Genomic DNA, 204,849 nt, shown 5'->3' with positions numbered 1-204,849 from the left:
CCGCGCGAGCCTTGACCTCGGGATCGATCCTCTTGCGCACGTCCTGCATCCTTCCAAACTCAGAAAGATGCGGCATCAAACCTGGGGCGCTTCACGTGCGCGCCAAGCCAAGGGCCGCGCCCGGGGCCGTTTCCTCGGTCGACTGATGCGCGACACTCGTCCGCCAAGTGATCTGCGACAGTCGAGACCCGTAACCGCGTGAGCGTGCGTCAGCCGGCGGGAGCGTCCGGGTGCTTGCCCCAGGCTTTGAGTACCTGGTCCCTCACATAATTTGACTCGAAGGAAACGTTGCGCCACGGCACACCGAGTTCCGGAAGGCTGCCCCAGACATCATCCCAGCTCCTCGGCGAAAGGGTTCGCCCGCCGGGAGAGATGCGGAGTTCGAACCGGCGACGCCGGCGCATTGGTCCGCAGATCACTGCGGTGGGAGTCGGAGGCGTCCGCCAGACCGTCGTTCGGCCAGGTGAAGGCCGCGCTTCCAGGTAGGCGTCGGCCTCCTCGGCAGTCCAGCGGTCGAGATCTTCGGTGCCGTAGTCGGAGTAGTCCACGGTGTCGTACATGTCGTCGAGGTCAACGAACACCTGGCACCGCGCATCTCCATCGTGGCCGATGTTGGTGTGTGCCCAACGGACGAGTTCACGTGCACTGAACTCGTTGCGTTTGAAGCGGTGGAGCACGGCGGCAAAGGCTCCTCGCTGAGCGTTGACCGCCAACACGTCCTGCATCCCCAACTCCTGGAGCGTGTCTTCGATCAGCGGCTCCAGAACGAACTGCGAGTCCCGCGGAGATGCTCCGGCGAGCTCCCGAAGTGTCGGCGAGTCAACTTCGGCTACCAGACACTGCACGGCGGCATCGATCACCTCATTGGCTGTGCCAGGACTGAGGCGCCAAAGACTGACGGCGTCTGCCAGCAGGGCAGTGGCTTCATCTCGGGCGAGGTCCGGCATGCGGCCCATCCTGCCCCTTCGGACTCGCTCGTCGCACCAGCCTTTGCTGACGCCAGGGAGGCAGGAGACCTACGGCGCCCTGATCGGGCATGGCGTACGTCGGCCGGCGTCCCCAGATGGTCGGCAGACTTCTAGCCTGTCGCGAATCAGTTGGCGGACGTCTGTCGCAGATCTGATGGCGGATCACAGCCGCCGATGCGCTGTGTCCTCCGTCGGGTGATGTACGACGGTCGTCCGCCACGTGATCTGCGACAGTGCCGAGGGCGCGAATCGCGGCATGCGAGTGGGTTCGCGCCTAGTGTGTCGCCATGGTCGCCCGGATTCCAATCTCAATTGCTGCGCTTGTGCGCGACGGTCTCGTGCTCCTGGTGCATCGCCATCCATCGCGTCGGTGGTATCCCGACTGCTGGGACCTCGTCGGCGGGCATGTCGAGTCGGGCGAGTTGCCTCACCAGGCCGTCAGTCGGGAATGCCTCGAAGAACTCGGTGTCCACATCCACGACCCCGTACCCATCCCGATGACGGTCAGCGACCCCACCCTCGACACGCACGCGTTCCTCGTCACGCGCTGGGACGGAGAACCTGTCAACGCCGCACCGGAGGAGCACGACGATCTTCGCTGGTTCCGGCCCAGCGATCTCGCAGACTTGACGATGGCCCACCCGGCCAGCCTGTCGAGCCTCCTGAGCGCCATCCAGGTCGCAACCGATTAACCGCTCCAAACCCTGCGCTCATCGGCACATCCGTGCATCGGCCCGACGTCCTCAGGTGGTCGCCAGACGTCTAGCCTGTCGCACATCAGCTGACGGAAATATGTCGCGGATCTGTTGGCGGATCAAGCGCTCCCGGGAGCGCTGTCCTCCGTCGGACCTTCAGGCTGGTGCGTGGACGGGCATAGACCTGAGTGGGACGATGGCGCCATGGCAGACGGACCTGCCGGCCGGTTGTCGGACGTGGACGAGCACGGGTTGGAGCTCCGCAAGGAAGCCTTGACCATGGCCCCTTTACGTGGCGATCTGCCTGATGGCGTCCCTGATCGCCATACCGGAGAGCGCCGCCGAGCACACCAACTTATGGGGACTCGTCTGGGGGGGGTCACGCTCGGCCTCGCGATCGCGCACTGGTTCGCCTTCCGTGTCTCGGCGCGGATGGTGAGGGCCGGCACGGTCCGTTCTTCCGATGTCGAATTGGCTGGTGCCCAGCTGGTCGGAGCAGCCGGCGTCGCCGTGGTGGTCTCGGTTGGTGTGCTCCTCCTGCCCGACTCGGCGGAATTCGAGGGCGCCGAGTTCCTCCTCGCCGCCTTGATCTCCCTGATCGGGTACGGCGTAGCTCGAGGCGCCGGCGCGTCCCTGCTCCGAGCCGTGGTGTACTCAGTCGCCGTGCTTGTGTGCACGGTCATCGTTGCCGCCCTGAAGAACCTGCTGGCCGGGCACTGACGGCCCCCGGATCGTTGCGGGTGGCAACCATGCCACTCGCAGGCGCGCACGTTCATCCGGTGGTGCGCGCTCCGGCTGATCCTCCGGACTCGAGGGTTTGCTGGATCTGCTCCAGCCTCGAGGTGATCTCCGCGAGCTGGGCAGTCAGCTGCTCGACACCCAACGCCTCCGCGGTCTCGGAGTCGGCGATCCGCTCCTGGCGCGCCCGCTCCACGAAGCTGGAGGTGATCACCGCGGTCACGATCGTCACGAACGCGATCGCCTCCACCATGAACAGCGCCCCCACGAACCGCCCAGCGGTGTTCTCGGGGGTCACGTCGCCGTACCCGACCGTGGTCACCGTCTGCAACGCCCACCACATCCCCGTACCCAGCTCCGGGAACTCCTCCGAATCAACGACGGTGATCAGCAAACCGCCGACCACCACACTCGCCAGCGTCGCGGCGACAATCACCCCCATCGCCTTGCGCACAGACAGCGGGTCGTGCCGGAACGCGTCGAACCGGCGCATCACCAACAGGCGAACCATGACGTCCGATCCTTCCTTGAACGCAATAAGCACGATCGTCCCACCGCTAACAGGCAATGGCATCGGCGGGAAACCCGGTCAAGTTCGATGTGGTTATCGGCGACCTGACCACTGCGCCCGAGGGTGCCGTCGTACCAGCCGATGTACTCCACCACCGCACGCCCTGCCATAGCGCGGGTGGGCCAGGTTTGCGGGTCGATGAGCTCAGCCTTGAGTGAGGTGAAGAACGACTCCGAGAGAGCGTTGTCCCAGCACGTTCAAGTGACCTTGGGCGATTTCTGCAGACTGTCCAGTCGCCTGGTCATCGTGTCTAGTGTCGGCCAAGGAGGACCCTCGCGCAGCGAGCGCAGGAACTCCTCTCCGAATCGCCTCCCGTTGGGAAACTGGTCGCCAAGGTCCCAGCGCCACGCTGCGACCATCGCGAGAACGAGCTGCCGGCACTCGTCCAGCAGTCCTTGGTCAACGTTCGGATAGTGCTCGCAGACCGCCTCGGGAACATGGGCGAGATCGAATTCGACGGGTCCACGGCAGCACGTCTCGAAGTCGATGAACAACGGGCCATTCTTTGTGCTGAGCACATTGCCTTGATGCGGCTCGCCGTGGAGCAGCTGCTCCACGGCGCCGCGGTCCTCGATCGCCCGTCGCAGGCTTCCTAGTGTGCCGCTGAGGAACACGCGGTCTGCGTCGGCGAGCTCCGGCGAGAGATCCGGGTTGGCAACGATCTCTTCCGCCTCCGCGATTCGATCCGTGAACCGTGGGCTCGCCGCATCAACCGTGCGCATGCCGGCATGCAGGCGCTCCAGCGCCTTGGCGTAGTCGACTGGTGAGACGTGCGGTGTCACGGGCTCGTAGTAGATCCACAGCGTCACTGCGAAGCCATCGCGCGTGTACACAAGCGGGTCCACCCGAGACTCCAAGGCGCCCACCGGGCATCCGACCTCGGCGAGCCGTTGAGCGAGCTCGACTTCGAGCTGTGCAACCTCTTGCCCCAGTGGGGCGACCCGGGCAAAGACGTCGCATGGCGTCAGCCGCAGCGCCAGCTTGTTCGAGTTGTGGAGAACGATTGCGTCGTTGGCCGGCAGGTCGAGCGATGCGGCGACCGAAGTCGCAGCCGCGATCGCACGCGTGATGTCGGACGTCTCCATGATTTGGTCAGGCTACATTCGTGATCTTGCTCGGTCCCCCCAATTTCGGCGGGACCGCGGTACCCGAGAGTGCTGTGCCACCGGGTGCCGTTTTGCCAGCCGACGTACTCCACCGCCGCACGCCGCGATGAGGCCTTGCGGATCAGTCGCGCGTGGCCGGGGCCACCTCGCGCACCATCACGCAGTTGCCGAGGCCCTTGCGCCGGTCGTAGGTGAAGCCCTCGCGCTCGTACATCGTGCGGGTGCCGTTGTAGAGGAACGACGAGTTCTTCTTCCGAACCCCGCCGGTGTCGTGCGGGTAGCCCTCGACCAGGCCGCCGCCGGCCTGCGCGATCAGCTCGACGGCTCCGCGCAGCGCGATCGCCGCCAGGCCCTGACCGCGAAGGCCGCGCTCGACCAGGATGCAGGTGACCCGGTAGTCGGGCAGTCGCTCGGCACTGGCGACGTACTCCTTGCGGTGTTGGATGTTGGGCAGCTCCTCGGGTGATCCGTACTCCGCCCAGGCGACGGCCCGGTCGCCGTCGTAGACCAGCGCCGCGTGCGCGATCCCGTCGGCCACCAGACGTTGCTTGAGCGCCCGGTTCCCCTCGGCACTCTGGCCCTTCTCCGCGCAGTCGGGATGGAAATGCGTGCACCAGCAACTGGCGAACATGCCCTTGTTCCGCTCGACGAGAGCCGCGAAGTCGTCGAACGTCTCCGGCGTGAGCGCCTTGATCATGAAGTCGGACATGCCAGCAACGTACCCCCCGATTCCGGACGTTCTGCGTCCGGTACCTCACGCTGCCAGGCCGGCTACTCGGCGAGGCGATCGGTGGAGGCATGCGACGGGGTCGGTGAGATGATCGGCACAGAACAGGACGCACGGTGGACGAGCTGGCCGCCCTGAACCGATAGACACTCACGTCCTACAAGAGGCCGGTCTCCCGAGTGGGAAACCGGCCTCTGAGCTGTGGTGGACCCGCCCCCATCCGCGCAAGCGCCTGACAGTCGGGACGGCGCGTGTTCACACCCAGCCGGTCGCGGTGGCCACGGCCTTTGCTACGTCGGCCACCGGGCGATCGGTGGCCACCGTGAAGTCCTCCACCCTGGCCAGGTCGAGGATCTGCTCGAGTTCCCGCGAGCGCCGCAGGTGCCATCGGAGGCCGTCGTCGTCCCCACTCCCGTGCCGCTGGATGAGCCGCTGCCGGATGACCGCCAGATCCGCGCTCAACCTGCACACGGCGAGATCAACGCCGATCGCTTCGGCATACCGCTCCCGATCAGCCCGGCTCTCGACAACGCCGGCCAGCACCAGGCGGTCCGCGCCCGCGTCGAGGTAGTTGCGTGCCATACTCCGGAGGTTGCGCAACTCCAAGGCGAAGTTGAACGGGTCATCCAACGGGCTGGGCCAGTAACAAGCCAGCCAGTCGAGGTCGATGACAGCATGCGGAATCGCGGCTCCAGCAAGCAAATCCCCCACAGCCGCCGCCACCGAGGTCTTGCCCACCCCCACAGGGCCGGTGATGAGCAAAACCCGATGCGAACGATCCCCGTCAGCGCCCATAGGACGATCCTTGTTCATCGTTTTTGTAGATGACAAGTCACACCCGCATGGGCGTCCCATCTGGCCAGTCACCGCTCGACTGACCAGATGGCCGACCGTCCAAATCGCTCACCCTGGAGCAGGCGTTCCGCAAGGTCGCAAAGGCGGCCGGACTGGCTGCTGAGGACTGGACGCCCCGAGAGCTGAGACACAGCTTCGTATCGCTGCTGTCGAGCAGCGGCGTGCCGCGCGAGGACATCGCTGCGCTGGCTGGCCACGCGAGCACGGTCGTAACGGAGAAGGGTCTACCGGCACGAGCTGCGGCCGGCGCTCCGAACTGGGGCGAAGAAGATGGACGAGACCTTCCCCGATCTGCAGCTCACGGAGACTTAGCCTCCCGTTTGCCTCCCGGGTCATGCAAGAGGCCGGTCTCCCGAGTAGGAAACCGACCTCTGAGGTGTGGTGGAGCTTAGGGGATTCGAACCCCTGACCTCTTCCATGCCATTCACGGGTGGTCCCCAAGCTCTCGTGTGACGGGCCCGGCCGGATGTCCATGGGGGTCCACGAGCGTGCACGCCAGAGCGAGGCTGTTGTCACTCAGTTAGACACTCACCTGTCGGCTTCCGCAGCAGCCGATCACCTCACACTGGCTCGCATCTCAACGTAGACCCATCGGTCCACAGATTCCCTACCTCCCGAGTCGCGGGGCGCCTATCGTGCCTACATGACCCCGCCCGACCCGAGCGACCGGTGGGACCCGCGACAGCATGCTGGTGGTCGATTACCCGGCCTCACGATTCAGCGTGCAACTCCGGCCATCGACCTGCAGGCTCAGTTGATCGGAACACTAGAGGTCGACGACTCGACAGACTGCTTGGTAGTTCGCATGGAAGTCAGCACCCCAGTCGTCGACGGCCAGCGCCGGGTGCGCTTCGAGACCAGCTACCAGCTCGTCGACGTCGCTTGGCCGACAGGCTGGAGCATCGCGATCCGTGACGGCGAGGTTGCCTTGATTGATGCCATGGGGCAGACAGCCGCCCGGTTGGCGACGAGGTGTACGTCGGGGGAGGTTTTGTGCCCCCCAAGCAGGCCGATGCCATCCCATGCACAGGTCACGAGTGGGTATTCCGGGCGAGCGGGCTCTCAGGTCCTTGAACCAGCTCGCTTGCGTGTGGTCAGGAAGTCACCTTGGCGTCCCGCCGCACGGTCCAGAGTCATTGGAAGCCCATTGAGTCCGTCGGGTGGTAGGTCTTCGCCACGGAACAAATATCGCTCACCCTGCAGCTCGTACAGACCGGCATCACCCGCTACGAGATAGCGATTCGGTGCAGCATCATCTGCGCCGGCCGCTCGCGTCGAACCCTTCGACTTCCCGATCGCTGCGCCACAGCTTCGTGCCACTGCTCAGCGAGAGCGGTCTGAGCATCGAACAGATCTCGCTACTCGTCGACCACAAGAGCACCAAGTCACCGAGACGGTCTACCGCCACCAGCTCCGACCGGTCTTGACCGAGGGAGCCGAGGCGATGGACGAGCTGCTGCCCGTGAACCGATAGACACTCAGGTCATGAAAGAGGCCGGTCTCCCAGGTGGGAAACCGGCCTCTGACCTGCGTGGAGCTTAGGGGATTCGAACCCCTGACCTCTTCCATGCCATGGGCGGGGGTAGCATCTCCCTCGGCGGCGGTTCGAGCCGGATCCTCTATAGCTACAGGGATTCGAGCGTGTCGGATTGGTGCGCGTTCCAACCCGTTCGTGGGCGTTGATTCGCACTCCCGGCTCCCAATTCTCTCCCAGCCGGTCAGCCTAGAGCCGTCCATGCCTGCCGCGTTCGCTTCGCAGATACGGCCGCGACAAGGCAATCAGGGGCAATGCCAGAGTAATCTGCTACGCGCCGCCGGCAGTCTGGTCAATTGGGACGTAGTCGGCGTGGCGGTGGGCGATCTTCCACTCGCCGCTCTCGCGGCGGAAAATGTGGGTGACACGCAGTGTGTACGGTTCAACCGGGACACCGACTACCGAATTCGCGACGTGCTCGAAGCCGACGATGTACGCCAAGTCGCCACTGATGTCGGCGGCGACCACATCGAAGCGGTAGTCGGTGGCGTCGGACCATCGCGCCGCCAGCCAGCGCAGGGTCTCGCTGACCTCGTTCCAACCCTGCCTCACAGGCACTTTCGCCCCAAACACGGTGACCGGGTCTTGGCTCGACGTCATTGCCAGGCGAGCACCTGGGTCGCCGTTGATCAGAGCTTGCTCTGCTTCCGTCTGGCGAGCCAACGTCGGCGCAAGGAAGTCATCGAGGTCACTCATGGCCGTCTCCCAAGGTTGGTAATCGATCGCCGGTTCCTTGAGTCTGGCATGTACCTAAGGGGTTCAGGATGGCCGCGGGCTTCCACGGTGCCCCCGAGGACTCGAACCCCGAAACCGCTGATAACCGGACCGATCTGCTCGGCGTTGCTGGTTGTCGCCCCACATCCCTTTATTTGCTGGGCATTCGTCGCGCTGTGGTCATTCGGTGCTGCTTCTCTCCTCCGGTCGTTGCCCGTTGAATCCCGACCCGTAAGCCGTGCCGAAACCACGTCCTGGTGGGTGGTCCGTCCAGCCAGAGTTGACGGTTACGTGTCAAGCGCGCGGGTCGTGTTTCCAGAGCGCCGCAACCAAGGCAGCCTGTTCGTTGATGTTGTGCCCGTTGACATCAACGTCATGATCTGCGGCCGGAGGGTGATGCGCATCTTCCAGATGAAGAGCCTCGAACTCCTCGTCTGTGAGGTACACGGCGCGGCTCCTGGCTCGTCGCCGAGCTTCATTCATCGTCACGTGCAGGCGTATGACGAGGGCGTTTGGAAGCCAATCTCGGTACAGCAGCACTGTGTCGACGGTGATCACATCCGCGATCACGGTTTCGATCCCCTGCGCCACGAAGTTCCGGGCAAGGCTGCAGGCATTTTCCACACCCAACCGCTGCTGGTCTCGCCCGTCTTCGCCTTCCCATGGGGCAGCGTGGCCACTGACGACCATATGACGCACGTCATCCACATCAATGACGGCCGCTCTTGGGCACGATTGAGCCAGGAGTCGCGCTGTCGAGCTCTTCCCGACGGCCGGCCCTCCAGTGAGGATGAGCGGTGGTCGCATGGCAGTAGTATCACGGGCGCTACCGCCGACGGGTTACGTGTCGAGGCAAGCGGGCAGCTTCTTCGCATCGCACGCTTCTCCGCCGCGAGGTTTAAGTTTGACCTGGCGGTGTTCGGTGCGATCCGCAGGGGTTCGTATCGTCGTGGTCTCGCTGCGACATACCTTGCCCGAACGCGACTGAACGCGGCCGGATTGCAACCGGAACTGCAACCAGCGGTGCCGATCCCACAGGGGGGCGATCGAATGGACTTTGAAGGCCCGATCCCGGCGTCAACACCCGCAGAGGATGCGGCGTCGGCGGTGACGCAGTGGCTCGTCGAGAACCACAGTCCCGACGCGGGCAAGGTTCGGATTCTCGCTGATCACGAGACCGTGGTGGTGTATTGGAAAGGTGATCCGCCGGCTGATCTGCAGCAAATCGTGGCGGCTCAGCCGGTGCCGGTGACGATCCGCAAGGCCACCTACAGTCGAGACGAACTGGTGGCGGCCGCCAAAGAGCTGATTGACGCCAACAGGGGCGTCATCACCGCGGCAGGCCCGAACCACGACCTCTCCGCGGTGTGGATCACGTTCAGCTCCAAAGCGCCGCAGACTGCATTGGCGGCGGTGCGCACGCAAAGCGCGGTCCCGGTAGAGTCCGGCGGCGTGCTCGACATCAAGTCGACATCCGGACGCGCAACCACCCAAGGGGAATATCCGCCGAGCCAGGGTTGACGGTTACGTGTCAAGGCGCGGGCAGTGCTACGCATCGCCCCGATAGCTGCCGGCCTTAGGTTCGGAGCGGCGTGGGTCAAGGGTCGAGCTTGCTCGATCGCGGAGCGACTTGCCCTTGACGCGCGTCGGGCCGAACCGCACTTCTCCATGATTGCTAGCGGGGCGATGCGGGATCACCGATCAGACGGGAGTATCGATCAGCCAAGGTCCGGCGGGTAGCCGGCCGTTTCGGCGAGCAACCACTGCGACAGGGTGCCGATCGTTGACGGTGAGTTCTGCTGTCTTCGACCCGGCACCCTGGTGGCACGTGCGCGCCAAGCCAAGGGACGCGCCCAGAACGCAGCGAAGCGGAGTGGCGGGCAGGCGTCCCGCCCTTCGGTGGCAGCGCGCTTTCGGGCCCTGGAGGGCCCGTCTTGAAGACGTAGAGAAAGTTGTCAGGCGAGAGGACGCCAACTGGGCGCTACAGTGAGCCATCAACTCGGCGACAACACGGGTAGGTCAGGTGAGCAGGCAGCGAATTCGTGCGGCAGCGAAGGTGCGCAGACAAGCGCAGAACGAAGCATTCAAATGGCGCGACCACATTTCGTTGATCGTCAGCGCGTCCGTAACGCTCTTCGCTCTTCTTCAGATCGCCGGATTGAGCGGCTACAACATGCAGGTGTCGCTGGCGCTTCTCGGCTCTATAACTAGTATTTTTACGATTGTCTCGCGGGCAGCCCTTTCTTCTTTGGCCATACTCGGCTAATTGTTCCGGTGGCCGGCGTTTCGATGGCTCTCGCATTCCGCCTGGCTAGAGAACAATCTATGCGATTAGACGCTCGCAAGTTGTGGGAGCCGCACAAGAAGCTTCTGGCACCCGTGATAGCTGGAATGAGCACGATTAGTGCATTTCTGCTTCCAGTGAGCGTGGTTGGCATGGCCCTCGTGTCGTCTGTGTTCATCGTGTTGTACGTGGCCGCGGTCGTCAAAGTCTCGAACAGTTGTGTTCGCCTCTACCGAAGGATGAGGCCAGCATCCCGGTCTCGTGATCGCGCTAAGGCGACCAAAGATCGACGTGACGACGTTCGACTGTTGGCGACAGCGATGATTGCGGTAAGTCTGATCTTTTTCGTGATATTGCTGTCTAGGCCTGCGGTGCCGTACGAGAAACTTGAGCCGATTGGCCCTTACGCATTTACGGGGCACGTACTCGGTTCGGAGTCGGAGAGTCTGCTCGTGTTGACCAGCGGAGATCTGATAAATTTAGTGCGGATATCCGCATCATCAACGAGGCGATCTCTTTGTAAGCCGGTTCGTGAGAACCTGCGGCCAGGCGAGGGGCCGTTCGCTTTCGAAGAATTCGCGTATGGTCGGTCATTGATGCAGATAGTTAGTGGCTTCTCAAATCCACCACTGCCACCGTGCCCCGCTCGAAACACACCGTAGATGGTGATGACTCGATCGAGGCATCGTGTCCTGTTGGATACTAGCTCTGCCTCCAGTGGCCAATGTCGCTCAGCTTGCCACTGACAGCTGGAACGTCTCGAGCACCCGCCACTCGTACATGCGGTTGTCGCGGTGCATCTCGATCAGCGGCACTTCATCGACGAGAAGGCTTAGAGGCGTGCTCTCGACAGCTTCGAGCGCTCTCAGCGCCTCGGCGGCTGACTGATCGGCGTTGACATACGCAAACTCACGTGGGGCTGGAAGTCCGTGGAGCCGAGATCGATGGTCCCCGGCCCTAGTGCCCTGTCGATAGCTGATCTGACGATGTCTCGAACGTCGTTGAGAGGTTGCACATCCTCTGGAACCAAGACGATTGCCTCCGGTCGGATGAGCGGGCGGTTGAAGACGAGGGGGAACGGTTTGACGTTGGCGAGCGCTGCGCGGGTTGTCTTCACCACCGACGCAAGGTCTTCGGTTGAGATGCTATCCACGAATGCGAGCCCTTGCATGGTTATGTGAAGCCAGTCGCGTGGGATCGGGTCGAAGCTGACGACGTCTCGGATCGCATCCTGGTACTGGGCAACCAGACCTGCGAGACCTTCGGAGCTCCCCACCGCCAGGTGGAAGGCGTAGAAACGTGTCCCGATTTGCCAGCCCGGACGCCACCACCAGTGGTCGCGGAGCTCGGTTGCGTGTCGCCACATCCCCTCGGGCTTGCTCGTCATCGGTCCTCCTAGATGTCCGACTGTGCGTCGGGTTGCTCGGCTTCAGCGGTGATCTCGTACTCGTCGATGAGCATGACGCGATCGGCCGGCCAAATGGACTCGGACACTTCGAGCACGTCACCGTCTGCGCTTCGGGCAGTGTGAACCACATGAAGGACCGGCATGCCCGGAGCCAGGTTGAGGATGTCGCTCTCTTCAGCCGTTGGGAGTCGAGATAACCATGCGTCGCGAGCTTGGGCGTAGAGCTTGCCACTGAGGTCTTCGACGCAGAGGAACAATGCCTTCGGCACGACGGTCGCCTCCTCGAGGTAGGTACCTCCGGCGATCTCGACCGGGATGTAGCTGGCACCGATCTCTTCCAGGCGACCATCAGCCTTGTCGTAGAGGTTTCGCCGCCGCACTACCACCTCACTTCCCGGCGCGACGTTCATCGCCTCGGCGATGTGCTGCGGAACCTGCTGCCGACCGGCGAAGACGATCCGGTGCTCGAAGTCGGATGACAGGAGCTTCTCGTCGGCACGAGCGCGCCCATAGCGGTTGCGTGACCGTCGCTGTCGCCGGCGGCCATCCTTGACGAATGTGCCGATGCCGTGGCGCGACTCGATGAGGCCTTCAGCGCGCAGGACGCCGATGGCCTGGCGGAGGGTCGGAAGGCTCACGTTGTAGCGATCCGTAAGGGTCGTCTCCGCAGGCAGTCGATCGCCAGGCTGCAGGTCCTACGAGTGAGCATGCGGCTGCATGAGAACGAGCTCGGTTTGAGCGGCCTCCTACTCGGTCTCCTCGATGCCTACACCGGAGCGCGTTGGGGCGAGTTGGCCGGCCAAACGATTCCCGAGTATGACGAAGTCAAGAAGGCGATCGCAGTCTTCGAACCACTCAAGGAGATCGACGGCCGACTCTTCAAGGGCGGTACCGGTGTCACTGAGCGAACAACCCCTGAACTAGCCGATGGTAGGCGACGTCCGCGCCGGGCAAAGCGGAGTGCTCGAACGAAGTCACCAGCCAGCGAACGTTGGGTCCAACTGCCACCGAGCATCGCGTCCATCTATGAACTGCTCCTGGCGACCCGGCCAGTCGGGCAATCGTTCGTATTCATCTCGCTCCAGGGCCAACCGTGGTATCGGTCGAACTTCCGTCAGCGCTTCTGGCGTCCGGCCTGGGATGGTGTCGATGCGGACAAGCCGTACTCGGAGCGTCATGTCCCGGCGATTCTGTCCGGCTTCCGGTTCCACGAGGGGCGACACACCCACGCCACCTGGTTGACCGAGGACGGGATCTCAGAGGTTGCCCGACGTGCGCGACTCGGACACAAGATGAAAGGCATGGGCCGCGTCTACGACCACGTGACGCCTGAGATGGAGCGGCAGATCCTGGAGGCGCTGGAAGAGCGTTTCGTGACCTCGGTACTCGCCCTCGAGGACGATGAGCGGGAGAAGCTGCTCAGTGCCTGTGATCAAGGACACCGTCGGTAGGGCTCAGCAAGAGGCCGAGAAGCTGGTGGGAGCCGAGCGGTTCTCCCAAATCTCTCCCACGGACCCCTCAAACGAGAACAGGTCAGGGGGCGAAAGTGCCTCCTGACCTGCAAACTCTCTGGGTGGAGCTTAGGGGATTCGAACCCCTGACCTCTTCCATGCCATGGAAGCGCGCTACCAACTGCGCCAAAGCCCCGCGGTGTCTTGCGACTCCGGAAGTTTAGCGGATGAGTGCCTCCAAAGAAAAATCGGATAAGCCCCCTCCGCGGCACGCTCGTAGACCCCTCCTGCGCAGCGCTGATGTCGCCTTCAGTACCGCCTCAGCCGATCCCACCGCGAGCCATCCACGCGCACTAGAAGGACCACTCGCCGGATGCCCGGTTCCCAGTACGTCCGCCTGGCACGGTCCGCCGGACCACGGTTCGTGGCGCGCCGGAGGCGCCAGAGGAACAGCTGCCGCGGAGCGGTGTCCTTTCACGCTCGCCCCGGTCCCCCAGTACATCCGCCGAGCGCGGTGCGCCGGATCACAGTTCGCGGCGCGCCGGAGGCGCCAGAAGAACTGCCGCCGCGGAGCGGTGTCCTTTGGGCGGTGTTCTTCCCGTGTGCTTCAGCGTTGGGGGTCGTCGCTCATGACTGGTTCGGGGAGGGAGCCTGCGTTCCATTCCTCGATGCGCCAGCGGTGGTTGCGGCTGGGGAGCAGGGAGACCCAGTTGCAGTTGGAGAGGCCGCCGAAGGCGGGCCAGTGGTCTTGGGGGATGCCGAGGAAGAGGCAGATGCCGACGCGGGCGGCGAGGCCGTGGGTGGCGACGACGACGGTGTCTTCGGATCCGCCTTCGCCGGCGATGCGGCCGAGGGCCTCGGAGAAGCGGAGGGCGACTTCTTCGACGGTCTCGCCGGAGGTGCCGCGCCGCTGGGGTTCGCCGGAGCGGATGCGGGCGGCGGCCTCGGGGTGGATGGCGGCGAGTTCGGACATGGTCATGCCGGCCCAGTCGTCGACGTCGATCTCACGGAGGGCTTCATCGTACTCGACCTTCAACCCCGTCAGAGCGGCGAGTTCACCGGCGGTGGCGGCGGCGCGCTGGAGGTCGCTGGAGAAGAGGCGGGTCGGAGCCAGCGAGGCCAGGCGGGCGGCCGCGGCCCGGGCCTGGGACACCCCGATGTCGTCGAGGGGGATGTCGGCCTGGCCCTGGATCTTGTCCTGCAGATTCCACTCGGTCCGGCCGTGGCGCCAGACGATCAGTCGTCCCGCGGTCATTCGGCGGCGGAACCAGGAACGGGAGAGGGCAGGGCGATGGTCGGGCAGTCGCGCCAGAGCCGCTCGAGGGAGTAGAAGCTGCGCTCCTCGGAGTGCTGGACGTGGATGACGATCTCGAGGTAGTCGAGCAGCACCCAGCGGCCTTCGCGGGCGCCTTCGCGGCGGACCGGCTTGGCGTCGAAGTCGACCCGGAGCTTCTCCTCGACCGCGTCGACGATGGCGCGGACCTGGCGGTCGTTCGAGGCGGACGCGACCAGGAAGGCGTCGGTGATGGCGAGCTGCTCGGACACGTCGAAGGCGAGGACGTTCTCGGCCTTCTTGTCGTGGGCCGCTTCCGCCGCCGCGGTGAGCAGCTCGATAGCACGTTCGCTGGCTGGCATGTAGTTCCTTCTAACGGTTGGTGTAGAGCTCACGCTTGGCGATGTACTGGACGATGCCGTCCGGGACGAGGTACCAGGTCGGATTCCCCTTCGCGACCCGCTCCCGGCACTCGGTCGACGAGATCGCCAGCGCGGGTACCTCGAGCAGGGTGATCCGATCCATCGGCAGCTTGTCGAGCGGCAGTTCGAGACCCTCGGTGCCGGGCCGGGTGCAGCCGACGAACTGGGCCAGTTTGAACGTCTCGTCCACGTCGCGCCAGGTCAGGATCTGGGCGAGCGCGTCGGCGCCGGTGATGAAGAACAGTTCGGCGTCGGGGTACAGCTTGGACAGGTCGCGCAGTGTGTCGATCGTGTACGTCGGCCCCGGCCGGTCGATGTCGACCCGGCTGACCGAGAACCTCGGGTTCGACGCGGTGGCGATGACCGTCATCAGGTAGCGGTCCTCGGCCGGCGAGACCTTCCGCTCGGACTTCTGCCACGGCTGGCCGGTCGGGACGAAGATCACCTCGTCCAGGTCGAAGTACGACTGCACCTCGCTGGCCGCGACCAGGTGCCCGTGGTGAATCGGGTCGAAGGTGCCGCCCATCACGCCGAGGCGCCGGACCCGCTCCACAGATGCCACGTCAGCCCTTCGTCAAGCCGCTCAGCTGTGCGGCCGGCCCTTGCCCATGATGACCGTGACGGCGAGCAGCAGGACGAGCACGAACAGGGAGAACCCGCCGTACCACCACGGCGAGATGTGCGCGGCCTCGGAGCCGGCCTCTTCGACAGCCGCGAGCAGCGGCAGCAGGTGCGTTTGCATGAGCCAGAGCCTATCTCGTGTCCACCGACACGAGCGCGACCGGGCGCCTGGGCAGGCTCACCGGTCGCGCGGAGGTGGGTCAGCTGTGGCGGACGTAACGGGTCAGCAGCCGGCGCCACCGCGACGGCACGGCGTGGGCGCGCTGGTACTGCGCGGCGACACGATGCATCTCGTCGATCTGGGCACGGGCGACTTCGGGGGTGATCATGATTCCTTCACTGGGTTGTACGGCGGTCTCGGGACGGACGATCCCGACACCACACATTCTACGTCTAGCACGCAGGGTGGACAAACGAATTAAAGGTAATCTAGGCCGCAGACCTATGAATCTGTGGTGAACGGGGAGGTTCGCGCCAATGGACGCAATCGACCGGCAACTGATCGAGGTACTGCGGGCGAACGGCCGGTCCAGCTGGGCCGAGCTCGGTCGCGTGGTCGGATTGTCCGGCCCGAGCGTCCAGGAACGGGTCCGCCGGCTCGAGGAGCGCGGCGTGCTGCTCGGGTACCGCGCGGTGGTCGCGCCGGACCAGGTCGGGCTCGGCACCAGCGCGTTGATCGGGCTGTTCCAGCGCGACGACGTGGAGACCGACGACATCGTCGACCAGGTCCGCGAGATCGCCGCGGTGGAGGACTGCTGGTTCGTGGCCGGCGACCAGGAACTCGTGGTGAAGGTCCGCGTACCCGACGTCACCCAGCTCGAGGCGGTGGTGGGCTCACTGCGCCGCGTCAACGGAGTGGTCCGCACCCGGACGACGGTCGTCCTGTCGACCCGCTGGGAGGGCCGCCCGGCGCCGCTCCCCGACCAGGACTAGTACGACGCCCGCCACGAGAGCGAGCGCGGCCGCGACCGGAAAGAGCAGTCCCGGCGCGTGTTCGTACGCCGATCCACCGAGTGCAGGCGCGAGGAACATGCCACTGATCGACGCGGCGGCGTAAAGACTCGAATACCGGCCCACCATCCCATCAGGAGCCGCGTCGGCGACGTGAGCGGTGGCGGTCGGCTTGTAGAGCATCTCCCCCGCCGTGATCACCACGATCGCCACCGTCGCCCCGGCCAACGCCGGCCAGATCCCGAGCACCGCCAACCCCGCTCCCACCAGCGCGAATCCCACCGCGATCACGCGCAACGCCCGATGACCCCGCAACCGGACGGCGAGCGGCGCCTCACAACAGACGATGACCACCGAGCTCAGCCCGATCAGTACGCCGTACGCGACCGCCGGCGAACCGGCATCCCGCAACAACAACGGCATCGTCGCGAACACCTGCCGATACACGGTGTCCACCACCACGATCGTTGCCAACAGCACCAACACGGACCGGTCCCGGAGCAACGCACGCCACATCCCCGTCGCCGCGACAGCGACGGTACGGCGCCCAGCCGGCACAAACCGCCACACGATCGCCGCGAGCACCACACTCGACACCGCATCCAGGAGGAACACCAGCGAGAAGTCGTACGCCGCCAGCAGTCCGCCGAGCGGTGGCCCGATGGTGAAGCCGGCGTTGCTCGCCGTACGCGACAGCGCGATGCCCTCTCGCCGACGCTCGTCCGGCAGCGCGGTGGCGACCAGCGCACTGAGATTCGGCCGACTCGCTCCCCCGAACAGCCCAGCCACTCCGGCCATAACGCCAAGCGCTGCACTCGGCACGGCAGGCATGGCCAGACAAGCGACCGCCCACAACAGTTGACTGGCCACGGCCGCAGACCGCAGACCGAAACGGTCGCCGAACCAGCCGCCACCCAGGTTCCCGCCGAGCAGTCCAACGCCGTACGCCGCCGCCGCGAAGCCGGCCTGTTGCGCGGACATCCCGCGGTCCTCGACCAGGTAGAGCGTCAGGTAGATCCACGCCAGCGCCCCCGCGGAGCTGACCAACTGGCCGACCATCACCGCCTTGAGCCAGCCCGGCAGTTCCGCGATCCGTCGCCAGTACATGGCACCCCCAGCTAGAGTGAGTTCCTAATAGGAACTTAGTCGCCCGGCTAGCGTGGTGGCAACCGGATTGGGGGTCGGCGTGCGGCGGAGCAGCTTCGAACCCGAGCCGGACTGTGCGATCGCGCAGTCCCTCGGCGTGATCGGCGACGGCTGGGAACTGCTGATCGTCCGCGACCTGGCCCGCGGCCTCGATCGCTTCGACCAGCTCGCGGAGTCGCTGCACATCTCCCGCAAGGTCCTGGCCGAGCGACTGACCGGCCTGCTCGACAGCGGGATCGTCGAGCGGTCGGCGTACCAGGACCGCCCGACGCGCTACGCCTACCGACTGACCCCGCGCGGCCGAGCACTGCTGCCCGTGCTGGTCGCGCTCCAGGACTGGGGCGACCGCTGGCTCCTCGGCGACGGCTCACTCACCGGCACCAACACCGACGACGAGCCGCCCGCGCATCGGATCCACCAACTGACAGGCCACCGGGTCCCCGAGATCACCCTGCCTTCCACAGCCGGTACGACGCTCGACGTGGTGGACACCGACGCCCGAGCGACTGTGCTGTTCGGCTACCCGGCGACCGGCCGGCCGACGCCACTGCCGGACGGCTGGAGCGAGATCGCCGGCGCCAGCGGCTGCACGCTGGAAAACAGGCTCTTCGCCGCCCGGTACGACGAGTTCGCCGCCGAGAGGATCGCGATCCGTGGCGTCAGCACCCAACGCCCGGACGAGCAGCGAGCGTTCGCGGCGTCGGAGGAGATACCGCACCCGCTGCTGTCCGACCTGGAACTGGAGTTGGCTGCCGCACTCAGGCTGCCGACCTTCCGCGCCGGCGGGTACGAACGGTTGAAGCGAGTCGTCCTCGTGGTTGGTCCGGACCGCGTCGTACAGGCGGTCCGATATCCCGTCACGGACATCGCAGAAGCGGTGGAATGGGCAATCAGGACTGCTTGAGGAACGCCTTGATCTCGGTCGCAATCAGGCCGACCGCCTTCGCGCTACCCCGCGGATTGGTTCCACCCGGGTCACTCGACGCGCCGTGGTCGAGGCCATCGAACTCGATTCGCGTGCACTGCGGCAGCACCTTCTCCAACGTGTCCCGCCACGGCTTGAGCGCCGCCAACCCCTTGCTGCCACCCATCAGCAGCACCTCCGCGGACACCTCGCGGAACTTGTCGAACGTCCCGGCCAGCTCGGCGATCAGCGCACCTTCCTGGTGGATCGTCGGAGCCAGCTTGCGCATGGTGACCGCGTCGGCGCCGAGCTGACGCTCCTCCTTGAACAGCATCTTCTCGGTGATCCGGGTCAGCATCCGCCGCGGCATCACCTTCAGGAACGACGGCGCCAACTGCAGCCCGAACATGCTCGTGACCATCGCACCAGGGATGTCGCCGCGAGCGATCTCCTCGTCGAAGCGGGCCAGCCAAACCCGGTGCCTGTCGCCGTCCATCACCAGCGCCGGCTCATAGACCGCCACCTTGCGAAGGACCGGCAGTGTGCGCGCCGCCTCCATCACGACCGCACCGCCCGCACTCACGCCGAACGCCAACTCGGCGCCGGCGAGGGTCAGCACGGCCTCGACATCTTCCACCTCGGTACGAACGCAGTGGTCCGGCCGGTGTGGACCGGACAGCCCACGCCCGCGCCGATCCAGCAGATAGACGGTGAAGTCATCGGCCAGCGCCTCGGCGAGCAGCGTGTGGCTGCGACTCGACTCCATGCTGCCGTGCACGAGGACGACCGCGGGGCCGCGGCCGGTCTTCCAGTACCCGATCCGGGTGCCGTCGCGGGATTCCACCGCGCCCTGGGTGAGTTCCGTTGTCATCATGGCTCGATAGTCACACACGGTCTAGTTTCATTGCAACTAGTTTCGCAAACACGTAAGCTGACCGCGTGACCCTTCGCCACTCCCCCTTGGCCCTCGCGATCCTCGGCCTGCTGGAGAACGGGCCGCTGCATCCGTACGGGATGCAGCGGCTGATCAAGCAGTGGGGTAAGGACCAGGTGGTCAACGTCGGGCAGCGCACCAGCCTGTACCGGATGATCGACCGGCTGGAGGACGGCGGGCTGATCGCGGTCGGGTCTACTGAGCGGGACGAGCGCTACCCCGAGCGGACGACGTACCACCTGACCGAGGAGGGGCGCACGGTCTGCCGGCAGTGGCTCAGCGAGATGCTGACCACGCCGCGCAACGAGTTCCCGGAGTTCCCGGCCGCGCTGTCGTTCGTCATGCTGCTGATGCCGGAGACCGCAGGTGAGTTGCTCGCCGAACGACGGGAACGCTTGACCCAACGGATCGCCGATTTCGACGCCGAACTGACCGGCGAGCACGAGATTCCGCGCTGGGCGTTGCTCGAGACCGAGTACCTGAAGGCGATCACCGAGGCCGAGGTCCGCTGGATCGAGACGATTGTCGACGATCTGCAGAGTGGTTCGCTGACCTGGACACCCGGACCGGTATGACCGAGGTCGAGGTGTGGTGGGGCCGGATCGAACAGGTCCGCGCGGAGTTCGCCGACGATCTGGATCCGGTGGAACAGCAGCGGCTGAAGGCCTACGTGCGCGCCGAGGACAAGGCGCGGTTCCTGCTGGGATGCACGATCGTACGGCGGTTGCTGGCGCACCGACTGTCGTTGCCTCCAGCAAAAATCAGCCTGGATCGGACCTGCCCGGAGTGCGGGAAGCCGCATGGGAAGGTGCGGGCGGAGGGCGCCGAGCTGTCGGTGACGCATTCCGGTGATCTGGTCGGCGTCGCGATCAGCGATCGCCCGGTCGGCCTCGATGTGGAGAAGGTTGATCCAGGCCTGGATGTCGCCGGCGTGGCGAGCATCAGCCTGTCAGATGCCGAGCTGGCCGCACTCCCCCGGAATGACGAGAGGGTGCACGCGTTCACGACGTACTGGACGCGCAAGGAGGCGATCGTGAAGGCGACCGGGGACGGACTGCGGACAGATCTCCGGACGATCACTGGAGCGCCCAACGGGTTCCAGGTGATCCAACTGACCGTCGACCCGGGGTACGTGGCGGCCCTGGCGGTGGTGTCCGCGGAGCCGCCCGTCGTCCGAACGTTGTCGGCTCAGGTCCTGATCTGACCCTCGCCGGTGACGACGTACTTCGTCGACGTCATCTCCGGCAGGCCCATCGGGCCGCGAGCGTGCAGCTTCTGGGTGGAGATGCCGATCTCCGCGCCGAAGCCGAACTCACCGCCGTCGGTGAACCGGGTGCTGGCGTTCACCACGACCGCCGCCGAGTCGACCGCGGCGACGAACCGGCGGGCCGCGGCCTGCGAGCGGGTGATGATCGCGTCGGTGTGACCGGAGCTGTAGCGGCGGATGTGCTGTACGGCCGCCTCCAGCGAGTCGACCACGGCCGCTGACAGGTCGAGCGAGTTGTACTCCTTCCCGAAGTCCTCCTCGGTCGCCGCGACCACGTCCTTGCCAGCGGCAACCACTGCCGCATCCCCGTGGACCGTCACACCGGCGGAGGCCAGCGCCGGCAGGGCCTTCGCCAAGAAGGACGACGCCACCGACGAGTGCACCAGCAGAGACTCGGCCGCGTTGCAGACACTGGGGCGCTGGGTCTTGGCGTTCAGCAGGATCGTCAGCGCGAGATCCAGATCCGCCTCGGAGTCCACGTACACGTGACAGTTGCCGACACCGGTCTCGATCACCGGCACGGTCGATTCGCTCACCACGGTCTGGATCAGCCCGGCGCCACCGCGCGGGATCAGTACGTCGACCAGCCCGCGCGCCTGCATGAGCTCCTTCACCGCGGCCCGGTCCGTCGGCACGCCCTGGATCACGTCAGCCGGCAGACCGGCTTCGGTGACCGCTTCCCGCAGTACGGCGACGATCGCCTCGTTGGACGAGGCAGCCGAGGACGAACCGCGCAGCAGCACCGCGTTACCGGACTTCAGGCAGATGCCGGCCGCGTCGGCGGTCACGTTCGGCCGAGCCTCGTAGATGATCCCGACCACGCCGAACGGCACCCGCACCTGACGAAGCTCCAGCCCGTTCGGCAGCGTGTAGCCGCGAACGACCTCACCGACCGGGTCGGTCAGCCCGGCGAGCTGCTCGAGACCGGCGGCCATCGCGTCCACCCGGGCCGGGTCCAGCGCCAGCCGGTCGACCGTGGACTCCGGCGTACCGGCTTCCCGCGCCGACGCCACGTCCTTGGCGTTCGCCGCGACGATCGCGTCCGTGTTCGCCCGCAACGCCGCCGCCATCGCGTGCAGCGCCGCGTCCTTGGTCGCCCGGGAGGCTTCCGCCAGCGCGTACGACGCCTCGCGCGCCCGGCGGGCCAGCTCGATGATCTCGCTCACCCTCCCATCGTAGGGTGAACCCTCGCCGGCCCGCCCAGCCGTCTCAACGACCGGGGCGGTGGGGTGGGGAAGGTATCTGGTTCAGCCGGCGACCCAGTAGGTCCGGGTGTTGGTGAACTCGCGGAGCCCCTGGGCAGCCAGCTCACGTCCGTAGCCACTCCGCTTCGTCCCACCGAAGGGAACCCGCGGGTCGGAGGCCACGACCGCGTTGACGAACGCGGCACCCGACGTGATCCGCCGCGCCACCTCGACGCCCCGAGAAGCATCCCCAGTCCAGATGCTCAGGCCCAGCCCGTACTGCGTCGCGCCGGCCAGCGACGCCGCATCCGCAGCATCGCGAGCCACAGCCACCGCCGCGACCGGGCCGAACGTCTCCTCGTCGAAGGCCGGCATCCCCGGAGCGGTCCCGGTCAGCACCGTCGGCTCGAAGAAGTACCCAGGCCCGTCGATACTTCCGCCACCCGTCGCCAGCACAGCCCCGGCAGCAACAGACTCATCCACCTGCCGCTGCAGAGCAGCCCGCAGATCGTCACGGGCCAGCGGCCCGACCGCGACCGCCCGATCGGTGGGATCTCCAACCGCCAGGCCCTTGACGCCGACGACGAACCGGTCGATGAACTCGTCGGCCACCGCCTCCTCGACGATGAACCGCTTCGCACACACGCAACTCTGCCCCGAGTTCGTGAACCTGGCCCGGACCGCCGCGGCCGCAGCCGCCTCGACATCCGCGTCGGCGAGCACCACGAACGCGTCCGAGCCACCCAACTCGAGCACGGACCGCTTCGACGCGCGCCCGGCGGCGGCACCGACCGCGGCGCCGGCCCGGTTGCTGCCGGTCAACGTGACCGCCGCGATCCGATCGTCCGCGATCAGCCCTTCGATCGTCGCCGGTACGTCGGCCTCGTCCACCACCAGCGTCCGGACCAGATGATCCGGGAACCCGGCGTCCCGGAACACCTGCTCGATCGCGAGCGCGGACCCGGTCACATTGGGCGAGTGCTTCAGCAGAACTCCGTTGCCAGCCGCAAGCGTCGGTACGGCGAACCGCAAGACCTGCCAAACCGGGAAGTTCCACGGCATCACCGCGAGCACCAGCCCGATCGGCTCGTACGAGACCCACGCCTGCACACCGTCGATCGCGACCGGCTCGTCGGCAAGAATCGCGGCGCCCTGAGCCGCGTAGTACTCGGCGGTGACGGCAGACTTCTCGACCTCACCCTCGGCCTCGCCGATCGGCTTGCCCATCTCGGCCGTCATCATCGCGGCGAGCCCGTCCTTGGCCCCCCGAAGCTCTGCAGCCAGCCGGGTCAGGGCCTCCAGCCGCGCGGAGACCGGCACCGATCCCCAGGAGGTGGCCGCCTGCGCAGCCTGTACGACGACCTGCTCGAGCTCGGCCGGAGTCATCGCGCCGTACGTCGCCAGCGTCTTCCCGTTGGCCGGATTGATCGTGGTGATCATCGGGCGCTCAACCCGCCGCGGTCGTTCTCCGACAGGTGCTCGAACGTCTCGCCGGTCGCGGTCATGGTGCGGGTGACGTCGCGGCCGCCGTACACCCAGTAGATCCGCATCGGGGTGGTGCCGCGGTTGTAGAACCGGTGCGGCACGCCGGCCGGAACCCAGGTCGCGTCGCCCGCGACCAGGTCGAACTCCTCGCCGTCGATGACCGCGACCGCGTCACCGTCGAGGATCAGCACCGACTCCTCCACGTTGTGGCTGTGCAGCGGAAGTCCGGTGCCCGGGGCGAAGACGGTCTGGCCGGTGGTGATGCGGTTGGTCTCGGAGTTCCAGCGGCCGACGTACGGCAGGGTGACGACCCCGTTGCCGCGGTCGAACGGCTCGACCTCGCCCGGACGGATCAGCAGGTTCATCGGCTTTCCTCAGCAGAGTGGTGGATGACGCGGCGGGCCAGGGTGTTGGCCTGGCTGCCCGGTACGACGTGTTCGGCGACGGCTTCCCGCCAGACCTTGAAGTGCGGGGCCGATCGATGTGCCTCGACGGCGGCGTCGTCGGCGTACAGCTCGTACAGGGTGAAGTGGTGGTCGTCGGCCGTGTCCTGGCTGACGTCGAAGTACAGGCAGCCCGGCTCGTCGGTGAACGACCGCTCGGCCTGGGTCCGGATGGCCTCGACGAACTTGTCGAGGTGTCCAGGAACCACCTGAATCGAAACGGTGAGGCTGATCATGCGGCGTGTTCCTCCGTGGGCGGCAGGTCGACCTGGGCCTCGGCGCCGAGCGTGACCAGGCTGGTCCAGGTGGTGGCGGTCAGGGTGATACCGGTGACGGTGTGCTCGGCGAGGTTCTGGTCCTCGAGCTCGCCCGGGACGAGGATCCGGTCCGCCCAGGCAGCGGTCTCGGCCGATCGGGTCGCGTCGACGAGGGCCTCGACGCGTTCGGCGTATGACGCCGGGTCGTCCATCGCGGCGATGTCGATGGTGAGCAACAGGTGTCCGACCCCGCTCGGAGCATCCGGCTGGTAGGGCCCGGCCACATCGGCGCCGAACGCACTGCCGGTCAGCACACCGGCCAGTACGTCGAACATGAACGACATCACGTAGCCCTTGGGCCCGGCCATCGGCAGGATCAGGCCCTCGATCGCGCGCCGCGGGTCGGTGGTCGGGTTGCCCTCGGCATCGGCGGCCCAGCCGGCCGGGATCTCGGTCCCGCGCTCGGCGGCGAGGTAGACCTTGCCGCGGGCAACGGCCGTGTTGGCCAGATCCATCACCACGGTCCCGTGCCGTCCGGCCGGCGCCGCGATCGACCAGGGATTGGTCCCGATGCTCTTGTGCCGGCCACCCCAGGGCGCCATCGCCGGGCTCGCGTTCGTGCAGAGCAGCGCCACGCAGCCCTGGCCGGCGGCCTTGCGAGTGAAGTACGCCGCGGTGCCGAAGTGACCCGAATTCCGGACGCCGATCGCGCTCACGCCGTACTCGCGGGCCCGCTCGACGCCCAGTGAGATCGCGTGGTCGGTGATCACCTGGCCGATGCCGTTGCCGCCGTCGAGCACCACCAGCGCACCGGTGTCGCGGACGCGCTCGATCCGGGTGACACGCTCCATCGCGCTGCTGCGGAGGCGGGCGACGTACCAGGGCAGCCGGAGCATGCCGTGGGACGCGTGCCCCCAGAGCTCGGCGGTCACCAGGGTGTCGGCGAGCAGGTGCGCGTCCGACTGGGGCACACCCTCCGCGCGCAGCACGGCCTCGGTGAACGACAGCAGCGCCTCCGGGCGGGTCCGCTGGGCTGATGCCATCCGCTGCTCCGATCTGGCGGTTACGATGACTCCACTAAAGAAGCATACTTGTATACAAGTATGCAAAGGGAGAGACCAGATGACGGACAAACTGCGGCGCGCCTCCGGCGGCCAGGTCGTGTACGCCGAGCTGAAGCGGCAGATCCTGTCGCTCGAGCTGCCACCGGGCCGGCGGCTGTTCGAGCCGGAGCTCTCCCAGCAGCTCCAGGTGAGCCGGACACCGCTACGTGAGGCCCTCCGCCTGCTGCTGGCCGAGGATCTGGTGGACCAGCTGCCCACCGGCGGGATGGTGGTGCGCACGCTGTCGGCCCAGGAGATCGACGAGCTCTACACCGTCCGGGCGGCGCTGGAGGGGCTGATGGCCGCCGAGGCAGCCGAGCGGATGACCGATGCGGCGGCCGAGACGCTGACGCGGCTGGTGGCGCGGAACGAGCGGCTGGTGGAGTTCGCCGAGGACGCGATGAACGCCGGTCACGACTTCCACCTCGAGATCGCCGAGATCGCGGCGCACGGGTGGGCGGCCCGGCTGCACGAGCAGGTCGACGGGCAGATGGCGCGGTATCGAGCCTTCACGAACCAGTCGCAGTTGCGCCGGACCGCGGCGCTGGATGAACACCGCGGCATCCTCGACGCGTTGATCACCCGAGACGCGGCCCGGGCCCGCGAGCTCGCCGAGGCCCACGTCCTGACCGCCCGCGACACAGCCCTCGCAGCGATCGGCGAGCGACTCCCGTAGCGCCGCATCTAGCGCCGGAGCAGTCGGTATCGACGCTCGGGCCGGCCGGCCACGCCGTACCGCGGCCGCATCTCCGCCTTGCCGATCGTCACCAGGTGTTCGAGATACCGGCGCGTGCTGCTCCGGGACAGGCCGGTCACCGCCGCGCAGTCGCTCGCGGACATCCCGTCGTCCGGCGCATCTCCCAGCGCCTGGACCACGAGGTCGGTCGTCTCCGGGCTGATCCCCTTGGGCAAGGTCGAGGGTCCCCGGCTCCCCTGCGCGCGGAACACCCGATCCACCTCCGCCTGGTCGACGTCCGTCAGGCGCTGCAGCTCGGCCCGATGCTCGGCGTACTCCACCAGCTTGCTCCGCAGCGACTCGATCTCGAACGGCTTCACCAGGTACTGGAACACTCCGCCGCGCAACGCCGTCCGCAGGCTGTCGAGATCACGTGCCGCGCTGATCACGATCACATCGACCGGGTAGTCGGCCGAGGACTCACGGAACCGCCGCAGGACCTCCAGACCGCTCATGTCCGGCAGATGGATGTCGAGCAGGACCAGGTCCGGCCGCAACGCGCGGACGGCGGCGAGCGCCTCGGTACCGTTGCGGGCGGCACCGACCACCTCGAATCCGGGTTGCCGGGACACCACACTCGAGTGCAGCCGCGCCACCATGAAGTCGTCGTCGACGACCAGCACCTGGATCATGTCCGCACCACCGGAGCCAGCATCGGCAGGGTCGCGACGAACACGGCCCCCGCGTCGTTGTGCACGGTCACGTCGCCACCGCGCTTGCGGCAGATCACCCGCACCAGCGCCAGCCCGATCCCGTGTTCGCCGGACTCACTGGTCTTCGTGCTGAACCCGTGCGCGAAGACCCGATGCTGCATCGCGCTGTCGACGCCGGGCCCGGAGTCGCGGACCTGAATCCGTACGGCGCCTTCCTGTTCGATCACTTCGACAGCGACGTACGGATCGGGAGCTCCCGCGGCGGCGTCGAGCGCGTTGTCGACCAGGTTGCCGAGCACGGTCGAGACGTCGGTCGCGAGCCGCTCGTCCAGCCGCGACAGCAGGCTGGCGGGCGCGATCTCGAAGATCACCCCGCGCTCGGCGGCTTGCGAGGACTTCGCGATCAGCAGTGCGGCGACGGCCGGATCAGCCACCCGAGCGGTGATGCTCGCGGTCAGCTCGGTCTGGTCGGCGGCCACTTGCTGGATGTAGCGCAGTACCTCGTCGTACTCGCCCAGCTCGACGAGCCCGCTGACGATGTGCATCCGGTTGCTGAACTCGTGCGCCTGCGCGCGCAACGTGTCGGTGGTGTTCCGGGTCAGGTCGAGCTCACGCTGCAGCTCCAGCAGCTCGGTCCGGTCGCGGAAGGTCGCGACCCAGCCGATCTGCCGGCCGTGACTGCGGACTGGCATCCGGCTCAGGGTGAGGACGCGGCCGTGTAGCGGCAGGATCTGGTCGGTGGTCGGCTCGGGCCCGTCGAAGATCTCCAGCAGTCGGCCGGTCTCATCCACTTCTGTCAGCACCTGGCCGGCCGAGGCCAGCGGAATGCCGAGCAGGTGGGCGGCCTGATCGTTCACCATCGTGATCCGGCGTTGCAGGTCGACCGCCAGCACGCCTTCCTTGATGCCGTGCAGCAGCGCCTCCCGCTGCTCGACCAGACCGGTGATCTCGCGCGGTTCCAGGCCGAGGGTCTGGCGCTTCACGGTTCTTGCCAACAGCAATGACCCGAGGATGCCGAGCAGGCTGGCGATGCCGAGATAGGTGAGCAGGTTGGGCAACGCCTCCCGCAGGTTGTCCAGCACCGAGGGGTACTGCCGGCCGACCGCCACCACGCCGTCAGTCGCTCCGGAGCCCTCGTTGAGGATCGGCGCCATCGCGAGTGCCGCGCCGGTCTCGTCGTCATGCCCCACCCAGGACCGGCCCTGGAACGCGTCCGTCGCCTGCAACCATCGGACGGAGTTCTTCGGCAACGGATCGGTGGAGACGATGATGCGCCGGTCCCGCAAGGCGACCACGACGTACGTCGAACCGGACAAGGTGCGGCCGGACTCCGCCTGGGACTGCGCCTGGCTGAGCAGGGAATTGCCGTTCGCGGCGGCCGCGCCCCGGATGCCGGACATGACGGCCAGCCCCTCGGCGATGTCGCCGGCCCGCTTGCCCTCGGTCTCGTGGAAGCGGGCATTGGACTGGGCCAGTGAGACCGCGGCGACGCCGACCAGGACGACGAGCACAATCAGCACCTGCATGGCCAGCATCCGTCCGGCCAGCGTCCATCGACGCCGGCCCAGGCGCGCTCGCCACCTCGCAGTCACGGCTTGATTGTGCTGCCGACGGCCGGATCGCGCCATCTTTGGCGTGAGCACAATGAGCACAACGGAGTTTGCGTTCGTAACGGTGACACCTCCACCCGGCGCCCGGCACGCTGACGACGACCGGACCCCTGCAGACCAAGGAGACCGCCGTGAAAGCACGGACCTGGTTCACCAGCATCACCGCCGTCCTGGCGCTCACCGCCGCGGCCACCGGCTGTGGTGTCAGCGCCGACGACAACGCCTCCGGCGGAGCTGACAGCGGGCCCGTGAAGGGCCTGCGCATCCTCGTGCCCAACTCCCCCGGCAGTGGCTACGACACCACCGCTCGCGCCGCCGCGAAGGCGATGCAGGACGCCAAGCTGACCGACACCGTCGAGGTGTTCAACACCGCCGGTGCCGGCGGCACCGTCGGCCTGCAGCGGCTGGTGAACGAGAAGGGCAAGGAAGACATCATGATGCAGATGGGGCTCGGCGTCGTCGGGGCCGTCTACACCAACAAGTCGAAGGCCACCCTGCAGGACACCGTCCCGATCGCCAAGCTGATCGAGGAGGCCGAGGCGATCGTCGTGCCGAAGGGCTCGCCGTACACCAGCCTGGACCAGTTGATCACGGCCTGGAAGGCCGACCCGGGCAAGGTTCCGGTCGGCGGTGCGTCGAACGCGGGCGGCCCGGACCACCTGACCCCGATGCTGCTGGCGAAGGCGGTCGGCGTCCAGCCGAAGGAAGTCAACTACGTGCCGTACGACGGCGGCGGCGAGCTGCTCACCGCGGTGCTGGGCAAGAAGGTCGCGTTCGCGGCGACCGGGATCGGCGAGGTCGCCGAGCAGGCCAAGTCCGGTGACGTGAAGATCCTCGCGGTGACGACGGAGAACCCGGTCGAGGGTATCGACGCACCGACGCTGAAGAGCCTCGGCATCGACCTGGTCTTCACCAACTGGCGTGGCATCGTCGCGCCGCCGGAGCTGTCCGACGCGAAGAAGCAGGAGTTCATCGCCCTGCTCACGAAGATGCACGACTCGCCGCAGTGGAAGCAGACGCTGGCCGACCAGGGCTGGGCCGACGCCTTCCAGACCGGTGACGAGTTCAAGTCGTTCCTCGACAGCGAGAACGACCGGGTCGCAGGCGTACTGCGGGAACTGGGTCTCGTGGCCTGATGAGCACCCCGTCCACCAGTACGACGACGCAGGGCCGCTCCGAGCTCGGAGTGGCCCTCCTGCTCCTGGTCCTCGGCGGCTGGGCCGTGGTCGACGCGCTGCGGCTCCCCGACCTCCAGGCGCGGGGGCCGATCGACGCGAAGACGATCCCACTGCTCGTCGGCGGACTGCTGATCCTGTCCGCCGTACTGCTGGCGATCGACGTCCTACGGGGCGGCCGGGGTGAGCAGGAAGCCGGTGAGGACGTGGATCTCGGTCACGGCAGTGACTGGAAGACCCTCGGCCTGCTGACCGCATCGTTCGTGGCCAACATTCTGCTGATCGAGCGGCTCGGCTGGCCGGTGTCGGGGGCGGTGCTGTTCTTCGGCACCGCCTACGCCCTCGGCAGCCGGCACCTGATCCGCAACGCGATCATCGCGATCGCCCTGTCGGTCGGCACCTGGTACCTGTTCAACCTCGCGCTGGGCATCGCCCTGCCGGTCGGCATCCTCAAGGGAATCCTCTGATGGACGCGTTCTCCGAACTGATGAACGGATTCGCCACCGCGGCGCATCCGACCAACCTGCTGTACGCCTTCGTCGGCGTCCTGCTCGGTACGGCGATCGGCGTCCTGCCCGGGATCGGCCCGGCGATGACGATCGCGCTGCTGCTGCCGCTGACGTACTCGCTGGAACCGACCCAAGCCTTCATCATGTTCGCCGGGATCTACTACGGCGGCATGTACGGCGGCTCCACCACCTCGATCCTGCTGAACACACCAGGTGAGAGCGCGTCGGTGGTCACCGCGATCGAAGGCAACAAGATGGCCCGAAGAGGCCGGGCCGCTGCCGCGCTGGCGACAGCGGCGATCGGATCGTTCGTGGCCGGCACGATCGGCACGCTCTGCCTGGCCCTGCTGGCGCCGGTGGTCGTCAACCTGGCGATCAAGATGGGCGCGCCGGACTACTTCGCGGTGATGGTACTGGCGTTCGTCGCGGTCACCACCGTGCTCGGCTCGTCGAAGATCCGCGGCCTGGCCTCCCTCGCGATCGGGTTGCTGATCGGCCTGATCGGGATCGACCCGACCTCGGGTCAGCAGCGGCTCACGCTGGGCCTGCCGGAACTTGCCGACGGCATCGATGTGGTCGTGGTCGCGGTCGGCCTGTTCGCGGTCGGCGAGGCGTTGTGGATCGCCGCCCACCTGCGCCGTACCCCGGCCGAGATCATCCCGGTCGGTGCGGCCCGGATGAGCCGCGACGACTGGCGGCGGTCGTGGAAGCCGTGGCTGCGCGGGACCGCGATCGGCTTCCCGTTCGGCGCGGTCCCGGCCGGCGGTGCCGAGATCCCGACGTTCCTGTCGTACGTCACCGAGAAGAAGCTGAGCAAGCACCCCGAGGAGTTCGGCAAGGGTGCGATCGAGGGCGTCGCCGGTCCCGAGGCGACGAACAACGCGTCGGCCGCGGGCGGTCTGGTTCCCCTGCTCACGTTGGGGATCCCGACCACCGCGACCGCCGCGGTGATGCTCGGCGCCTTCCAGGGCTACGGCATCCAGCCCGGTCCCCGGTTGCTGGACACGCAACCCGAACTGGTCTGGGGACTCGTCGCCAGCCTGTTCATCGGCAACGCCATCCTGCTCGCGCTGAACCTGCCGCTCGCCCCGATGTGGGCCAAGCTGCTGCGGATCCCCCGGCCGTACCTGTACGCCGGCATCCTGTTCTTCGCCAGCATCGGTGCCTACGCCACGAACCTGTCCACCTTCGACCTCTGGCTGTTGCTCGTCCTGGGTGCCCTCGGCTTCCTGATGCGCCGCTACGGTCTGCCCGTGGTGCCGGCGATCATCGGCATCATCCTCGGCCCGACCGCCGAGGAGCAGATGCGGCGCGCCCTGCAGATCAGCGACGGCGCGATCAGCGGCCTCTACAACACCTGGTTCTCCAAGACGGTGTACTTCGTGATCCTGCTGGTGCTGCTGGTTCCGCCGGTGGTCGGCCGGATCCGCAAGCGCCGTACCCCACCCCCGCAGGACGTCGTACCCCAGCACTCCGACTGGACAGGAGACTGATCGTGGCGATCATCGTCGGCTATGTACCGACCCCCGAGGGTTTCGCGGCGCTGGAGGGCGCGATCGAGGAGGCCAAGCTGCGCAAGCAACGGCTCGTGGTGGTGAACTCCAGCCGCGGCGAATCGCTGGTGGACAAGCGGTTCGCGTCCGGCGCCGAGTGGGAGTCGGTCGAGCACCGGCTGGCCGACTCCGGCGTCGAGCACGAGCTGACCCAGCTCGTCGAGAGCAAGGACGCGGGCGACCAGATCCTCAAACTGGCCCACGAGCTCAACGCGGAGCTGATCGTGATCGGCCTCCGCCGCCGGACCCCGGTCGGCAAGCTCCTCCTCGGCAGCCAGGCCCAGACCATCCTGCTCCAGGCCGACTGCCCGGTCCTCGCGGTGAAGCCTTAGGTCAGCACGACCAGATCGTCGCGGTGGACGACTTCACGCTCGTACGCCGCGCCGAGCTCCCTGGCCAGGTCGCGGGTCGATCGGCCCAGCAGGTCAGGGAGTTCGGTGGCGTCGTAGTTGACCAGGCCGCGGGCGACGACGACGCCCTCGGGTGACACGAGGTCGACGGGATCCCCGGCCGAGAACGTTCCCTCGACCTTCGAGATACCGGCGGGAAGAAGCGACGCACGGCGCTCCGTCACAGCCCGTACGGCCCCGGCATCGAGCCACAGCCTGCCCTGGCCCGAGGTGGCGTGGGCCAGCCAGAGCAACCTGGTCTTGCGGCGACGGCCGGTGGGGTGGAAGAGAGTGCCGGCCGGCAAGCCCTTCAGCGCCTCGCCGACGCGGGCGGCCGACGTCAGCACGACCGGAATCCCTGCCTCGGTAGCGATTGCGGCCGCTTCGACCTTCGTCTGCATACCACCCGTTCCGACACCCGACGAGCCGGTCCGGCCGATCCTGAGCCTCTCCAGATCGGCGGGTCCACGGACGTCCGCGACCATCGACGTACCCGGCTTGCGCGGATCCCCGTCGTACAGACCGTCGACATCCGACAGCAGCAACAACAGGTCGGCGTGCACCAGGTGACTGGTCAGCGCAGCCAGCCGGTCGTTGTCACCAAAGCGAATCTCGGTCGTGGCCACCGTGTCGTTCTCGTTCACGATCGGTACGACGCCCAACTCGAGCAACCGTGCGAACGTCCGGTACGCGTTGCGGTAGTGGCTCCGCCGGGTCACGTCGTCGACCGTCAGCAACACCTGGCCGACGCGCAGACCGTGGGCCGCGAACGCGTCGCTGTAGCGAGCCATCAGCAGGCCCTGCCCGACCGACGCGGCCGCCTGCTGCGTGGCCAGGTCACGTGGTCGCGAGCGCAGCCCCATCGGAGCAAGGCCGGCCGCGATCGCGCCCGAAGAGACGAGCACGACCTCGGTCCCCTCCACCCGTCGCGCCGCGATGGCGTCGACGAGCAGCCGGAGCCGTTCCAGGTCGATCTTGCCGCGCTGGGTCAGCGATGACGAGCCGACCTTCACGACGATCCGCGTGGCCTTGACGACCTCCGCGCGCTGTTTCATCAAGGATCAACCGTTATCTGTGCTATTGGCGTCGAGCTCCCGCGCCTCCTTGCGCGCCAGCTTCTCCGCCTTCTCTGCAGCTCGCTTCGCCTCGGCCGGGGACATGTCCACCTCGTCCTCGACCCAGCCCTGCTTGTACTCGGAACGATCCGTCGACGCCCGCTGGATGTGGTACTCGGTGTCCTTCTCCCGGCGCCGCTGCACCGCCGGGCGCGGCTCCTCCAGTCGGTGGTCCTCGCCCCGCCGGGCCAGGATCTCCGCCCCGGCCTGGACCTCGGGTGCGAAGTCGAACACGATCGCGTTCGGACCGTCGCCGATGACGACCGCGTCGCCCTCGACCGCCCCCCGCTCCAGCAGTTCCTTCTCCACCCCGAGCCGGTTCAGCCGGTCGGCCAGGTAGCCGGTCGCCTCCGCGTTCGCGAAGTCGGTCTGCTTGACCCAGCGCTCGGGCTTCTCGCCCTGCACCAACCAGCCGCCGTCGTCCGGCAGCTTCTTCACCTTGAACTCGGGCCCGCCCTGCACCTGCGGCCGGATCACGATCCGCGTGGTGTCGGGCTTCTCCGCCTCGGCCCGCTGCCGCCCGACGATCTCGGCCATCGCGAACTTGAGCGCCTCCAGGCCCTCGTGGCTCGCGGTCGAGATCGGGAACACCCGCAGCCCGCGCTGCTCCAGCTCGGCCTGCACCATCCCGGCGATCTCCCGGGCGTCCGGTACGTCGATCTTGTTCAGGGCAACGAGTCGTGGCCGGTCCTCGAGCCCACCGTGTGCCTGCAGCTCGGCCTCGATCGTGTCGAGGTCGCTGAGCGGATCACGGCCCGGCTCGTACGTCGCGCAGTCGATCACGTGCACCAGCGCCGCGCACCGCTCGACGTGCCGCAGGAAGTCGTGCCCGAGCCCGCGCCCTTCGCTGGCTCCCTCGATCAGCCCGGGTACGTCGGCCACGGTGAACGTGGTGTCACCGGCGACGACGACGCCGAGGTTCGGGATCAGGGTGGTGAACGGGTAGTCGGCGATCTTCGGCCGGGCCCGGCTGATCGACGCGACCAGCGAGGACTTGCCGGCACTCGGGAAGCCGACCAGGCCGATGTCGGCGACCACCTTGAGCTCGAGGACGAGCGTGCGCTCCTCGCCTTCCTCACCGAGCAGCGCGAACCCGGGCGCCTTCCGCGCCGAGCTGGCCAGCGCGGCGTTGCCGAGCCCGCCCTTGCCGCCCTGGGCCGCGACGAACTCCGCGCCCGGTCCGACCAGGTCCGCGAGCACCTCGCCGTCCGCCGTACTGATGACCGTGCCGTCGGGGACGGGCAGGACGACATGCGCGCCGTTGCTGCCGGCCTGGTGGTCACCCTTGCCCTGGGCACCGTTCGTGGCGGCGCGGTGACTGGACCGGTGGTAGTCGACCAGGGTGGTCACATCGGGGTCGACGCGGAGGATGACGCTGCCGCCGTCACCGCCGTTGCCGCCGTCCGGGCCGCCGAGCGGCTTGAACTTCTCCCGGTGCACCGAGGCGCAGCCGTTTCCGCCGCGGCCAGCGGTGACGTGCACCGTGACCCGGTCGACAAAGCTGGGGATCGCCATCGGTGTTCTCGACTTCCTGTTGGTGTTCGTCGCCCCGCCCCGAGCGGAGCGAGCGGCGGGGGTTCCTGGTTTCTCCGACATAGCCGAAGGGCGGGTCGCGGTATTCCGCAACCCGCCCTTCGTAAAGGCTTGTGACTCGTCCGGGTGGCGGTGTTACTCCGCCGGGACCGGGACGATGTTGACGACGCGGCGACCGCGCCGGGTGCCGAACTCCACGTGGCCCTCGGCCAGCGCGAACAGGGTGTCGTCGCCGCCACGGCCGACCAGGTTGCCCGGGTGGAAGTGGGTGCCACGCTGCCGGACGATGATCTCGCCGGCGTTCACCAGCTGGCCGCCGAAGCGCTTCACGCCGAGCCGCTGCGCGTTGGAGTCGCGACCGTTACGGGTCGACGCCGCTCCCTTTTTGTGTGCCATGTCTAGATCAGCTCCCCTTCTTCTCAGAGGAAGACAGTTTCTTAGCGTCGATCGCGGTGACCTTGACCTGGGTGTAGTGCTGACGGTGCCCCTGGCGCTTGCGGTAACCGGTCTTGTTCTTGTACTTGAGGATGTTGATCTTGGGGCCCTTGGTGCGGCCCAGGACCTCGGCCGACACAGCCACCTTGGCCAGCGCGGCGGCGTCGGTCGTCACGGTGTCGCCATCGACGACGAGGACTGCGGGCAGCGAAACCGTGTCGCCGACCTGGTCCGTCAGGCTGTCGATCTCGATGACATCGCCGACGGCGACCTTCTGCTGGGTGCCGCCACTGCGCACGATCGCGTACACCGTGGATCTCACTCTCTGCTGGTTCGGAAGTTCTTACGGGGGCCTGCACAGACCTGCTAGCGGCCCACACAAACATGGCACGCGGAACGCGCGCCGAAGCTCAAGTTTACGGGTCGCCTCACAGACGGGTCAAACCGGGTCAGTTGCCGGTGGTGACCAGCTCAGCGGGGTCACTCGCCGCACCGGTCCCCTCGTCGCTCTGTCCGGCCGACTTGCCCCGGCCACGGCTGCTGCGCCGCCGCCTGGTGCCGTTGCGTCCGGACCCGTTCTGCTCAGCTTTGTCCGCCTCCACGGTCTCCGCTCCGGCGGCCGCCTCGGGTACGGCGGTCGTCGCCACGGCACCGCCCTCGGGGAACCCGGTCGCCTCGGCGCTCACCGGCTCGTCACCGGCCACCGGGTAGCCGGTCGGCTCCCCCGCCGTACCGGCGTCACCGGTCTCCTCCGCCTTCTTGGCGTCGGTGTGGGCGGACGCGGCCGCGATCTGGGCCAGCCGCTGGGCGGCGTCGCCGTTGGTGGGCGCGGTCTCCGGCTCGGGCTGCTCGTCCTCGCCGCGACCACGGCCCCGGCCGCGACGGCGGGAGTTCTTCCTACCGCCCTCGTCGACCTGAGCGGCGGGCTTCTGGTCCTGACCGCCGCGGCTGTCGCGCCGGCGGGACTCCTTCGGCTCGTCGTGCAGGATCAGGCCGCGGCCACCGCAGTGGTCGCAGTTCTCGCTGAACGCCTCGAGCAGACCGGTGCCGATCCGCTTCCGGGTCATCTGGACCAGGCCGAGCGAGGTGACCTCGGCCACCTGGTGCTTGGTCCGGTCCCGGCCCAGGCACTCGACCAGCCGGCGCAGCACCAGGTCGCGGTTCGACTCCAGCACCATGTCGATGAAGTCGATCACGATGATGCCGCCGATGTCGCGGAGCCGGAGCTGCCGGACGATCTCCTCGGCCGCCTCCAGGTTGTTCTTGGTGACGGTCTCCTCGAGGTTGCCGCCGGAGCCGGTGAACTTGCCGGTGTTCACGTCGACGACCGTCATCGCCTCGGTCCGGTCGATGATCAGCGAACCGCCGGACGGCAGCCAGACCTTGCGGTCCAGCGCCTTCTTGATCTGCTCGTCGATCCGGAAGTTCGCGAAGACGTCACTGCTGCCTCCAGCCACCGGGCTCCATTTTTCCACCCGGTCGGCCAGATGCGGGGCGACGTCGGAGACGTACTCGCGGACCTGGTCGTAGGCGTCGTCACCGGAGATCACCAGCTTGGTGAAGTCCTCGGTGAACAGGTCGCGGACCACCCGGATCAGCAGGTCCGGCTCGCCGTGCAGCATCTGCGGGGCCTGGCCGTTCTTCGACTTCTTGTCGATGTCGGTCCAGTACTTCTGCAGCCGGCTGACGTCGGCGGTCAGCTCCTCCTCCGAGGCGCCCTCGGCCGCGGTCCGGACGATCACGCCGGCCTCGTCCGGGACGATGTCCTTGAGGATGCCCTTCAGGCGGTTCCGCTCGGTGTCGGGCAGCTTGCGGCTGATACCGCCGTTGCCGCCGCGCGGGACGTAGACGACGTACCGGCCGGGCAGGCTGATCTGGTTGGTCAGCCGGGCGCCCTTGTGGCCGATCGGGTCCTTGGTCACCTGCACCAGGACCGCCTGGCCGGACTTCAGCACCGACTCGATCTTGCGCGGGCCGTTGGCCCCGCCGAGCGTGGCCCAGTCGACCTCACCGGCGTACAGGACGGCGTTGCGGCCCTTGCCGATGTCGATGAACGCGGCCTCCATGCTGGGCAGCACATTCTGCACCCGGCCGAGGTACACGTTGCCGATCAGCGAGACCTGCTCCTCCTGGGCGACGTAGTGCTCGACCAGGACGTTGTCCTCGGAGACGGCGATCTGGGTCAGCTCGCCGCGGGCGCGGATCACCATGGTCCGCTCGACCGACTCGCGCCGGGCCAGGAACTCGGCCTCGGTCACGATCGGCGCCCGGCGGCGGCCGGCGGCGCGGCCCTCGCGGCGGCGCTGCTTCTTCGCCTCCAGCCGGGTCGAGCCCTCGACCGCGGTGATCTCGTTCGCGGTGTTCTTGCTGCGCGGCTCGCGGACGCGGACGACGGTCTCGTCCGGGTCGTCGGGCGCCGTGGCGGTCTCCTCGCCCTTGCGGCGACGGCGGCGGCGGCGGCGCCGGGACGAACTGCCCGAGCCCTCCGCGTCCTCGTCGGCGTCGGCGGCGGCGTCCTGCTCGTCGTCGGAGCTCGCCTCGATCTCCGGCTCGTCCTGCTCGTCGTCGTCGGCGTGCTCGTCGGCGCTGTCCTCGGCGCCGTCGGTCTCACCGGACTTGCGGCGGCGACGGCCACCGCGGCGACGACGGCGACGACGGCTGCCCTCGCCGCCCTCCTCGCCGTCTTCGGTCTGCGCGGACTCGGCCTCAGCGGTCTCGTCCTCGTCGGCGGCCTGAGCCGTCTCCTGGGCGGTCTCCTGCACCGGCTCGGCAACGACCTCTTCGGCCTCGCGGGCCTCGGTGTCGCGGCCGCGACGGTTCCGGCGGCGGCGCGTCGTGGTCGGCTGCTCGTCGGTCCCCGGCTCGGTCACCGCCTCAGGCGTCGCCTGGGCAACCTCCGGGGTCGCCTCGACCGGGCTGGTCGCCGCGGCCTGCGCGGGAGCCTGAGCCGGTACGTCGACCGGAGCCTGGAACAGCACCGGCGCGGCAGCCGGAGCCCGGCGCCGGGTCCGCCGCTGCGGAGCCTCCTCGGCCGGAGTGTCCACAGCCGCGGTCCCGGCAGCCGGGGTGTCGGCCGTCTGGGTGTCCGCGGTCCGGTCGTCCGGGGTCTTGGCGTCGGGGGTCTTGGCGTCGGGGGTCACAGTCCCGGCGTCGGCGACCGGACCGTCGGTCACCGGGCTGCCTTCGGCCAGCAGGTCGGCCCGCGCGGCCGCCCGCTTCGCGGTGCGCTTGCGGGTGGTCTTCTTCGCGGGGGCCGAATCCCTGGGCGCCGGATCCGTGGGCGCCGGGGCGCTCTCCACGACCGGGCCGCCGTCGGCGACCGACGTGTCGGGCGCCTCGGCCTCGGTCAGCTCCGGGAACGTGTCCTGGGCGGCGGCCTTCTTCGTGGTCCGCTTGGCGGTCGTCTTCTTCGCCGGCGCCTTGGCCGCGGCCTTCTTGGCCGGAGCCTTCTTCGCGGCGGCCTTCTTGGCGGCCGTCTTCTTCACCGGGGCCGGGTCGGCGGTCTCGCCGTCGGACTGGGTGGGGACCTCCTCGGCAGCGGCGGTCTTCGTGGCCGTCCGCTTGCGGGTGGTGGTGGTGGTCTTCTTGGCAGCGGCCTTCTTCGCGGTCCTGCGAGTGGGCGGCTGCTGGGCGGAGGCAGCCGTGTCGGCTGCTTCGGTAGTCGGCTCGTTGTCGAGCATGTGGTGCGGGTCTCCTCAAGCCCTCCGGCGCATCCTGCGACCCCTGTCACGGGTCCGGCGCAGCCACAGAGCGGTCACGGTTCGCTACGCCCGGCGTCGGTGCCGGCGCGGCGGAAGCCTGCTGGATCCGCTCCGCCCGTGCTCAGGGCTCGGAGGGAGCGGCGGCGTCGCCCTCCGCTGGATGCGTCTGGTGGTCTTCCGCCTGGCCGGTCGCGGTCGCCTGGGTGGCGTCGCGGTCACGAGCGAGCGGGTCGTCCACCGTGCCGGAGGCCGCGATGAGCGGGCCCTGGGCGAGCCTGGTCAGAAGAGCCGGGCCCGTCACCGGGAGCGTCGCTACTTCGAGCACTCCGGCGAGAACGTCGTCGGGTCTCACGGCCGGGGTTCCGTGCCGTAACACCACTTGCAGTATCGCACACGTCGCAACCGGCGCCGGTTCGTGCGCGACGGTGAGTCGCAGAACGGCGTCCCGACAATCGAACGAGCGAAGTCCCCGTTTGGTCATGCGTTCGACCAGAATTTCGTCCCGGGCCAGGAATGCCTCCACCGCGGCGGACGCCGCAGCGGTATCTACGCCTGGGAGCGCGATCAGCCACTCGCTCGCCTCCAGCCGGTCGGCCAGCGACCCGGCCCCGGCGACGACCACCTCGAGCACGTCCAGCCCGGGCGGCAGCGCCTCGTCCAGGGCGGCCCGGACCTGGTCGGCCTCCCGCTCGTGTGTGAGCGATATCTCCAGATACTCCGCCTCCGAGGCGGCTCCGGTCGGCGCGGCACCGGCGTACGAGATCTTCGGGTGCGGGCTGAAACCGTGCGAGAACGCGACCGGCAGCTCGGCCCGGCGGACGGCGCGCTCGAACGCGCGCTGGAAGTCCCGGTGTGAGGTGAATCGCAGCCGCCCCCGCTTGGCGAACCGGACCCGCAGTTTCTGGACCGCGGGAAGTTGCTGGGACGGCGGTGCTTGAACAGGTGCCACCAGGGCATTGTCTCAGGCGGATCGGCCGGGGATGACGCCGTGGGCGGCCAGGCTGTTCCGGGTCCGCTCTGCCGCAGCGACCGGGCGTACAACTCGACCACCTCGGCCGGGAAGCGGTTACCGGCGTACTGGACGATCATCCGGCGGCCGTGGTTGGCCTCCAGCGCGGCGAGCAGGCAGAAGATCGCGAAGACGCTGAACCACCGGCTGGTCAGCAGGTCGTCACGCTCGCGGCCGAGAACGACGAACAGCCCGGCCTGGGCCAGGAACACAGGGCCAGGCTCGTCGTCGCGAGCACCTCGACCCGGGTCAGGTAGAGCCGGGCGCCGAACGAGACGGCCAGGTACTCGAGGATGCCGGCCAGTACCCAGGTGAACCACATCACCACCTTGGCCGCGTACGTCCAGTCGAGGAACAGCCCCTCGATCAGGGCCGGCAGCGCGGTCGCGGCGACGCCGAGCGAGATCCCGGCGATCACCGTGCAACATCCGGTAGTCGTCGGCCCCGCTGCCGTCCCGCACGGTCATCAGGGTTGAGCGGCCGATTTGCCGGTCAGGTAGAGGGCCCAGCCGAGCAGCCCGAAGGCGACCGTGCTGAGCACGACCCGGACCAGGTTGTAGGCCTGCCACTTGCCCTCGTCGAACGCGGCCCGGGCGGCGGCGACGTCGATCGTGTTCGGGTCACCGGCCGCCTTGAGCGCGTCGTTCATCGGCACGTTCACCGCGATCGTGACGATCATCGTGACCAGGTAGAGCACGAACGCCACCGCGATCCACGGCAGCGCCTTCTCCTTCAGGCTGAGCAAGCCCGCGAGCAGCGTGAGGACCAGCGCGCCGAGGAACCCGAGCAGCAGGAACAGCGGGTTCAGGATGGCCCGGTCGACCGCCTGGAACGCGCCGACGAAGGTCTTGTCGTCCGTCTTCGCCAGCCCGGGCATGAAGGCGTTCGAGTAGATCCCGTAGATCCCCGCCATCAAACCCGTCACCATCGTCGCCGCCAGCAATGAGGCCACCCGCAGTCCGTTCATTGGTGTGATGGCGTGGAACCCCGTCACTCATGACCCGGACTGAACGCCATCTCCCTCCCTTCAGGTTTTGTCGGTTCGTTCGGATAGTGTTCTCACCGGTTGCGATAGCCAAGCAACCGGTAGTAGCAAGACCAGCAGTAACCGCGGCCGGGCGGGCCGTGGCAGCGCGGGGAGCCTTCTTGTGCAGTAAGGCACGGCTGTGAACCGCGAACCTCAGCCTGCAAAGGCTGGAATCCCCTGCCTTCGGGTGGTGGGAGGACGTCAACTCACCCCTCCAGTACGACTATGTTTTCCGGTGCGGGACCATCCCGCACCGGAAAAACTAGAGCAGCCACGAGTGCACGGACATGTCGCCGAGACTCAGAACCATGTCTGCGGGACTCACAACCGCGCACACTGCCCGGACCGTGGCCCGGAGACCTGGTTCGGCGCCTGCAGGTTGACCGGGGCCGGCGCGTTGCCCGAGCAGCTCAGCGGCCCGCCCACCGTGTTCCCGGCCAGTACGGCGGCCTCCGTCGTTCGCAACCTGGTCACGGACACCGGCCCCTCGACCGAGGACCCGACCGCCACCACGCTCCGGGTCACTCCGTCGACGCTCACCGGTCCGCCGACCCGGCTCCTGAGCAGGTGCAGGTCGGCCGCACCATCCGCCCGGACCGGGCCCACCACGCGGCTGTCGGTGGCGACGAGCGACGCGCCTGGGCCGACCAGGACCGGACCGTTGATCGTCGCGCCGACCAGACAAGTCACCCCGGACCGCAGGTAGAGCGGACCGTTGCGCTCTCCGGTCAGGGTCGTCGTGCAGGCAGGGGCCGGGCGCAACAAGGTGACCGCGAACTGTCGCGGCGTACCGATGTTGCCGGAGGCATCGATGGCCCGGTACTCGACCAGGTGCCGCCCGTACCCGGACGGTACGTCGTCCCACGGCACCACTCGCGGCACCCCGAGCTTGCCGTAGACGAGCTGGTCGATCTCGGTCCCCTCGGCGGTGAACCGGAACGGCGCGGACGCGTCGGTCGGCCAGCCGTAGTAGTTGTACCAACCGTCCCCGTTGACCCGGAACTCCGGAACGACGTACCCGTCGCTGTCGTCCGTCGCCGCCAGCCCCATGGTGAACGCGTCGTTGTAGATGTACTCCGGTCCGGTCGGCTTCTGCACCGTCAGCAGCGGCTTCGACAGCGTCGACGTGACCACCGGCTCGACCCCGTCGACCGACCAGGCCAGCGTCTCGCCACCCACGGTCGCGGTCAGCGTGTGCCGTCCGGTCAGCTTCAGCGGCTCGAGGTCGAAGTCCCGGTCGTTGCCCGGGTTCGCGGCCGGTTGGCCGTCCAGCCGCCACTCGATCGGCGGCTGCGACGTGTCGGACTGCGTCGTCTCGGCGTACACCACCTCGCCGGCGCTGACCGGATGCTCGGTCGACGTCGACCCGGTGAACTCGACCGGCTCCGACGACGGCTCGGCCGCGAGCGTGGTGTTGACGGTCCACGAGCGGGAGGCGGTCGGCCGTACGGCGGGATCCCGGATGAACGGGGTCGGGTCGACGACCTTGGCCGTGAGGGTGTGCAGACCGGGTGACAGGTCCACGGTCGAGAGGTCGACGGCACGACTGTTCGCGGTCGGCAGCGTCGTACCGTCCAAGGTCCAGGTGACGTCGAGCTCGTGGCTGACCGGGTGCAGGGTCTGCAGCCAGACGACCTGGTCGGGAGCCACCTGGCCGGTCGGCGTACTGCCCTGGAACAGGTTCGCCCGGGACGAGATCCGCTGGGTCATCCGCTCGCGCGACACCTGGTCGAAGTAGTAGCCGAGCGTCTTCATCATCGAGTGCCGGCTCGGTCGCCAGACTCCTGAGCCGGCGTACATGCCGGCCTCGTACCGGCCGATGGTGCCGCCGGACTCGGACGGTTCACCGAGCCAGCGGAACCACTTCTTCTGCTGGTCGAGCATTTGCTGCTCGGTCAGCAACGTGTGGTGGATCGAGGAGGGTTCGGCCCCCTGGTACGGCTCGCCGCGGTCGCCGCGGGCGTAGTAGTCGTACTCGTCCTGCAGGCCGCCGAGTGAGTGGCCGAGCTCGTGCGGGGTGATCAGGGCGGACAGCGCGTTGCCGCCGGAGGCCGTCGCGTAGGTTCCGCCGGCGCCGCCGTACGTGTCGCTGTTGCCGATAGCAAGAATCTGGCGGTTGGCGGTGGTGGTGCCGGCGACGAGGTCGGCGTACTGGGTGGCCGCGGTCGAGCTGACGGTGAGCAGGCGCTGGACGCTGCCCGGGTTGCAGCCGCCCCAGAAGCCCATCTGCAGTGGGGTGTCGACCTTGGGTGAGGTCAGGTTGGGATCACAGTCGACACCGCTCTCGGGTGAAGGAATCTCGACCGCGTAGACGTTCAGGTAGTTCCGGTACGACTTGAACGGCTCGATGCTCCAGAGCACGTTCAGGTGCTTGTCGACCTGCTCGCGGAACTTCGGCAGCTCGGCCGCGGTGTAGCCGTCACCCATCACGACCAGGTTGAACCGCGACTCCGCGGGTCCGGTGACCTGGATCGGGACGACGGTGGCCGCCGCTTCCGTCGTGGCCCCGGCTTCCGTCGTACTGGCTCCGGCTGCGACCGGCAGGCCGGCGAAGACCGCCGCCACCACCCCGAGCATTGCCGTCAGTCCTCTGGTCCTCACATGCCCTCCCCAGCCCGGCGATCTTGCCGTGAGCAGCTTACGAAGGTACGGCGACCTGTGTCAGGAGTTCACGCGTGGCGACGTACGCGCCAATCGGGGTCCGCGTGCGGCATCATGAGGGGTCGGGGAACTGTGAGGAAAGGACATCGATGACGGAACCGGCGCAGTCGCCGCGGCCCGAACCGGACCGTGAGCGACCGGTGGACGACGCCGGTGACGGCGACGGCAAGGGCATCTACTGGGTGCTGAAGAACGTGCTGATCGGCCCACCGGTCAGGCGCATCTTCCGGCCGAACGTGATCGGCGCCGAGAACGTCCCGCAGCACGGGCCGGCGATCCTGGCCAGCAACCACCTGTCCTACGCCGACTGGATCTTCATGCCGCTGGTGCTGCGCCGCCGCGTCACCTTCGTGGCGAAGTCCGACTACTTCACCGGCGCCGGGATCAAGGGCCGGTTCCAGCGCGGCTTCTTCAAGGGCACCGGCCAGGTGCCGATCGACCGGTCCGGCGGATCGGCGTCGGAGGGCGCGATGCGGGCCGGCATGAAGGTGCTGGAGCGCGGCGAGCTGTTCGGCATCTACCCCGAGGGCACCCGCTCGCACGACGGCCGGCTGTACAAGGGCCGCACCGGTGTCGCCCGGCTGGCACTGGAGGCCAAGGTCCCGGTCATCCCCTGCGGCGTGATCGGCACCGACGTGGTCGCACCGCCCGGCAAGATCGTCGCCTCGATGGCGTCCCCCACGGTCAAGTTCGGCGCGCCGCTGGACTTCTCCCGGTACGAGGGGATGGAGGGCGACCGGCTGATCCTGCGGGCCGTCACCGACGAGATCATGTACAAGATCATGGAGCTGTCCGGCCAGGAGTACATCGACATGTACGCCACCAAGGCCAAGCAACTGGAGGGCCGCGCGGTCACCGGCGCCCCGAAGAAGGTCCGCAAGTCGGACACCTGATCCGTCTGCCGAGACGGAGGGCGGCGCCCCGGGTCGCAGCACGCCCGGGGCGCCCACTACCCTGGGAGATCGTGGACGGACCGATCGCTTACCAGGGTGAGCCAGGCGCCAACTCGGCGATGGCGTGCACCGACATGTATCCGGACCGCGAGCAGCTGCCCTGTACGACGTTCGAGGACGCCCTCGAGGCGGTCAGCAGCGGCCGCGCCGGGCTGGCGATGATCCCGGTGGACAACTCGATCGCCGGCCGGGTGGCGGACATCCACCACCTGTTGCCGGAGTCCGGGCTGCACATCGTCGGCGAGTACTTCCTGCCGATCCACTTCCAGTTGCTGGGTGTCCCTGGGACGACGATCGACCAGATCCGGACCGTCCGCAGCCACGTGCACGCCCTCGGGCAGTGCCGCAAGATCATCCGCGAGCACGGCTGGTCGACCGTCGTCGCCGACGACACGGCCGGCTCGGCCCGCGAGGTCTCCGAGCTCGCCGACCCGACCGTGGCGTCGCTGTCGCCGCGGGCCGCGGCCGACCTCTACGGGCTGGAGACGCTGGCGAGCGACGTCGAGGACGAGCACCACAACACCACCCGCTTCCTGGTGCTGTCCCGCGAGCCCGAGGTGCCGCCGGTCGGCTCCGGCCCGATCATCACCAGCTTCGTGTACCGGGTCCGCAACGTGTCGGCCGCGCTCTACAAGGCGCTCGGCGGTTTCGCCACCAATGGCGTCAACATGACCAAGCTGGAGTCGTACCAGCTCGGCGGCATGTTCTTCGCCACCCAGTTCTACGCCGATATCGAAGGCCACCCGGACGAGCCGAACGTCGCCCTGGCGCTGGAGGAGCTCGCCTTCTTCTCGGTCGAGGTCCGGCTGCTCGGCGTCTACCCGGCCCACCCGTTCCGCGCCCAGATCGCCGAACCGGCCGCCAACCGGGCGCTACGTCCGCACCACTGACCGGAGTTGTTGGGATGGACTGTGGTCTGCCCACGCGTGCTACGCAGCCGCTCCTACGTCGCGACCACTACGCGCGCTCCCACCCACCCTCCGGCTCATCGCCGGTGCATCCTTGCCGGCTATCGCCGGTGAGCTGCGGGCTACTGCCCGCATGCTGCACGCTCCTACGTCGCGCGCGATCGACTACCGAGCCAACGTCCGTCGGTGCGGAGAATGTGGTTGGTGTGCTCGCCGAGCGCCCTAGGCCTTGCCTGGTGACCTCACAGCACTCCGCGGAGGTCACGAGACCTCATTCGCGTGATCACTGCATTGAGGCCCTGTATCCCAATCCTTCGATCGACGGACGGTCCGCAGGCACTCGCTCGCGGGCGATCGCCCGCACACCGCGAGCGGCAGCTCGGAAGGAAAGCGCGCGTAGCTGTCGCGACGTCGGAGCGACTGCGTAGCACGCGTGGTTAAACCTCGCGACTGGCCGGGCTCGGGGGCATAGGGTGCGGCCCGTGCGTATCGTGACGGTCGACGGCCGGGATCCAGATGTCTTCAAGCAGTTCTTCGAGGTGCGGGAGACCGTTCGCCGGGAGGAGCTCGAGTTTCCGGTGGGTATGGGGCTGGAGGAGGCCCGGGTGCTGATGACCGGGCAGCACTCCGACGTACGGGCGGACGGGCTGGGGCTGGTCGACGGCGAGACCTGGCTCGGGATCGCCTGGCTCGACTGGTGGCTGCTCGACAACACCGAGACGGTCGAGGTCGAGATCGCCGTCGGCCGGTCACACCGGCGTCGTGGGGTCGCGAGCCGGCTGCTCGACGCGGTGATCGACCGGGCCCGCGCGGACGGCCGCCGGATCCTGTCCGGCTTCGACCTGACCGGCGACGCGGTCACCGGCGACAGCGCGGGCGCAGCGTTCGCCGAGGCGCGCGGGTTCGTCCGCAAGCACGCGGAACTGCATCAAGTCCTCGAACTGCCCGTACCGGAGACGCAGTTGGTGGACCAACCCGTCCCCGGCTACGAACTCGTCCAGTGGCGTGAGCACGCGCCCGAGGTGTGGCTCGAGCAGTTCACCGAGCTGCTCAGCGGGATGGCCGAGGACGTCCCGCACGGCGACCGCACGGTCGAGGCGACCCGGTGGACGCCTGAGCTGATCCGGGAGGCCGAGGCCCGCCGGATCGCCCAGGGGCGCTTCACCTACACCACCGCCGTCGTCCACACCCAGTCCGGCGAGCTCGCGGCGTACACCCAGATGGGCGGTACGCCCCGGACACCGGACCGGCTGAACCAGTACGACACCTACGTACGTCGCTCGCACCGCGGCAACCGCCTCGGCATCGCCGTCAAGGCTCCCAACCTGCGCGCACTCCAGGCCGACCTCGCCCAACCGGCCGCCCTGCACACGTGGAACGCCCCCGAGAACACGCCGATGATCGCGGTCAACGACAAGCTGGGCTTCCGCCCGGTCGCCCAGCGCACCCTGTGGGAGCTCGACCTCTAGGCCTTGATCACTGTCTGGATGTCCGGCCGCACCGTAGGTATTTCACCGTCCGCGCCCGGCGCGGACTGCGATTCCGGTGTTCGGCGGGGTCGGCGTTAGTCTGGTAGGCGCTCTGATCGCCGACCGGAAGTGCCCATGACCGTCGAATCGTTGTTCCCCCGCCTCGAGGCGTTGCTGCCGGGAGTACAGAAGCCGATCCAGTACGTCGGTGGCGAGCTGAACTCGGTCAGCAAGGACTGGGACTCGGCGAGTGTCCGCTGGGCGCTGATGTACCCGGACGCCTACGAGGTCGGGCTGCCGAACCAGGGCGTGCAGATCCTGTACGAGGTGCTGAACGAGCGCGACCACCTGCTCGCCGAGCGGACCTACTCGGTCTGGCCGGACATGGAGAAGATGATGCGGGACAACGGCATCCCGCAGTTCACCCTGGACAGCCACCGGCCGGTCCGGGCGTTCGACGTGTTCGGGCTGTCCTTCTCGACCGAGCTCGGCTACACGAACATGCTGACCGCGCTCGACCTGGCCGGCATCCCGCTGTACGCCGTCGACCGGACCGACGAGGACCCGATCGTGCTGGCCGGCGGGCACGCCGCGTTCAACCCGGAGCCGATCGCCGACTTCATCGACGCCGCCGTCCTCGGTGACGGCGAGGAGATCGTGCTGGCCATCTCGGACGTGATCCGGGAGTGGAAGGACGAGGGCTCCCCGGGCGGGCGCGACGAGGTGCTGATGCGGCTGGCCGCGTCCGGCGGTGTCTACATCCCGAAGTTCTTCACCGTCGAGTACCTGGCCGACGGCCGGATCAAGCGGGTCGCCCCGAACCGTCCCGGCGTACCGTGGCGGACGGCCAAGCACACCGTGATGGACCTGGACGCGTGGCCGTACCCGAAGAAGCCGCTGGTCCCGCTGGCCGAGACCGTGCACGAGCGCTACTCGGTGGAGATCTTCCGCGGCTGTACCCGCGGCTGCCGGTTCTGCCAGGCGGGCATGATCACCCGGCCGGTGCGCGAGCGCAGTATCACCACGATCGGCGACATGGTCGAGAACGGGCTGAAGCAGTCCGGGTTCGAGGAGGTCGGGCTGCTCAGCCTGTCCTCGGCCGACCACAGCGAGATCGCCGACGTGGCCAAGGGCCTGGGCGACCGCTACGAGGGCAGCAACGTGTCGCTGTCGTTGCCCTCGACAAGGGTCGACGCGTTCAACATCACGCTGGCCAACGAGTTCTCCCGGAACGGCCGGCGCAGCGGCCTGACCTTCGCCCCCGAGGGCGGGTCGGACCGGATGCGCAAGGTGATCAACAAGATGGTCACCGAGGAAGACCTGATCCGCACCGTAGCGGCGGCGTACAGCCACGGCTGGCGGCAGGTGAAGCTGTACTTCATGTGCGGTCTGCCGACCGAGACCGACGAGGACGTGCTGGCGATCGCGGATCTGGCCAAGAAGGTGATCGCGACCGGTCGCGAGGCGGCCGGTCGGCGCGACATCCGGTGCACGGTGTCGATCGGCGGGTTCGTCCCGAAGCCGCACACCCCGTTCCAGTGGGCCGCTCAGCTCGGCGCCGAGGAGACCGACGCCCGGCTGTCGAAACTCGCCGCCGCGATCCGGTCCGACAAGAACTACGCGAAGGCGATCGGCTTCCGGTACCACGACGGCAAGCCCGGCATCATCGAGGGCCTGCTGTCCCGCGGCGACCGCCGGGTCGGCCGGATCATCGAGCAGGTCTGGCGCGACGGCGGCCGGTTCGACGGCTGGAGCGAGCACTTCTCCTACGAGCGCTGGGTCGAGGCGACCGAGAAGGCGCTGGCCGACGAGCCGGTCGACCTGGCCTGGTACACCACCCGCGAGCGCGAGTACGCCGAAGTCCTGCCCTGGGACCACCTCGACTCCGGCCTGGACCGGGACTGGCTGTGGGAGGACTGGCAGGACTCGCTCGAGGAGGACGGCGCGATCGAGGTCGAGGACTGCCGCTGGACCCCCTGCTTCGACTGCGGTGTCTGCCCCCAGATGGGCACCGAGATCCAGATCGGCCCTACCGGCAAGAAACTCCTCCCCCTCTCCGTCGTCTGACGGCTCAGAGCGGGTTGGTCCGCGGCCAGCCCGGCGACGCTGAATCCGGCCGCCACCAAGAGCAGCAGAAAAGTCATCCCAGATCCCCTCCGCAGCTGAGGCGATCACCCCGACCCGCGGCACGGGGCGAGCGATCTGTCGTCCGCGTGCCGCGGGGCGGCGGTCAGTTGCAGTAGTACGCCGGGGTGGGAGTGGTCTCGGTCTGGTCCTGCCAGTGGGCGACGCCGATGTAGTAGCCGCAGCCGGTGCCCTCGTCGAACCAGGCGCCGCCACCGGAGTAGGCGTACGTCTCGGCGACGGTGGTGAACGGACCGGAGGCGCTCGGGCCCTTCTGCAGTTCGACCCGGACCTCGGTGACGCTGGTCGAACAGCCTTCGAGACCGACCGCGACGTACAGCATCAGCGCGCTGTAGCCGACGCTGTTCGCCGTCACCAGATCGCAGGCCTGTGTCCCGGTGGTCGTGGCCTGCGCCGGCGTACCGACTGCCAGCCCGGTGGCGACGGCGGCGGTCGTCAGCGCGGCGCCAAGAAGCTTCTTCATGGTGTTCCTCTCTGAGGCGGTGAGAAACTTACAGAGAGCAACCAGAATAGGTCAGTCAGTTACATCGGTCGACGCCGAGAGAAGCAGCTCGCTGAGCAAGAGCTGGTCAGCGCTGCCCAGAACCAGGTCGGCCGCGGCCACGTCCGCCGCACCCACAAACGGATTCGGGATCGCGACCGCGAACATCCCCGCCGCCTGCGCCGCCGCCACCCCGTGCGCGGTGTCCTCGACCGCGATCGCTTCCGCACCTGGTACGCCGAGGCGCCGCAGAGCCAGCTCGTAGATGGCCGGATCGGGTTTGTGCGTCGCGACCTCGTCACCGGTGACGATCTCATCGAACAGCTCGATCGCGTCCACCCGCTCCAGGTGACCGCGCACCCACGGTCGCGGCGAACTGCTCGCGATCGCCACCATCAGCCCCACCGCCCGCGCCGCCGAGATCCACTCCCGGATCCCCGGCCGGAAGTCCAGGTCCGCGTGCATGCGATCCCGGTGAGCAGTCCGCCTCGCGTGACTCGCCGCCCGGTCGAAACCGCCGCCGACCGCCGCTGCCAGCAACTCGTACCGCGTCTCGGTGACGTCACCACCGTGCCCCGGCCAGAAGTCCTCCAGATCCAGCTCGAGCCCGTGATGCGCCCACTCCGACCGCCAGCTCTCCACCATCGTCGTCTCGGTGTCCATCAACAACCCGTCGAAGTCGAACACCACCGCCCGCACCCCCACCGGCACGAGCCGGGCCGCGAGCCGATGCACCTCAGCCGCAGTCAGCCCGCACGCCGCCAAGTAGGCCCGCACGCCGCCGTAGCGCAGGTCCACGTGATCGAGCGACTCGAGGATCGTCTCCGGCTGCGTCCGCGAGAGGATCTCGGCGGCCGGTCGCTCGTCCGGGGGCAACTCGGCGAGCTGCGCGAGGATGCCGAGCCGCTCCTCGCTCACCGCGTAGTCGTGGGCGATCACCTCGCGAGGTACACCGACCAGGTCGAGCCACAGCGCGATGAGCAGCCCGGTCCGGTCCTTGCCCGACTTGCAGTGCACCACCACGGGCGCATCGGCCGGCGCGGCGATCAGGGCACGGAACGCCTTGGCGATCTGCCGCTTGTTGCGGTCGAGACTGCCGCGATAGATGTCGGCGAGCAGTGGCTCGGCGGCGGCATCGCGGTTCACCTCGGCCGCCGGGTCGATCCACGGGATCCGCTGGTACGCCGCCGAGTCGTCGAGCAGATGGGGTTGCCTGATCTCCCAGTCGGAGCGCAAGTCGAGTACCAACCCGGCGCCGGCGGCGACGAACGCGGCTCGTCCTTCGTCGTTCAGGTTGTCCGGTGAGTCCGTCCTGAACACGGTCCCGGTGCGGGTCGGTACGCCGTACCGGGTTGGAAGACCGCCGATGTCACGCGCATTCAGGCATCCGCTCCACACGCGGTCAGCTTAGGACAACACCTCCGAGTGATTCGAAGTCTTTCCACGTACCGTCGAACGCCTTGTGGTGCATGGCCGAGTCCATGCCGACTGCGAAGACGTCCAGTCGGCCAGGTCCCCAGGCCACCACTGAGCCGGCGGGTCTGGGTCGGGTCACGGCCGCGATCGGTTCGAGCCAGCCGGCCAGTGCGGCCACGTTCATCCGCAGGATCTCGGCGGCCAGCGCCCAGTCGAGGAAGTTCAGCGTGTCGGTCGCCGTGTGGATGTGGCCGTTCGCGCTGTCCGCCCCCTCGATCGTCAGCAGGGCAGGGATCCCGGCGTTGATGAACGGCACGTGGTCACTCGCGAACGGGTTCAGCGACGTCTCCACCTTCAGCGCGGTGTACGTCGCGGCCGCCGTCGCCAGGTCGGCCATCAGACTCGACGACACGTTCGCGCCTTCCAGCAACACGGTCGGAACGGCTGTGTTCTTACTCGCGATCATGTCCATGTTGAGGACGGCGCGGATCCGCGCCCGCTCGGCCGGCGGCAGCGCGGCGACGTACTGCTTGCTGCCGAACAACCCCTGCTCCTCACCACCGAACAGGATCAGCCGTACGTCGTGCCGCCACGACCGGGTCGACAACAGCCGGCCCAGCTCGAGCACACCGGCCGAACCACTCCCGTTGTCGTCCGCACCGGGAGCGTTGGCCGCGGGGCCACCGGCCTGGTTGATCGAGTCGAGGTGGGCGGTGATCAGGACGACTCCGCCGCCACCGGTGCCCGGCCGATCCCCGATCAGATTCTGCGACTGGCCGCCGCCGACCGTGACCGGCGTCCGCGTCACTCCGTAGCCGAGGGCAACCATCCGGGCGGCGGCGAAGTCCATCGCGGTGGTGAACGACGTGCTGAGCGAGTGCCGCGTCGGCAGACTCGCGAACCAGGTCAGGTCGGCCTGGTACGACGTCGGCGACAGCTCACCGACCAGATCCGCGACGGCCGGATCCACCCGGGCCGCGGCCGGGGCCGGTACGTCGACGACCGTCGTACCGGCCCGCAACGGCTCGACCCGCCAGCAGTTGTTCGACCGGCGGCGGGGTTTGTCGGCGGAGGAGATCACCAGGTGCCGGCCGTGGTCGACCAGCGGCGTGACATCGGGGAAGTCGTCCTGGAAACTCCGGCCCACCTGCGTGACGAGCAGCAGGCCGGGTGCGGTCCGGGAGGCCCGGCCGAGGCGTTGGTCGGCCGGGACCCAGAGGAGGGTCTTGTCGCCGAACCGGGCCGAGTGCGCCCCATCGGCGGCTTCGACGGTCGGTACGACGAGGTAGCGCACAGGTGCCGTGGTCATGGGGCCTCCCGGCCTGGCATCAACACAGTCATGTCAGTTCCAGATGATCTCGAGGCGGTCGGGCTCGGCGGTCACGATGCGGCCGGCGGCCGGCTCGTGACCGGGGTCCCGGGTGATCCGGCCGGTGGCGTCCCACCGGCCGGCCGGGCGGGCCTCGGGTGCGTCACCGCGGCCGATCACCCAGTCCACCCAGGTGCCGTCCGGGCGGAACTCCACCCCCCGCCGGCCACGGGCCGGCGGGAAGGCGAAGTCGTCCCGGCGGTAGACGGTGATCCCGTCGTGATCCTCCTCGAAGGAATGCGTCCACCGCCCGGGCATGTGCTCGCTCAGCTCAGCACCACCTGTTCGATCGAGGCCGGCGACTCAGGCACGGCCACCTTGAAATCGCTGATGATTCCGCCGAGCGGTTCGTACCCGGTGAGCGACGGTCCCCAGGCCGAGCCGTCCCACCACTTGTGGTAAAGCTGCTTGTCGGTCCCGGTGACGAACACGTCGAGCCGGTTCGGGCCCCACGAGACGACCCGCGGCTCGTCGGTGCAGATCCCGCCCATGTACTCCCAGTCGGTGACCGACGGTCCCCAGGCGGACCCGTCCCACCACTTGTGGTACAGCGCGGAATCGGTGCCGAGCACGAACACGTCGAGCCGGTTCTCGTCCCACGAGACGACCGTCGGCGCCGTCGTACAGATACCGCCCATGTACTCCCAGCCCGACCAGGCCGAGCCGTCCCACCACTTGTGGTACAGCGCCGAATCGGTGCCGATGACGAACATGTCGAGGCGGTTCTCACCCCAGGCGACGACCCGCGGCGGCGAAGCGCAGACGCCGCCGAGGTACTCGTAGCCGTCGACCGACGGTCCCCAGTTCGAGCCGTCCCACCACTTGTGGTAGACCGCGTGATCGGTGCCGAGCACGAACACGTCCAGCCGGTCGCTGCCCCAGGCAACGACTTCGGGCGGGCTCATGCAGACCCCGCCGAGGTACTCGTACCCGGTGACGGACGGTCCCCAGTTCGAGCCGTCCCACCACTTGTGGTAGAGCGCGCGGTCGGTGCCGAGCACGAACGCGTCCAGCCGGTCCGGGCCCCAGGTGGCCAATCGCGGCGGACTCATGCAGACACCGCCCAGGTACTCGTACCCGGTGACGGACGGTCCCCAGTTCGAGCCGTCCCACCACTTGTGGTAGACCGCGTGATCGGTGCCGAGCACGAACGCGTCCAGCCGGTCCGGGCCCCAGGACGCGACTTCAGGAGCACTCATACAGACACCACCCATGTATTCGTAGCCGGCCACGGACGGTCCCCAGTTCGAGCCGTCCCACCACTTGTGATACATCGCCAGATCGGTGCCGAGGACGAACGCGTCCAGCCGGTTCGCGCCCCACGCCACCACGGATCCGGCGGGTTCCGGCGTACCGGCGCCGCCGCCGGAGCCGGTGAGCAGGCCGGGGCGGACGAGGTCCAGACAGGCCTCCATCCGGGCCACCTGGTCGTCGGTGAACATCACCATGCCGCGGTCGTCGGTGTAGTCCATGTAGTCGTAGAACAGGTCACCGTTCGGACCGTTGCTACAGGTCACGTGCGGGAACGTCGGTACGCCGAAGTTCGGGCCGGCCTGGTTCGGGGTGTCGGCGACCTCGTCACTGCCGCTGCAGCCGGTGCCGTCGTCGCCCCAGATGTGGAACAGGTTCAGGTAGTGCCCGATCTCGTGGGTCGTGGTCCGGCCCAGGTCGAACGGTGCGGCCGCCGTACCGTTGGTGCCGAACCCGCTGTGCAGGATGACCACGCCGTCGGTGTCGGCCGGTCCACCCGGGAACTGCGCATACCCGAGCAGTCCGCCGCTGAGCTGGCAGACCCAGATGTTCAGGTACCGGTCGGTCGCCCACGGGTCGTGCCCGCCGGTCGCCGACGACTTCACCTTGTCGTCCGAGCCGAACCCGTTGACCGTCGTCTGGGTCCGGGTGACACCGGTGGTCGGGTTGCCGTCCGGGTCCTCGGTGGCCAGGTAGAACTCGATCCGCGCGTCCGCGATCAGCCCGCTGAAGGCCGCCGGCACGATCCCGATATCGGCGTTGGTCGCCCGGAAGTCGTGGTTCAGTACGTCGATCTGGCTGTCGATCTGGGCCTGCGAGATGTTCTGTGCCGCGGTCTTCCAGACCACGTGCACCACACACGGGATCCGCGCTATACCGGCAAAACGTTGCTGGCGGGCCACGTACTGCGTCGTCGCGTTCTCGAGTTCCGACCGCGCGGCGGCGTACTCGGGTGAGGTGGTGAGCAGTCTGCGGTGCACGTCCATCACGCCGCACTGCCGCCTGTTCGGAGTCTCGGTTCGCCCGTCCGCGCCGCTCATACCCGCACCACCGGCTCCGGCTCCGCCACCCATTCCGGCACCGCCCGCTTGGCCGCCGCCGCTCATCCCGGCGCCGCCACCGGCACCGCCGCCACTCATGCCGGACCCGCCGCCGGCACCGCCACCGGTCATGCCGCCGGGCATGTTGCCGGATCCACCTGCTCCCGGCGCACCGCTGCCCGTCATCGACATCCGGTCTCCGGGCATCCCGTTCGCGGCCGGCGTCCCGTTCGTCGACTGCCCCGTCGCCGGCTCGCCCGGCATCCGGTGGTCGCCCTCGCGGTGCTTGTCCGCTCTGCCGTTGGCCTTCCTCGGCATCTCTCCCCCTTCCAGCGGGGGCGAATGAGCAGGTCGGGACCATCGAGATCCCGGACCGACAAGGATTCCCCCAGCCCACCCCTCGATCGAAGACGGTCCTACCCGCCTTCCCCCACCGAGCAGCCAGCCCCCAAGGTACTGCTCTTCGATTACCTTCTACCCATCACCGCACGCGCACAAGCCTTCGCGCGCAGGCAGTGAACTTTCCCCCGAACGCCTGCCCCCGTTGAAGAATTGCTTGAAAACTCAAGAGGGAATCCGCTGCGTCGAGGTCAGCGCAGCGCGATGGACCGGATGCCGTTGACGGTCAGGGATGTCTTGACGTTCGGAGCGTTGCCTTTGACCACAGCGATGACGTCGGGCTCCGTGAACAGTGGGAGCAGATCGGACGGGATGCCGGGCTTGGGGTCAGGGGCGCCGATGTCGGTCAGCCGCTCCGGGCATTTGGCGAGATACGCCCCGAGCTTGGGCCAGCGAAGGGTGAGGATGGTCCAGAGAGCGGTCTGCTGTTCGTGCGTCTCGTCGTTGTCCAGGTTCACACCTTGCAGCGTCTCGATGCCACGCGCGATGCCGTAGGCGTTGACGAGTCGCTTCATCATGCGAGGGTTCGGATCATCACCCAGCAGGCGGCGGAACGGCTCCAGCGTGTGAGTGTCGGCCACCCGCGCGCGTTCACTGACCATCTCGACCGCCACGAGTTCGCGCCGGGCCTGCTTCTCGGCCACGGAGCTTCCCTGGTTCTTGGCGACTTCCCGGCGTACGTCGTCCGGAGGGAGACCGCCGAGTTCGCTGGCGGCCGCCGTCCGCGCCGCCTCGAGGTCCTCCTCTCCCGGCACGGACGGCGAGCGCAGAATGCGCCCCCAGAAGGCGTCGGCCCGGTCACCCACCTGCGGCAGACCGGTCGAGATCTGGAACGTCTTCTCCAGGAACAGGTAACCGACCGGCCGCCCGGGCTCTCCGGCCAGACTGCCGAAGGTCGCGTACTCGCTCGCGTAACTGTCGGCCAGCCAGTCCCGGTCGGCGGCGACCACATAGGTCACCGGGATGTCGCGGAAGAGAGTCTGGATTCCTTCCAGGAGTTCCACCACGTACGGACTCTTGCACCGGTCCAAGTCGTCGATCATCACCACGATGTCGTGGTGGATCCACTTGGTCAGGTCGGCGAGGTGTTCCTGGACCAGCCGCATCGGGTCGCTGGTGTTGGCGATGAATCGCCTGGCCCCTCTGGCCGACGTGGTGAAGACCCAGCGTCCCATCGCGTGCAGGAGTCCCCAGACGGTGAGCGCCGGTGTGATGATCGCGGCCGCGGTGACGACGAACCCCTTGAACGTGGCCGGCGAGAACAACTCCTGGTTCTCCGCCGCGCCGAACCAGCCGGCCCGCCAGGCGAGGAAGACGAGGCCGGCGACGAGCACCAGGGCCAGGTACCCCGGCCAGCCGCCCTTGGACCGCCAGATCCACTCGCGGATCCGGACGGTCAGCGCACGGCGCCGGTCGAACGTGTCGAGCTCACGGACGGCGCCGGAGTACAACGCCCGCATCAGCCACCACCACGGCGGCTCGATGCGCTGATGGCGCCAGGCGTTGAAGTCGACCACCACAGACCGCTTCGCATCCGCTGCCGGATCGTCCTTGCGCAGCTCGGCAGCCAGGAAGTTGAGCACGGACGTCTTACCGGCACCCCACGGCGCATGCAGGTGAAGGATGAACGCACCCCCTCGCCTGGCCTGCGGAACGGGTGCGTGCTTGCTGTTGCGTGTCTCCTCGGCGCGGGCATCCCGGATCCGTCGCGCCAGCACCTTCGCAAACCCTTGCCGGCCCAGCTCGTCGACCACCGCCGGACCATCCGTGTGCGTCGGCACAGTCTCGACCGGCCAGGACGCCGCCGGAGCCTTGTCTTCTTCGCCGGCGCTCTCAGGTTGAGAAGAGACGTCCTCGAGCTGCCACGTGAGGTACTGGTTGCTCAGCTGCTCGTACTGCCCTTGATCCCGAACGTAGATCTTGACCGGCAGTGACGGGTCTGAAGAGACGGCCGGTGGCGTGGTCTGCCGGGTTACGCCGGCCACGATGGCATTGAAGGATTCCTCGGGCTCCAGAGCTCCCGCGCCGGAGCCGAGCAGCGGGAAGCCGAGCGTTCCGCCACGGTCCGACGCGAGCCTGGCGGCTCGGGCGGCGGCCGACCGTACCCACTCCGCCTTCGACCCGACACCGTCGACGACCACGGCCGCCAGCAGAATGGTGGTCGGCCCGGGCGGTCCCTTGACCTTCCCGTCGGCGTCCCAGGCGCGGACCACCTGCCCCGCCTCCAGCCGGTTGGGCAGGGCGAGCGCGTGGTCCGCGAGTCGGGTGCTGAAATCCGGCGCGATGCTCCCGGAGGTGCTGCACGGAATGACGACAATGTCGTCGCCACCGAGGAGCAGGTCGCCCAGCACCACTGCGACCGGACCAGCGTCCGCCGTTGGCGGTTCCCGCACGGCCATCGGCTCCCCCTCGTCACACGATCCGCATCGTCCCTTCGCAGGTTAGTGCGAACCGGCGACTACGGACAGTGTCAGCTGAGGTGGGCGAGGAGCAGGGGGTTGATGACCTCGGGGTGGGAGTAGGTGACGAGGTGGGCGGCGTCTTCGATGATCTCGAGGTGGGCGCCGGGGATGGCGGAGGCGAGGGGGATGACGGTTTCGGGTGGGACGGAGGTGTCCTGTTCGGTGGTGATGAGGAGGACAGGGGCGGTGATGTCGCCGAGTTTGTCGCGCAGGTCCGTCGTACCGAGGGCCTCGCAGCAGGCGGCGTAGCCCTCGTCGGGGGTGTCGAGGAGTTGCTGACGGAGCGGGTCGACGTCGGGGAAGTCGGGAAGGAACCAGCGGCCGAGGGTCGCGTCGGTGATGGCTTGGGTGCCTTCGGCGCGGACGGTGGCGGCTCGGTCGGTCCACGTCTGGGCGCTGTCGGCCGGGCTGACCGGCGGGCAGAGCAGTGCGAAGCGGTGGAAGCGGTCCGGTGCGTTCTCGGCCAGCCAGATGCCGACCGCGCCGCCGAGCGAGATCCCGACGTACGACGCCTGGTCGACGCCGAGGGTGTCGAGGAGTTCGAGTACGTCGCCGCCGAGGTCGTCGATCGTGTACGGCCCGGGCGGTGCCTCGGACTCGCCGTGCCCGCGGTGGTCGAAGGCAATCACCCGGAACCGCTCCGCCAGGACACCGACCTGCGGTGCCCACATCTCGTGCGTCGTCCCGAGTGAGGACCCGAGCAGAACCACGGGCGCGTCGGCGGGACCGGTCTCCGCATAGTTGAGTCGCATAGGCCCACCCTACGGACGCTGCTACTCTCCGCGGCATGACCAAGGGTGTTCCGGGCCTGGAATCTGTGCGTGAACTGGCGACGGTGGTGCGCGGCGGGTTCGTCGAGAGTCGTCACTTCGGGATCGCGGTCGCGGTCGATCCGGCCGGTACGCCGGTCGTCGCGGTCGGGGACGTGGACGCGGTGGTGTTGCCGCGGTCCACGACGAAACCGCTGCAGGCGGTCGGGTGCATCGTGGCCGGCGCGGTGCTGTCGGGTGAGGAGGCCGCGATCACGGCGGGCAGCCACACCGGCGAGGACCGGCATGTCGCCGTGGTGGACCGGATGCTCGCGAGCGCGGGCCTCGATCGCGGCACGCTGGCGTGCCCGCCGGATCTGCCCGAGGACGAGGAGACCCGGAACCGGTTGATCGCCGCCGGCATCGAGCCGTCCCGGGTGCTGATGAACTGCTCCGGCAAGCACGCCGCGATGCTCGCGGCGACAGTTGCTGCGGGCAATGACACGTCCGCGTACCTGGATCCGGCAAGCCCGGTGCAGAAAACGATCACGGCCGAGATCGAACGGTTGACCGGGGCAACGACCGGGATCGTCACCGTGGACGGCTGCGGCGCTCCCCTGGTCGGCGTGCCGCTGCGTGCGCTGGCGGTCAGCTTCGGCTGGCTGGCCACGGCTGCCGCCGGTACGCCGGAACACCAAGTGGCGGAGGCGATGCGGCAACACCCCGAGTACGTCGGCGGACGCGGCCATCCGAACAGTCTGGTGATGCAGGCGCTCCCTGGTGTCATCGCCAAGGGCGGCGCGGAAGGCGTGATCGCGATGGCCGCGCCGGATGGTCACGCAGTGGCGGTCAAGGTGATCGACGGCAGCCCGCGGGCTACGACAGCGCTCGGCCTCACGCTGCTGAGCATGTGCGGAGTGGACGTCACCGCCGCCGCGGAAATGCTCGAGGTGCCCGTGCTCGGCGGCGGCGAACCCGTCGGCGCGATCGAACTCCAACTCCAGCCGGCCCGCCGGGGACGCACGGTCTAGCGGTAGAGCGCCAGGGCACCCGTGAGGGAGTCGACGGCCGACCGGGGACCGTACAGGCCGAGGCCCAGGTACTCGACGTCTTCGGCCTTGGTACCGCTCAGCGTCGCGGACATCTGCTCGTAGGTCCGGGCCCGCTGGGCGATCTGGTGCATGTCGTGCACGGTGACGCCGTCGCGGGCCGCCGCCTGCGCGCGGAGGTCGTGCAGTTGTTCGGCCGATGCCCGCAGTACCGGAATCGGGTGCGCGCACATCCCGGTGTGTGGGTTGCCGGAGGCGTCCTCGGTGTCAGGGCCGACCACGTCTTGGTGGTGGTCGCCGAGGGCGACGCCGAGCAGGGCGGCAGTGTTCAGAGCGACGCCGACCGGCGCCTCGGCCGCGATCACCACGACCATCTTGTTCGTCAGCACGGCGCCAAAGTTAGCTCCTTGCACGGGATGATGTCGGATCCTCCGAACTTCGTTCGGCGAAGCTGGCAAACTTTCTCCCATGGACGAACTTGATACGGCGCTGCTGCGGATACTGCAGAACGACGCGCGCCGCACCAACCGGGACATGGCCGCCGAGCTCGGCATCGCGCCGTCCACCTGCCTGGAGCGGATCCGCGGCCTGCGCGACCGCGGGGTGATCAGCGGTTACCACGCTGAGGTCGACCTGAGGGCGATCGACCGGTCCACCCAGGCGATCATCTCGATCAAGCTCCGCCCCCAGGCGATGGCGGTGGCGACCGCGTTCCAGGACTACGTCAACCAGTTGCCGGAGACGCTGGCGATGTTCATGGTGTCGGGTGCGTCCGACTTCCTCGCCCATGTCGCGGTCAAGGACACCCAGGCGTTGCGCGACCTGGTCCTCGCACTGGCCAAACGGCAGGAGATCGCCGACATTCGCAGCTCGGTCGTCTTCGAGCATCACCGCCGGACGACGATCATGCCGCTACCCCAACGCTGACAGCTTGTCCGGATTCGCCTGGATCCGGACCGCGGCGATCTGGTCGCCGTCGAACTCCAGGTGCAGGACGTGGCGGAACGTCGGCACCCGCACGTCCAAGGCCGGCCCGGTCACCAGGTCGAGCGGTACGACGCTCACCTCGTCGCGCGCGTAGATCCGGCTGAAGAACTTGGCCACCTGCTCCCGTCCGGTCACCGGCTTTACGGGCGATCCGGGGCTTGCCGCCGCCGTCGCTCCACTCGGTCACGGACTCCTTGAGCATCGACTCGAGCCGGGCCAGATCACCATCGCGCGCTGCCGAGACGAAGTCGAGCAGCAAGCGCTGCTGCTCGACCGGCGACGGCTCGAACCGTGGTCCCTCGCGATCGAGCGCCTTGCTCGCCCGCGTGTGCAACTGCCGGCAGTCCTCCGGGGAGCGGCCGAGGATCTCCGCGATCTCGTCGTACGGGAGGACGAACGCGGTCCGCAGTACGTAGACGGCACGCTGCGGCGGGGTGAGCCGCTCCATCAGATGCAGTACGGCGAGGGACAGGTCGGAGGTATCGACCGGGGCGAACGGGTCCGCCGGCACCGGCTCGGGCAGCCACTCTCCCAGGTAGCTCTCGCGCCGCGCCTGACGAGTCCGCAGTACGTCGATCGCGAGCCGCGTCACCACCCGGGTCAGGTAGCGACGCGGCTCGAGCACCTCCGCGCGGTCCACACCGGACCACCGGACGTACGCCTCCTGCAGCACGTCCTCGGTGTCGTGCCAGCTCCCGAGCAGCCGGTACGCGAGGCTCGCGAGCATGCCGCGCGCCGACTGGAACTCGGGCAGGGCGCTGGTCAAGCGGCGAGCACCGGCTGCTTCCTGCTCGTGATCGTCAGACGGTTCCACAGGTTGATGGTCCCAATCGCGAGGAGCACGTTCGCAGCCCCCTCCTCCCCGAACTGCTCGACCACGGCGTCCCACACCTCGTCCGGGATGCCGGTCCGTCCGAGCAGGGTGACCGCATCGGTCAGGGCCAGCGCCGCCCGCTCGCGCTCGTCGTAGAAGGAAGACTCACTCCAGGCCGCCAGCCCGAACAGGCGTTGGGTGCTCTCGCCGGCCTTGATGGCGTCCGAGGTGTGCATGTCCACGCAATACGCGCACTCGTTGACCATCGAGGCCCGCACCTTGATCAGGTACAGCACCGTGTGGTCCAGGGCGCCCTGCACATACTTCTCCAGGCCGAACACGGCGCGGAAGCCGGCCGGCGCGACCTTGCTGATATCGATCCGCTGTTCCATACCGACACGACGGACGCGGCTGGGCCTGGCGTGACACCTGCGGCTGTGACGCCGGTCACGCGCCTTTCTTGAGCACCTGCTGGGCCTTGGAGACCGCGGCTTCGGTGGCGCCCTCGAGCTCGCCTTCCTGGCCGGCCAGCAGCGTGACGGAGACGACGACGTCCTCGACACCCGTGGTGGCGGCGGTGAACTCCAGACCGCGGCGCGAGCCGGAGGTCGCGGTGAGGCGGAACGCGAACGGGTCCGTGCCGAACTGCGGGGCGGAGATCTCCTCGACCTCCATCGTCGAGCTGCCCTCGCCGATCTTCATCGTCACCTTCGGGCAGGAGGTGACCGCCTTCTTGTACGCGTGCTGCAGGTAGGCGACCTCGCCCTTGTTGCCCATCGCATCGATACCGAAGTCGAGGAAGGTCCCCTCCTGGCCGGCCGAGAACGAGCGGTGCGTGGTGGCCTTCGCTCCCGGCGCCTCGGTGGCGTTCAGGAACCGGACCAGCGTCTTGCACTTGCTGCTCGCCGACGAGAACGGCTTCTCGGCGTCACCGGCCGGGTCGTCCTTCTCCAGCTGGTAGCCGGCGGGCAGGTCGGCGATCTCGAGCAGTGCCTTGGCGAGCTCGGCCGAGGTGCGCTTGACCGTGGCGGCCGGCGTCCCGGTTACGTCGGGTGTCTCCGGCGTGACGGTCGGTGTCGGTGTGCTCGCGGCCTGATTGGACTGAGCAGCGTCCTTGTCGTCGCCACCGCAGGCGGTGAGCGACAAGCTGAGGGCGGTGACGAGGGCGAGCGGGAACGACACAAACCTGGTCATGGGGCCTCCCGGTCTGGACTGAGGAGCGCAGGGAGCGAAGCGACTGGAGTGACGAGGGAAGGCCGGGAGCCAAGACCCCATGACCCGCCGCGCCGGAGGCGTGGCATCAGTACAGTCATGGGACTCCAGAACCTTGGGGGCCGGGCGGACCCACCGGTGGTCGAGCAGGCAGCAGCGTACCTGACCTGTCAGGTCTCTTCGTGGCAGGCCGGCCGGCCCCGGCGCGTCAGAAGCGATGCGAGCGCAGGTGGATGTTCTGGAGTAGACCGATGGCGAGCAGGCCGGCGAACATCGACGAGCCGCCGTAGGAGACGAACGGCAGCGGCAGCCCGGTCACCGGCATGATCCCCAGCGTCATCCCGATGTTCTCGAACGCCTGGAACGCGAACCAGCACACGATTCCGGTCGCCACCAGCCGACCGAACGCGTCCCGGGCGTTGATCGCGATCCGCAGGCCCCGCAGCAGGATCAGCGCGAACAGCACGATGATCGCGCCGGCCCCGATCAGCCCGAGCTCCTCCCCCGCGACGGTGAAGACGAAGTCGGTGTGCTGCTCGGGCACGAACGCGTTCTGCGTCTGACCGCCGTGGAACAGTCCTTGGCCGAAGACACCGCCGTTGCCGATCGCGATCCGGGCCTGGTTCACGTTGTACCCGATGCCTTGCGGATCCTGGGACGGATCCGCGAACGCGACGAACCGGGCCAGTTGGTACTCCTTCAGCACCTGCAACTTGATCGCCAGCGCCGCGACCACCACACCAGCGGTCACCAGTCCGAGCATCCAGCGCTTCGGTACACCGGAGACCGCGATGATCCCGAACACGATCGAGCCGAGCACCATCACCGTGCCCAGGTCGGGTTGCAGCATCACCAGCACCACCGGTACGGCGGCGACCGAGATCGCCTGCGCGACGTCGACGGTCCGGGCGGTGTCGTGGTGGTCGGTCTCGCCCTTCTCGGCGATCAGCAGCGCCATCCCGACGATCACCGCCAGCTTGGCGAACTCACTGGGCTGGATCGACATCCAGGGCAGCTGGATCCACGATCGCGAACCGTTGATCACGGCACCGACCCCGGGCACCAGGACCAGGATCAGCCCGACGACCGAGGCGGCGTACAGGACCGGGGCGAGGATGCGGACCCGGCGGTGGTCGGTGACGGCGGCGCCGATCGCGAGCACCAGGCCGATGGCGAAGTTGAGCGCGTGCCGGAACAGGAAGGCGTACTGGTTCCCGTCGGTCAGAGAGGTCCGGTTGTGGGTCGCCGACCAGATCAGCATCGCGCCGATCGACGACAGCGCGACCACACCGAGCACCAGGACCCAGTCCACGTGCCACACCGTCGACCGCCGGTCCATCCGCGGCCTGGTCCGGATCGGGGTCAGCAGCGCCATGATCGCGCCCTCGCTGCGCCGCCATCGGCGGATGCCGTGATCATCATGGCGTCGGCTTCTTCGGCTGCTCGGCCGGCGGCGTCGGCTTGATGTTGTAGAGCGTCTCGTAGATCTTGCGGACCGCCTCACCACCGGCGCCCGAGCCGGTACCGGCCTGGCTGATCATCATCACCACGGCATAGCGATCCGTGTACGACGCCATCCACGAGGTGGTCTGCTTGCCGTAGACCTCCGCGGTACCGGTCTTGGCCCGGATCTGCACCTGGTCGACCGGGAAACCGTTGAACTTCCAGGCCGCCGTACCGGTCGTCACCGTCTCCTTCAGGGCCCGGTCGATGTAGCGCAGCGTGGCCGACGACACCGGCAGCTTCGCGTTCACCTTCGGCTTGATCTCGTGTGGCTTGCCGTTCGCGCCGACCCACGACTGCACGACCCGCGGGGCGAACAGCGTGCCGCCGTTCGACAGGGCGGAATAGACCGTTGCCAACTGCAACGGGGTGAGGGTGGTGTCGCCCTGGCCGATGGCGAAGTTCACCGCGTCGCCGGCGCGGTACTTGTAGCCATCGACGCAGAACTCGCGGGAGAACTGCTTCAGGAACGCCGACGTCCCGGCCGGCGGGTTGGCCGCCAGCTTGCAGTAATAGTCCTTCTGGGAGTCGTAGTACTCCTTCTTCCACTTGCGATCCGCGATCCGGCCGCTGACCTCACCGGGAAGGTCGATCCCGGTCGGCTTGCCGAGGCCGAACTTCTGCGCCATCTCGACCAGCGGGTCGCGGGTGGTGACGTCGCTGGAGTTGCCGCCCTCCTTCAGCCAGAGCGCGTAGGCGATCCGGTAGAAGAAGGTGTCGCAGGACAGCGACAGCGCCTGGTCGAAGCCGATCATCCCGTACGACGCGGACTCGTAGTTCTTGAACCGGCGGTTGCCGACCTCGAAGAACGACGAGCAGTCCAACCGGGTCTTCGTGCTGTACCCGGCGGCCATCGCCGCCGCGGTGGTGATCGGCTTGAACGTCGACCCGGGGGCCAACTGTCCCTGCAAGGCCCGGGAGACCAGCGGGGTGCCGGACTTCGTCGAGTACAGCGCGTCCAGCTCGCGCTGGGTGATACCGCCGACCCAGACACCCGGGTCGTACGTCGGGTAGCTGGCCATCGCGACGATCCGGCCGGTCTTGGTGTCCATCACCACGGCGGCACCGGAGTCGGCGACGTACTTGCGTTTGGTGATCTTGTCGTACTGCTTCCGCGCGGTCAGGATCGCGTTCCGCAACTGCGCCTCGACCGAGGCCTGGATCCGCGCGTCGATCGAGGTCACCAGAGTGGCTCCGGGCACCGGTGCGGTCTGCTTCTCGATGCCGGTCGTGTACCCGACCGCGTCGACGATGACGTCCTTGACGCCCGGTGAACCACGCAGCAGCTTGTCGTACGTGCGCTCGACCCCGGCCCGGCCGACCAGGTCGGAACGGTGCGGCACCGAGTCCTGACCGGCCTTCTCCAGGTCGTCCAGTTCCTCGGTCGTGATCGGTGACAGGTAGCCGAGGATGTGTGCCGCATTCACCTTGTACGGCGAGGGGTACGCGCGCAGCGTCTGCGATTCGGCGGCCACACCCGGGAAGTCCTCGCGGCGCTCCATCACCTCGATCGCGATCTGCTCGCTGACATCCTTCGCCACCGGGATCGGCTGGTACGGCGTACCGTTCCAGCACGCGGGCGGTTTCGAGGCACCGGGCTCACCGCACAGCATCGTCCGCGCCTTGAGGTCCTTCGGCTTCTGACCGAGCACCTTCGCCAACCGGGCCATCACCACGTTCTGCTGGCTGTCGGGCAGCTTGGCCAGCACGGAGCGGTCGACGGTGATGACCAGCGACACCCGGTTGCCGACCAGTGTGCGGCCCTGCGAATCGACGATCGTGCCGCGGGGCGCCGGCACCAGCACCTGACGGGTGTGGTTCTGCGTCGCGGCCTGGGTGTAGTCCGCGTTCGACATCACCTGCATGTACCAGAGCCGGGCGAACAGCGTGCAGAACAAGGAGAAAACCAGCACCCCGATCACAAACAACCGCAGTCGTGCCTTGAGCGGTGCTTCGAAGCCATCGAAACTCATGGCAGCACCCGGCGCCGTTCCCGAGGCGGGACCAGTCGGCCCATGATCCACATGACCAGTGGGATCACCACGATCGCGCCGACCACGTCGTACCCGGCGGCGATACCGAGGCGGACGCCGAACTCACCCCAGTCGACCGACGGATCGTGCAGCAGCGATCCGGTAGCGCAGTAGATGAACAGAGACAGCGTGGCGCCGAGCACGACCGTCGCGGCCACGATCAGCGGCCCGACCGGACCGGTCGACGTCTCCCGCCGGATCAGACCGGCCACATACCCGGCGATGGCGAGCGCGAGCGCCCAGCGGCCGGCGGTGTGGTCCGCCGGCGGTACGACGTCGAGCAACAGACCACCGGTGAAGCCGGTGATCGCACCCCACTCCGGTCCGCGCGACAGCCCGAGCGCGATGACCACGATCAGCACCAGGTCACAGGTCACCCCGGCGACCGCGATGTTCGACAACACCGACGTCTGCACGGTGACCGCGACCATCAGGAAGAGGGCTGCCAACCCGATGCGTAAGGCGATCACGTCAGTTCCCCTTTCCTGGTGTGGCTGATGGTTTGAGTGGCGTGCGCGGTGTCCGGGCCGGCGGACCGGTCACCACGCCCACGGTGTCGATCCGGGTCGGATCGACGTACGGCTTGATGGTCGCCGTGGACCCGAGCGCTCCCTGGTTCGGCGTCACCGACGTGACCACGCCGATCGGCACCCCCGGCACGTACGGCGCGTTGCCGCTCGAACCCCAGGTGACGATCCGGTCCCCGACCTTCGGCCTGGCCTTCAGGTCGACCAGTTTGTAGTCGAGGGTGCCGCCCACCTCGCCCCGGCCGGAGACGAAGCCGAGCGCCATCGAGGCGTTCAGCCGGCCACCCACGGTCGAGTTGCGGTCACCGATCAGCAGCACGGTCGCGGTCGCCTGGGTGGTACGGACCACCCGGCCGACCAGGCCGTCCCCGTTCAGCACGGTCATGTCGACGTGGACGCCGTCCGCCGTACCGGCGTCGAGCGTGACCGTCTGGTTGAAGCTCTGGGCACTGCCGATCCCGATCACCCGGGCAGGGGTCATCGTGTACGCCGGCGCGAGTTTGAGCAGCCGATCCAGCTCGGCCGCCCGGTTGCGGGCGTAGTCGGTGGTGTTCAGATCCTGGTGGAGCTTCTCGTTCTCACTCTTCAGTTTTTCGTTCTCTGCTTTCAACCTATCCATTTCCGCGAAGCGGTCGCGGAGGTTGTCCACAGGCTGCCGGGCCGAGCTCGCGGTCGACTCGAGCGGGCCGAACACACTCGCGGCGGCCTGCCGCAGCGGGTCCACCGGTGAGCCGGCCGAGCGGCGGGCGTCGAGCACGATCAACGTGAAACAGGCCAGGATCACCAGCACGAGCACGGTCCGCCGGCGGCGGATCGTCCGGGGTGTGCCCGCCGAGCGGAGCGGCGCCTCGCCGGCCGAGCGGAAGGCGCTCCTGGCCGTCGGGGTACCGAGGTCTTTGAGCATCGGTGGAACCTCAGCGCCGGTTGTCGGTGACCAGGATGCGGTTCAGGGTCTCGATGTTGTCGACACACTTGCCGGCGCCGAGGACGACGGCGTCCAGCGGGTTGTCCGCGACGTGGATCGGGATGCCGGTCTCATGCCGCAGCCGCTCGTCCATCCCCTTCAGCAGCGCGCCGCCGCCGGTCAGCACGATGCCGCGGTCGACGATGTCGCCGGCCAGCTCGGGCGGGGTCTTGTCCAGGGTGGCCTTGACCGCGTCGACGATCGCGGTGATCGGCTCCTCGATCGCCTGCCGGATGTTCGACGACGACACCTTCACGGTGCGCGGCAGGCCGGAGACCATGTCCCGGCCGCGGATCTCGGAATCCGGCCCGTCGGTGGTCGGGAAGGCCGAGCCGATGGTCATCTTGATCTGCTCGGAGGTGGCCTCGCCGAGCATCAGCGAGTACTCCTTCTTGCAGTAGTTGACCACCGCCTTGTCGATAGCGTCGCCGGCCACCCGGATCGACTGGCTGGTGACGATGCCGCCGAACGAGATGACCGCGACCTCCGTCGTACCGCCGCCGATGTCGACCACCATGTTGCCGGTGGCGTCGCGGACCTCGAGGTTCGAGCCGAGGGCGGCGGCCATCGGCTCCTCGATGATGTAGACCTTCCGGGCGCCGGCCATGTAGCCGGCGTCGCGGACCGCGCGCTGCTCGACCGCGGTGATCCCGGACGGTACGCAGACCACGATCCGCGGCTTGGCGAAGTACCGGCGCCGGTGCACCCGCTGGATGAAATAGCGCAGCATCTGCTCGGCCGCGTCGAAGTCGGCGATGACGCCGTCCTTGAGCGGCCGGATCGCGGTGATGTTGCCGGGGGTCCGGCCGATCATCTTCTTCGCCTCGTGCCCGAAGGCGACCGCCTCGCGCGGTTCGTCGGTCCTGGTAGCGACCACCGACGGCTCGTTCAGGACCACACCGCGGCCGCGCACGTAGACCAGGGTGTTCGCCGTACCGAGGTCGACCGCCATGTCGCGGCCGAGCATGCTGTTCGCCATCGAGGCGCCTCCCGCTCGATCCGGTTCTCAGGCTAAGCGCGCGACCGTGGTCGCCGGCGCATCGACACGGGCCCGGGTCCGGATCACCAGGTCGACCGCGTACGCATCGTATCCGACCGATGACGACGCGAACGCCTCGGCCCCGAACGGTTCAACGCCTTCAGGGCAGGTCGGGGAACCAGATCTTGATCTCGCGCTCGGCCGACTCCGGCGAGTCCGAGCCGTGCACGAGGTTCTCCCGGTTCGACAGGGACAGATCGCCGCGGATGGTGCCCGGGGCGGCCTTACGGCCGTCGGTCGCGCCGTTCAGGGCCCGGACCACCTCGACCGCCTCGTCACCCTCGAGAACCAGGGCGACCAGCGGGCCGCTGGTGACGAACTCGCGCAGCGGCGGGTAGAAGTCGCGCTCGACGTGCTCGGCGTAGTGCTGGTCGGCCAGGTCGCCGTCGATCGTGCGCTGGTCCATCGCCACGATCCGGAGCCCCTTGGCCTCGAACCGGCCGAGCACCTCCCCGACCAGGCCACGGCGTACCGTGTCGGGCTTCAGCAGGACCAGGGTGCGCTGCGACATCAGTCAAACTCTCTCTCGAAGTAGGTCAGGCGCGCCGAGCCTAACCGGTGTGGGCCTGCTTCGCCGCCTCGATCCGGCGACCGAGCACGATGGCCGCCACCCAGAACGAGGCGAAGGCCAGGCCGAGCACGAACATCACCGGTACGACGAACCCGAGGCCGACCGCACCGACCTGGACCACCCAGCCGAGGGCGTAGCCGACCTGACTGCGCAGCAACCCGGTCGCCACCAGCGCCAGGACCGCCAGCCCGAGGCAGACCGACAGCGCGACCGCGGGCCGGACATCCGCGATCGAGATCATCACCGGCGTCGCCAGTGCGATCACCAGGGCCTCGAAAGCCAGCACGATCGACGCCAGCGACCTCATCGCCCCTCCCCCGGCTCACCGTCAGTCTTCTTCGGCTTGCGGACCAGGAGGGCGCGGGCCTCGCCGGCGGTGATGACCGATCCGGTGATCAATACGCCGCCGGTGCCGAGGGCGACCGCGTTCTCCTCGGCCAGCCGGATCGCGTCGTCGATGGCGTCGACCAGGTGCGGCCGGACCAGCACCCGGTCCTCGCCGAACACCTCGGCCGCGAGCTCGCCGAGTTCCTCAGCCGGCATCGACCGCTCGACGAAGCTGTTCCGGGTGCACACGACCGTCTCCATGATCGGTTCGTACGCCTCCAGGACGCCGTACACGTCCTTGTCCTTCATACAGCCCAGTACGCCGATCAGCGGCTGGAAGGTGAACGCCTCGGACACCGTGGCCGCGGTCGCCTCGGCGCCGTGCGGGTTGTGCGCGGCGTCGACGATGATCGTCGGACTGTGCCGGACCACCTCCATCCGGCCCGGGCTGGTCACCTCGGCGAAACCGGTCTGGACCAGCTCGGTGGTGACGCGACCCTCGGTCTGCTGGCTGGCGCCGAACAGCGCCTCCACGGCGGCAACAGCGACGGCCGCGTTGTGGGCCTGATACTCACCGTGCAGCGGGAGGAAGATCTCGTCGTACTCGCCGCCCAGGCCCTTGATCGAGATCAACTGGCCGCCGACCGCGAGTGAGCGACTGGTGACGCCGAACTCGATCCCCTCGCGGGCGACCTGGGAGCCGAACTCGGCGGCCTTGCGAAGCAGGACCTCGAAGACGTCCAGGCTCTGCTGCGCCATCACCGTCGTACCGCCGGGCTTGATGATGCCGGACTTGTCCTGGGCGATGGTGACCGGATCCGCGCCGAGGATGTGCGCGTGGTCGACCGCGACCGGGGTGATCACCGAGACGGTGCCGTCGGCGACGTTGGTGGAGTCCCAGGTGCCGCCGAGGCCGACCTCGATGATCGCGACGTCGACCGGTGCGTCCGCGAAGACGGCGAAGGCCATCGCGGTCATCACCTCGAAGAAGGACAGCGGGTGTTCCTGCTCGGCGTCGACCACGTCCAGGTACGGCGCGATCTCCTCGTACGCCTCGACGAAGCGCCGCTCGTCGATCGGTTCGCCGTCCAGGGTGATCCGCTCCCGGACCGACTCCAGGTGCGGGCTGGTGAACCGGCCGGTCCGCAGCCCGGCCTCGCGGACCAGGGCGTCGATCATCCGGGCCGTGGAGGTCTTGCCGTTGGTCCCGGTCAGGTGCACCACGGGATAGGCCTTCTGCGGATCGCCGAGCAGCTCGACGAGCCGCTGGACCCGGTCCAGTGTGGGTTCGATCTTGTGCTCCGGCCAGCGCTGCTGGAGCCTTGCCGATACCTCGGCGTAGGAGAGGTCGCTCATCAGAACACCGAGTCTAGTGAGCGCTGTGGATAACCGGTCGGAAGCACCCCTTGACAACCACTACGATTGTGCGCATGAGCCAGACGTCCCGTGTTCCAGACAAGCCCACCCTCGAAGGCCTCGAGGAGAAGTGGGCTGCCGTATGGCGGGAGCAGCAGACCTACGCCTTCGACCGGACAGCCGAGCGGGCCGATGTGTACTCAATCGACACCCCGCCGCCGACCGTGTCGGGATCGCTGCACGTCGGCCACATCTTCAGCTACACCCACACCGACCTGGTCGCCCGCTACCAGCGGATGCGGGGGAAGAAGGTCTTCTACCCGATCGGCTGGGACGACAACGGCCTGCCCACCGAGCGCCGGGTGCAGAACTACTACGGCGTCCGGTGCGACCCGTCGCTGCCGTACGACCCGGACTTCACCCCCCCGGCCAAGCCGGACCCGAAGAAGCAACTCCCGATCAGCCGGCAGAACTTCGTCGACCTGTGCGGTGAGCTGACCCACATCGACGAGCAGGCGTTCGAGGCGATGTGGCGCCGGGTCGGCCTGAGCGTCGACTGGTCGTACCTCTACACCACGATCTCCGCGGACTCCCGCCGTACGTCGCAGCGCGCCTTCCTGCGCAACTTCGCCCGCGGCGAGGCGTACTTGGCCGAGGCGCCGACGATGTGGGACGTCACGTTCCAGACCGCGGTCGCACAGGCGGAACTGGAGGCCCGGAACTACCCGGGCTTCTTCCACCGCATCGCGTTCCACGCCCCGCACGGGCCGGTCTACATCGAGACCACCCGGCCGGAGCTGATCCCGGCCTGCGTCGCGCTCATCGCCCACCCGGACGACGAGCGGTACCAGGGCCTGTTCGGCAAAACGGTGAAGTCGCCGCTGTTCGGCGTCGAACTGCCGGTTCTGCCGCATGAGGCAGCCGAGCCGGACAAGGGCGCCGGTATCGCGATGTGCTGCACCTTCGGTGACCTGACCGACGTCCAGTGGTGGCGTGAGCTGCAACTGCCTGTCCGAACGGTCATCGGCCGCGACGGCCGGCTGCTGCGCGAGACCCCGGAGTGGCTGGAAGGTTCGGAGCTGTACGGCGAACTCGCCGGCAAGACGGTCTTCAGTGCGCGCGAGCTGATCGTCGAGAAGCTGCGCGAGAGCGGTGACCTGGAGGGCGAGCCGACGCCGACGCAGCGGATGGCCAACTTCTTCGAGAAGGGTGACAAGCCGCTCGAGATCGTCTCGACCCGGCAGTGGTACATCAGGAACGGCGGCCGGGACGCGGATCTCAAGCAGGAGTTCGTTGACCGGGGCAACGAGTTGTCCTGGGTCCCGGAGCACATGCGGCACCGGTACCTGAACTGGGTCGAGGGCCTCAACGGCGACTGGCTGATCTCCCGCCAGCGGTTCTTCGGCGTCCCGTTCCCGGTCTGGTACCCGATCGACGCCGAGGGCGAGCCGGACTACGAGCACCCGCTGATGCCGAGCGAGGCCGAGCTCCCGATCGACCCGACCTCGCAGGCGCCGCGCGGGTACGACGAGTCGCAGCGCGGCAAGCCGGGTGGCTTCGAGGCCGACCCCGATGTGATGGACACCTGGGCGACCTCGTCGCTCACCCCGCACATCGTCTGCGGCTGGGAACGGGACAACGACCTGTTTGCCCGCACCTTCCCGATGGACCTGAACACGCACGCCCACGAGATCATCCGGACCTGGCTGTTCTCCCGTGTCGTCCGGGCCCACTTCGAGAACGGCACGCTGCCGTGGGCGCGGTCGATGATCTCCGGCTTCGTCGTCGACCCGGACCGCAAGAAGATGTCCAAGTCCAAGGGCAACGCGGTCGTCCCGTCGGAGATCCTGGAGAAGTTCGGCTCCGACGCGGTCCGGTGGCGGGCGGCGATGGCGCGGCCGGGGCTCGACTCGCCGTTCGACGAGTCGCAGATGAAGGTCGGCCGCCGGCTGGCCATCAAGGTCCTGAACGCGTCGAAGTTCGTCCTCGGGTTCGGAGCGACGACGGTCGACCCATCCGCGGTCACCGAGCCGGTCGACCTGGCGATGCTGCAGCGGCTGCGGTCCGTGGTCGCGGACGCGACGGCGGCCTTCGACCGGTACGACTACACCGGCGCGCTCGAGGTCAGCGAGCGGTTCTTCTGGACGTTCTGCGACGACTACGTCGAGCTCGTGAAGGAGCGCGCGTACGGCGGTCAGGGTGAGGCGGCCGCTTCGTCGGCCAAGGCGGCGCTGGCTGTTGCGCTGTCGGTCCAGCTCCGGCTGCTGGCGCCGTACCTGCCGTTCGCGACCGAAGAGGTCTGGTCGTGGTGGCAGGAGGGTTCGATCCACCAGACCCGCTGGCCGGAGCCGGATGTCGACCTCGCCGTCGCGGCCCAGGAGCCCGAGGTGCTGGACGCGGTCGCCGAGGTGCTCGCGGGGATCCGCGGCGCGAAGTCGGAGGCTCAGGTCTCGATGAAGACCGAGGTCAGCAAGGTCGAGGTCAGCGGGCCGGCGGCGCGGCTGGCGCTGGCCGAGCGGGCCGAGCCCGATCTGCGCGCGGCCGGCCGAATCACCGGCGAGATCGTCTGGAGCCCGGACGACTCCGACAACGTCACCGTCGTCGCGACCCTCTGAGGTCCACGCACCACCTGGCGCCCGCCTCCTTCCGTGGAGGCGGGCGCTACTGTTTCAACTTGAACGACTACGCTGCGGAACCGGTTTTGCCCCGATATGGAACCATCAGGTCGAACCGCGCGACCGCACAGTCCCGAGGAGCCCCCGTATGAGCGACCCCACCACCCCGGACCGCCCGACCCCCAAGGCTCCCACGACTGCTGCCAGGCCGACCGTCACCAGCACGGCTGCGGCGAACAACACGCCGGCAGGCGGTGGGTCACCTGCCGACGGTGCTCGGGTCGCCGAGGAGAACGGCGCTGGGGCGACGCGCCCCACGGAGAAGCCGAAGACAGGCGAGACGGCGGCGGGTGCGGGTACGGCGGCTGGTGCGGCTAAGGCGGACTCCACCGAGAAGACGGCGGAAGTCGGTGCGGCGGCGGGTGCGGCGAAGGCGGGGTCCGCTGGAAAGACCGCGGAAGGCGGCGCGGCGGGTGTGAGCGGCACAGCAGGCGACGGCAAGGCTGCGAAGGCGAGCGAGACCGCGACGGTCGGGGGCGCGGCGGTCGGGGGCGCGGCGGCGGGGGGCAGCGCCGACAGCACGAAGATGGCTACTGATGACACCGTTGAGATTGGGAAGGTTGACGGTGGGGAGACCGCGGCGGACGGCGGAGGGCAGTCGGCTGCTGGCGAAAAGGCCACTGGGGGGAAGGCTCAGGGGGAGAAGAAGCGGCGGCGGTTTGGGATCAAGCGGGGGCCTTGGCTGACTGTTGGTGGGGTTGTGGTGGTGCTGGTTGTGCTCGCGACGCTGGGGTATGTGTGGGGGCTGGGGCCGATGAATCGGTTGAATGCGGAGCGGGGGATCACGCCGCCGGCGAAGCTCGGTGGGCTCGACCGGATCACCGATCAGGACATTCGCGACCAGCTCCAGCTGAATCAGACCCGGGAGCGGCTGAGCCAGATCAACGACGGCAAGCAGGTCACCGTCGAGGCGTACGGGAGTCTCGAGGGCGACCGCCTGTACATGCTGATCGCGCTGCGCGGGAAGGTCGACATCGACAAGACCGTCGCGGATTCCGGTGCGACACCCGAGCAGATCAAGAAGGTCGGCCAATCCACCTGCGTGGAGACCGACGGCCTGCCGACGCAGTGCTACCGCGGTTCCAACACCCTCACCGTGATCGCCCAGTCCGCCAACGAAGGTGTCACCGTCGACGCGGTGGCCCCGGTGGCCGAGGAAGCCTTCAACGCGATGAAGTGACCAGTCCTCGCCGTACGGGATGTAGGCGCGCAGTCAGCCCAGAATCCCGACGATCGCGGTCATCACCGGGATCGAGAGAAGGGTGCTGAGGAGGACCGCGCTGCGAGCCAGGGTCCGGCTGGCGCGGTAATGGACCGCGTAGACGTAGACGTTCTGCGCCGTCGGGAGAGCTGCCAGCAAGGTCGGAGCGAGCAGGGCGGGGCCGTGAAGGTCCAGGAGCCAGCGAGCGACGGCGTACGCGGCGATCGGCTGCAGCGCGGTTTTGAGCAGGACGGCCAGCACAACGTCCTTCCGCAAGGTGATGGAGCCCTTCGTCCCGGCGCTGAGGCTCAGCCCGTAGGCGATCAGGCCGACCGGGACGGCGGCCGCGGCGAGGAGGTCGATCGGCCGCATCAGCAACGTCGGCAACTGCACGTCGAGTGACGCGACCAGCAACCCGAGCAGCGACGCCACCGTCAGCGGATTCCGCAACGGCCGGGCCAGCACAGTCCGCAACGACACCCGCCGCCCGGACCCCTGCCGATCTCCATCGAGTACGGCGAACGCCACCGGCGCCATCACCAGCAACTGGAACAACACGATCGGCGCCACCAAGGCACCGTCACCGAGCACATACGCGGCCACCGGCACACCCAGGTTGCCCGCGTTCACGTACGACGACGCCAGTACGCCGATCGTCGCCTCGGACCGGGTCCGCCGCCAGATCAGCGCCGCCACCACCAGGAAGACCACCTGCACCACGAACAAGCCGGCCACGTTGGTGACGAGCACCGCCGAGAAGATCGAGTGCAGATCCGCCCGCGCCACCGTCGTGAACAACAACGCCGGCGTCGCCACGAAGAACGCCAGCCGCGACAGGACCAGCTCGTCCTGAGCCCGCAGTACGCCGGTCAGCCCGACAACGTAGCCGAGGACGGCGACCGCAACGAGCGCGACGAAGGCACCAACGACGGCTGACACAGCCGATCAGGCACTCAGCGACTTCGACACGGCCGCGATCGTATACGAAACGATGCCCGGTCACTCCTGACGACTCAGCCAGTGGACACTCCGCGAGCCCTCCCCCGCACCGGCACGAAACCGTAACCTGTCAGATGCTGACGAGACAGCGGCTAGATCCGAAAGATTCCACCATCGACGAACAGGATGGCCGGCATGACTACTTCCGCGCGACTCCCCCGCGCCGCGGTAATCGCAGCTTCCGTGCTCGCGACCGTGGCCACACTGACCGCCGTACCGACGGCGTTCGCCGACAGCAGTGCGACCGAGGCAACGGTCGCGACCGGGCAAGGGCTGCCGCTCGGCGACCAGGACCTGGCCGAGACCCGGACCAGCCGGGTGCTGGCCCAGGGCGTCACGCTGACGAAGATCGTGCGCGGTACCGAACCTGCGCCGCCCGACCAGATCAACACGACGACGCGCGGGCCGTGGGTCGTCAACGTGCTCACCATCGACCCGGCCAAGTCCAAGGGCCGGCTGAAGGCGACGTACGGGCCGGACCTGGCGAAGGTGGAGAAGACCTCGGACCTGGTCCGCACCTCTGGCGCGCTGGCGGGCGTGAACGCGTCGTTCTTCACCTTCACCGCCAGCCAGCTGTACCCGGGTGACCCGGTCGGCCTCGGCATCTTCGACGGCAAGCTGCTCAGCGAGCCGTTGACCGACCCGGCCGAGGCCAACCTGCTGATCGATGCCAACAGCAACGAAGTTCTGACCGGCCACCTGCGCTGGTCGGGTGAGGTCCGGAACCGCGACACCGGCGCGGAGCTGCCGCTGGAGTTCGTCAACCACCCGCCGGTGATCCCGACCGCGTGCTCCACGCTTCCCGACCAGACCACCTGCACCGAGCCGGGCGACGTCGTACTGTTCACCCCCGAGTTCGCCGCCGCGACCCCGGCCGGGAACGGCATCGAGGTCGTGCTGGATCGGCGCGGCTGCGTCGTACGCACCTCGACAACCCGGGGCACCAGCCTCACTCCGGCCGAGACCTCCCTGCAGGCCACCGGTAAGGACACGGTCGCCCTGCTCGCCGCAACCGCGAACGGATGCCTCACCAAGGACATCAAGGTGTCCGACCAGAGCGGCAACAAGGTCCCGCTGCGCAGCGGCCTGTACGGCGTCACCGGTCGCTACCAGCTGACGTCGGGCGGCGAGATCGTCGTACCGGACGGCACCGGAAGCTTCTTCGACCGCAACCCGCGGACGATCGCCGGTACGACGCGTGACGGAAAGATCTTGCTGGCGACGATCGACGGGCGGCAGACCACCAGCGTCGGTACGACGATGGACGAGACGGCCGCGGTCGCGAACGCACTGGGAATGCACGACGCGATCAACCTGGACGGCGGCGGGTCGACGGCGATGGCACTGCAGGACGGGACGCTGGTCAACCACCCGAGCGGAACCGGTGGAGCCGAGCGGGCCGTCGGTGACGCGATCGTCTTCGTCCCAGGTCGATAGCCACTGCTCGACGGTCGTGCGACTCTGAAGGAGTGCGACTGCGGTTGCTGCCACTGTTCCTGACCGGCCTAGGAGTGGCCGCCGGATGTGGCGGCGCGCAGTCGGACTCCGGGAGGGAGCCGGCCATGACCGCATCCAGCACCATCACGGTGACCAGCAGGGCATTCCAGGACGGCGGCAAGATCCCGAAGAAGTACAGCTGCGACGGCGACGACGTCTCGCCACCGCTGGCCTGGACTGGCCTGCCGGTGAACGCCGGCGCCGTGGCGCTGGTCGTCGACGACCCGGACGCGCCCCGCGGGACGTTCACCCATTGGGTCCTGCTCGATCTGGAGCCGGTCACCACGAGCATCACCGAAGGACAGGTGCCGGTCGGCGCCAAGCAGGCCGCCAACTCGGCGGGCAGGCCCTCATACTTTGGGCCCTGCCCGCCGAGCGGCACGCACCACTACCGGTTCACCGTCTACGCGCTCTCCGAGGCGACCGGCCTCCCCGACGGCGCCAAGCTCGACGAAGCACTCCAGGCGATCGACGCCAGGACCCTCGTCCGCGGCCGCCTCACCGGCCTCTACTCGCGCTGACCTGAACCGGCAGCTCAGTAGCCGTAGTCGGGGTCTGAGCTCGACGGGGCCTGGGTCGGGGCGGCGCCGGTCGTGGTGGCGGCACGCCAGGTGAAGGTGGTGTTGCCGAAGGCATCCTCGAGGTTGTTGCCCTTGCTCTGCCCCGGCGCGGTGTCGAGTTTGAAGGTGTAGAGCGGTTTGCCCTCGAAGGTGAGCTGACTCACGCCGTTGTCGGACCGCTTGAGGACGGCCAGCCCGTCCATCGACTTCGCCGTACTCTCGGTGCCCTCGACCGGGAACCAGAAGGCCAGGCAGCTTTCGGTGCACTTGATCGTGCCGTCGGCCTCCTGGTCGGCGAAGTACAGCGTCTTGCCGGCCGAGTCGACCAGGGTCTGGCCGACGCCGTCGACGTCCTTCACGGAGACCGCACCGCTCGCGGCCGGTGGGTTGCCCGCCTCCTGTGCCTCGCCACCGCCGCAGGCGGTCAAGGTGGCGAGCGCTGCGGTTGCTCCAAGCAACATTGTCACGATTCTCATCCGGGTAGCTCCTCTCCCGGACAAGTACGCATCCCCGGCTCGACCGGTTCAGTTGAACCTTTGACGGCTCTGCTGCGTAGTTCTTGGGTGTGGACGACGAGACGGAGATCCGCGCGCTGTACGACAGGTACCGGCGCCCGTTGTTCGGCTACGTCCTGCGTTCGGTCGGCGGAGACCACCAGTACGCCGAGGACATCGTGCAGGAGACGATGACCCGAGCCTGGGCGCACTCGGCCGAGCTCGAACCGGACCGGGCCGGTCCCTGGCTGTTCACGGTCGCGCGGAACCTGGTCATCTCCGGGCAGCGCAAGCGGGCGGCCCGGGTGACCGAAGTGGCGATCGAAGGGCGCGAGTTCCCGGCGCTCGGCGACGACATCGACCGGGTGCTGCAGGCGTGGCAGGTGGTCGAGGTCATGCGCGGGTTGAGTCAGGATCACCGGCAGGTGATCATCGAGCTGTTCTACCGGCGACGCTCCGTCGCGGAGGCGGCCACCGTCCTGGGGATCCCACCCGGAACGGTGAAGTCGAGGAGTTACTACGCGCTGCACGCGTTGCGCGCCGCCCTGGAGGAACGAGGAGTGACGGGCTCATGACGTGTCCGGAGACCATTGCGATCGGAGCGTACGTCCTCGGCGCCCTGGACACCGCGGAACGCCGCGCGACCGAGCAACACCTGACCACGTGCGAGTCCTGCCGCGAGGCCCTCCTCCAGTTCGCCCACCTTCCCGGACTGCTCCACGCCGTACCTCTCGACGACATCCAGCCGGAGGAGCTCGAGCCCACCCCACCGCTCCAGCTGCCGGTACGACGTACGCCCCGGCGGACTCTGCTCGCAGCCGCAGCGGTCGTCATCCTGGCGGTCGCGGGCCTCCTCGGCTGGCAAGCTCTGGACAACGCACCACAACAAGCGTCAGCACCACAACAGTCTTCGGTCACCTGGACGGCAACCCAGGGCATCGACGTAGCAGCCAAGATGACCAGTCAGCCCTGGGGCACGGACATCCAATTGACGATGGCCAAACTGAGCGCCGGCGAACACTGCAGTCTCGTCGTGCATGGGACGGACGGGACCACGGAGACCGCCGGGTGGTGGGCGACGACGAGCACCTACCAGGCTGACGTGCCGGCCAGTACGTCGATCCCGTTCAGCGACATCGACCGCCTCGAAGTGGTGACGGCCGACGGCGCCGTACTGAGCACGCTGACGCCGCAGAGCAGGTGAGTTACTCTCTTGCAATGATTGCAATAGTGGTCGTGGCGGTGTTCTTCGCCGGGATGGGACTGTTCGGGCTCGCCGCACCGGCCGTGCTGGTGCGGCCGTTCGGCATCCAGGCGACCGGGCCGCACGCCCGGACCGAGGTGCGGGCCGTGTACGGCGGTTTCGGACTCGCGATCGCCGCACTGCTGGTGGTCGCGGCGATCGACGAGGGGATCCGCCGGGGTGCGGTGATCGCGGTCGCGGTCGCGTTGGCCGGGATGGCGGCCGGCCGGTTGGTCGGGCGAGTGTTCGACCGGCCGGCCGCCTTCTATCCGATCTGGTTCTACTTCTGGGTCGAGGTCGTCCTTGCCGCGGTCCTGTGGTTCGCAGTGAGCTGATTCACCAACTGTTGTTGGAGATGTCCTGGCCCAGATAGATCTGGTCGTAGGTGTTGCCGTCGTTGTCGTCGGTGTAGGCGACGGCCACTTGGGCGAAGGGCGAGACCGCGACCGTCATCTGTTCCTGCCGGCCGTCGGGGAGTGAGTTGAGCTGCTGAGCGGACAGCCGACCTGTGTCGGTCCCGTCGATGCCGAAGCCGCGGACCCAGACGTTGAGGTCGGTGGCCTGGACCGTCCAGCCGACGACCGTCTGGGACTGGTCGTCGATACCGATCGACGGTGACTTGCCGCCGGCGGCGACCTGGACGTCGGCGAACCGGGCGGCACCGGTCGCGGTGAAGGTCCGCGTCCACGCACCCGCCGTACCGGTGTGGTCGGACTCCCAGGCGGCCGCGAAGTCGCCGTTGAAGTTGGCCGTCACCGACGGATGTGTCTGCTGGCCACCGGTGTTGGAGTTGGCGACTCGGCGCGACAGCGTGGCCGCACCGTTGGTCCGACCCAGCCGGATCAGCCCGATCTCGTACGACGAGTTGGCGTCGCCGTCGTCGTCCCACACCACGACTGCGTCACCGGAGGCGGACACCGCAACGTCCGGGTTGTGGTGCTGCCCGGTCGTGGTCGATGCGGTGACTTCCCAGGCCCGCGTCGTCGGACCGGTGTACCCGGCCGCCTTCACGGTGGCCGGCGTACCGGTCTGGATGTCCTCCCACACCACGGTGAACGCGACCGCACCACCAGCCGGCGCACCGTCCGGGTCGACACCCACCCGCGGGTTGATCTGCTGACCGGTCGCGCTGCTGTTGGCACTACCTGACGCAGTGACCGTGCCCGCGGTGTTCACCACGCGATAGGGGATGTTGTAGAAGCCGTTGCCGTCCGGGTCGTCCGCCCACACCACAACGGCGTTGCCCTTGTCGTCCAGCCCGACATCCGGGTGCAGATGCCGCCAGGTGGTCACCCCACTGCTGCCTCCGGCGGAGAGCTTCACCTCGTAGAGCGCCGTACCGTTGCGGAACGTCCGCAGGTAGATGTCGCTGTGCACATTGTCGGTCGCGTTGTCCGTGTCTCGGTCGTCCTCCCACACCACGGCGACATAGCCGTTGCGGTTGGTAGCGATCGCCGGTGCGTCCTGGTCCCCCGTCGACACGCTGTTGGCCGTCGACCAGGTCGGTGTGGCGATGTGGGCCTGGGCGGCCGGAGCAGTGAGCACGAGGGAGGACGCCACGACCGTGGCTGCGACTGTGAGTGTGGCCAGTGTCTTCTTCATGTCTCCCTCACACCGCCTGCAGGCCGGGCTGGCCCTCTTGGATCACGAACGACTTCACCGTCGACGCCGCAACGCCGTGTTCGGACACCTTCGCGACGGCCCGGAAGTCGGCCCGCAGCTGGGTCGGGCTGATCGTCGTACGGACGTAACCGCGCCGGTTGTTGTAGAACTTCAGCCACGGGTTGGTGGCGACGTCCGGGATCGTGGTGGACCCGTCGCCGTCGCCGCTGGAGCTGACCGAGCTGGTGACGAGCTCACTGCCGATGGTGGCCGAGCTCGCGTTGTTGTAGTCGGCCTTCAGATCGCTGGCCCAGGCACGGTGCACGTCACCGGTGAGTACGACGGGATTGCGTGTCCCGCGAGCGACCCAACCCTGCTGGATCCGGGCCCGGGAGGCGCGGTAGCCGTCCCACGAGTCCATGCTCCCGGCACCGGACGAGTTGAAGCGGCGGGCGAAGAACACCTGCTGACCGATGATGTCCCACGTGCCGTAGTGCTGGGCCAGACCGTCGAGCAGCCAGGTCTCCTGGGCATTGCCGGGCAGACTGCGCGACGCCAGGTCCGCATCGGAGCAGACCTGCCAGCCGTCGCCACAGGCCTGGTCGTTGCGGTACTGCCGGGTGTCGAGCATGTGGAAGGTGGCAAGGTTCCCCCACCGCAGCCGCCGGTACAGCGGGATGCTGTTGCCGCTGTTCGCCTGTGCGGGCCGCAGCGGCATGTTCTCGTAGTACGCCTGGTACGCCGCCGTCCGACGAGCCGTCCACTGTGCAGTGGTGAGTGACGGCGTACTGTCCGCCCGCACCATGTTCGCGTAGTTGTTCTCCACCTCATGGTCGTCCGTGACGACGATCCACGGCGCGACCGCGTGTGCGGCCTGCAGGTCCGGGTCGGACTTGTACTGCGCGAAGCGCCGACGGTAGTCCGCGAGTGTCACGATCTCGGTGGCACCTGCGTGCGTACGGGTTCGGCCGGCCACAGCGCCGTACTCGTAGATGTAGTCGCCCAGGTGCAGGATCACGCCCGGGTTGTCCTCGGCCATCCGGCGATAGACGGTGTAGTACCCCTCCTCGTAGTGCGCGCAGGAGGTGAATGCCATGACCAGGTCTCGCCCGGCTGCACCGAGGGCTGGAGTGGTACGAGTCCGGCCGACGGGTGAGAGGTGGCCCTGCGCGCGGAAGCGGTAGAAGTAGTCCGAGTCGGGATTGAGGCCGCCGGCAACGACGTGCACCGAGTGGGCGCTCGCGTAGCGCGCGGTGACCGAGCCCGACGCGACCAGCGTGCTGAACGTGTCGGTGGTGGAGACCTGCCAGTCGACGGTCACGTCGGCGTTCGCCATCCCGCCCTGACCGTCGGCGTTGAGGGGCGATGGCGCCAGCCGGGTCCACAGCACAACGCTGTTGGCGTCCGGTTCACCGGACGCGATCCCCAACTGGAACGGGTACGGGACTGCAGCGGTCGCCGCGATCACAGCCGAACGGACCGGGAGAGCGCTGACACCGGCGGCGGCAAGCCCACCGAAGACAAGGGTTCTGCGACTGATTGGGCTCATGAGCCTCACCTTCACTACTACTCAGGGCGGGGGTTCCCCGGACGGATGAAGCTTGAGGAGCCATCCGGAGAACCTTGAGAGTGCGTGGCGCTTGATACCCATAGTGAGACAATTTGTGTAACTTTCCTACCGTTCACTGCTGCCTAGTTGAGGGCAAGGACGAGCAGAATCGCGGCAGGAACGCCTTCCAGCAAGGTGTTCAACCAGAGCCTCCGCTCGGTGAAGACCAGGACGACAGCCAGGAACACGTGCTGTGCCGCGGTGAAGATGATCAGCGCCTCGCCCTGCGGCACGTGATCGGTCTGCACGAGTACGACGCCCGCCAGCAGAGCCACCGCGGTCGTCAGGTTGTAGAACCCCAGGTTCACCGTCCAGAGCCGGACCGCGTCGTAGTCGGCGGGTTCGGTGCGAAAGAGCGGATACAGCCGCGGCTGGCGGTAGAGGAAGGACTCCATCACCCAGACCATGATCAGCATCGCCGCGATCACCACCGCCAGCACCTGGGCCGCCGTACTCATGGCGTGACCCCGGCGAGCGTGACCCCGTGCCGGCTCGAGATCTCCCCCAGCGCGGCGAAATCAGTCGGATCCGCGGTGGCCAGGTCGGCGAAGAACTCGCCCATCTTGCCGGTCTGACTGACGGTGAGGAACTTCGCCGACGGCGTCAGGACCGAGAACGTGTTGACCGTTCCGGCCGGGATGCTGATCGACGCTCCGGGTCCGAGGTCGTAGCCCTGGTCGCCGGCCTGGACCAGGATCCGGCCCTGCAGCACGTAGAACGCCTTGCTCCAGGACTCGCTGTGTGGCGGCGCGGCCGGTCCGCGGGGTGCGTCGATCTCGAAGATCTCGTACTGCGCGCCGGTGTGCTCGCTGCCGACCTTGACCGTGACAGTCGCGTCCGGAGCGGCGTACTCCGCGCCCGTGCCGGCTGTGCTCAGGTGCACCGATTCCGTCATGACGACCTCCCCTAAGAGTTGTTGCCCTGACCGTAGGAAGCGCCGGCCGGCGGATCCATCCCGTTCGGCTGGGCTCCTCGCGACGGCGGAATCCCCACATTTCGGGGATAGGCGGGCGGTTGGCCGCGGCGCATACTGAGGCCATGTGGGAGGGCCGGGCGCGGGCCGCGCGGCGGGACATCGCGGCACTGGCGACGTCGGGACTGGGCGTCGCGGACCTGCACGCCGCCGCGATCGAGGTGCTCGAGCAGGTGATCGGCGACGATCTGACCTGCTGGGCGGCGATGGATCCCGGCACGCTGGTGGTTAGTTCGATGACCAGCGGCCGGGTGCGGATCGCACCGGAGTACGAACCGCGACTGGCCGAGACGGAGTATTCCGCGAACAACCCGAACTCGTTCGCCTCGCTGGCCCGTCGGCAGTACCCGGTGGCCCGGCTGTCCGACCTGCCTTACCGGGAGGTCGTCGGGTGTCGCCGGCTGAACGAAGTGTGGCGGCCCCTCGGGATCGAGCACGAGCTGCGGGCCGCCTTCACCGTCGACGGGGACTGCTGGGGTGCGGCCGGATTCATCCGGGGCGGGACAGACTTCACCGATCGCGAGGTGGAGTTCCTCTGGTCGGTGGCGCCGGCGATCGGCGCGGCGACGCGAGTGGCGGTGCGCACCGATGCCCATGGGTATCGCGGCGGGGTCGGACCGTCGATCGTGGTGACCGGGCCGGGTGGTGAGCCGCGCGCGATCACCCCGGCCGCGCGCGACTGGCAGGACGCGCTGAACGAGATCGCGCCCGGGCGGTTCAACGTGTTGCTTCGGGCTGTCGTGACCGGCACGCAGGCAGCGGCCAATGGGACGTTCCAGGCGCGGATCCAAACCGCAACCGGCGGCTGGGTGGTCCTACAGGGCAGCCGGTTGATCAGCGACGACGACCAATCAGAGGTCGTGGTGACGATCGAGCCGGCGTCCGGCCATCACCTGGTCGGCATGCTGCTGGCGGCGTACGGGCTGACCACCCGGGAGCGAGAGATCTGCCTCGAGGTGATCTCCGGGCACACCACCGCGGAGATCGCCGACCGGTTGTCGATCTCGCCGCACACCATCCAGGACCACCTGAAGGCGGCCTTCGCCAAGGTCGGCGTCCGCAGCCGGGGCGAGCTGGTGGCGACGCTTCGCCCGGACGACCTCACGTACCGCTGACCGCCAACTGCTTGCGATAGGCACCGGGTGCGATACCGAAGTCGCGCTTGAACGCCTTCGCGAAGGCGAACTCCGACGTGTACCCGATCTCCTTGGCGACGGTCGCGAGCGGGCGATCGTGATCGCGCAGAAGTCGCGCGGCCGTCGTCATCCGCCAGCGGGAGAGGTAGGTCAGCGGTGGTTCACCGACGGCCTCCGTGAACCGGCGCGCGAACGCGGCCCGGGACAGACCGACCTCCGCGGCCAGATCGGCGACAGTCCAGGTCGCACCGGGCTGCGCATGGATCAGCTCGAGCGAGCGTGCGACCGCGGTGTCGGTCAACGCGCGCGACCAGCCGCTCTCGGTCGGGCATCGTCGGTCTTCCAGCCAGGCGCGCAGGATCAACACCAACAGGGCGTCGACGAGCGGCGGTACGACGGCCGCCGCGCCCGGCCGGTTGGCGTCGAGCTCCTCCCCGAGAACGCCGATCGTGGTGTGCAGAGTCCGATGCCGCCCGGGATCGGCCGGCACGTGGACGACATCCGGCAGGTTGCTCAGCACGGGATGGGGACGCTGCCGATCAAGCCGGTACGTCCCGCACAGCAACAGCGAACGGGCTCCCTCGCCGTCCCCCGGCTGCTCGATCGAGGGATCGAAGTCCACCAGCGGTGAATCAGGATGGTCCGCGAGCGAGTGCTCGAGGCCACGCGGCAGCAGCACCGCGTCACCCGGCCCCATCGCGATCGGCGCGCCGCCATCGGGCGGCAGGAGCCAGGAACTCCCCTGCAGGACCAGGTGGAACGTCGCACCCGGGGATTCGGTGAACCGCAGCCCCCACGGACCGCGTACGTCGGTCCGGCCGGAGGTCGCCGGCCCGGAGCGCATCGCGGTGACGACGTCGGCAAGAACATCCATGCTCTGCATCATACGCCAGCCTGCAAAGACGATCGGACATAAAACAGCGCTGAATGGACATAGAACCGCTCCCGCTGCCTGCCTACGCTCGGTGATGCACACCCCCAAGACCTGGAGAACAGATGAGCATCGTCGTCACCGCCGCCACCAGCCAGCTCGGTCAACTCGTCATCGACGAGCTCCTCGAGCGCGTCCCGGCCGACCAGGTCGTCGCCGTCGCCCGGGACGCCGGGAAGGCCGCTGGCCTCGGGGCCCGTGGCGTCGAGATCCGGATCGCCGACTACAACGACCCGGCCGCGCTCGCGCAGGCCTTCCAGTCGGGCGACACCGTCCTGCTGATCTCCGGGCTCGAGCCCAACCGCGCCGACCAGCACCAGTCCGTGATCGACGCCGCCAAGGCTGCCGGCGTCGCCCGGCTCGCCTACACCGGCGTACTCGGTGGGCCGGAGGCAGACTTCGACCTGGCCGCCGACCACAAGGCGACCGAGCAGGCGATCCTCGACTCCGGCCTGCCGTACACCTTCCTGCGCAACGGTTGGTACAACGAGGTCTACACCGCTCAGCTGGCCGTCCAGCTCGAGCACGGCGTCGTCGGGAGCGCCGGCGACGGGCGGATCGGCTCGGCTTCCCGCCGCGATTTCGCTGCCGCCGCGGCCGTCGTACTGACAGGTGATGGTCATGAGAAGAAGGCGTACGAGCTGAACGGCGACACCTCCTGGTCGCTGGCCGAGTACGCCGCCGAGCTGTCGAAGCAGTCCGGGAAGGACGTTGCCTACAACAACGTTCCGGCCGAGGTGCATGTCGGCATCCTCACCGGCGCCGGGGTTCCGGCGCAGTTCGCCCCGATTCTGGTCGATGTCGACAACGCCATCGAGCGCGGCCTGCTGGCCGGCCGCGGCAGCGACCTCAGCCGCCTGATCGGCCGCCCGACCACCCCGATCGCCGACTCGATCGCCGCCGCCCTCCAGCAGTAGAGGCCGGTACGACGGACGGGCGCCCGTCGCCGTACGTCAGTCGCACGTCGCACCAGCGTCAAAGACCGGGCCCGAGTCGACGGGACGGCCCACCCGGGCCCGGTCAGTCCGACGTGCGGATCCAGTACTACTGGTCCGCCCCGGTTGTTACGGGGTGCTGTCCCCGGTGATCAGCGCCATCGCGAGTTCGGGGCCGAACTGTCCGGCGGGGCGATCGGACGTGCCGCAGTCGCCGTCGGAGTCACCCGGGACCTTCACCCACAGCAGCATCTCCGCGCCACCACCCACTTGTGCGGGCACACCGAGCTTGCGGTCCGGCGGGTTGCACCAGTTGCCTTCCGATCCCTTGCCGTTGCGGCTGGTGTCGACCACGAACGGCTTGGCCGAACCGAGGTGGCTGTTGAGCGCCGCCGCATAGTCGATGGATTGCTGGGTGTAGTAGTAGTTCGACACGTTCACGGCGAACCCATGAGCGTTCGCGACACCGACTTCACTCAGCCACCCAGCGAGCTTCGCGACACCGATGCTGTCGCCCCACCCCTTGTTCGCGGCATCGAGGTAGGTGTACGTGTTTGGCGCGAAGTCCTTGAACTGCTGGAGCGCGAACGTCAGCATCTCCTTGCGGTCCGCCCACTCCAGCTCGGTCATGCACTCGCGGTCCGCGATCGAATCCGGCTCGATGATCACGACGGCCGGACGGCTGCCGATCGCGGCGGCGAAGGTCGTGATCCATTCCTTGTAGGCCGCTACAGTCCCCGCGCCGCCGCCGGAGTGACCACCGCAGGCGTCGCGCCCCGGGATGTTGTAGGCCACCAGCAGCGGCAGTTTGTCCGCGGCGTCGGCAGGGCCGACGTGCTTGTTCACCGCGTCGGCGATGTTCGCGTTCCAGTTGCCGAACCAGCGGGCCATCGGCTTCGAGGCGATCGCCGCGTTGATCGTTGTCGCCGTCTCGCCCGGGTGCTTGTCCACCCAGTCCTTCGGGTTCGAGAACGGGTCGACGTAGAAGCCGTTGGTCATCGACACCGGGTTGCCGGCCGCGTTGCCGAAGTTGTCGATCAGGGAGACGTTGTCGAACCAGACGGTGTAGCCGGCAGCGTGACCGCCGAGCTGGAAGGTCAGCTCAGCCTGTGCGGTCTCCAGCGAGCCGGTGAAACCGAAGGCGAAGCGCTGCGGCGTCGTACCGACGGTGAAGGTCCGCTCGAGGGTCGACGGGTACGGCGCGGTGTTCACCTGCACCGTTGTCCGGATCGCGCGGGTCGCGGTGGCGCGGGCGTCGAAGGACAAGATGTAGCGGTGGCCCTGGTGGATCGGGAAGGCGGGGACCTTCTGGCCGAGCATCGCGTCCCACCGGTTCGCGGTGCCGCCGGGGACGACGGATTTGAGTTGGCCGGCGTCGATGCTGATCGGGGCGTTGTTGCTCCACCAGTTCGTCGTACCGCCGGCGAAGGTGCCGTTCTTGACGAGCTCCGTGGCCGCGCTGGCGCCGGGTGCCGTGGTCGGTACGACCACCCCGAGGGCGAGCGCGGCCGCCAGCAGGCCGCGGGAGATCCATCTCATGAGTGCCGCTCTCCTGTCTGGTGACGTGGGCGGAAGACAGTCCGGGAGCGCTTTCAATCTGATCCGCTTCAGAGCGGCGTCACCAGGCATGACGTGCCGACCCCGGCGCCGCACGTCAAGGCCGCGATTCAGGGTTAGTCAGTTTCGATTTTGAGGGTTCACAGCGCTCGTCTTGCTGTTTACAGTGCGAGCTGGAAGCGCTCCCAGATTCAGCCCTGCGCAGGGTGGCCGAGTGGCTTCGCGGCCCGAGCAACTGGCCGGCTCAGCGGCCTGAGCTGATCTCCGACAGGTGGCCATCGCCGTGCGACCAGTGGAAAGTGATCACGCTCGACACCGGCACGCCGGGACACAGCTGACCGACCGTCCCACCGACGATCCGCCCGGGATTCGTGGTCGCCATGGTGAGTGCCTCCGGCAACGAGAACGCGGCGGCCGCCCAGGAGACCCCGTCCGACAGTGGTGCGGCCGCTCCGGCCAGGTACGGCGTACCCCTGACCAGCAACCGGCCGTCGTCGGTGAGCTCGACGTCTCCGCCGACGGTGGTCGAATAGTCGCCCGGCGGTTGGCCGCCGATTGCCACCGAGTCGGAGACCAGGAAGGAGTGATCGAGCCCTTTCGCGCGCACCATCGCTACGAACGCCTCGACCGGGAGGTGATGCCCGTCAGCGATGAACCCGGCGGTCAGACGGTCGTCGGCCAACTGTGCCCACAAGTAGTTGGGGTGACGCGGCAACTGTGCATGCGCGCCGTTGCCCAGATGGGTGGACAGTGTCGCGCCGGCATCCACCGCGGCGCGGATCTGGGCAGTGTCGGCGTGGGTGTGGCCGATCGCCACGCGGGTGCCGGTGGCTCGCACCGCGGCGATGAACTCCGTGCTGCCTGGCCAGTGCGGCGAGACCGTGATCAGGCCGATCAGACCTTCCGCGGTCTGCTGAATCTGCTCGAACTCGGCGAGGTCGGGCGGCCGGACGAAGGTCGCGTCATGGCAGCCGCGCGGCCCGTCCTGATCCGAGATGTGCGGACCTTCCAAGTGGATGAACGGTATTGCCTCAGCAACCTCCGGGTGACGGCGGCGGGCCTCGGCCACGACGGCGACGGCCCGACTGATTCGTTCCGCGTTCGCCGTGACGAGAGTGGGCACGAACGTCGTCACACCGACTGTTCGCAAGGTCTCCCGCAGTCCGGCGACCGTGTCGACGGACAGGTCGTCGCCGTTCAGGTCGAAGCCGCCGTACCCGTTCACCTGAAGGTCGACCAGGCCCGGGCTGATCCACGGCAGGTCCGCATCACCGCCGGACCGGGTGATCTGCCCGCCCTCGGCGGACTCCCGGTGGACCGCGGACTCTCGGTGCGCGGCGGACTCTCGGTGCACGGCAGACTCTCGGTGCACGGCAGACTCTCGGTGCACGGCAGACTCACGGTGCACCGCGGTGACGCGGCCGTCGGCGTACTCGAGGCGCAGGAGCTGCCCCGACCACGGATCACGCCCGATCAGAGCCATCTGACCCGGTCCCGGAACCGGCCGATGAACTCCGCGTTCGCCTCGTCACCACCCGGCGCGTTGCCACTGCGCCACACCGGCGGTACGACGCCCGCCTCGATCAACTGCTCGATCGTGTGCACCACCATCAGGTTGAGGGTGAACGCGTTGGCGAACGTCGAGACCGCGGCAACCCGTTCGGGCATCCCGGCCAACTGGATCACCGCGTCGCCGATCGGGACCTTGGTGTCCACGGCGACGTCGACGAGTTCGTGCAGGTTGGCGCCGGACGGGTGCCGGGCGGGGTGGGTCGGCGCGGTCTGCTCGGCGTGTTTGCGCGAACTCACCCCGATCGTCCGCACACCCCGCTCCTTCGCGGTGAGTGCGGCATCGATCAGGGCCGCGTTGATCCCGTACGCGTTCACCAGCAGGAGCAGATCGTCCGGACCGAGCCCGGCGTTCTCGATCACGATCCGACCGTAGCCCGGCGTACGCTCGACGGCCATCGACCGCAACGCACCGTTGGACAGCAACGTCCCCTCGTCGAGCAGCGCCGAGACATGCATCAACCCGCCGGCCCGGAAGAAGATCTCCTGCGCGGCCAGGTTGGAGTGCCCACCCGGACCGTAGACCTGGATCAGCCGATCGGCCGCCACCTGGTCGGCCATCAGCCGGGCCGCGGCGGCGATCGAGTCCCTCTCCTCCACCTCGATCCGGCCGAGGAGCTCCGTGATCGCGGTCAGGTACTCACTCATCGCGCTGGTCAGTCATCTGGATGGGCCTCCTGATCGAGAAACAGCCGGGTCCGCGGATGCGTGTGCAGCGCACTCGCCGGTACGGCGGGATCCACCGCGCCGGCCAACGTCGCCCGGACCGCGTCCCGCTTCGCCGGACCCGACACCATGCAGAAGATCTCGCCCGCCGACAGCAGGAACGGAACGGTCAGCGTCCAGGCGTGCGTGGGCACGTCGGCCAGCTCGGCGAACAGTCCTTCGTCCACCTGCTGGGTCCGGCTGGTGTTGTCCAGCGCAACTACCTGGACGACGTCGGTCGTGGTGAAGTCGGCCGGCGGATCGTTGAAGGCGAGGTGCCCGTTGACGCCGATACCGGCCAGCACGATGTCGATCGGCGCGGCACTGACCAGCTCCGCGTAGCGAGCCGCCTCGGCGTCTGGAGCTGCACCGCCGTCCGGATCGATCACGCTGAGCACGGGCTGGGGAAGATCTCCAGCACCTCGCGGCACCTGCTCGGTGAAGTGCCGGCGCAACCACCGGCCGAAGCGTTGCTCCGAGTCCGGCGGCAGGCCGACGTACTCATCCATGTGGAATGCCTCGACCCGGCTCCAGTCGATGCCCTCAGCAACGGACAGTGCGGCGAGGGTGTGCAGTTGGCTCGGCGCGGCCGCCAGCACCAGCCGGGCCGAGCCCTGCGCCTGGATGGTCCGGCGCAAGGACTCGGCTGCTGCGGCGGCTGCCGCTGCGCCAAGGGCAGCGGGATCGGGCAAGACGTCGACGTTCATGCCGAGGTCAGCCGGGTGTGTTGTTCGCCCAGGCCGTCGGCCCAGACCCGGAGGACGTCGCCTTCCTTCAGATAGCGCGGTGGCTTCTGGCCGGCGCCGACTCCGGCCGGCGTACCGGTGCTGATCACGTCTCCCGAGTAGAGCGTCATGAACTGGGAGATGTACTGGACCAGGTAGGCGACGCCGAAGATCATCTCGGCCGTCGAGCTGTCCTGCAGCACGTCGCGGTTGACGTCGAGTCCGAGCTTGATCGCCTGTGGATCCGGGACCTCGTCGGCGGTCAGGATCCACGGACCGATCGGGCAGAACGTCGGTGCGTTCTTACCCTTGTCCCATTGGCCGCCGCGCTCCAGCTGGAAGTGCCGCTCGGAAACGTCGTTGACGAGTACGTAACCCGCGACATGCTCCAGCGCCTCCTCGTCGGTCTCGAGGTAGGACGCCGTACGCCCGATCACCACCCCGAGCTCGACCTCCCAGTCGGTCTTCCCGCTGCCGCGCGGGATGAGCACGTCGTCGTTCGCACCGACCACGGTGTCGGGTGCCTTCATGAACAGGATCGGCTCGGGTGGCGCTTCCTGACCGCCCTCGGCTGCGTGGTCGGCGTAGTTGAGCCCGACGCAGACGATCTTCCCGGGTCTGAGCGGCGCGGCCAGACGCACGTCCTCGAACGCGGAGGTCTCCGCACCGCCGAGGGCCGCCGCGGCGCGCTCCCGCAGGCGAACCGGATCGAACGCCTCGGTCTCCCCGGCTAGTGTCGCCACCCTGCCGTCCTCGGTCAGAACGGCGTCCCGCAGACCCTCGTCAGTATGGACACGCAGAAACTTCACTGCTTCCTCCAAGCTCCTTGTTTGGCCCAGTTCAGGTACGCGATCCCAAGTGCGTGCGACCCCTGCGACGGGACGAGCTGTACGGCGTCGTACACCCGAAGGGACTGCTGGTAGACGAGTACATCGTGCTCAGCGTATGCACCCCAGCGCGCGCACTGGACCGCATTGGCCGGTACGGCGTCCGTCGTACCGTCGACGCGGAGCCAGACCTCGGTCGCGGACCGGATCACCTTCTTCGTGAACGTCGCGGTGAACCGCTGGACGTCCGCGGCCAGACCGTCGTCGATCCCCGACTCGTAGGCCGCCTGGACGAACTCGAGGCTGATCGCCGCGTGACTGATGTCCTCGATCTGCCGCGAGGCCGGGTACGACGGTGTGTACTCCGAAATGCCCGCCGTGCTGGGATAGCTGGCGTACAACTGGCTGTACGGCGGCCAGTACGGCCAGACGTACGCTCCATCGGCGCCGAGGGTCAGCCCGACTCGGTAAGCCTTGAGCAGCTGCTCAACTCTGGTCCGGTAGCGCCGCTCTCCGGTAGCGCGGTACAGCTCCACCAGCACCTGGCCGAGACCGTGACTCTGGTTGTACGGCTGGATCGTGCCGTCGAACGGAATCGGCGCACCCTTCGGCCACACGTAGTCGCCTGATCCGTCCGGGCGGGCGACGTACTCGCCGTCATGGAAGGCGACGGCCGCGCGGACCGCGCCGAGGATCTCCTTGGCCTCGCGGAGGCGAGCACCGCGCCGCAGCCGGGGAGAGCGGAAGACCATGCGCACATAGCGCGCGAGCGGGAACGCGACCATCCCGGTGTGGACGGCGAACACGTAGAACTGTGGCTGGAAGGTGATCGTCGCCGGACTCGGCGGAGTCGCCGCACCAGGCGATGTCCTGAGGTCGACGGCTGTCCAACGAAGCCCGGCGGTGTAGGCGTTGTTCACCGCGGTCACGACGTACGACGCGGCAGCCGGGTCGAGCGAGAGGCCGCGCAGCGTCACGACGGCGGTGGTGCCGGGGTTGCGGAGGATCAGGTCGAAGGTGCTGCCGACGACGTTCGCGACCTCGGCCGTCGACTCGGCCGATCGCGCACCGGCCCAGCGGAGTTGGATGGCCGCGTTGCCTCCGCCGTCGGGGAGCACGCCGTGACCCGCCGTGTAGTTGCCGGCGGCGCGCCATACCTGGCCCGATCGACCGGCGTAGTCCGTCACTCCGCGAGCCTTGTCGGTCGTTGCCATCAGGTGCGTGGCTCGTTGCTCGAAGGTCTGCAGGTAGCGCGTGTCGCCGTACGCCTCGTACATCCTGAGCAGTCCGAGCAGGAAGTAGGACTCGCCCCAGGCGTAGAGGCCGACTTCGTTGTTCGTGGCGTTGGTCGCGAGATAGGCCGCTTGCGCGGTGTCGAAGGCCTCGGGTGAGTCGTAGACGAGTGTGTCGGCGAAGGCGGGGGCGGCGGACGTGCCGGTCCAGGCGAGGACTCCGGTGGCAGCGGAGCCCAGCAGCAGGGTGCGTCTGGTGATGTGCGGGTTCATCTCGGTGCCTCACTTGCTGACGGGGGTGGGCGAGGGAGGAGGAGGTGGGCAGGGAGGGAGGGATCCGGGGCGGGGGTGTGCGGATGAGCGGTCAGCCTTTGATGGCGCCGCCCATGCTGTCGAGGATGCGTTTCTGGAGCAGGAGGAAGACCGCGACGACCGGGATCAGCGAGAGCACCGTGCCGGCCGCGAGACCGCGGACGTCGGTCCCGCTGACACCGCTCAGATAGGCGATGCCGAGAGCGATCGGGAACTTGGACTGACTGGTCAGCGTGACCATCGGCCAGATGAAGCTGTTCCAGACCGAGACGAACCCGAGGATCGCGAGCACGGCCAGGGTCGGCGCGACGATCGGCACCGCGATCCGCCAGAAGATGGCGAACTCGTTCGCACCGTCCATCCGGGCCGCCTCCACGATCTCGTCCGGGATCTGCGAGAAGGCCTGCCGGAGCAGGAAGATGCCGAGCGAGGACAGGATCGCGGGCAGGATGACGGAAGCGAAGGTGTCGGTCAGTCGCAGTTGGCTCATCACCAGGAACCGCGGGATCAGCATCAGCTCACCCGGCAGGAACATGATCGACAAGAACAGCATGAAGAACAGCCCGCGGCCGCGGAACGCGATCCTGGCCAGCGGGTACGCCGTCAGCGCCGACACGACCAGGTAGACCGGGACGGTGATGCCGACGTAGATGAGCGAGTTCAGCAGGAAGCGGGCGTACGGGATCGTGGTCCAGGCTTCCCGGAACCAGTCGAGCACCGGTGGCCGCGGGATCAGGTCCGGCGGGAACCCGAAGACGTCTTGGTCGGCCGGTTTGATCGCCGAGCTGAGCAGAATGAGGAACGGGCCGATGAACAGTGCCGCCACTGCGATGAGCAGAAGGTAGAAGCCGATCCGCCGGACCGTCCGCTGGTCGATCTGCGGCGTACGCCGGTACAACCGCCGGGCCGTCATCAGCCGTCCTTCCGGCGGGTGATGACCAGGTTGACCGCGGCGAGGACGATCATGATCGCCCACAGCACCAGGCCAACCGCGCTGGCATAGCCCATGTCGTAGTCCTCGAAGGCTTTCGACCAGATGTAGTAGCCGAGGGTGAGAGTGGAGTCGAGCGGACCGCCGCGGGTCAGTACGTAGACGGACTCGAAGGCGCGCATCGCTTCGAGCATGCTGAGGATCAGCGTGACCGCGAACGTCGGCCGCAGCGACGGCACGATGACGTGCCAGAGCCGTTGCCGGCCGTTCGCACCGTCGATCTTGGCCGCCTCCAGATGGTCCGACGGCACCGCCTGCAGGCCGGCCAGGTAGATCATCATGAACAGGCCCGCGTTCTTCCACGCCTCCAGCAGGACGACGGTCGGCAGCGCCCAGTGCCGGTCGAGCAGGAAGTCGATCGGCCCGAGCCCGACCATCTGGAGCAGCCAGTTGACCACGCCCTCGCGGTTGAACACGTACTTCCAGGCCACCGCGACCGCCACCATCGACGTGATGACCGGCAGGTAGTACAGCATCCGGAACGCCTGGATCGCGCGCAGTTTGACGTTCACCAGCATGGCCAGGAACAGTGGCGCGATCACGGTCAGCGGCAGGAACATGACCACGAACAGCAACGAGTTCCGCAGTGCGATCCAGACCCGTGGGTCGTGCGCCAGCCGGACGAAGTTGTCCAGGCCCGACCACTGGATCGGGTTGACGATGTCGTAGTCGGAGAAGGCGAGCTGGACCGCGATCACCGCCGGCCAGGCGAACATCGCGGCGTACAGCAGCAGCCCGGGCACCATGAAGAGGTACGGCGTGTACCAGCGCTGGCCGACCACGCGGCCGCGCAGACCCGACCGGCCACCGAGACCCACCCGGCCACTGAGACCCGACATGGATGCCGCCTCTCGCGTCTGAAACCCGGCTTACGGATTTGTGTTGCAGATGACCGTAGCTCAGAAGGCAGTCGGTCGCCAGCCATAACTATGAGGCTTTTCCACAACCACGAGTTGACGGCAGCAGCGGGCGTCGACCACGATGATGTCTGGAAGCACCGTTTAGGACATTCCATCTCTGTGAGGAGCTCGCGATGGCGCGAAGCACACGATCCCTGCTGCGGGGCCGGCTTGTTCCCACCCTCGCCCTGGCCCTCGGGCTGTCGATGACGCTGGGCGCCTGTGTGTCCGGCAGTCCGGCCACCGGGGACGCGCCGGAGCAGTCGGGTGACGCGTATTCCGGCGAAGTCGAGTGGTGGACGATCAACCTGCAGAAGAACTACGGGCCGGACATCCAGAAGTGGATCGACGCCTACGAGAAGGAACACCCCAAGGTCACCATCAAATGGGTCGACGTGCCCGGCCAGGACATCACCACCAAGCTGCTGGCCGCGCTCGCCAGCGGCAAGGTGCCGGACGCGGTCAACATCACGTCCGCGACCACCGGCCTGTTCGCCGGCTCGATGGCGGACCTGAACTCTCTGTTCAGCAAGGACGAGATCGCCGCGTACGCGCCCAACCTGGCCGACCCACTGGTTGCCGACGGCAAGCGGATCGCCATCCCCTGGTACAACGGCGGCACCTCGCTCGGGTTCTACAACAAGGACCTGCTGGCCAAGGCCGGCTTCGACCCGGCCAAGCCGCCGAAGACGTACGACGACGCGCTCGCGCTGGCCACGGCGTACAAGAACGCCACCGGGAAGTCGGCCACCAACTTCATGGCCTACTCCAGCGTGATCCAGGCCAACGGCATCCCGCTGCTGTCACCGGACAAGAAGACGGCCGCCTTCAACACTCCCGAGACCCTCGCCCTGGTGGAGAAGTTCAAGCCGCTCTTCGACTCCGGCGCGATCGCCCCGGGCAGCCTCGGCGCCAACCCGCGTGAGCTCCCCCAGTCGCTGGAGAACCGGCAGATCGCGTTCAACCCGGCGGCCGTGTCCAGCAGCCTGCTGAACATCGAGAAGAACTCGCCGGCCGTCTACGGTTCGATCGTCGTCGGTCCTCCGGTCACCGGGGCGGACGGGAAGTACTACATGTCCGGCCAGCAGATCGTAACCATCCCGGCCAAGTCGGACAACCAGGCGGCCGCGGCCGCGTGGCTGAAGTTCGTCACCGCGCCCGAGCAGCAGCTCGCGCTCTGCAAGCTGGTGCCGATCTACCCGTCGTCGCTGAAGGCTCTCGAGGATCCGTTCTTCACCGACATCGCGGGCACCACCCAGGCGGACGAGGCGCGCAAGGTCCTGCTGGACACTTTCAAGAACAGTGTGGACGCGTCACTCGGCTCCGGAAACGACGAGCAACTGCGCAAGCAGTTCGACGACCAGATCCGGGCGTACATGTCGGGCACCACGTCGGCCAAGGAAGCGCTGGACACTGCCGAGAAGGCGTGGAACGAGACGCTCGCGAAGGGCAGCAAATGAGCAACATCATCCGGATCGGCATCGTCGGCGCCGGGATCATGGGACGCGCTAACGCACTGTCCCTGTCCGGTCTGCCCGAGGTCGAGGTCACGGCCGTCACGAGTCGCTCGGCGGACAGCGCCGGGCGGCTGGCGGACGAGATCCAGGGCCGCGGTGCCCCGCGGCCGACGATCCATCCGGACCTCGATGCCCTGCTGCAAGACGAGAACGTCGACGCCGTCGTGCTGACCACCCCGGACCACCTGCACGGCGAGATGATGGTGCGCGCGGCCGAGGCCGGGAAGCACATGCTGGTGGAGAAGCCACTGACCACATCGGTGGCCGAGGCGGATGCCGCGGTCAAGGCGATCCGCGCGCACGGTGTGGTGGCGATGTGTCTGTTCAACCACCGTTGGGTTCCCGCTTATGCGCAGGCGCACGAGCTGCTCGCGGATCTCGGTGAAGCCGCGGTGGCGTACGCGCGCAAGGACGACACCATCTTCGTCCCCACCGAGATGCTGTCCTGGTCCGACCGCACGACGTGCGCCTGGTTCCTGTCCAGCCACGACATCGACCTGGTGTCCTGGCTGCTACGCGACCAGGTACGACGGGTCTACGCAACCGCCCGCTGGGGCAAGTTGCGCTCACTCGGCATCGAGACTCCGGACGCGATCCAGATCCAGGCCGAGTACTCCCGCGGAGCGGTGGCGACCTTCGAGTCCGCGTGGATCTACCCGAACACCTTCCCGACCGTGGTCGATTCGTACGTCTCGGTCGTCACCGACAACGGCGTGGTTCAACTGGATCGGCAGAAGGAGAGCGTCGTCCTGGCGACTCCGGACCGCTACACCTATCCGAGGAACATGCTGCAACGAGTCATGCACGGCATCCCGGCCGGTGCGTACGCCGACGCGATCGCGCACTGGATCAACTGCTGCCGCACCGGCGCGCAGCCGCTCATCACCATCGAGAGCAGCCGGAACGTGACCGCCGTCCTCGAGGCCGCACACACCTCGATCGAGACCCGGCAACCCGTCGACGTCTCCATGCTGGCCGACCCGGGGAACGGATGACGACGAACAGGAGTCCCGAGAAGCCGCGGCACATCGATGCCCGCGTCAACCGGATCGGGACCGATGACCTGATCAAGGCGTTCGGGGCGCCCGACGGTGTCGGCGACCTCGCCACGCTGCGCGCCTTCGTGGGCGCTCGGCTGCGGCGGCCGGCCTGGCCGTTGCCGGAGTGGACCGCTGCGATTCGGTCCACACCGACCGCGGATGCCGTCCTCGCCGAGGCGGCACCGTTGCTCACCGGCGTGGAGGTGACCGGGCGCGAGCACGGTCGCTCCCGTCGCTATGGCTTTCACTACTTGAACTGGTTGTCGCCTGGGGTCCACGCCTGGCTGCTGACGGGCGACGATCAGTACCTCCACGCGTTTGAACGGCACTTCGACGACTGGTTCGAGCAGCGCGACTCGGTCACCGGCGAATGGCCCGGCCTCGACGTCATCTGGTACTCACTCGGGACGTGGGCCCGATGCCGGAGTTTCCTGCCGACGTTGGAGGTTCTGACCGACTCAGCCCTGTCGGACCGGGTGTGGGGCCGGCTGGTTGCGACTCTCGTCGGCGGTGCCCGGTGGGCGTACGACGAGCACGACGTGTTCCGGCATGGCAATTGGCAACTCGTGTGCGCGACCGAGCTTCTGCACATCAGCGCCGTACTGCCTGATCTGGTTGAGGCGGACAGTTGGGCAGCCCGGGCGCGGCAGCGCATCGATGAGCATCTGCTGTTGGATGTGTACGGCGACGGCGGGCACTACGAGCGCTCCCCCGGCTATCACAAGATGTGTTTGAGCGCGCTCCAGACGGCCGCGGTGATCGACAGCCGGTTCGCTGAGCATCCGAAGCTGACGGCGATGCACGACTGGTTGTGCGAGCTCGTGTCCGCCGGCGGTTGGATCCCGCACCTGCAGGACAGCCACATCGAGTGGCCGGCGTTGAGTCTGCTGCGTGGCAGCTACGTGCTCGACAACCCGTTGCTGGCACGCGTTGCGGCGCAGTGGCTGACCCCTTCGGACTTTGCTGTCGAGGCGGCGGCGCTGCCGGCGCAGAAGGATGCGGCCAGGCAACAGCGGTGGATGGATACAGTGGCGACCGCCTACGACCGCAAGGTCCCTGCGCCCCCGCCTAGTACCGTGCTGGCCGACTCCGGCTATGTGATCCTTCGCGGCGACGAACTGCGAGCCGTGATCAACTACGGCCCGCACATCGAGCACGAGCTGGAGTCGCACTCGCATCGCGCCGTACTCGACCTGGTTCTGGACGGCTGGGGGCAGCCACTGCTGTGGGAGGCAGGTGGTCCGCCGAGCTATGACGATCCGGAGTACCTGACCTGGTACCAGTCGGGTCGGGGGCACAACACGGTGCTGGTGGACGATCAGGAGCTGGGTACCGATCGCGGTGTGAGCATCGAACCGCTCGTCGACACGGGGCACGTCGCCGTGTTCTCGGGCCGCCACAGCGGGAACGGCATCCCGCAGTCGCGGACGATCGCGATGGTCCGGGAGGAGCCGGCCTTCGTGGTGGTGTCCGACAGCGCATCGGCGGACGGGCATGGGTTCCGGGCGTGCTGGCAGGCGATCAGTCCCTGGCGACAGATCGGGTCACTCGCGTACAACGCTTCGGCGCCGGATGGGCCCGGGTTGCTGCTGATCGAGACAGGAGAGGCTGAGACGACTGAGGTTGCGACAACTGAAGGAGTCGCGCGGCGTCCCTTGGCCGGCGGAGTGGCGGAGTACGGGCCGTTGCACTCACTGGTGCTGACGCGGGACAGCGGGGTGTTCACGACCGTTCTCGTTCCGCATCAGGGGGCGCAACCAGCTGATGTTCGAGTGACCGCACTGGGTTCCTCGCTGACGGTCGATCACGGGAACACCGTCGATCGGATCGACGCGTTCAGCTGGGTGCGGACCGTCGGCGGACTGTTGTCCTGGGCAACTGGTTGGCGGATCCGGGAGTTGCGTGACCACGAGCAGACGCTGTTCCGGAGTGCGGCCGAGGTGGATGTCGAGGCCACGGTTGTCGATGATGGACTGCGCTTCGAGGTGACCTGTGCAGGTCGGTGCGGGCTGTGGGTGCCTCTCGGCGAAGGGCTGCTGCTGAACGGTGTGCCCATCACCGCGGAGAGCGACGACGAGGGGTGGACTCATCTCACCTTGCCGTACGCCGGGCGCTGGACCGTCGAGGGGCCACGTCATGCCTGACGACGTGACCACTGGCTGGTTCGACGCTCGCATCGTGACCGGGGCACACCCCGCATCCCTCGTGCCGAGGAGCGACCGGGACGCGATTGCGGCGCATCTCGACATCTACGCGATGTCGGGTGCACTCGTGAGCGCGATGGCTTCCTGGCTGCACGATCCGGTGGGTGGCAACGCTGAGGCGACTGCGGTGGCGCACAGCCTGGCCGATCGTGGCGTGCTGGCTTGCTGGACCGCCGTGCCGCCCACGCCCGGTGAGCTGCAGTCCCTGGATGCGCTGGTTGATCAGGCGGTGGCAGAAGGGGTGGCGGCGTTCCGGCTGCATCCGCGTTCGCACGGATACTCGCCGGTGACCACCGCGATGCATGAGTTCTATGCCGCGCTCGCCGCCAACGGCCTGCCGTTGTGTGTCGACTTCACCGAGGTCGACTGGCACCACCTCGACCACATTGCCACGCGGTTCCCGGCACTGCCGATCGTCGTCTCCAGCCTCGGGTACCGGCAGTTGCGTAACCTCTGGGCGGCCATCCGCGACCACGAGAACCTGTACGTCGATCTCGTCGACTTCGCCGGTCACCAGGCGATCGAGTGGCTGGCGGCCCGCGGGCTGGCCGACCGGGTGCTGTTCGCGACCGGACTCGGGCTGCGCGATCCCGGCGAGAGCATCGTCCGGCTCGCGTGGTCAGGCCTGGACGACGACACCGTGGCGCGGATCGGTGTCGGGAACGCGGATCGGTTGTTCGGCGTCCGTCGTACCGCGATGGCAGAGCAGTTGGGAGGACGAGCATGATCGGCCGGCGACCACAGCGGAGGGTGGTCGACGTTCACGCGCACCTCGGTCCGTACTCGTTGTTCTACATCCCCGAGCCGGACGCCGCGGCGATGGTCGGGGTGATGGACCGGACCGGGACCGAGGTCACCGTGGTCGCCGCGAACCGCGCCATCCAGCAGGACGCACATCTCGGCAACTCGCAGGCGCTGGCCGCGGTCGATGCGCATCCGGGCCGGATCGCGGCGTACGCGGTCATCAATCCGTGGCAGGACCCGGAGCGTGAGCTCGAGCGGCTCGCGGCCGACGACCGGTTCGTGGGGATCAAGGTGCACCCGACCCTGCACCGCTACCCGGTGACCGGCTCGCGGTACGCCTCCGTGTGGGCGTTCGCCGAGGAGACCGGTTGCCCGGTGCTCAGCCACTCCGAGCATCAGTCGGCGTACGACGCTCCGCCGCTGTTCGAGGTGGTCGCGGCGAAGTACCCGCGGGCGGCGGTGATCCTCGGGCACGCCGGGATCACGCCAGCCGGTGTCGACGAGTCGATCGAGGCCGCCGCCCGGCATGAGTCGCTCTGGCTCGAGGTGTGCGGCTCGCAGATGACCGGCCCGCTGATCATGGAGATGGTCGAGCGGGTCGGCAGCCGGCGGGTCCTGTTCGGCTCCGATTTCCCCTTCATCGATCAGCGGATGTCACTCGGCCGAGTGGTCTGCGCACCCCTGACCGACGGTCAGCGTCAAGATGTTCTGAGCGGGAACGCCCGCAGACTGTTCCGGTGGCGACCGCTGCCGGGAGATCCAGGGGTGGAGCAATGAGCGAAGAGGTATTTTCGACAGCCGGTGAGCGACTTCCTCCGGTCACGGTCGGGCTGTTCGGTCCGCGCAAGCTGGTGAAGACGATGGCGGAGGTCGGGCAGCAGATCGCGGACCGGTCTCCGCATGGCGTGAAGTTCGTGACGGGTGGGTACGACGACCAGGCCGAGGCCGAAGAGCGGTACCTGAAGCTGCGGGACCGGATCGACTCGGCCGTGTTCCCCGGACCGTGGGTGTTCGACCTCGCCACGGCCGGACACTGGCTCACCGTACCGTCGACGCACCTGCCGCTGACCGGCGCCGCGCTGTATGCCGCCCTGCTGCGAGCCTCTCTGACCATCGACGACGTCGACCTGAGCCGGGTGAGCATCGATTCGCTGTCCGCGGCGGACGTGGAGGAGGCGTACGGCGAGATCGGTCTCGACACGGCGGACGTGTACGACATCCCCTACGACGGACCCGAGTCGGTGGCGGGCTTCGCGGCCTTCCACCGGGAGAAGTGGGAGCAGGAACGCACCACGCTGGCGCTGACCACGATCCTCTCGGTCGAGCGCGAGCTACGTACCCAAGGCATCCCGGTCCTGCGGATCGCGCCGACCCGATCGAGTGTGCGCGATGCGCTCGACACCGCCGTCCTGCTCGGCCAGGGCACCCGGATGGGTGCGCACCAGCTCGCGATGATCGCCGTGCAGCTCATCCCGACAGGTACGTCCCGGGCCGAGTCCGGGGATTACTGGCAGCAGGAGCTCGCCGTACTCACGCATCAGAAGCTGTTGTCGGAAGCGCGGCCGGTGGGTGCGACGGTCGCACGTCGGTCGGACACGCTGTTCCTGGTCACGACCACTCACGGGGCTCTGACCCGGTTGACCGAGCAGTTCACCGTGGCGCCGTTCCTGGGCGCGTTGACGGCGCAGCTCGGTGTACCGGTCGCGGTGGGGGCGGGCGCGGGCCAGACAGCGCGGGCGGCTGAGGCCAACGCGTTGATGGCGGTCGAGGACTCGGTCGGACGCGAGGGCAAGGTCGCGATCTACCTCGACGGCACGACCGTCCGGACCGAGCTGCCGCCCGGTCGAACAATGACGGCACCGACGCCGGTCGACCTCATCTCACCGGTCGGCCAACGCGCGTACGAGATCGTCACGTCGATCGCCGCGGCGGCGGCACCGGAAACCGGCCAACAGGTCGTCGTGGACGTCGAGAGCGTCGCCGACATCATGCAGGTCACCCAGCGGACCGGGCGGCGGATGCTGAAGGAGCTCGTCGAGGCCGGCCTGGCCTGGCCGCTGCCACCCGCCCGTTCGACTGGAGGCGGCCGGCCCCGCCAGCAGTTCCGGCTGCTCACCGAGAAGCTCGACTGACCCCAGGAGGAACTGTGCAGACCGTTGCCCGAGGCCACGAACAGACCGATCGCCTGTACGACCGCGCCAAGCGCGTCATCGCGGGCGGGGTGTCGAGCGACGCCCGCCGCGCGGACCAGCCGCTGTTCGTCGACCACGCGCGCGGCGCCGAGCTCTGGGACGTCGACGGCAACCGATACCTCGACTACGTGCTCGGGCAAGGCCCGAACCTGCTCGGCCACGCGTCCCCGATCGTGGCCGAGGCGGTCTCCGCCCAGGTCAGCCGTGGGGTCGCGTACGCCGCCCAGCACGAACTGGAGGCGATCGTCGCCGAGCGCCTGTGCCGGATGGTGCCGTCGGCCGAGCTCGTGCGGTTCAACAGCGTCGGGTCGGAGGCGGTGCACGGCGCGCTCCGGCTGGCGCGCGGGCACACCGGCCGGCCGAAGATCGTGAAGTTCGAGGGCAACTATCACGGCTGGCTCGATCCGGTGCTCTACAGCGTGCACCCTGACCTGGCGCTGGCCGGAGACGCCCGGCATCCGGCCGCGGTCGGCGGTACGGCGGGCCAGCCCCGAGGCGGCGCGGACGACCTGATCGTGCTGCCCTTCAACGACCTCGAAGCCGTATCCGCGGTGCTCGAGGAGTCTGGCGACGAGATCGCGGCCGTGATCCTCGAGCCCCTGCTCTGCAACACCGGCTGCATCACGCCGGCGCCCGGCTACCTCGAAGGCCTTCGCGAACTGACCTCACGGTATGGCGCGTTGCTGATCTTCGACGAGATCATCTCCGGGTTCCGGGTCACCCCCGGTGGCGCTCAGGAGTTGCTGGGCGTCGTGCCGGATCTGTCCGCCTTCGGTAAGGCGATGGCCGGTGGGATGCAGGTGTCGGCGCTGGTCGGCTCGGGTGAGGTGATGGGTTCGATCGCGAACGGGACCGTGGCCCACGCCGGCACCTTCAACTCACATCCGGTCGCGATGGCCGCGGCCGACGCGGTGCTCAGGCATCTCGACGAGAACCGGGATGCCGTCTATCCCCCGCTGATCGCTGCGGGCCAACGGCTGATGGCCGGTCTCCGTGATGCGGCACAGCGTCACGGCGTACCGATGCTCGTCGATGGTCCGGGGCCGGTGTTTCAGACCTACGTCACCGATCAGTCCGCAGTGACCGACTACCGGAGTTTCGCGGCTTGCGACAGGCCCGCGATGGCGAAATTCCACGCGGGCCTGTTCGCAGCCGGGATCAACATCGTGCCCCGAGGGCTGTGGTTCCTGTCCACCGAGCACACCGACGAACAACTCGACGAGACGATTGCCGTGGCGGACTCGGTGCTGGCGTCGCTCTAGAGCCCAGGACCCTGGAGCAACTTCGCCTTCGTCGGCACCGGGTCGAACGGCTTGCGGTCCTGGGTGCAGGTCGAGCCGTCGGCCGGTGCCTTCAAGGTGGTGAGGTAGGTGGTGATCAGGTTGTCGGCGCATGTGCTCTTACCGAGCACGGTGTGGCCGTAGCCCTCGACCGTGACCAGGCTCGCGTTCCGGTAAAGGTCGGCGTACGGGCGAGTGGCCTGGTACGGCGTCGCCGGGTCGTATCGGGTGCCGATGACCATGACCGGGGTCTTGATGCTCAGCGTCCACGGGCCGAGGAACGCGTCGTGGTCCCGGACCCCCATGAACTCGCACGGCTGGCCGAGCCACAGACGCATCCGGCCGAAATGCGGCGCACGCTTGTCCGCGGCGTCGTCGTACTGCGGGTAGGCGAGGGGCCGGCCGGACTGCTTGGCCTCGACGCACGGCTGCAATGCGGTCCCGATCGACGCGTACTCCTCCCTGCGCCGGTTCCACTCCACCAGCAGCTCGGACGCCCGCTCGGCGGACTTGGCCCGCGTCTTCGTCTCCGAGGCAGTCGCGAGCTGGGCCAGCGACTCCGCCAGCGCGGGCCAGCCGGCAGGGTCGTACATCGAGAAGAAGCTGACCTGGACGGCCGTCTGGTAGGTCACCGTGACGGTCGAGCCGTCCGGCAGCGTGAGTACGACGGGCTGCGTCTTCAACCGCTCAAAGGTGCTCTCGGCAACGGTCTTCGGATCGCCGAGCTCGGCCAGCGCACAGTCGTTCGGCCCGGCCTTCTCGCACTCGGCGAGGAACTGCGCGAACGTCTCCGCGGCACCCTCCCCCTGCCGAAGCCGGTCGCCGATCGGCCGCCGGTCACCGTCCGAGCCGGAGTACAACTCCGGGCTCAGCGTCCCGTCGAGCACGAACGCGCGGATCTTGTTCGGGAACAACCGCGCGTAGGTCGCGCCGAGATACGTGCCGTAGGAGTACCCGACATAGCTGAGCTTGTCGTCGCCAACCGCCTGCCGGAGCAGGTCCATGTCCCGGGCGACGTTCGCGGTCGAGTAGTGCGCCAACCGGTCCGGCGAGGTGGTCCGACAGCTGACCGCGATCCTCAGGCTCAGCTTCGTGTACTCGCGCTCCTCAGCAGCCGTCGCCGGGTACGGCGTCGAGCCGGTAAAGGCGGCCGCTTCCTCGGCGGCCGTCGGGAAGCAGGTCACCGGATCCGACTTGCCGACCCCGCGCGGGTCGAAGCCGAGGATGTCGAACCGCGCCCGCACCTCGGGCTGGTAGGCGGTCTGACCAAGCTGCTGCACGAAGTCCACCCCGGGCTCACCGGGGCCACCCGGGTTGGTGAACAGCGTGCCGATCTTGCGGGCCGGATCAGTCGCCGGCAACCGGGTCAGCGCGATCGTGGTGGTCGCACCATACGGCCGGTCGTAGTCCGTCGGCACCTCGACGGTCGCGCACTGAAACGCCGGCAGCTCAGCACCACTAGGCGGCGGCCGACTCCTATCGCGTCCACCAACAGAAGGAGGCCGGGAGTCCGCCGTACAGCGGATTCCCGGCCTCCGTCGGAAGAACTCAGGCAGTCTTCTCGCGACGCTCGCGCTTGCGCTCGATCTGGTCGCGCGGGATGAGCGTCGGGTTCACGTTCTCCAGCACCACCTCGCCGGTGACGACGACCTTGGCGACGTCCTCACGGCTGGGCACCTCGTACATCACGTTGAGGAGAACCTCTTCCATGATGGCCCGAAGCCCACGGGCGCCGGTCCCGCGCAGCAGCGCCTGGTCGGCGATCGCCTCGACCGCGTCGTCGCTGAACTCCAGCTCGACGTTGTCGATCTCGAAGAGCCGCCGGTACTGCTTGACCAGCGCGTTCTTCGGCTCGGACAGGATCTTGATCAGCGCGTCGCGGTCCAGCGGGGACACCGTGGTGATCACCGGGAGCCGGCCGATGAACTCGGGGATCAGGCCGAACTTCAGCAGATCCTCCGGCATCACGTCGGAGTACCCGTTGACCTCCTTCGGCTTCTCCGGCTCGCGGGAGGTGTTGAACCCGAGCGTCTTCTTGCCGACCCGCTGCTCGACCATGTGGTCCAGGCCGGCGAACGCGCCGCCGACGATGAACAGCACGTTGGTGGTGTCGATCTGGATGAACTCCTGATGCGGGTGCTTGCGTCCACCCTGCGGCGGCACCGAGGCCGTCGTACCTTCCAGGATCTTCAGCAGCGCCTGCTGCACTCCCTCGCCGGAGACATCGCGGGTGATCGACGGGTTCTCGCTCTTGCGGGCGATCTTGTCGACCTCGTCGATGTAGATGATCCCGGTCTCGGCCTTCTTGACGTCGTAGTCGGCCGCCTGGATCAGCTTGAGCAGGATGTTCTCGACGTCCTCACCGACGTACCCGGCCTCGGTCAGGGCGGTGGCGTCGGCGATCGCGAACGGGACGTTCAGCATCCGGGCCAGCGTCTGGGCGAGGTAGGTCTTGCCGCAGCCGGTCGGGCCGATCAGCAGGATGTTCGACTTGGCCAGCTCGACGGCCTCGTCCTTCGCGTGCCGGCCGGCGCTGGAGCTGCCTTGTCCGTCCCGGACCCGCTTGTAGTGGTTGTACACCGCCACCGCGAGAGCCTTCTTGGCCACGTCCTGTCCGACGACGTACGCGTTGAGGAAGTCGTAGATCTCCCGCGGCTTGGGGAGTTCGGTGAGGCCGACCTCGGAGCCCTCGTTCAGCTCTTCCTCGATGATCTCGTTGCAGAGATCGATGCATTCGTCGCAGATGTAGACGCCGGGACCGGCGATGAGCTTCTTGACCTGCTTCTGGCTCTTACCGCAGAACGAGCATTTCAGCAGGTCGCCGCCGTCACCTATGCGTGCCACCGGGACAGATCCCTTCTCTGAGCAGTCGAACCGTGGGCCAAGGGGGCGTAGGCCGCTCGGGCCGGGTGCAGTACAGCAAACCCGGATCCGATTCGACGGTACCGCGCCTGAGGCCGAAACGCCGCGCCCGCCGCCGCGTTGTGACTACGCCGGTGGCGAACGCGCCACGCCCTTGACAAGTGTCCAGAACGCCTTGACGGCTTCGCGTCAGCACCGTCGGAGCGGGTCGGACGTGATGGGAGCGCGTCGGTCCGCGCCCCCGGCCGCACTGGACGACGGCCGGGATGCACGGATCGAGGCTCAGACGCCGGCCGGGACCGGGGTCTTGAGGGTCTGCAGGACGTCGTCGATCAGGCCGTACTCGATCGCCTGGTCGGCGGTGAGGAACTTGTCCCGCTCGATGTCGCGGGACACCTCCTCCAGCGGCTTGCCGCTGGCGTCGGCGATCATCTTCTCCAGCAGCGCACGCAGCCGGAGGATCTCGTTCGCCTGGATCTCGATGTCGCTGGACTGACCGTAGGTGCCCTCGGTGGCCGGCTGGTGGATGATGATCCGGCTGTTCGGCAGCGCCAGCCGCTTGCCCGGCGTACCGGCGGCGAGCAGCACCGCGGCGGCCGAGGCGGCCTGGCCCAGGCACACCGTCTGGACGTCCGGCTTGATGTAGCGGACGGTGTCGTAGATCGCGGTCAGCGCGGTGAACGAGCCGCCCGGGGAGTTGATGTAGATGCTGATGTCGCGGTCGGAGTCCATCGACTGCAGGCACAGCAGCTGGGCCATCACCGCGTTCGCGATCTCGTCGGTGATCGGCGTACCGAGGAAGATGATCCGGTCCTCGAACAGCTTCGTGTAGGGGTCGATCCGGCGCATGCCGTACGACGTGCGCTCCTCCCACTGCGGGATGAAGTAGTTCATAGGTGCGTCCTTAACTGACGGAGTGGGAGATCAGGAGTTCGGGCTGCCGGAGCTGAGCTGGGCGGCGCTGGCGACCACGTGGTCGATGAAGCCGTACTCCTTGGCCTGCTCGGCGGTGAACCAGCGGTCGCGGTCGGCGTCGTTCTCGACCTGCTCGAGCGGCTGGCTGGTGTGCTCCGCGATCAGCCGGAACAACTGCGCCTTGATGTGCAGCGACTGCTCGGCCTGGATCTTGATGTCACTCGCCGTACCACCCATACCGCCGGAGGGCTGGTGCATCATGATCCGCGCGTGGGGCAGCGCGAACCGCTTGTCCTTCGCGCCGGCGCAGAGCAGGAACTGGCCCATCGAGGCGGCCAGGCCCATCCCGACGGTCGCGACGTCGTTGGAGATCCACTGCATGGTGTCGTAGATCGCCATGCCGGAGTCCACCGAGCCGCCCGGGGAGTTGATGTACAGCCAGATGTCCTTGTTGGGGTCCTCGGCGTTGAGGAGCAGCATCTGCGCGCAGATCGCGTTCGCGTTGTCGTCGCGAACCTCGGACCCCAGGAAGATGATCCGGTTCTGCAGCAGGCGCTGGTAGATGTGGTCGTCGAGTCCGCCGGATCCGTTGCCGCCCGCGGCGGTGGGGCTGGCTGCAAATGTCTCGTTCACGAAGCCGACATTACTGGGCCGCGGCGACAGACCTAAGGCTGGGCCACAGGTGTTCGCTCACGGCGCACCGTGTCTGCCCTGAGCGTATTTCTTTCCAGTCAACAACTTTCCCCCTCTAGGCCTCAGCCGGTAGCGACGACCACCGGTCACCAGCCACACAGCGCAACCGAGCCGAACGCGTGAACTTCGTCGCCGACTCGCTCACCAGGCGCTTGAGCGGTCGGCTTCTCGGTCGTCGGAACAGCCGGATTGGTCTTCCGGGTCCGGCACTGAGCGCCGTTCCGGACCCGAAGGCGGGGCGGCCGGCAGTGTTGCGCGACGTGAACGACTGGATACCCCGGCAGCCACAGGCACGGCTCGTCGAGATCCGGTCTCGCAGTCAGCTTCATCAGGCGCTCCCCAGGCGGTTTGACGGTGCGCCGGCAACGCTAGAGAAGGCCGCTTTCAGATCGCTTTCAGCTGGCTGACAACACGACGACGGCCCGGATCCGCGGGGGATCCGGGCCGTCGCGCCGTACTGCTGATCACGTGCTGCTGGCTGTCAGGCCTTTGCGGGCTCCTCGGCCGGGGCCTCGGCGTCCGCGTCGGCGGACTCGGCCTCCGGGTCGGCGTACGTACCGTCCGGCTGGAGGGTCTTCAGCTCGACCACGTTGCCGGAGGCGTCGGTGACCTTGGCGTTCTCGACCAGGTGCGCCAGCGCCTTGCCGCGAACGACCTCGGACACCAGGCTCGGCACCAGGTTGTTCTCGACCGCGTGCTGGGCGAACTGGTCCGGGCTGACGCCGGAACGCTGCGCGTGCCGGACGATGTGCTCGGTCAGCTCCTGGTCGTTGACGCTCAGCTCCTGCTGCTCGGCCACCAGGTCCAGCACGAACTGGGCCTTGATCGCGTCCTCGGAGCGCTTCTTCAGGTCCTCGTCGAACTCGTCCTGGCTCTGCTCCTCGCCCTCCAGGAACTGCTCGAACGTCATCCCGGAGTACCCGAGCTGCTGCTCCAGGTTCTCCTTGCGGGCGGCCAGCTCGTCGGTCAGCAGACCCTCCGGCACCGGTACGTCGACCAGGGTCAGGATCTTCTCGAGGACGGCGTCGCGCGCCTCGCCGGCCTGCTCCAGCCGCTTGCCGCGCTCCAGCCGGCCGCGGACGTCGGCCTTCAGCTCGTCGGCGGTGTCGAACTCGGACGCGGTCTGCGCGAACTCGTCGTCGAACGCCGGCAGCTCCTGCTCCTTGACCGCGGTCACGGTCACCTCGACGTCGACGTCCTCGCCCTTCAGCGCGCCGCCGACCAGCTGGGTGACGAAGGTCTTGCTCTCACCCGCGTTCAGCCCGGTGACCGCCTCGTCCAGGCCGTCCAGGAGCTGGCCGCTGCCGACCTGGTACGACAGGCCGGTGGCCTGCGCCTCCTCGACCTTCTCGCCGTCCTTGCTCGCGGACAGGTCGAGGGTGATGTAGTCCTTGTCCTGGACCGCCCGCTCGACCGGGTTCAGCGAGCCGAACCGCTGCCGGAGCGCCTCGATCTGCTCGTCCACCTCGTCGTCGGAGATGGCGATGTCCTCGACCTCGGCCTCCAGGCCCTCCAGGTCCGGCAGGGTGATCTCCGGGCGCACCTCGACCTCGGCGGAGAACTGCAGGCTCTCCTGGTCGTTGAACTCGGTCACGTCGACCTCGGGCCGGCCGATCGCCTTGACCTGGTTATCCTGCACCGCCTGCGAGTACAGCTTCGGCAGCGCGTCGTTGATCGCCTCCTCGAGCACCGGCCCGCGACCGACCCGCTGGTCGATCACCTGCGGCGGGACCTTGCCCTTGCGGAACCCCGGGACGGTGATCTGCTTCGCGATGCTCTGGTACGCCGCGTCGAGGCTCGGCTTGAGTTCCTCGAACGGCACCTCGACGATGAGCCGGACCTTCGTCGGGCTCATGGACTCGACGGTGCTCTTCACGGTGGCGGTTCTCCTTGATAGATGACGACTTCACAGCACGGGGACAGCCCGCGCTGCAGGGGTACTGCAGGGGGTTTGTCGGGGCGACAGGACTCGAACCTGCGGTCTCCTGCTCCCAAAGCAGGCGCGCTAGCCACTACGCTACGCCCCGCAGTGACCGCACGAGTCTAGTCGACCCGAGGCAATGCTCGCGCCACCACCCCAGGCGACACCGATCGGCGGGGCAGTTTTGAGTCCACCCCGGGGAATGTGGAATCATGTCCGAGCACCGCGGGTGTAGCTCAATGGTAGAGCCCCAGTCTTCCAAACTGGCTACGCGAGTTCGATTCTCGTCACCCGCTCCACCGCAAAGGCCCAGGTCACACCGACCTGGGCCTTTCCGTACCCCTGGTATCCCATGCGATCCCGCTGCCACTAGCCCGTGGGCCTGGCGGCTAACCGCCGGCCGGCCGGGTTCAGGTGGTGGGGTCCCACTCGATGTAGTCCGGCTCGGGGTCGATGGTGAACCGGATCGCGTCGATGGTTGTCGAGCCGGTCAGCCAGGCCTTGGCGATTCTGTGGCCGCCGTCCATCAAGCGTCCGTCCGCCGACAAGGTCACCGGGTACCGGAGATCGGCCTTCTGGATGCGGTCGGCATGCTGGGCGACCATTCGGCAGGTGACCGGTCCGCCACCGAACCAGCAGTCCTCGTCGAACTCGCGGATGGTGTCGATCGGTACAGGCTCGGCTGGGAGGTCTTCCGCCAGCTTCCAGAGGCGCTCGGTCAAGTAGAAGGCTCGGCCGCCGGGCACCGGGCGTGAGTGTCGTTCGGGCATCGCGCCATCATCTCGGATTGAGCTGGGGCTGTTGCTTGGCCGGGGGTGGCATCGGGAGCGTTTAGGGTCTTGGGGTGTCGAGAGTTGGGGACGGGACGACGCGGTTGGTGGTGATCCGGGGGAACTCGGGGTCGGGGAAGAGTACGACGGCGCAGGAGGTGCGGCGGCGGGTTGGGCGTGGGGTGGCTTGGGTCGAGCAGGACTACCTGCGCCGGATCCTGCTCCGTGAGCACGACCGGCCGGGTGCCCCGAATGTCGGGTTGATCGACCAGACCGTGCGCTACGCACTCGATGCCGGCTACCACGTGATCCTGGAGGGCATCCTCTACAGCCCGACGTACGGCGCGATGGTGCGGCAACTGATCGCCGACCATGCCGGCCCCACCGGCGTGTACTACTTCCAGCTCCCCTTCGACGAGACCGTGGAGCGGCATGCCACCCGCCCGCTCTCCAAGGTCGTCACACCGGAGCAGATGCGTGACTGGTACCAGCCCTGCGACCTCCTCGACGTACCGGGCGAGCAGATCATCGACGTCACCAGCACGCTGGACGACTCCGCCAACCGCATCATCGCCGACCTCGCCTGGACATCTGGCGGCGCTATCTCCCACCCAGTCGAGGACTGACTGGCTCCGGAAGGTAATGCAGAGTTCGGAGCGGTGAGAGCAGCCCGATGAGGGTGGCTCCGAGCATTGCTGTCGTCGAGAGGACGAGCGTGGGGCGGAGGCCGATGGTCGTGGCCAGGAGGCCGGAGGTCAGCGCACCCACGGATTGACCGCCGATCACCAGGGTGCGCCAGGTGGCATTGACCTGAGCCAGTTGGTGGGGTTCGACGAGGGATTGGCGCAGGGCGCGTTGCGGTACGGCGAACAGCGACATGCCGAGGCCAGCGAACGCCTGCCCCAGAAACACCAATGGCGCGAAGCCGACAGCCAGAGCGGCTCCAGCGAGGGACGCGACGAACTGGCCGGTGAGGTAGCCGCGGCCGACGCCGACCAGGCGGATCCACACAGGTGCGACCAGCGAGCCGACGACAGCGGCCACACCGAAGGCCGTGATCGCCACACCGACAAGCGCAGGTGCCCAGTGCAGCTCGCGGACCAGATACAAAACGATCAACGGCCCCTGCAACGAGCCGGCAATCGCACCGACCGCCGCAGACACCACCAGCGGCGCCAGCACCGGGCTCCCGAAGATCGCCCGCAGTCCAGCCGTCAGATGCACCTCCGACCGCTCCGCCGACACACGCCGAGGCTCACGAATCAGGTACGACGCCACCGCGGACACCACGTACGACACCGCATCGAAGAGGATCGCGAACGGCGCAGTCACCAACTGCACCAACAGGCCTGCCACCGACGGCCCTGCCGTAGACGCCACGTTCAGGTTGAGCAGATGCGCACTGTTCGCCCGGATGAGGTCGTCACGCGGTACGAGCGCCGGCAGCAACGTCATCGACGCCGTCTCCGACAGCAACGTCAGCACACCGGTCAGCACAGCCACCACGCATAGCTGCCACATTTGCAGCGCCCCCGCAGCAGCCGCCAGCGGGATCGACCCGAGCAGTAAAGCGCGCCCAACATCAGTCACCACCAGCACGCGCCGCAGCGACCACCGGTCCACCCAAACGCCCGCTGGCAGCCCAAAGACCAGATGCGGGAGCACAGTCAGCGCCGCCAGTACGCCTATCTCCACAGCCGACGCGTGCAGCGTCACCACAGCGACCAGCGGCAGTGCAACGGTGGTGATCGCACTGCCCGACGCGGAGACGAGCTGCCCGACCCACAGCTTTCTGAACTCACCCCTGACGACCCAAGCCATGCCGAGCAACCTGTCACCGAGCAGAGTCACCCGACTACGTCTGTTCGCCCCCAGCAGAGCCTGTTCACCGCCCGCGAAACACCCCACGCACTTGCACACGCCTGGACCAGACCGGTAAGCGCTTCCGTTACCGATGGTTACTGGCTAGGGTGCCGCCCTGTGTCGAGGGCGCGCTGGGGAGCGGCGCCGAGGGGGTTCTTGTGGTCAGGTTGCGGGTTGCTGCGGTCGCCTGTGCGGTCGTACTGGTGCCGGTTGTCGCAACTCAGGTGATGGCGGCCGATCCGCCGGAGCACCTGGGCGAGGGCGTACCGGTAGCCAACCGAACAGCCACGGCACAGGTCGGCGACGTCGGCCTGTCCGGCGCACGGGTGGTCACAACAGAGCAGGCCGACAACACCCTCTGGGAGACCAGCAACAACGGCGCCACCTGGACCGCGACCGGGGGCTCCAACGACACCAAGCCCTTCCAACTCGAGGGCACCAGCCTGCTGACCTTCCAAGCAGGCACGGCCAAGGTCAACGGCCTCACCTTCCCGGCGGCCGACGAGGTGATCCTGGGCAAGGGCGGCAAGCTCGTCTCCCACCGCACCCCGAACGCAGCCACGGCAGAGGTGTACGACGTGGCGACGAAGACCAAGCTGGCCGACTTCGCCCCGCCGTTCGCCCTGTCCGACTCGACGGTCTGGAAGATCACCGAGCCCGGACACCTCACCGGCAAAGACTTCACCACCGGCACGACCAAGACCGTCCTGGTCGCCAGTGCGTGCACACTCGGCCCGGACCGCGTGAACGGTCGCTGGGCGCTGCTCAGCGGTTGCAACCAGGTCGTTGACGTCAAGGGCCCCGAAGCCCCGCGCAACCTCACTGTGGCGGCCGACTCCCAGCTCGGCAACGGCTTCACGGTCCAGGAGACAGCCGAACAGAACCTGCTCGTCACCGACCTCAACGGCCAGGGACTCGGCCAGCGCCTCTATGGACCGGTCCGCAGCCAGCCCGCCAGCTTCCGTGCCGACGGTTCCGGCCTGGCCAAGATCGTGTACGCCGACCCGGACTCGAGAGCTCGCGTGATCACCCTCAGCTGGCTCACCGCGGACCCACAGCAGCGACCGGACACCGTCGCGCCAGTACTGACCAGCGCGTCAGCCGGCGATCGGATCCGCGACAACACGAGCCTGTCGTTCGAGTGGGCCTACACCGACCCACAGGACCCCAACTCCCCCGCGACCGGTGTCGACTCGTACGACCTGCGCATCCAGCAGCGCCCCAACCGCACCTCGCCGTATGGCGCTTGGAACCAGGTCCCCTCGTGGCAGGGTCTGAAGACGACCGGCGCCAGCTACACCGCACCGATCGGCACTGACACGTGCTGGCAGGTCAGAGCTCGCGACTACGCGGGCAACGTCAGCGCGTGGAGTACGTCGTACTGCAGTGAGGTCGACGGGACCGCGCCGTCTCTGGTCACCCTGCGGATCGGCGACCGGGTCGCGGTGACTGCGCCCGTCACCTTCCGCTGGGCGTACAAGGACGACACCGACGTGGAGTCGTACGACGTCGTCTACAAGATCGCCGCACCAGGTGTTGCCCTGGGCAAGTGGATCTACCCGCCGACCTGGCAGAACACCAAGATCACGTCGATCACCTGGACACCGCGGCTGGGCTGGGACGAGTGCTTCCTGGTCCGCTCCCGCGACTACCTCGGCAACCTGTCCGCCTGGTCGCCGCAGATCTGCACCGTCGCGCCCCAGGACGACCGCGCCCTGACGTCGGCCGGGTCCGTCACCCGCTCCACCAGCACCCTCGCGTTCCAGGGCACCACCTCGATCCTGAACACGAACGGCGCCTACCTGACCAAGGCGACCGAGGCCGGCGCCCGGATCGCACTGGTCGCCATCCACGGCCCGGGCCAGGGCCGCGTCGACGTCTACCACGCGAACATCAAGATCGGCACAGTCTCACTGGCAGCCACCACCACGGTCAGGAAGGTGACCTACCTGCCGATCACCCCATTCCGGACCGGCGCGGTCAAGATCGTCTCCACCTCGACGGCCCCGGCCACCATCGATGGCATCGCGTTCCTCAGGGTCAATCCGTAGACCTATCGCGATCCGTAATGACTGTGACCCCCGTCACCGCGTGGTGGCGGGGGTCGCCTATTGCGACACGAGGTAATTCATCACCAAGGAATGGAATTCGAAAGACAAGCGCTTACCCGTAGGCGATACTGGAAAGTGCGCCGTTTTCCGGTCGCGACCCTCCTTCTACGCCAAGCATGATGGGAAGTGCGCCCGTCCAGATGCCCTCAGAAAGACCTGCCCAAGCGCCCTCGATTGCAGCCCCTACCACCCGAGCACCCGAACGCAGCCGCAACCTCTGGCGGCTCCGCCCCTATCTCCGACCGCACAAGTGGCGCCTGGCGGTGATGTTCTCCACCGCCATGCTGGGCGTTGGCGTCAGCCTCACCGTCCCCCTCGTCACCCGCGCCATCATCGATGGTCCGGTCACCCGCCGCGAGCTCGACATGCTGGTCCCGCTCGCCCTCCTCGCCCTCGGGCTCAGCATCAGCGAGGTCCTGCTGGTCTGGGTCCGCCGCTGGGCCCAGTCCCGGACGGTCAGCGACCTCGAGGCCACGCTCCGGCACGACCTCTACGTCCGGTTGCAGTCGCTCCCGATGGAGTTCCACACCCGCTGGCAGAGTGGTCAACTGCTCTCCCGCGTCACCACCGACCTGTCCACCATTCGCCGGTTCATGGGCTTCGGCCTGCTGTTCCTGGTGATGAACATCCTCCAACTGGCGGTCGTCACCGCCCTGCTGCTGCGGCTGTACTGGCCGCTCGGCGTCGTCGTCCTGGCGGCGGCGGTGCCGATCATCGTGGTGTCGCTGAAGTTCGAGCGCAAGTACCTGGTGATCTCCCGCCAGGTCCAGGACCAGCAGGGCGACCTGGCCACCCAGATCGAGGAGTCCGCGCTCGGTTTCCGGGTGATCAAGGCGTTCGGCCGGCGTCAGCACGTCCAGCAGCAGTTCGACGACGGCGCGGTCTCGCTCTACGACACCTCGGTGGCGAAGGTCCGGCTGGCGTCGAGGTTCTGGAGCTTCCTCGGCGTGATCCCGAACCTGACGCTCGTGATCGTGCTGCTGCTCGGCGCGCTCGCGGTCGGCCGGGAGGCGATCACGCTCGGCACGCTGGTCGCGTTCATCACGCTGATGCTGTCGCTGATCTGGCCGGTCACGTCCCTCGGCGCCATCCTGGCGATGGCCCAGGAGTCGATGACCGCGGCGGACCGGATCAGCGAGATCCTGGACACCTGGTCCACCATCCAGTCCGGCGATGAGGAGCTGAAGCACCCGCGCGGCCATCTGCGGTTCGAGAACGTCAGCTTCCGGTTCTCACCCGACTCCCCCGAGATCCTGCACGACGTCAACCTCGACCTCACCCCCGGTACGACGCTCGCCCTGGTCGGCGCGACCGGGTCGGGCAAGACCACGCTCACCGCACTGGTGCCACGCCTGTACGACGTGACCGGTGGGCGCATCACCATCGACGGGCATGACCTGCGCGACCTGACCCTGCAGTCGCTGCGCGGCGCGGTCGCCTCCGCCTTCGACGACCCGACGCTGTTCTCGATGAGCGTCCGGGAGAACCTCACCCTCGGCCGGCCGGACGCGAGCGAGGCCGATATCGAGCAGGCGCTCCAGGTTGCACAGGCCGAATTCGTCAAGGACCTGCCGTGGGGTCTGGAGACCCGGGTCGGCGAGCAGGGCATGTCGCTGTCCGGTGGCCAACGGCAACGACTCGCACTGGCCCGGGCCGTGCTCGCCAAGCCCGCGGTCCTGGTGCTCGACGACACGCTGTCGGCACTCGACGTCCACACCGAGGCGCTGGTCGAGGAGGCGCTGCGCAACGTGCTCGCCGACACCACCGGCATCGTGGTGGCACACCGCGCGTCGACGGTGATGCTGGCCGACAAGGTCGCCCTGCTCCAGAACGGGACGATCACCCACGTCGGTACGCATCACGAGCTGCTCACCGACGTCCCGGCGTACCGGCAGCTGCTCGCAGCCGAGGAAGAGGAGGTGCACGCATGAGCACGACCCAGCAGACACCTCCGAAGGCCGAGACCGAGGAGGAGAGGCCGCCGGAAGAATCGTGGCGGGGGTACTTCGAGGACGAGGGCGACCGGGAGTTGACGCGGGCAACGACCATCCGGTTGAAGGAGGATTCCCGCAAGCTGCTCGGCGAGCTGCTCCGCCCGTACCACAAGCTGATCTGGATCCTGGTCGCGATCGTCATCGTCGAGAACGGCGCCCGGCTCGCGGTGCCGTACCTGGTCCACCTCGGCATCGACAACGGCATCCCGCCGATCCTGGCCGGTGAGGGCGCGACGACGCTGATCACCGTCGTGTGCACCGTGTTCGCGATGGCGTTGCTGCAGGCGTTCGCGCGGCAGCTGTTCCTGATGCGGTCCGGGAAACTCGGCCAGACCATCCTGCTCGGTCTGCGCCGCCGGGTGTTCGACCACTTCCAGCGGCTCAGCCCGTCGTTCCACGACAAGTACACGTCCGGCCGGGTGATCTCCCGGATGACCTCGGACGTCGGCGTGATCGACGAGATGCTCGCGAACGGGTTCGACGGCCTGGTCACGGCGCTACTGACCTTGATCGGTACGGCGATCCTGCTGCTGACGCTGGACTTCAAGCTCGGGTTGCTGGCGCTGCTGTCGTTCCCGGCGCTGGTCCTGATCACCGCCTGGTTCCGGCGCCGGTCCGCCATCGTCTACCGGCAGACCCGCGAGGCCGTCGTACTCGTCATCGTGCACTTCGTCGAGTCGATGACCGGGATCCGCGCGGTGCAGGCGTTCCGCCGGGAGCCGCGCAACGAGGAGATCTTCCACGGCGTCAACGACCGGTACCGGGCGGCGAACCTGGAGTCGTTCCGGCTGAACGCGATCTTCATGCCGTCGATCAAGGGCGTCGGCAACATCACCATCGTCGCGATCCTGGCGTACGGCGGTTACCAGGCCTACCACGGGCACGTGACGGTCGGCGTACTGACCGCGTTCCTGCTGTACCTGCGGCAGTTCTTCGAGCCGCTGCAGGACATCTCGCAGTTCTACAACACCTTCCTGTCCGCGAGTGCGGCGCTGGAGAAGCTGTCCGGTGTGCTGAACGAGAAACCCGACGTACCGGAGCCGGTGAAGCCGGCGCGTCCCGGTAAGTCGCGCGGGCACCTCGAGCTGCGCAACGTACGGTTCCAGTACGTCGACGGCGTACCGGTGCTACCCGGCCTCGACCTGGACGTGCCGGCCGGTCAGACCCTCGCACTGGTCGGTACGACGGGTGCCGGCAAGACCACGATCGCCAAGCTGGTGGCACGGTTCTACGACCCGACCAGCGGTCACGTGCTGCTGGACGGGACCGACCTGCGTGACCTCACCGAGGACGACCTGCGTGAGCGGGTGGTGATGGTGACCCAGGAGAACTTCCTGTTCACCGGCACGGTCGCGGACAACATCCGGTTCGGCAAACCGAGCGCCACACTCGACGAGGTGGTCGAGGCGGCCAAGGTGATCGGCGCGCACGACTTCATCATGGCGTTGCCGGAGGGCTACGAGACCCAGGTGGAGAAGCGCGGCAGCCGGCTGTCCGCCGGTCAGCGCCAGCTGGTCGCGTTCGCCCGGGCGTTTCTCGCGGATCCCGCCGTACTGATCCTGGACGAGGCGACGTCCAGCCTGGACATCCCCAGCGAGCGGCTGATCCAGCGCGCGTTGCGGACCATCCTGGCCGACCGTACGGCGATCGTCATCGCGCACCGGCTCTCCACGGTGGAGACCGCGGATCGCGTACTGGTCCTCGAATACGGCCGAATCATCGAGGACGGCGCGCCGGACGACCTGGTCACGACCGGAGGCCACTACTCCGGTCTACACCAGGCCTGGGAAGACTCCCTGGCCTGAGCTCAGTGTGATTGCGGGCGCGTGGGGTCGGTTACCCACGCGCCCGCTTCGCGCGCTCCTCCGTCGCACCGCCGCCCGGGTACGGAGACAGGTGGTGAAAATGCTGTGGCGGTGGCCGACCCCAGGGTGACAAGGTGGCGCGTATGCCTGAGGTCTTGCTGCCGCTGACGGTGAGAGATCTGACTGCCGAGGACCTGCACCCCGGTTTCTCCGGGTGGTCAGAGACCCACCGCGCGGGCACACTCGAGGCGCTCGACCGGGCGAAGCGGGGCGAGGTCGACTTTCTCGCGGTCTGTCCGCCGTCCGGTATTCCGGTGGCGACCGGCGGGGTCGACTACGCCAAGCCATCGGGGATCCCAGTGCTCTGGCAGCTTTCGGTTGATGCGCCCCTGCAGTCCTGTGGCATTGGCACGGTCCTCATCCAGGCATTGGAGCAGCGGATCCGCGACCGCGGCCTCACCTGGGCCGAGCTGGGAGTCGACGAGAACCATCCACGCCCGCGCGCACTCTATGAACGCCTCGGCTACGTCGTCACCGGCCGCGAACCTGGCGCCTGGGACCAGGAGGCGCCGGACGGCACGGTCACTCGCTACGAAACGATGATCACAGTCCTGCGCAAGAAGCTCTCCTAGTCCTCGACCTGATGTACCACCGTCGCGGTCGAACGCCTATCTACCGACAGGCGGTCGAAGTATTCTCGATCGGTGACGCCCAGCCATTCACGCGCCGGGTTGATTGGGCGGCGAGAGGAGTGTCGGGCTCTCGACGTCCTCTTGGAGGGCGTCAGGGCGGGGCGTAGTGCTGCCCTGGTTCTGCGTGGCGAGGCCGGCATCGGGAAGACCGAATTGCTGAAGTACCTTCTCGACAGTTCCTCTGGTTGCCGCACGGTGAGGGCTGCCGGCGTTCAGTCCGAGATGGAGCTCTCCTACGCCGGCGTGCACCAGCTCTGCACCCCGCTGCTCACCGGTTTGGACCAGCTTCCCGGGCCGCAACGAGACGCGCTCGCCACGGCGTTCGGTCTGCGCACCGGGAACGCGCCCGACCGGTTCCTCGTCGGCCTGGCCGTTCTGAGCCTCCTCGCGGAAGCCGGAGGGAGCCAGCCGCTGGTCTGTCTCATCGACGACGCGCAGTGGCTTGATCAAGCATCGGCACTGACCTTGGGGTTCGTCGCCCGGCGACTGCTCGCGGAATCGGTCCTGCTCGTCTTCGCCGTCCGCGAACCCACACCCGACAAGACTCTCGCCGGCCTCCCCGAGCTGCCCGTCAACGGCCTGTCGGAGCGCGACTCCAAGACCCTCCTCAGCTCCGTCATCACCGGTCCGCTCGACCAGCGGGTGCGCGATCGCATCGTGGCCGAGGCGCGCGGCAACCCGTTGGCCCTGCTCGAGCTGCCTCGCGGGTGGACCGCAGCGGAGACGGCCGGCGGATTCGGACATCCGGAGTCCCGGCCGTTGTCGAGCCAGCTCGAGAGGGAGTTCCTCCGCCGCGTCGAGTCGCTCCCGGCCGCGAGCCGACGCCTGATGTTCACCGCGGCCGCCGATCCGGTCGGCGACGTGAGGTTGTTGAGGCGGGCGGCCGAGCGGATGGGCATCGACGTGGACGCCGCCGCGTCCGACGTCTCGGAGCTGCTGACCCTCGACGCTCCCGTGCGCTTCCGGCATCCGCTGGTGCGCTCGGCGGCGTACCGAGCGACACCCGTGGCGGATCGCCAGATCGCCCATCGGGCTTTGGCGGAATCGATCGACGCCGACGTCGAGCCCGATCGCCGGGCCTGGCATCGGGCGCAGGCCGCGCCAGGCCCTGACGAGGACGTCGCCGCGGAACTCGAGCGCTCGGCAGCCCGGGCCCAGGCTCGTGGCGGCATTGCAGCGGTCGCCGCGTTCCTCGAGCGCGCCTCAGACCTGACGCAAGATCCCGCCCGCCGCTCGCAGCGCGCACTGGAGGCCGCGCAAGCGAAGTTCCAGGCCGGGGCGTTCGAGCCGGCGGCGGATCTCCTCGCGACGGCAACCGCCGGACAGCCCGACGAGCTCACGCGCGCACGGATCGACGTACTGCGTGCCGCGATCGCGTTCGCACAAGGCCGTGGCAAGGAGGCCCCTCCGTTACTGCTCACCGCCGCTCGCCGACTCGAGCAGCTCAACGTCGCAATCGCTCGTGAGACCTATCTGGAAGCGGTCGCGGCAGTGATCTTCGCCGGCCACCTGGCGCGCAGCCCAGGGTGGCGGGAGGTAGGCGAGGCGGCGCGTGGGGCGCCACCAGCCCAGCTGCAGCGCACGACCGACAAGCTGCTGGATGCCCTAGCCGTGCGTCTCACCGACGGCTTCGCGCCATCCGTGCCGATGATCGACCAAGTCCTCACAGCGTTCTCTGACGAGGACGTTCCCGTCCAGGAGTCGATGCGGTGGCTGCTGCTTGCCGGAGTCATCTCGGCGGACCTTTGGGACCTCGAGCGCTGGGACATGGTCACGGCCCGTCACGTGTCAATCATTCGCGAGGCCGGCGCGCTCAGCGAGCTCCCGCTGGCACTCGACTCGTCCGCCGTCGTACACGTCTTCGCCGGCGACCTGGCGGCGGCTGCGTCGATGATCGAGGAGGTGAGGACGGCGAGTGCGGCGATCGGTAGCAACCAGCCGCCGTTCGGGGCTCTCGCGTTGGCCGCCGTTCGGGGCCACGAGCGCGAGGCACGCACGCTGATCGCGGCAACGATCAACGAGGCCACGCAGCATGGCCAGGGACTCGGGGTCACCGTCGCACACTTCCACCACGCGGTGCTCTGCAACGGCCTCGGCCAGTACGACCAGGCAATGACCGCGGCCCAGGCGGCGGCAACACATCAGGAGCAGTTCGGCGCGCCGCAGTGGGCCTTGGCCGAACTGGTCGAGGCGGCCGCACGGACCGGCGCGTCCGAGGCGGCTTCCGACGCGCTCGAGCAACTCGCGGAGTCGACACAGGCCAGCGGCACCGACTGGGCGCTCGGTGTCGAGGCGCGCTCACGCGCACTTCTGAGCGAAGGCGCCGCTGCGGAGACCCTCTACCGTGAGGCGATCGAGCGGCTCTCCAAGACTCGGGTCCGCGTCAACCTGGCGCGCGCGCATCTCCTGTACGGCGAGTGGCTACGCGGAGAGAACCGCCGCGTCGACGCTCGTACGCAACTGGACATCGCCCACGAGATGCTGACCCAGTTCGGGGCCGACGCATTCGCCGAACGGGCTCGCCGCGCGCTGCAGGCCATCGGAACGAAAGTGCGCAAACGGACCGTTCCGACATCCACCGCCCTCACTGCTCAGGAGACGCAGATCGCTCATCTCGCCGGCGACGGGCTCACCAACACCGACATCGGCGCCAGGTTGTTTCTCAGCCCCCACACCGTCGAGTGGCACCTCCGCAAGGTGTACTCCAAGCTCGGCATCGCCTCCCGCAGAGAAATCCCCGCCGTCCTCCCCCAGGCCGCAGCAACCTCGGCCTAGCGTCACGGGTGGCCGACGCTAAACGCCAGATGGGGCGGTTTCGTATTCCTCGTCGGTTACCGGCGCAAGCCAGTGAACTACGTCGTGGTCGGGGTCGGACTCGTTGAGGGCGAGGTGGACCATGACGCGGTTGGGGGCAGCGCCGTGCCAGTGTTCCTCGTCGGCCTCGAAGAGGACGCGGTCGCCCGGGCGGATGACCTCGATGGGGCCGCCGCGCCGCTGGCACAGGCCGATGCCTTCGGTGACGAAGACTGTCTGGCTCAGGGGGTGGCGATGCCAGTGGGTACGGGCGCCCGGCATGAAGTGGACCAGGTTCGCGGTGAGCCGCGACGGCGGCGGGGCTGCGGCGACGGCGTCGATGTATACGTCGCCGGTGAACCAGTCGGCCGGCCCCTTGGCCGTGTCGACGGTGCTGCGGGTGATCTGCATAGGGTCCTCTAGCTGTTCATCGTCGGTGTTTCTGCCTGTGCTGCCCACGAGCCGAGCAGCTGGAGTCGTTCGGCGGACGGCGAACCGGGTTCGGCGGTGTAGACCAGGAGCACCAGCCCTGGCTCGGCGGTGATCGCGAGTTCTTCGTACGCGAGGGTGAGTTCGCCGACGACGGGGTGGTTGAACCGCTTGGTGCCGCTCCCGTGGGTGCGTACGTTGTGGTCCGCCCACAGGCGGCGGAAGATCTCACTGCGGGTGGAGAGCTCGCCAACGAGGTCCTGGAGTCCGCGGTCGTGCGGGTCGCGGCCCGCTTCGGCGCGCATGACGCCGACACACATCTCAGCGAACAGGTCCCAGTCGGGGTAGAAGTCTCGCGCGGCCGGATCCAGGAACTGGAACCGGGCCAGGTTCGGGGTTCGACCGCTGTCACCGATGACGGGTGAGTAGAAGACTCGACCGAGGGCGTTCGTCGCGATCAGGTTCTGCTGCGGGTCCCGGACGAACGCGACCCCGTCCGTGATCGCCTCCAGCGTCCACTGAAGGCTCAGCCGCGATGCCGCCTTGCTCGGTGTCCGACGGCGCGGGCGACCCGAGGTCGGGATCCCATCAGCGGCCCGGGCGAGGTCGGACAGGTGAGCTCGTTCGGTCTCGTCCAGTTGCAGCGCTCGGGCGAGCGCGTCGAGTACGCCGGTGGAGGCCCCGGCGATCTGGCCGCGCTCGAGCCGGGCGTAGTACTCGACACTGAGGCCTGCGATCGATGCGACCTCGCTGCGCCGCAGACCAGGGACGCGCCGGGAACCGGTGGTCGGGAGGCCGACCTGGTCCGGAGTGATGCGGGCGCGACGAGTGGTGAGGAACTCGCGCACCTCCTGACGGTTGTCCATGACAACGAGACTAGGCCGCGCGCACCGGCCGCAGAACGGTGAAGGGTGCCCTGTGAGTACGTCCCTTCACAGTGACTTCCACCGCGTCGATCCACCGGATTCACTCGACCCGTGGCCCTTCGTTCGGCCAGTAATCCACCGACAAGATGTGAAGAGGAGCGCTCGATGCGCCAGGTTGTCATGCACGGACCCGGGAACGTCCAGGTCGAAGACCGCGAGGACCCGAAGATCCTCGAACCGACCGACGCGATCATCCGCCTGTCGGCGACCTGCATCTGCGGCAGCGACCTGTGGCCGTACCGCGGCGCCGAGCCCGTCGACCACCAGGTCATGGGCCACGAGTACGTCGGCGTCGTCGAGGAGGTCGGTCCGGACGTGCGCACCATCAAGGTCGGCGACTTCGTCATCGGATCCTTCTGGGCCTCCGACAACACCTGCGAGATCTGCCTGGCCGGCTACCAGGCGTACTGCGTGCACCGTGTCCTGATGGGCACCATCGGCACCCAGTCCGAGCGGGCCCGCATCCCGCTGGCCGACGGCACCCTCGTCGCCACCCCGGGAATGCCCGCTCCCGACCTGATCCCGTCCCTGATGGCGGCCTCCGACGTACTCGGGACCGGCTGGTTCGCCGCTGTCGCCGCCCAGGCCGCTCCGGGCAAGACGGTCGCGGTCGTCGGCGACGGCGCCGTCGGGCTGCTGGGCATCCTGGCCGCCAAGCAGCTCGGCGCCGAGCGGATCATCGCGTTCAGCCGTCACGCCGATCGCCAGGCCCTCGCCCGGGAGTTCGGTGCCACCGACATCGTCGAAGAACGTGGGGACGACGGCGTGGCCCGGGTGAAGGACCTGACTGCCGGGCTCGGAGCCCACTCGGTCATCGAAGCCGTCGGCACCCAGGAGGCGATGATGCAGGCCATTCGCTCAACCAGGCCGGGTGGCCACGTCGGGTTCGTCGGCGTCTCCCACGACGTCTCCATTCCCGGTGACGAGCTGTTCATGGCGGGCGTCCACATCCACGGCGGGCCGGCCCCGGTCCGGCAGTACCTGCCCGAACTCATCCAGCTCATCTGGGACTGCAAGATCAACCCCGGCAAGGTCTTCGACCTCACCCTGCCCCTCGACCGGGCAGCCGAGGGCTACCAAGCCATGGACCAGCGCACCGCCACCAAAGTCCTTCTCACCGTCTGACCGAGATGAACCAATGAAGCCTGTTCGCCGCAGCGTGCTGACTTCCACGGTCATGTTTGGCCCTGGCTGCCTGCGGATCCAACGCCACGTCTGACAACGCGAATCAAGCCGGCCAACCAACGGCACCGGCCACGAGCGCTTCCGTCGACCCGCCGGCCGGATCGCCATCGACAACTCGGCCCAGCTCAGGACCTCTGCCTTCCCCGCTGTCTCTCGACGGTCAGCCGGTCGGCGCGGACCCCGACATCGGTGACGTCGGGTACTACGCCCCCGGCAACGATCTCGTCCTCTACTACGGCGACCAGTCGTACCACAACGGAATCGTCGTCCTCGGCCGCATGCACGGTGACGCCGCCCGGCGCATCGCCACCATGGAGGGCTCCATCAAAGTTCTGCTCCAGGCCTGACACCCTCCCCGCTACCTGAAGAGGCTTGATGCAACAACAAGTCCCGTTGCCCCCGGACGTCGCCTGGTCGAGGCCGCCCCTGCTGACGGCGCGTCGTCAGGCCCGGCTGACCGCCGGGCTGGTCGCGACCGTGGTGTTCCTGACCGCCATCGCACCGCTGGCCACCGACATGTACGTCCCGGCGTTCCCGCAGGTCGCCGGGGAGCTGTCCACCACCGCGACGCAGGTTCAGCTCACGCTGACGACCTTCTTCGTCGGCATGGCGCTCGGCCAACTGGTCGGCGGGCCGATTTCGGATCAGCGCGGTCGGCGGATTCCGTTGCTCGCCGCCGTACTGGTCATGACCGCGGCCTCGATCGTGTGCGCGCTCGCGCCCACCATCGGAGTGATGACGGTGGCCCGGTTCGTCCAGGGATTCGCGGGCGGGTGGGCGATGGTGATCGGGCGGGCGATCATCGTCGACCTGGCCACCGGCGCCCGGCTGGTCCGGGTCCTGAACGTCATCGCCGCTGTCGGCGGCATCGCCCCCATCCTCGGCCCGCTCCTCGGCGGGTTGATCCTGCAGTTGTCCCACTGGCGGGTCTCGTTCTGGCTCGTCGCCGCACTAGGGCTGGCGATGACCTCGGCCGTCGTGGTCGCGGTGCCCGAATCACTGCCGCAGGTACGTCGGCACGCCGGCGGACTGCGAAACTTCCTCACCGCTGGACGGATCGTCCTCGGCAACCGCGAGTACGTCGGCTATCTGCTGGTCGCTGGTGCTGCGATGGGCGCGCTGTTCGCCTACGTCGCCACCTCCGCGTTCGTGCTGCAGACCATGAACGGGCTCTCGCCCATCGCATACTCGATCGACTTCGCGGTCAACGCCGCCGGAATGACCGCGGCCGCGCTCGTCGCCGCCCGGCTCGCCGGCCGGGTCTCGACCCGCAAGCTCATCCTGACCGGGCAGATCGCCGCACTGGCCGCCGGCATCGCGATGCTGGCCGGTGCCCTCTGGTTCAGCACACCACTGAGTTTGGCGATCGTGTGCTTCTTCGTCCTGATGACCGCCCAAGGCCTCATCATCCCCAACGGCGGCGCCCTCGCATCCGCCGCAGTACCGGACCATCCCGGCACCGGTGCAGCCGTGCAGGGTTTCGTCCAATGGGTCGCCGCCGGAACGATCGCCCCGCTCGCCGGCCTCGGCGGCACCACAACCGCCGTTCCGATGGCGGTGCTGATGACCGCGTGCGCCGCAGCATCCTTGGCCGGCCTATACACAGCCCAGCGATGAGCTAGGTGCTGTGGTGGAAGGCCTCGACTACTTGCTGGACTCGGTACGCGCTGGCGAAGTCTGCCAGGTCTGGAGTGTGCTCACCGCGGATCGCGCGGGCGAAGAGGGACAGCCGGGTGGTCTCCGATCCAGGTTCGCCGGTCAGGATGACCGGTTGCCAGCCGTTGCCCTCCGCAACGAACAGGTCGCGCCAGTTGCTCAGGCGATGGGACTGGCGTGACCCCCGCAGTACCCACTCATAGGTCGTCGGCTGGGCGCCCACGACTCCGGTCAGTTGCACCGGGATGTCACCGGCCCGCATCAAGCCGTACGCCGCCATCTCGCTGCCGGCACCGCAGTGGTCCAGTACGCCGTGGACCAGCTCGAGCGGCCCGACCAGCCGGTCGGTCAGGTAGGCGAAATGCGAGAACACCTCGCGGACGAACCCACCTTGCGCCCGCTCGCCCACCCACGTCGCCGCGGCCTGGAACTCTCGCGGCCAGACCGGGAAGGCCAACTGGATCTCCACCGCCAGCACCTCACCGACGCGGCCGTCCGCGATCGCCGCTTCGACGTACCGGGTGGATTGCCGATCCGACAGCGAGAAGTTGACCGCCGCCGCGCGGCCGCTCGCCTGTGCGGCTGACAGCATCGCCTCCGCGTCAGCGGCCGACACCGACAGCGGCTTCTCACAGAACACCGCCTGCCCGGCCTGCAGAGCCGGTACGACGAGCGCCGCGTGCGTACCGGGTGGAGTCGCGATGTAGACCGCGTCCACGTCATCCGAGCCGATCACGTCCTTGGTCTCCGTGCTGAAGGCAACGGAGGGGTGCTCGGCGCCGAGTCGCGCGATCGTGGCGGGATCGAGGTCGGCTGCCCGCGTCACGGTGAAGTCCGGGTGCGGCAGGGCAGCGGTGAACAACTCGCGGCCCATCGCGCCGAGTCCGACGATGCCGAGGCGGATCGGGGTCGATGTCATGCGGCCAAGTGTCTCGTGAGCAGTCCTGTCGGAGCAGGCCGGTAGCGTGACGGACATGCTGACGACGCTGGCGGTGGAGAACTACCGGTCACTGCGGCGGTTGGTCATGCCCCTGCGCGGGCTGAACGTCGTGACCGGCGCGAATGGGACCGGGAAGTCCAGCCTGTACCGCGCACTCCGCCTCCTCGCCGACGCGTCCCGCAACGGCGCCGTCGCAGCGTTGGCCCGCGAAGGCGGTCTCCAATCGACGCTGTGGGCAGGCCCGGAGCACGTCCGCAAAGACCGGCCGGTGCAAGGGACGGTGCGGACCGGACCGGTCGCCCTCCGGATGGGATTCGCCTCCGAGGACTACGGCTATGCGGTCGACTTCGGGCTGCCGATACCGACGATGGGTGTCCGCAACGAACCGTCGGCGTTCAACCTCGATCCGGAGATCAAGCGTGAGGCGCTCTGGGCGGGGCCGTTCTTGCGGCCCGCCGCACTGCTCGTCGAGCGGGGTGGTGGTGGAGCGCGGATCCGCGACGGCGACGGTCAGTGGCAGGACGCCGGCCATGTGCTGCAGTCGTTCGACAGCATGCTGAGCGAGTTCGCCGACCCACAACGGGCGCCCGAACTGCTCGCACTGCGGGAGCGGATGCGCGCCTGGCGGTTCTACGACCACCTGCGCACCGACGCGGACGCGCCGGCCCGGCAGGCACAGATCGGCACCCGCACCCCGATCCTCGGTCCCGAGGGAGCGGACGTCGCGGCCGCGCTCCAGACCATCCGCGAGATCGGAGCCAAGGGAGCGCTCGACGAGGCGATCGAGTTGGCGTTCCCCGGCAGCCGAGTGGAGATCGTCAACGCCGCCGGCCGGTTCGAGATCGCGTTCCGTCAGCACGGTCTACTCCGGCCGTTGTCCGGCGGCGAACTCTCCGACGGCACACTCAGATACCTCCTCTGGGTCGCCGCCCTACTCACCCCACGACCGCCCGAGCTCCTCGTCCTCAACGAGCCCGAAACCAGCCTGCACCCAGACCTCCTACCCGCCTTGGCAAACCTCGTCGTCACCGCCGCGAAAGACACACAGGTCATCGTCGTCACCCACTCCCGCCCGTTCCTCGCCTCCCTCGATGCCCTAGCCGACGACCTCCACACCATCGAGCTCATCAAAGACCACGGCGCCACCACCATCGCCGACCAACGCCCCCTCGACGAACCACCCTGGAAGTGGCCGTCGCGCTAGTGAATCCAGATCGCACCGCCGTCTGGCAGTCGGGACCTCGCACGGCGCCTCGATCCACGATGGTTGGCCGTGTAGGCGGGACTCCACGAGGTGGTCGCGAAGCGGGCGACGTAGGAGCCCCCGCACCGCGGGCGACAGCACGCGCACCACGGGCGACAGCACGCAAGACCGCGGGCGGCAGCACGCGAGATCGCGGGCGAGAGCACGCAACTCATCGTCGGGCGGGCGGGAGCGCCGGCGAGCACGCGACGGAGGAGCGCGCGTAGCGGTGCGTGGGAAGAAAACTCAGTCTTTGATGGATTCGAAGCGGACCAGGATGACGGAGCCGATCGCGGACAGGACGAAGCCGGTGATGGCGCCGGGCCACCAGCCCGCGCGGACGGCGTCGTCGAGGACGAAGACGCCTACGGCTGCGGGGGTGATCGTCTGGAGGGCGATCATCGGGGTGGTTGCGAGCGTTACCGAGCCTCGTTGGAGGGCCAGGGAGTAGAGGATGAAGGCGAGGGCTCCGCTGATCGGGAGGGTGTACGTCGTTGGGCTGCGGAGGAGCTCGCCGATCGAGCCGTCCTCGAGCAATCGGGCTGAGATGGCGACACCGGCGTACCCGAGACCTGCGAGGAGGCCGAGTAGCGCGGTGGAGACGCCGTGTTGGGAACGGCTGGCGAGGGCGCCGAGTACGGCGATGACCACCAGGCCGACGATGATGCCGATGGTGAGGCCCTGGTGGCGGGCGCTGTCGCCCTGGTCACCGGCCGACACGGCGAGTAGGCCGAGGCCGACGCAGACCGCGATGACCGCGGACCATTCGAGTGCGCTCAGCTGGTCCGACATCAGCCGGGTCGCGAGCAGGGCGGTGACCACCAGGCTGGCCGCGATCCCGGCCTGGGCGAGGTAGAGCGGAAGCTGGCGCAGGGCAACGAAGTGCAGCGCGAAGCCGGCCAGGTTCAGCACCAGCGCGGCGAGGAACGCGGGCTGCTTGAGCAACGCGATGACGAACGCGCCGAGCCGCCGCGGGTCGAGTTCCGACTCGGTCGGCACCTTGCGCGAACCGACGGCCTGCAGGATCGAGGCGATACCGAACAGCACCGCGGCACCGAGTGCCGCGCTGAGACCAAGGACCACTTACGAGACCTTGCGTCTGGGTACCCAGAACGTCAGATACAGGCTGAGCACCCCGTAGTACAAGAGATAGGACAGTGAGACGGCGACCACGATGGCGTTCGGGTTCGGCATCTGGGCGAGCAGTACGGCGTACGACGCCAGCCAGATCGCGGTGGTGAGCAGGTTCAGCGACCGGAACGCCTTGGTCCTGGACGGGTAGACGTACTTCACCGGGACGAACACCAGGATCGAGCAGACGACCAGGATCACACCGGTGGTGACCGGGCTGAGACCGAGGATCACCACGTAGAACGCGACCACGTTCCAGTAACTGGGGAAGCCGAGGAAGAAGTGGTCGTCGGTCTTCGCGTCGACCCGGCAGAACTGGTAGCTGGAGGCAAGCAACGGCAACGCGGCCAGTATCGGGCCCCAGGCGCCGGACGGCAGGTAGTCGCCGGTCCAGAGCAGCACGATCGGGGCGAACGCGTAGGTCAGGTAGTCGACGATGTTGTCCAGCATCGCGCCGTCGAACCACGGGATGGTCTCCTTCACCCGCAGCCGGCGAGCGAGCATCCCGTCGGTCCCGTCGATCACCAGTGCGGCCAGGCCGAGCCAGAGCGCTCGGACGGCGTCGCCGTCGACGGCGGCGATGACGATGAGCAGCGCGAGCACCGTTCCGCTCGCGGTATAGGCATGCAGTGCCAGTCCGGCCAGACGCAACCGCGTCGACCCGACGAACGGTTCCTGCACCGCGTCGTGTGTGGTCAGGACGACTCCCAGAACTCGGTCGACGCAGCGCGCGCCGGGCCCGGTCAACGAAACCGGGCCGGCCCCAGCGTCTCACAACCGCTGGGCTGCTCTGCTCACCCTGTGCCGTTCCGCCGTGGATCTGTTCACAGACCTTACCGGGATGGCCCGGACCTTCCCCCTGATGCGCGGGGGCGGAGCTCTGCTCGTCCTGGTCGGACTAGGTCTGGTGGTCGGCGGAGTCGGCGGTCGCCGCTGGCTGCTCCCCGGGGGTTGATCACCGGCGCCGCACTCGCCGTCCTGGTGATGATGGTCGGCGGTATCACCAAGACCATCTTCGAAGAGCTCAGGTCCACTTCCTGATCCTGGCGCGTCCTCGCACGGACCGATCTGCGGACTGCTCGGCCTGCTGTGCATCATCAACGCAGGATCGGTCTGCTGGTCCCCGGCGTCCCGTACCGGGTGCTCTGGGTGACCGACGGCGTCCTGAAGATCGCCGCCGGTTCCACCATGGTCTGGCTCAGCTACCGGGTCTAGTTGACCGGCTCCAGCACGAACTGCGGGATCTTGCGGGAGGTCTTGGTCTGGTACTCGGCGTACGGCGGGTAGGCCGCGACCGAGCGCTGCCACCACTCGTCGTACTCCTCGCCCTCGATCTCACGGGCGACGTACTCCTTGGTGACGTCGCCGTCCTGCAGCGTGAGCTTCGGGTCGGCCTTCAGGTTGTAGTACCAGACCGGGTTCTTCGGCGCGCCACCGAGCGAGGCGACGGCGGCGTACACGCCGTTGTGCTCGACCCGCATCAACGGCACCTTGCGGATCTTGCCCGACTTGGCGCCGCGCATGGTCAGCAGCACGACCGGCATGCCCATGATGTCGACCGCTTCCGTGGTCCCGGCCGCCTCGACCTTCTCCACCTGAGTGCGAACCCAGCCGGTCGGGCTCGGGGCGTAGTCGTCACTGTTCGATGTCATGTCACCGATCTTAATGGTGATGCGTCACCATCAACAATCACCGCGCGTCGCCGCCCGACTCCCTGACAGAAGAAGGGTTCTCGGCCAGCACGGCCTCGACCTGGGCTGTTTCGGCGATCTCGGCGATCACCGCCAGCCGGCGGTCCCACTGAGCGGCGACATCCGCGATCCAGGCCGCGGTCTCGGTCAAGGCCTGGGAGCGCAACTCGAAGCGCACGTCCCGGCCCATCCGGCGACTCTCGACCAGCCCGGCCTCCCGCAGTACGGCGAGATGCTGCACCACGGCCTGCCGTGTCACCGGCAACTCCCCCGCCAACGACGTCGCCGTCCGCCCGCCACCAGCGGCGAGCAACTCCACCACGGCCCGCCGGGTCGCATCACCCAACGCCCCCAGCACCCCGTCCACGCTGACGACGGGAGCCCCAGAACCGACGGAAGCGTCCATCACAACGACGGCGCCAGCTCCGTGAGAGCGGCAAGACCACCGTCCCAACCCTGCGCCGACTCCTCGGCCCGTTTGACCTGCTCCTCCGCCGAGAGCTCCAGCCGATCGAATCCGCTCTCCACCACCAGCAGCCTGGTCCCCTCACCTTCCGGTGTGAGGGTGAACTCCACCAGGTTCGAGTTCCCCGGCGCCGGGTCCACACCGGGATCGACGGCGTACCGATAGGCGAACCGCCGCCCCGGCTCCACCTTCTCCACGAACCCGAGATACTCCCCGTGCTCGTCCCACCGCATCACCAGCCGCCCACCCGGCCGCAGGTCGATCTCCGCTCCACCGAACGCGTACCACCGGGCAAAGTTCTCGGGCTGCGTCACGGCCGCCCACACCACCTCCGGCCGCGCCTCGACGTACACCTCACGCTCCACCCTGGTCTCCATGCCTCCACCCTGCCACCCTAAGGTCGGATGTGCAAGTCACCACTTTCACATCAGACGGCGCAGGACTGGAGCTGGGTCGCGGTGGCGATGGTGGCCTCGATCCACCGGCGGCGGAGGAAGTGGGCCTTGAGGAGACGGTGGACGCCGTCCAGGACGACCAGGCGCCCGCGATAGGCGACCAGGTTGATCGGATGGTCGAGGTCGGCGTCCATCACCCGCTGGTAGTGGGCGCGGAAGTTCATCGGGGTGGCGGCGACCTGGTTCGGGGTGACCTTGAACCGTTCGCCGTCGAGCTGCCACAGCGGCAGGTCGAACATCCAGATCAGATCGGCGACCTCCACCGGCTCGACCTTCAGATCGAGCTCCCACAGCTTCTCCAGCTGCCAGCGGTACGGCGGGAACACATCGCGGACCGAGTCCGGCATCAACGCGAGCAGCTCTTCGAACGAGACGTCCGGCGCAGCCCGGTCGGCCTCCGCGTCGAAGCAGACATCCTTGTCGATCGTCACGACCGTGCAGGCTACGCCATCCCCGGAGCCATCCCTGGAGCCATCCCCGGACCGATAGCACCGGCCGTCCGCACGCCCCGATGTCAGCCGAGTGCCGACCGATGGATGATCACGATCGCGGAGTCGTCCCCCGGACCGCCGGCCTCGTCGACCAGTTCCTTGGCACCGCCCTGGAACCCCTGTGCGACCAGGCGTTCCGCGTGCCCCGCCAGCCGGTCCGTCCCCCGGCCGATGTCCCGCCGCGGCGTCTCGACCATCCCGTCGCTGTAGAGGAACAACGCATCCCCCGGTTTCAGCTGCCCGTGGTTCACCGCGAACTCCGGCGCCTCCATCAACCCGAGCAACGGCCCGTCGGCGTCCCGTGTCTGCCACCGTCCCGACCACGCGTCGAACTGGATCGCGGGCGGATGGCCGGCCGTCCGTACGTCGAAGTCCCCGGTCTTCAGGTCGACCGCGACATGCACGACGGTGGCGAAGTCGTCGTCCCAGTCCTGGCGCCGGATGTAGCGGTTCGCCGACGGCAGGAACTCCTCCTCCGGCACGACGCCGAGCAGTCCGCCGAACGCACCGGACAACAGCAGCGCCCGGGTGCCCGCGTCGATTCCCTTGCCCGAGACATCGACCAGCGCGACCTCGAGGACGTCGCCACGGGTCGTCGACACGACGAAGTCACCGGAGAACGTCGATCCGCCGGCCGAGCGGATCTCCACCTCGGCGAGCCAGCCGGCCGGCAGCGACGGCAACTCGCCCTGCGCGGTGAGGATGTCGCGCAACTCCATCAGCATCGACTCACCACGCGTCCCCGGCACTCCGAGCCGGCTGCGCACCTTGGCATTGGTCAGCATGATCCAGCCGATGACCGCGAGGACCAGCACAAAGCCGATCCGGGGCAGCGTCAGTCCGCGGGACAGGACGATGTACGCGCCGAACGTCACCGTGATCCCGGTCAGCGCCACCAGTTCGCGGAACCTCAGCAGCAGGCCGCCGAGCACCAGCGGGATGATCAGCAAGGAGGCCGGCACCAAGGTCTGCCAGACCAGGCCGGAGACGGCAAAGACGACAGACGTCAGCGCCAGCGCGACGAAGGCGAGCCGATGGGACCGGCGGGCCCGTCGCCCCAGCCATTCGACCCGGCGGCCGATCCGTCGTACCTCAGCGAGACCGCCACTCCTGTTCATGGTGTGAAGAAGATAACGGGACTGACCGGTCCGCGCATCCAGTCGTAACACAACTGATGAATGTCAGCTCTTGCGAGTGAGGCCGGTGCGCTGGCACTTCGGGCACCAGAACAAGTTGCGACCGGCCAATATCTCGGTCCGGACCACCGAATGGCAGACGTGGCAGCGCTGCCCCTGCCGCCGGTACACGTACACCTCGCCGCCGTGGTCGTCCTGGCGTGGGTCACGGCCCATCGCCTCCGGTGTGTGGTCGTCGGCAACGGTATCGATCCGGCCGGTCTCGACGCCGTACTTCATCAGCTCGAGCAGGTCCTCCCACATCCCCTGCCACTCGCGCTTCTTCACCAGGTGGCCGCGCGTCATCGGGTGCAGCTTCGCCCGGAACAGCACCTCGGCGCGATAGACGTTGCCGACACCACTCAGTACTTCCTGGTCCATCAGCAGTTGCCCGATCGGCAGTTTGCTGCGGTGGATCCGTTTCCAGGCCAGCTCGGGGTCGGCGTCGTCGCGCAGCGGGTCCGGACCGAGCCGGGCCATCAGCGCCTCGCGTTCGGGATCGGTCAGTACCTCGCACACGGTCGCTCCGCGCAGATCGGCGTACGACGTCTCGTTCTGCAGGCGGAGCCGGACCTGGCCGACCGGCTCGGGCACCGGGGCCGGCCCGAAGTCGACCTTGCCGATCAGGCCGAGGTGGATGTGCAGCCAGCCCGCGCCCTCGAAGTCGGCGAGGAAGTGTTTGCCGTGGGCCTCGGTCTGCCGCAGCACCTGCCCGTTCAGCCGCGCGGCGCCGTCGGCGAACCGGCCCTGCGGGCTCGACGCATGGACCGGGCGGCCGCCGAACGCGTCCCAGACGTCGTTCGCCAGCCGGTGCAGGGTGTGACCTTCAGGCATGATTCCTCTTATGGGTATGACAGGTTCGTCGGGAGCCAAGGGTCGCAGCGGCCCACCCACCCCGGCGGTCGTCGGCACGGGCCGCTCGATGCGGGCCCGCGACGTCTCCCGCCCGCGTCAGCCGGTCAACCGCCGCCCGGTCGAGCCGAAGCCCTCCGAGCCGCCGCAGGCCGCCGACGACAAGCCGGCCGATCAGGGGAGCGGCGGCAGCTCGCCGGTCGACTCGTAGGCGGACAGCATGTCGATCCGTCGGGTGTGCCGGTCCTCACCCGAGTAGTCGGTGGCCAGGAACGTGTCGACAAACCCGGTCGCCTCGTCCTCGGAGTGCATCCGCGCCCCGACGCTGATCACGTTCGCGTTGTTGTGCTCGCGCCCCAGCCGCGCGGTGTCGGTGCTCCAGGCGAGGATCGCCCGGACGCCCTTCACCTTGTTGGCCGCGATCTGCTCACCGTTGCCGGAGCCACCGATCACGATGCCGAGGCTGCCCTCGTCCTTGGCCACCCCCTCACCGGCCCGCAGGCAGTACGGCGGGTAGTCGTCGACCGCGTCGTACACGGCCGGGCCGTGGTCGACGACGTCGTGTCCGGCAGCCTTGAGGTGCTGGACCAGATGGTTCTTCAGTTCGAAGCCGGCATGGTCGGAGCCGATATGCACTCGCATGGCCGAAGTCTTGCACCTCCTACTGACGGTCCGGCACGCCGGGCACGGTCAGCGCCCCGGTCATCCGGGTCACCTCGGCGTACGCCTGCTCGTACGGCGTTCCGGCCGGATGCAGCGTGTACAGGGCGACGATCGTCCGGTCACCCGGTCCGACAGTCCCCGTGGTGTGCAGGGCATCACTGCGCAGGTCCAGCCCGCTGTCCTGGGGTTTGGCCCGGTCAGAGCCGTACCCGCTCGACCCGTGAAAGCCGGACCACCCCTGCTTGATGCTGAACTCTCTGGGGAAGGCCGACGCGATCCCGAAGTACTGGTCGAAGCCGTCGGTGCCGTGCCGGGTCGCCCGGTGCAGCAGGTCCATCACGTACTGCCGCACCGGCACCGGAGCCTGCTCCAGGAGGTAGCGGTAGATCCGGACGGTGTCCGCGGCCGTGATGGCGACGTATCCCCAGAAACCTGGATGGGTGGCGGGCGGCCCGGCCGTGTGGGTCAGGCCGAGCCGCTTCACCATCCGGTCGACGATGGCGCCACCGCCGAGTTCCTCCCAATAATGGCTCGCCGCGTCGTCGTCACTGCTGCGCAACATGACCTCGAGGCGCGTCCGGTCGTCACTCGGTACGTCGTCCGCCGGTGAGCGGTCCCAGAGATAGTCGAGCACGATGAGCAGCTTCACCACGGAAGCGGACCGGAACCGATGGTCCTCGTTGTGCCGCTGGACGAACTGACCGGTCTGGCGGTCGTAGACGGCGACCCCCGCAGTCACACCGGAAGGGACGGGAACAGTCATCTGGAACCTACTCACCACTGGGGGGAATTCTTGGTGAGCAACCTTCACCAGTCGGCGTGGTTCGAAACAAGCCTTGAACCACAGACCGAATCAGTCGAAGATCGGGCCGCGATCCCGGGTCCGCTTGATCTCGAAGAAGCCCTCGGTGCCGGCCACCAGGCGGACGCCGTCCCAGAGCTTGCCGGCCGCCTCACCCTTCGGGGCGGGCGTGACCACCGGGCCGAAGAAGGCGGTGCCCTCGACGGCGATGACCGGCGTACCGACCTCCATGCCGACCAGGTCCATGCCGGCGTGGTGCGACTTCTTCAGGGCGTCGTCGTACCGGTCGGTGTCGGCGGCCTCGATCAGCGACGCCGGCAGACCGACCTCGGCGAGCGCCTCCTTGACCACGTCACCCTTGCCGTCGCCGATGCCACGACCCTCGACGTGGATCCGCCGGCCGAGCGCGGTGTAGAGGGGCAGCAGCACCTCGTTGCCGTGGGCTTGCTCGGCCGCGATCAGCACCCGGACCGGGCCGACGAGGTTGCGCAGGTTCTGCTTGTACTTCTCGTCCAGATTGTCACGCCCTTCGTTCAGTACGGACAGGCTCATCACGTGCCAGGTGGTCGTCACATCGCGGACCTGCTCGACCTCGAGCATCCAGCGAGACGTCATCCAGGCCCAGGGGCAGGCCGGATCGAACCAGAAATCAGCGGAGGCAGTCATATTCTCCATCATACAAAATCGAACGACTATGCACCGGTTTGGTATCCATGCCTCAATGTCGCGGGGAAACCGTCGGCGAACCGGGCTGCCAGGTGCATAGGATGCCGACATGCCTGGAACCAACCTCACGCGCGACGAGGCGCGTACCCGTGCCGGGGTGGTCAGCGACGTCGAGTACACGATCGAGCTCGACCTGACCAACGCCCCGAGCGGCGCTCCGACCTTCCGGTCGGCGACCACCATCACGTTCGCCGGCACGGCCGGCGCGAGCACCTTCGCCGACCTGATCGCGGAGAAGGTCCGTGAGGTGACCCTGAACGGCCGCTCGCTCGACCCGGAGACGGTGTACGACGGCGCCCGCGTCCAGCTGGACGAGCTGGCGGAGCGCAACGAGCTGACTGTGATCGCGGACTGCACCTACTCGCGTACCGGTGAAGGGCTGCACCGCTCGGTCGACCCGGCCGACAAGGAGACCTACCTCTACACGCAGTTCGAGGTACCGGACGCCCGCCGGGTGTTCACCACCTTCGAGCAGCCCGACCTCAAGGCCCCTTTCACATTCACCGTGTCCGCACCGGCCCGCTGGGTGGTCATCTCCAACGCACCGACGCCCGAGCCCACGGCGTACCAGGGTGAGAACGGCGAGGAGCTGGCCCGCTGGGACTTCCCGCCGACCGAGCGGATGTCGACGTACATCACCGCGGTGGTGGCCGGGCCGTACCACGTCGTCACGGATTCGTACGACGGTCCGCACGGCAGCTATCCGTTGTCGCTGCTCTGCCGTCCGTCACTGAAGGAAGCTCTCGACGTCGAGGACCTGTTCGAGGTGACCAAGCAGGGCTTCGAGCTGTTCGAGCAGGCCTTCGGTACGCCGTACCCGTTCCACAAGTACGACCAGGCGTTCGTGCCCGAGTACAACATGGGCGCGATGGAGAACGCGGGCTGCGTGACCCTGCGGGACGAGTACATCTTCCGCAGCCGGACCACGCACGCCGAGATGGAAGCCCGCGCCAACACGGTCCTGCACGAGCTCGCCCACATGTGGTTCGGCGACCTGGTCACGATGACCTGGTGGGACGACCTGTGGCTGAACGAGTCGTTCGCCGAGTGGGCCAGCCACTGGGCGCAGGCGGTCGCGACGACCAAGTACGCCGGTTCCTGGACGACCTTCTGCAACGCGCGGAAGAACTGGGCCTACCGGCAGGACCAGCTGCCCTCGACGCACCCGATCGCGGCCGACATGGTCGACTTCCACGCGGTCGAGGTGAACTTCGACGGCATCACCTACGCCAAGGGCGCGTCGACGCTGCGGCAGCTGGTCGCGTTCGTCGGTGAGGACACCTTCATCAGCGCGCTGAAGGAGTACTTCTCGGACCACGCGTTCGGCAACACCGAGCTGACCGACCTGCTGAAGCCGCTGGAGAAGGCGTCCGGGCGCGACCTGGACGACTGGACCGAGCGCTGGCTGCGGACGGCCGGTGTCAACACGCTGCGGGCCGACTTCGCGGTCGACGCCGAGGGTGCGTTCACGTCGTTCGCGATCGAGCAGACCGCGGCGGAGAACTTCCCGGTCCTGCGGCCGCACCGGCTGGCGGTCGGCCTGTACCGCCGTACCGGCGAAGGCCTGGTCCGGACCGAGCGGTTCGAGGTCGACATCGACGGACCGCGCACCGAGCTGGCCGAGCTGGTCGGCGCGACCCAGCCGGACCTGGTGCTGCTGAACGACGACGACCTCACCTACGCCAAGATCCGGCTGGACGAGCGGTCCCGGGCCACCCTGGTCGAGTCGATCGACCAGCTGACCGAATCGTTGCCCCGGGCCCTTGCCTGGGGTGCGGCCTGGGACATGACCCGCGACGCCGAGATGCCGGCCAGCCAGTACGTCGGCATCGTGCTGCGCGGGATCAAGGCCGAGACCGATCTGACCGGCGTACGGGCACTGCTCGGGCAGGCGACCAGCGCGATCAACCTCTACGCGGCCCCGGAGAACCGGCCGGCGCTGCGGGCGCAGTTCGAGGAGGCACTGGCCGAGCTGCTCGCCAACGCCGAAGCGGGCAGCGACCACCAGCTCGCGTTCGCCCGGGCCTACAGCTCCGCGGTGTTCTCCGATGCGGGCGCCGACCGGCTGGCCGCGTGGCTCGACGACCGCGACCTGCCCGCGGGGCTGGTGGTCGACACCGACCTGCGCTGGACGCTGATCGTGGCGCTGGCCCGGCTCGGCCGGATCGGTGCCGACGAGATCGACGACGAGCTGACCCGGGACACCACCATCACCGGGCAGGAGCGGGCCGCACAGGCACGGGCCGCCCGGCCGACCGCCGAGGCCAAGGCAGACGCGTGGCGGATCGCGGTCGAGTCCGGGGACACCCCGAACGAGACGCAGTTCCGGACCATCCTCGGGTTCCAGCAGCCGGGCCAGGAGGACCTGCTCCGGCCGTACGTCGAGAAGTACCTGAGCGCGGCCAAGGACGTCTACTCCCGCCTCGGCTCCTCGATGGGCGAGAACGTGCTGGTCTACCTGTCGCCGCGCCACCTGCCGGAGCAGCCGACGCTCGACGCACTCACGTCCTGGTTGTCGACGGAGTCGTCGTCGGTGGACGCTCCCACCCTGCGCTACGTCAGCGAAGCCCAGGCCGACCTGACCCGTGCTCTTACGGCCCAGGCCCGCGACGCGAGCTGACGCGGGATCACAACACCGCCGGTCTCTGGTTGAGGCCGGCGGTGTTGTGTTGGACCAGGGAGGAGTAAGACTGGGGCGGTGCCCGCTTCTGACCCCGCCCTGGCCGGTGCGGCAGCTGTTGCGCTGACCGGACTGGCCGAGGCGTACCGTCCTCGCCCTGTCACTCCACTGATGCCCTGGCGCTATCCGCATCGCCTGGTGAAGCCGTACATCATCACCGCGCGCGGACGGCAGTGGGACGACCAGATGGTCGACGTCGCCCGCGCTACCGCGACCCGGCAGCTCGAGTTCGACGACGCGATGGGCTCGGTCGGGCTCGGCGTCGTCGTACTGCACCTCGGTGACGACGGGATCTATCTGGTCGTGCACAGCTGGGCGAAGGACTTCCAGTCCCGGTTGAGCATCTTCAGCGGGATGGACGTCGACGACCTGCGACCGGCCCCGATCGGTGCGGCGCCGTGTGTCTGGGAGCTGGAGGTGCTCAGCCACGAACGGGCGTCGTACGTGAACCACATCCTCAGCGCCGAGGTCGACGTGGACACGTGGCTCGACGACGCCCTGGACACCCGACCGCAACCGAAACACGACGGCATCCCGTCCGGCACTTAGTCACAGCTCGCGCCACCGCCCCGGACAGTGGTAGCGCGAACGCTACCGGTAAGGATCAAACGATTGTTCTTCGGCGGACAGTGAGGAGCTGACTGCGGGGTGCGATTCCCTTGTCAACAAGGAGATTCTCATCACGTGAGCAGTACTCATTTATGCAGTGGTTCGGTTTAAGCTGCACGCAATTGACCGCCACCGGGGAATCTGGGGAGGGACCCTTGCCGTGACACCCGTGGATCACCGGAGGCCACCCGCCCGACGACAACAGAAGAGCCCTTCCCGGCAGAGTCATTCCCCGCACAGTCACGTCCGCAAGCCTCAGCGCTCGCACAGTGCGGTCGGCGCGGCGATCGTGGCCGCCGCCGCGATGGTCGCCGTGTTCGCGTTCATCCTGACCCGGGGGTCGTCGAACCCGCCCACCGACGACGGTCTGCGGGGCGGTGCCGTGGCTAACGGCGGAGCGGGAGCACCGGCGGCGAGCGCGCCGAAGAGCACGGATCCGTCCCCGTCGGTCAACACGGCCAAGGCGGATCGCAAGCCGCCGGCCTCCTCGGCCGCGCCGAAGGCGAAGGCACAGACGAGCGCGACGCCGAACACCGGCGCAACCTCGCCGGTCTTCAAACGCGGTCAGTGGATCGTGGTGATGGAGAAGTACCCGACCGACGTCGGCATGGACGCGGAGCAGCTCGCCAAGAGCACGGCGGTCAAGATGATCACGGCCGGCGTTCCGGCCAAGGCGATGCTGGTCAACGGGCAGTACCCCGGGATCGCCAACAGCTCCCTGGAACCTGTCACGGACACCTGGATCGTCTACCTGGGTCCGGGTACGTCGTCGGCGCAGATGCTCGACCTGTGCTCCGATTCGAGGACACAGCGCGTCCACAGCAGCCCGGCTTGCCCCACCTTCGAACCAGCCGGTGCGCCAGGTAGCTAGACCACTGGGTCGGTAGCCAACCGGGCGTGCAGGTGCGAGTCGTGCCGCTCGCCGGTCGGCTCGACGAAGAACTCGCGCATCGTGCCTTCCAGCTGGAAGCCGGCCCGGGTCGCGACCCGGCACGAGCCTTCGTTGACGAGGGCGTGGTCCAGCGACAGCCTGTGCAGGCCCAGTCCGTCCTTCGCGAAGGACCAGCGCGCTGCTGCGTCCAGCGCGCGAGCGGCAAGCCCACGGCCGCGTGCGGCCGGACTGACCCAGTACGCGACGACCGCCTGGTCGGGCAGCCGGCTGACCTCGCGAATCGACACCGTGGCGAGCACGTAGTCGCTGGCAGCGTCCGCGACCGCGAAGACCGCGTTGCCGCGGAGCCAACCGTCGACCCGCCTCTCGAGCCACCGTTTCGCCCGCTGCTCCGCGGGCGTCCGGATCACCGCCGTACCCGCGGTCCAGCGAAGGATCCCCGGATCCCGCAGTGCTTCGGCGACCGCAGGCTCGTCCGTCCACACGAACGGGCGCAGGACGAGGTCGTCCAGCTCGATGCGGTGTGGCTGGAGCAGCCGGCTCACTGCTGGTGCGGCTCGTTCGCGTGCAGCAGCGGGGCCTGGTGAGCGTGCGTACCCAGCTGCTGTACGCCGGTGACGAGACCGCCGGTCAGGTCACCCGTGGCGAACGAGGTCTGCATGGACAGCGCGGCCAGGCCGGCCGCGGTGTCCGAGAGCTGCCGCTTCGCGAGCGACCCGGTGACGATCTCCAGCCGGCGGCCGGCCGGGTCGACGTACACCAGGACACTGCGGTCCGGGTCGTCCAGCTCGTTCAGCAGCTCGAGGGCGAACGGACGGGTCTCGGAGTCGGCACCACCGACGTACACGGAGAAGTGCAGGCCGGAGGCCTCCTCGGCGTGCCGGACCGCCCTCTCGATGTCGTAGAGCTGATCAGGGGTGAATGCGTCACCAGCTGGCACTTGCGCCTCCGGTCGAACGGGCGACGCCTGCACCGGCGCTCGCAGTGGTCCCCGGTGCGGCAGGCAGCTCGGGCAGGTTGGCTGGGTCCGGCTTCGTCGCGGTCGGCCCGTTGATCCAGACCGGCGGAGCCCACCAGGACAGGCCCGGGCGGTAGCGCGGTCCGTTCGCGATCGACGGCGCGAAGACCAGGAGCGCCACCACCGCGATGAGCAGTGCGGGGATGCCGACGAACACCAGCAGGGTGTGGCCGGAAACTTCAGTGATCACACCCAGAGCCTAGTCCCCGGCTCCCCGCACCTCGTCAGCGGCTAACAACCTCCGCAGTTGTAGTACGTGATGTCCCAGTGGTTGCCTTCGTTGGCGTAGATGTTGCCCGCGCCCGAGCGCCACTGCTGGGCGCCGTCACCGCGGTCGGCGATCCGGGTGAAGGTGTTGCGGATGTAGTTGCTCACACAGGTGTAGACCGAGATGTCGACCTTGTACCCGTTGCGGTGGCTGTAGGTGCCGGAGGCGTGGCCGACCTCGGTCCCGCCGGTGATGTTCACCGCGCATCCACTCGCCTGCTTCAGCGTGCGGACGCCGTACACGGTGCTGTCGTTGATGTTGGTGAACGACGTGCAGGTCGGGTTGTTCCAGTCGGAACAGCCGCCGCTGGACGACCAGGTGATCCCGGCGGCCCGGAAGATCGCGGTGGCCTGCGAGTGCGTCATCTTGGTGAGCGCGGCGGCCTGTTCGACGGCGACCACACCGGGCAGGAGACCGGCGAGGACGGCGACGATCGGGACGAGAACGCGGCGGAGCACAGTCTTCATGGGGACACTCCTTGAAATACGGGGCGGATATTTCAAGGAGTGCACTTCCCAGGAAAGTTATTGACGAAACGTCCGGTTGAATCAGAAACGAACATCCGAACACTGGTAGAAGGCGTTCACCGTGTCGTGGATGGTCCAGACGGCGAGGATCATGTGCCGTCCGGTCCGGCCGCTCGGCACGGTGCCGGCGTGACTGACGTTGTTGGCCGGCCGCGCGCCGTTCATGGTGACGGTCAGGAACGGATTCAGGTCGAGTGCCGACCGGGTCAGCGGAGCGTTCTGATTCCAGCCCTGCTTGGTGATGTAGTACTTGAAGTCCGTGGTGGCGTGCGGTGCGGTCAGGTACCAGCGGAAGTTGTAGTTCTGACCCGCGGTGAGCTGCTCGGCCGGCCAGGCTCCCCCGCGCTGATCATCCAGCTCGGCGAACTGGGCCAGCCCGGCTGAACAGAGCTTGCCGTCGGCCGGACCGGCCGCCGGGAAGCCCTTCGGGCCTTCGACGCTCTGCGGCTCCCACTGAATCTGGCCGCAGTTCTGGACCGTGCCGTTCTGGCAGTGTTTGGCGCGACTGGTCGGGCCGGTCGTGTAGCCGTGACCGTACGCGAGCGGGACCGACGTGCTGATCGTCAGCGCCAGTGCGCCGACGGCGATTCCGGCCAGGCTGAGCTTTCGTGCTCGGAGCATGCGGACAACTCCTTCAACTGTTGGGGCGGAAAGACAGTGAAGGAAGGCGCCTTCTTGACAGATAGAAAACAACCGTTCAAATCTATTGTCAACGGTTTGTGAGCGGTTGATTACGAATAGCTAGATATTCAGCGCACCGATCAGCCGCCGAAGCCGCTGGTTGTTCGGCAGATCCTCGATCAGCACCGGCGATCCGTCCGGCCCGCCGAGCGGCACCCGCCAGTTCGGGTACTCGTCCGTGGTGCCCGGCTGATTCTGCGTACGACGCTCGCCCACGGCATCCGTCAACGCCACGCCGACCAGCTTCGCCGGGGTGTGACCGACGTACTGGTGGAGCGCCTCGACGATGCGCTCCACGTCACCGTCGGTGTCGCGCAGTAGGTGTCGCTCGCGCAGTGCGTTGAGCCACGAGTCCCGCTCGGCCTCGTCCACCTCGAGCTCCTCGGCGACGGGTCGGGTCAGCAGTCCGAGCTGGTGTCGGAGCTCCACGTGGTCCCCGGCCAGGTAGCCGGCGGTTGGAGGCAGGTCATGGGTGGTGACCGTGGCCAGGCACAGCTCACGCCACCGCTCCGGCGCCAGCGGCTTGCCGTCAGCGTCCCGCTCGAACCACAGCACCGACGTACCGAGGATGCCGCGCTCGGTCAGGTAGTCGCGTACCCACGGCTCGACTGTGCCGAGGTCCTCCCCCACCACGGTCACACCGGCTCGCGTGGCCTCCAGGACGAGGATGCCGACCAGCGCCTCGTGGTCATACCGGACGTACGTGCCCTCGGTCGGACGCTCCGGCGACGTCACCCACCAGAGCCGGAACATGCCGAGGATGTGGTCGATCCGCAGCCCGCCACCGTGCCGCATCACTGCACGGACCAGGTCCCGCCAGGCGGCGTACCCGGTCTCGGCCAGCGCGTTCGGGCGCCACGGCGGCTGCGACCAGTCCTGCCCCTGCTGGTTGAACGCGTCCGGCGGAGCGCCGACATGGATACCGGGTGCCAGCACGTTCTGCAGCGCCCACGCGTCCGCCCCGTCCGGGTGTACGCCGACAGCCAGGTCGTGTACGACGCCCAGCGACATGCCGGCCGCCTTGGCCCGGGCCTGGGTCCGGGCGAGCTGGTCGTCCAGCTGCCACTGCAGCCAGCAGTGGAACTCCACCGCGTCCGGGTTCTCGTTGCGGAAGGCAACGACGGCCGGAGAGGTCGGCTCCTGCAGTTCCTCGGGCCACTTGCTCCACTCCGGCCCGTGCACGTCGGCGATCGCGGCCCAGGTGGCGAAGTCGATCAGGCCCTGGCTCTCCCGGTCGCAGTACGCGCCGTACTCCGCGATCCGGCCGATCGACGGCCGTACGCCGAACAGCAGCTGCAGTGCCTCTCGCTTGGCAGCCCACACAGTGTCGCGGTCCAGTGCGGTCGCGTCCTCGCTGAGTGCCCGGGTCTGCAGGCTCAGGGCGCGGACCCGATCCCGCTCGGCCGGCGCGAGGTCGCCGTACTCGTCGATGTCCTCGATCCGGAGGTAGATCGGATTGCCGAAGCGCCGCGAGGCCGGCAGGTACGGCGAGGGCTCCATCCGCCCGGAGGTCTCCGCGGCGTGCAGCGGGTTCACCAGTACGAACCCGGCGCCCAGGTCGGTCGCGGACCAGGCAGCCAGGTCTGCGAGGTCGTGCAGGTCGCCTATGCCCCAGGATCGACGCGAGCGAACGGAGTACAGCTGCAGCACCCAGCCCCAGGTGCGGCGCAACTTCTCCGGCTCGAGCTTGCGTGGGGTCACGATGAGCGTGCTGACCGAGATCTCCGGGTTGCTGCCGATCCGCGCGCACAACCGGTGGTAGCCAGTCGGCAGATCGCCCGGCAGCTGGAACGTCGCCTCACCGACCTGTACGCCGTCGATCCACTGCGGCTCGACCCAGTGGTCCTGCTGCGCGATGTCGCGCCGGTGCCCGCCGTCTTCCAGGTCCACCCACACCTCGGCGGTGGACCCGTGCGGCAGGTGTACGGCGAACCAGGGCGTCCAACCCTCCCGCATCACCACAGTCGCCGGCAGCGTACGACGCCAGCGCGCCTGCCGGTGCTCCTCCAGCGCCTCGAACGCCTTCTCCGGTGTGGAAGCGTCGACACCGAGTGCCGCGAGTACGGACGACACCACCTCGGAGGAGACGATCACATGCTCGCCCTGCCAGTTCCAGTACTCCGTCGCCACGCCATGGGCAACCGCTAGCTCGACAAGGGCCGGAGTAGGAGCAGTCACCTCAGCGAGTCTGCCGCATCAACCGCCCCAACGCGCATACGCCGCGCGCCGTTGTTATCGGTTCGCGCGCCTACGGCTGAGCAGCAGTACTGCGACCAGCAGAACCGCACTGGCGACCACGAGGCCAATAGCCACACCAGCCATGTTGTCGGTGAGCTGGTAGAGCGCTGTCGGCCAGATGACCAGCAGGATCGCGCACCCCACCACCGCGTACGCCGACGCGTGCCGGCGACCGTAGGCGAACAGCAGCGCGGCCGGACCGGCGGTGCCGACCGCGAGCGCCATGATCTCGCCGCGCTCCTGGATCAGCCAGCAGATGGACGAGCTGAACATCGCGGCCCCGGCCAGGGACCACGCGGTCACCTGGTCCCGGACCAGCCCGAGCATTGCCAGCACGAACGCGACCAGGATGAATCCGGTCCCGGCGATCCCGGCACTGGTGTCCGACGCCCCGGTGTCCGGAGTGAGGACATCTGCCGTGATCACCAACACACCGACGGACAGAATCGCAAAGGTTGCCACTAGCAACGATGAGCCGGCCAGCCACCACAGTCCGGCGCCGGCCAGGGCGAGCGCGACGGCGACCCCGACGACGCGACCGGTCTCGCCTTCGATCGCAACGTACGTGGCGAAGCCGGCCACACAGCACCCCAGCGACGCCAGCGCCGAGCTGAGCTGCTCGCGGCGGCGCAACACGCCGAGGACGGCTGCCACGCCGAGCAGGATGACGGCTGCGCTGGTGCCGGTGGTCACGCGGGCGGCGCGCCCCATCTCACCCCAGTTCGCGACCGTGAGCAGTGCTACCGCGCCGAGGAGTAACGCTCCGCCGATGTACCCGAGCACCTCGATCAAGGCACTCGCATGTGACGCAACCGGCGGCGTCTTGGGCCTCCCGGGGACCGCATCGGTCGGAGGCTGCGGCTGGGGCCGGCCGGGATCGGCCAGGGCCGCCGCGACCTCGGCGTCCGCGGCGTCCCGCAGCGCTTCGGCCTGGTACTGGCGCAGCACACCCGCGCTCACGAGCCTGGACAACTCGTCATCCAGTCGGCTGGGCATGCGATCGCGTCTCCCTTGGCAAACTCACTAAGATCGGGCGGCGAGATGCCTATTCTGACCAGCTACCTTGTGTCCTTGTTCAGTCACCCCCTGTTTTCGCTGCCGGAGTCCTTCCCGACCTTCTTCCGAATGGGCAACGACGGCAACCTGGAGGTGACCGACCAGATCATCGTTGTCCCGGCCCGGATCGCCGGGCTGATCATCGGCTTCTTCGTGCTGCGCTGGGTGCTGCACAAGGTGATCCGCCGGTTCGCCCGCCGGACCGGGAACGGTGCCGTCGCCGGCGTCCTGGCGAAGTCCAAGATCGGCCAGGGATTCGTCGAGAACACCCTGGCCAGCGAGCGCCGGACCCAGCGGGCCGAGACGATCGCCTCGCTGCTGTGCAGCACGGTGACGATCGTGCTGAGCGCTGTCACCGTGGTGATGGTGCTGGCCGAGCTCGGCTTCAACATCATGCCGGTGATCGCATCGGCAAGCATCATCGGCGTCGCCCTCGGCTTCGGCGCGCAGACGCTGGTGAAGGACTTTCTGGCCGGCGTCTTCATGATCTTCGAGGACCAGTACGGCGTCGGCGACCTGATCGACATGGAGAAGGCGACCGGTGTGGTCGTGGCGGTCGGCCTGCGGATCACCACACTGCGCGGCGACGACGGCACCACCTGGTACGTCCGCAACGGCGAGGTCCTCCGGATCGGCAACCTCACCACCCGCGACCCCGAGAGCAGCGCGCCGTCAGGGGTCGGCAGCGCCACCGAACGAGCCGAAGAGGTCAAGCCGGAAGACGAAAGTGCGGCGACCGGAACACCGGACGGAAACCGAGCTTCAGATACAGCCGCTCGGCAGCCGACCCCTCGACCACCTGCAAGGTGAGCCGTCCGCCGGCCGCGTCCCGCCGCGCCTGACCCAGCAGCGTCGAGGCCAGCCCTCTCCCCCGGTACGCCGGTTTCGTCGCGACGGCGTAGATGCCGAAGACCTCGCCGGTGCGGAACACCAGCGTGATCGAGGCCGGGTCACCGTCGACCCGGAGCAGGTAGAAGGACTGGTCCGGCTCGGCGTAGTTCCGCAGCGCCATCGCCCGGAGCTCCTGCCGCCACCATTCGACGTCAGGATCGTCCTCCCCCAGGAAGGCGGCGGCCTGCACCTCGGCGAAAGCCACCGCGTCCTCGTCCGTGCCGACCGGGGCCAGCGGCTCACCAGCAGCCTCTGCTGCCGGTGACTCCATGTGCACCAGCACTTCGGCCGGTTCGAATCCGGCCTCCGTCAGCCGCTGCTCCCAGCCGTCCCCACTCCACGGCACCAGCCGCACGGCCGACGTCTCGTCCGGGATGCCGGCATCCGCGCTCAGCGGGATCCAGCACGAGAAGAAGTCGTCCGCCCCCATCACCTCGATCCCTGCGGCGCTCCGCCGTACCTCCCCTCGGTGAGCAGCCAGGAAAGCCAGGTGGTTGTCGAGCAGCACAGAGTCGCCGGGCACGCTCGCAGTATGACCGCGGCCCGGCAGACCTGTCTGGCCGGAACACGACAAGGAACGGCCCTCAACAACAACGCCGCCCGCGCAACTCGGTTGCGCGGGCGGCGTGCTACCACGTGGGTCAGGCGGTGAAGCTGACGTCGAGGGTGATCGGAGCCGCGAGCGCCTGGGAGACCGGGCAGTTCTTCTTCGCGCCCTCGGCGAACTCGGCGAACTCGTCAGCGGTGATCCCTGGCACGTTGCCGACCACCGACAGCTTGATGCCGGTGATGCCCTCACCCGGCTGGAAGGTCACGTCCGCCTGGGTGTCGAGCGCCGCCGGCGGGTTGCCGGCCTGCGCCAGCGCGTGCGACAGCGCCATCGAGAAGCAGGCCGAGTGGGCGGCGCCGAGCAGCTCCTCCGGGCTGGTCCTGCCGCTGGCCTCGGGCTCGGTGCGGGCGGCCCAGGTCACGTCGAAGCTGCCGAGGCCCGACGACTCGAGGTTGACCTGACCGGCCCCCTCCAGCAGCGAACCTTCCCAGTGGGCCTTGGCGGTACGGGTTGCGGCCATGCTCGTGTTTCTCCTTCGAAAGAAAGATTCAGCGACCGGACACGTCGATCGCGCCCGGGTACTGCGGTTCGTCGGTGTTCACCATGCTGTGCGCCGCCATCACCATGTAGGTCCAGATCTCCTCGTCCCGATCCGGTGGCAGTGCGATCTCGTCCAGCGCGGCACGCATGTGGCCGAGCCAGCGGTCCCGGGCGCTCGGGGTGACGGCGAACGGGGTGTGCCGCATCCGCAGCCGGGGGTGCCCGCGCTGCTCGGAGTACGTCCGTGGGCCGCCCCAGTACTGCTCCAGGAACATCCGGAAGCGCACTTCGGCCGGGCCGAGGTCCTCCTCCGGGTACAGCGGGCGCAGCTCCGGGTCGGCGGCGACACCGCGGTAGAAGGCCGCCACCAGCCGGTGGAACGTCTCGGCCCCGCCGACAGCGTCGTAGAAGCTCAGTTGCTCAGTCATAACGGTCCCAGTGTCTCAAGCCGTCACAACGCGCTTGAGCAGGGCGTCCCGTTCGGCGTCCGCGAGCGGCCGTTTGGTATGCGTCTCACCGTCCACGGTGACGATCACCGAGACCGCCTTCGCGTAGACGTCCTCACTCTCGCCGCTGCGGTCGACGATCCTCGAGCCGAGCGTGTACGACGTCGCACCGACGGACTCGACCCACACGTCGACGTCGTACGGCGGGTGCCGCAGCAGGATCGGTCGCAGGTAGTCCACGGTCTGGCTGACCAGGACACAGGGGTGATCGGCGAAGAAGTCGCCCGTCGTACCGATCACCTCGGACAGGAACGCGATCCGGGCCTCCTGGAGATAGTCGAAGTACCGGACGTTGTTGACGTGGTCGTAGGAGTCGATGTCGGACCAGCGCACCAGGACAGGGTGTGTGAAGGTCATGGGGCCTCCCGGCCTGGACTGAGGAGCGGAGGGAGCTCGGTCATGGGGCCTCCCGGCCTGGACTGAGGAGCGCAGGGAGCGAAGCGACTGGAGCGACGAGGGAAGGCCGGGAGCAACAGCCCCATGACCCGCCGCGCCGGAGGCGTGGCATTCAACACAGCGACTGGAGCGACGAGGGAAGGCCGGGAGCCAAGGCCCCATGACCACGCCGGCGCCGGAGGCCCGGCCAAAAGCACAGTCACGAGCCCACCAGCTTTGACAGGGCCTCGCGCTCGACCGGGCTGATCCGGCGCAGGCGGTTGGCGGCGAAGTCGAACGGGACCAACCGGGTGCGCGCCTCGACGTACGTCGTCCGCTCCGGCTCGGCGTCCAGGATCTCGTAGTCGACGGTGAACGAGGCGGCCTTGATCTCGCTGATCCACAGCTCGATCCGGACCGGCTCCGGCCGGAAGTGGAGCGGAGCGCGGTACTGCACCTCGTGCCGGGCGACCAGCAGGCCGGTCTCCAGGTCGTCGGCGCCGAGTTCCTTCGCGGTCCGGAACAGGAAGTCGACCCGGGCGTCCTGGAGGTAGTCGACGTACCGGCCGTTGTTGACGTGGCCCAGCGCGTCCTGGTCTCCCCAGCGCAGCGGACAGTGGTACACGTGGCGGTTCTCACCGGTGCTGTGATGATCCACACGGCGATCATCGCATCCTGGGTACTTCCGGCGTGACGGAGCGTGGGTAATGTCATCCCCGGCACGACCATGCCGACATCGTGGACCGAAGGAGCACGCGGATGACCGAGCAGCGGGTGGCGATCGTGACCGGGGCGGCCCGGGGAATCGGCGCGGCTGTCGCGCAGCGGCTCGCCAAGGACGGGAACGCGGTCGCCGTGCTCGACCTCGACGAGGGCGCCTGCGAGGCGACCGTCAAGGCGATCACCGAGGCGGGCGGCAAGGCCGTCGCGGTCGGCTGCGACGTCAGCAAGCCGGACCAGGTGACCGCGGCGGTCGAGCGGGTGGTGTCCGAGCTGGGCGCGCCGACGATCCTGGTGAACAACGCCGGCGTACTGCGCGACAACCTGCTGTTCAAGATGTCCGAGGACGACTGGGACACGGTCATGTCGGTGCACCTCAAGGGCAGCTTCCTGATGTCGCGGGCCTGCCAGGCGCACATGGTCGAGGCCGGCTACGGCCGGATCGTGTTCCTGTCCTCGACCTCGGCGCTGGGCAACCGCGGCCAGGCCAACTACGCCGCCGCGAAGGCCGGCCTGCAGGGGCTGGCGAAGACGCTGGCGATCGAGCTGGGCAAGTTCGGCGTCACCGCGAACGCGATCGCGCCCGGTTTCATCGAGACCGACATGACCGCGGCCACCGCGGCCCGGGTCGGCGTCGACTTCGAGGAGTTCAAGAAGGCGACCGCCGCGACCATCCCGGTGAACCGGACCGGCACACCGGACGACATCGCCGCGGCCGCGTCGTACTTCTGCAGCGCGGAGGCCGGGTTCGTCTCCGGCCAGGTGCTGTACGTCGCCGGCGGACCTCGTAACTGACACCGAGCTGAAGGCGGACAGACATGGCGCAGTCGTTCACCGGTATCGACGAGGTCGTGCACGCGGTCGGCACCCAGCTGGGTGAGACCGAGTGGCTGGAGATCACCCAGGAGCAGGTGAACACCTTCGCCGACGCGACCGGCGACCACCAGTGGATCCACGTCGACGTCGAGCGTGCGAAGAAGGGCCCGTACGGCGGCACGATCGCGCACGGGTATCTCACCCTGAGCCTGATCGCCCGGTTCGGCGACGAACTGTTCTCGATCAGCGGTGTCACCGCCAAGCTCAACTACGGCGTGAACAAGGTCCGTTTCCCCGCCCCGGTCCCGGTCGGCTCCCGGGTCCGGGCCAGCGCCTCGATCTCCAACACCGCCGAGACCCCGGCCGGTGTCCAGGTGTCGCTGAACTGGGTGATCGAGCTGGAGAACTCGACGAAGCCGGCCTGCGTGGCGGAGACCGTCGTACTGCTCGTTCCCTAGAGCGGGCAGATCAGGACGGCGTGGGTGGCGACGCGGTAGTAGCCGAGCCATTCGTTGACCGCGATCATCGGGGTGTTGCCGTCGTAGTTGGCGGTGTAGGCGGCCTGCACGCCCGCCTCGGCGGCCCGGTGCAGCGCGGCACACTTGACCAGCTTGGCCAGTCCGCGACCGCGGTACTCGGGCATCGTCGCCGTCATCTGCGACCAGATCTTGGTGTGGTCGCCGTTGCCGAGCGTGAACCCGATCACCCGGTCCTCGTACACCGCGGCCATGCTCAGATCCAGCACCATCGCCGGTGACTTCCACACTCCGGCGAGCCAGTCGTCGTACGGCCACGTGGTGATCTTCGCGTCTCCCGGCTTGGTCCGCTGAGCGACCAGGTCGGCTTCGTAGAGGCTGCGCGGGTCGACCTCGTTCAGCGGCACCAGCTCGACCCCGGACGGGATGCCGGGAATGTCCGGCGCCTTCCGCGGATCGATCCCGGCGTAGTGCACCTGCCGGGTCTGCTGGTAGCCCCAGCGGGCGGCCCACTCGACCGTCGAAGGATCCGCGAACACCCGAGCGCTCGTCGCCCCGGCCGACCGCAGTTCCTCGTGCGTTGCCTCCAGCAACTTCGTGCCGAACCCCCGGCCCCGGTGGTCCGGCCGGACCAGCACCCGCAACTGCCCGTCCAGCGGATCAGAGCCCGCGATCAGCGCGGTCGACGCCCAGCCGATCACCTCGCCCCCATCCAGCGCGGCGAACGTTCCACGGCCCGGAACGGGAGCTGCCCCGAGCCCTCGCCGCAGCGCCGAGGCCGTGACCACCAGGTACGGCGCGTGCGCGTCGTGCAACGCGATCGCGCCTTCGACATCCCCTGGCTCAGCACGCCTGACGTCCATGCGAACTCCTTCGGCGAAGTTCTCCGGAACATAACGCGTGCCAGCCGCAGACCGAATGCGAAATCGATTACAGCTCTGTCTCAGAGCCTTCTTTACACGCCTCGAAGATCAGCTACCCAGCGGGCGCAGCAGGCCCATCTCCGTCTGCACCCGGCGATAGCCGAGCCAGTTGTTGATGGCAAGCATCGGGCCGTTCTCATCGTCGTTCGACGTGTAGGCGGAGGTGATGCCGGCCGCGGCGCAACGACGCAGGGCGACCGACTTGACCAGCTTGGCCAGCCCGCGGCCCCGGTACGACGGGATCGTCCCGGTCATCCCCGACCAGGCTCGATCACTGTCGGTCTCCACCGCGGTGAAACACGCCACCTCGTCACCGGCCACCGCCGCGATGCTGAGCGACCTGTCGAGGGCCGGACCGTTCCAGATCTCCTCGAGCCAACGGTCGTAGTCGATCGAGTCGATCGGAGAATCGCTCGGCTCGTCGAGTGACGCGACCGCGTCGGCGGCGTACGCCTGGCGCGGATCGAGCTGGTCCATCGTCACCAGCTCGATGCCATCCGGGGTCGGCGGCTGGTCGGGCAGGACGCGGGGATCGACGCCTGAGTAGTGCATCTGGCGCGTCCCGTCGTACCCGCGATTCCGGGCGAACTCGAGGCCGTCGGGGTGCACGAACGCGCGCGTCCGGACGGCGCCGACCTCGCTGAGGTGCTGGTGCAGCCGGTCGGCCAGCGCACTCCCGATGCCCTGCCTGCGATGGTCCGGATGGACGTAGATCGAGGTGTGGCCCTGCCCCGGGTCGCTGGTCCAGATGTTCAGCCCGGCCGATCCCCAGGCGACCAGTTCGCCGCCGGACTCCGCGACCAGAGCGAGGAAACGCTCCTTCGGCGCCGACACGGTGATCATGTGCCGGGTGGCCGCCGGCGACATCACCTTGTAGGCGTAGACCGCGCGCCGTACCGCCGTCACGCCGTCGGCGTCGTCGCCCACCGCCGCCCGGATCACCGCCCCTGTCGTCATGCCCGGACCCTAACCAGCACATGGTGCAGCCGCCACGGAATAACGGCCGGGGACGAACAGCAACGCGATCGCAACAGGTGCGCGCTCACCGTGATTCTGCCGTGTAGCGGACTGGCACTAGAGTGGCCCGGTGCTGTCGGACTGATCGCCCCGACCGCCGGAAGTGCCATCGTGCTGGGACACGACGTGGTCACCGGCGGCGGGCAGTCCGCGGACCCTCTCCTGCTCTTGACAGACCCCACGGGTGTCAGGAGTAAATAGCGGGTATGCAGGTTACAGATGGAGTGGCCGCCGCCGAGGTGCTGGCCGGCCTGATGGTGTCCGACAAGCCACGACCCGAGTTCGCCGCGGCCTTCCAGCCGTTCGCGCGACTCATCGGCAGCTGGGATCTCGACGTCAGCTGGTACGACGAGGACGGCAACGTCACCCGGCAGACCAAGGGCGAGTGGCACTTCGCCTGGGCCCTGGACGGACGGGCGGTCGCCGACATCTGGATCACTCCCAGCCGGGCCGCCAGGCCCACCGACGGCGACGGCGAATGGGGTCTCACCATCCGCATCCACGACCCGGAGCTGCAAGCCTTCCGGTCCACCTGGATGGGTCCGAAGCACGCCTTCGTGATGACGTTCATCGGTCACCCCGGCGAGAACTCCATCACGCTCGACGCCCGCGAGCCGCTGGCTGCCAAGACCCGCTGGATCTTCACCGACATCAGCGAATCCGGCTTCCACTGGCGCAACGAGGACGAAGATGCCGACGGCAACATCATCGTCCGGCAACGCTTCGTCGCCACCCGGCCGGCTCAGCCGTAGGTCCGCACCGCCGCGGTCGCGAGCTCCAGCATGCGCTCGCGGATCTCCGGCGGCTCGAGCACCTCGACGTCGGTGGCGAACCCCAGCAGCACGCCGCAGGCCGCCTCACGCACCCGGAACCGCATGGCCAGGTGCGGCCAGTCGTCGTCCGACAGTACGTCCCGCGCCTGCTCCCCCTTGGCCAGCATCGGCGAGGCAATCCGCCGTACCTGCTCAACCACTTCCGGACGGACTCTCACGACCACATCCACCCCGACCGGCATGTTCTGCTCGAGTCCGGAGCGCAGCCGGTCCCACTCCACTCGCACGTCCAGGTCAGGCGGCCGGTCCGCGTGCTCTTCGAGTACGTCGACCTGCTGCACCCGCGACACCCGGTACATCCGCGCCACCCCACGATGCGCAGCAACGAGATACCAACGGCCTGCCTGCTCGACCAGCCCCCACGGATCGACCGTACGACGCTGAGGCTGCCCAGCACTCGCCGACGCGTACAGCAGTCGCACCCGTCGCCGAGTCACCACGGCCTGGCGCAGTACGGGCAAAGCCCCGGTGTCCTCGACCTCCGCGAACCACCGGCGACGGTCCACCACGATCGCACCCGACAAGGCCTCAGCATCATCCTGAAGCTCCAACGGCAACGTCGACGACAGCTTGCCCATCGCGGACTGCAACGCGTCCCGTAGCCCGAGCTCCTCCGACAGAGCAGCCCGCCCCGACCACGCGAACAGCGCCTGCGCCTCCCGCGGCGTCAGACCACTCACGTCAGCGCGGTAACCAGGCAACAGCACACATCCGCCATTGCGACCGCGCTCGGTGTACACCGGTACGCCGGCCGCCGACAAGGCCTCCATGTCCCGCATCACCGTCCGCCTGGACACCTCCAGCCGCTCGGCCAGCTCCCGTGCACTCAACCGCGCATGGCGCTGCAGCAACAGGATGATCTGCAACAACCGGTCGGCTCGCACAGCTTCAGGATATGCGACAGAAGATGTCTCATATCCTCCCCGAGGCTGTCTTCATGACCGATTTCGTGAACGACCCACGCCCGATGTTCGTCCGTGCCCTGGACCAGATTCAGCAGCTGATCGACGCGGTCGAGCCCGACGACCTCGACCTGCCGACCCCGTGCCCGGTGTACGACGTCCGCGCCCTGCAGGGTCACCTGCTCTCGGTGGTGGGCCGGATCAACCTTGCTCTCACCGGCGGGAACGCACTGGACATCCCGTCAGTCACCACTACCACCGACGTCATGGGCACCTGGAAAGAACGCCGGGCGCGACTCGACCTGACCCTGTCCGACGACTCTGTGCTCCACCAGACCTGCAAGCTGCCCTGGGGCACCCTCCCCGGCGCAGCAGCCATCGCCGCCTACACCGGTGAGCTCACCACGCACTCGTGGGACCTGGCGAAAGCGACCGGCCGCCTCGACTGGCTCGACGACGACCTGGCAACCTACCTGCTGCCACTGGTCCAGCAGTTCATCCCGGCCGAGCCCCGTGGCGGGCATGTCCCCTTCGGCCCCGTCGTACCGGTGTCTGACGACGCTCCGCCGTACGACCAGCTGGCCGCTTGGCAAGGCCGCCAGCCCTAGCCGACGATCCCGCCGTTGAGGGTGAGGCCGCCGTCGATGGTGATGGTCTGGCCGGTGATCCAGGACGCCTCGTCCGAGAGCAGGAACCACACCAGCGAGGCGACGTCCTCCGGCGTACCCAGCCGTTGCAGCGGGTACGTCGAGGCGACCTTGTCCTCACGGCCTTCGTAGAGGGCTCCGGCGAACTTGGTCTTCACCACCGCCGGAGCCACTGCGTTGACCCGGATCTCCGGGGCCAGCTCGACCGCCAGCTCGGCCGTCACCCGGGACAGCATCGCCTTGGTCGCGCCGTACCAGCCGATCCCCGGCGACGGCGCCAGGCCGGCCACCGAGGACAGATTGACGACAGCGCCGCCGTGGGCGCGCATCCACGCGTCCCGGCAGGCCTTCACCCAGGCGATCGTGGCCAGCACGTTGGTGTCGACCATCTTGGTCGCGACGACCGGGTCGACGTCGAGCAGCTTGCCGTAGATCGGGTTGATGCCGGTGTTGTTCACCAGCAGGTCCACCGATCCGTACGTCGCCACCGCGGCGGCGACCACACTCGCCCGGTGCTCCGGGTCGGCCGCCTTCCCCGCGACGGCCAAGGCGTGGTCCCGGCCGCCGAGCGACTCGACCGCCTGGTCGAGCGTCTCCTGGGTGCGGCCGGTGATGACGACGCGCGCGCCGTCGGCGACCAGGCGCTGCGCGATCGCCAGCCCGATCCCCCGGGACGCTCCGGTGATGATCGCCGTACGGTCCTGCAACGACATCAGCTGAGACGCTCCAGGATGACGGCCATCCCCTGGCCGCCGCCGACGCACATGGTCTCCAGGCCGAACTGCTTGTCCTCGAACTGCAGCCCGTTCACCAGCGTCGTCATGATCCGCGCACCGGTCGACCCGAACGGGTGGCCGAGCGCGATCGCACCGCCGTGCACGTTCAGCCGGTCCTCGTCGATGCCGAGCTCGCGCGCCGAGCCGATCACCTGGACCGCGAAGGCCTCGTTGATCTCGACCAGGTCGATGTCGTTGATGCTCATCCCGGCCCGGGCCAGCGCCTGCTTCGACGCCTCGATCGGACCGAGGCCCATGATCTCGGGCGACAGGCCGCTGACACCGGTCGACACGATCCGCGCCAGCGGGGTGAGGCCGAGCTCGCGGGCCTTGGTGTCACTCATGATCACGACCGCCGCGGCGCCGTCGTTCAGCGGGCAGCAGTTGCCGGCCGTGACTGTGCCGTCCGGCCGGAACACCGGCTGCAGCTGGCTGACCTTCTCCAGCGTGGTCCCGGCCCGCGGACCGTCGTCCTTGCTCACAACGGTGCCGTCCGGCAGCGTCACCGGGACGATCTCGCGGTCGAAGAAGCCGTTGCCGATCGCCTTCTCGGCCAGGTTCTGCGAGCGGACGCCGAACGCGTCCTGGTCGGCCCGGCTGATCCCCTTCAGCGTCGCCACGTTCTCCGCGGTCTGACCCATGGAGATGTAGATGTCCGGGATCAGCCCGTCCTCGCGCGGATCGTGCCAGGTGTCGTTGGTCTCGGCGTACTTCTCGGTCCGCTGGACCGCGTCGGCGAAGATCTCGTTGAACGAACTCGGGTCGCCGACTCCGGCCGAGCCGAAGTTCTTGTACCGCGACACGCACTCGACCCCGGCACTGACGAAGATGTCGCCCTCGCCCGACTTGATCGCGTGGAAGGCCATCCGCGCGGTCTGGGTCGACGACGCGCAGAACCGGTTGACCGTGGTCGCCGGCGTGTTGTCCCAGCCCAGCTGTACCGCGATCCGGCGGGCCATGTTGCCGCCGTGCTCGTCGTGCGGCTCCGCACACCCGACGGCCAGATCCTCGATCTGGTCACCGGTCAGCCCGGCCTTGTCGACCGCCGCCTTGATCATCTGTACGGCGAGATCGTCCGGCCGGATGTCCTTGAGCGACCCCTTGTACGCGCGGCCGATCGGCGAACGCGCGGTGGACACGATGACTGCTTCAGGCATTGCCAGGTCCTTCCTAGAGGCCGAGGTCGCGGCCGATGAGTTCCTTCATGATCTCGTTCGAGCCGGCCCAGATCTTCGTCACCCGGGCGTCCCGCCAGGCGCGCGCCACCCGGTACTCGTTCATGTACCCGTAGCCGCCGTGCAACTGCACACACGCGTCCAGGATCTCGTTCTGCACGTGGGCGCTCCACCACTTCACCTTCGCCGCGTCCACGGCGGACAGCCGGTCCTCGTCGTGCGCGACGATCGCATTGTCGACGTACGCCTGGGTGACCTCGGCCTTGGTGACAAGCTCGGCGACCAGGAACTTGTTGTACTGGAACGAGCCGACCGACTGGCCGAACGCCTTGCGCTGCTTCACGTACTCGATCGTCTCGGCCAGGATCTGGGTGGCCTGCGCGATATTCGACACCGCGGCGCCGACCCGCTCCTGGGCCAGCCGCTCCATCATGTGGATGAAGCCCCGGTCCACCTCGCCGAGCACATTCTCGTCCGGGACGAACACGTCCTCGAAGAACAGTTCCGACGTACCGGACTCGGTCTGGCCGACCTTGTCGAGCTTGCGGCCGCGGGCGAAGCCGTCCATCCCCTCCTCGATCACGAACAGGCTGATGCCCTTCGCGCCCTTGGCGGGGTCGGTGCGGGCCGCGGTGATGACGAGATCGGCCATGTCGCCGTTGGTGATGAAGGTCTTCGACCCGTTCACCACCCAGCCGCCGTCGGCCTTCTTCGCGGTCGTCTTCAGCGCGGCCAGGTCGGAGCCGCCCGACGGCTCGGTCATCCCGATCGCGGCGACGTACTCACCGGAGCAGAACTTCGGCAGCCAGCGCTGCTTCTGCTCCTCGGTGCCCAGATCCACCAGGTACGGCGCCGCGCAGTCGAAGTGGATGCCGAAGCAGCTCGACAGCGACGCGGAGACCTTGGACACCTCCTCGGCGAACACCGCGTTGAACCGGTAGTCGCCGACGCTCGACCCGCCGTACTCCTCCGGCACGTCCAGCCCGAGGAAGCCCTGCTTGCCGGCCTCCAGCCAGGCGGCCCGCTCGATCGTCTTCTCCTCGAGGAACTGCTCCATCCGCGGCACCAGCGAGCGGTCGCAGTACTCCTTCGCGCTGGCCCGGAAAGCATGGTGGTCCGCACCGAAGATGACGCGTTCCATGGGGCCTCCAGAGGATGTGAGACAAATGGCTAAGCGCTTGCTTAGCTTCGCGAACTTGAGGCAGGGTGTCAACGTGTCCGCAGTCACCAGCCCCCTCGTCTGGGAGCACGTCCAGCCGGCCGCCGCGCGCCGGCTGCTGACCGGCGCCATCGACGCGTTCGCCGAGCGGGGTTTCCAGGCCACCACCACCCGCGACATCGCGTCGCGGGCGGGAATGAGCCCGGCCGCGCTCTACGTGCACTACCCGTCCAAGGAACGCCTGCTGTTCGAGATCAGCCTCTACGGGCACCGCGCCGCTCTCGACGTACTGCGGTCGGCCGACACCGGATCCTCGGCCGAGGATCGGCTGCGCTCGATGATTGCCGCGTTCACCGCCTGGCACGCCGAGCATCACACGATCGCCCGCGTGGTCCAGTACGAACTCGCGGCCCTCTCCCCCGAGCACCTGGCCGAGGTGGCGGTCATCCGGCGAGCCATCTCGGCCCAGATCGAGCAGGTCCTGGCCGACGGCGTCCAGGACGGCTCCTTCACCGTCGACGACCTCCCAGGTACGACGCTCGCCGTACTGTCTCTCGCCATCGACGTGGCCCGGTGGTACACGCCACACCGCGGCGACCCGGCGGCGCTCGGCACGCTGTACGCCGACCTCGCCCATCGCATGGTCCAGGCATAGCAAAGGCCCCGCACCTTGTGGGTGCGGGGCCTTGAAGCTGCGTCAGACCTGCTGTGGTCAGACCTGCTGCGTCAGACCTGGAGCGCGGCCTGGACGTCGAGGTGAATGTCCACCTTGTCACCGATCAGCAGCTTGCCACCCTCGAGCGGCACGTTGAAGTCGATGCCCCACTCCTTGCGGCTGATCTGCGCGGAGGCCTCGAAGCCGATGATGGTCTGGCCGTAGGCGTTCTGGTCCACACCGAGGAACTCGACCGCGAGCTCGATCGGCTTGGTCACGTTCTTGATGGTCAGCTCACCGGCCAGGATGTAGTCGTCACCCTCCGGCTTCAGGGCGGTGCTGGTGAAGGTCATCTTCGGGCTGTTCTCGGCGTCGAAGAAGTCGCCGGAGCGCAGGTGGCCGTCGCGCTGCTCGCTGCGGGTGTGGACGGACGCCAGCTCGACGGTGACGTTGGCGGTCGACTCCTCCAAGGAGTCCTTGACGACGATCTCGCCGGCGTACTCCTGGAAGGTGCCGCGGACCTTGGTCATCAGGTGCCGGACGGTGAAGCCGATCTCGCTGTGCGCGGGGTCGATCGCGTAGGTACCGGCGACCAGGCCGGGGATGGTGCTGGTCGGGGTTGTGCCGGTGGTAACGGTCTCGCTCATTGGTTCCTCTCGAGTCTTACGTGGGGGACGTACTGGTCGGGGGCGACGCAGGCAGGGAAGTTCAAATTTCAACCTGTTGACTACGACAGTAGGCATCAACGGTTTAAAAGTCAACTACATTCCCGGTACACTGATCCCGTGACGATGACGACTGAGACCCGGTGGCTCAACGCCGAGCAGCAGGTGGCGTGGCGCGCGTACCTGCTGGGCACCGCGCGCCTGATGGCGAAGCTGGACGACGACCTGCGTCAGTTCGGCATCGGTATCAACGACTACGAGATCCTGGTCCGGCTCTCCGAAGCCCCGGACCGCCGGCTCCGGATGGCCGACCTGGCCGACCGGCTGCACCAGAGCCGCTCCCGGCTGACCCACACCGTGGGCCGCCTCGAGGCCGCCGAACTGGTCCGCCGTACGTCCTGCACGAGTGACAAGCGCGGTGTGTGGGCCGAGCTCACCGACGCCGGACTGACCCTCCTGGAGCAGGCCGCCCCGACTCACGTCGAAGGCGTCCGCGACAACCTCGTCGACCTGGCCGACCCGGACGACTTCGCCGCGGTCGGACGCGTCTTCGACGCCGTCTCGGAGCACATCGGCCAGCGCTAACGGTTGACCTGGGCGGGCGTGATATCCAGCGTCAGCTCGCCCCGGTCAGCGCCGCGGTAGGCCAGCATCGAGTCGCGCATCCGGCGCTTGACCGGTGGAAGGTGGTTGACCGCGCGCATCGCCGTACGCATGCCTGCCAGCGCCACCCGCCCGATCACAGGCTTGTGCACTGGGTCGTCAGCCGTCATCTGCGCCCGTGACTTGTTCACCGCATCGAAGCCGTACTCGATCATCCTCATTTCGTAGTCACCTACGGCCGTCAGCAGTTGCTTGGTGCCGTCGCGGACCTCGATCAGCGCGCGGCAGAGGTTTACCGCATCCCGCAGCGCGGTGTTCGCCCCCACTCCGCGCCCTGGCGTCATGGTGTGGATCGCATCGCCGAGCAGCGTCACGTTGGTCGTCTGCCACGGCTCGAGCGGGACCGAGGTCCAGATATTCACCGGGAAGCAGGTGCCGGGATCGGTCAGCTCGAACAGGCGGCGCAGGTTCGGATGCCATCCCGGAGTCAGCCGGAGCGCCGCATCGATCAGCTCGTGCCCGCGCAGCTCCATCACGTTCGCCGGGAACTTGTCCGCCGTCGCCGACAGACCCCAGTTGATGTAGTCGCGGGTGTTGTCGAACTGCAGCCCCGGCCAGCGCCGGATCAGCTCCTCGGTGTTGCCACCGATGCCGCTCTTCACCTTCCCGTCGCGATCCCACTGGAACTCCATCACGTGCAGGATGCAGGCCAGACCGCGCGGAGCGTTCACCATCGTGATCCCCTCGAACACCTTCGGCGGCACGAGTTTCGCGCTCTCCTCGATGATCGGCAGCTTCCCGGCGATCGCGATGATCCCGGTCTCCTCCGTCTTCGCCTGCGGCAGGTACTGGCGTCGTACGCGGGAATGAGCCCCATCGGCCGCCACCAGCAGGTCCCCGGTCGCGTGCGTCCCGTCCGCGAAGTACGCCGTGACGCGATCGCCCTCCTGCTCGAAGCGGGTGAACTCCTTGCCGAACTCGACCACATCCTCGAGCCCGGTCAGCAGCACCTGGCGCAGCGTCATCCGGCTGATCGACTTCTCGCTCTCCACCGGGTCGGTGGCCGGCGGCAGGTCGAGCGACAGGACCTCCTTGAGGTCCTCGGTGAGCATGTTGAAGTACTTCGGGTCGCGGGCCTTGGTCGCCACGAAGGTGTCGTACAACTCCGTCGGCAGCAGCGCATGCAGCGCCCGGCTGCCGTCCGGATCGATCCCGACCCGATAGCCGTGCAGGCCGTCGGTCCGCAGCGCGTCCCGCTCGAACACGGTCACACCGACCCCAGCGCGCTTCAGCCCGTGCGCCAGCGCCAGACCACCGGTCCCGCCGCCGATCACCAGCACCTTCATGTCCAGCTCCTTATCTCGGATCTTCAAGTATCTTGGTAATCCGAGTATCTTGGAGATCCGAGAGAAACACAAGCCCTATGCTGAGGCGAACCATGACCAGTTCCCGAGAAGAGCTCGCCGCCGAGATCCAGCAGCGCATGGTCCGGCTGATCGCGGATGTCATCCTGTTCAACCACGCGGTCTCCGCGAAGGTGGGCCTGGGCGCCAGCGACTCCCAGTTCATGACGCTGCTGCAGACGTACGGCCCGCTGACACCGCGACAGCTCGCCGAGCACACCGGCCTCACCTCCGGTACGGTCACCGGCGTCATCGACCGGCTGGAGACCCTGGGGCTGGTCACCCGCAGGCCCGACCCGCACGACCGTCGCAAGGTCGTGGTCACCCCGTCGCCGGAGGCGATCCAGGAGAAGCTCGTGCCGCTGTACGCCGAGCAGGGCGCGCGGATGCACGCTGTACTGGCGACACGCAGCGCTGACGAACTCCGGACGATCTCCGCATTCCTGGCCGACGCGATCGGTTCCGAGTCAGACGTTGTAGCCGAGAACTAAAAGCTTTGGACACCCTCCACTACGCCCCGGAGAATCGCGTGGCGTGACGGACTTTCACGAAGACGGACGGGCCGGGATCGACGCGGCACTGGTACGGCGCTTGATCGCGGACCAGTTCCCGCACTGGGCCGACCTGCCGGTGACTCCGGTCAAGATCGACGGCTGGGACAACCGGACGTACCGCCTGGGCGAGGAGCTGACGGCACGACTGCCCACGCACGAGAGCTACACCGCGGCCGTGGACAAGGAGCATCACTGGCTGCCGATCCTGGCTCCGGCGCTGCCGGTGCCGATCCCCGAGGCGGTGGCCAAGGGTGAGCCGGGTCAGGGGTATCCGTACCACTGGGCGATCCGCCGCTGGATCGACGGCCAGACCGCGTCGCGCGACACCGTTGCGGACCTCTCCGGCTTCGCCCGCTCGATCGCGGAGTTCATCGTCGCGCTGCAGAGTTGCGACGCGACCGGTGGGCCGGCAGCCGGCGCGCACAGCTTCTACCGCGGTGCGCCGCCGGAGTACTACCACGACGAGACGATCGCGGCGCTCGCCGTGCTGAAGGGCCGGATCGACACCGACCTGGCTCGCGAAGTCTGGGAGACCGCGCTGGCGACGTTGTGGGACCGGGCGCCGGTGTGGTTCCACGGTGACATCGCGAGCGGCAACCTGCTGGTGCAGGATGGCCGCCTGTCCGCCGTGATCGACTTCGGCACGTCAGGAGTCGGCGACCCGGCCTGCGACCTGGTCATCGCCTACACGTTCTTCAGCGGCGCCTCCCGCGAGGTGTTCCGCACCGCCGTCGGCCAGGACGCCAGCACCTGGGCCCGCGCCCGCGCCTGGGCCCTCTGGAAGGCCCTCATCACCTACGACTCCTCGGAGAGCAGCCACCAGGTGATCACCGAAGTCCTCGCAGATCACCGAGCCGAGGCCTGAACTACACAAAGGCACTGACCCCTTCGTACTCCGCGACCGGGACGACGCCGGCCGCCTGGTACTCGAGCACCAGCAGGCCGCTCGGCGTGACTTCCTGCTCGACGAGTCGAAGGCCGATGGCCTCGCTCGGGTGCTCCATCAGCCGTCGCCCTGATCCGACCACGGTCGGCGCGACGACGAGCCTGAGCGTGTCGACGAGACCGGCTGCCAGCAGGGCGTTGCCGAGTCGCGCGCTCCCGTGGATCTGAAGCTCACGCCCTGGCTGCGTCTTGAGCTTCCCGACGATCTGGACCGCGTCCCCGCGGAGCACGGTGGTCGGGTGCCAAGTCCCCTCGGTGAGGGTGTTGGTCACGACGTACTTCGGCAGCGAGTTCATCCGCGCGGAGTACGGGTCGTCCGGATCGGTGATCTGCGGCCAGTCCCGGGCGAACGCCTCGTAGGTCCGCCGTCCGAACAACATCGCGTCGGCCAGGTCGAGCCAGTCGGAGGTACGCCGGACGAACTGTTCGTCCAGGTAGGGCACGAGCCAGCCGCCCCGGGTGAAACCGCCACTGGTGTCCTCGGTCGGCGAGCCGGGCCCCTGGCTGACCCCGTCGAGGGAGACGAACTCGGTCAGGACGAGCTTCATCGCGAGACCTCGCTCTCCGCGACATCGGCGAGTTGCTTGGTCACCGAACCCCAGCCATCGGCGAAGCCGAGCTTCTCGTGCAGAGCGCGGGCGTCCGGATCGCCGTGCCGGACGATGATCCGGTAGTCCGTGCCGTCCGGGTGATCGGCCAGTCTGATCTCGGCCGTCATCGCGATCGGTGCGGGATTCGCCGGACGCCAGCTGCTGTCGATCGCGTTCGTGTACACGAGGCGCTCGAGCTCGTCGGCCACGAGGAAGGTCGCGTCGAGATGCGGTCCGAACCGCACACCGTCGTCGCTCAGCTGCGTCACGATCGCACCACCGGGGCGGACGTCGAGTCGTTCGACCCGGCACACGGCCGGCGCCGGCACCCACCACTGCGCGAACCGGGCCGGATCGGTCCAGGCCCTCCAGACCACGGCGCGCGGAGCGTGGATGACGCGCTCCAGGGTCAGGTCGAGATCCGGGTTCATGCCTGCTCCTCCAGTGAATCGGTGACGAAACGTTCGAGCCGGTCGGTCCGCTCTTCCCAGGTCCGGCGCTGCTCGGCAAGCCAGTCGTCGACGAGCGAGAGCCGGTCGCGGTTGAGCACGCAGGTGCGCACCCGGCCGACCTTGACCGTGCGAATCAGGCCGTTGCTCTCCAGCGTGCGGACATGCTTCATGAACGACGGCAGCGTCATCGGGAACTCACCGGCGAGCTCGCCGACGCTCGTCGGGCCGCGGCCGAGCCGCCGGATCACACCGCGCCGGGTCGGATCCGCGAGGGCGACGAACACACCGTCGATCTCCGCCGAATACTGTGCCATGAGGCTAAGTATTGCGCGGCCAAATACTTAGCGCAAGGGCTAAGTATTACGTCACCTCATCCGGACGCGCCGAATCACGCTGCGTGCTCATCCCTGCCGGGTGATCCGTTCCGCGCTGTGACCGGCGAACATCCAGGTGCGACACACCGCCACCGGCTCCGGTGGCGGCTCAGGCAGCGAGAAGGGATATCGCAGATGGCCTTGAAGGGAAGTCCGGCCTGGGCCGGCTGGGTCCTGTTCGCCGGCACGATGCTGCTGGTGACAGGCGTGATCAACATCTTCCAAGGAATCATCGCGCTGGTCGACGACGAGCGGCTGGCGCTGGTGCCCGGCAACCTTGTCGTGGTCGATGTGACCGGGCTGGGCTGGGTGCTCCTGATCTCCGGTCTGCTCATGCTCGCGGCCGGCGGCGGTCTGCTCGCGGCACAGGGCTGGGCCCGGATCACGGCGATCGTGATCATCGGCCTGTACCTGGTGATCCAGGTCGCATGGCTCGGCGCGTACCCGGTCTGGTCGTTGCTGATGATCGCGCTCGGCACCGTCGTACTGTTCGCACTCACCGCCCGCTGGAGCGAGGCACGAGAAAGTCTCGCGTGATCGCTGACCGGCTCCCCCCTCGGACCGCGATGGTCACGCCGATGCCGGCCTCACCCGTCAGGGGTGAGGCCGGCCGGCTACCGCAGCGGACGTCCTAGCCGGAGATCATCTCTCGGAGGGCCGCCTCCTGCTCGTTCGACAGGTTGGACTGAATGAGCTCGAGCTTGATCGAACGCTCGTCGAAGGCCGCCTTCACCTTGTCGGTCACCGCGTCACTCGACATCAGGAACAGCGCCGACGTGCCCGGGGTGATCTTGTCGCGCGCGGACTTGATGAAGTCGTCGTCGATGCCCACGTCGCTCATCGAACCGGCCAACGCACCCGCCGCTGCCCCGATCGCCGCACCCAGCAGCGGCACCAGGAAGATCAGCCCGAACAGCATCCCCCAGAACATGCCGCCCATCGCACCCGCACCCGTCAAGCTGTGCAACTGACGTGTCTTGGGCTTCTTCGCATCCGACGGCCATGACACCGTGGCGGCGTCATGGATGTTGATGAGGCCCTGTTTGCCCAGCCCCTCCAGAGTGGAGGCCGCTTCGCCCGCCCCGTTGGGGTTGTCGAACTTCCAAACGGTCAGTGTCGCCATCGCGCTGCTCCCATCGGCTGCCGTGTGATCATTGGCAGCGTGCTCCGACGGGAGAATGACCGCCTCACCCTAGGTGGATGAGAGTCGGCCCACGCCGACGGTCGCCGGCGCAGGCCTGTGCTGGAGCTCGGTCAGTCGCGAGTGAGCTTGCGGTAGGTGACCCGGTGCGGCCTGGCCGCATCCGGTCCAAGGCGCTCGACCTTGTTCGCCTCGTAGGACGCGAAGTTGCCCTCGAACCAGAACCACTTCGCCGGGTCCTGCTCGGTGCCCTCCCAGGCCAGAATGTGCGTTGCGACCCGGTCCAGGAACCACCGGTCGTGGGACACGACCACGGCACAGCCCGGGAACTCCAGCAGCGCGTCCTCCAGCGACTGCAGGGTCTCCACATCCAGGTCGTTGGTCGGCTCGTCGAGCAGCAGCAGGTTGCCACCCATCTTCAGCGTCAGCGCCAGGTTCAGCCGGTTCCGCTCACCGCCGGACAGGACGCCGGTCGGCTTCTGCTGGTCCGGACCCTTGAAGCCGAACGAGGCGACGTACGCCCGGCTCGGCACCTCGAAGTTCGCGACCTTGATGAAGTCGAGTTCGTCGGACACCATCTGCCAGACGGTCTTCTTCGGGTCCAGGCCGCCGCGCGACTGGTCGACGTAGGAGATCTTGACCGTCTCGCCCAACTTGAGGCTGCCCGCGTCCGGCTGCTCCTCGCCGACGATCATCCGGAACAGCGTCGACTTGCCGACACCGTTCGGGCCGACGATGCCGACGATGCCGGCCCGGGGCAGCGAGAAGCTCAGGCCGTCGATCAGCTTGCGGTCGCCGAAGCCCTTCTCCAGCTTGCTGACCTCGAGCACGGTGCTGCCCAGCCGCGGACCCGGCGGGATGTTGATCTCGTCGACGTCCACCTTGCGGGCGCGCTCCGCCTCGGCCGCGAGCTCCTCGTACCGGGCCAGGCGGGACTTGCTCTTGGTCTGCCGGGCCTTCGCGTTCGACCGGACCCACTCGAGCTCGCGCTCCAGGATCTTCTGCCGCTTGGCGTCCTTGCGGCCCTCGACGACGAGCCGCTCCTGCTTGGTCTCCAGGTACTTCGAGTAGTTGCCCTCGTAGCCGTAGGTCTTGCCGCGGTCCATCTCCAGGATCCACTCGGCAACGTTGTCCAGGAAGTACCGGTCGTGGGTGATCGCCATGACGGCGCCCGGGTACTTCTGCAGGTGCGACTCCAGCCACTGCACGGACTCGGCGTCCAGGTGGTTGGTCGGCTCGTCGAGCAGCAACAGGTCGGGCTGCTGCAGCAGCAGCTTGCAGAGTGCGACCCGGCGACGCTCACCACCGGACAGGTTGTCCACCAGCACGTCGGCCGGCGGACAGCGCAGCGCGTCCATCGCCTGCTCGAGCTGGGCGTCGATGTCCCACGCGTTGCGGTGGTCCAGCTCGGTCTGCAGATCGCCCATCTCGGCGAGCAGCGTGTCGTAGTCCGCGTCGGGGTCGGCCAGCTCGGCGGAGATCTCGTTGAAGCGGTCCAGCTTCTGCTTGGTGTCGCCGACGCCTTCCTCGACGTTCTCCAGAACCGTCTTGCCCTCGGTCAGCGGCGGCTCCTGCAGCAGGATTCCCACCGTCGCGTCCTCGGCCAGCCGCGCTTCGCCGTTGGAGGGCTGATCGAGCCCCGCCATGATCTTGAACAGCGAGGACTTACCGGTGCCGTTGGGCCCGACCACGCCGATCTTCGCACCGGTCAGGAAGTTCAGCGTGACGTTGTCGAGAACGACCTTGTCGCCGTGTGCCTTCCGGACGTTGCGAAGGGTGTAGATGAAATCCGCCATACCCCAGAGCCTATGTGCTCGCCCCCACCTGAACCCAACCCGCCCTCTCAGTTGTCCACAGATCAGGAATCGGTCCCAGGGAACGTGCCGCGCCGCCTGCATCTTCTCCGGTGACAGCGCATCCGCGATCGGACGGAAGGTGGCCATCATGAGCCTCGGCGAGACCTATGTGACAGTGCAGGGCTGGGTCGGCAGCGAACCGGATTTCAAGGAGATCGGCGGACAGACGGCCCGGGTGACGTTCCGGATCGCCTCGACACCACGGCAGTACGACCGCACTCTCGGCACGTACGTCGACAAACCGACGACCTGGTTCGCCGTCGAGTGCTGGCGTGCCCTGGCCCAGAACGCCTTCGAATCGGTGCATGTCGGCCAGCCGGTCATCGTCAGCGGCCGGCTGCGAACCCACGAATGGACCGACGAAACCGGCGAATCGCGCAGCCGCGTCGTCCTGGAGGCCTTCTCCCTCGGCCACGACCTCACCCGGGGTACGACGACCTTCACCAAGAACCCGCCACGCCCAGTCACCGCGTCAGCCACCGCCGGCGAGGCAACCTCTTTCGAGCCGGCCGCGTCCGCCGGCGCGCTGGGCGTCGTACCTTCGTCCGGCCCGGCGGAGGCGACCGCTTCACCATTCCCGGCCGACGAGTTCACGGCCGCTTCGATCCCGCTCACCCCCACCACCCGGGAGTCGGAGGCGGCATGACTATCTCAGTCTTGACTTATATAAGTGATGAGCGGCATTCTGGGCTGCACAACAGCCGGACACGAGAGGGAAACAGCCGTGATCGACATCCTCGAGCACATCAACGCGGTTCAGCGCGAAGTCAGCCGGACCGGCGAGACGGTCACCGTCGTGATGCGCCGGTCGTACCAGGCCGAGCCCGAGGAGCTCTGGGACGCGCTGACGGATCCGGAGCGGATGCGGCGCTGGTTCCTGCCGGTCTCCGGCGACCTGAAGGTCGGCGGCACCTTCCAGCTGGAGCAGAACGCCGGCGGCGAGATCCTGGAGTGCGAGCCGCCGAAGCGGTTCAAGGTCACCTTCGGCGGCCCGACCAGTCTGCTCGAGCTCCGTTTGCTCCCAGGCCCCGGCGCTTCGACCGAGCTGGAGCTCGAGCACTCGATGGGCGAAGCCCCGGCCCCCGGCGGCTCCGGAGCGCTCTGGGTCGGCCCGGGCTGGGACGGCGGCCTGCTCGGCCTCGCTCTCTACGTCGACGGCGAGCTCGACGAGGACACCGACCCGGTCGAGATGTCCAACTCCCCCGAGGTCATCAAGTACAACGAGCAGTCGGTCCGCGTCTGGATCGAAGCGATCCGCTCCTCCGGCACCACCTCAGAAGCCGACCTCGCGGAAGCCGCCAAGATCTCCATGGCCCAGTACGCACCCGACGCAGAGGTCTGACCCAAGCGGAGCATCCGCAGACCACCGACGTGTCGCGCCGGGGAGTGCAGGTACAAGGCGCTCTCCCGCAGACCACCGACGTCTTCCGCCGGGGAGTGCATGTACAAGGCGCTCCCCCGCGGACCACCGATGCCTCCGACCGGGGTGTGCCTGCGCAAGGCGCTCCCCGGTCGGCGCTCCACGATCGTCCACCGGGCACGCTCCCTCGGTCGCCCTGCACCTCCTGCAAAGTCCAGGACGGTGGCGATCTAGCGGCGCGCGGTGGTCAGGCTGTCGCGGCAGGTGGTGTAGGCGGCGAGCTCTTCGCGGGCCGGCGCCACAACGTGGCTGTCGGCAACCTTTTCCAGTTCGGTGCGCAGCGCCTTGGCGACCAGGCGGCCGCGGCGGGCGGCTCCGCTGGTGGCGAAGAGGCGGCAGGCGAACGAGACGCAGACTCCCAGGACGGCGCCGCCGATCAGCATGATCGTGGCGTACGGGATGCCGTTCCACTCCGGCAGCGGCGGATCGTCCAACTGCAGGAAGCCGAACACGGCCAACGCGGCGAGCCACAGCCCACCGCCGAGCGCCACCAGGAACAGCACCCACTGGACGAACCGCATGGCGCTCCACCAACCGGGGTTGTTGCTCGCCCCCAGGTCGGTCCGGGCAACTGCCTGGTCGAGCTCGTCGCCGAGCGACTCCTCGCGGCGGCGGATCGCCGTGCGAACCGAGTCGGCCCACGGGCGGGACAGCCCTTCGGCGGCCTTGTTGGTGATGGTGCGGACGGCGGTGTCCATCCGGGCCCGCTGCACCGGTGTTGCCGCAGGCAACGAAGATCGGGCGATCGCGACCTCGTGGGACGCAGACTTGCGCAGCGCCTTGCCTTGTTGCCTCGACACCTGATCCAGGTGCAACCGTCGCAGCGGATCCGGCCGGAACCGACCGAGCCACTTGGTCACCGGCCACCCTGTCGCGGCACCAGCACGCTGCAGGTAGGAACGGCGTACCGCATCGACGACGACCGGGACACCGCTCGCGTCGGACAGTGCGTCGACGAGCTCGGTGATGTCGCTCTTGGCGATCTCCGGAGTCTTGGCATTGCCACACTGGCTTGCCATCCGGTCCGCCACACGATCGACATCAGCGGCGAGCCGTTCACGCGCGGCCCGCTTGTTGTTGACCCGCTTGACCAGCAGGGCACGCAGCTCGTCCAGGCCGTCGCCGCTCACCGCGGAGGTGGCCACCACGTTCGGCGACTTGAGGCCATCCGCCTTGAGCAGCCGGTCGAGGTCGTTGAGGCAGCTCTTGCGCTGGTCCGGCGTGAGCTTGTCGATGTGGTTCAGCGCGAACACCATCACACCGGAGTGCGAGGCGAACGGCTTGATGTAGCGGTTGTGCAGCGCGGCGTCGGCGTACTTCTGCGGATCGACCACCCACACGAGCATGTCGACCAGCTCGACGAGCCGGTCGACGATCAAGCGGTGCTCGACCTCGGTCGAGTCATGGTCGGGCAGGTCGAGGAGGACCAGACCATCCAGGTCTTCCGACTGCGCTTCCTCCAGGGAGCTGCGGTGCTGCACCTGGTGACGACGCGGGATCCCCAGCCAGTTCAGCACTTCGCCGGCCGGCTCCTCACCCCACACGCAGGCGAGCGGCATCGAGCTGGTCGGCCGGCGGGTACCGATCGCGGCCAGGTCGAGACCGGTCATCGAGTTGAACAGCGACGACTTGCCGGAACCTGTCGCACCGGCCAGCGCGACCACGGTCAGCTCGCCGGACATCCTGAGCCGATGTCCGGCCCGCTCCACGATCTGCGTGGCCTCGGTGAGTACCACCGGGTCCAGCCGGCCCTGGCCGGCCTCCGCGGCCGCCTCCAGCGCCTCGATCTTCGTCAGGACATCGGTCGAGCCCCTCACCAGGCCTTTGACCGTATCCACAATTCCCGTCACGTGCAGTCCTCCACCGCGCGCGCGGCCTCCGTCAGTTGCCTGGCCGCCTCGGGATCGACCGGATGCTGGTCGAGGACAGCCAGATAGCGGGCGAATTCAGCATCCATCAGAGCATGAACCCTACCGTCTAAATCTTCGCGGGCCTTGGTCACCAGGGTCCGAACGGCCTGATCGCCGAAGACTGCCTCCAGCAACTTCTGCCCGACCACGGCGGTTCCGGCGCCCACACCCACCTCGGCACCGGTGATCCCCGCCGTACTCGCGAAGATCACCACCATCAGCGAGAGGCCCAGGCCGTTCACGCCGTACGCGAGGATGCGGGCGGTCGAGCGCTTGTCGGCGCCCTCCTTGCGGACCAGGTCGAGCACATAGCCCTGCCAGTCGCGGACCGCGCGTCCGGCCGCGGCCGGGAAGTCCTTCGACATCCGGCCCAGGTCACGATCGCCCACGGCGAGCAACTGGCGGCCCGGGGCCGTCGACTGCCACGACTCCTCGGCTCGTTCGGCGGCCGCCTCGGCGTGCTCGCGCAGCAACGACTCCAGGCCGGACTCGACCGCGTCGTTGAGATCCCGGGTCGGCGGCGGCTTGCCGACGACCGACGCCTTCATCTTGTCGCGCAACCGGCCGACGTTGGTCTGCAGGCCTTTCAGCAGTTCGCCGGTGCCGACGAACTCCTGCCAGCGGGCCAGCACCTCTCCGCGCAGCAGCGTGCCGTCCTGCGTCGCCTTCGCGATGTCCTTGACGGCCCGGTCGTACGCCGTCTCGGCCGTCGACCGCAGCTCGATCAATGTTTCGGCCTGGGCCTTGACCGCGGCCGCGAACGGCGGGGTCTTCTTGACCATCGCGGTGACGGCACCGTGCAGGGTACGGCGGACGACTGCCGCGCGCGCCTCCGCGTCGGCCGCCAGGTCGATCAGCCAGTCCTTGATCGAGGCAACGGTATCGGACGGCAGCATGCCGTTGCCGTCGACAACCGTCTCCCGGATCGAGAACAACGGCGAATCACCCAGCCCACGCTCGAGCAACATCTGCGCGAGGTGCCCGGTGATGTCGTCGATGGTGTCTTCCGGTGCCCGGTCCAGCACCACGGCGACCGCCGTACTGCGGTCGGACGCGCTCTGCAGGAAGTCCCACGGTACGGCGTCGGCGTACCGGGCGGCCGTGGTGACGAACAGCCAGAGGTCCGCCGCGGCCAGAAGCTGCGTGGCGAGATCCCGGTTCGCCTCGACGACCGAGTCGATGTCGGGGGCGTCCAGGATCGCGAGCCCCTGCGGAACGGTGTCGGCGGCAACCAACCGCAACTGGCCCGGGTCCTCCGTTCCACCCGGGCGGTCGCCGCTGGACCGCGCCATACCGGGCAGCACTCGGTCGCCGGCGAACCACTCCGCGTCGGCCGGGTGGTGAATCAAGACAGGCGAGCGAGTGGTCGGGCGCAGTACGCCAGGCTCGCTGACGACCTTGCCGATGATGGTGTTCACCAGCGTCGACTTGCCCGCACCGGTCGACCCACCGACAACTGCAAGCACCGGAGCCTCGAGCTGCACCAGCCGCGGCAGGATGTAGTCGTCCAGCTGATCCAGCATCGCCTTCTGCTGCTGCCGAGCCTCGTCGGCCCCCACCACATCAATCGGCAACTGACTCGTAGCCAGAGCCCCCCGCAACCGCATCAGCGCCGTAATCAACGCCATAGCAGCCTGCTCAGCAGCCACCCGCTCAGCCATCTGAGCAGCAGTCAGCTCCTCAGGCTCCTCAACCGACTCGTCAGGATCCTCAGCCGACTGAGCCTCGTCACCCTCCGCACCAGCCGACTGCTCACCACCAGCCTCTGCCCCACCGGAAGCCGCCGCCGCGCCGGCCTCGTCGGCATCCGCGCCCGACTGCTCGGCCGAGCCCTCACCTTCCGCGCCGGCCTGCTCGTCCCCCGCCGCCGCCTGCCCGCCTGAAGCCTCAGCGTCAGCCGACTCGCCATCGGACCCCGCGCCATCGGCCGCGGACTCCGCACCGGGCTGATCCACCGCTCCGTCCAGCTGCTCAGCTGATTCCTCAGCCTCCGCGCTGGCCGACTGCTCGCCATCGGACTCCGCGTCCTCGGACGCAGACCCCTCGCCAGGCTCGGCGGACTGGTCAGCAGCGTCGGCCGGCTCCTCAGCCGAACCCTCAGCCTCCACGCCAACCGTCTGCTCATCCTCGGCCCCGGCGTCCTCGGACTCAGATCCCTCGTTGGGCTGCTCGGCCGGGTCGGACTCCACGTCCGGCTGCTCGGCCGAGCCCTCAGCCTCTACGTCAGTAGGCTCGTCGCCGTCAGACTCTGCCCCGTCGGCACCAGACGCCCCGCCGGGCTGTTCGTCCGTCGCTTCGGATCCCTCGGACGTCGCCTCGGCCTGTTCTGCTGCCTGAGCCTGGTCAGTGCCCTCGGGCTGCTCGGTTGCGGCCTCGGGCTCGCTGGAAGCTGCTCCGTTGTCCGCAGGCGCCGCGTCGGACCGCTCAGCCGTTCCGGACTGCTCAGATGCCTCGGACTGCTCAGGTGTCTCGTCGGCCTCGCCCGACGCCGCCTCGGCATCTGTAGCAGCCGGCTGGTCATCAGCGGACTGCTCGTCCGTGGACTCCAGCCCCGCTTCAGCCTCGGCGGCCGCGTCGGACTGCGCGGAGTCCTCCGACTGCTCGGAGATCGCGTCGGACTCTCCAGAGGCCTCCGGCTGCTCGTCGGTGGAGTCTGCTTCTGTGGACGCAGCTGTCGCGGCGGGCTCGGCGGGGGCGGTTTCGTCGTCCGACGGCGCTGGGTGGGCCTTGTCGCCGGTCGGGGTCGACTCAGCGGCGTCGGCCGGGGTGGGCTTGTCGGATGCCTCTGGGGTGGCTTCTGAGGCCTCTTGTGCCGCCTCGGCGGGCTCGTTCGCGGGTCCGCTCTGTGCAGACGGGTCAGCTACCGCCTGGGCCTGCTCAGCTGCGCCGACCGCACCGGACTGCTTCGGGAGGCCGACGATGATGTTGCCGAACTCCAGCGGGAAGCCGTCCGGAGACTCGTCCGGCTCGTACACGACGCCTACGGCCGGGCGCGACGCCTCAGCCTCAGCCGACTCGGCGGCAGCCTTCTCCGCCACAGGCTCGCCTGCAGCGGATCCCTCAGCGGTAGCTTCCGCGGCAGGAGCTTCCTCCGCAGGCGATTCGTCGCCAGCAGGCTGCTCGGCGGTGGCGGCGTCCTTGCCATCGGGTACGTCGGCAGCCGACGACTCGGCGTCCTGAGCTTCACCAGCCGAGGCGTCTGCCGCACCGCCTGCCGTATCTTCAGCGGCCGGCGGTGCGGCCGACTGCTTGGCCGAATCATCGGCTGGCTTCTCAGAGCCCGCCTTCACGTCAGGCGCCGCGGCGGCGCCGGTCTCGGACGCCGGAGCATCGGACGCCGCAGCATCGGACGCCTGAGCATCGGACGCCTGAACATCGGTTGACCGAGCCTCGGACGACTGGGATTCCGTCGTCTGAGCCTCGGGCGCCTGGGTCGCGGTGGCTGTGGACTCCGCGTTCGCCTCGGCCGCGGGCTCGGTCGGCTTCGGCTCGGCGGCGGCGGGCGTCGTACCAGCTGGCGGGGCTTCCGGGGTGCCGGCCGGCTTGCGGCGCCGGCGGCGCCAGAAACCTTTGCCTTTGGCATCCGATTGGGCGATCAGGTTCGCCAGCTCCTGGGCAGGCTGATCCCGGTCCGGAACCCGCGGCTCCGAACCCTCACCAGCTGCTGACCTGGTGTCAGCCACGGTGTCCGCCCACGAGCACAGAGTGCCCGGTCGGACAGCGCAGAAGCAAAGTCATCGTCATCCCCGTGTGGCGGCGTGGACGGGTGGCAGTCACTGCGATGGTGGATACGGACCGTATCCCCCCGGCGGTCCTTGCTGACCAGGGGGTCCCGGTGGGTAACCGGACTGGCTCGCTGGGTAACCGGCTTGACCCGAGGGATATCCCGCCTGAGCGGGTGGATAACCACCGGGCGGCGGACCGCCCGGCACCGGCGGAGGCGGGCCCAGAGACGGCGGCCCCTGCGGTCCACCCGGCCCCGGGAACTGAGGTGCCGCCTGGGCGAAGGCGGGCATCGGCGGGAACGGCACACTCGGCCGCCGGGCCCGCAGCTCGTCCAGCAGCCGCTTCTCGGTCTGCAGCGCGTCCGGCCCGATCACCTGGCGGACGATCTTGTCCCGCAGGTAGGCCAGGTCGGTCGCGTTCTGCTGGAACGCCTTCGCGGCCGCTTCGGCCTCGGCGCCGTACCGCTTCGCGTTCTGCCGCAGCGCCTTGCGGCCGCGCAGTGTCGCGATCAGCGGTACGTCGGGGGCGACCAGCCAGCCGAATCGGACGTAGTCGTACAGCCGGGACGCGATCATCTTCCCTTCCCGGGACCGCATCACCAGGGCGAAGACGACCATGCCGATGAAGATCGGCACCATCAGGAACAGGTAGGCCATCAGGAAGCCGGTGCCGTTGGCCCAGCTCGCGACCGCGTTCCACAGGCCGTGGGCGAGCACGGCGGTCAGGTAGCCGACGAGCGGGGCCAGGAAGCGGACCGCCGTACTGCGATGTCGGACCGCTATCCCGATACCTATCGCGGTGAACGAGGTGAAGAGTGGATGCGCGAACGGGGACAGGAAGCCGCGCAGGAAGAACAGTACGAACACACCGCGCAGACCGGCGTCGCTGCCGGCCTCCTGGGAGAGCTCACTGAAGATGCGGCCGTAGTAGAGGATGTTCTCGGTGAAGGCGAAGCCGACACCGACCATCCCGGCGTACACCAGGCCGTCGATGATGCCGTCGAACTCCTTGCGCCGGATCAGCGCCAGCAGGAGGATCACGGCGCCCTTGGCGAACTCCTCCACCGGTGGCGCGACGAACACGGCCGACCGGAAGCCGCCGCTACCGGTCTCCTCCAGCAGCATGGACACCTTGGTGTTGATGAACAGCGCCACCAGGGTCGCGATGAAGGCACCCCAGCAGAGCGCGAACAGAATGTACTTGGTCGGCTCCGGTTCGTACCGGTCCAGCCAGAGATACAGCGCGATCACCGGGACGACGGGGACGAACGCGAACACCAGGCCCCAGGTGAAGCCGCCCGCGCCGGTCGACTTGGCCACGATGCTGAAGATCACCAGACCCGCGATCGCGAACACGACCGCGATCACGATGCCGATCAGGATGCCCTGGTTGCGCCGCTGGCCGGGGACCGGATGGCTGCCCAGGACGTTCGGCTGCGGGTAGGGTCCGCCGGGCGAGTACGCCGACCCTGCCGCGGGTTGCGGCGAGCCGGCCGGGCCTGGTGAGGGGTAACTCATGCCCGCAGCCTAGTTGGAGAGCCGATCCGGTGGCAGGACCGCCCACGCAGCGTTACCGGGATGGAACGACAAGCCTGTACTTCGACCCGCCCACCGATAACCCACGCGCACGATTCACCTCCCATCTGAGAGACTCTTCCCTGCCACGCGCCCGTAGCTCAGCTGGATAGAGCGTCGGACTTCTAATCCGTTGGTCGCAGGTTCGAATCCTGCCGGGCGCGCCTCTCATGACCAGGGCACATGCCTCACCCGGCATGTGCCCTGGGTCGTTTGTGGAACAGTTTGTGGAACAGGAACGCCTAAGCTGCCGTCATGGGGAAGCGCCGCAGGGGACATATAGAAGAGTTCCGCGGCAAGTTCCGCGCCGTCGTATCCGCTGGTTCCGATCCCTTGACGGGCAACCGTCGGCAGCTCAAGAGTCCCCTCTACGACACCGACGCCGCGGCCGAAGTCGAGCTGACGAAGCTGCTCAACCAGGTCGACGAACAGCGCCACCCAAAGAGCAAGATCTCGGTCAGCCAGCTCATCGAAAAGTGGTTCGAGGTAGCCGAACTGGAGGACAGCACCCGCGAACGCTACGAAGGCCTCAACAGGAAGTACATCGAGCCCGTGTTCGGCTCGACGCAGTTCGCCAGGCTCGACCCCGAGCTGTTGGAGAGGTTCTACGCCCGGCTGCGGAAGTGCAAACACCTGTGCAATGGGCGCAGAGGACGTAACCACATGTGCGTTCCGCTTGGAGCTAGGTCTGTCCGACAGATCCACTTCGTCTTGGCCGGTGCCGGCCAGCGCGGCGTGCGGTGGAAGTACCTCAACGTCAATCCCGCTGAACTCGCACAACCCCCCGCAGCCAAGCGGACAACTCCTGATCCCCCAAACCAAAGCGAAGCGGCGGCGATCCTCAACGAAGCCTGGAAGTCCCCTGCATGGGGAACGCTCCTGTGGGTCGTCATGGTAACTGGATGTCGCCGCGGCGAACTGTGCGCTCTGCGCTGGTCGGACATCGACCTCGAACGAGGAAAAGTTGCGATCGACACTGCCCTGACACGGAAGCTGCGGGAGAAATCGACGAAGGGCGATCAGGACCGCCGGCTGTCGATCGATCCCTACACGGTCGACCTCCTGCGCGCGCATCAGAAGGCCAGTGAAGAGCAATGCCGATCACTCGGCGTGAACCTCACACGAGACTCCTACGTTTTCTCCTTGGAACCGGACTTCTCCGCGCCAATGAAGCCGGACACTGTCACCCAGCGGTACAGGCGACTCGCCGCCCGAAACGGTCTACGCAGCACCAGGATCCACTCGCTCAGGCACTACTCAGCGACAGAACTGCTGTCCGCCGGAGTCGACCTCAAGACGGTTTCCGGGCGCCTCGGTCACGCGAGCGGCGGCACCACACTGAGGTTCTATGCCGCCTGGCTTGAGGAGGCTGACCGCCGCGCGGCCGGCAGCATTGCGACGACGATCCCAATGCCGGATCCAATGCAGCGCCCGCCGCGTACGCCGTACGAGCGAGTCCTCGCCGACCTGCGGGAAGCGATCGAGCGCGGCGACTATCGGGTCGGTTCACAGCTGCCCTCGAATGAGACGATCCGAGCTCAATACCGGGTCTCAACCGGCACCGTGAGCCGAGCCATCGCAGCACTGAAGGAAGCCGGCATGATCGAAGGCCCGCGCGGCAAGCGGCCACGGGTGATCGCTAGCGCTCCAAAACACGACACATCGTCGCACTCCGCGAAGACCGTCACCTGGGCGAACGATGGCGGCACCGCGCAGGTCTCATAAGGCGCAGGGCGAGCAAGGTGCTGCCGGCCAGCCGCCGCCTCTCTGACTCTCGCTCGCGGATCGCTGGCAGTTACACGGGCAGCGACCCCGGCTGCTCCAGCGTACTAACGGTGTGGTGCGGAGTCCGGTGGGCGAGCGTGTCTCGCAGCTGTGCGCGGGCGCGGTGCAGGCGGCTGGCCACCGTGCCGCACTCGATGCCGAGCGTCGCGGCGATCTCTCGATACGTCAGGCCGTCGACGTCGTGGAGGACGATGGTTGCCAGGTAGCCCGGAGTCAGGGCGTCCAGCGCGGACCGTATATCGGGATCGAACGTGCGGTCCTCGAGGTCTTGGTCAGGGGTTCGTACTGCGAGAGGTTGCAAGGTGTCAGCGAGCGGTACGAGCCGAATGCCGCGGCGCCGACGAACCCGGTCGAGGAACAAGTTGGTGGTGATGCGGTACAACCAGCCCTCAAACGTTCCGGGCGTGTAGCTTGCCAGGCTGCGGAACACACGGACGAAGACCTCTTGGGTGAGGTCCTCGGCGTCGGGCCGGTTTCCGGTGAGCCGGTAGGCGTGACGATAGACGCGTGCGGAGTGTGCCCGAGCCACCTCATCCCAGCTCGAGGCGGACGAGCAGGCATCGGATGTGTCCGTGTTGCTGCTGCAGAGCTCCATGGCGTGGACTTCCGGGTCTTGTGGCTGGCTTGGTGGAACGGCGGGCGGGCGCTGAGGAGACTCGAAACGCCCGCCCACCGGACTGCTGGGTTCCGGGGGCCCCGGAACAGTGTGGGCGGCTCGCAAGTGCATGATCGGACAGGCGTCGGCATTGCTCTGGGGATCAGGTTGCGCCAGCTGCGGGCTCGTTGGTGATCCGCAGACCGGCGAAGCGCCGGTCCATTGCCGCGGCGTACTGGTTCGCGACGGTCGGCTCGGCGACGAGTTCTGCGATCACTCGCCGCCCGAACCAAACCTGTACTCTCCGCCGCTGGTGGCCTGTGGTCCCTTGTGCTTTGGTCGTGTTCGTCTCGGCTTCGTCTGGATCTTGGTGAGGCATGGCCGGATCTCCCTGGTCTAGCCGAAGGTCAATGCGTAGGCCTCGACCTCGGGATCGAGAAAGGTGATCTCGAAGGTGTGGTCGGCGACCGGGCCAGGTTGGCGAACGAGTTGGTACAACCGCTGTTCAGTTGCCGTGCCGTGGCCCTGGTTGTCGGCATCGGCCCCGCCCGCCGCGCCCGGCGGTTGTCCGTCGATGAGCACGCGGAATCGCACGGACGTTCCCGGTACCGCTGGTCCCATGACCAGGTGAAGGTCGCGGGCGTGGAAGCGGCAGACGATGCTCCCGTTCGCGGCGTTCAGGGCGGTGGCCTGTTCCGTCATCGTCCAGTCCCCTGACAGGGCCCAGTGGTTGAGTTTGAGCGCGAGAGGGGCGGTGTAGATGTGAGGCTTTCCCGGCACAACGCCGCCTGTTGATGCGAACCCCTGAGTGCGTGCGTAGCCGAGGTAGGTCTCTTGCGATCTCAGGCTGGCCCAGTCAGCCGGCGCCTCGGCACCACGTGCATCGACCGACGCCAACCCACGGCCCGTGTTGGTGGAGCCCGCGTCGGCGAGCAGTTGCTGGATGACCTTCTCCGACAGCTCGTACTTGCCTTCGCCGAAATGGCGCTGCCGGAGCAGACCGTCGGCGTCTCCGAAGTACAGAGCCGGCCAGTAGAGGTTGCCAAAGGCGGTCCACACCGCGTAGTCGCTGTCGATCGCAACCGGATACTCGATCTTCATCTGCCGCACGGCCCGCACGACATTGTCGATGTCACGCTCGAATCCGAACTCGGGCGTGTGTACGCCGATCACCACCAGCCCCTGGCCGGCGTACTTCGCGGCCCAAGCCCGCAGGTAGGGGAGCTGACGCAGCCAGTTGATGCAGGTATAGGTCCAGAAGTTGACCAGGACAACTCTTCCTCGCAGGCGGACCTCCGTCAGCGGTGGCGAGTTGAGCCATCCGGTCGCACCGGCGAAGGAGGGCAGTTCGCCCTGGATGGGGAGTCGGATCGGGGCAGGATCGGGGTGGACTGGCTCGTGCGATTGGGCTGCCATGAGGCTGCCCTCCTCTTCTTGGCTGGATGATCCGCGGCCGCGACTCGGCGGGGCCGACTGGATCGGGTGAGCCGATCGGTCGTCCCGCCGAGCGGGGCACATCTGCGGACGTTCCGGCGGGTCAGTTAGCGAAGCGACCGCAGGCCGGTGCGAACCTCGTCAATGAACGACTCCGGCTGTTCCCAGGCGGCGAAGTGCCCGCCCTTTTCGAGCCTGTTGTAGTGCACGAGCTTGGGGTACGCCTTCTCCGCCCAGCTCCGTGGAGCCTGGTAGAGCTCGTCGGGGTAGGCGCTCACGGCGACCGGAATGGTGACGCCCTTGGCGGCGAAGAACGAGAACTTGTTCTCCCAGTAGATCCGGGCCGCAGACACACCCGAGTTCGTCAGCCAGAAGTGCGTGATGTTGTCGAGCACGTCATCGGGCGTCAGACCCTCCGGCACGCCGTCGAAACTCCGGGAGATCATCGCCAGCGAGGCCGCGTCGTGGTCGAGCATGAACGCCGCCAGCCCGACCGGCGAGTCGGCAATCCCGGTGAGCGACTGCGGACGATCCCCCATGAAATAGGCGTAGTAGGCGTGCTTGTAGAAGAAGCTCAGCTGGTCGCAGGCAGCCCGTTCGTCATCAGAGAGACCTGACGGCGCCTCCCCGCCGGCGGCGAGTACCGCGTCGAGCTCGGGCGGGACCGTCCCGGGCATGTTGGCGTGGATGCCGACCAGCTCCGGCGGCGCATCCAAGGCCATCAGGTCGACAATGACGGAGCCCCAGTCGCCACCTTGCGCGGCGAACCTCGTGTAGCCGAGGCGCCGCATCAGTTCGACGTACGCGCGGCCGATGCGGCCCGGGCCCCAGCCTGTGCTCGTGGGCTTGCCGGAGTAGCCGTAGCCCGGCATCGAGGGAATGACCAGGTGGAAGGCATCCGACGCCTGACCGCCGTGCGCCGTCGGATCCGTCAGCGGCTCGATGATCTTCAACTGCTCGACGATCGACCCCGGCCAGCCGTGGCAGACCAGGAGCGGCAGAGCGTCCTCGTGCTTGGAACGGACATGCAGGAAGTGGATGTCGAGCCCGTCGAGCTCGGTGAGGAAGTGCGGGAACGAGTTGAACCGCGTCTCACACTTGCGCCAGTCGTACTCCGTCGCCCAGTAACGCGCGAGCGCCTGACTCGCCGCCAGCGGGGTGCCCTGCGACAGATCTTCGACGGTCTCCCGGTCCGGCCAGCGGGTGGCCAGGACGCGGGCCCGCAGGTCCTCGAGATCCGCCTCCGGAACCTCGATCCTGAACGGCCGGACCGCAGTGTCACTTGCCGGCCTCTCGGTGGTGATAGCCATGTCGTCTCCTTGATCGGGGGCTGTTCTGGTGATGACACGAGCCTGGCGGTGCGTTCGCGAGTTCGCCCCCGTGTTTGACCCTGGGTTTGTTTGCACCCTGGGTGGCCCCGTTCGTGTCACTCGCCGATTTGCCGTTAAACACGGGGATTCGGCCCAGGGTGCCAGGCCCAGTGCGTTACACGGGGGCGACTGCGTCACTCTGCCGTTGACGCTGTGGGCCTAGTACCCGAACCGGACCAAGGGGCGACCATGACGCGGCAGATTCAGGACTACGCCCTGATCGGCGACCTGCGCACGGCTGCCTTGGTCAGCAAGGATGGCGCGATCGACTGGCTGAGTCTGCCGCGCTTCGACTCCCCTGCCGTCTGTGCAGCGCTCCTAGGGGACGCCGGCCACGGACAGTGGACTCTCGCGCCCTTCGGTCGACAGAGATGCAGCCGGCGTCGGTATCGCACCAACACCCTTGTCCTGGAAACGGAATGGACCACACCCGATGGCATGGTCCGCGTCACCGATCTGATGGTCCCGGGCTCCCCCGCACCGATGGTGGTGCGAATCGTGGACGGCCTGGTCGGCACAGTTGCGATGCGGACCCGGATCGCGCCACGGATGGGTTACGGCAAGAACATCCCGACCCTGTACAGCGCTCGCGGGCAACTGGTCGCGGCTTCCGGCGAGGACGAACTGTGGCTCGAGAGCAGCGTTCACTTGAGCCCTGCTGACGGATCCTGGACCGGTGCCTTCATCGTCAACGCAGGCGAGCGGGTCTCCTTCACACTCACCTACGCGGCCGTGGGCGAAGCCCGGGAACCGGCCCCGAGCGCCGGCTCCGCGCTAACAATGACCACCGTATTCTGGACCGATTGGGCAAGCCGCTCGACCTATAGCGGCCCCTGGGATAGCGAAGTCATGCAGTCGCTCATCATCCTGAAGGCACTCACGTATGCCCCTACGGGGAGCATTCTGGCCGCTGCCACCACCTCTCTGCCCGAGCGGATCGGCGGGTCCCGCAACTGGGACTACCGGTATTCCTGGTTGCGCGATGCAACATTCACGCTGCAGGCACTCCTTGCCACCGGCTACCTCAGAGAAGCCGAAGAATGGCGCGACTGGCTGCTGCGCACCATCATCGACAGCCCCTCCGGCCTGCAGATCATGTACGCCGTCGACGGCGCCGGCGACCTCCACGAAGAGACCCTTGACTGGCTACCCGGGCACGCCGGTTCCACGCCGGTACGGGTCGGGAACGGTGCGGCCACCCAGCAGCAGAACGACGTCTGGGGCGAGGTCCTCGACATTCTGGCGACGGCCCGGGACGCCGGCGTGCCGGATGCCAACGACCAGGAGATGCTGGAACGCATCCTGCTCGACCAGATCGAGAGCCACTGGCAGGACCCCGACCACGGGCTGTGGGAAGTCCGCGGCCCGCGGCGCCACTTCCTCCACTCCAAGCTCCTGGCCTGGGTCGGCGTCGACCGCACCGTCCGAACCCTCGCCCAGCACAGTGCCCAGGAGCCGCAGCAGCTCGGACGACTCAGGGCTCTGCGTCGCACCATCGCACGAGAGATCTCCGACCGCGGCTATCACGCCGCACATCCGGCGTTCACCCAGTCCTACGGGTCCCCGAGACTCGACGCGGCCGCCTTGCTGCTGCCGCGCTACGGCCTCCTCCAGTGGACAGACCCGCGGATGGTCGCCACCGTCGAAGCGATACAGCGCGACCTGACCGACCACGGGCTGGTACTGCGGTACGCCGTCAGCGATGACGGCCACAACGTGGACGGCGTACCGGGTAGCGAAGGCACCTTCTTGGCCGCCTCCTTCTGGCTCGCGGATGCACTGCACGGCATTGGCCGGGGGAACGAAGCCACCGAGCTGTTCGAGCGCCTCCTCTCGCTCCGCAATGACGTCGGTCTGCTCAGCGAGGAGTACGACCCAAGAGCAGGCTGCCACCTCGGCAACACACCACAAGCCTTGAGCCATGCAGGACTGGTCACCACCGCCGTCACCCTCACCGCAGCCAGCAGTTCGGCCTCGAGCTCTCCAGCCGCACCCGAACTGCAGAGTGAGCCAGGCCGCGGAATGGGCTCCAACGTCGCCTAGTGATCAGGCCGGCGAATCGGAGCCGGCAAGTGCGTTCGCCAACTCCCGGCGAGAACGGATCCCGAGCTTGCCGAACACGTTGCGCAGATGCCACTCTACGGTCCGAGTACTGACGAAGAGCCGCTCACCGATCTCCGGGTTGGACAGCCCAACGCGGGCGAGCGACGCTATCTGCCGCTCCTGGGCGGTCAGATCGTCGCCCGTCTCGAGCGTCCTTTTGCGCACCTTCTCGCCGGTCGCCAGGAGCTCGAGACGGGCGCGCTCGGCGAATGCCTCCATCCCCAACCTGCCGAGCATCTCGTGTGCTGTGCGTAGCTGTTGGCGAGCTTCGGGCCGGTGATTCTCGCTACGAAGCCACTCACCATAAAGCAGGTGCGCCCGGGCCAGCTCCGGCCGCAGCCGGGTACGGCTCAATCTCTCGATCGCTTCGCGATAAAGCTTGGCGGCGGTCGGCCCGTCGCTCAGGAGCGCCCGGCTGCGTGCCTCGATGCCGAGCGCGAGATCGGTGCCGCACGGGTGCGTCGTCTCTGTAAGCCGATCGAGTGCCTGCCGTGCGAGTTCGGTGTTTCGTCTGCGCGCGGCCGCCTCGACCAACTCGGGTAGCGCCCACATGGACATCCACGGATTCAGTGTGTCCGAGGCCGCTAGGCGAGCCGCCGACATCGCCTCCTCGTAGCGCGAGAGGCCGTTGTACAAGACCGCGGCCGCCCACTGCGCCCATACCCCCGCCATTCCCTGGCCGGTGACCGCGGCCAGCTCGACCGCGCCCGCGATCGCCTCAGAGGCCTCGGCTTCCCGCCCTTGCAGTGCCCGGAGCCTCAGCAACGTGTACGGGGCGATAGGGCTGCCGATCGCCGCCGCCGCGCCGTCAGTCTCCGAGACGAGCGAGGCCGTGCCCGCGAAGTCGCCCATCCACGGGAGTGCTATGCCCAGTTGGGAGAGATAGATCGGCAATTGCGCAAGCGCTCCGACGTCGCGGACAAGCTGGAGTTGCCTGACGGAGATCTCGTACAGACTCTCGAAATCCCACACGACCGTGCTAGCGACCGTGGCCATCCAGCCCCACCGCAGAACGTCCTCCACTGGAATGCTTGTAAGCACGTTCGCGGCCTGTTGCAAGGTCGGTGCCGCGGCGGCGTGCCCGTCAATTGTCAGCAGAGCCAGGCCGTCGAGCAGCAGCTCGAGCGGACGCGGTCTGCCTTGTGGCCGGGGGAGGGCTTTGACGGCCCGGCTCACTTCCAGGCGGGCATCCTCTCCCGGGAGCTGCCCCGCCATCCCCGCCGCGCCCCACGCGGTCAAGTAGGTCTCGCGCGCAAGCTCCATGTCGAACGACTCGAGCCGCCGCGCGGCCTTCAGCAGAAGCGGCGGAGCGTCGCTGCCAAGACCCGAGGCGAAGGCGATGTGGCCGCGCAGCAGGTCGGCCCGAGCGCGCTGGAACTCGTCGAGCTCACCGGCTTCTGCGGTGGCCAGGAGCCCGAGAGCCGCATCGAACTCGCCGGCCTGGAAGGTCGCCTCGGCGGTGGCGAAGATCCTGTCCGCGCGCCTGCCCGGGTCGCCAGTGAGCGCAAGCGCACGTCGTAGAAATGCCGCAGTGGCGGCGAGGCCGCCGCGCGTCTGCGCACGGCGGGCCGAGCGCTCGAGCTCCAACGCGACATCCTCGTCAGGTCCCGCCGCGGCGGCAGCCAGATGCCACGCGCGGCGATCCGGGTCGTCCTCCCGATCGGTCACCTCCGCCAACGCGAAATGGATTGCTCGACGCTCCTCCGTCACCGCAGATCGGTACACGGCCGAGCGCACCAGCGGATGCCGGAAGGTCACTCGTTCACCGATCGCCAGAAGCCCCTGCGCTTCCGCCCCTTTGGCTGCCGACAGCCCGATGCCGAGCCGCTTGGCCGCGCGCCACAGCAGGAGTGGATCACCGACCGGCTCCGCTGCCGCGAGCAGCAGCAGACGGCGTGTGTCTTGAGGGAGCGGCTCGAGTCGTCGGACGAAGCCCTCCTCGATCCGTCCCGTCAGCGCCTGTGCCTGTGCCTCCAACAGGCCGAATCCGCCCGCCAACTGCATCGCCGTCAAGCCCCGCGGCAACTCCAGCAACGCCAGCGGATTCCCGCGGGTCTCGGCGATGATCCGTTCCCGGACTCGCTCATCCAACACGAACCGCACGGCCGAGCTCAGTAGCGCGCGGGCGTCGCCATCGGCCACACCGCGCACCTGCATTTCTGAGACGTGTCGAAGGTGGTCGCCCGGATCGCGGGCGGCGAACACGATCCCTACCTGTTCCGCCAGCAAACGCCTGGCCACGAAGGCAAGCGTCTGCGCCGACGCCTGATCCAACCACTGCGCGTCGTCGACAACACAGAGCAGCGGACGCTTCTCGGCCGCTTCGGACAGAAGGCCGAGCACAGCCAGGCCGACCAAGAACCGATCCGGCGGAGATCCCGCGCTCAACCCGAACACAACCTGAAGCGCATCGCGCTGCGGGGCTGGGAGTTTCTCGGTCCGGTTGAGCAGCGGTGCGCACAGCTGATGCAGACTGGCGTAGGCAAGCTCCATCTCCGACTCCACCCCCGCCGCCTGAACGACCGTCAGATCCGTCGCCGACGCGACTAGGTACTGCAGCAGCGCGGTCTTCCCGATGCCAGCCTCACCCTGCAGCACCAGCGCTCGGCTCTTGCCCTTGACGATCGTTGAGACCAGTTCGTCCAGCAGCGCGCACTCTTCCACCCGGCCGCGCAGGCCATCACCCAAGTTTGATTGAGTAAAGGGTTTCTCCATCTCAACGACCTCCTGGAGACGACACGCATTGCTCTGTCGTCTCCGCGTACTGCGACTCAAAGCGCCCGCGCAGGAACGGCGCGCTGAACGAGCCCAGGCGAGTTTCCCGTCCGCCCGAGAGTCCGGCGAACGCGCCGGTTGCCCCAGAGCACGGGCATGCCCTTCCCGACCGTGCTCATGCACGACGTTGAGGAACTCCCGTCGACGCACAGACAATGACATCGGACAGCACGTCGCAAGGGTTCATAATCCAAGCGGCGGCGGTGATAATCACGCCTAACCCGACTGCCAGGTGCCGCCGTTTTGACTGTGCTCGCCTGCCGCTCTCCTTGAGTAGCGGCTCTTCTCCGAGTCAACTTACGCTTACTGTCAGATGGATTCCAGAGCACCTGTCCGGTCTCCGGTCTACTGCCGGCCGACGTCGCAGCGGCGAATCCCGGTCTGGTGCTCGGAAGGTCGATTTGCTGCGAAGGGGTGGCTCCACTAGCCGCTGTCCAGGCTACGCCTGGCTCGCTGCTACGCCTTCGTGGTCGACGGACGGATGCCGCCTCAGCTGGCGTCGGGTGGTGACTCCGAGCTTGGCGAAGACCTTGCCGAGGTGCCACTCGACCGTCCGTCGACTCAGGTAGAGAGCCGCGGCAATCTCAGGGTTACTGAGGCCCGCGGCGGCCAGACGCGCGATCTGAGCCTCTTGGTCGGTCAGGTCCTGCTGAGTGTCGACCGTCCGTTTTCGTACCGTCTCACCCGTTGCCGCCAGCTCGCGTCGTGCGCGGTCGGCGAATGCCTCGACGCCCATCGCGCTGAGCAACTGGTGGGCTGTCCGGAGCTGAATCCGGGCGTCGGCACGGCGATTTCGACGTCGCAGCCACTCGCCGTAGAGCAGTCGCGCTCTAGCCAGCTCGACCTGGATCCTAGTCCGGCCCAGCCTGTCGATCGCCTCCCGGTAGAGCTGTTCCGCATCGACATCGTCGCGCAGCAAGGCGCCCCTAGCCGCCGCGACTCCGAGCGCGAAGTCGGTGCCGCTGGCGCGTGTCATGGCTGACAGCAACTCGTACGCGCCGACGGCGACGGCGGTATCACCGCTGCGCACGGCTGCCTCGACCAGCTCGGCGATCGCCCACTTGGTGGGACCTAGCTCCAGCGGTTCGGTGGCTGCCTCTTGCGCGGCGACCAGGGCGTCGTCGTACCGGCCGAGACCGTTGAACAGCACGGCGCGAGCGGCGTACATCATGTTGAGCCCCACGCCTTGGCCTCTCGCGGTCGCGTCATTAATGGTCTGCTGAATCAGCTCCTCGGCCCGTTTCTCGCGGCCGCGCATGGCCGCGAGCCATGCCTCAGGAATCGCCGTCAGAGTGTTCTCACCACCGGTCACCTCCGCTATCCAGTTACTTTCGGCAACCAGAGACGCGGCGGCGGCCAGGTTGCCGCTGTGGATGTCGAAGATGGCGCGGCTGGCCAGAGCCAGTGGAAGCAAGCTGAGAGCTCCGGCTTTGCGGACGACGTCCAGATGTCGCTGGCTCAGCACGTCCCAGTGCAAGTCGTCCCACAGATCGACGGCCGCGACAGCCGCCACCCAGGCGCTCCTGAACGCCTCGTCCACAGTCAGGTCCTCGCTGCCGAACGCCTGGATCGCACGGTGCAGCGGACCTGCCGACGCAGCGTAACCGTCGGTGTACAGGATGGCCATCCCCTCGAGTAACAGGTCAGACTTGCTCGGCGCCTCGGATTGTGGCGCAGCTCGAGCTGCCTCTGCCACCTGCCGCATGCCAGGCCCAGGCCCAGGTGCCAGTCGGCCGGCGAACAAGGCCGCAGACAGTGCGTCCAGGTAGGTTCCTCGCGCGACTGCGCCGTCCAGTGATTCGAACCTTCGGGCGGCCGCCAGCATCAGCGGCAAAGCCTGGTTGCCATGGATCGAGTTGTAGGAGATCTGCGCGCGCAGCAGATCAATTCGCGCGAGCTCGGCTTCGCTCAGCGGGCCGGACTGGGCGAACGCCAACAGGTTGTGTGCGTCCTCGAAAGCGCCTGCGCCCGCCTTGGCCTGCGCGGCAGCGAGGGCGCGTTGTGCCCGCCTTGCGGGGTCAGGCGTCAACGATGCCGCGGTGTCGAGGAAGGCAGCCGCGGCCGCAAGACCACCCAGCGAGACCGCGCGATCGGCTGAACGCTCGAGTTCCGACGCGACAGTCTCGTCCGGACCTAGCGCTGCGCTCGCACGGTGCCAGGCGCGACGGTCGGGACTGGCTTCAGCGTCTGTGGCGTCGGCCAGGGCCTGGTGGACCTGTCGTCGTTCCGCCAGCGTCGCCGACTGGTACATGGCCGAACGAACCAGTGGATGCCGGAAACGGACCCGGTCACGGAGCTCGATCAACCCGGCCGCTTCAGCCGCCGCGGCCGCGTCGGCCTCGATGCCGAGTTGCTCAGCTGCCCGCCACAGCAGCGGAATGTCGCCGACGGGCTCCGCGGCCGCGACCAGCAACAATTGCCGCGTGGGCTGTGGCAAAGTCGTCAACTGCCGGATGAAGCCCTGCTCGAGGCGGTCGACCAGGGGACCCGCGCTTCGCGCCGCTGCAGCTGTATCGAACGCCAACTCTGACGCGGTAAACGCTCGAGGGAGCTCGAGCAGGGCCAGCGGGTTCCCGAAGGATTCGGCGAGAATGCGATCTCGTACCCGCGGATCGAGTGTGCCGGGGACGACCGACTCGAGCAGGGCCGCGGCGTCCTCATCCCCCAGTCCGCGCAACACAAGGTCAGGAAGCCCCATCAGCTTGGGCTCCTCGTCGGTGTCCCGTACTGCGAAGACCAGGCCCAACGGCTCGACATCGAGCCGGCGAGCCACGAACTCCAGCGCCTGAGCGGACGCCTGATCCAGCCATTGCGCGTCGTCGACTACACAGATAAGGGGCTGCTCTTCGGCAACTCCAGAAAGGAGGGTGAGCGCCGCCAAACCGACGAGGAAGCGGTCCGGTGCACTGCCCGCCCGCAGCCCGAAAGCAGTGCTGAGTGCGTCGCGTTGCGGGAGCGGGAGGCTGTCGATGCGGTCCAAATAGGGGCCACACAGTTGATGCATACCGGCGTACGGGAGTTCCAGCTCCGACTCGACACCCGCCGCTCGCGAGAGCTGGCAACCGCCCGCATGCTCGACGAGGAATTCGAGCAGGGCAGACTTGCCTACGCCTGCCTCGCCACGCAGTACCAGAACCTGGCTGCGGTTGGCGTGCGCTGACGCGACCAGTCCGCTCAGTACCTTGCACTCGTTCTGCCGTCCACGCAGATCGGCCCAGTAGACGCTATCGGACATGCCTCACCAACCACCCGCGCACGCCTCAGCCGAGGGCCCTGGCGCGGCGCGCGGGCGCCGGGGTCAATCGCTCAGAAGTCTTCCACTGGCAGCTTGACCCGGCAAGGAACTTCGCGCGGTACCTTCCTCCGTGCTCCGGCACGATCAGCGCTCCCGTCGTGCCTCTGTCGAGTTCCCTGCCCTAGTCGAGCTCCGTGCCATCGGAGGTGGCGACCTTGCCGATTGCGTGCCCCAGGTCCCAGGCCTCCGACGGAGCTGTGACCAGGCCGGGGCTGTCACCACCGTCGGCCTCGACCGACCGGCCACCGTGACCCTCTGGGCCGGACCGGTCCGACAGCATCCGCTCCAGCTCGGACCATCTCCTGGCTCAGCCCTGTGCGGCCAACGTCTGGGGCCATTGGCGCCCTTCCCGGCGGGTGCGCGGCCTCCATGTGGGCGTGATGAACGATGCTGTCTATACCTGCATAAACGCCAGGAGGCGACCATGGCCCAAAGAGTCGAGATCCGGCTGACCGACGACATCGACGGTAGCGAGATCCCTACCGGCAAGGGTGAGACCGTGCCCTTCGCGCTCGATGGCAAGTCGTACGAGATCGACCTCCGCACCAGGCACGCGGCGGCCTTGCGCGCGGCACTCGATCCTTACATCGAGGCGGGCCGGCCGATCAAGAACAGACGCGGCAGGCGGGTCACCCGAACCACAGTTGATGCGGATGCTCGAACCGTCAAGGAATGGGCTCGTGCGAACGGGTACGAGGTCAATGACCGCGGGCGAGTCCCGGCACACATTCGGGAGGCCTTCGACGCCGCCCACTAGCAGTAGACACCGCACCTAATAGATGTCGAGGCGCCACAACAATCTGATCACAGTGTCACCTTTCCTGCCCTTGACTTCATACTCCGAGCGTTTGGACCTAGCGGTGAGCAACGCTCTCGGTGCGAAGGAACTTGCGATGGCACCGCATCACATCTGCCCCGCGCAACTCCCCCGCCCACTACCGATCGCAGGCAGCCGGTGCTCCGGACGGCGACCTCGCACTGATACCCGCCCAGCCGACCCGGACGAGCGATCCGGAGCCCCAATTCCGTCGCTCGCCGCGTACACATCATCTACGGCGTGACGCTGGCGCTGCCTGGGTGCGTGCCCTGGGATGGCGCGGCGGCTGGACCAGGCGGTGTCGGCGGCATGTGGTTCTGTGCACTCAGGTCAAACTCCACTCGGGCTGGCGAAACTGCGTCGTACTTGATAGGCATGCGCTGGCCGGCGCGCGGCGTGGCTCCTCGGAGCGGGTACGCAACGTGGTTCTGGATCAGGGAGGTGCCAACGGAGTAGCGAACCAGCACGAATGTGCGGCTGTGCGTGCGCAACACAGAGATGACCTCACCCGTCGCCCGACACCAGATCTCGGACTCGACCCGTGCATCCGGAGAGCGGTCAGTCCCGCAACTGACCACGATTAGCACGAGAACGCCGACCGCCAACCCAGCGGTTACCACCAGCACTATCGCCGACATCGTCCCATGCCCTTCGTGCCTAGAATCCCGATCGCGATTCCTCGGAGACCGACAAATGGCGACAGCCACCCAACGGCGGCCCATCGCATCTGGTGCCTGCCCCTCCCAGCGCGACCGCCGCAGACCCAGCCGCTTCGATCCGGTCGCCGTCGGACAAGCTGCCGAGTGCCGATGCGCCGAAGGTCTGCTCCGGTTGTGCAGCTCATGACATACGCCCCGCCCCCTGGTCCGTGCGGTCTCACAATGGCCGCCATGGTCACTCCTTCAAGCCACACTGTCAGCGGCCGTCGGTCGCCCTGGGTTCGAGTGTCCATCCGCGATCGCGTGGAGAGTGCGGACTAATTGCGTGATCTGCGCAGGCTACGACTGGATCTCGCGATATTCGCAGGTTGGGATGCAAATTTCGGCACGCGGGTGCCGCCCTTCTGCAACTATTCGTGAATGGACGAGAAACTACGCATCCTGGTCGCGGCCGCGCTGGCACGGGTTATCGAACCGGCACTGGTGCAGCACTTTCCCTCCGCAGCAGTGGTTGTCGCAACAACCCGCGGCGAGGTCGAGCATGCGATCCAGCGCCGCCCACGCTTCGATGTCGTTGTCTCCGACTTGCTCTGGAACTCGAGCGCCGAGTACACGTTCGACGGGCTCGACGTGTTGGCCATCCTTCGATCCGCTGATCGGGAGTCGCCGGTCATCATCGCGACGCAGGGCCACAGCGCCGAGCAGGACCACCTCGACGAAGCGGTCGAGCAGGACATCGTTTGGGGCGTGTTCCGGAAGGCGGGTGGCCCGGCGCTGCTTCTTGAGGCCGTCGAGCGGGTTGGTCGCGGCGAGCGGTTGGCCGCCGTGACTTTCCCGACAGGTGCCAGCCGGAGCAGCCTGCCCCGGATCCACACATACTTCGCCACAACGAGAGGTCGGACCGCCGCGCGGATGGCAGGTGCGATCGCTTCTGGCCGCGCCATCAGCCACAAGACGCTCGCTGAGGTCGCCAAGGTCGAATATGACACCGCGTCGAAGATTGGCCGAGAGTACCTAGGCGACCTCATTTGCCGTCGCGGTGAGCACATCTCGAACCACCTGCCGGCGCGCGTGCCCGCGCCAGTTGTGTACCGGTGGTGCGGCGAACACGTGCGCTACATCCTCAGCTGGTGTCGTCGTAACGGACAGACAGACGTTGCCAAACGAGTGATCCCGATTCCGCGGGACGAATAGTCTGGAGATGATGTCTCAGGCCTTGACCGGGCCGGGTGGCTGGGCAATCGGTGATCCAATGGGCCGCCTGATCTGGCATCTGAGGGGCCGCTGTTCGTTGACAGATTCACTAACCCGACTCACCGCTTTACAAGTCCGTTGCTCGGTACCGAGTCCGCTGTCTACAGCGTCACAGGCAGACCCATCGACTGCCAGCACCGTCATCTGCGGCATGTCCTGACTCCTGTTCATCGACACCGCCATTGACAGAGACGTTGCTATAGGCAACTTTGCCAAATCCGGCCGCGGCGGGGCGCCGGGCGCCTCTACCCCTCGAGGCTTGTCCATCTGCAGGTCTGGTTCGAACCCGGCCCGAACCCTAGGATCGACCCACCAAGCCACCGGAGCACAGCTAGCGGCGAGCGATGAACGTGCTCAGCGGTCGGCGGTGCGGGTGGTGCTGGCGTGGGTGGTGCACTGGAGTGCGGCCGCCCATAGGGCGAACAGGGCGTAGCTGTTGGAGGTGAGGGCCTCCGAGCAGTGGTCGGCTTGCGGAACGGCCGTGATGCGGCCAGAAGTGTCGGGTGCCTCGAGGAGCACCGCTGGGCGCGGATTGACCTCAGGCGGGCCGGGGGCGTCTTCGGCGGGTTCCCATCTCCGACACTCGCGGCGCTTCACCGTGTGGCGGCCACGATGCGGCGCCGAGCTCGCGCGACACCGAGCGGGCGGCGGATCGCAGCGACGTCAGCACGGCCGGATCGAGCGGCCACTCGTCGGTTGACGCGACCAGTCCGATCGCGCCGGCCGCACCGCCGAACCGATCGCTCAGGACGGCGGCCACGCCGCATTCGCCGAGCACCGCCTCCTCGACCTCTTCCGCGATACCTGTGACGCGGATCTGATCGAACAGGCTGCGGAGCTGACGGGGGTCGGTCACTGTCTGGCCGGTCATGCCTCGCAGCGCTGCTCCCTCCAGGACGCCGTCCGCCAGCTCGTCGTCGAACGCGAGGATCGCCTTACCCAGTGCGCACGCATGGGCGGGGATCACGATCCCGACTTCCGGCATCTGGCGCGACCCGTCCGGTCGCGGTTCGTGATGTACCACCACGACGTCGTCGATCAGCATCACCGCGGTACGCACGGCCAAGCCGGTACGACGCGCGAGGTCCTCCGCCCAGGGGGTAACCCGCGAGCGCAGCTCGAGGGTGTCGAGGTACACGTTGCCCATCGTCAGCACCGCGGGGCCGAGTCGGTACTGGCCGGAGTCGTGTTCCTGGACGACCATCCGGTGGGCCAGCAAGGTGCGAACGATGCCGTGGACGGTCGACGCTGGCAGGCCGAGCCGCTGCGCGATCTCGCCCAGGCTGAGCCTGTGGTCGCCCTGCAGAAGGGCGAGGATCCGCAGGGCGCGGTCGACCGACTGGATCACCGGATCACCTCATCCTCCGTCGACTTTCGATCAGGGTCTTGTGCCCCTCGAAAGAGCAGCGTACCGTCCGAGCATTATTCGACATTGTCGAATGACATTCCAACCTTACACGGTGGGCCTGCGGGGCAGAACCGCAGGGTGACCGTGTGCGCCTTGCAGGAGGGCACCATGAGCGAACCGTTAGTCATCCAGAAGTTGGCGTCCGAGGTCGTCGGGACCGCCTTCCTCGTCTTCGTCGGCGTGGGCTCGGTGCCCGCCACCCTCATCGTGAACGGCGACGCGCCCTTCACGATGGCCGACCTGGGGATGATCTCGTTGGCGTTCGCGACCGTCGTGATCGCGACTGTCTACGCGCTGGGGCACATCAGCGGGAACCACATCAACCCCGCGGTCACCCTCGGCCTCGCGGTGACAGGGAAGTTCCCGTGGAGGAATGTGCCGGGCTATCTCGGCGCCCAACTGGTCGGGGCCGTCATCGGCGCCGCTGCGATCATCGCGGTGCTCGGGCAGAAGGCGAGCCACGTCGGCCTCGGCGTCGCCTCGTACGGCGCGGCGGTCAGCGTCCCCCAAGCGTTCGCGGCTGAGTTCGTCGGGACCTTCATCCTCGTGTTCACCGTCTTCGGGGTGATCCATCGCAAGGCGCCGGCGGGATTCGCGGGGCTGGCCATCGGCCTCGTCGTATTCGCCGCGATCATCCCGGTGGCACCGACCACGGGAGCCTCGATCAACCCGGCCCGCACGTTCGGGCCGATGCTGGTGCAGCAGATCGCCGGCGGCAGCGTGAAGTGGGAACAGCTGCCCGTCTATCTCTTCGCGGAGTGCCTCGCCGGTGTCGTGGCTGCGCTGGCGTACGCCGCCCTCGTCAAGCCTGCTCGGCAGGCCGAGGAGGCGCCGGCTGTGGTCCCCGAGCAGGCATCGGTCACTGGCGTGTGACCGCCACCGCCCACGCACCTCACAGTCGAAGGAGCAGTCGTCATGAAGAAACTGATCAACGCACCAGCTGACGTCGTCGCCGAGTCCCTCCAGGGGCTCGAGGCGGCCCACCCAGAGCTTCGGGTCGATCATGAGAACAAGGTCGTGTTCCGCGCCAACCCTCCACGGCCGGGGAAGGTCGGGCTGGTCTCGGGCGGTGGTTCCGGCCACGAACCCTTGCACGGCGGGTTCGTCGGCCCGGGCATGCTCGACGCAGCCTGCTGCGGTGAGGTCTTCACCTCCCCGGTGCCGGACCAGATCCTCGCCGCCACCAACGGTGTCGACGGCGGCGCCGGTGTACTGCACATCGTGAAGAACTACACCGGCGACGTGATGAACTTCGAGATGGCCGCCGAGCTCGCCGGCGCAGACAGCGGCGTCGAGGTCATCGCGGTGGTCACCGACGACGACGTCGCCGTACAGGACAGTCTCTACACCGTCGGACGGCGGGGAGTCGGCGTCACGGTCCTGGTGGAGAAGCTGGCCGGCGCGGCCGCCGAGCAGGGCCGGCCGCTCGCAGAAGTTGCCGATGTCGCTCGCAAGGTGAACTCGTCCGGACGCAGCATGGGCATGGCCCTGACCTCCTGCACCGTCCCTGCAGCGGGCCAGCCGACGTTCGACCTGCCAGCCGACCAGATGGAGCTCGGCATCGGCATCCACGGCGAACCCGGGCGCAAGCGGATACCCCTCGCGCCCGCAGCAGAGATCGCCCAGATGCTCGTCGAGCCGATCCTGGACGACTTCGAGTTCGCCGGCGACGGTGTGCTCGCATTCGTCAACGGGATGGGCGGCACACCGCTCATCGAGCTCTACCTGATGTACCACGAGGTGAACCGGCTGCTGTCCAAGGCGGGACTACCCGTGGCACGCTCGCTCGTCGGAAACTACATCACCAGCCTGGACATGGCGGGGTGCTCGGTCACCCTGCTGCGGTTGGACGACGATCTGCTGCGCTTGTGGGACGCGCCGGTGATGACACCCGCCCTGCGGTGGGGGGTTTGAGCACCATGGCCTCCACAGGAGTGACGACGATGATCGACGCCACGGAGGTCAGGGCCTGGCTGGGTGCCTTCGCCGGGGAGATCGCCGCCAACCGCAATCTCCTCACGCAGCTCGACGCGGCGATCGGCGACGCCGACCACGGCATCAATCTCGACCGTGGCCTGACCGAGGTGGTCGCCGCGCTCGATGACCTGGCCGACGCGTCGCCCGGCGTACTCCTCAAGACCACAGGAATGACCCTGGTACGCACGGTGGGTGGTGCCAGCGGACCCCTCTACGGCACCTTCTTCCTGCGCATGTCCGCGGCCGTTGGCGACGCGGAGGCGCTGGATCCGGCTCGGTTCGCGGCCGCGCTGCGAGCGGGCCTGGACGGGGTGGTCGCGCGCGGACGCGCCCAGGCCGGAGACAAGACGATGTACGACGCGCTCGCGCCGGCCTGTGATGCCCTCGACGACGCGTTCGCTGCGAGGCTGGATCTGGCCACCGCCGTGCAGCGAGCCGCCGCGGCGGCTGACACGGGTCGCGACGCGACCACCCCGATGCTCGCGCGCAAGGGCAGGGCCTCGTATCTCGGCGAGCGCAGCGTCGGTCACCAGGACCCAGGGGCCACGTCGTCGGCCCTGCTGGTGTCGACGCTGGCGCGGGTTCTGGGCGCGGGGACGATGCGGTGACCGGCCTAGTGGTGGTCTCACACAGTCGTGCACTGGCCGACGCATCCGTAGCCCTGGCCTCAGAGATGCTGCACGGGTCCCGGGTGCGCATCGCGGTCGCAGCCGGACTGGACGCAACGACGTTCGGCACCGATGCCACCGCCATCGTCGAGGCGATTACCGCCGCGGATGACGGCGATGGTGTCGTCGTCTTGATGGACCTCGGCAGCGCGGTCCTGTCGGCGGAGATGGCCCTGGACATGATCGACCCCGCCCTACGCGAGCGGGTGGTGCTGTGCCCAGCACCGCTCGTTGAGGGGCTTGTCGTCGCGGCCGTCGCAGCAGCCGGAGGAGCACCTCCCGCGGAGGTCGCCGCGGAGGCGGTCGGGTCGCTGGCGGCAAAGCAGTCACATGTGAACCCCATCGTGGACACGGTCGATCTCGATCGGCCCCACAGCGATGCGGCAGGGACGGCCACCGTCGCGGCCGTGCCACTGTCGGCCGTCGTCAAGATCCTCAACCCACATGGCCTGCATGCCCGCCCGGCCGCCCGCCTCGTCCAGGAGGCACGGCGGTACGACGCCCGCGTGCAACTGCGCAACCTCGACACCGGAGCCGGGCCGGTACCGGCGACCAGCCTGTCCCGGGTCGCCGCGCTCGGAGCTCTCCACGGCCACCGCGTCGAGGTCAGTGCCACCGGAGCTCAGGCACGTGAGGCGCTCCAGCACGTCGTTGACCTCGCCGAGCGCCGGTTCGACGAGCCCGAGCCCGCTGCCACCGAGCAGGCTGCCCCCGTGGCGCACAACGGCGGCCCGCTCGCTGCCTCACCCGGCATCGCCATCGGACCGGCGATCCCCATCCGCTCGGCCGACGTCGACGTACCGGACGAGGAGGCCGAAGACGAGGTCGTCGAGTGGCGGCGGCTGCGCGCTGCGGTCGCCGAGGTACGACGACAGATCCAGCGCGTGCGAGTGACTGCGGCACAAGAAGCCGGCGTGGGCGAGGCCGGGATCTTCGACGCCCACCTCATGCTCATCGACGACGCCGAGCTGCTGGATGACGTACACACTCGCATCCGCACCGGGCTCGCGGCTCCCCGAGCCTGGCTGGACGCCATCGGCGCGGTAGAGTCCGAGTTCGCAGCGGTCCCGGATCCGTACCTTCGGGCCCGGGCAGCCGACGTCCATGCGGTCGGCCAGCAAGTGGCTCGCGTCCTGGTCGGGGCGCCCGAAATCCTCATCGACGGCCAGGGCGTGGTCATCGCCGACGACCTCACACCGGCCCAAGTGGCCGGCCTAGACCCGACCCGGGTCAAGGGCTTGGTGCTCGCCTCGGGGAGCCCAACCGGACACAACGCCATCCTGGCCCGCTCGCGGGCAATCCCAGCGATCGTCGCCGCAGGCGCCGGCGTGCTGGCGATCCCGCCGGGCTCGACGATCGCTCTCGACGGCACGTCCGGCAAGCTGTACGTCAACCCCGACGCGGACACGCGGCACCAACTCGAGGCGCTGGACGAACGCGCCCGAGCCGCCGCGACGCTCGCCATGGAAGCCGCGCATGCGCCTGCCATCACCGCGGACGGGGTCGAGATCCTGGTCGGGGCGAACATCGGCTCAGTAGCCGACGCGCAGGCGGCTGCGGCACACGGAGCAGATCTCGCCGGCCTCGTTCGCACCGAGTTCCTCTACCTCGACCGCCGGGAAGCGCCGACCGTCGAGCAGCAGGTGGAGGTCTATCGTGCGCTCGCCGCCGCACTCGACGGCCGGCGAGTGACCCTCCGCACGCTCGACGTCGGCGGGGACAAGCCTCTCCCCTATGCGCCGCAGCCACCCGAGAACAACCCCTTCCTCGGCATGCGGGGAATCCGCCTCGCGCTCGCCCAGCGGGACCTGCTGCACGACCAGCTGCAGGCGATCGTCCACGTGGCGCACGAGACCCCGGTGAGCGTGATGTTCCCCATGGTGAGCACCCTGGACGAGCTGCTCGAAGCGCGGCGCCGTCTACAGCACGTCATCGAGCTCGACGGCCGCGGCACGCCGGACGACCTCCAGGTCGGCATCATGGTCGAGGTGCCCGCCACCGCCCTCAAGGCCGAGGCCTTCGCACCTCATGTCGACTTCTTCAGCATCGGCACCAACGACCTGACCCAGTACGCGCTCGCGGCCGAGCGAGGAAATCCCGCGGTCGCGGCCATCGGTGACCCGCTCGATCCCGGCGTGTTGAGGCTCGTCGACTCGGTTTGCCGAGCAGCCAGCGGGAGGTGCCTGGTCGCGGTCTGCGGCGAGCTGGCGGCAGACGAGAAAGCGGCGGCGCTGCTCGTGGCCCTCGGGATCCGGGAGCTGAGCGTCGCGCCGGCCTCGGCGCCACGGGTAAAGCAAGCTGTCCGCCTCGCCGCGGCCGCACCAGACCATGACCTCCTGCCCCAGTGCCTCACCGCGACCGGACCTGCCGAGGTGCGGGCCCTGCTTAGATGACGGCGCTGCCCCGGCGGACGCAGTGCGCAAGTTTGCGCGAAGGGCCTAGCGGCCCACGATCGAAAAGCCAGGAAGGAAAGGAATTCAACCGGCCGCGCCGACGACGTCGACACGTCGACCTTCCTGCACGCCCTCGCCTGTCGGAGTCGAACCGACGACCTTCTCATTACGAGAAGGAACGTCGGCGTCATATCTGCTCTCTACGAGCGATTTTGGTAACACGGTCGCCCGCAGCAGACGCGAGATTCCTCAGGAGTATCCGACGTTTTGTGCCACGAGTGATGCCACGCGGCGGGCGGCATGTCGGTGCGCATCGCCCTACGTACCTGACTGATCCAGCGCCGCCCGGATCCAGCTCGGCAACAAGCTGCAAATCCCTGGATCGGCGCTCGGCCTGTGGTTACCGTGCCGGGATGAACGATGCCCACAGCAACCGTCATACGTCGGGCGCCGGGACCAAAGGGCTACCCGTCCGCCAAGCCCCGCCTGCTCCAGTAGCTCGCCCGCCACTTGCACAGGCCGTCCAGTCTGCTGGCCGTCCGATAGCGACCACCTTCGATCTCTCCTCCCCAGCTGCCGCGGTTCATCCGGGAGGTGAAGACGTCAGCGTGGGTCGAGCTGGCGTTTGCTCTTCCATGGCTGTGGTGGAGCTGGCTCTCGATTCAATTCCTCGGTGTGCCGAACCGCGCCCTGTACTGGGTCGGTCTGGCGGTCTGGGTCCTGTCGGCTGTTGTGGTCGTCGCTCACCGGCGCGTAGAGGATCTGCTTGCGCGAAAGGTGTACCGGCTCCGTCCGCCGTCGACGCTGGAATCGCAGCGTCTGGGCCCTGCCTGGTCGGTGAGCGGGTTGCCGTCGACGGCGGCGTCGGCCAGCCAGGCCAGGTACATCCGGACCCTGGACAGGTAGGTGCGCCGGGCCTGCGCGGTCAGGTCCGCGCGGGCGAGGTCGCCGGCGTACTGGTCGAGCACCGCCACCAGCGGCGTCGGCAGTGACGTCGGTCTGCGCCCCCGCTGGCCGGGCGCCTTGTTCTCTGAACCGGTTGTGGGTGGTCCACCGGCGCCGGGGAGGTGTTCTCTGAACTCACAGGAGCGATCGTATTAGAGAATCCATGTTCTCTGAACCGGCGTAAGATAGGGGTGTCCGGACCGACGACACTCCACTCCTGAGGTGCCAGCCACACCGGCTCCCCGCAAGGAAGACGCCATGTCCGTCTTGCACCGCACCCGGAAATCACCGAAGACCCCGGCGGATCCTGCTGACACGGCCGCCGCGGATCCAACACCCGCAACGATCCCACCCCCCGCAGCCTCGACCGAGCCTGCAGCGGCACCGGCGCCCTCGCCGGGTCCGGTGCCCCGCACCCGCGCGGGCGCCACCTGGGTCGGGATCTGCGCCGCCGTGCTCACGCTCGTGGTGCTGATCGTGTTCATGCTGCAAAACACCCGCCGCGTCGAGGTCAGCTTCCTGTGGATGAACGGGTCCGTGCCGCTGGCGCTGGCCCTGCTGATCGCCGGCGTCGGCGTCGGCATCGTCGCCATGGTGGTCGGCACCGCGCGGGTAACCCAGCTGCGCCGGCTCGTCCGCGACCCCCGGCAGCGTCACTGAGTCTGGGCATCGGGACCCGGCGCCAGGTGGCGCGGCCGGATCCCGGTGCCCGCAGTCCTCGCCTGGAGGGGCGCTAGCCAGGAAGCCAGGGTCCACCAGGCGCCCGAACCCCACGGCGAGGAAGGCGAATCGCAGTGGCGAGCAGCCGACGTAAGGCGCAGCGGCCCACGGCGGCCGGCCCTGTGCCCGTGCAGGTGCTGCTCGGTGGCCGATGGCTGACCGCCAAGGCCCACGCCATCCGAGCCGGCCGCCTCGGCTCCCAAGTGCTGATCGACTGCCACGGATACCTGGTCTGGATCAACGCCGCCCGCGTCCGCCGACCCAGTACCCCCGCACGACAACCCCACGACCTTCCCGACCAGCCGACGGCCCAACCGAAACCCGGCGAGGCGACCCGCGCGGCGCCAGATCTCGCGTCCGGGACGGACGGCTCCGAACCCCCACAGAAGAGGTGACACCACCATGGCGCGACCAATCCGACGCCACATCAGGCCCGTCCAACCGGACCAACCCTCCGGGCAGGACCAGGTAGAGTCAGCCGGCCAGGACCGGCCGGGGCAACCGATGCGCTGGCGGCCGAGCGAACCGTTCGCCCACCTCGACGACATCTACCGGCGGATGAACCAGATGATGCACAACCTGGCCGAGGAAGTCGACCTGCGCTCGTGGCGGTCCCCGGTCGACATCGAGGAGACCGACGACGCCTACCTGGTCGAGATCGACCTGCCCGGCGTGCCCCGCGACACTCTCACCCTCGAGTGGAACGACCGCCAGCTCACCCTGCACGGCGAGGTCACAGACCGGGAACGGATCGGCATCCTGCACCAGCAGGCCCGCCGCACCGGCCCGTTCGACCACACCATCACCCTGCCCGGCGCCGTCGACGGCGACACGATCGAAGCCACACTGGCCAACGGGGTCCTCACCGTCCACGCACCCAAGGCCCAAGCCGCCAAAGGTCGCCGCATCGAGATCAGCGACACGCCACCAGCAGCGTCATCGACAGATGCGACCAAGGCGACGGGAGGCGACCCAGCCAGCGACCCGCCGCCCAACGGCGGGTGAGCGGGAACAGCATCGATTCCGGGAGGCCGCTGCCATGATTGTGCTCGCACTGATCCTTATTGCCGTCGCCGTGACGCTCGGGTTCGGCGTGGCCGCCTCGTCCGCCGACGACGCAAACCTGGAGGTCTTCGGCGCCAGCCTCGGCGTCACGGTGGCGGGTGTCTTCTTTGCCGGCGCCGCAACCGCGGCCACGCTGGTCCTCGGGCTCTGGCTGCTCAAGAAGGGCATGCGCCGCGGCTACCGCCGCCGCAAGGAGGTCCAAGAGCTACGCCACCAGCTCGACACCACGCCGACCACCGCCACCGAACCCGCCAGCCAAGCCATCGCCGCCGACGACCCCGTTGCCTATCAGGCTGACGCCTCACCGGACCCGTCGACGCAGCGGCCCACCAACCCATAGGCGCGACCCCGGCGCTGTAGCCTCAACGCCGGGGCCCGGGGCCAACCAGGGGCCAGTCGTCCACGACGCCACCAGATCCCCTGACGTCCACTCTTCGGCGCATGGCCTGCACCGTAGAGCGTGCCCAGGGCCACACAGCCGCTACTTGTCGGCGGCGGGCCAAGTTCGGGAGTCCGGGCCGACACGCCATCTCGATCCTGTTGCCACTGCGATCGCGGCGCAGGTCAGAAGAGGATCTGGTGCAGGGGGTCGCCGTCGGTCAGTAGCAGGTTGATCCGCTCTGCGACCCGATCGTAGGCCGCGGCCTGGCGCGCGGCGAGTTCGACGTCAGCATCCGGGTTGGCCTGCAGGACCGCGAGCAGCACCCTGGTGTCGTCGTCGCCGGGCAGATCCAGCAGGGCGATCAACCGGCCGAGCGGCTGCAGCAGTTCCTTGGGCCCGATCGGGTGCGGCGTGCCGGTCCACAGATCCAGGTCGGGGGCGAAGTCGTCGAGCAGTTCAGCGAGGTCGTCGAGGCGCCTGCGCTGCTCTGGGTCGAGCACCGCGGCCCGGTCGACCGGCGCCAGGGCGAGGTTGATCACTCTGAGCGCCGCTGCGAGTGTCTCGATGGCGGCCTGCGAAATCCAGACGACCCGCAGCGGCATCAGCTCCCGCCCTTCCGCGAACACCCGCGGTCGAATGCTTTGGCCTGGGCCGGCCGGCGGCACGCTGAACGCGTCCAGCGCATCTCGCAGTACCTCTCCTGCCCGTTGCAACGCGCCCAGCGCCTCGCCGCCTGTCAACGCCGTCGGCAACAGCCCCGGGCCCGCTTCGGCCGCCGTGCCTTGCTCGACTCGCGACAGCCCTTGCAGCAGGTTCTCGGCGCGCCGGTACATCAGTGCGAATGCCTCGTTATCGGGCACCAACCGCCAACTCATCGCCGGACTCCTTTCAGCGCTCGATGGTGGCCCACCGCTGTCCACGCTGCGTTGCAGCACGGCATGCTTCGAGCGGCGCTCCATGAGGGTCGCGGTGGCTGCCGGTCGCTAATGCCGGGCTTGGCGCCATGCCCGGTAGCGGGCGATGATCAGCATCCGGTTGATGCGGGTCTCGGTCGAAGCGTTGTGTGGAGGCGGGACGGAGTTGGGCTGCGTCGGCGTGGTGATGGCTGGGCGCCGGTGGAGGTGTCTGGAGTGTCGTCTGTGCATGGCGAATCCCCCTCTTTCGGGGCACTGCGTAGGGCGCTTTCAGTGTGCGCCTTGATCCCGCGGTTCGTCACCTTCGAGACAGGCGCGGCTGGCCTGGCGCGACGCGGATCCGCATTCAGGTTTATGGCACGGGTCTCAGTACGAGCCGAAGTACGACGGCTTCCTTTACTGACCCTTGTCATCCGGCGGCCTCGGGGGCCGTTGACGTTCTGTGGAGGCGCTGCCGAGCATCGGTCCGTTGGCCGGGCCGACGGGTCGCGTCGGTCGACCGAGGTCAGCTTGGCTGCTGCCCGACGTGTGTTGGCCGGCCCGACCCGAACCCCTTGAGCTTGAGAGCGGCAGGCCAAGGCTCGCAGACACACATGGCAGGCGTCAAAGACGCTTGACGATCGACGAGCGTCAATCTAGCTTGACGGTGTGGGTGTCGAGTTGGATGAGGCGAGGCGGATGGTGGAGGCGGCGACAGGCCCGGACCCCGAGACCGGGTTGGCCGCGGTGGTGGCGCTGCGCGGTCTGGTCGAGGTGCTCGAGGCGCTGCAGGTCGACAACGCCCGGGCGCAGGGCTGGTCTTGGCGGGACATCGCCCGCCGGCTGGGCGTGTCCAAGCAGGCCGTGCACTACAAGCACGGACTGCGATTCCGGGGCCGGTGACGGCGATGTGGGATCGGTTCACGCCTGAGGCGCGGCGCGTGATTGTCGCCGCGCAGAATGAGGCCGAGGAACTCGGCCACGGCTACATCGGGGACGAGCACGTCCTGCTCGGCCTGTTGGGCGATGACGCGGGCTCCGCCCAGCGGTTCCTGCGTGAGCACGGCTTGGACCTCGCGGCCGCGAGGACCGATCTGC

202 protein-coding genes, 4 tRNA genes and 4 pseudogenes (1 of these 210 only partly in view) are annotated in these 204,849 nt (G+C 68.1%); 83 read left to right on the top strand and 127 right to left on the bottom strand.

Annotated features, from left to right (window positions below; all coding sequences use genetic code 11):
- Positions 1 to 209 precede the first annotated feature (209 nt).
- Positions 210 to 947: a hypothetical protein gene (locus ACGFIF_RS39165; RefSeq protein ID WP_393161953.1), complete on the bottom strand. Its 738-nt coding sequence runs from the start codon at positions 945 to 947 to the stop codon at positions 210 to 212.
- A 308-nt stretch (positions 948 to 1,255) separates the two neighbouring features.
- Between ACGFIF_RS39165 and ACGFIF_RS39160 the strand changes: the two genes are divergently transcribed.
- Positions 1,256 to 1,660 carry an NUDIX hydrolase gene (locus ACGFIF_RS39160; protein WP_393161951.1) on the top strand — a complete coding sequence of 135 codons (405 nt, stop codon included), beginning with the start codon at positions 1,256 to 1,258 and terminating at the stop codon, positions 1,658 to 1,660.
- Between the two features lie 207 nt (positions 1,661 to 1,867).
- Entirely contained in the window at positions 1,868 to 2,383 is a 516-nt protein-coding gene (locus ACGFIF_RS39155; protein ID WP_393161949.1) for a hypothetical protein, read from the top strand.
- Between the two features lie 52 nt (positions 2,384 to 2,435).
- Here ACGFIF_RS39155 and ACGFIF_RS39150 read toward each other — a convergent pair whose 3' ends face one another.
- From ACGFIF_RS39150 to ACGFIF_RS39130, 5 genes and pseudogenes are all read right to left on the bottom strand, one after another.
- Positions 2,436 to 2,912, bottom strand: a complete 477-nt coding sequence (locus tag ACGFIF_RS39150) for a potassium channel family protein (RefSeq protein WP_393161947.1) — start codon at positions 2,910 to 2,912, stop codon at positions 2,436 to 2,438.
- Positions 2,894 to 3,133, bottom strand: a pseudogene (locus ACGFIF_RS39145) (hypothetical protein); the annotation flags it as partial. The gene ACGFIF_RS39150 and the pseudogene ACGFIF_RS39145, both read right to left, overlap by 19 nt.
- Positions 3,134 to 3,169: 36 nt before the next feature.
- Positions 3,170 to 4,057, bottom strand: coding sequence for a phosphotransferase family protein (locus tag ACGFIF_RS39140; RefSeq protein ID WP_393161945.1), 888 nt, complete (start codon positions 4,055 to 4,057; stop codon positions 3,170 to 3,172).
- Positions 4,058 to 4,199: 142 nt separating this feature from the next.
- Positions 4,200 to 4,787 (bottom strand): GNAT family N-acetyltransferase, encoded by a 588-nt coding sequence (locus ACGFIF_RS39135; RefSeq protein ID WP_393161943.1) that lies wholly within the window; start codon positions 4,785 to 4,787, stop codon positions 4,200 to 4,202.
- Positions 4,788 to 5,060: 273 nt separating this feature from the next.
- Positions 5,061 to 5,600, bottom strand: a complete 540-nt coding sequence (locus tag ACGFIF_RS39130; protein WP_393161941.1) for a hypothetical protein — start codon at positions 5,598 to 5,600, stop codon at positions 5,061 to 5,063.
- 101 nt (positions 5,601 to 5,701) lie between these two features.
- Between ACGFIF_RS39130 and ACGFIF_RS39125 the strand changes: the two are divergent.
- Positions 5,702 to 6,052, top strand: a pseudogene (locus ACGFIF_RS39125) (tyrosine-type recombinase/integrase); the annotation flags it as partial.
- 1,412 nt (positions 6,053 to 7,464) lie between these two features.
- On the opposite strand, the gene ACGFIF_RS39120 reads toward ACGFIF_RS39125, so the two are convergent.
- Together ACGFIF_RS39120 and ACGFIF_RS39115 are read right to left on the bottom strand one after the other, a co-directional pair.
- Complete coding sequence (locus tag ACGFIF_RS39120; RefSeq protein ID WP_393161939.1) at positions 7,465 to 7,890, bottom strand: YybH family protein; 426 nt, start codon at positions 7,888 to 7,890, stop codon at positions 7,465 to 7,467.
- 312 nt (positions 7,891 to 8,202) lie between these two features.
- Positions 8,203 to 8,715: a hypothetical protein gene (locus ACGFIF_RS39115; RefSeq protein ID WP_393161937.1), complete on the bottom strand. Its 513-nt coding sequence runs from the start codon at positions 8,713 to 8,715 to the stop codon at positions 8,203 to 8,205.
- A gap of 243 nt (positions 8,716 to 8,958) precedes the next feature.
- Between ACGFIF_RS39115 and ACGFIF_RS39110 the strand changes: the two genes are divergently transcribed.
- Positions 8,959 to 9,429: a hypothetical protein gene (locus ACGFIF_RS39110; RefSeq protein ID WP_393161935.1), complete on the top strand. Its 471-nt coding sequence runs from the start codon at positions 8,959 to 8,961 to the stop codon at positions 9,427 to 9,429.
- Between the two features lie 502 nt (positions 9,430 to 9,931).
- Complete coding sequence (locus ACGFIF_RS39105) at positions 9,932 to 10,174, top strand: hypothetical protein (protein ID WP_393161933.1); 243 nt, start codon at positions 9,932 to 9,934, stop codon at positions 10,172 to 10,174.
- A gap of 883 nt (positions 10,175 to 11,057) precedes the next feature.
- Here the strand turns inward: ACGFIF_RS39105 and ACGFIF_RS39100 are convergent.
- Both ACGFIF_RS39100 and ACGFIF_RS39095 read right to left on the bottom strand, forming a co-directional pair.
- Positions 11,058 to 11,579: a 2'-5' RNA ligase family protein gene (locus tag ACGFIF_RS39100; protein WP_393161931.1), complete on the bottom strand. Its 522-nt coding sequence runs from the start codon at positions 11,577 to 11,579 to the stop codon at positions 11,058 to 11,060.
- A gap of 8 nt (positions 11,580 to 11,587) precedes the next feature.
- Complete coding sequence (locus ACGFIF_RS39095) at positions 11,588 to 12,292, bottom strand: GntR family transcriptional regulator (protein ID WP_393161968.1); 705 nt, start codon at positions 12,290 to 12,292, stop codon at positions 11,588 to 11,590.
- 15 nt (positions 12,293 to 12,307) lie between these two features.
- Between ACGFIF_RS39095 and ACGFIF_RS39090 the strand changes: the two genes are divergently transcribed.
- On the top strand, positions 12,308 to 13,051 hold the full coding sequence (locus tag ACGFIF_RS39090; protein WP_393161965.1) for a tyrosine-type recombinase/integrase: 744 nt from the start codon (positions 12,308 to 12,310) through the stop codon (positions 13,049 to 13,051).
- 123 nt (positions 13,052 to 13,174) lie between these two features.
- Here ACGFIF_RS39090 and ACGFIF_RS39085 read toward each other — a convergent pair.
- The 6 genes from ACGFIF_RS39085 to ACGFIF_RS39060 all read right to left on the bottom strand — a co-directional run bounded on the left by ACGFIF_RS39085 (position 13,175) and on the right by ACGFIF_RS39060 (position 15,696).
- Positions 13,175 to 13,247 (bottom strand) — tRNA-Ala (locus ACGFIF_RS39085).
- A 411-nt stretch (positions 13,248 to 13,658) separates the two neighbouring features.
- Positions 13,659 to 14,306, bottom strand: a complete 648-nt coding sequence (locus ACGFIF_RS39080; protein ID WP_393161929.1) for a histidine phosphatase family protein — start codon at positions 14,304 to 14,306, stop codon at positions 13,659 to 13,661.
- On the bottom strand, positions 14,303 to 14,686 hold the full coding sequence (gene rsfS, locus ACGFIF_RS39075) for a ribosome silencing factor (RefSeq protein ID WP_132207475.1): 384 nt from the start codon (positions 14,684 to 14,686) through the stop codon (positions 14,303 to 14,305). Before rsfS ends, ACGFIF_RS39080 begins: the two co-directional genes overlap by 4 nt.
- A gap of 10 nt (positions 14,687 to 14,696) precedes the next feature.
- Positions 14,697 to 15,308: a nicotinate-nucleotide adenylyltransferase gene (gene nadD / locus ACGFIF_RS39070; RefSeq protein ID WP_393161926.1), complete on the bottom strand. Its 612-nt coding sequence runs from the start codon at positions 15,306 to 15,308 to the stop codon at positions 14,697 to 14,699.
- A gap of 21 nt (positions 15,309 to 15,329) precedes the next feature.
- Positions 15,330 to 15,488 (bottom strand): hypothetical protein, encoded by a 159-nt coding sequence (locus tag ACGFIF_RS39065; protein WP_393161924.1) that lies wholly within the window; start codon positions 15,486 to 15,488, stop codon positions 15,330 to 15,332.
- Positions 15,489 to 15,567: 79 nt separating this feature from the next.
- Positions 15,568 to 15,696 carry a hypothetical protein gene (locus tag ACGFIF_RS39060; RefSeq protein ID WP_393161922.1) on the bottom strand — a complete coding sequence of 43 codons (129 nt, stop codon included), beginning with the start codon at positions 15,694 to 15,696 and terminating at the stop codon, positions 15,568 to 15,570.
- Positions 15,697 to 15,844: 148 nt separating this feature from the next.
- Here ACGFIF_RS39060 and ACGFIF_RS39055 point away from each other — a divergent pair, with 148 nt between their 5' ends.
- Positions 15,845 to 16,300 carry an Lrp/AsnC family transcriptional regulator gene (locus ACGFIF_RS39055; RefSeq protein WP_393161920.1) on the top strand — a complete coding sequence of 152 codons (456 nt, stop codon included), beginning with the start codon at positions 15,845 to 15,847 and terminating at the stop codon, positions 16,298 to 16,300.
- Here the strand turns inward: ACGFIF_RS39055 and ACGFIF_RS39050 are convergent.
- The gene (locus ACGFIF_RS39050) at positions 16,202 to 17,425 is read right to left on the bottom strand and encodes an MFS transporter (RefSeq protein ID WP_393161918.1); all 1,224 of its coding nucleotides are present in this window, start codon (positions 17,423 to 17,425) and stop codon (positions 16,202 to 16,204) included. The two genes, ACGFIF_RS39055 and ACGFIF_RS39050, sit on opposite strands and share 99 nt — an antisense overlap.
- Before the next feature lie 55 nt (positions 17,426 to 17,480).
- On the opposite strand from ACGFIF_RS39050, the gene ACGFIF_RS39045 reads away from it, so the two are divergent.
- Positions 17,481 to 18,368: a winged helix-turn-helix transcriptional regulator gene (locus ACGFIF_RS39045; protein WP_393161916.1), complete on the top strand. Its 888-nt coding sequence runs from the start codon at positions 17,481 to 17,483 to the stop codon at positions 18,366 to 18,368.
- Here the strand turns inward: ACGFIF_RS39045 and ACGFIF_RS39040 are convergent.
- Complete coding sequence (locus ACGFIF_RS39040; protein ID WP_393161914.1) at positions 18,355 to 19,242, bottom strand: alpha/beta fold hydrolase; 888 nt, start codon at positions 19,240 to 19,242, stop codon at positions 18,355 to 18,357. The genes ACGFIF_RS39045 and ACGFIF_RS39040 overlap by 14 nt on opposite strands.
- 65 nt (positions 19,243 to 19,307) lie before the next feature.
- Between ACGFIF_RS39040 and ACGFIF_RS39035 the strand changes: the two genes are divergently transcribed.
- Together ACGFIF_RS39035 and ACGFIF_RS39030 are read left to right on the top strand one after the other, a co-directional pair.
- Entirely contained in the window at positions 19,308 to 19,877 is a 570-nt protein-coding gene (locus ACGFIF_RS39035) for a PadR family transcriptional regulator (RefSeq protein ID WP_393161912.1), read from the top strand.
- Positions 19,874 to 20,506, top strand: a complete 633-nt coding sequence (locus ACGFIF_RS39030; protein WP_393161910.1) for a 4'-phosphopantetheinyl transferase family protein — start codon at positions 19,874 to 19,876, stop codon at positions 20,504 to 20,506. The genes ACGFIF_RS39035 and ACGFIF_RS39030 overlap by 4 nt, the downstream gene beginning before the upstream one ends.
- Here ACGFIF_RS39030 and ACGFIF_RS39025 read toward each other — a convergent pair.
- From ACGFIF_RS39025 to ACGFIF_RS39005, 5 genes are all read right to left on the bottom strand, one after another.
- Positions 20,491 to 21,735, bottom strand: coding sequence for a glutamate-5-semialdehyde dehydrogenase (locus ACGFIF_RS39025; protein ID WP_393161908.1), 1,245 nt, complete (start codon positions 21,733 to 21,735; stop codon positions 20,491 to 20,493). The genes ACGFIF_RS39030 and ACGFIF_RS39025 overlap by 16 nt on opposite strands.
- Before the next feature lie 81 nt (positions 21,736 to 21,816).
- Positions 21,817 to 23,193 (bottom strand): aldehyde dehydrogenase family protein, encoded by a 1,377-nt coding sequence (locus ACGFIF_RS39020; protein ID WP_393161906.1) that lies wholly within the window; start codon positions 23,191 to 23,193, stop codon positions 21,817 to 21,819.
- Positions 23,190 to 23,603 carry a cupin domain-containing protein gene (locus ACGFIF_RS39015; protein WP_393161904.1) on the bottom strand — a complete coding sequence of 138 codons (414 nt, stop codon included), beginning with the start codon at positions 23,601 to 23,603 and terminating at the stop codon, positions 23,190 to 23,192. Before ACGFIF_RS39015 ends, ACGFIF_RS39020 begins: the two co-directional genes overlap by 4 nt.
- Entirely contained in the window at positions 23,600 to 23,917 is a 318-nt protein-coding gene (locus ACGFIF_RS39010; protein WP_393161902.1) for a putative quinol monooxygenase, read from the bottom strand. Before ACGFIF_RS39010 ends, ACGFIF_RS39015 begins: the two co-directional genes overlap by 4 nt.
- Complete coding sequence (locus ACGFIF_RS39005) at positions 23,914 to 24,981, bottom strand: Ldh family oxidoreductase (protein WP_393161900.1); 1,068 nt, start codon at positions 24,979 to 24,981, stop codon at positions 23,914 to 23,916. Before ACGFIF_RS39005 ends, ACGFIF_RS39010 begins: the two co-directional genes overlap by 4 nt.
- A gap of 79 nt (positions 24,982 to 25,060) precedes the next feature.
- On the opposite strand from ACGFIF_RS39005, the gene ACGFIF_RS39000 reads away from it, so the two are divergent.
- A complete protein-coding gene (locus ACGFIF_RS39000) occupies positions 25,061 to 25,717 on the top strand; it encodes a GntR family transcriptional regulator (RefSeq protein WP_393161898.1) in 657 nt (218 codons plus the stop codon).
- 8 nt (positions 25,718 to 25,725) lie between these two features.
- Here ACGFIF_RS39000 and ACGFIF_RS38995 read toward each other — a convergent pair whose 3' ends face one another.
- Positions 25,726 to 26,409 carry a response regulator gene (locus ACGFIF_RS38995; protein WP_393161896.1) on the bottom strand — a complete coding sequence of 228 codons (684 nt, stop codon included), beginning with the start codon at positions 26,407 to 26,409 and terminating at the stop codon, positions 25,726 to 25,728.
- Positions 26,406 to 28,022 carry an ATP-binding protein gene (locus tag ACGFIF_RS38990; RefSeq protein WP_393161894.1) on the bottom strand — a complete coding sequence of 539 codons (1,617 nt, stop codon included), beginning with the start codon at positions 28,020 to 28,022 and terminating at the stop codon, positions 26,406 to 26,408. The genes ACGFIF_RS38995 and ACGFIF_RS38990 overlap by 4 nt, the downstream gene beginning before the upstream one ends.
- A 149-nt stretch (positions 28,023 to 28,171) precedes the next feature.
- On the opposite strand from ACGFIF_RS38990, the gene ACGFIF_RS38985 reads away from it, so the two are divergent.
- Genes ACGFIF_RS38985 through ACGFIF_RS38970 form a run of 4 tightly spaced genes read left to right on the top strand, consistent with a single transcriptional unit; the run spans position 28,172 to position 31,609 of the window.
- Positions 28,172 to 29,176 (top strand): Bug family tripartite tricarboxylate transporter substrate binding protein, encoded by a 1,005-nt coding sequence (locus tag ACGFIF_RS38985; protein WP_393161892.1) that lies wholly within the window; start codon positions 28,172 to 28,174, stop codon positions 29,174 to 29,176.
- On the top strand, positions 29,176 to 29,682 hold the full coding sequence (locus ACGFIF_RS38980; RefSeq protein ID WP_393161890.1) for a tripartite tricarboxylate transporter TctB family protein: 507 nt from the start codon (positions 29,176 to 29,178) through the stop codon (positions 29,680 to 29,682). The genes ACGFIF_RS38985 and ACGFIF_RS38980 overlap by 1 nt, the downstream gene beginning before the upstream one ends.
- Positions 29,682 to 31,217 carry a tripartite tricarboxylate transporter permease gene (locus ACGFIF_RS38975; RefSeq protein WP_393161888.1) on the top strand — a complete coding sequence of 512 codons (1,536 nt, stop codon included), beginning with the start codon at positions 29,682 to 29,684 and terminating at the stop codon, positions 31,215 to 31,217. The genes ACGFIF_RS38980 and ACGFIF_RS38975 overlap by 1 nt, the downstream gene beginning before the upstream one ends.
- Positions 31,218 to 31,219: 2 nt before the next feature.
- A complete protein-coding gene (locus ACGFIF_RS38970) occupies positions 31,220 to 31,609 on the top strand; it encodes a universal stress protein (protein ID WP_132207490.1) in 390 nt (129 codons plus the stop codon).
- Here the strand turns inward: ACGFIF_RS38970 and proB are convergent.
- The 9 genes from proB to ACGFIF_RS38925 all read right to left on the bottom strand — a co-directional run bounded on the left by proB (position 31,606) and on the right by ACGFIF_RS38925 (position 43,087).
- On the bottom strand, positions 31,606 to 32,721 hold the full coding sequence (proB, locus tag ACGFIF_RS38965) for a glutamate 5-kinase (protein WP_393161885.1): 1,116 nt from the start codon (positions 32,719 to 32,721) through the stop codon (positions 31,606 to 31,608). The genes ACGFIF_RS38970 and proB overlap by 4 nt on opposite strands.
- A gap of 6 nt (positions 32,722 to 32,727) precedes the next feature.
- A complete protein-coding gene (gene obgE, locus ACGFIF_RS38960) occupies positions 32,728 to 34,296 on the bottom strand; it encodes a GTPase ObgE (RefSeq protein ID WP_393161883.1) in 1,569 nt (522 codons plus the stop codon).
- A gap of 153 nt (positions 34,297 to 34,449) precedes the next feature.
- The gene (gene rpmA, locus ACGFIF_RS38955) at positions 34,450 to 34,710 is read right to left on the bottom strand and encodes a 50S ribosomal protein L27 (RefSeq protein WP_393161881.1); all 261 of its coding nucleotides are present in this window, start codon (positions 34,708 to 34,710) and stop codon (positions 34,450 to 34,452) included.
- A 7-nt stretch (positions 34,711 to 34,717) separates the two neighbouring features.
- Positions 34,718 to 35,059: a 50S ribosomal protein L21 gene (gene rplU / locus ACGFIF_RS38950; RefSeq protein WP_393161879.1), complete on the bottom strand. Its 342-nt coding sequence runs from the start codon at positions 35,057 to 35,059 to the stop codon at positions 34,718 to 34,720.
- A 139-nt stretch (positions 35,060 to 35,198) separates the two neighbouring features.
- Positions 35,199 to 38,429: an Rne/Rng family ribonuclease gene (locus ACGFIF_RS38945; RefSeq protein WP_393161877.1), complete on the bottom strand. Its 3,231-nt coding sequence runs from the start codon at positions 38,427 to 38,429 to the stop codon at positions 35,199 to 35,201.
- Positions 38,430 to 38,571: 142 nt separating this feature from the next.
- Positions 38,572 to 39,399, bottom strand: a complete 828-nt coding sequence (locus ACGFIF_RS38940) for a TIGR03936 family radical SAM-associated protein (RefSeq protein WP_393161875.1) — start codon at positions 39,397 to 39,399, stop codon at positions 38,572 to 38,574.
- Positions 39,400 to 39,610: 211 nt separating this feature from the next.
- Positions 39,611 to 39,877, bottom strand: coding sequence for a hypothetical protein (locus ACGFIF_RS38935; protein ID WP_393161873.1), 267 nt, complete (start codon positions 39,875 to 39,877; stop codon positions 39,611 to 39,613).
- Positions 39,878 to 39,925: 48 nt separating this feature from the next.
- The gene (locus tag ACGFIF_RS38930; protein ID WP_393161871.1) at positions 39,926 to 40,426 is read right to left on the bottom strand and encodes a DUF1772 domain-containing protein; all 501 of its coding nucleotides are present in this window, start codon (positions 40,424 to 40,426) and stop codon (positions 39,926 to 39,928) included.
- Between the two features lie 381 nt (positions 40,427 to 40,807).
- The gene (locus ACGFIF_RS38925; RefSeq protein ID WP_393161869.1) at positions 40,808 to 43,087 is read right to left on the bottom strand and encodes a M64 family metallopeptidase; all 2,280 of its coding nucleotides are present in this window, start codon (positions 43,085 to 43,087) and stop codon (positions 40,808 to 40,810) included.
- A gap of 149 nt (positions 43,088 to 43,236) precedes the next feature.
- Between ACGFIF_RS38925 and ACGFIF_RS38920 the strand changes: the two genes are divergently transcribed.
- The 4 genes from ACGFIF_RS38920 (at position 43,237) to ACGFIF_RS38905 (ending at position 48,544) form a co-directional block, all read left to right on the top strand.
- Entirely contained in the window at positions 43,237 to 44,040 is an 804-nt protein-coding gene (locus tag ACGFIF_RS38920; RefSeq protein WP_393161867.1) for a lysophospholipid acyltransferase family protein, read from the top strand.
- Positions 44,041 to 44,111: 71 nt separating this feature from the next.
- Positions 44,112 to 44,990, top strand: a complete 879-nt coding sequence (locus ACGFIF_RS38915) for a prephenate dehydratase (protein WP_393161865.1) — start codon at positions 44,112 to 44,114, stop codon at positions 44,988 to 44,990.
- A gap of 500 nt (positions 44,991 to 45,490) precedes the next feature.
- Positions 45,491 to 46,477 (top strand): GNAT family N-acetyltransferase, encoded by a 987-nt coding sequence (locus ACGFIF_RS38910; protein ID WP_393161863.1) that lies wholly within the window; start codon positions 45,491 to 45,493, stop codon positions 46,475 to 46,477.
- 135 nt (positions 46,478 to 46,612) lie between these two features.
- The gene (locus ACGFIF_RS38905) at positions 46,613 to 48,544 is read left to right on the top strand and encodes a TIGR03960 family B12-binding radical SAM protein (protein WP_393161861.1); all 1,932 of its coding nucleotides are present in this window, start codon (positions 46,613 to 46,615) and stop codon (positions 48,542 to 48,544) included.
- A 163-nt stretch (positions 48,545 to 48,707) separates the two neighbouring features.
- Here ACGFIF_RS38905 and ACGFIF_RS38900 read toward each other — a convergent pair whose 3' ends face one another.
- The 7 genes from ACGFIF_RS38900 to pcaD form a co-directional block, all read right to left on the bottom strand.
- The gene (locus ACGFIF_RS38900; protein WP_393161859.1) at positions 48,708 to 49,085 is read right to left on the bottom strand and encodes a hypothetical protein; all 378 of its coding nucleotides are present in this window, start codon (positions 49,083 to 49,085) and stop codon (positions 48,708 to 48,710) included.
- Positions 49,086 to 49,136: 51 nt separating this feature from the next.
- A complete protein-coding gene (locus tag ACGFIF_RS38895) occupies positions 49,137 to 50,501 on the bottom strand; it encodes an HAD-IA family hydrolase (protein ID WP_393161857.1) in 1,365 nt (454 codons plus the stop codon).
- Positions 50,502 to 50,505: 4 nt separating this feature from the next.
- Entirely contained in the window at positions 50,506 to 51,828 is a 1,323-nt protein-coding gene (locus tag ACGFIF_RS38890; RefSeq protein WP_393161855.1) for a M20/M25/M40 family metallo-hydrolase, read from the bottom strand.
- Positions 51,829 to 51,861: 33 nt separating this feature from the next.
- Complete coding sequence (locus tag ACGFIF_RS38885) at positions 51,862 to 52,146, bottom strand: hypothetical protein (protein ID WP_393161853.1); 285 nt, start codon at positions 52,144 to 52,146, stop codon at positions 51,862 to 51,864.
- An 8-nt stretch (positions 52,147 to 52,154) separates the two neighbouring features.
- A complete protein-coding gene (locus ACGFIF_RS38880) occupies positions 52,155 to 54,497 on the bottom strand; it encodes a M43 family zinc metalloprotease (RefSeq protein ID WP_393161850.1) in 2,343 nt (780 codons plus the stop codon).
- Positions 54,498 to 54,769: 272 nt separating this feature from the next.
- Positions 54,770 to 56,977 carry a P-loop NTPase fold protein gene (locus tag ACGFIF_RS38875; protein ID WP_393161848.1) on the bottom strand — a complete coding sequence of 736 codons (2,208 nt, stop codon included), beginning with the start codon at positions 56,975 to 56,977 and terminating at the stop codon, positions 54,770 to 54,772.
- Between the two features lie 71 nt (positions 56,978 to 57,048).
- Positions 57,049 to 57,792 (bottom strand): 3-oxoadipate enol-lactonase, encoded by a 744-nt coding sequence (pcaD, locus tag ACGFIF_RS38870; protein WP_393161846.1) that lies wholly within the window; start codon positions 57,790 to 57,792, stop codon positions 57,049 to 57,051.
- Positions 57,793 to 57,827: 35 nt separating this feature from the next.
- Between pcaD and ACGFIF_RS38865 the strand changes: the two genes are divergently transcribed.
- Positions 57,828 to 58,820 (top strand): asparaginase, encoded by a 993-nt coding sequence (locus ACGFIF_RS38865; RefSeq protein WP_393161844.1) that lies wholly within the window; start codon positions 57,828 to 57,830, stop codon positions 58,818 to 58,820.
- Here ACGFIF_RS38865 and ACGFIF_RS38860 read toward each other — a convergent pair.
- Positions 58,817 to 59,227, bottom strand: a complete 411-nt coding sequence (locus ACGFIF_RS38860; protein WP_393161842.1) for a DUF2000 domain-containing protein — start codon at positions 59,225 to 59,227, stop codon at positions 58,817 to 58,819. The two genes, ACGFIF_RS38865 and ACGFIF_RS38860, sit on opposite strands and share 4 nt — an antisense overlap.
- 79 nt (positions 59,228 to 59,306) lie before the next feature.
- Between ACGFIF_RS38860 and ACGFIF_RS38855 the strand changes: the two genes are divergently transcribed.
- Positions 59,307 to 59,765: an Lrp/AsnC family transcriptional regulator gene (locus ACGFIF_RS38855; protein ID WP_393161840.1), complete on the top strand. Its 459-nt coding sequence runs from the start codon at positions 59,307 to 59,309 to the stop codon at positions 59,763 to 59,765.
- Here ACGFIF_RS38855 and ACGFIF_RS38850 read toward each other — a convergent pair.
- The 11 genes from ACGFIF_RS38850 to ACGFIF_RS38800 all read right to left on the bottom strand — a co-directional run bounded on the left by ACGFIF_RS38850 (position 59,743) and on the right by ACGFIF_RS38800 (position 70,171).
- On the bottom strand, positions 59,743 to 60,639 hold the full coding sequence (locus tag ACGFIF_RS38850) for a sigma-70 family RNA polymerase sigma factor (protein ID WP_393161838.1): 897 nt from the start codon (positions 60,637 to 60,639) through the stop codon (positions 59,743 to 59,745). The two genes, ACGFIF_RS38855 and ACGFIF_RS38850, sit on opposite strands and share 23 nt — an antisense overlap.
- Positions 60,588 to 61,031: a carboxymuconolactone decarboxylase family protein gene (locus ACGFIF_RS38845; RefSeq protein WP_393161836.1), complete on the bottom strand. Its 444-nt coding sequence runs from the start codon at positions 61,029 to 61,031 to the stop codon at positions 60,588 to 60,590. Before ACGFIF_RS38845 ends, ACGFIF_RS38850 begins: the two co-directional genes overlap by 52 nt.
- A gap of 55 nt (positions 61,032 to 61,086) precedes the next feature.
- A complete protein-coding gene (locus ACGFIF_RS38840) occupies positions 61,087 to 61,833 on the bottom strand; it encodes a hypothetical protein (RefSeq protein ID WP_393161834.1) in 747 nt (248 codons plus the stop codon).
- A 226-nt stretch (positions 61,834 to 62,059) separates the two neighbouring features.
- Positions 62,060 to 63,226 (bottom strand): rod shape-determining protein RodA, encoded by a 1,167-nt coding sequence (gene rodA / locus ACGFIF_RS38835; protein WP_393161832.1) that lies wholly within the window; start codon positions 63,224 to 63,226, stop codon positions 62,060 to 62,062.
- A gap of 43 nt (positions 63,227 to 63,269) precedes the next feature.
- Entirely contained in the window at positions 63,270 to 65,327 is a 2,058-nt protein-coding gene (mrdA, locus tag ACGFIF_RS38830; protein WP_393161830.1) for a penicillin-binding protein 2, read from the bottom strand.
- Positions 65,324 to 65,857, bottom strand: a complete 534-nt coding sequence (gene mreD, locus ACGFIF_RS38825) for a rod shape-determining protein MreD (protein ID WP_393161827.1) — start codon at positions 65,855 to 65,857, stop codon at positions 65,324 to 65,326. Before mreD ends, mrdA begins: the two co-directional genes overlap by 4 nt.
- 1 nt (position 65,858) lies before the next feature.
- Positions 65,859 to 66,818 (bottom strand): rod shape-determining protein MreC, encoded by a 960-nt coding sequence (gene mreC, locus ACGFIF_RS38820; RefSeq protein ID WP_393161825.1) that lies wholly within the window; start codon positions 66,816 to 66,818, stop codon positions 65,859 to 65,861.
- Positions 66,819 to 66,828: 10 nt separating this feature from the next.
- On the bottom strand, positions 66,829 to 67,857 hold the full coding sequence (locus tag ACGFIF_RS38815) for a rod shape-determining protein (RefSeq protein ID WP_393161823.1): 1,029 nt from the start codon (positions 67,855 to 67,857) through the stop codon (positions 66,829 to 66,831).
- A 160-nt stretch (positions 67,858 to 68,017) separates the two neighbouring features.
- Positions 68,018 to 68,428 (bottom strand): nucleoside-diphosphate kinase, encoded by a 411-nt coding sequence (ndk, locus tag ACGFIF_RS38810; RefSeq protein WP_393161821.1) that lies wholly within the window; start codon positions 68,426 to 68,428, stop codon positions 68,018 to 68,020.
- Positions 68,429 to 68,468: 40 nt separating this feature from the next.
- Positions 68,469 to 68,795 (bottom strand): DUF4233 domain-containing protein, encoded by a 327-nt coding sequence (locus ACGFIF_RS38805; protein WP_393161819.1) that lies wholly within the window; start codon positions 68,793 to 68,795, stop codon positions 68,469 to 68,471.
- Complete coding sequence (locus ACGFIF_RS38800) at positions 68,792 to 70,171, bottom strand: bifunctional folylpolyglutamate synthase/dihydrofolate synthase (RefSeq protein WP_393161817.1); 1,380 nt, start codon at positions 70,169 to 70,171, stop codon at positions 68,792 to 68,794. Before ACGFIF_RS38800 ends, ACGFIF_RS38805 begins: the two co-directional genes overlap by 4 nt.
- 74 nt (positions 70,172 to 70,245) lie before the next feature.
- Between ACGFIF_RS38800 and valS the strand changes: the two genes are divergently transcribed.
- Complete coding sequence (gene valS, locus ACGFIF_RS38795) at positions 70,246 to 72,786, top strand: valine--tRNA ligase (protein WP_393161815.1); 2,541 nt, start codon at positions 70,246 to 70,248, stop codon at positions 72,784 to 72,786.
- Positions 72,787 to 72,934: 148 nt separating this feature from the next.
- Complete coding sequence (locus tag ACGFIF_RS38790) at positions 72,935 to 74,026, top strand: hypothetical protein (RefSeq protein WP_393161813.1); 1,092 nt, start codon at positions 72,935 to 72,937, stop codon at positions 74,024 to 74,026.
- A gap of 33 nt (positions 74,027 to 74,059) precedes the next feature.
- Here the strand turns inward: ACGFIF_RS38790 and ACGFIF_RS38785 are convergent, their stop codons facing one another.
- The gene (locus tag ACGFIF_RS38785; RefSeq protein ID WP_393161811.1) at positions 74,060 to 74,986 is read right to left on the bottom strand and encodes an AEC family transporter; all 927 of its coding nucleotides are present in this window, start codon (positions 74,984 to 74,986) and stop codon (positions 74,060 to 74,062) included.
- A 195-nt stretch (positions 74,987 to 75,181) separates the two neighbouring features.
- Between ACGFIF_RS38785 and ACGFIF_RS38780 the strand changes: the two genes are divergently transcribed.
- Complete coding sequence (locus ACGFIF_RS38780; RefSeq protein WP_393161809.1) at positions 75,182 to 76,483, top strand: phosphodiester glycosidase family protein; 1,302 nt, start codon at positions 75,182 to 75,184, stop codon at positions 76,481 to 76,483.
- Between the two features lie 125 nt (positions 76,484 to 76,608).
- Positions 76,609 to 77,064 carry a YbhB/YbcL family Raf kinase inhibitor-like protein gene (locus ACGFIF_RS38775; protein ID WP_393161807.1) on the top strand — a complete coding sequence of 152 codons (456 nt, stop codon included), beginning with the start codon at positions 76,609 to 76,611 and terminating at the stop codon, positions 77,062 to 77,064.
- Between the two features lie 14 nt (positions 77,065 to 77,078).
- On the opposite strand, the gene ACGFIF_RS38770 is transcribed toward ACGFIF_RS38775, so the two are convergent.
- Positions 77,079 to 77,579, bottom strand: coding sequence for a hypothetical protein (locus ACGFIF_RS38770; RefSeq protein ID WP_393161805.1), 501 nt, complete (start codon positions 77,577 to 77,579; stop codon positions 77,079 to 77,081).
- A gap of 89 nt (positions 77,580 to 77,668) precedes the next feature.
- Between ACGFIF_RS38770 and ACGFIF_RS38765 the strand changes: the two genes are divergently transcribed.
- Genes ACGFIF_RS38765 through ACGFIF_RS38755 form a run of 3 tightly spaced genes read left to right on the top strand, consistent with a single transcriptional unit; the run spans position 77,669 to position 79,175 of the window.
- A complete protein-coding gene (locus ACGFIF_RS38765) occupies positions 77,669 to 78,172 on the top strand; it encodes a sigma-70 family RNA polymerase sigma factor (protein WP_393161803.1) in 504 nt (167 codons plus the stop codon).
- Positions 78,169 to 78,801 (top strand): anti-sigma factor family protein, encoded by a 633-nt coding sequence (locus ACGFIF_RS38760; RefSeq protein ID WP_393161801.1) that lies wholly within the window; start codon positions 78,169 to 78,171, stop codon positions 78,799 to 78,801. The genes ACGFIF_RS38765 and ACGFIF_RS38760 overlap by 4 nt, the downstream gene beginning before the upstream one ends.
- Before the next feature lie 14 nt (positions 78,802 to 78,815).
- Positions 78,816 to 79,175: a DUF4345 family protein gene (locus tag ACGFIF_RS38755; protein WP_393161799.1), complete on the top strand. Its 360-nt coding sequence runs from the start codon at positions 78,816 to 78,818 to the stop codon at positions 79,173 to 79,175.
- Position 79,176: 1 nt separating this feature from the next.
- Here ACGFIF_RS38755 and ACGFIF_RS38750 read toward each other — a convergent pair whose 3' ends face one another.
- The 4 genes from ACGFIF_RS38750 to ACGFIF_RS38735 all read right to left on the bottom strand — a co-directional run bounded on the left by ACGFIF_RS38750 (position 79,177) and on the right by ACGFIF_RS38735 (position 82,946).
- On the bottom strand, positions 79,177 to 80,442 hold the full coding sequence (locus ACGFIF_RS38750; RefSeq protein WP_393161797.1) for a hypothetical protein: 1,266 nt from the start codon (positions 80,440 to 80,442) through the stop codon (positions 79,177 to 79,179).
- A gap of 7 nt (positions 80,443 to 80,449) precedes the next feature.
- Positions 80,450 to 81,991 (bottom strand): alkaline phosphatase D family protein, encoded by a 1,542-nt coding sequence (locus ACGFIF_RS38745; protein ID WP_393161795.1) that lies wholly within the window; start codon positions 81,989 to 81,991, stop codon positions 80,450 to 80,452.
- 143 nt (positions 81,992 to 82,134) lie between these two features.
- Entirely contained in the window at positions 82,135 to 82,509 is a 375-nt protein-coding gene (locus ACGFIF_RS38740; RefSeq protein ID WP_393161793.1) for a DUF1304 family protein, read from the bottom strand.
- Entirely contained in the window at positions 82,506 to 82,946 is a 441-nt protein-coding gene (locus ACGFIF_RS38735) for a cupin domain-containing protein (protein ID WP_393161791.1), read from the bottom strand. The genes ACGFIF_RS38740 and ACGFIF_RS38735 overlap by 4 nt, the downstream gene beginning before the upstream one ends.
- A gap of 143 nt (positions 82,947 to 83,089) precedes the next feature.
- On the opposite strand from ACGFIF_RS38735, the gene ACGFIF_RS38730 reads away from it, so the two are divergent.
- Entirely contained in the window at positions 83,090 to 84,139 is a 1,050-nt protein-coding gene (locus ACGFIF_RS38730; protein ID WP_393161788.1) for a helix-turn-helix transcriptional regulator, read from the top strand.
- Here the strand turns inward: ACGFIF_RS38730 and ACGFIF_RS38725 are convergent.
- Entirely contained in the window at positions 84,126 to 85,034 is a 909-nt protein-coding gene (locus ACGFIF_RS38725; protein WP_393161786.1) for an AraC family transcriptional regulator, read from the bottom strand. The genes ACGFIF_RS38730 and ACGFIF_RS38725 overlap by 14 nt on opposite strands.
- 122 nt (positions 85,035 to 85,156) lie before the next feature.
- Here ACGFIF_RS38725 and ACGFIF_RS38720 point away from each other — a divergent pair, with 122 nt between their 5' ends.
- Positions 85,157 to 86,008 carry an SDR family oxidoreductase gene (locus ACGFIF_RS38720; protein ID WP_393161784.1) on the top strand — a complete coding sequence of 284 codons (852 nt, stop codon included), beginning with the start codon at positions 85,157 to 85,159 and terminating at the stop codon, positions 86,006 to 86,008.
- Positions 86,009 to 86,155: 147 nt separating this feature from the next.
- On the opposite strand, the gene ACGFIF_RS38715 is transcribed toward ACGFIF_RS38720, so the two are convergent.
- From ACGFIF_RS38715 to ACGFIF_RS38680, 8 genes are all read right to left on the bottom strand, one after another.
- Positions 86,156 to 87,565 (bottom strand): glycoside hydrolase family 6 protein, encoded by a 1,410-nt coding sequence (locus ACGFIF_RS38715; RefSeq protein WP_393161782.1) that lies wholly within the window; start codon positions 87,563 to 87,565, stop codon positions 86,156 to 86,158.
- A gap of 262 nt (positions 87,566 to 87,827) precedes the next feature.
- A complete protein-coding gene (locus ACGFIF_RS38710) occupies positions 87,828 to 89,066 on the bottom strand; it encodes an N-acetylglucosamine-6-phosphate deacetylase (protein WP_393161780.1) in 1,239 nt (412 codons plus the stop codon).
- Positions 89,057 to 89,800: a sugar isomerase domain-containing protein gene (locus ACGFIF_RS38705; protein WP_393161778.1), complete on the bottom strand. Its 744-nt coding sequence runs from the start codon at positions 89,798 to 89,800 to the stop codon at positions 89,057 to 89,059. The genes ACGFIF_RS38710 and ACGFIF_RS38705 overlap by 10 nt, the downstream gene beginning before the upstream one ends.
- Positions 89,801 to 89,808: 8 nt before the next feature.
- Positions 89,809 to 90,564, bottom strand: a complete 756-nt coding sequence (locus tag ACGFIF_RS38700; RefSeq protein ID WP_393161776.1) for a 6-phosphogluconolactonase — start codon at positions 90,562 to 90,564, stop codon at positions 89,809 to 89,811.
- Complete coding sequence (locus tag ACGFIF_RS38695) at positions 90,561 to 91,391, bottom strand: fumarylacetoacetate hydrolase family protein (RefSeq protein WP_393161774.1); 831 nt, start codon at positions 91,389 to 91,391, stop codon at positions 90,561 to 90,563. The genes ACGFIF_RS38700 and ACGFIF_RS38695 overlap by 4 nt, the downstream gene beginning before the upstream one ends.
- A complete protein-coding gene (locus ACGFIF_RS38690) occupies positions 91,388 to 92,914 on the bottom strand; it encodes a hypothetical protein (RefSeq protein WP_393161772.1) in 1,527 nt (508 codons plus the stop codon). The genes ACGFIF_RS38695 and ACGFIF_RS38690 overlap by 4 nt, the downstream gene beginning before the upstream one ends.
- A gap of 91 nt (positions 92,915 to 93,005) precedes the next feature.
- Entirely contained in the window at positions 93,006 to 93,866 is an 861-nt protein-coding gene (locus ACGFIF_RS38685; RefSeq protein WP_393161770.1) for a carbohydrate ABC transporter permease, read from the bottom strand.
- Entirely contained in the window at positions 93,866 to 94,783 is a 918-nt protein-coding gene (locus ACGFIF_RS38680; protein WP_393161768.1) for a carbohydrate ABC transporter permease, read from the bottom strand. Before ACGFIF_RS38680 ends, ACGFIF_RS38685 begins: the two co-directional genes overlap by 1 nt.
- Positions 94,784 to 94,977: 194 nt before the next feature.
- Between ACGFIF_RS38680 and ACGFIF_RS38675 the strand changes: the two genes are divergently transcribed.
- The 7 genes from ACGFIF_RS38675 to ACGFIF_RS38645 are packed head-to-tail and all read left to right on the top strand — an operon-like array spanning position 94,978 to position 103,802.
- The gene (locus ACGFIF_RS38675; RefSeq protein WP_393161766.1) at positions 94,978 to 96,303 is read left to right on the top strand and encodes an ABC transporter substrate-binding protein; all 1,326 of its coding nucleotides are present in this window, start codon (positions 94,978 to 94,980) and stop codon (positions 96,301 to 96,303) included.
- On the top strand, positions 96,300 to 97,355 hold the full coding sequence (locus tag ACGFIF_RS38670; RefSeq protein ID WP_393161764.1) for a Gfo/Idh/MocA family protein: 1,056 nt from the start codon (positions 96,300 to 96,302) through the stop codon (positions 97,353 to 97,355). The genes ACGFIF_RS38675 and ACGFIF_RS38670 overlap by 4 nt, the downstream gene beginning before the upstream one ends.
- Positions 97,352 to 99,544, top strand: a complete 2,193-nt coding sequence (locus ACGFIF_RS38665) for a heparinase II/III family protein (RefSeq protein ID WP_393161762.1) — start codon at positions 97,352 to 97,354, stop codon at positions 99,542 to 99,544. Before ACGFIF_RS38670 ends, ACGFIF_RS38665 begins: the two co-directional genes overlap by 4 nt.
- Positions 99,537 to 100,331, top strand: coding sequence for an amidohydrolase family protein (locus tag ACGFIF_RS38660; RefSeq protein WP_393161759.1), 795 nt, complete (start codon positions 99,537 to 99,539; stop codon positions 100,329 to 100,331). Before ACGFIF_RS38665 ends, ACGFIF_RS38660 begins: the two co-directional genes overlap by 8 nt.
- Positions 100,328 to 101,125, top strand: coding sequence for an amidohydrolase family protein (locus ACGFIF_RS38655; protein ID WP_393161756.1), 798 nt, complete (start codon positions 100,328 to 100,330; stop codon positions 101,123 to 101,125). The genes ACGFIF_RS38660 and ACGFIF_RS38655 overlap by 4 nt, the downstream gene beginning before the upstream one ends.
- The gene (locus ACGFIF_RS38650; protein WP_393161753.1) at positions 101,122 to 102,480 is read left to right on the top strand and encodes a hypothetical protein; all 1,359 of its coding nucleotides are present in this window, start codon (positions 101,122 to 101,124) and stop codon (positions 102,478 to 102,480) included. Before ACGFIF_RS38655 ends, ACGFIF_RS38650 begins: the two co-directional genes overlap by 4 nt.
- A 14-nt stretch (positions 102,481 to 102,494) precedes the next feature.
- On the top strand, positions 102,495 to 103,802 hold the full coding sequence (locus ACGFIF_RS38645; protein WP_393161750.1) for an aspartate aminotransferase family protein: 1,308 nt from the start codon (positions 102,495 to 102,497) through the stop codon (positions 103,800 to 103,802).
- Here ACGFIF_RS38645 and ACGFIF_RS38640 read toward each other — a convergent pair.
- The 6 genes from ACGFIF_RS38640 to ACGFIF_RS38615 all read right to left on the bottom strand — a co-directional run bounded on the left by ACGFIF_RS38640 (position 103,799) and on the right by ACGFIF_RS38615 (position 110,317).
- The gene (locus ACGFIF_RS38640; RefSeq protein WP_393161747.1) at positions 103,799 to 105,238 is read right to left on the bottom strand and encodes an alpha/beta hydrolase; all 1,440 of its coding nucleotides are present in this window, start codon (positions 105,236 to 105,238) and stop codon (positions 103,799 to 103,801) included. The two genes, ACGFIF_RS38645 and ACGFIF_RS38640, sit on opposite strands and share 4 nt — an antisense overlap.
- Positions 105,239 to 105,368: 130 nt before the next feature.
- Positions 105,369 to 106,664: an ATP-dependent Clp protease ATP-binding subunit ClpX gene (clpX, locus tag ACGFIF_RS38635; protein WP_393161745.1), complete on the bottom strand. Its 1,296-nt coding sequence runs from the start codon at positions 106,662 to 106,664 to the stop codon at positions 105,369 to 105,371.
- A 300-nt stretch (positions 106,665 to 106,964) separates the two neighbouring features.
- Positions 106,965 to 107,576: an ATP-dependent Clp protease proteolytic subunit gene (locus tag ACGFIF_RS38630; RefSeq protein WP_337323247.1), complete on the bottom strand. Its 612-nt coding sequence runs from the start codon at positions 107,574 to 107,576 to the stop codon at positions 106,965 to 106,967.
- Positions 107,577 to 107,606: 30 nt separating this feature from the next.
- A complete protein-coding gene (locus ACGFIF_RS38625; protein ID WP_393161741.1) occupies positions 107,607 to 108,230 on the bottom strand; it encodes a ClpP family protease in 624 nt (207 codons plus the stop codon).
- Positions 108,231 to 108,771: 541 nt separating this feature from the next.
- Positions 108,772 to 110,166, bottom strand: a complete 1,395-nt coding sequence (gene tig / locus ACGFIF_RS38620; protein ID WP_393161738.1) for a trigger factor — start codon at positions 110,164 to 110,166, stop codon at positions 108,772 to 108,774.
- A 78-nt stretch (positions 110,167 to 110,244) separates the two neighbouring features.
- Positions 110,245 to 110,317: transfer RNA gene (locus tag ACGFIF_RS38615), tRNA-Pro, on the bottom strand.
- Between the two features lie 119 nt (positions 110,318 to 110,436).
- Between ACGFIF_RS38615 and ACGFIF_RS38610 the strand changes: the two genes are divergently transcribed.
- Positions 110,437 to 110,510 (top strand) — tRNA-Gly (locus ACGFIF_RS38610).
- A 111-nt stretch (positions 110,511 to 110,621) separates the two neighbouring features.
- Here ACGFIF_RS38610 and ACGFIF_RS38605 read toward each other — a convergent pair.
- Complete coding sequence (locus tag ACGFIF_RS38605) at positions 110,622 to 110,981, bottom strand: hypothetical protein (RefSeq protein WP_393161736.1); 360 nt, start codon at positions 110,979 to 110,981, stop codon at positions 110,622 to 110,624.
- Positions 110,982 to 111,055: 74 nt separating this feature from the next.
- Between ACGFIF_RS38605 and ACGFIF_RS38600 the strand changes: the two genes are divergently transcribed.
- Entirely contained in the window at positions 111,056 to 111,607 is a 552-nt protein-coding gene (locus ACGFIF_RS38600; protein WP_393161733.1) for a kinase, read from the top strand.
- On the opposite strand, the gene ACGFIF_RS38595 is transcribed toward ACGFIF_RS38600, so the two are convergent.
- A complete protein-coding gene (locus tag ACGFIF_RS38595; RefSeq protein ID WP_393161731.1) occupies positions 111,582 to 112,802 on the bottom strand; it encodes an MFS transporter in 1,221 nt (406 codons plus the stop codon). The genes ACGFIF_RS38600 and ACGFIF_RS38595 overlap by 26 nt on opposite strands.
- A 200-nt stretch (positions 112,803 to 113,002) precedes the next feature.
- On the opposite strand from ACGFIF_RS38595, the gene ACGFIF_RS38590 reads away from it, so the two are divergent.
- The 6 genes and pseudogenes from ACGFIF_RS38590 (at position 113,003) to ACGFIF_RS38565 (ending at position 122,221) form a co-directional block, all read left to right on the top strand.
- Positions 113,003 to 114,895, top strand: a complete 1,893-nt coding sequence (locus ACGFIF_RS38590; protein ID WP_393161729.1) for a hypothetical protein — start codon at positions 113,003 to 113,005, stop codon at positions 114,893 to 114,895.
- Positions 114,896 to 115,221: 326 nt separating this feature from the next.
- The gene (locus ACGFIF_RS38585) at positions 115,222 to 116,886 is read left to right on the top strand and encodes an ABC transporter ATP-binding protein (RefSeq protein ID WP_393161726.1); all 1,665 of its coding nucleotides are present in this window, start codon (positions 115,222 to 115,224) and stop codon (positions 116,884 to 116,886) included.
- On the top strand, positions 116,883 to 118,754 hold the full coding sequence (locus tag ACGFIF_RS38580) for an ABC transporter ATP-binding protein (RefSeq protein WP_393161724.1): 1,872 nt from the start codon (positions 116,883 to 116,885) through the stop codon (positions 118,752 to 118,754). The genes ACGFIF_RS38585 and ACGFIF_RS38580 overlap by 4 nt, the downstream gene beginning before the upstream one ends.
- A gap of 143 nt (positions 118,755 to 118,897) precedes the next feature.
- On the top strand, positions 118,898 to 119,386 hold the full coding sequence (locus ACGFIF_RS38575) for a GNAT family N-acetyltransferase (RefSeq protein WP_393161721.1): 489 nt from the start codon (positions 118,898 to 118,900) through the stop codon (positions 119,384 to 119,386).
- A 72-nt stretch (positions 119,387 to 119,458) separates the two neighbouring features.
- A pseudogene (locus ACGFIF_RS38570) lies at positions 119,459 to 119,944 on the top strand (AAA family ATPase); the annotation flags it as partial.
- Positions 119,945 to 120,274: 330 nt separating this feature from the next.
- Positions 120,275 to 122,221, top strand: a complete 1,947-nt coding sequence (locus ACGFIF_RS38565) for a LuxR C-terminal-related transcriptional regulator (protein ID WP_393161963.1) — start codon at positions 120,275 to 120,277, stop codon at positions 122,219 to 122,221.
- Between the two features lie 18 nt (positions 122,222 to 122,239).
- On the opposite strand, the gene ACGFIF_RS38560 is transcribed toward ACGFIF_RS38565, so the two are convergent.
- Complete coding sequence (locus tag ACGFIF_RS38560; protein ID WP_393161719.1) at positions 122,240 to 122,650, bottom strand: cupin domain-containing protein; 411 nt, start codon at positions 122,648 to 122,650, stop codon at positions 122,240 to 122,242.
- Between the two features lie 8 nt (positions 122,651 to 122,658).
- Positions 122,659 to 123,534: a helix-turn-helix transcriptional regulator gene (locus ACGFIF_RS38555; protein WP_393161717.1), complete on the bottom strand. Its 876-nt coding sequence runs from the start codon at positions 123,532 to 123,534 to the stop codon at positions 122,659 to 122,661.
- Positions 123,535 to 123,699: 165 nt separating this feature from the next.
- Between ACGFIF_RS38555 and ACGFIF_RS38550 the strand changes: the two genes are divergently transcribed.
- The 3 genes from ACGFIF_RS38550 to ACGFIF_RS38540 are packed head-to-tail and all read left to right on the top strand — an operon-like array spanning position 123,700 to position 126,396.
- Entirely contained in the window at positions 123,700 to 124,719 is a 1,020-nt protein-coding gene (locus ACGFIF_RS38550; RefSeq protein WP_393161715.1) for a zinc-dependent alcohol dehydrogenase family protein, read from the top strand.
- A 56-nt stretch (positions 124,720 to 124,775) separates the two neighbouring features.
- Positions 124,776 to 125,126 carry a cyclophilin-like fold protein gene (locus tag ACGFIF_RS38545; RefSeq protein ID WP_393161712.1) on the top strand — a complete coding sequence of 117 codons (351 nt, stop codon included), beginning with the start codon at positions 124,776 to 124,778 and terminating at the stop codon, positions 125,124 to 125,126.
- A 28-nt stretch (positions 125,127 to 125,154) separates the two neighbouring features.
- Positions 125,155 to 126,396: a multidrug effflux MFS transporter gene (locus ACGFIF_RS38540; protein ID WP_393161710.1), complete on the top strand. Its 1,242-nt coding sequence runs from the start codon at positions 125,155 to 125,157 to the stop codon at positions 126,394 to 126,396.
- Between the two features lies 1 nt (position 126,397).
- Here the strand turns inward: ACGFIF_RS38540 and ACGFIF_RS38535 are convergent, their stop codons facing one another.
- Positions 126,398 to 127,354: a Gfo/Idh/MocA family protein gene (locus ACGFIF_RS38535; protein WP_393161708.1), complete on the bottom strand. Its 957-nt coding sequence runs from the start codon at positions 127,352 to 127,354 to the stop codon at positions 126,398 to 126,400.
- A 55-nt stretch (positions 127,355 to 127,409) separates the two neighbouring features.
- Between ACGFIF_RS38535 and ACGFIF_RS38530 the strand changes: the two genes are divergently transcribed.
- On the top strand, positions 127,410 to 128,579 hold the full coding sequence (locus ACGFIF_RS38530; protein ID WP_393161706.1) for an AAA family ATPase: 1,170 nt from the start codon (positions 127,410 to 127,412) through the stop codon (positions 128,577 to 128,579).
- A gap of 285 nt (positions 128,580 to 128,864) precedes the next feature.
- Here ACGFIF_RS38530 and ACGFIF_RS38525 read toward each other — a convergent pair whose 3' ends face one another.
- Both ACGFIF_RS38525 and ACGFIF_RS38520 read right to left on the bottom strand, forming a co-directional pair.
- Positions 128,865 to 129,701: a hypothetical protein gene (locus ACGFIF_RS38525; protein ID WP_393161704.1), complete on the bottom strand. Its 837-nt coding sequence runs from the start codon at positions 129,699 to 129,701 to the stop codon at positions 128,865 to 128,867.
- Positions 129,702 to 130,430, bottom strand: coding sequence for a CDP-alcohol phosphatidyltransferase family protein (locus tag ACGFIF_RS38520; protein WP_393161702.1), 729 nt, complete (start codon positions 130,428 to 130,430; stop codon positions 129,702 to 129,704).
- A gap of 133 nt (positions 130,431 to 130,563) precedes the next feature.
- On the opposite strand from ACGFIF_RS38520, the gene ACGFIF_RS38515 reads away from it, so the two are divergent.
- Positions 130,564 to 130,704 carry a hypothetical protein gene (locus tag ACGFIF_RS38515; protein WP_393161700.1) on the top strand — a complete coding sequence of 47 codons (141 nt, stop codon included), beginning with the start codon at positions 130,564 to 130,566 and terminating at the stop codon, positions 130,702 to 130,704.
- Between the two features lie 134 nt (positions 130,705 to 130,838).
- Positions 130,839 to 130,964: a hypothetical protein gene (locus ACGFIF_RS38510; RefSeq protein ID WP_393161698.1), complete on the top strand. Its 126-nt coding sequence runs from the start codon at positions 130,839 to 130,841 to the stop codon at positions 130,962 to 130,964.
- Here ACGFIF_RS38510 and ACGFIF_RS38505 read toward each other — a convergent pair.
- The 6 genes from ACGFIF_RS38505 to ACGFIF_RS38480 all read right to left on the bottom strand — a co-directional run bounded on the left by ACGFIF_RS38505 (position 130,961) and on the right by ACGFIF_RS38480 (position 134,861).
- Positions 130,961 to 131,401, bottom strand: a complete 441-nt coding sequence (locus tag ACGFIF_RS38505; protein ID WP_393161696.1) for a nitroreductase family deazaflavin-dependent oxidoreductase — start codon at positions 131,399 to 131,401, stop codon at positions 130,961 to 130,963. The two genes, ACGFIF_RS38510 and ACGFIF_RS38505, sit on opposite strands and share 4 nt — an antisense overlap.
- 37 nt (positions 131,402 to 131,438) lie before the next feature.
- Positions 131,439 to 131,846 (bottom strand): ArsR/SmtB family transcription factor, encoded by a 408-nt coding sequence (locus ACGFIF_RS38500; protein WP_393161694.1) that lies wholly within the window; start codon positions 131,844 to 131,846, stop codon positions 131,439 to 131,441.
- Positions 131,846 to 132,283, bottom strand: a complete 438-nt coding sequence (locus ACGFIF_RS38495; protein WP_393161692.1) for an SRPBCC domain-containing protein — start codon at positions 132,281 to 132,283, stop codon at positions 131,846 to 131,848. Before ACGFIF_RS38495 ends, ACGFIF_RS38500 begins: the two co-directional genes overlap by 1 nt.
- A 50-nt stretch (positions 132,284 to 132,333) precedes the next feature.
- Positions 132,334 to 132,792 carry a hypothetical protein gene (locus tag ACGFIF_RS38490; RefSeq protein ID WP_393161690.1) on the bottom strand — a complete coding sequence of 153 codons (459 nt, stop codon included), beginning with the start codon at positions 132,790 to 132,792 and terminating at the stop codon, positions 132,334 to 132,336.
- 83 nt (positions 132,793 to 132,875) lie between these two features.
- Positions 132,876 to 133,970 (bottom strand): PP2C family protein-serine/threonine phosphatase, encoded by a 1,095-nt coding sequence (locus ACGFIF_RS38485; RefSeq protein WP_393161688.1) that lies wholly within the window; start codon positions 133,968 to 133,970, stop codon positions 132,876 to 132,878.
- A gap of 63 nt (positions 133,971 to 134,033) precedes the next feature.
- Positions 134,034 to 134,861: an Fpg/Nei family DNA glycosylase gene (locus tag ACGFIF_RS38480; RefSeq protein ID WP_393161686.1), complete on the bottom strand. Its 828-nt coding sequence runs from the start codon at positions 134,859 to 134,861 to the stop codon at positions 134,034 to 134,036.
- A 10-nt stretch (positions 134,862 to 134,871) separates the two neighbouring features.
- Here ACGFIF_RS38480 and ACGFIF_RS38475 point away from each other — a divergent pair, with 10 nt between their 5' ends.
- Positions 134,872 to 135,090: a hypothetical protein gene (locus ACGFIF_RS38475; RefSeq protein ID WP_393161684.1), complete on the top strand. Its 219-nt coding sequence runs from the start codon at positions 134,872 to 134,874 to the stop codon at positions 135,088 to 135,090.
- On the opposite strand, the gene ACGFIF_RS38470 is transcribed toward ACGFIF_RS38475, so the two are convergent.
- The 3 genes from ACGFIF_RS38470 to ACGFIF_RS38460 all read right to left on the bottom strand — a co-directional run bounded on the left by ACGFIF_RS38470 (position 135,054) and on the right by ACGFIF_RS38460 (position 137,010).
- Positions 135,054 to 135,521, bottom strand: coding sequence for a ribose-5-phosphate isomerase (locus ACGFIF_RS38470; RefSeq protein ID WP_132207574.1), 468 nt, complete (start codon positions 135,519 to 135,521; stop codon positions 135,054 to 135,056). The genes ACGFIF_RS38475 and ACGFIF_RS38470 overlap by 37 nt on opposite strands.
- Before the next feature lie 19 nt (positions 135,522 to 135,540).
- Positions 135,541 to 136,305, bottom strand: coding sequence for a hypothetical protein (locus ACGFIF_RS38465; protein WP_393161681.1), 765 nt, complete (start codon positions 136,303 to 136,305; stop codon positions 135,541 to 135,543).
- Between the two features lie 90 nt (positions 136,306 to 136,395).
- Positions 136,396 to 137,010, bottom strand: coding sequence for a DsbA family protein (locus ACGFIF_RS38460; protein WP_393161679.1), 615 nt, complete (start codon positions 137,008 to 137,010; stop codon positions 136,396 to 136,398).
- Positions 137,011 to 137,119: 109 nt separating this feature from the next.
- On the opposite strand from ACGFIF_RS38460, the gene pepN reads away from it, so the two are divergent.
- From pepN to ACGFIF_RS38445, 3 genes are all read left to right on the top strand, one after another.
- Positions 137,120 to 139,690 (top strand): aminopeptidase N, encoded by a 2,571-nt coding sequence (gene pepN / locus ACGFIF_RS38455; RefSeq protein WP_393161677.1) that lies wholly within the window; start codon positions 137,120 to 137,122, stop codon positions 139,688 to 139,690.
- 78 nt (positions 139,691 to 139,768) lie between these two features.
- Positions 139,769 to 140,299 carry a hypothetical protein gene (locus ACGFIF_RS38450; protein WP_393161675.1) on the top strand — a complete coding sequence of 177 codons (531 nt, stop codon included), beginning with the start codon at positions 139,769 to 139,771 and terminating at the stop codon, positions 140,297 to 140,299.
- Between the two features lie 229 nt (positions 140,300 to 140,528).
- Positions 140,529 to 141,230, top strand: coding sequence for a hypothetical protein (locus tag ACGFIF_RS38445; protein WP_393161673.1), 702 nt, complete (start codon positions 140,529 to 140,531; stop codon positions 141,228 to 141,230).
- On the opposite strand, the gene ACGFIF_RS38440 is transcribed toward ACGFIF_RS38445, so the two are convergent.
- The 7 genes from ACGFIF_RS38440 to ACGFIF_RS38410 form a co-directional block, all read right to left on the bottom strand.
- Positions 141,227 to 141,796, bottom strand: a complete 570-nt coding sequence (locus ACGFIF_RS38440) for a GNAT family N-acetyltransferase (protein WP_393161671.1) — start codon at positions 141,794 to 141,796, stop codon at positions 141,227 to 141,229. The genes ACGFIF_RS38445 and ACGFIF_RS38440 overlap by 4 nt on opposite strands.
- Positions 141,793 to 142,191: a DUF5130 family protein gene (locus ACGFIF_RS38435; protein WP_393161669.1), complete on the bottom strand. Its 399-nt coding sequence runs from the start codon at positions 142,189 to 142,191 to the stop codon at positions 141,793 to 141,795. The genes ACGFIF_RS38440 and ACGFIF_RS38435 overlap by 4 nt, the downstream gene beginning before the upstream one ends.
- Complete coding sequence (locus ACGFIF_RS38430) at positions 142,178 to 142,459, bottom strand: hypothetical protein (RefSeq protein WP_393161667.1); 282 nt, start codon at positions 142,457 to 142,459, stop codon at positions 142,178 to 142,180. The genes ACGFIF_RS38435 and ACGFIF_RS38430 overlap by 14 nt, the downstream gene beginning before the upstream one ends.
- A 41-nt stretch (positions 142,460 to 142,500) precedes the next feature.
- Positions 142,501 to 143,004 carry a hypothetical protein gene (locus tag ACGFIF_RS38425; RefSeq protein ID WP_393161665.1) on the bottom strand — a complete coding sequence of 168 codons (504 nt, stop codon included), beginning with the start codon at positions 143,002 to 143,004 and terminating at the stop codon, positions 142,501 to 142,503.
- Between the two features lie 81 nt (positions 143,005 to 143,085).
- The gene (locus tag ACGFIF_RS38420; protein WP_393161663.1) at positions 143,086 to 143,685 is read right to left on the bottom strand and encodes a lytic polysaccharide monooxygenase; all 600 of its coding nucleotides are present in this window, start codon (positions 143,683 to 143,685) and stop codon (positions 143,086 to 143,088) included.
- Between the two features lie 120 nt (positions 143,686 to 143,805).
- A complete protein-coding gene (gene malQ / locus ACGFIF_RS38415; RefSeq protein ID WP_393161661.1) occupies positions 143,806 to 145,923 on the bottom strand; it encodes a 4-alpha-glucanotransferase in 2,118 nt (705 codons plus the stop codon).
- A 54-nt stretch (positions 145,924 to 145,977) separates the two neighbouring features.
- A complete protein-coding gene (locus ACGFIF_RS38410) occupies positions 145,978 to 146,979 on the bottom strand; it encodes a hypothetical protein (protein WP_393161659.1) in 1,002 nt (333 codons plus the stop codon).
- 69 nt (positions 146,980 to 147,048) lie between these two features.
- Between ACGFIF_RS38410 and ACGFIF_RS38405 the strand changes: the two genes are divergently transcribed.
- On the top strand, positions 147,049 to 147,849 hold the full coding sequence (locus ACGFIF_RS38405) for a mechanosensitive ion channel family protein (protein ID WP_393161961.1): 801 nt from the start codon (positions 147,049 to 147,051) through the stop codon (positions 147,847 to 147,849).
- Here the strand turns inward: ACGFIF_RS38405 and ACGFIF_RS38400 are convergent.
- From ACGFIF_RS38400 to ACGFIF_RS38380, 5 genes are all read right to left on the bottom strand, one after another.
- Positions 147,749 to 148,453, bottom strand: coding sequence for a GNAT family N-acetyltransferase (locus ACGFIF_RS38400; protein WP_393161657.1), 705 nt, complete (start codon positions 148,451 to 148,453; stop codon positions 147,749 to 147,751). The two genes, ACGFIF_RS38405 and ACGFIF_RS38400, sit on opposite strands and share 101 nt — an antisense overlap.
- 118 nt (positions 148,454 to 148,571) lie before the next feature.
- Complete coding sequence (locus ACGFIF_RS38395) at positions 148,572 to 149,000, bottom strand: OsmC family peroxiredoxin (protein ID WP_393161655.1); 429 nt, start codon at positions 148,998 to 149,000, stop codon at positions 148,572 to 148,574.
- Positions 149,001 to 149,028: 28 nt separating this feature from the next.
- Positions 149,029 to 149,448: a globin gene (locus ACGFIF_RS38390; protein ID WP_393161653.1), complete on the bottom strand. Its 420-nt coding sequence runs from the start codon at positions 149,446 to 149,448 to the stop codon at positions 149,029 to 149,031.
- 15 nt (positions 149,449 to 149,463) lie between these two features.
- Positions 149,464 to 149,883 (bottom strand): acyl-CoA thioesterase, encoded by a 420-nt coding sequence (locus tag ACGFIF_RS38385; RefSeq protein WP_393161651.1) that lies wholly within the window; start codon positions 149,881 to 149,883, stop codon positions 149,464 to 149,466.
- Between the two features lie 238 nt (positions 149,884 to 150,121).
- Positions 150,122 to 150,559, bottom strand: coding sequence for an acyl-CoA thioesterase (locus tag ACGFIF_RS38380; RefSeq protein ID WP_393161648.1), 438 nt, complete (start codon positions 150,557 to 150,559; stop codon positions 150,122 to 150,124).
- A gap of 101 nt (positions 150,560 to 150,660) precedes the next feature.
- On the opposite strand from ACGFIF_RS38380, the gene fabG reads away from it, so the two are divergent.
- Positions 150,661 to 151,416 (top strand): 3-oxoacyl-ACP reductase FabG, encoded by a 756-nt coding sequence (fabG, locus tag ACGFIF_RS38375; protein WP_393161645.1) that lies wholly within the window; start codon positions 150,661 to 150,663, stop codon positions 151,414 to 151,416.
- A gap of 23 nt (positions 151,417 to 151,439) precedes the next feature.
- Positions 151,440 to 151,895 carry a MaoC family dehydratase gene (locus ACGFIF_RS38370; protein WP_393161643.1) on the top strand — a complete coding sequence of 152 codons (456 nt, stop codon included), beginning with the start codon at positions 151,440 to 151,442 and terminating at the stop codon, positions 151,893 to 151,895.
- Here ACGFIF_RS38370 and ACGFIF_RS38365 read toward each other — a convergent pair.
- The gene (locus tag ACGFIF_RS38365) at positions 151,892 to 152,776 is read right to left on the bottom strand and encodes a GNAT family N-acetyltransferase (RefSeq protein WP_393161641.1); all 885 of its coding nucleotides are present in this window, start codon (positions 152,774 to 152,776) and stop codon (positions 151,892 to 151,894) included. The genes ACGFIF_RS38370 and ACGFIF_RS38365 overlap by 4 nt on opposite strands.
- Positions 152,777 to 152,884: 108 nt before the next feature.
- Positions 152,885 to 153,793 carry a GNAT family N-acetyltransferase gene (locus tag ACGFIF_RS38360; RefSeq protein ID WP_393161638.1) on the bottom strand — a complete coding sequence of 303 codons (909 nt, stop codon included), beginning with the start codon at positions 153,791 to 153,793 and terminating at the stop codon, positions 152,885 to 152,887.
- 266 nt (positions 153,794 to 154,059) lie between these two features.
- Here ACGFIF_RS38360 and ACGFIF_RS38355 point away from each other — a divergent pair, with 266 nt between their 5' ends.
- Positions 154,060 to 154,605, top strand: a complete 546-nt coding sequence (locus ACGFIF_RS38355; protein ID WP_393161636.1) for a hypothetical protein — start codon at positions 154,060 to 154,062, stop codon at positions 154,603 to 154,605.
- Here ACGFIF_RS38355 and ACGFIF_RS38350 read toward each other — a convergent pair.
- Positions 154,596 to 155,570 (bottom strand): helix-turn-helix transcriptional regulator, encoded by a 975-nt coding sequence (locus tag ACGFIF_RS38350; protein ID WP_393161634.1) that lies wholly within the window; start codon positions 155,568 to 155,570, stop codon positions 154,596 to 154,598. The two genes, ACGFIF_RS38355 and ACGFIF_RS38350, sit on opposite strands and share 10 nt — an antisense overlap.
- Before the next feature lie 53 nt (positions 155,571 to 155,623).
- On the opposite strand from ACGFIF_RS38350, the gene ACGFIF_RS38345 reads away from it, so the two are divergent.
- Positions 155,624 to 156,196: a TIGR03086 family metal-binding protein gene (locus ACGFIF_RS38345; protein ID WP_393161632.1), complete on the top strand. Its 573-nt coding sequence runs from the start codon at positions 155,624 to 155,626 to the stop codon at positions 156,194 to 156,196.
- Here ACGFIF_RS38345 and ACGFIF_RS38340 read toward each other — a convergent pair.
- Genes ACGFIF_RS38340 through ACGFIF_RS38330 form a run of 3 tightly spaced genes read right to left on the bottom strand, consistent with a single transcriptional unit; the run spans position 156,193 to position 159,327 of the window.
- Entirely contained in the window at positions 156,193 to 156,948 is a 756-nt protein-coding gene (locus tag ACGFIF_RS38340) for an SDR family oxidoreductase (protein ID WP_393161630.1), read from the bottom strand. The two genes, ACGFIF_RS38345 and ACGFIF_RS38340, sit on opposite strands and share 4 nt — an antisense overlap.
- Positions 156,948 to 158,168 (bottom strand): acetyl-CoA C-acetyltransferase, encoded by a 1,221-nt coding sequence (locus ACGFIF_RS38335; RefSeq protein WP_393161628.1) that lies wholly within the window; start codon positions 158,166 to 158,168, stop codon positions 156,948 to 156,950. Before ACGFIF_RS38335 ends, ACGFIF_RS38340 begins: the two co-directional genes overlap by 1 nt.
- A 13-nt stretch (positions 158,169 to 158,181) precedes the next feature.
- Entirely contained in the window at positions 158,182 to 159,327 is a 1,146-nt protein-coding gene (locus tag ACGFIF_RS38330; RefSeq protein ID WP_393161626.1) for an acyl-CoA dehydrogenase family protein, read from the bottom strand.
- A 73-nt stretch (positions 159,328 to 159,400) separates the two neighbouring features.
- Between ACGFIF_RS38330 and ACGFIF_RS38325 the strand changes: the two genes are divergently transcribed.
- Entirely contained in the window at positions 159,401 to 160,000 is a 600-nt protein-coding gene (locus ACGFIF_RS38325) for a TetR/AcrR family transcriptional regulator (RefSeq protein ID WP_393161624.1), read from the top strand.
- A gap of 71 nt (positions 160,001 to 160,071) precedes the next feature.
- On the opposite strand, the gene ACGFIF_RS38320 is transcribed toward ACGFIF_RS38325, so the two are convergent.
- Positions 160,072 to 160,647: a YceI family protein gene (locus ACGFIF_RS38320; protein ID WP_393161622.1), complete on the bottom strand. Its 576-nt coding sequence runs from the start codon at positions 160,645 to 160,647 to the stop codon at positions 160,072 to 160,074.
- A gap of 144 nt (positions 160,648 to 160,791) precedes the next feature.
- Here ACGFIF_RS38320 and ACGFIF_RS38315 point away from each other — a divergent pair, with 144 nt between their 5' ends.
- On the top strand, positions 160,792 to 161,250 hold the full coding sequence (locus tag ACGFIF_RS38315) for a MarR family winged helix-turn-helix transcriptional regulator (protein WP_393161959.1): 459 nt from the start codon (positions 160,792 to 160,794) through the stop codon (positions 161,248 to 161,250).
- On the opposite strand, the gene ACGFIF_RS38310 is transcribed toward ACGFIF_RS38315, so the two are convergent.
- The gene (locus ACGFIF_RS38310; RefSeq protein WP_393161620.1) at positions 161,247 to 162,614 is read right to left on the bottom strand and encodes an FAD-dependent oxidoreductase; all 1,368 of its coding nucleotides are present in this window, start codon (positions 162,612 to 162,614) and stop codon (positions 161,247 to 161,249) included. The two genes, ACGFIF_RS38315 and ACGFIF_RS38310, sit on opposite strands and share 4 nt — an antisense overlap.
- A 92-nt stretch (positions 162,615 to 162,706) precedes the next feature.
- Between ACGFIF_RS38310 and ACGFIF_RS38305 the strand changes: the two genes are divergently transcribed.
- Together ACGFIF_RS38305 and ACGFIF_RS38300 are read left to right on the top strand one after the other, a co-directional pair.
- Positions 162,707 to 163,162 carry a MarR family winged helix-turn-helix transcriptional regulator gene (locus tag ACGFIF_RS38305; RefSeq protein ID WP_393161618.1) on the top strand — a complete coding sequence of 152 codons (456 nt, stop codon included), beginning with the start codon at positions 162,707 to 162,709 and terminating at the stop codon, positions 163,160 to 163,162.
- A 43-nt stretch (positions 163,163 to 163,205) separates the two neighbouring features.
- The gene (locus ACGFIF_RS38300; RefSeq protein ID WP_393161616.1) at positions 163,206 to 164,090 is read left to right on the top strand and encodes an aminoglycoside phosphotransferase family protein; all 885 of its coding nucleotides are present in this window, start codon (positions 163,206 to 163,208) and stop codon (positions 164,088 to 164,090) included.
- A 1-nt stretch (position 164,091) separates the two neighbouring features.
- Here ACGFIF_RS38300 and ACGFIF_RS38295 read toward each other — a convergent pair whose 3' ends face one another.
- From ACGFIF_RS38295 to ACGFIF_RS38285, 3 genes are read right to left on the bottom strand one after another with little or no spacing between them, the layout of a single operon-like run.
- Positions 164,092 to 164,718, bottom strand: coding sequence for a dihydrofolate reductase family protein (locus ACGFIF_RS38295; protein WP_393161614.1), 627 nt, complete (start codon positions 164,716 to 164,718; stop codon positions 164,092 to 164,094).
- Positions 164,715 to 165,191 carry an SRPBCC domain-containing protein gene (locus ACGFIF_RS38290; RefSeq protein WP_393161612.1) on the bottom strand — a complete coding sequence of 159 codons (477 nt, stop codon included), beginning with the start codon at positions 165,189 to 165,191 and terminating at the stop codon, positions 164,715 to 164,717. The genes ACGFIF_RS38295 and ACGFIF_RS38290 overlap by 4 nt, the downstream gene beginning before the upstream one ends.
- Complete coding sequence (locus ACGFIF_RS38285; RefSeq protein ID WP_393161611.1) at positions 165,188 to 165,526, bottom strand: ArsR/SmtB family transcription factor; 339 nt, start codon at positions 165,524 to 165,526, stop codon at positions 165,188 to 165,190. The genes ACGFIF_RS38290 and ACGFIF_RS38285 overlap by 4 nt, the downstream gene beginning before the upstream one ends.
- A gap of 195 nt (positions 165,527 to 165,721) precedes the next feature.
- Here ACGFIF_RS38285 and ACGFIF_RS38280 point away from each other — a divergent pair, with 195 nt between their 5' ends.
- Positions 165,722 to 166,123, top strand: coding sequence for a hypothetical protein (locus tag ACGFIF_RS38280; protein WP_393161610.1), 402 nt, complete (start codon positions 165,722 to 165,724; stop codon positions 166,121 to 166,123).
- 94 nt (positions 166,124 to 166,217) lie between these two features.
- On the opposite strand, the gene ACGFIF_RS38275 is transcribed toward ACGFIF_RS38280, so the two are convergent.
- Together ACGFIF_RS38275 and ettA are read right to left on the bottom strand one after the other, a co-directional pair.
- Positions 166,218 to 166,709 (bottom strand): DUF1269 domain-containing protein, encoded by a 492-nt coding sequence (locus tag ACGFIF_RS38275; RefSeq protein ID WP_393161608.1) that lies wholly within the window; start codon positions 166,707 to 166,709, stop codon positions 166,218 to 166,220.
- A 131-nt stretch (positions 166,710 to 166,840) separates the two neighbouring features.
- On the bottom strand, positions 166,841 to 168,523 hold the full coding sequence (gene ettA, locus ACGFIF_RS38270) for an energy-dependent translational throttle protein EttA (protein ID WP_393161606.1): 1,683 nt from the start codon (positions 168,521 to 168,523) through the stop codon (positions 166,841 to 166,843).
- A 148-nt stretch (positions 168,524 to 168,671) separates the two neighbouring features.
- Between ettA and ACGFIF_RS38265 the strand changes: the two genes are divergently transcribed.
- Positions 168,672 to 169,229, top strand: a complete 558-nt coding sequence (locus ACGFIF_RS38265; protein WP_393161604.1) for a single-stranded DNA-binding protein — start codon at positions 168,672 to 168,674, stop codon at positions 169,227 to 169,229.
- Positions 169,230 to 169,307: 78 nt separating this feature from the next.
- A complete protein-coding gene (locus ACGFIF_RS38260) occupies positions 169,308 to 169,925 on the top strand; it encodes an SRPBCC family protein (protein ID WP_393161602.1) in 618 nt (205 codons plus the stop codon).
- A gap of 248 nt (positions 169,926 to 170,173) precedes the next feature.
- Here the strand turns inward: ACGFIF_RS38260 and ACGFIF_RS38255 are convergent, their stop codons facing one another.
- The 3 genes from ACGFIF_RS38255 to ACGFIF_RS38245 form a co-directional block, all read right to left on the bottom strand.
- Positions 170,174 to 171,853: an ABC transporter gene (locus ACGFIF_RS38255; RefSeq protein ID WP_393161600.1), complete on the bottom strand. Its 1,680-nt coding sequence runs from the start codon at positions 171,851 to 171,853 to the stop codon at positions 170,174 to 170,176.
- Positions 171,850 to 175,596, bottom strand: coding sequence for an AAA family ATPase (locus ACGFIF_RS38250; RefSeq protein WP_393161598.1), 3,747 nt, complete (start codon positions 175,594 to 175,596; stop codon positions 171,850 to 171,852). The genes ACGFIF_RS38255 and ACGFIF_RS38250 overlap by 4 nt, the downstream gene beginning before the upstream one ends.
- 90 nt (positions 175,597 to 175,686) lie before the next feature.
- Positions 175,687 to 177,156 (bottom strand): PrsW family intramembrane metalloprotease, encoded by a 1,470-nt coding sequence (locus ACGFIF_RS38245; protein ID WP_393161596.1) that lies wholly within the window; start codon positions 177,154 to 177,156, stop codon positions 175,687 to 175,689.
- Between the two features lie 147 nt (positions 177,157 to 177,303).
- Here ACGFIF_RS38245 and ACGFIF_RS38240 point away from each other — a divergent pair.
- Positions 177,304 to 177,377: transfer RNA gene (locus tag ACGFIF_RS38240), tRNA-Arg, on the top strand.
- Between the two features lie 91 nt (positions 177,378 to 177,468).
- Positions 177,469 to 178,938, top strand: coding sequence for a tyrosine-type recombinase/integrase (locus tag ACGFIF_RS38235; protein ID WP_393161594.1), 1,470 nt, complete (start codon positions 177,469 to 177,471; stop codon positions 178,936 to 178,938).
- Positions 178,939 to 179,008: 70 nt separating this feature from the next.
- On the opposite strand, the gene ACGFIF_RS38230 is transcribed toward ACGFIF_RS38235, so the two are convergent.
- From ACGFIF_RS38230 to ACGFIF_RS38220, 3 genes are all read right to left on the bottom strand, one after another.
- Positions 179,009 to 179,527 (bottom strand): sigma-70 family RNA polymerase sigma factor, encoded by a 519-nt coding sequence (locus ACGFIF_RS38230; protein ID WP_393161592.1) that lies wholly within the window; start codon positions 179,525 to 179,527, stop codon positions 179,009 to 179,011.
- A 462-nt stretch (positions 179,528 to 179,989) separates the two neighbouring features.
- A complete protein-coding gene (locus ACGFIF_RS38225; RefSeq protein ID WP_393161588.1) occupies positions 179,990 to 181,111 on the bottom strand; it encodes a redoxin domain-containing protein in 1,122 nt (373 codons plus the stop codon).
- 23 nt (positions 181,112 to 181,134) lie between these two features.
- Positions 181,135 to 182,337 carry an epoxide hydrolase family protein gene (locus tag ACGFIF_RS38220; protein WP_393161586.1) on the bottom strand — a complete coding sequence of 401 codons (1,203 nt, stop codon included), beginning with the start codon at positions 182,335 to 182,337 and terminating at the stop codon, positions 181,135 to 181,137.
- 249 nt (positions 182,338 to 182,586) lie between these two features.
- Here ACGFIF_RS38220 and ACGFIF_RS38215 point away from each other — a divergent pair, with 249 nt between their 5' ends.
- A complete protein-coding gene (locus ACGFIF_RS38215) occupies positions 182,587 to 184,440 on the top strand; it encodes a glycoside hydrolase family 15 protein (RefSeq protein ID WP_393161584.1) in 1,854 nt (617 codons plus the stop codon).
- Between the two features lie 3 nt (positions 184,441 to 184,443).
- Here ACGFIF_RS38215 and ACGFIF_RS38210 read toward each other — a convergent pair whose 3' ends face one another.
- The 3 genes from ACGFIF_RS38210 to ACGFIF_RS38200 all read right to left on the bottom strand — a co-directional run bounded on the left by ACGFIF_RS38210 (position 184,444) and on the right by ACGFIF_RS38200 (position 190,850).
- Positions 184,444 to 187,215: an AAA family ATPase gene (locus tag ACGFIF_RS38210; RefSeq protein WP_393161582.1), complete on the bottom strand. Its 2,772-nt coding sequence runs from the start codon at positions 187,213 to 187,215 to the stop codon at positions 184,444 to 184,446.
- A gap of 499 nt (positions 187,216 to 187,714) precedes the next feature.
- Entirely contained in the window at positions 187,715 to 190,510 is a 2,796-nt protein-coding gene (locus tag ACGFIF_RS38205) for an AAA family ATPase (protein WP_393161580.1), read from the bottom strand.
- A gap of 181 nt (positions 190,511 to 190,691) precedes the next feature.
- Positions 190,692 to 190,850, bottom strand: coding sequence for a hypothetical protein (locus tag ACGFIF_RS38200; protein WP_393161578.1), 159 nt, complete (start codon positions 190,848 to 190,850; stop codon positions 190,692 to 190,694).
- A gap of 144 nt (positions 190,851 to 190,994) precedes the next feature.
- On the opposite strand from ACGFIF_RS38200, the gene ACGFIF_RS38195 reads away from it, so the two are divergent.
- Both ACGFIF_RS38195 and ACGFIF_RS38190 read left to right on the top strand, forming a co-directional pair.
- Positions 190,995 to 191,327, top strand: a complete 333-nt coding sequence (locus ACGFIF_RS38195) for an Lsr2 family protein (protein ID WP_393161576.1) — start codon at positions 190,995 to 190,997, stop codon at positions 191,325 to 191,327.
- 1,139 nt (positions 191,328 to 192,466) lie between these two features.
- On the top strand, positions 192,467 to 193,240 hold the full coding sequence (locus ACGFIF_RS38190; protein ID WP_393161574.1) for a hypothetical protein: 774 nt from the start codon (positions 192,467 to 192,469) through the stop codon (positions 193,238 to 193,240).
- A gap of 598 nt (positions 193,241 to 193,838) precedes the next feature.
- On the opposite strand, the gene ACGFIF_RS38185 is transcribed toward ACGFIF_RS38190, so the two are convergent.
- Positions 193,839 to 194,648: an IclR family transcriptional regulator gene (locus ACGFIF_RS38185; protein WP_393161571.1), complete on the bottom strand. Its 810-nt coding sequence runs from the start codon at positions 194,646 to 194,648 to the stop codon at positions 193,839 to 193,841.
- Positions 194,649 to 194,816: 168 nt separating this feature from the next.
- On the opposite strand from ACGFIF_RS38185, the gene ACGFIF_RS38180 reads away from it, so the two are divergent.
- From ACGFIF_RS38180 to ptsP, 5 genes and pseudogenes are all read left to right on the top strand, one after another.
- Positions 194,817 to 195,581 (top strand): MIP/aquaporin family protein, encoded by a 765-nt coding sequence (locus tag ACGFIF_RS38180; RefSeq protein ID WP_393161569.1) that lies wholly within the window; start codon positions 194,817 to 194,819, stop codon positions 195,579 to 195,581.
- A 42-nt stretch (positions 195,582 to 195,623) separates the two neighbouring features.
- Positions 195,624 to 196,622, top strand: coding sequence for a dihydroxyacetone kinase subunit DhaK (gene dhaK, locus ACGFIF_RS38175; protein ID WP_393161567.1), 999 nt, complete (start codon positions 195,624 to 195,626; stop codon positions 196,620 to 196,622).
- A 29-nt stretch (positions 196,623 to 196,651) separates the two neighbouring features.
- Positions 196,652 to 197,293 carry a dihydroxyacetone kinase subunit DhaL gene (dhaL, locus tag ACGFIF_RS38170; RefSeq protein ID WP_393161565.1) on the top strand — a complete coding sequence of 214 codons (642 nt, stop codon included), beginning with the start codon at positions 196,652 to 196,654 and terminating at the stop codon, positions 197,291 to 197,293.
- Positions 197,290 to 197,691: pseudogene (gene dhaM, locus ACGFIF_RS38165) on the top strand (dihydroxyacetone kinase phosphoryl donor subunit DhaM); the annotation flags it as partial. The gene dhaL and the pseudogene dhaM, both read left to right, overlap by 4 nt.
- Complete coding sequence (ptsP, locus tag ACGFIF_RS38160) at positions 197,686 to 199,746, top strand: phosphoenolpyruvate--protein phosphotransferase (RefSeq protein WP_393161957.1); 2,061 nt, start codon at positions 197,686 to 197,688, stop codon at positions 199,744 to 199,746. The pseudogene dhaM and the gene ptsP, both read left to right, overlap by 6 nt.
- Positions 199,747 to 200,489: 743 nt before the next feature.
- Here ptsP and ACGFIF_RS38155 read toward each other — a convergent pair.
- Positions 200,490 to 200,720: a hypothetical protein gene (locus ACGFIF_RS38155; protein ID WP_393161563.1), complete on the bottom strand. Its 231-nt coding sequence runs from the start codon at positions 200,718 to 200,720 to the stop codon at positions 200,490 to 200,492.
- 229 nt (positions 200,721 to 200,949) lie between these two features.
- On the opposite strand from ACGFIF_RS38155, the gene ACGFIF_RS38150 reads away from it, so the two are divergent.
- The 4 genes from ACGFIF_RS38150 to ACGFIF_RS38135 all read left to right on the top strand — a co-directional run bounded on the left by ACGFIF_RS38150 (position 200,950) and on the right by ACGFIF_RS38135 (position 202,816).
- Positions 200,950 to 201,351: a lipopolysaccharide assembly LapA domain-containing protein gene (locus ACGFIF_RS38150; RefSeq protein ID WP_393161561.1), complete on the top strand. Its 402-nt coding sequence runs from the start codon at positions 200,950 to 200,952 to the stop codon at positions 201,349 to 201,351.
- A 134-nt stretch (positions 201,352 to 201,485) separates the two neighbouring features.
- On the top strand, positions 201,486 to 201,806 hold the full coding sequence (locus tag ACGFIF_RS38145) for a hypothetical protein (protein ID WP_393161559.1): 321 nt from the start codon (positions 201,486 to 201,488) through the stop codon (positions 201,804 to 201,806).
- Between the two features lie 7 nt (positions 201,807 to 201,813).
- A complete protein-coding gene (locus ACGFIF_RS38140) occupies positions 201,814 to 202,416 on the top strand; it encodes an Hsp20/alpha crystallin family protein (RefSeq protein WP_393161557.1) in 603 nt (200 codons plus the stop codon).
- A 34-nt stretch (positions 202,417 to 202,450) separates the two neighbouring features.
- Positions 202,451 to 202,816, top strand: coding sequence for a hypothetical protein (locus ACGFIF_RS38135; protein ID WP_393161555.1), 366 nt, complete (start codon positions 202,451 to 202,453; stop codon positions 202,814 to 202,816).
- 224 nt (positions 202,817 to 203,040) lie between these two features.
- On the opposite strand, the gene ACGFIF_RS38130 is transcribed toward ACGFIF_RS38135, so the two are convergent.
- Positions 203,041 to 203,733, bottom strand: a complete 693-nt coding sequence (locus tag ACGFIF_RS38130) for a hypothetical protein (RefSeq protein ID WP_393161553.1) — start codon at positions 203,731 to 203,733, stop codon at positions 203,041 to 203,043.
- 717 nt (positions 203,734 to 204,450) lie between these two features.
- Here ACGFIF_RS38130 and ACGFIF_RS38125 point away from each other — a divergent pair.
- Positions 204,451 to 204,654 (top strand): AsnC family protein, encoded by a 204-nt coding sequence (locus ACGFIF_RS38125; RefSeq protein ID WP_393161955.1) that lies wholly within the window; start codon positions 204,451 to 204,453, stop codon positions 204,652 to 204,654.
- A gap of 5 nt (positions 204,655 to 204,659) precedes the next feature.
- A protein-coding gene (locus ACGFIF_RS38120; RefSeq protein WP_393161551.1) for a Clp protease N-terminal domain-containing protein crosses the window boundary here: on the top strand, positions 204,660 to 204,849 show its 5' end (the start). Its footprint extends 479 nt past the window's final position; the window shows 190 of its 669 coding nt (coding positions 1-190); its start codon is at positions 204,660 to 204,662; its stop codon lies off the right edge, out of view.

Origin of the sequence: Kribbella sp. NPDC049174 (assembly GCF_043197365.1) — a bacterium.
GTDB lineage: Bacteria > Actinomycetota > Actinomycetes > Propionibacteriales > Kribbellaceae > Kribbella.
The sequence above is the reverse complement of the archived record's forward strand: the minus strand, read 5'-3'. Positions and strand labels throughout refer to the sequence as shown.

Bases quoted from the DNA above. Each gene is read 5' to 3' on its own strand.
- ACGFIF_RS39165 (WP_393161953.1), bottom strand. From the start codon at position 947: ATGCCGGACCTCGCCCGAGATGAAGCCACTGCCCTGCTGGCAGACGCC.
- ACGFIF_RS39160 (WP_393161951.1), top strand. From the start codon at position 1,256: ATGGTCGCCCGGATTCCAATCTCAATTGCTGCGCTTGTGCGCGACGGT.
- ACGFIF_RS39155 (WP_393161949.1), top strand. From the start codon at position 1,868: ATGGCAGACGGACCTGCCGGCCGGTTGTCGGACGTGGACGAGCACGGG.
- ACGFIF_RS39150 (WP_393161947.1), bottom strand. From the start codon at position 2,912: ATGGTTCGCCTGTTGGTGATGCGCCGGTTCGACGCGTTCCGGCACGAC.
- ACGFIF_RS39140 (WP_393161945.1), bottom strand. From the start codon at position 4,057: ATGGAGACGTCCGACATCACGCGTGCGATCGCGGCTGCGACTTCGGTC.
- ACGFIF_RS39135 (WP_393161943.1), bottom strand. From the start codon at position 4,787: ATGTCCGACTTCATGATCAAGGCGCTCACGCCGGAGACGTTCGACGAC.
- ACGFIF_RS39130 (WP_393161941.1), bottom strand. From the start codon at position 5,600: ATGGGCGCTGACGGGGATCGTTCGCATCGGGTTTTGCTCATCACCGGC.
- ACGFIF_RS39120 (WP_393161939.1), bottom strand. From the start codon at position 7,890: ATGAGTGACCTCGATGACTTCCTTGCGCCGACGTTGGCTCGCCAGACG.
- ACGFIF_RS39115 (WP_393161937.1), bottom strand. From the start codon at position 8,715: ATGCGACCACCGCTCATCCTCACTGGAGGGCCGGCCGTCGGGAAGAGC.
- ACGFIF_RS39110 (WP_393161935.1), top strand. From the start codon at position 8,959: ATGGACTTTGAAGGCCCGATCCCGGCGTCAACACCCGCAGAGGATGCG.
- ACGFIF_RS39100 (WP_393161931.1), bottom strand. From the start codon at position 11,579: ATGACGAGCAAGCCCGAGGGGATGTGGCGACACGCAACCGAGCTCCGC.
- ACGFIF_RS39090 (WP_393161965.1), top strand. From the start codon at position 12,308: ATGCGGCTGCATGAGAACGAGCTCGGTTTGAGCGGCCTCCTACTCGGT.
- ACGFIF_RS39080 (WP_393161929.1), bottom strand. From the start codon at position 14,306: ATGACCGCGGGACGACTGATCGTCTGGCGCCACGGCCGGACCGAGTGG.
- rsfS (WP_132207475.1), bottom strand. From the start codon at position 14,686: ATGCCAGCCAGCGAACGTGCTATCGAGCTGCTCACCGCGGCGGCGGAA.
- ACGFIF_RS39065 (WP_393161924.1), bottom strand. From the start codon at position 15,488: ATGCAAACGCACCTGCTGCCGCTGCTCGCGGCTGTCGAAGAGGCCGGC.
- ACGFIF_RS39060 (WP_393161922.1), bottom strand. From the start codon at position 15,696: ATGATCACCCCCGAAGTCGCCCGTGCCCAGATCGACGAGATGCATCGT.
- ACGFIF_RS39055 (WP_393161920.1), top strand. From the start codon at position 15,845: ATGGACGCAATCGACCGGCAACTGATCGAGGTACTGCGGGCGAACGGC.
- ACGFIF_RS39050 (WP_393161918.1), bottom strand. From the start codon at position 17,425: ATGTACTGGCGACGGATCGCGGAACTGCCGGGCTGGCTCAAGGCGGTG.
- ACGFIF_RS39040 (WP_393161914.1), bottom strand. From the start codon at position 19,242: ATGATGACAACGGAACTCACCCAGGGCGCGGTGGAATCCCGCGACGGC.
- ACGFIF_RS39030 (WP_393161910.1), top strand. From the start codon at position 19,874: ATGACCGAGGTCGAGGTGTGGTGGGGCCGGATCGAACAGGTCCGCGCG.
- ACGFIF_RS39020 (WP_393161906.1), bottom strand. From the start codon at position 23,193: ATGATCACCACGATCAATCCGGCCAACGGGAAGACGCTGGCGACGTAC.
- ACGFIF_RS39015 (WP_393161904.1), bottom strand. From the start codon at position 23,603: ATGAACCTGCTGATCCGTCCGGGCGAGGTCGAGCCGTTCGACCGCGGC.
- ACGFIF_RS39010 (WP_393161902.1), bottom strand. From the start codon at position 23,917: ATGATCAGCCTCACCGTTTCGATTCAGGTGGTTCCTGGACACCTCGAC.
- ACGFIF_RS39005 (WP_393161900.1), bottom strand. From the start codon at position 24,981: ATGGCATCAGCCCAGCGGACCCGCCCGGAGGCGCTGCTGTCGTTCACC.
- ACGFIF_RS39000 (WP_393161898.1), top strand. From the start codon at position 25,061: ATGACGGACAAACTGCGGCGCGCCTCCGGCGGCCAGGTCGTGTACGCC.
- ACGFIF_RS38995 (WP_393161896.1), bottom strand. From the start codon at position 26,409: ATGATCCAGGTGCTGGTCGTCGACGACGACTTCATGGTGGCGCGGCTG.
- ACGFIF_RS38980 (WP_393161890.1), top strand. From the start codon at position 29,176: ATGAGCACCCCGTCCACCAGTACGACGACGCAGGGCCGCTCCGAGCTC.
- ACGFIF_RS38975 (WP_393161888.1), top strand. From the start codon at position 29,682: ATGGACGCGTTCTCCGAACTGATGAACGGATTCGCCACCGCGGCGCAT.
- proB (WP_393161885.1), bottom strand. From the start codon at position 32,721: ATGAAACAGCGCGCGGAGGTCGTCAAGGCCACGCGGATCGTCGTGAAG.
- obgE (WP_393161883.1), bottom strand. From the start codon at position 34,296: ATGGCGATCCCCAGCTTTGTCGACCGGGTCACGGTGCACGTCACCGCT.
- rpmA (WP_393161881.1), bottom strand. From the start codon at position 34,710: ATGGCACACAAAAAGGGAGCGGCGTCGACCCGTAACGGTCGCGACTCC.
- ACGFIF_RS38945 (WP_393161877.1), bottom strand. From the start codon at position 38,429: ATGCTCGACAACGAGCCGACTACCGAAGCAGCCGACACGGCTGCCTCC.
- ACGFIF_RS38930 (WP_393161871.1), bottom strand. From the start codon at position 40,426: ATGAACGGACTGCGGGTGGCCTCATTGCTGGCGGCGACGATGGTGACG.
- ACGFIF_RS38920 (WP_393161867.1), top strand. From the start codon at position 43,237: ATGACGGAACCGGCGCAGTCGCCGCGGCCCGAACCGGACCGTGAGCGA.
- ACGFIF_RS38905 (WP_393161861.1), top strand. From the start codon at position 46,613: ATGACCGTCGAATCGTTGTTCCCCCGCCTCGAGGCGTTGCTGCCGGGA.
- ACGFIF_RS38900 (WP_393161859.1), bottom strand. From the start codon at position 49,085: ATGAAGAAGCTTCTTGGCGCCGCGCTGACGACCGCCGCCGTCGCCACC.
- ACGFIF_RS38890 (WP_393161855.1), bottom strand. From the start codon at position 51,828: ATGACCACGGCACCTGTGCGCTACCTCGTCGTACCGACCGTCGAAGCC.
- ACGFIF_RS38885 (WP_393161853.1), bottom strand. From the start codon at position 52,146: ATGCCCGGGCGGTGGACGCATTCCTTCGAGGAGGATCACGACGGGATC.
- ACGFIF_RS38880 (WP_393161850.1), bottom strand. From the start codon at position 54,497: ATGCCGAGGAAGGCCAACGGCAGAGCGGACAAGCACCGCGAGGGCGAC.
- ACGFIF_RS38875 (WP_393161848.1), bottom strand. From the start codon at position 56,977: ATGGCCGTGCGGGAACCGCCAACGGCGGACGCTGGTCCGGTCGCAGTG.
- pcaD (WP_393161846.1), bottom strand. From the start codon at position 57,792: ATGCGACTCAACTATGCGGAGACCGGTCCCGCCGACGCGCCCGTGGTT.
- ACGFIF_RS38865 (WP_393161844.1), top strand. From the start codon at position 57,828: ATGACCAAGGGTGTTCCGGGCCTGGAATCTGTGCGTGAACTGGCGACG.
- ACGFIF_RS38855 (WP_393161840.1), top strand. From the start codon at position 59,307: ATGGACGAACTTGATACGGCGCTGCTGCGGATACTGCAGAACGACGCG.
- ACGFIF_RS38845 (WP_393161836.1), bottom strand. From the start codon at position 61,031: ATGGAACAGCGGATCGATATCAGCAAGGTCGCGCCGGCCGGCTTCCGC.
- ACGFIF_RS38840 (WP_393161834.1), bottom strand. From the start codon at position 61,833: ATGACCAGGTTTGTGTCGTTCCCGCTCGCCCTCGTCACCGCCCTCAGC.
- rodA (WP_393161832.1), bottom strand. From the start codon at position 63,226: ATGGCGCTGCTGACCCCGATCCGGACCAGGCCGCGGATGGACCGGCGG.
- mrdA (WP_393161830.1), bottom strand. From the start codon at position 65,327: ATGAGTTTCGATGGCTTCGAAGCACCGCTCAAGGCACGACTGCGGTTG.
- mreC (WP_393161825.1), bottom strand. From the start codon at position 66,818: ATGCTCAAAGACCTCGGTACCCCGACGGCCAGGAGCGCCTTCCGCTCG.
- ACGFIF_RS38815 (WP_393161823.1), bottom strand. From the start codon at position 67,857: ATGGCGAACAGCATGCTCGGCCGCGACATGGCGGTCGACCTCGGTACG.
- ndk (WP_393161821.1), bottom strand. From the start codon at position 68,428: ATGTCGCAGCGCACCCTGGTCCTGCTGAAGCCCGACACGGTACGCCGT.
- ACGFIF_RS38805 (WP_393161819.1), bottom strand. From the start codon at position 68,795: ATGAGGTCGCTGGCGTCGATCGTGCTGGCTTTCGAGGCCCTGGTGATC.
- ACGFIF_RS38800 (WP_393161817.1), bottom strand. From the start codon at position 70,171: ATGAGCGACCTCTCCTACGCCGAGGTATCGGCAAGGCTCCAGCAGCGC.
- valS (WP_393161815.1), top strand. From the start codon at position 70,246: ATGAGCCAGACGTCCCGTGTTCCAGACAAGCCCACCCTCGAAGGCCTC.
- ACGFIF_RS38790 (WP_393161813.1), top strand. From the start codon at position 72,935: ATGAGCGACCCCACCACCCCGGACCGCCCGACCCCCAAGGCTCCCACG.
- ACGFIF_RS38780 (WP_393161809.1), top strand. From the start codon at position 75,182: ATGACTACTTCCGCGCGACTCCCCCGCGCCGCGGTAATCGCAGCTTCC.
- ACGFIF_RS38775 (WP_393161807.1), top strand. From the start codon at position 76,609: ATGACCGCATCCAGCACCATCACGGTGACCAGCAGGGCATTCCAGGAC.
- ACGFIF_RS38770 (WP_393161805.1), bottom strand. From the start codon at position 77,579: ATGAGAATCGTGACAATGTTGCTTGGAGCAACCGCAGCGCTCGCCACC.
- ACGFIF_RS38760 (WP_393161801.1), top strand. From the start codon at position 78,169: ATGACGTGTCCGGAGACCATTGCGATCGGAGCGTACGTCCTCGGCGCC.
- ACGFIF_RS38755 (WP_393161799.1), top strand. From the start codon at position 78,816: ATGATTGCAATAGTGGTCGTGGCGGTGTTCTTCGCCGGGATGGGACTG.
- ACGFIF_RS38750 (WP_393161797.1), bottom strand. From the start codon at position 80,442: ATGAAGAAGACACTGGCCACACTCACAGTCGCAGCCACGGTCGTGGCG.
- ACGFIF_RS38745 (WP_393161795.1), bottom strand. From the start codon at position 81,991: ATGAGCCCAATCAGTCGCAGAACCCTTGTCTTCGGTGGGCTTGCCGCC.
- ACGFIF_RS38740 (WP_393161793.1), bottom strand. From the start codon at position 82,509: ATGAGTACGGCGGCCCAGGTGCTGGCGGTGGTGATCGCGGCGATGCTG.
- ACGFIF_RS38735 (WP_393161791.1), bottom strand. From the start codon at position 82,946: ATGACGGAATCGGTGCACCTGAGCACAGCCGGCACGGGCGCGGAGTAC.
- ACGFIF_RS38730 (WP_393161788.1), top strand. From the start codon at position 83,090: ATGTGGGAGGGCCGGGCGCGGGCCGCGCGGCGGGACATCGCGGCACTG.
- ACGFIF_RS38725 (WP_393161786.1), bottom strand. From the start codon at position 85,034: ATGGATGTTCTTGCCGACGTCGTCACCGCGATGCGCTCCGGGCCGGCG.
- ACGFIF_RS38720 (WP_393161784.1), top strand. From the start codon at position 85,157: ATGAGCATCGTCGTCACCGCCGCCACCAGCCAGCTCGGTCAACTCGTC.
- ACGFIF_RS38715 (WP_393161782.1), bottom strand. From the start codon at position 87,565: ATGAGATGGATCTCCCGCGGCCTGCTGGCGGCCGCGCTCGCCCTCGGG.
- ACGFIF_RS38710 (WP_393161780.1), bottom strand. From the start codon at position 89,066: ATGGCTCTGATCGGGCGTGATCCGTGGTCGGGGCAGCTCCTGCGCCTC.
- ACGFIF_RS38705 (WP_393161778.1), bottom strand. From the start codon at position 89,800: ATGAGTGAGTACCTGACCGCGATCACGGAGCTCCTCGGCCGGATCGAG.
- ACGFIF_RS38700 (WP_393161776.1), bottom strand. From the start codon at position 90,564: ATGAACGTCGACGTCTTGCCCGATCCCGCTGCCCTTGGCGCAGCGGCA.
- ACGFIF_RS38690 (WP_393161772.1), bottom strand. From the start codon at position 92,914: ATGAACCCGCACATCACCAGACGCACCCTGCTGCTGGGCTCCGCTGCC.
- ACGFIF_RS38685 (WP_393161770.1), bottom strand. From the start codon at position 93,866: ATGACGGCCCGGCGGTTGTACCGGCGTACGCCGCAGATCGACCAGCGG.
- ACGFIF_RS38680 (WP_393161768.1), bottom strand. From the start codon at position 94,783: ATGTCGGGTCTCAGTGGCCGGGTGGGTCTCGGTGGCCGGTCGGGTCTG.
- ACGFIF_RS38675 (WP_393161766.1), top strand. From the start codon at position 94,978: ATGGCGCGAAGCACACGATCCCTGCTGCGGGGCCGGCTTGTTCCCACC.
- ACGFIF_RS38670 (WP_393161764.1), top strand. From the start codon at position 96,300: ATGAGCAACATCATCCGGATCGGCATCGTCGGCGCCGGGATCATGGGA.
- ACGFIF_RS38665 (WP_393161762.1), top strand. From the start codon at position 97,352: ATGACGACGAACAGGAGTCCCGAGAAGCCGCGGCACATCGATGCCCGC.
- ACGFIF_RS38660 (WP_393161759.1), top strand. From the start codon at position 99,537: ATGCCTGACGACGTGACCACTGGCTGGTTCGACGCTCGCATCGTGACC.
- ACGFIF_RS38655 (WP_393161756.1), top strand. From the start codon at position 100,328: ATGATCGGCCGGCGACCACAGCGGAGGGTGGTCGACGTTCACGCGCAC.
- ACGFIF_RS38650 (WP_393161753.1), top strand. From the start codon at position 101,122: ATGAGCGAAGAGGTATTTTCGACAGCCGGTGAGCGACTTCCTCCGGTC.
- ACGFIF_RS38630 (WP_337323247.1), bottom strand. From the start codon at position 107,576: ATGAACTACTTCATCCCGCAGTGGGAGGAGCGCACGTCGTACGGCATG.
- ACGFIF_RS38605 (WP_393161736.1), bottom strand. From the start codon at position 110,981: ATGCCCGAACGACACTCACGCCCGGTGCCCGGCGGCCGAGCCTTCTAC.
- ACGFIF_RS38595 (WP_393161731.1), bottom strand. From the start codon at position 112,802: ATGGCTTGGGTCGTCAGGGGTGAGTTCAGAAAGCTGTGGGTCGGGCAG.
- ACGFIF_RS38585 (WP_393161726.1), top strand. From the start codon at position 115,222: ATGTTCTCCACCGCCATGCTGGGCGTTGGCGTCAGCCTCACCGTCCCC.
- ACGFIF_RS38580 (WP_393161724.1), top strand. From the start codon at position 116,883: ATGAGCACGACCCAGCAGACACCTCCGAAGGCCGAGACCGAGGAGGAG.
- ACGFIF_RS38575 (WP_393161721.1), top strand. From the start codon at position 118,898: ATGCCTGAGGTCTTGCTGCCGCTGACGGTGAGAGATCTGACTGCCGAG.
- ACGFIF_RS38565 (WP_393161963.1), top strand. From the start codon at position 120,275: ATGTTCACCGCGGCCGCCGATCCGGTCGGCGACGTGAGGTTGTTGAGG.
- ACGFIF_RS38560 (WP_393161719.1), bottom strand. From the start codon at position 122,650: ATGCAGATCACCCGCAGCACCGTCGACACGGCCAAGGGGCCGGCCGAC.
- ACGFIF_RS38555 (WP_393161717.1), bottom strand. From the start codon at position 123,534: ATGGACAACCGTCAGGAGGTGCGCGAGTTCCTCACCACTCGTCGCGCC.
- ACGFIF_RS38550 (WP_393161715.1), top strand. From the start codon at position 123,700: ATGCGCCAGGTTGTCATGCACGGACCCGGGAACGTCCAGGTCGAAGAC.
- ACGFIF_RS38540 (WP_393161710.1), top strand. From the start codon at position 125,155: ATGCAACAACAAGTCCCGTTGCCCCCGGACGTCGCCTGGTCGAGGCCG.
- ACGFIF_RS38535 (WP_393161708.1), bottom strand. From the start codon at position 127,354: ATGACATCGACCCCGATCCGCCTCGGCATCGTCGGACTCGGCGCGATG.
- ACGFIF_RS38530 (WP_393161706.1), top strand. From the start codon at position 127,410: ATGCTGACGACGCTGGCGGTGGAGAACTACCGGTCACTGCGGCGGTTG.
- ACGFIF_RS38505 (WP_393161696.1), bottom strand. From the start codon at position 131,401: ATGACATCGAACAGTGACGACTACGCCCCGAGCCCGACCGGCTGGGTT.
- ACGFIF_RS38500 (WP_393161694.1), bottom strand. From the start codon at position 131,846: ATGGACGCTTCCGTCGGTTCTGGGGCTCCCGTCGTCAGCGTGGACGGG.
- ACGFIF_RS38495 (WP_393161692.1), bottom strand. From the start codon at position 132,283: ATGGAGACCAGGGTGGAGCGTGAGGTGTACGTCGAGGCGCGGCCGGAG.
- ACGFIF_RS38485 (WP_393161688.1), bottom strand. From the start codon at position 133,970: ATGAACAGGAGTGGCGGTCTCGCTGAGGTACGACGGATCGGCCGCCGG.
- ACGFIF_RS38480 (WP_393161686.1), bottom strand. From the start codon at position 134,861: ATGCCTGAAGGTCACACCCTGCACCGGCTGGCGAACGACGTCTGGGAC.
- ACGFIF_RS38475 (WP_393161684.1), top strand. From the start codon at position 134,872: ATGGGTATGACAGGTTCGTCGGGAGCCAAGGGTCGCAGCGGCCCACCC.
- ACGFIF_RS38470 (WP_132207574.1), bottom strand. From the start codon at position 135,521: ATGCGAGTGCATATCGGCTCCGACCATGCCGGCTTCGAACTGAAGAAC.
- ACGFIF_RS38465 (WP_393161681.1), bottom strand. From the start codon at position 136,305: ATGACTGTTCCCGTCCCTTCCGGTGTGACTGCGGGGGTCGCCGTCTAC.
- ACGFIF_RS38460 (WP_393161679.1), bottom strand. From the start codon at position 137,010: ATGACTGCCTCCGCTGATTTCTGGTTCGATCCGGCCTGCCCCTGGGCC.
- pepN (WP_393161677.1), top strand. From the start codon at position 137,120: ATGCCTGGAACCAACCTCACGCGCGACGAGGCGCGTACCCGTGCCGGG.
- ACGFIF_RS38425 (WP_393161665.1), bottom strand. From the start codon at position 143,004: ATGAAGACTGTGCTCCGCCGCGTTCTCGTCCCGATCGTCGCCGTCCTC.
- ACGFIF_RS38420 (WP_393161663.1), bottom strand. From the start codon at position 143,685: ATGCTCCGAGCACGAAAGCTCAGCCTGGCCGGAATCGCCGTCGGCGCA.
- ACGFIF_RS38410 (WP_393161659.1), bottom strand. From the start codon at position 146,979: ATGCCCAGCCGACTGGATGACGAGTTGTCCAGGCTCGTGAGCGCGGGT.
- ACGFIF_RS38395 (WP_393161655.1), bottom strand. From the start codon at position 149,000: ATGGCCGCAACCCGTACCGCCAAGGCCCACTGGGAAGGTTCGCTGCTG.
- ACGFIF_RS38390 (WP_393161653.1), bottom strand. From the start codon at position 149,448: ATGACTGAGCAACTGAGCTTCTACGACGCTGTCGGCGGGGCCGAGACG.
- ACGFIF_RS38385 (WP_393161651.1), bottom strand. From the start codon at position 149,883: ATGACCTTCACACACCCTGTCCTGGTGCGCTGGTCCGACATCGACTCC.
- fabG (WP_393161645.1), top strand. From the start codon at position 150,661: ATGACCGAGCAGCGGGTGGCGATCGTGACCGGGGCGGCCCGGGGAATC.
- ACGFIF_RS38370 (WP_393161643.1), top strand. From the start codon at position 151,440: ATGGCGCAGTCGTTCACCGGTATCGACGAGGTCGTGCACGCGGTCGGC.
- ACGFIF_RS38365 (WP_393161641.1), bottom strand. From the start codon at position 152,776: ATGGACGTCAGGCGTGCTGAGCCAGGGGATGTCGAAGGCGCGATCGCG.
- ACGFIF_RS38360 (WP_393161638.1), bottom strand. From the start codon at position 153,793: ATGACGACAGGGGCGGTGATCCGGGCGGCGGTGGGCGACGACGCCGAC.
- ACGFIF_RS38355 (WP_393161636.1), top strand. From the start codon at position 154,060: ATGCAGGTTACAGATGGAGTGGCCGCCGCCGAGGTGCTGGCCGGCCTG.
- ACGFIF_RS38345 (WP_393161632.1), top strand. From the start codon at position 155,624: ATGACCGATTTCGTGAACGACCCACGCCCGATGTTCGTCCGTGCCCTG.
- ACGFIF_RS38340 (WP_393161630.1), bottom strand. From the start codon at position 156,948: ATGTCGTTGCAGGACCGTACGGCGATCATCACCGGAGCGTCCCGGGGG.
- ACGFIF_RS38335 (WP_393161628.1), bottom strand. From the start codon at position 158,168: ATGCCTGAAGCAGTCATCGTGTCCACCGCGCGTTCGCCGATCGGCCGC.
- ACGFIF_RS38330 (WP_393161626.1), bottom strand. From the start codon at position 159,327: ATGGAACGCGTCATCTTCGGTGCGGACCACCATGCTTTCCGGGCCAGC.
- ACGFIF_RS38320 (WP_393161622.1), bottom strand. From the start codon at position 160,647: ATGAGCGAGACCGTTACCACCGGCACAACCCCGACCAGCACCATCCCC.
- ACGFIF_RS38315 (WP_393161959.1), top strand. From the start codon at position 160,792: ATGACGACTGAGACCCGGTGGCTCAACGCCGAGCAGCAGGTGGCGTGG.
- ACGFIF_RS38310 (WP_393161620.1), bottom strand. From the start codon at position 162,614: ATGAAGGTGCTGGTGATCGGCGGCGGGACCGGTGGTCTGGCGCTGGCG.
- ACGFIF_RS38305 (WP_393161618.1), top strand. From the start codon at position 162,707: ATGACCAGTTCCCGAGAAGAGCTCGCCGCCGAGATCCAGCAGCGCATG.
- ACGFIF_RS38295 (WP_393161614.1), bottom strand. From the start codon at position 164,718: ATGAAGCTCGTCCTGACCGAGTTCGTCTCCCTCGACGGGGTCAGCCAG.
- ACGFIF_RS38290 (WP_393161612.1), bottom strand. From the start codon at position 165,191: ATGAACCCGGATCTCGACCTGACCCTGGAGCGCGTCATCCACGCTCCG.
- ACGFIF_RS38285 (WP_393161611.1), bottom strand. From the start codon at position 165,526: ATGGCACAGTATTCGGCGGAGATCGACGGTGTGTTCGTCGCCCTCGCG.
- ACGFIF_RS38280 (WP_393161610.1), top strand. From the start codon at position 165,722: ATGGCCTTGAAGGGAAGTCCGGCCTGGGCCGGCTGGGTCCTGTTCGCC.
- ACGFIF_RS38275 (WP_393161608.1), bottom strand. From the start codon at position 166,709: ATGGCGACACTGACCGTTTGGAAGTTCGACAACCCCAACGGGGCGGGC.
- ettA (WP_393161606.1), bottom strand. From the start codon at position 168,523: ATGGCGGATTTCATCTACACCCTTCGCAACGTCCGGAAGGCACACGGC.
- ACGFIF_RS38265 (WP_393161604.1), top strand. From the start codon at position 168,672: ATGAGCCTCGGCGAGACCTATGTGACAGTGCAGGGCTGGGTCGGCAGC.
- ACGFIF_RS38245 (WP_393161596.1), bottom strand. From the start codon at position 177,156: ATGAGTTACCCCTCACCAGGCCCGGCCGGCTCGCCGCAACCCGCGGCA.
- ACGFIF_RS38235 (WP_393161594.1), top strand. From the start codon at position 177,469: ATGGGGAAGCGCCGCAGGGGACATATAGAAGAGTTCCGCGGCAAGTTC.
- ACGFIF_RS38225 (WP_393161588.1), bottom strand. From the start codon at position 181,111: ATGTGCCCCGCTCGGCGGGACGACCGATCGGCTCACCCGATCCAGTCG.
- ACGFIF_RS38220 (WP_393161586.1), bottom strand. From the start codon at position 182,337: ATGGCTATCACCACCGAGAGGCCGGCAAGTGACACTGCGGTCCGGCCG.
- ACGFIF_RS38215 (WP_393161584.1), top strand. From the start codon at position 182,587: ATGACGCGGCAGATTCAGGACTACGCCCTGATCGGCGACCTGCGCACG.
- ACGFIF_RS38210 (WP_393161582.1), bottom strand. From the start codon at position 187,215: ATGGAGAAACCCTTTACTCAATCAAACTTGGGTGATGGCCTGCGCGGC.
- ACGFIF_RS38205 (WP_393161580.1), bottom strand. From the start codon at position 190,510: ATGTCCGATAGCGTCTACTGGGCCGATCTGCGTGGACGGCAGAACGAG.
- ACGFIF_RS38200 (WP_393161578.1), bottom strand. From the start codon at position 190,850: ATGCTGTCGGACCGGTCCGGCCCAGAGGGTCACGGTGGCCGGTCGGTC.
- ACGFIF_RS38195 (WP_393161576.1), top strand. From the start codon at position 190,995: ATGGCCCAAAGAGTCGAGATCCGGCTGACCGACGACATCGACGGTAGC.
- ACGFIF_RS38190 (WP_393161574.1), top strand. From the start codon at position 192,467: ATGGACGAGAAACTACGCATCCTGGTCGCGGCCGCGCTGGCACGGGTT.
- ACGFIF_RS38180 (WP_393161569.1), top strand. From the start codon at position 194,817: ATGAGCGAACCGTTAGTCATCCAGAAGTTGGCGTCCGAGGTCGTCGGG.
- dhaK (WP_393161567.1), top strand. From the start codon at position 195,624: ATGAAGAAACTGATCAACGCACCAGCTGACGTCGTCGCCGAGTCCCTC.
- dhaL (WP_393161565.1), top strand. From the start codon at position 196,652: ATGATCGACGCCACGGAGGTCAGGGCCTGGCTGGGTGCCTTCGCCGGG.
- ACGFIF_RS38150 (WP_393161561.1), top strand. From the start codon at position 200,950: ATGTCCGTCTTGCACCGCACCCGGAAATCACCGAAGACCCCGGCGGAT.
- ACGFIF_RS38140 (WP_393161557.1), top strand. From the start codon at position 201,814: ATGGCGCGACCAATCCGACGCCACATCAGGCCCGTCCAACCGGACCAA.
- ACGFIF_RS38135 (WP_393161555.1), top strand. From the start codon at position 202,451: ATGATTGTGCTCGCACTGATCCTTATTGCCGTCGCCGTGACGCTCGGG.
- ACGFIF_RS38130 (WP_393161553.1), bottom strand. From the start codon at position 203,733: ATGAGTTGGCGGTTGGTGCCCGATAACGAGGCATTCGCACTGATGTAC.
- ACGFIF_RS38125 (WP_393161955.1), top strand. From the start codon at position 204,451: ATGGTGGAGGCGGCGACAGGCCCGGACCCCGAGACCGGGTTGGCCGCG.